This is a genomic window from Nocardioides pakistanensis, from assembly GCF_054781215.1.
The window spans coordinates 1-222,173 of sequence record NZ_BAAGUV010000023.1; the positions used below are offsets into that span (position 1 = coordinate 1).

General features: G+C 70.9%; 225 protein-coding genes, 1 tRNA gene, 1 pseudogene and 1 riboswitch (1 of these 228 running past the window's edge). Of the genes and pseudogenes, 93 read left to right on the forward strand and 134 right to left on the reverse strand.

All coding sequences use genetic code 11. The features are described from left to right. Positions 1-84: 84 nt before the first annotated feature. From ACYVIH_RS09580 to ACYVIH_RS09590, 3 genes and pseudogenes are all read right to left on the reverse strand, one after another. Positions 85-438: a hypothetical protein gene (locus tag ACYVIH_RS09580; protein WP_460868625.1), complete on the reverse strand. Its 354-nt coding sequence runs from the start codon at positions 436-438 to the stop codon at positions 85-87. A 78-nt stretch (positions 439-516) separates the two neighbouring features. Next, the gene (locus tag ACYVIH_RS09585; protein WP_460869151.1) at positions 517-1,062 is read right to left on the reverse strand and encodes a transposase; all 546 of its coding nucleotides are present in this window, start codon (positions 1,060-1,062) and stop codon (positions 517-519) included. A 58-nt stretch (positions 1,063-1,120) separates the two neighbouring features. Further along, positions 1,121-1,342, reverse strand: a pseudogene (locus tag ACYVIH_RS09590) (transposase); the annotation flags it as partial. 98 nt (positions 1,343-1,440) lie between these two features. On the opposite strand from ACYVIH_RS09590, the gene ACYVIH_RS09595 reads away from it, so the two are divergent. Together ACYVIH_RS09595 and ACYVIH_RS09600 are read left to right on the forward strand one after the other, a co-directional pair. Continuing rightward, a complete protein-coding gene (locus ACYVIH_RS09595) occupies positions 1,441-1,815 on the forward strand; it encodes a helix-turn-helix domain-containing protein (RefSeq protein WP_460869152.1) in 375 nt (124 codons plus the stop codon). Beyond that, a complete protein-coding gene (locus tag ACYVIH_RS09600; protein WP_460868627.1) occupies positions 1,724-2,833 on the forward strand; it encodes an RNA-guided endonuclease TnpB family protein in 1,110 nt (369 codons plus the stop codon). Before ACYVIH_RS09595 ends, ACYVIH_RS09600 begins: the two co-directional genes overlap by 92 nt. 594 nt (positions 2,834-3,427) lie before the next feature. On the opposite strand, the gene ACYVIH_RS09605 is transcribed toward ACYVIH_RS09600, so the two are convergent. Together ACYVIH_RS09605 and ACYVIH_RS09610 are read right to left on the reverse strand one after the other, a co-directional pair. Next, positions 3,428-3,628 carry a hypothetical protein gene (locus ACYVIH_RS09605; RefSeq protein ID WP_460868629.1) on the reverse strand — a complete coding sequence of 67 codons (201 nt, stop codon included), beginning with the start codon at positions 3,626-3,628 and terminating at the stop codon, positions 3,428-3,430. Then, positions 3,621-3,842: a DUF3072 domain-containing protein gene (locus tag ACYVIH_RS09610; RefSeq protein ID WP_460868631.1), complete on the reverse strand. Its 222-nt coding sequence runs from the start codon at positions 3,840-3,842 to the stop codon at positions 3,621-3,623. The genes ACYVIH_RS09605 and ACYVIH_RS09610 overlap by 8 nt, the downstream gene beginning before the upstream one ends. Positions 3,843-4,049: 207 nt before the next feature. Here ACYVIH_RS09610 and ACYVIH_RS09615 point away from each other — a divergent pair, with 207 nt between their 5' ends. The 12 genes from ACYVIH_RS09615 to ACYVIH_RS09670 all read left to right on the forward strand — a co-directional run bounded on the left by ACYVIH_RS09615 (position 4,050) and on the right by ACYVIH_RS09670 (position 15,605). After that, a complete protein-coding gene (locus ACYVIH_RS09615; RefSeq protein WP_460868633.1) occupies positions 4,050-4,532 on the forward strand; it encodes a hypothetical protein in 483 nt (160 codons plus the stop codon). A gap of 169 nt (positions 4,533-4,701) precedes the next feature. Continuing rightward, positions 4,702-5,277 carry a DUF305 domain-containing protein gene (locus ACYVIH_RS09620; RefSeq protein WP_460868636.1) on the forward strand — a complete coding sequence of 192 codons (576 nt, stop codon included), beginning with the start codon at positions 4,702-4,704 and terminating at the stop codon, positions 5,275-5,277. Between the two features lie 44 nt (positions 5,278-5,321). Continuing rightward, the gene (locus tag ACYVIH_RS09625; protein WP_460868638.1) at positions 5,322-5,666 is read left to right on the forward strand and encodes an NADH-quinone oxidoreductase subunit A; all 345 of its coding nucleotides are present in this window, start codon (positions 5,322-5,324) and stop codon (positions 5,664-5,666) included. Beyond that, positions 5,657-6,838 carry a hypothetical protein gene (locus tag ACYVIH_RS09630; RefSeq protein WP_460868640.1) on the forward strand — a complete coding sequence of 394 codons (1,182 nt, stop codon included), beginning with the start codon at positions 5,657-5,659 and terminating at the stop codon, positions 6,836-6,838. Before ACYVIH_RS09625 ends, ACYVIH_RS09630 begins: the two co-directional genes overlap by 10 nt. Further along, positions 6,831-7,799 carry a complex I subunit 1 family protein gene (locus ACYVIH_RS09635; protein WP_460868642.1) on the forward strand — a complete coding sequence of 323 codons (969 nt, stop codon included), beginning with the start codon at positions 6,831-6,833 and terminating at the stop codon, positions 7,797-7,799. Before ACYVIH_RS09630 ends, ACYVIH_RS09635 begins: the two co-directional genes overlap by 8 nt. Position 7,800: 1 nt before the next feature. Continuing rightward, a complete protein-coding gene (locus ACYVIH_RS09640) occupies positions 7,801-8,364 on the forward strand; it encodes an NADH-quinone oxidoreductase subunit J (protein WP_460868644.1) in 564 nt (187 codons plus the stop codon). Further along, the gene (locus ACYVIH_RS09645) at positions 8,361-8,663 is read left to right on the forward strand and encodes an NADH-quinone oxidoreductase subunit NuoK (RefSeq protein WP_460868646.1); all 303 of its coding nucleotides are present in this window, start codon (positions 8,361-8,363) and stop codon (positions 8,661-8,663) included. Before ACYVIH_RS09640 ends, ACYVIH_RS09645 begins: the two co-directional genes overlap by 4 nt. 2 nt (positions 8,664-8,665) lie before the next feature. Further along, positions 8,666-10,591 carry a proton-conducting transporter transmembrane domain-containing protein gene (locus tag ACYVIH_RS09650; protein ID WP_460868649.1) on the forward strand — a complete coding sequence of 642 codons (1,926 nt, stop codon included), beginning with the start codon at positions 8,666-8,668 and terminating at the stop codon, positions 10,589-10,591. 2 nt (positions 10,592-10,593) lie between these two features. Further along, positions 10,594-12,084 (forward strand): complex I subunit 4 family protein, encoded by a 1,491-nt coding sequence (locus ACYVIH_RS09655; protein ID WP_460868651.1) that lies wholly within the window; start codon positions 10,594-10,596, stop codon positions 12,082-12,084. A gap of 15 nt (positions 12,085-12,099) precedes the next feature. Continuing rightward, a complete protein-coding gene (locus tag ACYVIH_RS09660; protein ID WP_460868653.1) occupies positions 12,100-13,506 on the forward strand; it encodes an NADH-quinone oxidoreductase subunit N in 1,407 nt (468 codons plus the stop codon). Between the two features lie 100 nt (positions 13,507-13,606). Then, entirely contained in the window at positions 13,607-14,413 is an 807-nt protein-coding gene (locus tag ACYVIH_RS09665) for an isocitrate lyase/PEP mutase family protein (RefSeq protein WP_460868655.1), read from the forward strand. 46 nt (positions 14,414-14,459) lie between these two features. Further along, positions 14,460-15,605 (forward strand): cytochrome P450, encoded by a 1,146-nt coding sequence (locus tag ACYVIH_RS09670; RefSeq protein ID WP_460868657.1) that lies wholly within the window; start codon positions 14,460-14,462, stop codon positions 15,603-15,605. On the opposite strand, the gene ACYVIH_RS09675 is transcribed toward ACYVIH_RS09670, so the two are convergent. The 4 genes from ACYVIH_RS09675 to ACYVIH_RS09690 all read right to left on the reverse strand — a co-directional run bounded on the left by ACYVIH_RS09675 (position 15,598) and on the right by ACYVIH_RS09690 (position 18,071). Continuing rightward, on the reverse strand, positions 15,598-16,134 hold the full coding sequence (locus tag ACYVIH_RS09675; protein ID WP_460868659.1) for a DUF2243 domain-containing protein: 537 nt from the start codon (positions 16,132-16,134) through the stop codon (positions 15,598-15,600). The two genes, ACYVIH_RS09670 and ACYVIH_RS09675, sit on opposite strands and share 8 nt — an antisense overlap. Positions 16,135-16,162: 28 nt before the next feature. Next, a complete protein-coding gene (locus tag ACYVIH_RS09680) occupies positions 16,163-16,984 on the reverse strand; it encodes an alpha/beta hydrolase (RefSeq protein ID WP_460868661.1) in 822 nt (273 codons plus the stop codon). A gap of 86 nt (positions 16,985-17,070) precedes the next feature. Beyond that, on the reverse strand, positions 17,071-17,520 hold the full coding sequence (locus ACYVIH_RS09685) for an OsmC family protein (RefSeq protein WP_460868663.1): 450 nt from the start codon (positions 17,518-17,520) through the stop codon (positions 17,071-17,073). A gap of 197 nt (positions 17,521-17,717) precedes the next feature. After that, positions 17,718-18,071, reverse strand: a complete 354-nt coding sequence (locus tag ACYVIH_RS09690; protein ID WP_460868665.1) for an ArsR/SmtB family transcription factor — start codon at positions 18,069-18,071, stop codon at positions 17,718-17,720. 185 nt (positions 18,072-18,256) lie between these two features. On the opposite strand from ACYVIH_RS09690, the gene ACYVIH_RS09695 reads away from it, so the two are divergent. Further along, positions 18,257-19,645, forward strand: coding sequence for a malic enzyme-like NAD(P)-binding protein (locus tag ACYVIH_RS09695; protein WP_460868667.1), 1,389 nt, complete (start codon positions 18,257-18,259; stop codon positions 19,643-19,645). Between the two features lie 309 nt (positions 19,646-19,954). On the opposite strand, the gene ACYVIH_RS09700 is transcribed toward ACYVIH_RS09695, so the two are convergent. Further along, positions 19,955-20,989: an RtcB family protein gene (locus ACYVIH_RS09700; protein ID WP_460868669.1), complete on the reverse strand. Its 1,035-nt coding sequence runs from the start codon at positions 20,987-20,989 to the stop codon at positions 19,955-19,957. 284 nt (positions 20,990-21,273) lie between these two features. Between ACYVIH_RS09700 and ACYVIH_RS09705 the strand changes: the two genes are divergently transcribed. The 11 genes from ACYVIH_RS09705 (at position 21,274) to ACYVIH_RS09755 (ending at position 31,466) form a co-directional block, all read left to right on the forward strand. Beyond that, complete coding sequence (locus ACYVIH_RS09705) at positions 21,274-21,888, forward strand: CDP-alcohol phosphatidyltransferase family protein (protein ID WP_460868671.1); 615 nt, start codon at positions 21,274-21,276, stop codon at positions 21,886-21,888. Next, positions 21,878-22,726: a DUF881 domain-containing protein gene (locus ACYVIH_RS09710; protein WP_460868673.1), complete on the forward strand. Its 849-nt coding sequence runs from the start codon at positions 21,878-21,880 to the stop codon at positions 22,724-22,726. Before ACYVIH_RS09705 ends, ACYVIH_RS09710 begins: the two co-directional genes overlap by 11 nt. Then, positions 22,723-23,055, forward strand: coding sequence for a small basic family protein (locus tag ACYVIH_RS09715; RefSeq protein ID WP_460868675.1), 333 nt, complete (start codon positions 22,723-22,725; stop codon positions 23,053-23,055). Before ACYVIH_RS09710 ends, ACYVIH_RS09715 begins: the two co-directional genes overlap by 4 nt. A 10-nt stretch (positions 23,056-23,065) precedes the next feature. Continuing rightward, complete coding sequence (locus ACYVIH_RS09720; RefSeq protein WP_460868677.1) at positions 23,066-23,806, forward strand: DUF881 domain-containing protein; 741 nt, start codon at positions 23,066-23,068, stop codon at positions 23,804-23,806. Between the two features lie 50 nt (positions 23,807-23,856). Next, positions 23,857-24,243 (forward strand): glycine cleavage system protein GcvH, encoded by a 387-nt coding sequence (gcvH, locus tag ACYVIH_RS09725; RefSeq protein WP_460868679.1) that lies wholly within the window; start codon positions 23,857-23,859, stop codon positions 24,241-24,243. A 118-nt stretch (positions 24,244-24,361) separates the two neighbouring features. Continuing rightward, complete coding sequence (locus ACYVIH_RS09730) at positions 24,362-24,898, forward strand: FHA domain-containing protein (RefSeq protein WP_460868681.1); 537 nt, start codon at positions 24,362-24,364, stop codon at positions 24,896-24,898. Next, the gene (ftsR, locus tag ACYVIH_RS09735; RefSeq protein WP_460868683.1) at positions 24,895-25,629 is read left to right on the forward strand and encodes a transcriptional regulator FtsR; all 735 of its coding nucleotides are present in this window, start codon (positions 24,895-24,897) and stop codon (positions 25,627-25,629) included. Before ACYVIH_RS09730 ends, ftsR begins: the two co-directional genes overlap by 4 nt. Positions 25,630-25,721: 92 nt before the next feature. Next, positions 25,722-26,189: a bifunctional nuclease family protein gene (locus ACYVIH_RS09740; protein ID WP_460868685.1), complete on the forward strand. Its 468-nt coding sequence runs from the start codon at positions 25,722-25,724 to the stop codon at positions 26,187-26,189. A gap of 186 nt (positions 26,190-26,375) precedes the next feature. Next, entirely contained in the window at positions 26,376-26,975 is a 600-nt protein-coding gene (locus ACYVIH_RS09745; RefSeq protein WP_460868688.1) for a MerR family transcriptional regulator, read from the forward strand. An 86-nt stretch (positions 26,976-27,061) separates the two neighbouring features. After that, positions 27,062-27,173, forward strand: a riboswitch (glycine riboswitch). A gap of 76 nt (positions 27,174-27,249) precedes the next feature. Beyond that, a complete protein-coding gene (gene gcvP / locus ACYVIH_RS09750) occupies positions 27,250-30,123 on the forward strand; it encodes an aminomethyl-transferring glycine dehydrogenase (protein WP_460868690.1) in 2,874 nt (957 codons plus the stop codon). Beyond that, the gene (locus tag ACYVIH_RS09755) at positions 30,120-31,466 is read left to right on the forward strand and encodes a serine hydrolase domain-containing protein (protein WP_460868692.1); all 1,347 of its coding nucleotides are present in this window, start codon (positions 30,120-30,122) and stop codon (positions 31,464-31,466) included. Before gcvP ends, ACYVIH_RS09755 begins: the two co-directional genes overlap by 4 nt. A 43-nt stretch (positions 31,467-31,509) precedes the next feature. Here ACYVIH_RS09755 and ACYVIH_RS09760 read toward each other — a convergent pair whose 3' ends face one another. The 6 genes from ACYVIH_RS09760 to fdhD all read right to left on the reverse strand — a co-directional run bounded on the left by ACYVIH_RS09760 (position 31,510) and on the right by fdhD (position 40,106). Next, the gene (locus ACYVIH_RS09760; RefSeq protein WP_460868695.1) at positions 31,510-32,898 is read right to left on the reverse strand and encodes a metallopeptidase TldD-related protein; all 1,389 of its coding nucleotides are present in this window, start codon (positions 32,896-32,898) and stop codon (positions 31,510-31,512) included. A gap of 8 nt (positions 32,899-32,906) precedes the next feature. Next, a complete protein-coding gene (locus tag ACYVIH_RS09765) occupies positions 32,907-34,439 on the reverse strand; it encodes a TldD/PmbA family protein (RefSeq protein WP_460868697.1) in 1,533 nt (510 codons plus the stop codon). 65 nt (positions 34,440-34,504) lie between these two features. Further along, entirely contained in the window at positions 34,505-34,990 is a 486-nt protein-coding gene (locus ACYVIH_RS09770; RefSeq protein WP_460868699.1) for a phosphatase domain-containing protein, read from the reverse strand. Further along, entirely contained in the window at positions 34,990-38,058 is a 3,069-nt protein-coding gene (locus tag ACYVIH_RS09775) for an AAA family ATPase (RefSeq protein WP_460868702.1), read from the reverse strand. The genes ACYVIH_RS09770 and ACYVIH_RS09775 overlap by 1 nt, the downstream gene beginning before the upstream one ends. Further along, positions 38,058-39,248, reverse strand: coding sequence for an exonuclease SbcCD subunit D (locus ACYVIH_RS09780; RefSeq protein ID WP_460868705.1), 1,191 nt, complete (start codon positions 39,246-39,248; stop codon positions 38,058-38,060). Before ACYVIH_RS09780 ends, ACYVIH_RS09775 begins: the two co-directional genes overlap by 1 nt. A gap of 39 nt (positions 39,249-39,287) precedes the next feature. Next, entirely contained in the window at positions 39,288-40,106 is an 819-nt protein-coding gene (fdhD, locus tag ACYVIH_RS09785) for a formate dehydrogenase accessory sulfurtransferase FdhD (protein WP_460868708.1), read from the reverse strand. Between the two features lie 87 nt (positions 40,107-40,193). On the opposite strand from fdhD, the gene ACYVIH_RS09790 reads away from it, so the two are divergent. Then, positions 40,194-40,940, forward strand: a complete 747-nt coding sequence (locus tag ACYVIH_RS09790; protein WP_460868709.1) for a phosphatase PAP2 family protein — start codon at positions 40,194-40,196, stop codon at positions 40,938-40,940. Here the strand turns inward: ACYVIH_RS09790 and pepN are convergent. Next, the gene (gene pepN / locus ACYVIH_RS09795) at positions 40,861-43,320 is read right to left on the reverse strand and encodes an aminopeptidase N (protein WP_460868711.1); all 2,460 of its coding nucleotides are present in this window, start codon (positions 43,318-43,320) and stop codon (positions 40,861-40,863) included. The genes ACYVIH_RS09790 and pepN overlap by 80 nt on opposite strands. A gap of 142 nt (positions 43,321-43,462) precedes the next feature. Between pepN and ACYVIH_RS09800 the strand changes: the two genes are divergently transcribed. Further along, positions 43,463-45,778, forward strand: coding sequence for a putative bifunctional diguanylate cyclase/phosphodiesterase (locus ACYVIH_RS09800; protein WP_460868713.1), 2,316 nt, complete (start codon positions 43,463-43,465; stop codon positions 45,776-45,778). Positions 45,779-45,784: 6 nt separating this feature from the next. On the opposite strand, the gene ACYVIH_RS09805 is transcribed toward ACYVIH_RS09800, so the two are convergent. Both ACYVIH_RS09805 and ACYVIH_RS09810 read right to left on the reverse strand, forming a co-directional pair. Further along, complete coding sequence (locus tag ACYVIH_RS09805; RefSeq protein ID WP_460868715.1) at positions 45,785-46,789, reverse strand: NADP-dependent oxidoreductase; 1,005 nt, start codon at positions 46,787-46,789, stop codon at positions 45,785-45,787. 12 nt (positions 46,790-46,801) lie between these two features. Beyond that, positions 46,802-47,413, reverse strand: coding sequence for a flavin reductase family protein (locus tag ACYVIH_RS09810; protein WP_460868717.1), 612 nt, complete (start codon positions 47,411-47,413; stop codon positions 46,802-46,804). Positions 47,414-47,456: 43 nt separating this feature from the next. Here ACYVIH_RS09810 and ACYVIH_RS09815 point away from each other — a divergent pair, with 43 nt between their 5' ends. The 3 genes from ACYVIH_RS09815 to ACYVIH_RS09825 all read left to right on the forward strand — a co-directional run bounded on the left by ACYVIH_RS09815 (position 47,457) and on the right by ACYVIH_RS09825 (position 49,855). Continuing rightward, positions 47,457-47,894 carry an OsmC family protein gene (locus ACYVIH_RS09815; RefSeq protein ID WP_460868719.1) on the forward strand — a complete coding sequence of 146 codons (438 nt, stop codon included), beginning with the start codon at positions 47,457-47,459 and terminating at the stop codon, positions 47,892-47,894. A 126-nt stretch (positions 47,895-48,020) separates the two neighbouring features. Next, positions 48,021-49,025, forward strand: a complete 1,005-nt coding sequence (locus ACYVIH_RS09820; protein WP_460868721.1) for an ATP-binding cassette domain-containing protein — start codon at positions 48,021-48,023, stop codon at positions 49,023-49,025. Further along, positions 49,022-49,855, forward strand: a complete 834-nt coding sequence (locus ACYVIH_RS09825) for an ABC transporter permease (RefSeq protein ID WP_460868723.1) — start codon at positions 49,022-49,024, stop codon at positions 49,853-49,855. The genes ACYVIH_RS09820 and ACYVIH_RS09825 overlap by 4 nt, the downstream gene beginning before the upstream one ends. Positions 49,856-50,427: 572 nt before the next feature. Here ACYVIH_RS09825 and ACYVIH_RS09830 read toward each other — a convergent pair. From ACYVIH_RS09830 to ACYVIH_RS09850, 5 genes are all read right to left on the reverse strand, one after another. Then, on the reverse strand, positions 50,428-51,303 hold the full coding sequence (locus tag ACYVIH_RS09830) for a GNAT family N-acetyltransferase (protein ID WP_460868725.1): 876 nt from the start codon (positions 51,301-51,303) through the stop codon (positions 50,428-50,430). A 31-nt stretch (positions 51,304-51,334) separates the two neighbouring features. After that, positions 51,335-53,716: an ATP-binding cassette domain-containing protein gene (locus tag ACYVIH_RS09835; protein WP_460868727.1), complete on the reverse strand. Its 2,382-nt coding sequence runs from the start codon at positions 53,714-53,716 to the stop codon at positions 51,335-51,337. A 102-nt stretch (positions 53,717-53,818) separates the two neighbouring features. Beyond that, positions 53,819-54,229, reverse strand: coding sequence for a VOC family protein (locus tag ACYVIH_RS09840; RefSeq protein WP_460868729.1), 411 nt, complete (start codon positions 54,227-54,229; stop codon positions 53,819-53,821). Positions 54,230-54,234: 5 nt separating this feature from the next. Next, positions 54,235-54,684, reverse strand: a complete 450-nt coding sequence (locus tag ACYVIH_RS09845) for a helix-turn-helix transcriptional regulator (protein WP_460868731.1) — start codon at positions 54,682-54,684, stop codon at positions 54,235-54,237. 49 nt (positions 54,685-54,733) lie between these two features. Continuing rightward, positions 54,734-55,750 (reverse strand): zinc-dependent alcohol dehydrogenase family protein, encoded by a 1,017-nt coding sequence (locus ACYVIH_RS09850; RefSeq protein WP_460868733.1) that lies wholly within the window; start codon positions 55,748-55,750, stop codon positions 54,734-54,736. A gap of 93 nt (positions 55,751-55,843) precedes the next feature. Between ACYVIH_RS09850 and ACYVIH_RS09855 the strand changes: the two genes are divergently transcribed. Next, positions 55,844-57,370, forward strand: coding sequence for a helix-turn-helix domain-containing protein (locus ACYVIH_RS09855; RefSeq protein WP_460868735.1), 1,527 nt, complete (start codon positions 55,844-55,846; stop codon positions 57,368-57,370). A gap of 9 nt (positions 57,371-57,379) precedes the next feature. Here ACYVIH_RS09855 and ACYVIH_RS09860 read toward each other — a convergent pair whose 3' ends face one another. Next, the gene (locus ACYVIH_RS09860; protein WP_460869155.1) at positions 57,380-57,634 is read right to left on the reverse strand and encodes a TFIIB-type zinc ribbon-containing protein; all 255 of its coding nucleotides are present in this window, start codon (positions 57,632-57,634) and stop codon (positions 57,380-57,382) included. Between the two features lie 96 nt (positions 57,635-57,730). Between ACYVIH_RS09860 and ACYVIH_RS09865 the strand changes: the two genes are divergently transcribed. From ACYVIH_RS09865 to ACYVIH_RS09875, 3 genes are all read left to right on the forward strand, one after another. Continuing rightward, positions 57,731-58,546, forward strand: a complete 816-nt coding sequence (locus ACYVIH_RS09865) for a glycerophosphodiester phosphodiesterase (RefSeq protein ID WP_460868737.1) — start codon at positions 57,731-57,733, stop codon at positions 58,544-58,546. Further along, positions 58,543-59,919: an MFS transporter gene (locus ACYVIH_RS09870; protein ID WP_460868739.1), complete on the forward strand. Its 1,377-nt coding sequence runs from the start codon at positions 58,543-58,545 to the stop codon at positions 59,917-59,919. Before ACYVIH_RS09865 ends, ACYVIH_RS09870 begins: the two co-directional genes overlap by 4 nt. 239 nt (positions 59,920-60,158) lie before the next feature. Then, complete coding sequence (locus ACYVIH_RS09875) at positions 60,159-60,545, forward strand: RNA polymerase-binding protein RbpA (RefSeq protein WP_460868741.1); 387 nt, start codon at positions 60,159-60,161, stop codon at positions 60,543-60,545. Positions 60,546-60,557: 12 nt separating this feature from the next. Here the strand turns inward: ACYVIH_RS09875 and ACYVIH_RS09880 are convergent, their stop codons facing one another. The 8 genes from ACYVIH_RS09880 to kdd all read right to left on the reverse strand — a co-directional run bounded on the left by ACYVIH_RS09880 (position 60,558) and on the right by kdd (position 69,218). Then, a complete protein-coding gene (locus ACYVIH_RS09880) occupies positions 60,558-61,019 on the reverse strand; it encodes an FxsA family protein (RefSeq protein WP_460868743.1) in 462 nt (153 codons plus the stop codon). A 5-nt stretch (positions 61,020-61,024) separates the two neighbouring features. Then, positions 61,025-61,792 carry a polyprenol monophosphomannose synthase gene (locus ACYVIH_RS09885; protein WP_460868745.1) on the reverse strand — a complete coding sequence of 256 codons (768 nt, stop codon included), beginning with the start codon at positions 61,790-61,792 and terminating at the stop codon, positions 61,025-61,027. Then, positions 61,789-63,357, reverse strand: coding sequence for an apolipoprotein N-acyltransferase (lnt, locus tag ACYVIH_RS09890; protein ID WP_460868747.1), 1,569 nt, complete (start codon positions 63,355-63,357; stop codon positions 61,789-61,791). The genes ACYVIH_RS09885 and lnt overlap by 4 nt, the downstream gene beginning before the upstream one ends. Before the next feature lie 353 nt (positions 63,358-63,710). Next, positions 63,711-64,136, reverse strand: a complete 426-nt coding sequence (gene kal / locus ACYVIH_RS09895; RefSeq protein WP_460868750.1) for a 3-aminobutyryl-CoA ammonia lyase — start codon at positions 64,134-64,136, stop codon at positions 63,711-63,713. 1 nt (position 64,137) lies between these two features. Next, positions 64,138-64,893: a lysine 5,6-aminomutase subunit beta gene (gene kamE, locus ACYVIH_RS09900; protein WP_460868752.1), complete on the reverse strand. Its 756-nt coding sequence runs from the start codon at positions 64,891-64,893 to the stop codon at positions 64,138-64,140. Continuing rightward, positions 64,890-66,500: a lysine 5,6-aminomutase subunit alpha gene (gene kamD, locus ACYVIH_RS09905; RefSeq protein ID WP_460868754.1), complete on the reverse strand. Its 1,611-nt coding sequence runs from the start codon at positions 66,498-66,500 to the stop codon at positions 64,890-64,892. Before kamD ends, kamE begins: the two co-directional genes overlap by 4 nt. Next, entirely contained in the window at positions 66,497-68,101 is a 1,605-nt protein-coding gene (locus ACYVIH_RS09910) for an amidohydrolase (RefSeq protein WP_460868756.1), read from the reverse strand. Before ACYVIH_RS09910 ends, kamD begins: the two co-directional genes overlap by 4 nt. Positions 68,102-68,111: 10 nt before the next feature. Then, positions 68,112-69,218, reverse strand: a complete 1,107-nt coding sequence (gene kdd, locus ACYVIH_RS09915; RefSeq protein ID WP_460868758.1) for an L-erythro-3,5-diaminohexanoate dehydrogenase — start codon at positions 69,216-69,218, stop codon at positions 68,112-68,114. A 158-nt stretch (positions 69,219-69,376) separates the two neighbouring features. On the opposite strand from kdd, the gene ACYVIH_RS09920 reads away from it, so the two are divergent. Beyond that, the gene (locus ACYVIH_RS09920) at positions 69,377-70,828 is read left to right on the forward strand and encodes a KamA family radical SAM protein (RefSeq protein ID WP_460868760.1); all 1,452 of its coding nucleotides are present in this window, start codon (positions 69,377-69,379) and stop codon (positions 70,826-70,828) included. A gap of 1 nt (position 70,829) precedes the next feature. Here ACYVIH_RS09920 and ACYVIH_RS09925 read toward each other — a convergent pair whose 3' ends face one another. From ACYVIH_RS09925 to ACYVIH_RS09935, 3 genes are read right to left on the reverse strand one after another with little or no spacing between them, the layout of a single operon-like run. Next, positions 70,830-71,996: an ABC transporter permease gene (locus ACYVIH_RS09925; RefSeq protein ID WP_460868762.1), complete on the reverse strand. Its 1,167-nt coding sequence runs from the start codon at positions 71,994-71,996 to the stop codon at positions 70,830-70,832. Continuing rightward, a complete protein-coding gene (locus ACYVIH_RS09930; protein ID WP_460868764.1) occupies positions 71,996-72,925 on the reverse strand; it encodes an ABC transporter ATP-binding protein in 930 nt (309 codons plus the stop codon). The genes ACYVIH_RS09925 and ACYVIH_RS09930 overlap by 1 nt, the downstream gene beginning before the upstream one ends. Beyond that, positions 72,925-73,860 (reverse strand): 5'-3' exonuclease, encoded by a 936-nt coding sequence (locus ACYVIH_RS09935; protein WP_460869157.1) that lies wholly within the window; start codon positions 73,858-73,860, stop codon positions 72,925-72,927. Before ACYVIH_RS09935 ends, ACYVIH_RS09930 begins: the two co-directional genes overlap by 1 nt. A gap of 49 nt (positions 73,861-73,909) precedes the next feature. On the opposite strand from ACYVIH_RS09935, the gene ACYVIH_RS09940 reads away from it, so the two are divergent. After that, positions 73,910-74,347, forward strand: coding sequence for an Lrp/AsnC family transcriptional regulator (locus ACYVIH_RS09940; protein ID WP_460868766.1), 438 nt, complete (start codon positions 73,910-73,912; stop codon positions 74,345-74,347). Here the strand turns inward: ACYVIH_RS09940 and ACYVIH_RS09945 are convergent. The 3 genes from ACYVIH_RS09945 to ACYVIH_RS09955 form a co-directional block, all read right to left on the reverse strand. Beyond that, positions 74,344-74,994 (reverse strand): cyclodeaminase/cyclohydrolase family protein, encoded by a 651-nt coding sequence (locus ACYVIH_RS09945; RefSeq protein WP_460868768.1) that lies wholly within the window; start codon positions 74,992-74,994, stop codon positions 74,344-74,346. The two genes, ACYVIH_RS09940 and ACYVIH_RS09945, sit on opposite strands and share 4 nt — an antisense overlap. 107 nt (positions 74,995-75,101) lie before the next feature. Then, a complete protein-coding gene (locus ACYVIH_RS09950) occupies positions 75,102-77,891 on the reverse strand; it encodes a DEAD/DEAH box helicase (protein ID WP_460868770.1) in 2,790 nt (929 codons plus the stop codon). Then, positions 77,888-78,766: a diacylglycerol kinase gene (locus tag ACYVIH_RS09955; protein WP_460868772.1), complete on the reverse strand. Its 879-nt coding sequence runs from the start codon at positions 78,764-78,766 to the stop codon at positions 77,888-77,890. The genes ACYVIH_RS09950 and ACYVIH_RS09955 overlap by 4 nt, the downstream gene beginning before the upstream one ends. A 474-nt stretch (positions 78,767-79,240) precedes the next feature. On the opposite strand from ACYVIH_RS09955, the gene ACYVIH_RS09960 reads away from it, so the two are divergent. After that, positions 79,241-79,540 carry a GIY-YIG nuclease family protein gene (locus ACYVIH_RS09960; RefSeq protein WP_460868774.1) on the forward strand — a complete coding sequence of 100 codons (300 nt, stop codon included), beginning with the start codon at positions 79,241-79,243 and terminating at the stop codon, positions 79,538-79,540. A 250-nt stretch (positions 79,541-79,790) separates the two neighbouring features. Here the strand turns inward: ACYVIH_RS09960 and ACYVIH_RS09965 are convergent, their stop codons facing one another. From ACYVIH_RS09965 to pafA, 7 genes are all read right to left on the reverse strand, one after another. Further along, positions 79,791-80,177 (reverse strand): hypothetical protein, encoded by a 387-nt coding sequence (locus ACYVIH_RS09965; RefSeq protein WP_460868776.1) that lies wholly within the window; start codon positions 80,175-80,177, stop codon positions 79,791-79,793. Between the two features lie 2 nt (positions 80,178-80,179). Next, positions 80,180-81,079: a twin-arginine translocase subunit TatC gene (tatC, locus tag ACYVIH_RS09970; RefSeq protein WP_460868778.1), complete on the reverse strand. Its 900-nt coding sequence runs from the start codon at positions 81,077-81,079 to the stop codon at positions 80,180-80,182. 27 nt (positions 81,080-81,106) lie between these two features. Next, entirely contained in the window at positions 81,107-81,403 is a 297-nt protein-coding gene (gene tatA / locus ACYVIH_RS09975; protein WP_460868780.1) for a Sec-independent protein translocase subunit TatA, read from the reverse strand. 44 nt (positions 81,404-81,447) lie between these two features. Next, complete coding sequence (locus ACYVIH_RS09980) at positions 81,448-82,419, reverse strand: helix-turn-helix transcriptional regulator (RefSeq protein ID WP_460868782.1); 972 nt, start codon at positions 82,417-82,419, stop codon at positions 81,448-81,450. After that, positions 82,416-83,387, reverse strand: a complete 972-nt coding sequence (locus ACYVIH_RS09985; RefSeq protein WP_460868784.1) for a helix-turn-helix transcriptional regulator — start codon at positions 83,385-83,387, stop codon at positions 82,416-82,418. The genes ACYVIH_RS09980 and ACYVIH_RS09985 overlap by 4 nt, the downstream gene beginning before the upstream one ends. Before the next feature lie 24 nt (positions 83,388-83,411). Continuing rightward, on the reverse strand, positions 83,412-84,374 hold the full coding sequence (locus ACYVIH_RS09990) for an FKBP-type peptidyl-prolyl cis-trans isomerase (RefSeq protein WP_460868786.1): 963 nt from the start codon (positions 84,372-84,374) through the stop codon (positions 83,412-83,414). Positions 84,375-84,451: 77 nt separating this feature from the next. After that, complete coding sequence (gene pafA / locus ACYVIH_RS09995; protein WP_460868788.1) at positions 84,452-85,813, reverse strand: Pup--protein ligase; 1,362 nt, start codon at positions 85,811-85,813, stop codon at positions 84,452-84,454. A 77-nt stretch (positions 85,814-85,890) separates the two neighbouring features. Between pafA and ACYVIH_RS10000 the strand changes: the two genes are divergently transcribed. Continuing rightward, complete coding sequence (locus ACYVIH_RS10000) at positions 85,891-86,154, forward strand: NUDIX hydrolase (protein ID WP_460868790.1); 264 nt, start codon at positions 85,891-85,893, stop codon at positions 86,152-86,154. A 101-nt stretch (positions 86,155-86,255) separates the two neighbouring features. Here the strand turns inward: ACYVIH_RS10000 and ACYVIH_RS10005 are convergent, their stop codons facing one another. Next, positions 86,256-86,822, reverse strand: coding sequence for a TetR/AcrR family transcriptional regulator (locus tag ACYVIH_RS10005; RefSeq protein WP_460868792.1), 567 nt, complete (start codon positions 86,820-86,822; stop codon positions 86,256-86,258). Between the two features lie 124 nt (positions 86,823-86,946). Here ACYVIH_RS10005 and ACYVIH_RS10010 point away from each other — a divergent pair, with 124 nt between their 5' ends. Continuing rightward, complete coding sequence (locus ACYVIH_RS10010; protein ID WP_460868794.1) at positions 86,947-87,141, forward strand: hypothetical protein; 195 nt, start codon at positions 86,947-86,949, stop codon at positions 87,139-87,141. Between the two features lie 79 nt (positions 87,142-87,220). Here ACYVIH_RS10010 and prcA read toward each other — a convergent pair whose 3' ends face one another. The 4 genes from prcA to dop form a co-directional block, all read right to left on the reverse strand. Further along, positions 87,221-87,997, reverse strand: coding sequence for a proteasome subunit alpha (prcA, locus tag ACYVIH_RS10015; RefSeq protein ID WP_460868796.1), 777 nt, complete (start codon positions 87,995-87,997; stop codon positions 87,221-87,223). 76 nt (positions 87,998-88,073) lie between these two features. Next, positions 88,074-88,919: a proteasome subunit beta gene (prcB, locus tag ACYVIH_RS10020; RefSeq protein WP_460868798.1), complete on the reverse strand. Its 846-nt coding sequence runs from the start codon at positions 88,917-88,919 to the stop codon at positions 88,074-88,076. A 7-nt stretch (positions 88,920-88,926) separates the two neighbouring features. After that, positions 88,927-89,124, reverse strand: a complete 198-nt coding sequence (locus tag ACYVIH_RS10025; RefSeq protein ID WP_460868800.1) for a ubiquitin-like protein Pup — start codon at positions 89,122-89,124, stop codon at positions 88,927-88,929. A 49-nt stretch (positions 89,125-89,173) separates the two neighbouring features. Further along, on the reverse strand, positions 89,174-90,682 hold the full coding sequence (gene dop, locus ACYVIH_RS10030; RefSeq protein WP_460868802.1) for a depupylase/deamidase Dop: 1,509 nt from the start codon (positions 90,680-90,682) through the stop codon (positions 89,174-89,176). Positions 90,683-90,759: 77 nt separating this feature from the next. Here dop and ACYVIH_RS10035 point away from each other — a divergent pair, with 77 nt between their 5' ends. From ACYVIH_RS10035 to ACYVIH_RS10045, 3 genes are all read left to right on the forward strand, one after another. Then, positions 90,760-91,680 carry a PAS domain S-box protein gene (locus tag ACYVIH_RS10035; protein ID WP_460868804.1) on the forward strand — a complete coding sequence of 307 codons (921 nt, stop codon included), beginning with the start codon at positions 90,760-90,762 and terminating at the stop codon, positions 91,678-91,680. A 209-nt stretch (positions 91,681-91,889) separates the two neighbouring features. Next, positions 91,890-92,165, forward strand: a complete 276-nt coding sequence (locus ACYVIH_RS10040) for a hypothetical protein (RefSeq protein WP_460868806.1) — start codon at positions 91,890-91,892, stop codon at positions 92,163-92,165. Then, complete coding sequence (locus tag ACYVIH_RS10045) at positions 92,162-92,470, forward strand: ANTAR domain-containing protein (protein ID WP_460868808.1); 309 nt, start codon at positions 92,162-92,164, stop codon at positions 92,468-92,470. The genes ACYVIH_RS10040 and ACYVIH_RS10045 overlap by 4 nt, the downstream gene beginning before the upstream one ends. Positions 92,471-92,541: 71 nt before the next feature. On the opposite strand, the gene arc is transcribed toward ACYVIH_RS10045, so the two are convergent. The 3 genes from arc to ACYVIH_RS10060 all read right to left on the reverse strand — a co-directional run bounded on the left by arc (position 92,542) and on the right by ACYVIH_RS10060 (position 96,572). Further along, positions 92,542-94,299: a proteasome ATPase gene (gene arc / locus ACYVIH_RS10050; RefSeq protein WP_460868810.1), complete on the reverse strand. Its 1,758-nt coding sequence runs from the start codon at positions 94,297-94,299 to the stop codon at positions 92,542-92,544. A gap of 111 nt (positions 94,300-94,410) precedes the next feature. After that, complete coding sequence (locus ACYVIH_RS10055; protein ID WP_460868812.1) at positions 94,411-95,397, reverse strand: tRNA (adenine-N1)-methyltransferase; 987 nt, start codon at positions 95,395-95,397, stop codon at positions 94,411-94,413. A gap of 20 nt (positions 95,398-95,417) precedes the next feature. Next, positions 95,418-96,572 carry a M50 family metallopeptidase gene (locus tag ACYVIH_RS10060; protein WP_460868814.1) on the reverse strand — a complete coding sequence of 385 codons (1,155 nt, stop codon included), beginning with the start codon at positions 96,570-96,572 and terminating at the stop codon, positions 95,418-95,420. Positions 96,573-96,647: 75 nt separating this feature from the next. On the opposite strand from ACYVIH_RS10060, the gene ACYVIH_RS10065 reads away from it, so the two are divergent. Next, complete coding sequence (locus ACYVIH_RS10065) at positions 96,648-97,520, forward strand: RecB family exonuclease (RefSeq protein ID WP_460868816.1); 873 nt, start codon at positions 96,648-96,650, stop codon at positions 97,518-97,520. On the opposite strand, the gene ACYVIH_RS10070 is transcribed toward ACYVIH_RS10065, so the two are convergent. The 7 genes from ACYVIH_RS10070 to metH all read right to left on the reverse strand — a co-directional run bounded on the left by ACYVIH_RS10070 (position 97,507) and on the right by metH (position 107,858). Beyond that, entirely contained in the window at positions 97,507-98,592 is a 1,086-nt protein-coding gene (locus tag ACYVIH_RS10070; RefSeq protein WP_460868818.1) for an ABC transporter ATP-binding protein, read from the reverse strand. The two genes, ACYVIH_RS10065 and ACYVIH_RS10070, sit on opposite strands and share 14 nt — an antisense overlap. Next, positions 98,589-99,656 carry an ABC transporter ATP-binding protein gene (locus ACYVIH_RS10075; protein WP_460868820.1) on the reverse strand — a complete coding sequence of 356 codons (1,068 nt, stop codon included), beginning with the start codon at positions 99,654-99,656 and terminating at the stop codon, positions 98,589-98,591. Before ACYVIH_RS10075 ends, ACYVIH_RS10070 begins: the two co-directional genes overlap by 4 nt. Positions 99,657-99,658: 2 nt before the next feature. After that, positions 99,659-100,609, reverse strand: a complete 951-nt coding sequence (locus ACYVIH_RS10080) for an ABC transporter permease (protein ID WP_460868822.1) — start codon at positions 100,607-100,609, stop codon at positions 99,659-99,661. Next, positions 100,606-101,610 carry an ABC transporter permease gene (locus ACYVIH_RS10085; protein WP_460868824.1) on the reverse strand — a complete coding sequence of 335 codons (1,005 nt, stop codon included), beginning with the start codon at positions 101,608-101,610 and terminating at the stop codon, positions 100,606-100,608. Before ACYVIH_RS10085 ends, ACYVIH_RS10080 begins: the two co-directional genes overlap by 4 nt. Before the next feature lie 59 nt (positions 101,611-101,669). Continuing rightward, positions 101,670-103,334: an ABC transporter substrate-binding protein gene (locus ACYVIH_RS10090; RefSeq protein ID WP_460868826.1), complete on the reverse strand. Its 1,665-nt coding sequence runs from the start codon at positions 103,332-103,334 to the stop codon at positions 101,670-101,672. A gap of 119 nt (positions 103,335-103,453) precedes the next feature. Beyond that, on the reverse strand, positions 103,454-104,110 hold the full coding sequence (locus ACYVIH_RS10095) for an HAD family hydrolase (protein ID WP_460868828.1): 657 nt from the start codon (positions 104,108-104,110) through the stop codon (positions 103,454-103,456). A gap of 1 nt (position 104,111) precedes the next feature. Then, a complete protein-coding gene (gene metH, locus ACYVIH_RS10100) occupies positions 104,112-107,858 on the reverse strand; it encodes a methionine synthase (protein WP_460868830.1) in 3,747 nt (1,248 codons plus the stop codon). Positions 107,859-107,972: 114 nt separating this feature from the next. Between metH and ACYVIH_RS10105 the strand changes: the two genes are divergently transcribed. Then, complete coding sequence (locus ACYVIH_RS10105; RefSeq protein ID WP_460868832.1) at positions 107,973-108,824, forward strand: PAC2 family protein; 852 nt, start codon at positions 107,973-107,975, stop codon at positions 108,822-108,824. A 16-nt stretch (positions 108,825-108,840) separates the two neighbouring features. Here ACYVIH_RS10105 and mshC read toward each other — a convergent pair whose 3' ends face one another. From mshC to ACYVIH_RS10125, 4 genes are read right to left on the reverse strand one after another with little or no spacing between them, the layout of a single operon-like run. Continuing rightward, positions 108,841-110,070 carry a cysteine--1-D-myo-inosityl 2-amino-2-deoxy-alpha-D-glucopyranoside ligase gene (gene mshC / locus ACYVIH_RS10110; RefSeq protein ID WP_460868834.1) on the reverse strand — a complete coding sequence of 410 codons (1,230 nt, stop codon included), beginning with the start codon at positions 110,068-110,070 and terminating at the stop codon, positions 108,841-108,843. Positions 110,071-110,094: 24 nt separating this feature from the next. Beyond that, positions 110,095-110,928, reverse strand: a complete 834-nt coding sequence (locus tag ACYVIH_RS10115) for an SCO1664 family protein (protein WP_460868836.1) — start codon at positions 110,926-110,928, stop codon at positions 110,095-110,097. Continuing rightward, the gene (locus ACYVIH_RS10120; RefSeq protein WP_460868838.1) at positions 110,889-111,467 is read right to left on the reverse strand and encodes a DUF3090 domain-containing protein; all 579 of its coding nucleotides are present in this window, start codon (positions 111,465-111,467) and stop codon (positions 110,889-110,891) included. The genes ACYVIH_RS10115 and ACYVIH_RS10120 overlap by 40 nt, the downstream gene beginning before the upstream one ends. A gap of 10 nt (positions 111,468-111,477) precedes the next feature. After that, positions 111,478-112,161: a histidine phosphatase family protein gene (locus tag ACYVIH_RS10125; RefSeq protein WP_460868840.1), complete on the reverse strand. Its 684-nt coding sequence runs from the start codon at positions 112,159-112,161 to the stop codon at positions 111,478-111,480. Between the two features lie 33 nt (positions 112,162-112,194). Between ACYVIH_RS10125 and corA the strand changes: the two genes are divergently transcribed. Next, a complete protein-coding gene (gene corA / locus ACYVIH_RS10130; RefSeq protein WP_460868842.1) occupies positions 112,195-113,175 on the forward strand; it encodes a magnesium/cobalt transporter CorA in 981 nt (326 codons plus the stop codon). Positions 113,176-113,198: 23 nt separating this feature from the next. Beyond that, positions 113,199-114,209, forward strand: a complete 1,011-nt coding sequence (locus ACYVIH_RS10135; protein ID WP_460868845.1) for a magnesium transporter — start codon at positions 113,199-113,201, stop codon at positions 114,207-114,209. 6 nt (positions 114,210-114,215) lie between these two features. On the opposite strand, the gene ACYVIH_RS10140 is transcribed toward ACYVIH_RS10135, so the two are convergent. From ACYVIH_RS10140 to ACYVIH_RS10155, 4 genes are read right to left on the reverse strand one after another with little or no spacing between them, the layout of a single operon-like run. Continuing rightward, entirely contained in the window at positions 114,216-115,040 is an 825-nt protein-coding gene (locus ACYVIH_RS10140) for an undecaprenyl-diphosphate phosphatase (protein WP_460868847.1), read from the reverse strand. A 40-nt stretch (positions 115,041-115,080) separates the two neighbouring features. Next, a complete protein-coding gene (locus ACYVIH_RS10145) occupies positions 115,081-115,656 on the reverse strand; it encodes a TetR/AcrR family transcriptional regulator (RefSeq protein WP_460868850.1) in 576 nt (191 codons plus the stop codon). Positions 115,657-115,671: 15 nt separating this feature from the next. After that, the gene (locus tag ACYVIH_RS10150; RefSeq protein ID WP_460868852.1) at positions 115,672-116,349 is read right to left on the reverse strand and encodes an ABC transporter ATP-binding protein; all 678 of its coding nucleotides are present in this window, start codon (positions 116,347-116,349) and stop codon (positions 115,672-115,674) included. After that, positions 116,346-117,473 (reverse strand): ABC transporter permease, encoded by a 1,128-nt coding sequence (locus tag ACYVIH_RS10155; RefSeq protein WP_460868854.1) that lies wholly within the window; start codon positions 117,471-117,473, stop codon positions 116,346-116,348. Before ACYVIH_RS10155 ends, ACYVIH_RS10150 begins: the two co-directional genes overlap by 4 nt. Before the next feature lie 138 nt (positions 117,474-117,611). Between ACYVIH_RS10155 and ACYVIH_RS10160 the strand changes: the two genes are divergently transcribed. Both ACYVIH_RS10160 and ACYVIH_RS10165 read left to right on the forward strand, forming a co-directional pair. After that, on the forward strand, positions 117,612-118,565 hold the full coding sequence (locus tag ACYVIH_RS10160) for an aldo/keto reductase (protein WP_460868857.1): 954 nt from the start codon (positions 117,612-117,614) through the stop codon (positions 118,563-118,565). A gap of 45 nt (positions 118,566-118,610) precedes the next feature. Then, entirely contained in the window at positions 118,611-118,859 is a 249-nt protein-coding gene (locus ACYVIH_RS10165) for a DUF5703 family protein (RefSeq protein WP_460868859.1), read from the forward strand. Positions 118,860-118,868: 9 nt separating this feature from the next. On the opposite strand, the gene ACYVIH_RS10170 is transcribed toward ACYVIH_RS10165, so the two are convergent. Then, a complete protein-coding gene (locus ACYVIH_RS10170) occupies positions 118,869-120,209 on the reverse strand; it encodes a M20/M25/M40 family metallo-hydrolase (RefSeq protein WP_460868861.1) in 1,341 nt (446 codons plus the stop codon). Positions 120,210-120,323: 114 nt separating this feature from the next. Between ACYVIH_RS10170 and ACYVIH_RS10175 the strand changes: the two genes are divergently transcribed. After that, a tRNA-Leu gene (locus tag ACYVIH_RS10175) sits at positions 120,324-120,409 on the forward strand. A gap of 79 nt (positions 120,410-120,488) precedes the next feature. Here ACYVIH_RS10175 and ACYVIH_RS10180 read toward each other — a convergent pair. Next, the gene (locus ACYVIH_RS10180) at positions 120,489-121,061 is read right to left on the reverse strand and encodes a potassium channel family protein (protein ID WP_460868864.1); all 573 of its coding nucleotides are present in this window, start codon (positions 121,059-121,061) and stop codon (positions 120,489-120,491) included. Between the two features lie 60 nt (positions 121,062-121,121). After that, a complete protein-coding gene (locus ACYVIH_RS10185) occupies positions 121,122-121,685 on the reverse strand; it encodes a hemerythrin domain-containing protein (RefSeq protein WP_460868866.1) in 564 nt (187 codons plus the stop codon). A 142-nt stretch (positions 121,686-121,827) separates the two neighbouring features. Here ACYVIH_RS10185 and ACYVIH_RS10190 point away from each other — a divergent pair, with 142 nt between their 5' ends. Genes ACYVIH_RS10190 through ACYVIH_RS10200 form a run of 3 tightly spaced genes read left to right on the forward strand, consistent with a single transcriptional unit; the run spans position 121,828 to position 125,337 of the window. Then, positions 121,828-122,916 carry an SDR family oxidoreductase gene (locus tag ACYVIH_RS10190; protein ID WP_460868868.1) on the forward strand — a complete coding sequence of 363 codons (1,089 nt, stop codon included), beginning with the start codon at positions 121,828-121,830 and terminating at the stop codon, positions 122,914-122,916. Position 122,917: 1 nt separating this feature from the next. Further along, entirely contained in the window at positions 122,918-124,996 is a 2,079-nt protein-coding gene (locus ACYVIH_RS10195) for a dehydrogenase (protein WP_460868870.1), read from the forward strand. Continuing rightward, positions 124,993-125,337 (forward strand): hypothetical protein, encoded by a 345-nt coding sequence (locus tag ACYVIH_RS10200; RefSeq protein ID WP_460868872.1) that lies wholly within the window; start codon positions 124,993-124,995, stop codon positions 125,335-125,337. Before ACYVIH_RS10195 ends, ACYVIH_RS10200 begins: the two co-directional genes overlap by 4 nt. 21 nt (positions 125,338-125,358) lie before the next feature. Here the strand turns inward: ACYVIH_RS10200 and ACYVIH_RS10205 are convergent, their stop codons facing one another. Both ACYVIH_RS10205 and ACYVIH_RS10210 read right to left on the reverse strand, forming a co-directional pair. Next, the gene (locus ACYVIH_RS10205) at positions 125,359-125,661 is read right to left on the reverse strand and encodes a chorismate mutase (protein ID WP_460868874.1); all 303 of its coding nucleotides are present in this window, start codon (positions 125,659-125,661) and stop codon (positions 125,359-125,361) included. Then, complete coding sequence (locus ACYVIH_RS10210; protein ID WP_460868876.1) at positions 125,658-126,143, reverse strand: GAF domain-containing protein; 486 nt, start codon at positions 126,141-126,143, stop codon at positions 125,658-125,660. The genes ACYVIH_RS10205 and ACYVIH_RS10210 overlap by 4 nt, the downstream gene beginning before the upstream one ends. A gap of 38 nt (positions 126,144-126,181) precedes the next feature. Between ACYVIH_RS10210 and ACYVIH_RS10215 the strand changes: the two genes are divergently transcribed. Beyond that, positions 126,182-126,874: a LysR substrate-binding domain-containing protein gene (locus ACYVIH_RS10215; RefSeq protein ID WP_460868878.1), complete on the forward strand. Its 693-nt coding sequence runs from the start codon at positions 126,182-126,184 to the stop codon at positions 126,872-126,874. A gap of 34 nt (positions 126,875-126,908) precedes the next feature. Here ACYVIH_RS10215 and ACYVIH_RS10220 read toward each other — a convergent pair whose 3' ends face one another. After that, positions 126,909-127,463 carry a nucleosidase gene (locus ACYVIH_RS10220; RefSeq protein WP_460868880.1) on the reverse strand — a complete coding sequence of 185 codons (555 nt, stop codon included), beginning with the start codon at positions 127,461-127,463 and terminating at the stop codon, positions 126,909-126,911. Between the two features lie 65 nt (positions 127,464-127,528). On the opposite strand from ACYVIH_RS10220, the gene ACYVIH_RS10225 reads away from it, so the two are divergent. Then, positions 127,529-127,900, forward strand: a complete 372-nt coding sequence (locus ACYVIH_RS10225; RefSeq protein ID WP_460868882.1) for a DUF2784 domain-containing protein — start codon at positions 127,529-127,531, stop codon at positions 127,898-127,900. Here the strand turns inward: ACYVIH_RS10225 and ACYVIH_RS10230 are convergent, their stop codons facing one another. The 5 genes from ACYVIH_RS10230 to ACYVIH_RS10250 are packed head-to-tail and all read right to left on the reverse strand — an operon-like array spanning position 127,901 to position 134,134. Next, complete coding sequence (locus tag ACYVIH_RS10230; RefSeq protein WP_460868884.1) at positions 127,901-129,337, reverse strand: GuaB1 family IMP dehydrogenase-related protein; 1,437 nt, start codon at positions 129,335-129,337, stop codon at positions 127,901-127,903. It abuts the gene before it with no gap. Between the two features lie 58 nt (positions 129,338-129,395). Beyond that, positions 129,396-130,817 (reverse strand): glycosyltransferase, encoded by a 1,422-nt coding sequence (locus ACYVIH_RS10235; protein WP_460868886.1) that lies wholly within the window; start codon positions 130,815-130,817, stop codon positions 129,396-129,398. A gap of 35 nt (positions 130,818-130,852) precedes the next feature. After that, entirely contained in the window at positions 130,853-131,485 is a 633-nt protein-coding gene (locus ACYVIH_RS10240) for a hypothetical protein (protein ID WP_460868888.1), read from the reverse strand. 42 nt (positions 131,486-131,527) lie between these two features. Then, positions 131,528-132,748, reverse strand: coding sequence for an acyl-CoA dehydrogenase family protein (locus ACYVIH_RS10245; protein WP_460868890.1), 1,221 nt, complete (start codon positions 132,746-132,748; stop codon positions 131,528-131,530). Positions 132,749-132,763: 15 nt separating this feature from the next. Beyond that, entirely contained in the window at positions 132,764-134,134 is a 1,371-nt protein-coding gene (locus ACYVIH_RS10250) for an acyl-CoA dehydrogenase family protein (RefSeq protein WP_460868892.1), read from the reverse strand. Positions 134,135-134,234: 100 nt separating this feature from the next. On the opposite strand from ACYVIH_RS10250, the gene def reads away from it, so the two are divergent. Continuing rightward, complete coding sequence (gene def, locus ACYVIH_RS10255) at positions 134,235-134,831, forward strand: peptide deformylase (RefSeq protein ID WP_460868895.1); 597 nt, start codon at positions 134,235-134,237, stop codon at positions 134,829-134,831. Here the strand turns inward: def and ACYVIH_RS10260 are convergent. From ACYVIH_RS10260 to cobT, 3 genes are read right to left on the reverse strand one after another with little or no spacing between them, the layout of a single operon-like run. After that, positions 134,815-135,618, reverse strand: coding sequence for a TrmH family RNA methyltransferase (locus ACYVIH_RS10260; protein WP_460868897.1), 804 nt, complete (start codon positions 135,616-135,618; stop codon positions 134,815-134,817). The two genes, def and ACYVIH_RS10260, sit on opposite strands and share 17 nt — an antisense overlap. Further along, a complete protein-coding gene (cobA, locus tag ACYVIH_RS10265; protein WP_460868899.1) occupies positions 135,606-136,844 on the reverse strand; it encodes a uroporphyrinogen-III C-methyltransferase in 1,239 nt (412 codons plus the stop codon). Before cobA ends, ACYVIH_RS10260 begins: the two co-directional genes overlap by 13 nt. After that, entirely contained in the window at positions 136,837-137,916 is a 1,080-nt protein-coding gene (cobT, locus tag ACYVIH_RS10270; RefSeq protein WP_460868902.1) for a nicotinate-nucleotide--dimethylbenzimidazole phosphoribosyltransferase, read from the reverse strand. The genes cobA and cobT overlap by 8 nt, the downstream gene beginning before the upstream one ends. 89 nt (positions 137,917-138,005) lie before the next feature. Between cobT and ACYVIH_RS10275 the strand changes: the two genes are divergently transcribed. After that, the gene (locus tag ACYVIH_RS10275) at positions 138,006-138,527 is read left to right on the forward strand and encodes a YbhB/YbcL family Raf kinase inhibitor-like protein (RefSeq protein ID WP_460868904.1); all 522 of its coding nucleotides are present in this window, start codon (positions 138,006-138,008) and stop codon (positions 138,525-138,527) included. On the opposite strand, the gene ACYVIH_RS10280 is transcribed toward ACYVIH_RS10275, so the two are convergent. Then, a complete protein-coding gene (locus ACYVIH_RS10280; RefSeq protein ID WP_460868906.1) occupies positions 138,502-139,011 on the reverse strand; it encodes an NUDIX domain-containing protein in 510 nt (169 codons plus the stop codon). The genes ACYVIH_RS10275 and ACYVIH_RS10280 overlap by 26 nt on opposite strands. Before the next feature lie 120 nt (positions 139,012-139,131). On the opposite strand from ACYVIH_RS10280, the gene ACYVIH_RS10285 reads away from it, so the two are divergent. After that, positions 139,132-140,106 carry an alpha/beta hydrolase gene (locus tag ACYVIH_RS10285; RefSeq protein WP_460868909.1) on the forward strand — a complete coding sequence of 325 codons (975 nt, stop codon included), beginning with the start codon at positions 139,132-139,134 and terminating at the stop codon, positions 140,104-140,106. Here ACYVIH_RS10285 and ACYVIH_RS10290 read toward each other — a convergent pair. The 5 genes from ACYVIH_RS10290 to ACYVIH_RS10310 are packed head-to-tail and all read right to left on the reverse strand — an operon-like array spanning position 140,088 to position 144,697. Then, on the reverse strand, positions 140,088-141,578 hold the full coding sequence (locus ACYVIH_RS10290; protein ID WP_460868911.1) for a cobyric acid synthase: 1,491 nt from the start codon (positions 141,576-141,578) through the stop codon (positions 140,088-140,090). The genes ACYVIH_RS10285 and ACYVIH_RS10290 overlap by 19 nt on opposite strands. Continuing rightward, positions 141,575-142,336 (reverse strand): sulfite exporter TauE/SafE family protein, encoded by a 762-nt coding sequence (locus tag ACYVIH_RS10295; protein WP_460868914.1) that lies wholly within the window; start codon positions 142,334-142,336, stop codon positions 141,575-141,577. The genes ACYVIH_RS10290 and ACYVIH_RS10295 overlap by 4 nt, the downstream gene beginning before the upstream one ends. Next, positions 142,333-143,400, reverse strand: coding sequence for an SPFH domain-containing protein (locus ACYVIH_RS10300; protein WP_460868916.1), 1,068 nt, complete (start codon positions 143,398-143,400; stop codon positions 142,333-142,335). The genes ACYVIH_RS10295 and ACYVIH_RS10300 overlap by 4 nt, the downstream gene beginning before the upstream one ends. Positions 143,401-143,418: 18 nt before the next feature. Next, entirely contained in the window at positions 143,419-143,883 is a 465-nt protein-coding gene (locus ACYVIH_RS10305; RefSeq protein WP_460868919.1) for an NfeD family protein, read from the reverse strand. Positions 143,884-143,896: 13 nt separating this feature from the next. Further along, positions 143,897-144,697: an ABC transporter ATP-binding protein gene (locus ACYVIH_RS10310; RefSeq protein ID WP_460868921.1), complete on the reverse strand. Its 801-nt coding sequence runs from the start codon at positions 144,695-144,697 to the stop codon at positions 143,897-143,899. A gap of 76 nt (positions 144,698-144,773) precedes the next feature. On the opposite strand from ACYVIH_RS10310, the gene ACYVIH_RS10315 reads away from it, so the two are divergent. The 3 genes from ACYVIH_RS10315 (at position 144,774) to ACYVIH_RS10325 (ending at position 147,313) form a co-directional block, all read left to right on the forward strand. Then, a complete protein-coding gene (locus ACYVIH_RS10315; RefSeq protein WP_460868924.1) occupies positions 144,774-145,511 on the forward strand; it encodes a hypothetical protein in 738 nt (245 codons plus the stop codon). A gap of 12 nt (positions 145,512-145,523) precedes the next feature. Beyond that, positions 145,524-146,756: a phosphoserine phosphatase SerB gene (gene serB, locus ACYVIH_RS10320; RefSeq protein WP_460868926.1), complete on the forward strand. Its 1,233-nt coding sequence runs from the start codon at positions 145,524-145,526 to the stop codon at positions 146,754-146,756. A 122-nt stretch (positions 146,757-146,878) separates the two neighbouring features. Further along, entirely contained in the window at positions 146,879-147,313 is a 435-nt protein-coding gene (locus ACYVIH_RS10325; protein ID WP_460868929.1) for a DUF952 domain-containing protein, read from the forward strand. A gap of 65 nt (positions 147,314-147,378) precedes the next feature. Here the strand turns inward: ACYVIH_RS10325 and ACYVIH_RS10330 are convergent, their stop codons facing one another. Genes ACYVIH_RS10330 through ACYVIH_RS10345 form a run of 4 tightly spaced genes read right to left on the reverse strand, consistent with a single transcriptional unit; the run spans position 147,379 to position 149,725 of the window. Beyond that, the gene (locus ACYVIH_RS10330; RefSeq protein WP_460868932.1) at positions 147,379-147,891 is read right to left on the reverse strand and encodes a SixA phosphatase family protein; all 513 of its coding nucleotides are present in this window, start codon (positions 147,889-147,891) and stop codon (positions 147,379-147,381) included. A 19-nt stretch (positions 147,892-147,910) separates the two neighbouring features. Continuing rightward, entirely contained in the window at positions 147,911-148,681 is a 771-nt protein-coding gene (gene fabI / locus ACYVIH_RS10335; RefSeq protein WP_460868934.1) for an enoyl-ACP reductase FabI, read from the reverse strand. An 18-nt stretch (positions 148,682-148,699) separates the two neighbouring features. Then, positions 148,700-149,452 carry a 3-oxoacyl-[acyl-carrier-protein] reductase gene (fabG, locus tag ACYVIH_RS10340; RefSeq protein WP_460868936.1) on the reverse strand — a complete coding sequence of 251 codons (753 nt, stop codon included), beginning with the start codon at positions 149,450-149,452 and terminating at the stop codon, positions 148,700-148,702. A 60-nt stretch (positions 149,453-149,512) separates the two neighbouring features. Next, positions 149,513-149,725, reverse strand: coding sequence for a dodecin (locus ACYVIH_RS10345; RefSeq protein ID WP_460868939.1), 213 nt, complete (start codon positions 149,723-149,725; stop codon positions 149,513-149,515). Between the two features lie 103 nt (positions 149,726-149,828). On the opposite strand from ACYVIH_RS10345, the gene ACYVIH_RS10350 reads away from it, so the two are divergent. Beyond that, positions 149,829-150,122, forward strand: coding sequence for a DUF3099 domain-containing protein (locus ACYVIH_RS10350; RefSeq protein ID WP_460868941.1), 294 nt, complete (start codon positions 149,829-149,831; stop codon positions 150,120-150,122). A gap of 217 nt (positions 150,123-150,339) precedes the next feature. Further along, positions 150,340-150,537 carry an acetone carboxylase gene (locus ACYVIH_RS10355; protein WP_460868944.1) on the forward strand — a complete coding sequence of 66 codons (198 nt, stop codon included), beginning with the start codon at positions 150,340-150,342 and terminating at the stop codon, positions 150,535-150,537. 22 nt (positions 150,538-150,559) lie between these two features. Here ACYVIH_RS10355 and moaA read toward each other — a convergent pair whose 3' ends face one another. Continuing rightward, on the reverse strand, positions 150,560-151,567 hold the full coding sequence (gene moaA, locus ACYVIH_RS10360) for a GTP 3',8-cyclase MoaA (RefSeq protein WP_460869159.1): 1,008 nt from the start codon (positions 151,565-151,567) through the stop codon (positions 150,560-150,562). Positions 151,568-151,600: 33 nt separating this feature from the next. Between moaA and ACYVIH_RS10365 the strand changes: the two genes are divergently transcribed. After that, complete coding sequence (locus ACYVIH_RS10365; RefSeq protein WP_460868946.1) at positions 151,601-152,356, forward strand: SURF1 family cytochrome oxidase biogenesis protein; 756 nt, start codon at positions 151,601-151,603, stop codon at positions 152,354-152,356. A 23-nt stretch (positions 152,357-152,379) separates the two neighbouring features. Here the strand turns inward: ACYVIH_RS10365 and ACYVIH_RS10370 are convergent, their stop codons facing one another. The 3 genes from ACYVIH_RS10370 to abc-f are packed head-to-tail and all read right to left on the reverse strand — an operon-like array spanning position 152,380 to position 156,702. After that, on the reverse strand, positions 152,380-154,242 hold the full coding sequence (locus ACYVIH_RS10370) for an ABC transporter ATP-binding protein (RefSeq protein ID WP_460869161.1): 1,863 nt from the start codon (positions 154,240-154,242) through the stop codon (positions 152,380-152,382). Between the two features lie 45 nt (positions 154,243-154,287). Then, positions 154,288-155,094: an enoyl-CoA hydratase/isomerase family protein gene (locus tag ACYVIH_RS10375; protein ID WP_460868948.1), complete on the reverse strand. Its 807-nt coding sequence runs from the start codon at positions 155,092-155,094 to the stop codon at positions 154,288-154,290. A gap of 9 nt (positions 155,095-155,103) precedes the next feature. Then, on the reverse strand, positions 155,104-156,702 hold the full coding sequence (gene abc-f / locus ACYVIH_RS10380) for a ribosomal protection-like ABC-F family protein (protein ID WP_460868950.1): 1,599 nt from the start codon (positions 156,700-156,702) through the stop codon (positions 155,104-155,106). Positions 156,703-156,875: 173 nt separating this feature from the next. On the opposite strand from abc-f, the gene ypfJ reads away from it, so the two are divergent. The 6 genes from ypfJ (at position 156,876) to ACYVIH_RS10410 (ending at position 161,920) form a co-directional block, all read left to right on the forward strand. Then, on the forward strand, positions 156,876-157,820 hold the full coding sequence (gene ypfJ, locus ACYVIH_RS10385; protein WP_460868952.1) for a KPN_02809 family neutral zinc metallopeptidase: 945 nt from the start codon (positions 156,876-156,878) through the stop codon (positions 157,818-157,820). 82 nt (positions 157,821-157,902) lie between these two features. After that, entirely contained in the window at positions 157,903-158,502 is a 600-nt protein-coding gene (locus tag ACYVIH_RS10390; protein ID WP_460868955.1) for a biotin transporter BioY, read from the forward strand. Positions 158,503-158,620: 118 nt separating this feature from the next. Beyond that, complete coding sequence (locus ACYVIH_RS10395) at positions 158,621-159,496, forward strand: class I adenylate-forming enzyme family protein (RefSeq protein ID WP_460868957.1); 876 nt, start codon at positions 158,621-158,623, stop codon at positions 159,494-159,496. Further along, positions 159,493-160,638, forward strand: coding sequence for a thiolase family protein (locus ACYVIH_RS10400; protein ID WP_460868959.1), 1,146 nt, complete (start codon positions 159,493-159,495; stop codon positions 160,636-160,638). The genes ACYVIH_RS10395 and ACYVIH_RS10400 overlap by 4 nt, the downstream gene beginning before the upstream one ends. After that, positions 160,629-161,321 carry an energy-coupling factor ABC transporter ATP-binding protein gene (locus tag ACYVIH_RS10405; RefSeq protein ID WP_460868961.1) on the forward strand — a complete coding sequence of 231 codons (693 nt, stop codon included), beginning with the start codon at positions 160,629-160,631 and terminating at the stop codon, positions 161,319-161,321. The genes ACYVIH_RS10400 and ACYVIH_RS10405 overlap by 10 nt, the downstream gene beginning before the upstream one ends. Next, entirely contained in the window at positions 161,318-161,920 is a 603-nt protein-coding gene (locus tag ACYVIH_RS10410) for an energy-coupling factor transporter transmembrane component T family protein (RefSeq protein ID WP_460868963.1), read from the forward strand. The genes ACYVIH_RS10405 and ACYVIH_RS10410 overlap by 4 nt, the downstream gene beginning before the upstream one ends. A 12-nt stretch (positions 161,921-161,932) precedes the next feature. Here ACYVIH_RS10410 and ACYVIH_RS10415 read toward each other — a convergent pair whose 3' ends face one another. The 10 genes from ACYVIH_RS10415 to ACYVIH_RS10460 all read right to left on the reverse strand — a co-directional run bounded on the left by ACYVIH_RS10415 (position 161,933) and on the right by ACYVIH_RS10460 (position 170,259). Further along, complete coding sequence (locus ACYVIH_RS10415) at positions 161,933-162,778, reverse strand: DUF6801 domain-containing protein (RefSeq protein WP_460868965.1); 846 nt, start codon at positions 162,776-162,778, stop codon at positions 161,933-161,935. A gap of 147 nt (positions 162,779-162,925) precedes the next feature. Continuing rightward, positions 162,926-163,570 carry an acVLRF1 family peptidyl-tRNA hydrolase gene (locus ACYVIH_RS10420; RefSeq protein WP_460868967.1) on the reverse strand — a complete coding sequence of 215 codons (645 nt, stop codon included), beginning with the start codon at positions 163,568-163,570 and terminating at the stop codon, positions 162,926-162,928. 1 nt (position 163,571) lies between these two features. Beyond that, positions 163,572-163,946, reverse strand: a complete 375-nt coding sequence (locus ACYVIH_RS10425) for a metal-sulfur cluster assembly factor (protein ID WP_460868969.1) — start codon at positions 163,944-163,946, stop codon at positions 163,572-163,574. Beyond that, positions 163,943-164,416: a Fe-S cluster assembly sulfur transfer protein SufU gene (sufU, locus tag ACYVIH_RS10430; protein ID WP_460868971.1), complete on the reverse strand. Its 474-nt coding sequence runs from the start codon at positions 164,414-164,416 to the stop codon at positions 163,943-163,945. Before sufU ends, ACYVIH_RS10425 begins: the two co-directional genes overlap by 4 nt. Before the next feature lies 1 nt (position 164,417). Then, positions 164,418-165,710, reverse strand: a complete 1,293-nt coding sequence (locus tag ACYVIH_RS10435; protein WP_460868973.1) for a cysteine desulfurase — start codon at positions 165,708-165,710, stop codon at positions 164,418-164,420. Further along, on the reverse strand, positions 165,710-166,474 hold the full coding sequence (sufC, locus tag ACYVIH_RS10440; protein WP_460868975.1) for a Fe-S cluster assembly ATPase SufC: 765 nt from the start codon (positions 166,472-166,474) through the stop codon (positions 165,710-165,712). The genes ACYVIH_RS10435 and sufC overlap by 1 nt, the downstream gene beginning before the upstream one ends. Positions 166,475-166,523: 49 nt before the next feature. Beyond that, positions 166,524-166,859: a non-heme iron oxygenase ferredoxin subunit gene (locus tag ACYVIH_RS10445; RefSeq protein ID WP_460868978.1), complete on the reverse strand. Its 336-nt coding sequence runs from the start codon at positions 166,857-166,859 to the stop codon at positions 166,524-166,526. Further along, the gene (gene sufD / locus ACYVIH_RS10450; RefSeq protein WP_460868980.1) at positions 166,859-168,061 is read right to left on the reverse strand and encodes a Fe-S cluster assembly protein SufD; all 1,203 of its coding nucleotides are present in this window, start codon (positions 168,059-168,061) and stop codon (positions 166,859-166,861) included. The genes ACYVIH_RS10445 and sufD overlap by 1 nt, the downstream gene beginning before the upstream one ends. Positions 168,062-168,110: 49 nt before the next feature. Continuing rightward, positions 168,111-169,529, reverse strand: coding sequence for a Fe-S cluster assembly protein SufB (sufB, locus tag ACYVIH_RS10455; protein WP_460868982.1), 1,419 nt, complete (start codon positions 169,527-169,529; stop codon positions 168,111-168,113). A 7-nt stretch (positions 169,530-169,536) separates the two neighbouring features. After that, on the reverse strand, positions 169,537-170,259 hold the full coding sequence (locus tag ACYVIH_RS10460) for a helix-turn-helix transcriptional regulator (RefSeq protein ID WP_460869163.1): 723 nt from the start codon (positions 170,257-170,259) through the stop codon (positions 169,537-169,539). Positions 170,260-170,397: 138 nt separating this feature from the next. Between ACYVIH_RS10460 and ACYVIH_RS10465 the strand changes: the two genes are divergently transcribed. The 3 genes from ACYVIH_RS10465 to ACYVIH_RS10475 are packed head-to-tail and all read left to right on the forward strand — an operon-like array spanning position 170,398 to position 173,065. Next, positions 170,398-171,372: an ABC transporter ATP-binding protein gene (locus ACYVIH_RS10465; protein WP_460868984.1), complete on the forward strand. Its 975-nt coding sequence runs from the start codon at positions 170,398-170,400 to the stop codon at positions 171,370-171,372. Further along, a complete protein-coding gene (locus tag ACYVIH_RS10470) occupies positions 171,369-172,157 on the forward strand; it encodes an ABC transporter permease (protein WP_460868985.1) in 789 nt (262 codons plus the stop codon). The genes ACYVIH_RS10465 and ACYVIH_RS10470 overlap by 4 nt, the downstream gene beginning before the upstream one ends. Beyond that, complete coding sequence (locus ACYVIH_RS10475) at positions 172,148-173,065, forward strand: COX15/CtaA family protein (protein ID WP_460868988.1); 918 nt, start codon at positions 172,148-172,150, stop codon at positions 173,063-173,065. Before ACYVIH_RS10470 ends, ACYVIH_RS10475 begins: the two co-directional genes overlap by 10 nt. Here ACYVIH_RS10475 and mug read toward each other — a convergent pair. Then, positions 173,030-173,590 carry a G/U mismatch-specific DNA glycosylase gene (gene mug / locus ACYVIH_RS10480; protein ID WP_460868990.1) on the reverse strand — a complete coding sequence of 187 codons (561 nt, stop codon included), beginning with the start codon at positions 173,588-173,590 and terminating at the stop codon, positions 173,030-173,032. The two genes, ACYVIH_RS10475 and mug, sit on opposite strands and share 36 nt — an antisense overlap. Then, complete coding sequence (locus ACYVIH_RS10485; protein WP_460868992.1) at positions 173,587-174,528, reverse strand: heme o synthase; 942 nt, start codon at positions 174,526-174,528, stop codon at positions 173,587-173,589. The genes mug and ACYVIH_RS10485 overlap by 4 nt, the downstream gene beginning before the upstream one ends. A 252-nt stretch (positions 174,529-174,780) precedes the next feature. Here ACYVIH_RS10485 and tkt point away from each other — a divergent pair, with 252 nt between their 5' ends. The 6 genes from tkt to pgl are packed head-to-tail and all read left to right on the forward strand — an operon-like array spanning position 174,781 to position 182,798. Beyond that, positions 174,781-176,820 carry a transketolase gene (tkt, locus tag ACYVIH_RS10490; RefSeq protein WP_460869165.1) on the forward strand — a complete coding sequence of 680 codons (2,040 nt, stop codon included), beginning with the start codon at positions 174,781-174,783 and terminating at the stop codon, positions 176,818-176,820. Positions 176,821-176,874: 54 nt separating this feature from the next. Further along, positions 176,875-177,987 carry a transaldolase gene (gene tal / locus ACYVIH_RS10495; protein WP_460868993.1) on the forward strand — a complete coding sequence of 371 codons (1,113 nt, stop codon included), beginning with the start codon at positions 176,875-176,877 and terminating at the stop codon, positions 177,985-177,987. Next, positions 177,984-179,645, forward strand: coding sequence for a glucose-6-phosphate isomerase (locus ACYVIH_RS10500; protein WP_460868994.1), 1,662 nt, complete (start codon positions 177,984-177,986; stop codon positions 179,643-179,645). Before tal ends, ACYVIH_RS10500 begins: the two co-directional genes overlap by 4 nt. After that, entirely contained in the window at positions 179,642-181,156 is a 1,515-nt protein-coding gene (zwf, locus tag ACYVIH_RS10505) for a glucose-6-phosphate dehydrogenase (protein ID WP_460868996.1), read from the forward strand. Before ACYVIH_RS10500 ends, zwf begins: the two co-directional genes overlap by 4 nt. Continuing rightward, positions 181,153-182,061 carry a glucose-6-phosphate dehydrogenase assembly protein OpcA gene (locus ACYVIH_RS10510; RefSeq protein ID WP_460868998.1) on the forward strand — a complete coding sequence of 303 codons (909 nt, stop codon included), beginning with the start codon at positions 181,153-181,155 and terminating at the stop codon, positions 182,059-182,061. The genes zwf and ACYVIH_RS10510 overlap by 4 nt, the downstream gene beginning before the upstream one ends. Then, complete coding sequence (pgl, locus tag ACYVIH_RS10515; RefSeq protein ID WP_460869000.1) at positions 182,058-182,798, forward strand: 6-phosphogluconolactonase; 741 nt, start codon at positions 182,058-182,060, stop codon at positions 182,796-182,798. Before ACYVIH_RS10510 ends, pgl begins: the two co-directional genes overlap by 4 nt. Here pgl and ACYVIH_RS10520 read toward each other — a convergent pair. From ACYVIH_RS10520 to uvrA, 11 genes are all read right to left on the reverse strand, one after another. Then, on the reverse strand, positions 182,788-183,147 hold the full coding sequence (locus tag ACYVIH_RS10520) for an RNA polymerase-binding protein RbpA (RefSeq protein WP_460869002.1): 360 nt from the start codon (positions 183,145-183,147) through the stop codon (positions 182,788-182,790). The genes pgl and ACYVIH_RS10520 overlap by 11 nt on opposite strands. A 40-nt stretch (positions 183,148-183,187) precedes the next feature. Then, complete coding sequence (gene secG / locus ACYVIH_RS10525) at positions 183,188-183,424, reverse strand: preprotein translocase subunit SecG (protein WP_460869005.1); 237 nt, start codon at positions 183,422-183,424, stop codon at positions 183,188-183,190. Between the two features lie 30 nt (positions 183,425-183,454). After that, complete coding sequence (gene tpiA / locus ACYVIH_RS10530) at positions 183,455-184,252, reverse strand: triose-phosphate isomerase (protein ID WP_460869007.1); 798 nt, start codon at positions 184,250-184,252, stop codon at positions 183,455-183,457. A gap of 85 nt (positions 184,253-184,337) precedes the next feature. After that, on the reverse strand, positions 184,338-185,531 hold the full coding sequence (locus tag ACYVIH_RS10535; protein ID WP_460869009.1) for a phosphoglycerate kinase: 1,194 nt from the start codon (positions 185,529-185,531) through the stop codon (positions 184,338-184,340). Positions 185,532-185,535: 4 nt separating this feature from the next. After that, positions 185,536-186,543 carry a type I glyceraldehyde-3-phosphate dehydrogenase gene (gene gap / locus ACYVIH_RS10540; RefSeq protein WP_460869011.1) on the reverse strand — a complete coding sequence of 336 codons (1,008 nt, stop codon included), beginning with the start codon at positions 186,541-186,543 and terminating at the stop codon, positions 185,536-185,538. Between the two features lie 141 nt (positions 186,544-186,684). Continuing rightward, positions 186,685-187,671, reverse strand: a complete 987-nt coding sequence (whiA, locus tag ACYVIH_RS10545) for a DNA-binding protein WhiA (protein ID WP_460869013.1) — start codon at positions 187,669-187,671, stop codon at positions 186,685-186,687. Positions 187,672-187,740: 69 nt separating this feature from the next. Further along, a complete protein-coding gene (locus tag ACYVIH_RS10550) occupies positions 187,741-188,721 on the reverse strand; it encodes a gluconeogenesis factor YvcK family protein (RefSeq protein ID WP_460869015.1) in 981 nt (326 codons plus the stop codon). After that, a complete protein-coding gene (rapZ, locus tag ACYVIH_RS10555) occupies positions 188,702-189,577 on the reverse strand; it encodes an RNase adapter RapZ (protein WP_460869017.1) in 876 nt (291 codons plus the stop codon). The genes ACYVIH_RS10550 and rapZ overlap by 20 nt, the downstream gene beginning before the upstream one ends. Then, positions 189,574-191,595, reverse strand: coding sequence for an excinuclease ABC subunit UvrC (gene uvrC / locus ACYVIH_RS10560; RefSeq protein WP_460869019.1), 2,022 nt, complete (start codon positions 191,593-191,595; stop codon positions 189,574-189,576). Before uvrC ends, rapZ begins: the two co-directional genes overlap by 4 nt. 30 nt (positions 191,596-191,625) lie before the next feature. Next, complete coding sequence (locus ACYVIH_RS10565; protein ID WP_460869021.1) at positions 191,626-192,108, reverse strand: QcrA and Rieske domain-containing protein; 483 nt, start codon at positions 192,106-192,108, stop codon at positions 191,626-191,628. Between the two features lie 71 nt (positions 192,109-192,179). Beyond that, positions 192,180-195,269, reverse strand: a complete 3,090-nt coding sequence (gene uvrA / locus ACYVIH_RS10570) for an excinuclease ABC subunit UvrA (RefSeq protein WP_460869023.1) — start codon at positions 195,267-195,269, stop codon at positions 192,180-192,182. A gap of 117 nt (positions 195,270-195,386) precedes the next feature. On the opposite strand from uvrA, the gene ACYVIH_RS10575 reads away from it, so the two are divergent. The 3 genes from ACYVIH_RS10575 to ACYVIH_RS10585 are packed head-to-tail and all read left to right on the forward strand — an operon-like array spanning position 195,387 to position 197,173. Further along, positions 195,387-196,112, forward strand: coding sequence for a maleylpyruvate isomerase family mycothiol-dependent enzyme (locus ACYVIH_RS10575; RefSeq protein ID WP_460869025.1), 726 nt, complete (start codon positions 195,387-195,389; stop codon positions 196,110-196,112). Between the two features lie 7 nt (positions 196,113-196,119). Further along, positions 196,120-196,776 carry an MBL fold metallo-hydrolase gene (locus ACYVIH_RS10580; RefSeq protein WP_460869027.1) on the forward strand — a complete coding sequence of 219 codons (657 nt, stop codon included), beginning with the start codon at positions 196,120-196,122 and terminating at the stop codon, positions 196,774-196,776. A 52-nt stretch (positions 196,777-196,828) separates the two neighbouring features. Further along, a complete protein-coding gene (locus ACYVIH_RS10585) occupies positions 196,829-197,173 on the forward strand; it encodes a hypothetical protein (protein WP_460869029.1) in 345 nt (114 codons plus the stop codon). Positions 197,174-197,192: 19 nt separating this feature from the next. Here ACYVIH_RS10585 and ACYVIH_RS10590 read toward each other — a convergent pair whose 3' ends face one another. The 3 genes from ACYVIH_RS10590 to ACYVIH_RS10600 are packed head-to-tail and all read right to left on the reverse strand — an operon-like array spanning position 197,193 to position 199,806. Further along, positions 197,193-198,260 (reverse strand): 2Fe-2S iron-sulfur cluster-binding protein, encoded by a 1,068-nt coding sequence (locus ACYVIH_RS10590; protein WP_460869031.1) that lies wholly within the window; start codon positions 198,258-198,260, stop codon positions 197,193-197,195. Then, a complete protein-coding gene (locus tag ACYVIH_RS10595; protein ID WP_460869033.1) occupies positions 198,253-198,615 on the reverse strand; it encodes a hypothetical protein in 363 nt (120 codons plus the stop codon). The genes ACYVIH_RS10590 and ACYVIH_RS10595 overlap by 8 nt, the downstream gene beginning before the upstream one ends. A 3-nt stretch (positions 198,616-198,618) precedes the next feature. Continuing rightward, positions 198,619-199,806: a Rieske 2Fe-2S domain-containing protein gene (locus ACYVIH_RS10600; protein ID WP_460869034.1), complete on the reverse strand. Its 1,188-nt coding sequence runs from the start codon at positions 199,804-199,806 to the stop codon at positions 198,619-198,621. A gap of 148 nt (positions 199,807-199,954) precedes the next feature. On the opposite strand from ACYVIH_RS10600, the gene ACYVIH_RS10605 reads away from it, so the two are divergent. The 3 genes from ACYVIH_RS10605 to fadD1 are packed head-to-tail and all read left to right on the forward strand — an operon-like array spanning position 199,955 to position 203,852. Further along, a complete protein-coding gene (locus ACYVIH_RS10605; protein WP_460869036.1) occupies positions 199,955-201,136 on the forward strand; it encodes an acyl-CoA dehydrogenase family protein in 1,182 nt (393 codons plus the stop codon). A 15-nt stretch (positions 201,137-201,151) separates the two neighbouring features. Further along, entirely contained in the window at positions 201,152-202,270 is a 1,119-nt protein-coding gene (locus ACYVIH_RS10610) for an acyl-CoA dehydrogenase family protein (RefSeq protein WP_460869038.1), read from the forward strand. Between the two features lies 1 nt (position 202,271). Further along, entirely contained in the window at positions 202,272-203,852 is a 1,581-nt protein-coding gene (fadD1, locus tag ACYVIH_RS10615) for a fatty-acid--CoA ligase FadD1 (protein ID WP_460869040.1), read from the forward strand. 13 nt (positions 203,853-203,865) lie between these two features. Here fadD1 and ACYVIH_RS10620 read toward each other — a convergent pair whose 3' ends face one another. The 4 genes from ACYVIH_RS10620 to ACYVIH_RS10635 all read right to left on the reverse strand — a co-directional run bounded on the left by ACYVIH_RS10620 (position 203,866) and on the right by ACYVIH_RS10635 (position 207,569). Then, positions 203,866-204,000 (reverse strand): hypothetical protein, encoded by a 135-nt coding sequence (locus ACYVIH_RS10620; RefSeq protein WP_460869042.1) that lies wholly within the window; start codon positions 203,998-204,000, stop codon positions 203,866-203,868. Positions 204,001-204,098: 98 nt separating this feature from the next. Beyond that, positions 204,099-204,776: an endonuclease/exonuclease/phosphatase family protein gene (locus ACYVIH_RS10625; RefSeq protein ID WP_460869044.1), complete on the reverse strand. Its 678-nt coding sequence runs from the start codon at positions 204,774-204,776 to the stop codon at positions 204,099-204,101. Between the two features lie 13 nt (positions 204,777-204,789). After that, positions 204,790-205,896 (reverse strand): NAD(P)H-dependent flavin oxidoreductase, encoded by a 1,107-nt coding sequence (locus ACYVIH_RS10630; RefSeq protein ID WP_460869046.1) that lies wholly within the window; start codon positions 205,894-205,896, stop codon positions 204,790-204,792. 41 nt (positions 205,897-205,937) lie between these two features. Continuing rightward, positions 205,938-207,569 (reverse strand): acyl-CoA synthetase, encoded by a 1,632-nt coding sequence (locus ACYVIH_RS10635; protein ID WP_460869047.1) that lies wholly within the window; start codon positions 207,567-207,569, stop codon positions 205,938-205,940. 83 nt (positions 207,570-207,652) lie between these two features. On the opposite strand from ACYVIH_RS10635, the gene ACYVIH_RS10640 reads away from it, so the two are divergent. After that, positions 207,653-208,441 carry a crotonase/enoyl-CoA hydratase family protein gene (locus ACYVIH_RS10640; RefSeq protein ID WP_460869049.1) on the forward strand — a complete coding sequence of 263 codons (789 nt, stop codon included), beginning with the start codon at positions 207,653-207,655 and terminating at the stop codon, positions 208,439-208,441. Between the two features lie 131 nt (positions 208,442-208,572). On the opposite strand, the gene fadD8 is transcribed toward ACYVIH_RS10640, so the two are convergent. After that, complete coding sequence (gene fadD8 / locus ACYVIH_RS10645) at positions 208,573-210,186, reverse strand: fatty-acid--CoA ligase FadD8 (RefSeq protein WP_460869051.1); 1,614 nt, start codon at positions 210,184-210,186, stop codon at positions 208,573-208,575. A 46-nt stretch (positions 210,187-210,232) separates the two neighbouring features. Then, positions 210,233-211,279 (reverse strand): LLM class F420-dependent oxidoreductase, encoded by a 1,047-nt coding sequence (locus ACYVIH_RS10650; RefSeq protein WP_460869053.1) that lies wholly within the window; start codon positions 211,277-211,279, stop codon positions 210,233-210,235. A gap of 89 nt (positions 211,280-211,368) precedes the next feature. Between ACYVIH_RS10650 and ACYVIH_RS10655 the strand changes: the two genes are divergently transcribed. The 4 genes from ACYVIH_RS10655 to ACYVIH_RS10670 are packed head-to-tail and all read left to right on the forward strand — an operon-like array spanning position 211,369 to position 214,537. After that, positions 211,369-211,815 carry a Zn-ribbon domain-containing OB-fold protein gene (locus ACYVIH_RS10655; protein WP_460869056.1) on the forward strand — a complete coding sequence of 149 codons (447 nt, stop codon included), beginning with the start codon at positions 211,369-211,371 and terminating at the stop codon, positions 211,813-211,815. Then, positions 211,812-212,306 (forward strand): Zn-ribbon domain-containing OB-fold protein, encoded by a 495-nt coding sequence (locus ACYVIH_RS10660; RefSeq protein WP_460869058.1) that lies wholly within the window; start codon positions 211,812-211,814, stop codon positions 212,304-212,306. Before ACYVIH_RS10655 ends, ACYVIH_RS10660 begins: the two co-directional genes overlap by 4 nt. Positions 212,307-212,321: 15 nt before the next feature. Further along, positions 212,322-213,374 (forward strand): thiolase domain-containing protein, encoded by a 1,053-nt coding sequence (locus tag ACYVIH_RS10665; RefSeq protein ID WP_460869061.1) that lies wholly within the window; start codon positions 212,322-212,324, stop codon positions 213,372-213,374. Further along, positions 213,374-214,537, forward strand: a complete 1,164-nt coding sequence (locus ACYVIH_RS10670; protein WP_460869063.1) for a thiolase domain-containing protein — start codon at positions 213,374-213,376, stop codon at positions 214,535-214,537. The genes ACYVIH_RS10665 and ACYVIH_RS10670 overlap by 1 nt, the downstream gene beginning before the upstream one ends. 258 nt (positions 214,538-214,795) lie before the next feature. Here the strand turns inward: ACYVIH_RS10670 and ACYVIH_RS10675 are convergent, their stop codons facing one another. Continuing rightward, on the reverse strand, positions 214,796-216,025 hold the full coding sequence (locus ACYVIH_RS10675) for a cytochrome P450 (RefSeq protein ID WP_460869066.1): 1,230 nt from the start codon (positions 216,023-216,025) through the stop codon (positions 214,796-214,798). 202 nt (positions 216,026-216,227) lie between these two features. Here ACYVIH_RS10675 and ACYVIH_RS10680 point away from each other — a divergent pair, with 202 nt between their 5' ends. The 3 genes from ACYVIH_RS10680 (at position 216,228) to ACYVIH_RS10690 (ending at position 218,352) form a co-directional block, all read left to right on the forward strand. Beyond that, on the forward strand, positions 216,228-217,391 hold the full coding sequence (locus tag ACYVIH_RS10680) for a steroid 3-ketoacyl-CoA thiolase (protein WP_460869068.1): 1,164 nt from the start codon (positions 216,228-216,230) through the stop codon (positions 217,389-217,391). Positions 217,392-217,475: 84 nt separating this feature from the next. Continuing rightward, positions 217,476-217,988, forward strand: coding sequence for a flavin reductase family protein (locus tag ACYVIH_RS10685; RefSeq protein WP_460869070.1), 513 nt, complete (start codon positions 217,476-217,478; stop codon positions 217,986-217,988). 31 nt (positions 217,989-218,019) lie between these two features. Then, positions 218,020-218,352 carry a NifB/NifX family molybdenum-iron cluster-binding protein gene (locus ACYVIH_RS10690; RefSeq protein ID WP_460869072.1) on the forward strand — a complete coding sequence of 111 codons (333 nt, stop codon included), beginning with the start codon at positions 218,020-218,022 and terminating at the stop codon, positions 218,350-218,352. Between the two features lie 3 nt (positions 218,353-218,355). Here ACYVIH_RS10690 and ACYVIH_RS10695 read toward each other — a convergent pair whose 3' ends face one another. From ACYVIH_RS10695 to ACYVIH_RS10710, 4 genes are all read right to left on the reverse strand, one after another. Beyond that, positions 218,356-218,874, reverse strand: a complete 519-nt coding sequence (locus tag ACYVIH_RS10695; RefSeq protein ID WP_460869075.1) for a gluconokinase — start codon at positions 218,872-218,874, stop codon at positions 218,356-218,358. Between the two features lies 1 nt (position 218,875). After that, positions 218,876-220,336, reverse strand: coding sequence for a GntP family permease (locus ACYVIH_RS10700; protein WP_460869077.1), 1,461 nt, complete (start codon positions 220,334-220,336; stop codon positions 218,876-218,878). A gap of 186 nt (positions 220,337-220,522) precedes the next feature. Further along, positions 220,523-221,764, reverse strand: a complete 1,242-nt coding sequence (locus ACYVIH_RS10705; protein ID WP_460869079.1) for an alpha/beta-hydrolase family protein — start codon at positions 221,762-221,764, stop codon at positions 220,523-220,525. 17 nt (positions 221,765-221,781) lie between these two features. Further along, a protein-coding gene (locus tag ACYVIH_RS10710) for a hypothetical protein (RefSeq protein ID WP_460869081.1) crosses the window boundary here: on the reverse strand, positions 221,782-222,173 show its 3' portion. It continues 217 nt past the right edge of the window; 392 of the gene's 609 nt are visible here — the last part of the coding sequence; its start codon lies off the right edge, out of view; it ends in the stop codon at positions 221,782-221,784.

Below are 222,173 nucleotides of genomic sequence, written 5' to 3' on the forward strand. Positions count from 1 at the left end.
TCTTGTCTCGCTTCCATGCTCAGAGGATCAACTAACTCCTCTGCCACGAAGTCTGACGCGCGACACACACACCCAACCGAGGGATCAACCTCGTACACCACCCCAGCGGACTTGACCCTGAATGGGGCCGACCACGACTACATGCTCCAGGTCACCTCGACTCGCGCGAGACAGAGCAGCACCGAGTTCGACGAACATCCCCCTACCCTCATGCTCCGAGGCGACCACCAAGACTGCGTCGGCGTCGAGCACAGCGTCCAGGTCGTCGGTCGCGATCTTGGCCGACAGATCGAGGTCTGATGCGTAGTCGTTCACCAAGGTGACGTCGGATTCTCGCGTCCAGTCCAGGCTGAGTTGATGCCCTGCAGCGACCACTGCTGCTTGGACCGCTCGAACTCTATCGGCGTCGTCGAGCGCTCCTGCTACGTAGACCTTCATGTACATCAGGCTTCCACGGCTGGCTGGGCCTCAACGTCCGGACATGCCGCGTTCCGCGCGGTCGCGCGGGTGCCATGGTCAGGCTGCGAGCGCGAGGGGGCGGCGGCGGGCTCGTTCCCGTGACAGGTGGCGCAGTGTCGTGGCGATGCAGGCGACCTGGAGCCATCCAGTCGCCGAGGAGGTGGTGTTCTCGAACGACTTCGCCAGGCGGCGGGAGCGTCCGAGGCGGCCGTGGGCGACCTCGACGCGCCAGGCGTGCCGGATGGGGCGGAAGACCGGCTGCTTGTCGTCCCACCCGACTCGGCGGACCTCAAGGTCGTAATCGCGGCCGAGAGCACGGGCTGCGGCCCCGGTGACACCCCGATCCACCAGGACCAGCTCGAGTCGGCCGGTGACACCCTGTCGGGTCAGGTGCTCCAGCATCAGCTCGCTGGTCCGGTTCTCGTGGGTGGAGGCGGGCACGACCAGCGCGGCTACCGGGAGGCCGGTCACGTCGACGGCTACGACCCGCTTGGCGCCCTTGGTGCCACCGTAGGGGCCGCCGCGGTCGTGGAAGGTGAACCCGCCGTTGGATGCGCCGCGGAAGGTGGGTGTCGATGACGACCATCGAGGGTGTTGCCTCAGTGCGGCCGTCCTCTTCGCGTGCGGCTGCGTGCAACACCTTCAGGGCACGCGCCCAGGTGCCGTTGCGCGACCAGCGGCGGAACTGCGACCACACCCGTGTCCAGGGTCCGAACGACTCCGGGAGGTAGCGCCACTGGCAACCGGTCTGGGCGACGTACAACATCGCATCCACCACGGTTCGCAGGTCGTCGGCGTGCCTGCGGCCACGCTTGTCCGGCGCGTTGTACACCGGCTCCAGCAGGTCCCACTGCTCATCGGTCAGGTCACTTGGGTACGGCATGCGACGCACGGTGACCACGTACCTCGTCCCTGCAATAGGGACACACCCAGTAAGAGCGTGTGTCCCTATCGGTGGCGTTGTCGGTGGTGCCCGGCACCATGTCTTCTGTGCCCGTAGCCGCCGGAACCGCCGACACGCTCGTGTCGCACACCGGTGTGCCGTTGACCCGGCCGACGACCTTCAGGTTCACCTTGGACGTCAACGTCGAGCAGCACCAGCGGCTGCTGGCGCACGCGGGTGCGTCCCGGCTGACGTTCAACCACCACCTCGAGCGGGTGAGGGCGAACCTCGAGCAGCGTGCCGCGGAGCGCTCCTACGGGATCCCGGAAGCGGACCTGACCCCGGTGTTGTCGTGGAGCAAAGGTCAGCTTCATCAACGAGATGAACGCCTGGAAGGACGGCCGAGCGGCCTATGCGCGCGTGGAGGTCCTCGACGACGGCACCGTCGTCCGTGGTCTGCCGTGGCGTGGTGAGGTCTCAACCGACGTGTTCGAGACCGCGAGCGTGCATGCCGCGCAGGCGCTGAAGAACTGGTCCGACTCGAGGAAGGGCACCCGGGCAGGGAAGGCGGCGGGCTTCCCCCGGTTCAAGTCCCGACACCGCACCACCCCGGCGTTCCGGCTGCGCGCCAAGTACAAGGAGGGCGCCATCCCGTCGGTGCGGCCCACCGCACCACGCACCGTGCGGTTCCCGAAACTCGGTGAGCTCCGGGTTAGGGAGAACACTCGCCAGCTGCGGAAGCTGTACGAGTCGGGCCGTTTTCACGCCTACGCCGCGGCGTTCCGGTTCGAGCGCGGCCGCTGGATCGTCGTGGTCACCGGTGTCGCCGCCCCGCTGCACCCGCAACGCCGCACCCCGACCGCCGGCGGTCGTACCCAGGCCCGGGTTGGGGTGGACCTGGGGGTGAAGACCCTGGCCGTTGCCGCAGACGAGCACGGCACCCAACTTCGCGTGTGGAAGGGGGTGAAGGCGCTACAGCAAGCCCAGGCACGCCTGAAGCTGGCCAACCAGGCCTACGCGAGAACCAAGCGAGGGTCGAACGGTCGGCGCAAGGCAGCACGTCGTCTGGGCAGGATCCACACCCGGGTCGCTGCGATCCGCAGGGCGCTGCTGCACGACATCAGTAGCGAGCTCGCGAAGTCCTCGACGGTGCTGGTGATCGAGGACCTCCATGCTGCGGGCATGCTCCGCAACCGCCGCCTGGCCAGGGTCATCTCCGATGCCGCGTTCGGTGAGCTGCGCCGGCAGCTCGAGTACAAGGCCGCCGGGTACGGCACCGAGCTCATCATCGCCGACCGGTGGTACCCGTCGTCGAAGACCTGCTCGGGCTGCGGAACCGTCAAGGCCGACCTGACCCTCTCGGAGCGCACCTACGCGTGCGCCGGCTGTGGGCTGGTCCTCGACCGTGATCTGAACGCCGCGGTCAACCTCGCCCGCTACCGGCCGGGCGAGGACACCAAGCACTCGCCGCCGCACCCCGCGGCCGCCTGACGCGGCGTACCGCGTCGCACCCGGATGGGCCGGGGAAGAGCCGACCGTCACCCCGCTACACGAAGGGGCCCTGGGTCGGAACCGAGACAAGACCCGCCGCCAAGGAGCAGCGGGCGCTCGGACGGCAACCAAGAGCCACCACCCCGTTAGGGGCGGCGGCCAAGGGAAGCCGGTGAGTCCCGAAAAAGGACACACCCAGTGAGGCCGAAGTCGAGGGCAAGGCACGTAGTGCGGCCAGCGCTGTTCGTGGCGCAGATCGTTGACGATGGTGACCGGCTCGGCTCTGATGGCGTGGACGCACGGCCCTTCGCCGAGCTCGTACTGAAGCGAGTCGAGGTCCCACACGAGCTGATCGGTGCCGGCCCGGGTCTCTATCTTGCCGTCGCTGTGCGCGATCGAGATACCGACGTGGTCGACGCCGGGAAGCGAACGGGCCGCGACCTGCACGATGGCGGTCCAACGTGGACTCCATGTCGCGTGGCGAGTTGATCTCCCGCGCGACTTCTGGGGGAGGGCGCCCGCTCGGGCGCCGTGGTTCTACAACCGTACAGCTCAGGTCTCACGGGGGGGAGGTGCGCGACGGCCCCGGGCATCTCAGGCGCTGACGATGGCGGCCACGACGAGCGCGACACCGAGCGCCAAGACGGCCGCGATCGCCACGGTCACCCAGATCACCGTGGAGGGGCTGCGCGTAGGGGCCTCGCCCCCGCGATACGGAGCATGAACAGGTTCCTGCTGCTGCTGTGGGCGCCGCCCCGGCTCGGAGTCGTCCCGGCGGTCGTGGGGGTCAGCCATGGTCTTCGTCCTCGTTCCTCGGAACCCGCGGGGAGCCTTCCTGCAGTTCGTCGATCAGACGTGAGGCGTCGGCCTTGGTCATTCCGTCCGGGATCTCGCGGCCGGTGTCCTGCGCCAGGGTCTGCAGGTAGGACATCTGCGCGGCGGTGGCAGGCTCGTCGCCGGTGGCCCAGTCGTCAGGATCCTTGGCCGGGGTGGTCTCGTGGGCGTCCATGCCCGGCTCGTACCCCGGCGGGGTCGCCGTACACGTCCACTGACAGCGACCCCATGTCTGCCGGCCGGCGCCGGAGGAAGTCGCCCCGGTCAGGCACGCAGACGGCTACGAACCTCGTCGAGGAGCTCGGTGGGTCGAGCCAACGAGCGACCGGGGCTCGAGGAACGCCCGCGATCGGAGGCACGTGTGATCGGTGTTGGGCAGGGTATGGGTCCGGTGATGAACGTCGGTTGCCTGCGCTCGAGCTGTCTGACCGCCCCGGTGGGGCGGCTGCTCGCGGTCCTCGTGGCAGCCGCGTTCCTGCTCACGGTGCTGACCGGGAACTCGTTCGCGTTGCATGCGGGGATGACAGCCGGCTCGCCGGGCGTGGCCGTGGCCGGCGATCACCTGTCCGATGCCGTCGCAGGAATATCGGGCCTCGCCCAGGTGGAGGACGATGTGGCGAGCGATGTGCCTGCGGTGATGCAGGTGGGCCACGACGTACAGCACCTGATGCATCTGATCGGGGCCTGCTTGGCGGTGCTGGCCGCGGCAGCCGTGCTGCTGTGGCTGGTTTCCCTGGCTCGAGCGCTGACCGGTGGCTACTCGGCCGTCACCGCCCAGCCGCGTCTCGTCTCCCGGATCGACACAGGAGCCTGGTCTCCGCCGCCGCCCTCGCCACCGCGATCCTCACCGGTCATCCGGACGTAGCCGGGCGCGCCGTTCGCTCGGTCGAGCATCGACCGAACCTAGAACCGCAACCGCCCCCGCCCTATGCGCGGCGGCCCGTCCGGCGCGTGAGTGTTGTCTCGTCGACCGCTGCCACGGCTGGTCTGATGAGACGATGCTGCGCGCGAAGCATGACGAGAGGAATCGAATCATGAACACGCAGACAGACCAGTCCCAGCGGTCCGAGCACGAGCAGCACAAGAAGCACGAGCGCAAGATGTACCTCATCTTCGCCGCCATGATCGCCACCTCCACGGTGACGATGTTCCTGCTGACCTACACCAACGCGTTCGCCTGGTCGCACATGACGTTCAGCGAGGAACGGGTATACATGGCGATCCTCATGGGGTCGGCGATGGCGATCATCATGCTCGGCTTCATGTGGGGGATGATGTACAAGAACCCGAAGGTCAACGTCGCGATCATCGTCGGCGCCCTCGTCGTGGGCGGCACCGCGTTGTGGCTGTCCCGTTCGCAGACGCTCGTGCAGGACGAGGCCTACATGAAGGGCATGATCCCGCACCACTCCATCGCGATCCTCACCAGCGAGCGGGCCGGCATCGACGATCTGCGTGTGCGCAAGCTCGCCGACGAGATCATCAAGGCGCAGCGCGTCGAGATCGACGAGATGAAGTGGCTGATCGAGGACATCGAGCGGAACGGCCCCGCCACGACCGAGGAGGAGGCACAGCAGCGCCCCGTGCCGGAGTTCGAGGCCGGTTCCTGACACCCGCGGCCCAGCTGGCCTCACCCGAACCGTAGAGGAGCCTCATGTACACAGGGGTCGTCGTCATGGTGGCCACCGTTGCGACGGTGGTTCTGGGGCTGTACGCATTGCACAGGTTCAGCGCTGTCGCGCCCGAGCCGCTGCAGGCGCTTCCGTTCGACTCGGGCTGGTTGCCCCAGCAGCACGCACTGTCCAGGTACCACGTCCGGTGGTACCTGGCCACGCTGCTCTTCCTCGCCTTCGACGTCGAGATGCTGTTCATGTACCCCTGGGCGGTCGTGGTGGCGCAGATCGGCACCACCGCCGTGATCGAGATGTTCCTCTTCCTCGCTGCCCTGTTCGTGGCCGTTCTCTGGGCCTGGCGCGAGGGGGCGCTGCGATGGGTCTGAGCAACACGCTCGCACGCGCTGCAGCCCGGCACGCGCACGTCCTCCTCGTGGAGTCACCCGGGTACTGGCGCACCCGCGCGAGCGTCGAACGGGCGGTCCTGGATCGCGGCTGGCACCTTGCGCACTCGCCGGCGGACGCAGACGTGCTGGTCGTGTGCGGGGAGGCGGGGCCGAACCTCACCGAAGCGGTCGAGCGGGTCTGGGACCAGCTGCCAGGACCGCGGGTCCGCGTGGACGTGCGGGAGTACGACGAGGCCACCGCTCGTCTCGACCGGGCCCACCGCGAGCTGCTCGACACCGACCCCCACCGCCACGACGCGCACGAGCGCCCCACCGCTCAGGACCTCCTGGCCGACAGCGACGAGGAGGACGGGCACGGGGAGATGGACCACGAGGAGATGGACCACGAGGAGATGGACCACGAGGAGATGGACCACGAGGAGATGGACCACGGCGGCATGGACCACGGGGACATGGACATGTCGCCGGGCGGTATCCCGCTGGCCGAGGGCGGCGAGGACCGTGACGGCCTGGAGATGGACGTGCTCCGTGTCCGGCTCGGCCCTGTGCTGCCGCACTGGCCGGCCGGTCTGGTGCTGCGTTGTGCGCTCCAGGGCGATGTCGTCACCGAGGCGCAGGCCGAGCTCGTCGACGGTGGCGCCCGTCGTCCCGAGGAGGCGGCGCCACTGGCGCGCCGGCTCGACAACCTCGCGTCCCTTCTGGCGCTGGCCGGCTGGGACGACGCCGCGGGGGAGGCAGCGCGACTCCGCGATGCCGCGCTCCAGGACGGCGGCGCACGGGTCACGGAAGAGCTGGAGAGGCTCCGGCGGCGTGTGAGGCGCTCGTGGACACTGCGCTGGTCCCTCCGGGGCCTTCGGATGCTGAGCGAGCAGGACGTCCACCATCTCGGACTGCCCGCCGATGCGGTGGGGGACACCTACGGCAGGCTGGTCGGCATGCTCGACCGGGCCACAGAGGCGGAGGGACAGGTCGCTCAGCAATCGGGAACGCACGCGCAGCACCGCGCGCGGACCGTGCCGGCCGACCGTCTGGGCCGGGTCGTCACCGGTCTGGATCTGGCCACCGCCCGCCTGGTCCTCGCAAGCCTCGACCTCGACGGTCTCCACACGGAGCACACCGCGCACACCGTGCCGGGGACGTCCCATGGCTGAGGCGATGCCGATGCCCGGGTCCGGCTCCGCGGAGTCGGCCGTCACCACCGTCGCACCCGGCTGGGCGCTGGCAGCGGTGGCGACCCTCGGAGCGCTCGTCGTCGCTGCCGCGATGCTCGACGGAGCACTCGCGGCCCGCGCGAGCGGCGGGGTCGGGGGAGTGACGAGGCCGTTCGCCGAGGCCGCCCGGTTGATGCGGCAGCGCCGCCGCACCACGGTCCAGGCCGACAGCCTGCTCTGGCGCACCGGTGGCGGCGGGCTGCTGGTCGTGGCGGCGCTCATGGTGACCGTCGTCCCGCTGGGGGAGTGGACGATCTTCGACCTCGACGTCGGGGTCATGTGGTTCAACGCCATGGACGTGATGGTCTGGGCGCTGGTCTGGCTCACCGGCTGGGGAGCGAACGCCACCCACTCGCTCGTGGGCGGTTACCGGTTCCTGGCCCACGGGCTCGGCTACGAGCTGCCGCTGATGTTCGCGCTCGTCGCCCCCGCGATCGCCGCGGGGAGCCTGAACGTCGGCCGCGTGGCGGCGGCCCAGGACGGCCTCTGGTTCGCGGTGTGGATGCCCGTCGCATTCTTGGTCTACCTGCTCGGGGTCGCCGCGTTCTCGGTGTGGGGACCGTTCGCCCCGGCGATCGGTGCGGACATTGCCGGCGGCGCCCGCGCGGAGCTGTCGGGCGTGGACCGTCTCGTGTTCGAGACGGGGCGTTACGCGCTGCTGGCGGCAGGGGCGGCGTTCACGGTGCCGATGTTCCTCGGCGGCGGGGCAGGGCCGCTGCTGCCGGGATGGAGCTGGGTGCTGGTGAAGACGCTGGCCGTGCTCGGGGTGCTGGTCTGGGTGCGGCGCCGGCTGCCCGCCTTCCGCCCGGACATGTTCATGGAGGTCGGCTGGATGCTGCTGCTCCCGGCCGTGCTGCTGCAGGACCTGGTCGTCGCCGTCGTCGCCGTCTGGAGGTCGTGACGTGTTCCTCGACATCGCGTTCTGGCTCCTGGGTGTGGTCGCTGTGCTCGCCGGCGCCGCGGTGTTCTACGTCGACTCGATGGCGCGCGCGACGTACGCCCTTGCGCTGTCCTTCGTCGCCGTCGGTCTCCAGGTCCTGTTCCTGCAGCAGAACTACGTCGGCGTGGTCACGATCCTGATGATGGTCATGGAGATGGCGATCATGGCCGTCTACATGGTCATGTTCATGGGGATGAACCCTGCTCTGATGCCGATGAGCATGGTGCACAGCAACAAGACCGCGCTGACGGTGGCTGGCACGACGTTCCTGGTGCTGGCTTCCGGGATCGTGGCCATCGACTGGCCCGAGCGGCGGGGTGCTCCACCGGCCGACGTGACCGTGGCGCTGGGTGAGGCCCTGATGGGGCCGAAGATGCTGGTGATGGCGGTGATCAGCCCGGTCATGGTGGCGACCATCGTCGCCGGCGTCGTGCTCGCGGCCCACCGCACGCGCTACGACCGGTACGGCGACGACCTGAAGCGGCGACCGGCCGACGACGCCCAGCCGGGAGGTGTCGGTCGATGACGCTGGAGGCGACGCTCCTCATCGCCGCGGCGATCTTCTCCGTGGGCCTGTACGGCGCGATCTCCCAGCAGGTCGTGGTCATGGTCATGATGGGCCTGGAGCTGATGATCAACGCGGTGATTCTCGCCGCCGCGGGGTTCTGGTGGTTCCTCGCACCCGACCCGTCGGGACAGGTGCTCCTGCTCGTGGTCATCGCCGCGATGACGCTGGAGATGGCGATGGGGTTCGCTGTCGCCACGCTGCTGCATCGGGAACGAAGCTCGGACATGACGGACATGGCCACGGACCTGGCGGGCTGAGCATGAGCGAGGTCTCCCTGTGGTTGCTCGTCCTGCTGCCCGCGCTGGTGGGCGGCCTGCTCGCCATGACCCGTCTCGAGCGACTGGCGGCCGCGGTTTCGGTGACCACGGCTGTGGTCACCACCGCCCTGGCAGTGGTCGTGGCGGGGGGACGGCCGCAGGTGGCGACCCCGTTCGTCGCCGGCACCGACCTCGCCCTGGGCGTGGACGGGCTGTCGGCCCTGGTCACGCCCACGGTTGCGGCTGTCGCGCTGCTGGTCATCATCTTCTCCGCCGGCGAGATTCGTGCTTCACAGAGCCGGTTCCACGGTCTGATGCTGCTGTTCGCCGCGGCTGCCCTGATGACCGCGACCGCCGAGACCTTGCCGGCGCTGCTCTTCGCGTGGGAGATCATGGGCGCGACGTCGTACGCCCTCATCGGGTTCTGGTGGCGTGACGACCCCAGAGTCTCCGCCGGCCTGACCGCCTTCGTGACCACACGTGCGGCGGACCTCGGCCTCTACCTCGCTGCCGGTGCTGCCCTCGCCGGAGGGGCCGGGCTGAGGCTGGCGGCGCTACCGGAAGGCAGCGAGGGCTGGCGGCACGTGGTCGCCGCAGGCGTGCTGGTCGCGGCGCTCGGGAAGGCCGCCCAGCTGCCGTTCTCGTTCTGGCTGTCCCGGGCGATGGAGGGCCCGAGCCCGGTCAGCGCGCTGCTGCACTCGGCGGCGATGGTCGCGATGGGCGGCTACCTGTTGCTGCGGACCGAGCCGTTGCTCGCCGCAACCGGCTGGGCAGCACCCGCGGCGGCCTGGGCCGGTGGGCTCACCGCTCTGCTGCTCGGCGTGGTCGCCGTCGCGCAGCGTGACCTCAAGCAGCTGCTGGCCGCCTCCACGGCTGCCCAGCTCGGATTCGTGGTGATGGGAGCCGGGCTCGCCTCGGTCAGCGGGGGAGCCGCTCACCTCGTCGCGCACGCCTCCACGAAGGCGCTGCTCTTCCTCGCCGCCGGCGCCTGGCTCAGCGCACTCGGCACCAAGCGGCTCACCGGGCTACGCGGAGTCGCTCGCCGCGGGCGGATCGTCGGCTGGACCGCTACCATCGGTGCGCTCTCGCTGGCCGGCGTCGCCCCACTCGCGCTGTGGGCGACCAAGGACGCCGTCCTCGCCGCGGCCCTCGACGAGTCGCCCTGGCTGTACGCGGTCGGTCTGGCCGCAGCGGCGCTGTCGGCCGCCTACGCCGGGAAGATGCTCGTGGTCATCTGGCGGCGGGTTCCCGAGGAGGAGCGTGACGCGGTCGATCGGCATCTCGACGAGGAGCAGAAGGGCACCGGGCACGTCGGTGGTCTGGAACGCGCACCGCTGGTCGTGCTGGCTCTCGGCGCTGCTCTGCTGGGCGTCCTGGTGCTGCCGCCGCTCGGCGACACGGTTGTCGGCGCGCTCGGTGAGCAACCGCTCCATCCCTCGCCTGGGGAGATGGTGGCATCCGCCGTGCTCGTGCTTGCCGTGCTGGCGCTCGTGTGGTGGCGCCGGTTGCCCGAGCCACGATGGGCCCGGTCCTGGCTCGGTCTGGACGACGCGGCCCAGGTGCTCGTCGTACGACCGACCCTCGCACTGGCCGCAGCCTTGGCCCGCTTCGACGACCGGGTCCTGGACCGCGGCGTGGCCGCGGCGGCCGCGGCCACGCTCGGGTCCGCGCGGCGGATGGCGGCCTTCGACGACCGGGTACTCGACGGGGCCGTCGAGGCGGCCGCCCGGGGGTCGCTGCGGGCCGCGGAGGTCGCCGCCCGCGACGACGACCGGCGGCTCGACGGTTCGGTCGAGGCGGTTGCCGGCTGGTTCCGCGGCCTCGGCCGCCTGGCCCGGCACCCCCAGTCCGGGCAGCTCCACCAGTACTACATCCAGGCCGCCGCGGTTCTCGCGGCCGGCGTCCTGCTCCTCGTCACGGTGAGGTGAACGTGCTCAGTCTGATCGTCTTCCTGCCCCTGGCCGGGGCGCTTGCGCTCGTCGCGGTGCCGCGGCTCGGCGACAAGGCCGCGCGATGGGCCTGGGTCGCGGTCGCGGCCGCGGACCTTGCGTTGGTGGCTGCGGTCTGGCTGCGCTACGACTCACCGGCCGACGGCGGGCTCGCGTTCGAGGAGCGGGCGCCGTGGATCCCGGGCGTGAACAGCAGCTACCACCTCGGCGTGGACGGTCTCTCGCTGCCGCTGCTTGCGATGACCGCGGTGATCTTCCTGGCCAGTGCGGTCTACGCGCTGCGGGAGACCGACCGACCGCGGAGCCAGGCGGCACTGTTCCTGTTCCTGCAGACTGCGAGCATGGGGCTGTTCGTCTCTGCCGACCTGATCCTGTTCTTCGTCTTCTTCGACCTGTCCATCGTCGGGATGTACTTCGTGATCGCCGGGTGGGGTCACGGCGACGCCGCCCGTTCGGCGTTGAAGTTCTTCCTCTACACCTTCCTCGGGTCCCTGGCGCTGCTCGTCGGCTTCATCGGTCTCTACGTCGCCGCGGACCCGCACACCTTCGACATGGTCGAGCTCACCGAGCAGACGCCGTTGACGGGCTCGGGGATGGCCGGGGGACTGGTGCTGGCCGCGATCCTGCTCGGGCTTGCGGTGAAGACGCCCACGGTGCCGTTCCACACCTGGCTGCCGCCGGCGCACACCGACGCCCCTGCCATCGGGTCCGCCGTCCTCGCCGGCGTCCTGCTGAAGATGGGAACCTACGGCTTCGTGCGGATCGCGATGCCGATGCTGCCGGAGGCGTGGCGTGCGTGGGCGTGGGTGATCGTGGTCGTGGGCATCGTGTCGGTCGTGTACGGCGCCCTGGTGGCCCTCGCACAGAGCGACTTCAAGCGCATGGTCGCCTACACCTCGGTGAACCATATGGGCTACATCGCCCTCGCCGTCGGCGCGGCGGGCATCGTCGCGAGCGACACCGCCGAGGCCCGCTCGGTCGCGGTGACCGGTGCGGTCACCCAGATGGTCAGCCACGGCCTGGTCACGGGCGCGCTGTTCCTGCTTGCCGGTGTCCTGCAGGACCGAGCGGAGACGTACGACATGGGCTCGTTCGGCGGCCTCGCCGGTCCGGCCCCTCGGTTCGCGGCCTTCTTCGCCGTGGGCGCCTTCGCCTCCCTCGGCCTGCCGGGGCTGTCCGGGTTCATCGCGGAGTTCCAGATCTTCACCGGCAGCATCGCTGCGGCACCCGCCACCGCGATCGCGCTGGTCGGCATCCTGGTCACGGCCGCGCTGTTCCTCCGCGCGCTGCAGCGGATCTTCACCGGAGAGACCCGCGGCCGGTCCGCCGGCTTCGGGGACCTCCGTCCGGCGGAGGTGTGGTCGGTCGGGCCGCTGCTCCTCCTGTCGCTGCTGATCGGGGTGCTGCCCCGCCCGCTCCTCGACGTGATCGAGCCGGCGGCCGAAGTGGCCGTCGAGCTGGTCGGCAGGTAGCCCGCGGTGGAGTCCATGGCCATGCGGCCGGCCTTGCTGCTGCCGGAGATCGTCCTGTTCCTCGGTGGCCTGGTCGTGCTGATGAGCGGCTCCTTCCTCGCCCGCGACCGGCAGTGGGTCACCCGTCTGGTGGCGGCGGCCGTGCTCACGACCGCAGTCGTCCTGGCGATTGTGGACCTGCCGGGGCCGGCGCAGGCAGCGATGGAGGGCACCTTCACCGTCGACGTCGCCACGGGTGTCGCGCGAGTGGTCGCCGCCCTCGGCACCTTGATCGTCCTCGCACTCGCCTCCGACGAGATCGCGGGGTCGACACGCGAGAGCGAGACCTACGCGCTGCTGTTGTTCTCAACAACCGGGACGCTGGTCCTCGCCGGAGCCGATGACCTCCTCGTCGTCGCGGTCGGCTTCCTGCTCGCCAGCATCCCGCTCTACGGCCTGATCGGCATCGCCCGCACGCCTCAGGGCGCCGAAGCGGCGATGAAGACCTACCTGCTCGGAGCCCTCTTCGGCATCCTCCTGCTGGTCGGCATCACGCTGCTGTACGGCGTGACCGCGACGACGTCGTACGCCGATCTCGGTGGGCGGCTAGCCGACGCACCGGCAGGAGCGGTCGCCGCCGGCGTCGTAGGGGTCCTGGCGGGGCTGATGTTCAAGGCCGGTGGCGTCCCTGCGCACTTCTGGGTGCCCGATGCCGCACAGGGTGCCGGCGGTGCGGTCGCCGCGTTCCTGACCACCGTGCCCAAGATCGGTGCCCTGCTGGCCGCCTACCGGCTCGTCGCTCTGCTCCCCGACACGCTGGCCTCGCCGTTGCTGGTCGGAGTGCTGGCGGCGGCGAGCATGACGCTGGGAAACCTGGCGGCGTACTGGCAGTCAGACCCGCGGCGTCTGCTCGGCTGGTCGACGGTCAGCCAGGTCGGCTACCTCCTCGTGCCGGTGGCCGTCGCCGGCCACAGCGACCTGGCCCTGCCGTCGCTCTTGCTCTACCTCGCCGGATACACGGTGACGAACCTGGCGGCGTTCGCGGTCACGACGGCCTTTCCCGAGCGCCGCGACCTCGACTCCTACCGCGGCATGGGGCGTGCGCGTCCCTGGCTGGGCGGCGCGCTGGTGGTGGCGCTGCTCGGCCTGGTGGGCACGCCACCCACGGTGGTCTTCGCCGGCAAGCTCACCACCACGGCTGCGGCCTGGGATGGCGGCTACGCCTGGCTGGCCGTGCTGGTCTTCGTCAACACCGTGACCAGCCTCTTCTACTACCTGCGTTGGATCGCCCCTGTCTTCGGTCGCGGCGAGCCACCGGTCCGGACCATGCCCGGTGCGTTCGTGCCGGAACAGTGGTCCGCACCCGTTGCCGTGGCCACGTCCGCGCTGAGCCTGGTGCTCGGTGTGGGGGCAGGGGTGTTGTGGGCGGCGTTCTCGCCGTGAGCAGGTCGCGGGTCCCCGCGCCGATGCCCGCCGGCCGGTCGTGGCAGATGCCCTCGACCCGCCCTAGAGTGCAAGTGCAGCTGCGACGACGAGGAGTGGCATGAGCACGCACGACGACCGGGTCACTGAGTTCCACCGTCTGCACTCCTCGGGCTGTTTCGTGATGCCCAACCCCTGGGACGTCGGCAGCGCACGGGCGCTCGAGCAGCTTGGCTTCCCCGCGTTGGCGACTACCAGTGCCGGCTTCGCCTGGACGCTGGGGCGCCCGGACACCGAGGCGACGCTCGAGCAGGTCCTCGACCACCTCCGGCTGGTCGCCGACGCAGTGCGGGTGCCGGTGAACGCCGACTTCGAGGGCGGCTACGCAGTCGGCCCGGCACAGGTCGCCACGAACGTGAAGCTGGCGGCGCAGACCGGGATCGCCGGCCTGTCGATCGAGGACTCCTCCGGCGATCCGGAGGACCCGCTGCTGGGCTTCGAGCTGGCCGTGGACAGGATCCGAGCCGCACGTCAGGCCATCGACGAGAGCGGGACCGGAGTCCTGCTCACCGGTCGCTCCGAGGGGTTCGTGGCGGGACGCCCCGATATCGACGAGACGGTCCGCCGGTTGCGGGCGTACGCCGATGCCGGTGCGGACTGTCTCTACGCGCCGCGGATCGAGCGCCTGGACCATGTCACTGCGATCGTCTCCGCGGTCGCACCGAAACCGGTCAACCTGCTGGTCAACGCACCGTTCACCACGGTCGGCGAGGCCGCGCAGCTGGGTGTGCGCCGGGTCAGTGTCGGTGGCACCTTGGCACGCACCGCCTGGGGCGGGTTCCTCAGCGCCGCCAAGGAGATCGCCGAGCAGGGCACGTTCACGGCGTTCGAGGACCTGCCCAACGTCGACGCCATCCTCGGCCGATGACCGCGCAGAGCAGGCGCGACGCGACGAACTGCGGAAGGACGTCGTAGTGGGGGAACCGGTCGAGGTCGACGACGGGCGCGTCTGGGAGGACCAGCGGTCCGCCTACGACGCGATGCGAGCCCGGTGTCCGGTGGCGCACGTGGACGGTTCCTGGATGATCCTGGGCCACGCGGAGGTCGTCACCGCCGCCACGGACCCGGAGACCTTCTCGAGCGCGGTCACCGAGCGCCGGGCCATCCCCAACACGCTCGACGGCGCCGAGCACGCCGCCTACCGGGCGGTCGTCGACCGGTTCCTCACACCCGGGAGGGTCGCGCGGGAGGAGCCTCGTTGCCGGGCGCTCGCGGTCGCGATCGTCGACGGGCTTCCGCGCGGCGAGACCGTGAAGACGATCGGGACGGTCGGGGTTCCGTTCGCGGTGCGCGCGCAGTCCACCTGGCTCGGCTGGCCACCGGAGATCGAGCAGGACCTCGTCGACTGGATCCGTGACAACCACGCCGCCACCAGGTCCGGGGACCGCCACCGGACCGCCGAGGTTGCCGAACGGTTCGACCGGATGATCCGTGGCCTGCTGGATGTACGCCGCGGGGCCCCGGCAACCGACGTCACCGGAGAGCTGATGCGCGAGACCGTGCACGGCCGGCCGCTGACCGACGAGGAGATCGTGTCGATCCTGAGGAACTGGACGGCCGGTGACCTCGGCTCGCTGGCCACCTCGATCGGGGTGATCGTGCACTTCCTGGCCGCCACGCCGACGGTGCAGCAGCAGGTGCGTGGTCTCGTGGAAGCGAGGGACACCACGGGCGTCGAGGCGGCCGTGGAGGAGATCCTCCGCATCGACGATCCGTTCGTGTCCAACCGGCGCAGGCTGACCCGGCAGGTCGAGCTCGGCGGGCAGACGATCCCGGAGGGTGTCCGGGTGCTTCTGAACTGGACGTCGGCGAACCGCGATCCGCTGGCCTTCGGGGACCCCGCGCGCTTCGACCCGACGGGCAACGCTGCGGCGAACCTGGTCTTCGGCATCGGACCGCACGTGTGTCCGGGGCGCGCGCTGACCTTGATGGAGCTCCGGGTGATTACCGAGGAGCTCCTGGCCCGCACGGAGTGGATCGAGCCTGCGGTCGACCGGCCCGCCGTGCGCGAGACGCCGCCTGTGGGTGGCTGGGCGCGGGTGCCCGTCGTGCTCAAGTAGCCGGCGTCGCCGCCGTGGCAGCCGCCCGCTGCTCGAGGTCCCGCAGCCCGCGCCGGTGCAGCAGCCAGCCCACGACGACCAGCACGACGCCCGAGGCGAGGAAGCCGAGGTCCCACGACAGCGGGGCGCCGAGGTCGTCGCGCACGTGGTGAATGCCGAGGATCTGGTGGTCCACGACCCCTTCGACGAGGTTGAAGATCCCCCAGCCGGCCAGCACCAGGCCGAAGTGGAAGCTCCAGCTGGGCGCCAGCCGACCCTGCCGCCAGGCCATGATCGCGGTGACGGAGCCGAGGAAGACGAACAGCCAGGTCGCGACGTGGAAGAACCCGTCGGCGAGCGTGTTCACCTCGAGGCCGGCGAGGGTGTCCATCGGGTACTCCTCGACGTGGCTGACCATGTGGTGCCACTGCAGGATCTGGTGCAGCACGATGCCGTCGACGAAGCCGCCGAAGCCGAGCCCGTAGAGCAGGCCGGACGTCTTCGACGGCGGCTTGCCGGTGACCCGGGCCGGGGAGTGGGAGACAGCCATGCGCGAGCCGTACCCGCGAGGCCCGTGACTACACGCGCGGCGGGAGGGGCGGTCGTCCCGCGAGCGGCACGGAGGTGACGGCCCGCAGGAATCCGAGCACCTCTGGGGTGACAGACCGCAGTGCGTCGAGATCGTCGTGCCCGGCATCGGGTACGACGACCAGCCCGGCCGCCGTGCCCGAGGCGGCCCGAAGCAGATGTGCGTCCGACAGCGGCACCGTCGTGTCGGCGTCACCGTGCACCAGCAGCACGGGCGCACGGGTGCTCGCGATGCTCCGAACCGGCGCGAAGTCGTCGTAGCGGTGTCCCACCACCGCCTCGACGTAGCGCAGCGCGACCCGTGCCAGGAGCGAAGGGAGCCCACGGCCGGCCAGTGCGGCCTGCATGAACCGGCCCGGATGCGCCATGGACGAGACGCTGACCACACCCGCGATGCCCGGGTCGCGGCTTGCGGCGAGGAGACATGCCCCGGCGCCGACGGAGTGGCCGAGCAGCGCGATCCGCCGGGGGTCGACGTACGCCTGGTCGCGCAGCCACGCGACCGCCGCCTCGACGTCCTCACCGAAGCGCGGCATGGAGGCGAAGTCGTCGTCGTCACTCCGCCCGTGGCACCGCGCGTCGACGGCGAGCGTGGAGAAGCCCTCTGCAGCGAGCATCCTGGCCACCGGCGTCATGTCGGCCGCACTCGCCCCCCAGCCGTGCATGACGACGACGGCGGGCGACCGTATCTCCTCGGCGGGGAACAACCAGCCCCGCAGCGTGCGGCCGTTGGGGCCGGCGAGGGTGACGTCGATCGCGTCGTGCGGCGCGGTCTGCCACCGGCGCGGCGGCCGACCGAACCGCCGGCGCACCACCTGGCCGGCCCAGCGCCCGGCCCGGACCGAAGCTGCGGCCAGGGCCAGGGCGGTGACGAGCCGGGCCCGTCCGGCGATGTGGTTCAGGAGCCGGTGACGGTCGGGGTCGCCACTTTGACCGTCGTCTCGACGGGCAGCGCCAGGGAGACGGTGACCAGGCAGCCGGCCTCCGCGCTCGCGACCACCTCGCGGAGGGCGTCCTCGTGGCCGGGCTCGGTGGCCGCGTCCACGGTCTGCTCGATCCGGACGAAGCCGAACTTGCCGTCCTCGCGCTTGCCTACGACGCCGACGGCGTTGACGTCCAGGTCGAGCAGGGGCACCTCGGCGTGCTCGGCCTTCGCCGCGATGGTCACCGCGAGGCAGGAGGCCGCCGCGGCGACGAACGCGTCCTCAGGGCTCCACAGGTCGGGGTCGGTGCCCTTGAACTCGGGCGGGGTGGCGATGTCGAGCGGCTGCTTGCCCTCGACGGTCGCAGTGGTACGGCGTCCGCCGTCCCAGGCGACGCCGACCGGGAACCGGAACTCACGTGCCATCTCTATGCCTCCACGTTCTTGTCACGGACTTCCACGGCCGTCACAGGCCGAGGAGCTTGTCGATCTTGGACTTGTCGAAGCCGACGACGGGTCGGCCGTCGATCTCGACGACCGGCACGCCCAGGGGCACGTCGGCGTCGTGAAGACCACGACCCGGTGCGTGCGGGCCGCGTCCGGCTTCTTGAGTCGAGTCTTGCTCATCGTCCCTCCGGTCGCTGACCGCCCCTGACCACGGCGGTCAGTGCCTGGAACTGCTCGGCCAAGGACCCGCAGACCTGCTCGCACAGGTCCAGCGCGGTGGTGTCGGCGATCCGGTAGTACACGTGGTTGCCGTCCTTGCGGCGCGCCAGGATGCCTGCGTCGGTCAGCACGGAGAGCTGCTTGGAGACGTTCTGCTGGCCGGCCGCCAGCGCGTCGGCGAGCTGGGTGACCGAGCGCTCGCCGTCGCGGAGGTGGTCCAGGAGGCGGATCCGGGTCGGTTCGCTGAGCACGCGCAGGCGCCGGGCGATGAGCTCCACGAGCTCCTCGGGGATCGGATGCGGAAGCGCCATACCGCAACTATATCACTGAGTAGTTGTGTAGTTGTCGAGCCGGCTGTGGCGTCCGCGACATCGGACCGCTCGAGGTGTGCGACGAGCAGCACACCTCGACCTTCTCCATCCTCGGCGCCCGAGGTGCTCCGCGCCGTTAGCATCCGAAACCAGGGCGCCCACGCGTGGCGCTGAAGGAGACTCCGATGTCCTCGACCAGCCCCGGCTACTCGATCACGATCCGCGTCGAGGTCCCACCCGGGGTCACCGCGACCACCGCGCTCACGGGCGCGATCGGCTCCGCCGGGGGTGCACTCACCGCGCTCGACGTCGTGGAGAGCCACGAAGAGCGCATGGTCGTCGACGTCACCTGCGACACCACGGGGGAGGAGCACGCCGAGCTGATCACCAAGGCGATCGCGGCGATTCCCGGTGCCGCGGTCCGCAAGGTCAGCGACCGGACCTTCCTGATGCACCTGGGCGGCAAGATCGAGGTGGTGCCGAAGGTGCCGTTGAAGCACCGTGACGACCTCTCGCGCGCCTACACGCCCGGCGTCGCCCGGGTGAGCATGGCCATCGCCGAGCACCCCGAGGACGCGCGCCAGCTGACGATCAAGCGCAACACCGTGGCCGTGGTGACCGACGGCTCGGCCGTCCTGGGGCTCGGCAACATCGGCGCCGCCGCGGCGCTGCCGGTGATGGAGGGCAAGGCGGCGCTGTTCAAGCAGTTCGGCGGTGTCGACGCCTGGCCGGTGTGCCTCGACACCCAGGACACCGAGACCCTGATCGAGATCGTGCGGGCCATGGCCCCGGTCTACGGCGGCATCAACCTCGAGGACATCGCGGCGCCGCGGTGCTTCGAGATCGAGGCCCGGCTGCGCGACCTGCTGGACATCCCGGTGTTCCACGACGACCAGCACGGCACTGCGATCGTGGTGCTCGCTGCGTTGACCAATGCGCTTCGTGTGGTGGGCAAGCGGATGGAGGACCTGCGCATCGTGGTCTCCGGCGTCGGTGCTGCCGGCAACGCGACCATCCGCCTGCTGCACGCGCAGGGGGCGCGGGAGATCATCGGCTGCGGGCGCAACGGGGCCGTCCATGCGGGCCAGGAGGGGCTCGACGAGTTCCGCGGCTGGATCGCCGAGCACACCAACACCGAGCGGCTGGAGGGCTCGTTGAGGGAGGTCCTCGCCGGTGCCGACGCGTTCATCGGGGTGTCCGCGCCGGACCTGTTGACCGGGGCGGACATCGCCACCATGGCACCCGACGCCATCGTCTTCGCGCTGGCCAACCCGGTTCCCGAGGTCGATCCGCGCGCAGCGAGTGAGTACGCCGCGGTCGTGGCCACCGGCAGGTCGGACTACCCGAACCAGATCAACAACGTGCTGGCCTTCCCCGGCTTCTTCCGGGGGCTGCTCGACGCCGGAGTCTCGAAGATCACCGACGAGATGATGATCGCGGCCGCCACCGCAATCGCGGACACGGTCGAGGACGAGCAGCTCAATGCGCACTTCATCGTGCCCAGCGTCTTCGACGCCAGGGTCGCCCCTGCCGTGGCTGCTGCGATCCGGGCGACGGTGGCTCCTGCACGATGACGGAGGGCCCTCGGGAAGTCGGTCGCTACGACCCCTGCATCGAGGACCTTCGCCCCCACAGCACGAGCTCTGTCCGACCGAGAATCGATATGTCAGGACAAACCGTCGAGCAGGGGAGGGGGTGGATGGAGATGCTGACCGTCCTCGCGTTCGCCTGTGGAGGCGGCGCTGTCATCGCCGGGATCGGCTGGGCGACCTGGGGCCGCTGGACCCAGGTCTGAGCCGTATCCGACGTCACACGCCAGCTCGGTCAAGACCCGGGCTGGCGTTGCCGATGTTGAGGGCCGTGAACATCCTGGTCAGTCTCGGCTACACCGCTCTCAGTGCCATCGCCTTTCTCGTCACGCTCCTCCTCGGCCCCAACGACCGGGCCGCCGAGGTGATCTGGGAGACCAAGCGCGACCTGATGCGTCGCTGACCCCGGCTGCTGCCCACCCCGGCAAGACGGTTCGGGCTACCGGGAGTAGCCCGAACGGGTGGTTTGCTCAACGACCTCTGCGAAACCCCGACAGAATCGGACATTCCGGCCGTCTCAACGGGTGAGGATCGAGCCCAGAGGCTCAGACCACGGGGAGATGGCGATGATGACGAAGAAGACCGCAAGCATGGTGCGTGGTTCGCTGCCGCAGGGCGCGACGCGACGGCCGGCCTCGGCGGGCAAGTGCCGCTGCGGGCAGGACCTCGACGTGTCGTCGCGGGCGCACTGCCCCCGGTGCGGCAGCACCGTCCGCGCGAGCTGACGCTCAGGACGTAGGTGCTGCGAGGCCCGGCGGCGTCGCGTGCCTCCTGCTCGTTGAGGGTCTCCACCTCGAGCAGCCGTGACGCGAGGCGGTCCAGGTGCTCCCGGTGCTCGCGCAGGGTGTCCAGCGCCTTGGCGTAGCACTCCTCGACGACCCGACGCACCTCGGCGTCCACCAGCTCGCGGGTCGCGGCGGCCGCCCCGCCGGCGTCGAAGATGGTCTGCTCCTGTCCCGGAGGCGGGAGCACCGCGATCGGTCCGACGGCCGGCGACATGCCCCATCGGCCCACCATCTGACGGGCGATCTGCGTGACCGTGTCCAGGTCGGACTCGGCACCGGTGGTGAAGTCGCCGAACCTCGCCATGACTCCGGCCCGGTCGACGTCCCTGACCACGAGCAGCCGCACCCCGCAGGAGATGTCGAAGCCGACGCCGCCGGGGGAGACCACGCCGCCGGCCTCGATGTCGGTCGCCGCCACGCCACCGATCGGGAACCCGTAGCCCCAGTGCACGTCGGGCATGGCGAAGGAGGCGCGCACGATGCCGGGCAGCGTCGCCACGTCGGCCACCTGGACCAGGGACGGGTCGCCGTTCAGGTCCGGCACCAGGTCGTGGGAGGCCTAGACGATCCCGGGCACACGCATCGCGCCTTCCTGCACGATCCGGAATCGGTAGGGCGTCTCCTCGATGATCTGCATGACGGGGGCGGCCGCCCGGGCGCGACGGACGGAGCGACCGCTGCTCTCATTCTGCGCCGGCCGACTCGTGCGGCGACAGGTCCGCGCGCCTCCGGCCGGCTGGGGCCTTGGACCCGCTCGTGGCGTTCCGGGCGAACCGCCGGCGGATATGGTTACGTGTCGTCGGGCAAGGACATGCAGCGAGGAGAGTCGTGGAAGAGCAGGGCGCGGTTGCCTCGCGTGGCGAGCGCGTCTGGACCATCCCGAACATCATCAGCCTGGTCCGCCTGGCCGGGGTACCGCTGTTCCTGTGGCTCGTGCTCGGTCCCGAGGCGGACGGTTGGGCCCTCGGCGTGCTCATGCTCTCCGGGGTCACCGACTGGCTCGACGGCTACCTCGCACGGCGGTTGGGACAGACCTCCCAGCTCGGGCAGATCCTCGACCCGGTCGCCGACCGGCTCTACATCCTCGCCGTCGTCGTCGGCCTCGCGTTCCGCGACATCATCCCGTGGTGGCTCGCCGTACTGCTCCCGGCGCGAGACCTGCTGCTGTGGGGCCTGGTGCCGTTCCTGCGCACGCGTGGCTACCACGCGCTGCCGGTGCACTTCCTCGGCAAGGCGGCCACCGCGAACCTGCTCTACGCCTTCCCCCTGCTGCTCCTCGGTGATGGGGAGGGCGTGGTGGCGACCTTGGCGCAGGTGTTCGGCTGGGCCTTCGCGATCTGGGGGACCGGCCTGTACTGGTGGGCGGGACTGCTCTACGCCTGGCAGGTGCGCAAGCTCCTGGCGGACCGGGACAGAAGGGCGCCGAATCTCGATGGCGGCTGAGCAGAAGACCGGCGTGCCCGACCAGGTGCTGATGCCCCTGCTCGACTACGTCACCGCGCACTCGATGGACGAGGACTACGCGCACGTGGCCCGGCGCGCGGAGGAGGACGGTGCCGGCGACCGGCAGTCACCGCTCAGGCCAGGGCTGGCCGCCCTCGTGGTGATGGGCCTGTTCGGCGTCCTGGTCACCACCGCCGCGGTGCAGACCGCCCGCAACGCCGACGACGACTCCAGCAGCAGGGAGTCGCTGATCACCCAGATCAACGCCCGCTCCGCCCAGGTGGACGCCCGGCGCGAGCGCGTGGCGAACCTGCGCGCGGAGATCGAGTCGCTGCAGAGCACCTTCCTCGACACCACGGCCCGCGGGCGGGCGCTCTCGGCGCGGCTCGACCGGCTCGGCGGGCTGACCGGTGCGGTCTCCGTGACCGGGCCCGGGGTGAAGGTGGTCGTGGACGACGCACCCGACGCGGTCAGCGACGTCGAGCGGGTGCTCGACAAGGACCTGCAGAAGCTCGTCAACGCGCTGTGGGCCTCGGGTGCGGAGGCGATCTCGATCAACGGGCAGCGGTTGACGGCGCTCTCGACGATCCGGACCGCCGGGTCCGCGATCACGGTCAACTTCGTCTCCCTGTCCCGCCCCTACACCGTGCTGGCGGTGGGGGACCCCGATACGATGCCGGCACGGTTCGTCGAGACCGAGCACGGACAGGACTGGCTCGATCTCCGATCGGTCAACCGACTGCAGTTCGCCATGACCGAGGAGGCGTCCCTACGCCTGCCGGCCGCGCCGGCTCGGCGGCTCAACCTCCGTCACGTCACCCAGGGAGAGACACGATGATCGCTGGCCTCGGGCTCCTGGTCGGGGTCGTCCTCGGGTTGATGCTGCAGCCGGAGGTGCCCCTGTGGCTCGAGCCCTACCTGCCGATCGCCGTGGTCGCGGCGCTCGACGCGGTCTTCGGTGCACTCCGGGCGTTCCTCGACGGCATCTTCGACGACAAGGTGTTCGTGATCTCGTTCATCAGCAACGTGCTGATCGCGGCCCTGATCGTCTACCTCGGTGACAAGCTCGGCGTGGGCGGGCAGCTCTCCACCGGCGTCATCGTCGTGCTCGGCATCCGCATCTTCTCCAACGTCGCGGCCATCCGCCGTCACATCTTCCATGCCTGAGGAGTCCGAGGTGAGCACCTCTCCGGGACGCGACCGCCTGGTCGCGGCGCTGAAGCGTCCGAGCTCGCGGGGACAGATCACCGCGGCCGTGCTGCTCGCGGTCGTCGGGTTCGCGAGCGTCGTCCAGGTGCAGTCCAACGAGCGCGACAACGACTACGAAGGCATGCGTGAGGAGGACCTCGTCCAGCTGCTCAACTCGCTGGCCAGCGCCTCCCAGCGCACCGAGAACGACATCGCCCAGCTGGAGCAGACCCGGGCCTCGCTGCGCAGCGACACCGACAGCCGGCGGGCCGCCCTCGAGCAGGCGCGGGAGCGGGCCAACGTGCTCGGGATCCTGGCCGGCGAGCTCCCGGCGGTGGGCCAGGGCATCGTGGTCACCGTCGAGGACCCCGAGGGCAAGGTCGGCATCGACCAGATGCTCAACGGGATCGAGGAGCTGCGCGACGCCGGGGCGGAGGCGATCGAGATCAACAACACGGTCCGGGTCGTCGCGCAGACCGCGCTCGAGGACGGCGAGGACGGGATCGTCGTGGACGGCACCGAGCTGGCCGCGCCGTACACCCTGGAGGTGATCGGCGATCCCAAGACCCTGGCCGGTGCGCTGAACATCTACGGCGGCTTCGTCGAGGACATCGAGGACCCCAACACCATCGGCGGCGACGTCGTGATCGAGGAGAGCTCCAGCGTCGAGGTCGCCACCCTGGTGGAGCCGCGCGAGCCGGAGTACGCCGAGCCGACCGACACGGAGTAGCCTGCAGCCGTCCGCAACCGCGGTCAGCGACCACACCGACGAGGAGTGCCGTGTACCCCGAGGACCTCAAGTACAGCAGCGAGCACGAGTGGGTGCGCAGCCCCGGTGAGACCGAGGGCTCGGTCCGCATCGGCATCACGCACTACGCCCAGGATGCGCTCGGCGACATCGTCTTCGTCTCGCTCCCTGAGGTCGGTGCCGAGATCGCCGCCGGCGACACCGTGGGCGAGCTCGAGTCGACCAAGTCGGTCAGCGACATCTACGCACCGGTCGGCGGCAAGGTGGTCGCGCGCAACGAGGCCCTCGACGGCTCGCCCGAGCTGGTCAACTCCGACCCGTACGGCGAGGGCTGGTTGTTCGAGGTCACCGGCGCGGCCCAGGCCGACCTCGACGCGCTGCTGGACGCCGCCGGCTACCAGGCGAGCCTGGAGTCCTGAGTCGTACGCCGGTCGGCGCAATCGGACTTGATCGGCACCGTGTGACTGATAGGTTCGGGGAACCATCAACCTCGACTACTCGTTGAGGGTTGAGGCCAATGCCAACGGGAGGCTGAACATGCCGTTCTGCACCGAGTGCGGACACCGGAACCCAGACGACGCGCGATTCTGCTCCCAGTGCGGGAAGCGGCTCGAGACGGCCGCACCGGCGGGGGACCAGGAGACGCCCGGCGAGACCACCGCGACGATCACCTTCGGCGCACCGGCCAAGCCGGAGGGCGCCGAGGAGCGTGCCGCGCTCAACGAGGCCGACGCGGCCGCGGTCGACGCCCTGCCCGCCGGCAGCGCGCTGCTCGTGGTGCAGCGGGGTCCGAGTGCCGGCAGCCGCTTCCTGCTCGACACCGATGTCGTCGGCGCCGGTCGCCACCCGGAGAGCGAGATCTTCCTCGACGACGTGACCGTCTCCCGTCGGCACGCCGAGTTCCGTCGTGGCCCGGGCGGCTACCGTGTCGCCGACGTAGGCAGCCTCAACGGGACCTACGTCAACCGCGACCGGATCGACGAGGTCGAGCTCCAGAACGGGGACGAGGTCCAGATCGGCAAGTACCGACTGGTGTACTTCGCCAGCCACGCAGGAGCGGGCAAGTCGCAGTGAGCCAGGCGGCGTCGTCGCGGGCCCGGATGAGCATCGGGGAGGTGCTCTCGCTGCTCCGGGCCGACTTCCCCGAAGTCAGCATCTCCAAGATCCGGTTCCTTGAGGCCGAGGGGCTGATCGAGCCCGAACGGACGCCGTCGGGCTACCGGAAGTTCTCCCACCGCGACGTCGAGCGGCTGCGCTACGTGCTGACCAGCCAGCGGGAGCACTACCTGCCGCTGAAGGTGATCAAGGAGCACCTCGACGCGATCGACCGGGGCCTCGAGCCGCCGGCCGTTGCCGGTGCGGGTCCGCAGGTCCCGCGCGTGGTCCTGGCCGGTGACGGCTACCCGGCGCCCGACACGTTCGCCCGTGAGGCGTCCGAGCTACGGCTGTCGCGGGCAGAGCTGCTCTCCGGTGCAGAGGTCGACGAGGACTTCCTCGAGCAGCTCGAGACCTTCGGTCTGGTGAAGCGGCGGCCCGGCGCCCACCACTACGACGGCGAGGCACTGGTGATCGCCAAGGCCGCCGGGGAGCTGGCCGCCTTCGGTCTGGAGCCGCGGCACCTGCGGGCGTTCAAGACCGCCGCGGACCGCGAGGTCGGCCTGGTGGAGCAGGTGGTCTCGCCGCTGCGGCGTGGTCGCGACGCCGGAGCCCAGGCCCGTGCCGACGACGCGATCGCCCAGATCGCGGCCCTGTCCGTGCGGCTGCACGCGACCCTGGTGCGGGCCGGACTTCGTTCCTCGCGCTGAGGACCGGAACGTCTCCCGGGCGGCGCTCCGGCTCGGCTCCGATGGTCGTTTCCCAGCCTGGCGGGGCTTGTGGCGCGGAGTAGGCTGAGCACGTGCGAGAAGTCGACGTGATCGGTGTCCGGGTCGAGATGCCCTCGAACCAGCCCATCGTCCTGCTCCGGGAGGTCGCCGGCGACCGGTACCTCCCGATCTGGATCGGTGCGGTCGAGGCGACCGCGATCGCCTTCGCCCAGCAGGGCGTCGTGCCGCCGCGGCCGTTGACCCACGACCTGATGAAGGAGCTCATCTCCGCCACGGGCAACGACCTCGCCGAGGTGCGGATCACCGAGATGCGCGACGGCGTGTTCTACGCGTTGCTGGTGCTGGAGTCCGGGGTGGAGATCAGTGCCCGTCCCTCCGACTCCATCGCGTTGGCCCTGCGCACGGGGTCGAAGATCGTGTGCGCCGACGAGGTGCTCGCCGAGGCCGGGCTGGCCGTCCCCGACGAGCAGGAGGACGAGGTGGAGAAGTTCCGCGAGTTCCTCGACCACGTGTCCCCGGAGGACTTCGAGAGCCACTGAACCCTCAACCTCTAGTTGAGGTTTGCGACACGCCGGACGAGCGTGTCCGTTGTCGTTGACCGACGCCCGGCGGGCGCCTACCTTGGTGATGTCTCCGTTGTAACTCCACCGTTGTGCTCCACCCGGGCGCGATGGCTTCCCCCTTCAGGAGTTGCATGCACCACGGAGCGGACGACGGAGGTTCACGTGACCAGGAACGGCGACGAGGCTGCCAAGACAGCTGACGACACCGCTGCCGAGAGGGCTGCCGCCGCTGCCGACGAGCAGGGCCTCCTGTTCGACGACGACGTCTCACCGCTGCCGCAGGACGCCGGCTACCGCGGCCCGACGGCCTGCAACGCAGCCGGGATCACCTACCGCCAGCTCGACTACTGGGCGCGCACCGGCCTGGTCGAGCCCAGCGTGCGCGGGGCCTCCGGCTCCGGCACGCAGCGCCTCTACTCCTTCCGCGACATCCTGCTGCTGAAGGTGATCAAGCGGCTCCTGGACGCCGGCATCTCGCTGCAGCAGATCCGCACCGCGGTGCACCACCTGCGCGCCCGCGGCACCGACGACCTGACCCGCGTCACCTTGATGAGCGATGGCGCCAGCGTCTACGAGTGCACCAGCAACGACGAGGTGATCGACCTGCTGCAGGGCGGTCAGGGTGTCTTCGGGATCGCGATCGGCGGCGTCTGGCGCGAGATCGAGGGTTCGCTGGCCGAGCTTCCCAGCGAGCGTGCGGTCACCGAGGGCAGCACCTCCGACGAGCTCGCCGCACGTCGCCGCGCCCGGCAGGTCGGCTGACCGGCACCCCCACGACTCTCGCACGCGCCCGGCCCCGTCGTGGGGCCGGGCGCGTGGCGTCTCGGGTGGTAGCGTGTCCGTGCTGACGAAACCGCACGGGAGAGTCTCCGTCGGGTGACCGGTTGCGGTCCTCGTTGCGGAGCGCCGAAGGGGCAAACCTCCCCGGAACCTCTCAGGCGCCAGGACCGTGCGGACGAGGCAACTCTGGACGGATCGGCCCGGCCGGTTCCACAGAGGGGGAGGCGACCCGCCAACGCCGTCACTGGGAGCCTCTGTGTCCGACCAGCCCACCTTGTCCGAGCTCGACGCCCTCGCCCCGTTCGTGGACCGCCACATCGGTCCGGGCCAGGCCGAGCAGGCCCGGATGCTGGCCGCGCTCGGGTTCTCCTCCCTGCCGGAGCTGATGGACGCAGCGGTGCCCGGCGGCATCCGCACCCCCTCGAGCCTGGACCTGCCGGCCGCGTCAGGGGAGGCCGAGGCCGCCCGCGTGGCGCGTGAGCTGGCCGCCCGCAACAACCCGCTCGCGCCGATGATCGGCCTCGGCTACCACGGCACGTTCACGCCACCGGTGGTGCGCCGCAACGTCCTGGAGGACCCGAGCTGGTACACCGCCTACACGCCCTACCAGCCCGAGATCTCCCAGGGCCGGCTCGAGGCGCTGTTGAACTTCCAGACCATGGTCGGTGACCTGACCGGTCTGCCCACGGCCAACGCGTCGCTGCTGGACGAGGGCACGGCGGCCGCGGAGGCGATGACGCTGGTGCGCCGCGCGAACCGCAACGCCGAGGGCCGGTTCGTGGTCGACGCGGACGCGTTGCCGCAGACGATCGCGGTCGTGGAGACCCGGGCCCGCGCGATGGGGATCGAGGTCGAGGTCGCCGAGCTCGCCGATGGCCTGCCCGACGGACCGATCAGTGGCGTCCTGGTGCAGTACCCCGGAGCGAGCGGCCGGATCCTCGACCCCCGGCCGGTGATCGAGGCCGCTCACGAGCGCGGGGCGATGGCGGTGGTCGCCGCCGACCTGCTCGCCCTGACCCTGCTGGAGTCGCCGGGTGCGATGGGCGCCGACGTGGTGGTCGGCTCCACCCAGCGGTTCGGGGTGCCGCTGTTCTACGGCGGCCCGCACGCCGGCTACATGTCGGTGCGGGCGGGCATCGAGCGTCACCTGCCCGGCCGGCTGGTCGGGGTCTCGGTCGATGCCGAGGGGCGTCCGGCCTACCGCCTCGCGCTGCAGACCCGCGAGCAGCACATCCGCCGCGACAAGGCGACCTCCAACATCTGCACCGCCCAGGTCCTGCTCGCCGTGGTCGCCTCGATGTACGCCGTCTACCACGGCCCCGACGGCCTCCGGACCATCGCGCGACGCACCCACCGCTACGCCGCCGTCCTCGCGCAGGCGCTCACCGACGCGGGTCACCCGCCGGTCCACGACAGCTTCTTCGACACCCTGCTGGTGCCGGTCGAGGGACGGGCGGCCGCAGTCGTGTCCGCCGCCCGAGACGCTGGCGTCCACCTGCGCCTCGTGGACGCCGACCACGTCGGTGTCTCGACGTCGGAGACCACGGCTCGCAGCCACCTCGAGGCGGTGCTCGCGGCGTTCGGCGCCGACGGCGTCGACGTCGATGCGGTCGACCGCCGTACCTCCGACGCGGTGCCCGAGGGGCTGCGGCGCACCACGGAGTTCCTCACCCACGAGGTCTTCCACAGCCACCGCTCCGAGACCGCGATGCTGCGCTACCTCCGGCGGCTGTCGGCGCGCGACTACGCCCTGGACCGCGGGATGATCCCGCTCGGCTCCTGCACGATGAAGCTCAACGCCACCACCGAGATGGAGCCGATCAGCCTGCCCGGCTTCGCGGACCTGCACCCGTTCGCCCCTGCGGAGGACGCGGCCGGGTATCGGGAGATGATCGCCGAGCTCGAGGGCTGGCTGGCCGAGGTGACCGGCTACGACCGGGTCTCGATCCAGCCCAACGCCGGGTCCCAGGGCGAGCTCGCTGGGCTGCTCGCGATCCGTGCCTACCAGATCGCCCGCGGTGAGCAGGGCCGCGACGTCTGCCTGATCCCGTCGTCAGCACACGGCACGAATGCCGCGTCGGCGGTGATGGCGGGGATGCGCGTGGTCGTGGTCAAGGCCGCCGAGGACGGCTCGGTGGACCTCGACGACCTGCGCGCGCAGTGCGAGGCGCACCGGGACGACCTGGCCGCGATCATGGTGACCTACCCCTCGACGCACGGGGCGTTCGAGGACGGCATCACCGAGCTGTGCCGGGTCGTGCACGACCACGGCGGGCAGGTGTACGTCGACGGGGCCAACCTCAACGCTCTGCTCGGCTACGCGAAGCCGGGGGAGTTCGGTGGCGACGTCTCCCACCTCAACCTGCACAAGACCTTCTGCATCCCGCATGGCGGTGGGGGGCCAGGAGTGGGTCCGGTCGCGGTGCGCGAGCACCTCGCGCCGTACCTGCCGAGCCACCCGATGCACCCGGAGCCGGAGAAGCGGGAGGGGATCGGGCCGATCAGCGCAGCGCCGTACGGCTCGGCCGGGATCCTGCCGATCTCGTGGACCTACGTGCGGATGATGGGCGCCGAAGGGCTGACCCGCGCCACCGCGGTGGCCGTGCTCTCGGCCAACTACATCGCGCACCGGCTGCGCGAGCACTACCCGGTGCTGTACCGGGGCCACAACGGCCTCGTCGCCCACGAGTGCATCCTCGACCTGCGGCCGATGACGAAGGCCACCGGCGTCACCGTGGACGACGTGGCGAAACGCCTTGTCGACTACGGCTTCCACGCGCCGACGATGAGCTTCCCGGTCGCAGGGACGCTGATGGTCGAGCCGACCGAGAGCGAGGACCTCGCCGAGCTCGACAGGTTCTGCGACGCGATGATCGCGATCCGCAGGGAGGCCGACCGGGTCGGTGCGGGGGACTGGACCGCGGAGGGCTCTCCGCTGCGCGGCGCCCCGCACACCGCTGCGGTGCTCACCGGCGAGTGGGACCGGGAGTACACCCGCGACGAGGCGGTGTTCCCGACCGGCCCGGACCCGGACAAGTACTGGCCGCCGGTGGCGCGGATCGACCAGGCGTACGGCGACCGGCACCTGGTGTGCACCTGCCCGTCGCCGGAAGCCTTCGCCACCTCATGACGGTCGCCGACCTGACCGGACGCCGGCTCCAGGCCGTCGTCGCCGCCGAGCAGCGTGCGGGGCGGCTGCCGTCCCTGGTGGCCGGCGTGGTGCGCGACGGTGAGCTCGCCTGGTCCGGCACCCATGGCCACCACACCGGCGGTCCGGCCCCGGGCCCCGACCTGCAGTACCGGATCGGGTCGCTGACCAAGACGATGACCGCGGTGCTGGTCCTGCAGCTGCGGGACGAAGGTCGACTGCGCCTGTCCGACCCGCTCGGCGCCCACCTGCCCGGTGTGGGCTACGGCGACCGCACCATCCGGCAGCTGCTCGCGCACACCTCGGGCATGCAGTCGGAGCCGTCCGGATCCTGGTGGGAGCGCAGCCCGGGCGTCGGGTTCGACGAGCTTGCGGCCGGCGTGGACGACAAGGCCGCACCGTTCGAGCCGGGTGCGACCTACCACTACACGAACCTCGCCTACGGGCTGCTGGGCGAGCTGGTCGCCCGGCTGCGTGGCGAGAGCTGGTCGGACCTCGTGCGCGCGCGGATCCTGCAGCCGCTCGGGATGGAGCGCACGTCCTACCTGCCGGCGTCTCCCGCGGCGACCGGCTACAGCGTGCACCACTTCGCCGGCACGCTGACCGAGGAGCCCGCCCAGGACACCGGCGCGATGGCTGCGGCAGGCCAGCTGTGGAGCACGCTCGCCGACCTCGCCCGCTACGCCGAGTTCCTGCGCGCGGGTCACCCCGACGTGCTCGCGCCGTCCACGCTGGAGGAGATGTCCACGCCGCAGGGCGGGTCGCTCGCCGGCGGGCTCAGCGGTGGCTACGGTCTCGGCCTCCGCCTGGTGTCGGGAGGGTCGGGCACGCTCGTGGGCCACACCGGCTCGATGCCGGGGTTCCTGGCCGGCCTGTTCGTGGACCGGGTACGCCGGACGGCGGCGGTCTGTCTCGCGAACGCGACGACCGGCCTGCGCTGCGAGGGGCTGCCGGTCGAGCTGCTCGACGTCCTCGAACGGACCGAGCCGACCGTCGTACCCGCGTGGCTGCCGAGTCCGGACGTGCCGGATGCCGTCGCCGAGCTCCTCGGCGTCTGGCACTGGGGCAACACCGGCTACGGGTTCGCCTGGGACGGTGAGCAGGTCGTGGTCAGCACGCTGGCCGGCGGCACCGTCAGTGGGAGGTTCCGACCGGCAGAGGGCGGCACCTTCGTCGGCACCGCCGGCTACCACCACGGCGAGGTGCTGCGCGTGGTCCGGGACCCGGACGACACCGTGAACCACCTGGTGTGCGCCACCTTCGTCTACACCCGGGTGCCCTACGACCCGGGCGCACCCATACCCGGCGGGGCTCCCGGTCGGTGAGCAGCCGGGTCCGACCGTGCCGGGACCGGGGAAATGGAACCGGTCAGTTCGCCTGGCTGACGCTTGACATGTTGAAGTCGGGCACGCGCAGCGCCGGCATCGCGGTGCGGGAGAAGTAGTCGCCCCACTCCCGCGAGAACGCCGGCACGGTCGCCGAGGCGTGCGAGAGCCGGCCGAGCAGGTCGACCGGGCTCTCGTTGAAGCGGAAGTTGTTGACCGCGCCGGTCACCTCGCCGTTCTCCACGAGGTACACCCCGTCGCGGGTGAGCCCGGTCAGCAACAGGGTCTGCGGGTCGACCACGCGGATGTACCACAGACAGGTCAGCAGGAGCCCGCGCTCGGTGTCACCGACGAGGGCGTCGAGGGACCCCTGGGCGCCGTCGACACCGAGCACGAGGTTGTCGACGGCAGGGGTGACCGGCTGCCCGGTCATCGCGGCCGAGTGCCGGGTCTGCAGCAGCGCCTGGAGGGTGCCGTCCTTGATCCAGTCGGTGCGCGACAGCGGCAGGCCGTTGTCGAAGACGCTGCTGGTGTTGCTGCTCGAGGAGGCGGTGACGAACGGCGCCGCCTGCAGCCCGTCGTACGCCGGGTCGGAGAAGAGCTGGACCGGCCGCTGGGAGAGGCGGTCGCCGATCCGGGTGCCGCCACCGGGCCGGGAGAACACCGACTGGCCCTCGTGTGCCTCGCGCGCGGATGCGCTCCAGTAGGCGTAGATCATCAGGTCCGCCACCGCCGTGGGCGGCAGGATCGTGTCGTAGCGCCCGGCGGGGAGGTCGACCCGGCGGCTCGCCCACGACAGCCGTTGTGCCAGCTCCTGGTCGAGGGCGAGCGCGTCGACGTCCTTGAAGTCGCGCGTCGCGCCTCCGACCCAGGCGCTGCTGGACAGGTCGGTCGGCTTGCCCGTGAAGCCGTAGTGCCCGGTCGGCTGCACGTGACGGAGCCGCAACCCGGTGCTCGAGGCGAGGTAGGTCGTGGTCATCTCGTGGTCGACGAACCCGTAGAGCACCCGGTCCTCGGCGGTGGCCTTGCGGAACGCCTCGCCCAGTGCAGGGGCGAAGTCCTCGTAGACCTCGATCGAGGTGCGCTCGGGCTCGTCGAACCAGTCCGCGGCGGCCTCACCGGCGACGAGCTCGGCTGCGTCCTCGGCGGGCGTGCTGGCGCGGGCGGCAGCGTCGGCCGCCTCGACCAGAGCGGTGACCTGTTCGCGGGACGAGGCACTGCCGCTGACCGAGCCGGTCGCGGTGCCCTCACCGGCACCGGCGAACGAGATCACGGTCATCGAGACGTTGTGCATGACGCCGTTGGTGGTCAGCGTGTTGTTGGCCCAGCGCAGGTTGGCGGACGTCGTGTCGTTGAGGATCACGATGCAGCTGTCGGCGCGGGAGACCTTCAGGGCGTGCTCGACGAGGTCCTGGGGGGTGGGGGCGGTCATGACTCTCCTCAGTCCTGGGCGCCGGCTTCGGCGGCGGTGTTGAGCACGCGTACGTCGCGGAACAGGGCCGTCGGGCAGCCGTGGGAGACCGACGCGACCTGGCCGGGCTGGGCCTTGCCGCAGTTGAAGGCGCCACCGAGCTCCCAGGTCTGCGGCCCTCCCACGGCCTCCATGGAGTTCCAGAAGTCGGTGGTCGTGGCCTGGTAGGCGACGTCGCGCAGCTGGCCGGCGAGGCGACCGTTCTCGATCTTGTAGAAGCGCTGTCCGGTGAACTGGAAGTTGTAGCGCTGCATGTCGATGCTCCAGGAGTTGTCCCCGACGACGTAGATCCCGCGCTCGACCTGGGAGATCAGCCCGTCGGTGTCGGGTCCGTCGGCTGCCGGCTGCAGGGAGACGTTGGCCATCCGCTGGATCGGGATGTGGCCGGGGGAGTCGGCGTAGGCGCAGCCGTTGGAGCGTTCGAGGCCCATCAGGTGCGCGGTGGGCCGGTCGAGCTGGTAGCCGACCAGGACCCCGTCACGGATGATGTCCCAGCTCTGGGTCTGCACACCTTCGTCGTCGTAGCCGATGGTGGCCAGCCCGTGCTCGATCGTCCGGTCGCCGGTGACGTGCATGATCTTCGAGCCGTACTGCAGAGTGCCCAGGTTGTCGGGGGTGGCGAACGACGTGCCGGCGTAGTTGGCCTCGTAGCCCAGGGCTCGGTCCAGCTCGGTCGCGTGGCCGATCGACTCGTGGATGGTCAGCCAGAGGTTCGAGGGGTGGATCACCAGGTCGTACTGGCCCGGGTCGACCGAGGGCGCCCCGAGCTTCTCGGCGAGAAGCTCGGGCAGCTCGGCGAGCTCGGCGGCCCAGTCGCGCACGCCGCCGACGATGTACTCCCACCCGCGGCCGGCGGGCGGCGCGATCGTGCGCATCGAGTCGAACCGGCCGCTGGCCTCGTCGGTGCCGTAGACCTCGAACTCGGGCTCGACCCGGACCCGTTGCTGGGTGGTCGACGTGCCGCTGAGGTCGGCATAGAACTTGTTCTCCACCACCTGGCGGAGCAGCCCGCTGGAGTGCGCGACGGCCTTGCCCTCCAGCAGCCCGGCCGACCACCCGGCGAGCAGCTCGGCCTTCTCCGACAGCGGCACCGACAGCGGGTCGATCTCGTAGCTGGAGACCCACTCGACGTCGGCGTGGACCGGCTCGGCGGCCAGGCCGACCGGCCGGGTGGTCATCGCCGCGGCCACCTGCGCGGTGCGGACGGCGGTCTCGGCGACCTGGACGGCCGACTCGGGCGTCAGCACGACGCCGGAGGCGAACCCCCAGGCACCGTTGAGGATCACCCGGACCGCGAAGCCGAGGTCCTCGGTGTCCTCGGCACCCTGGAGGTGACCGTCGCGGACGCGGATGTCCTGGTAGCGCACGCGCTCGAACCGGAAGTCGGCGTGACTGACGTTGAAGTCCCTGGCCCGGGCGAGGGCGGCGTCGGCGAGCCGACGGTAGGGCAGCGCGGTGAACGCCGGGTCGATGCTGTGGGGCACGGGTGCTCCTGAGGTCATGACAGTGAGGCTATGTGGTCGGGGTCAGGGGCGTCACGGGGGATACCCGCCGCGGCGCGGAGCATTCAGGTCTCGCCCTCGACCTCCTGAGCCTCGCGGAGTGTGGCGTCCTCGGCCATCCAGTCCGCAGGCAGCACGTCGAAGCCCGCGTCACGGGCCGAGGCCAGCACCTGCGGGTCGTCGTCGACGAGGACCACGACGGGCTGCTGCTCGGCGAGGCGGCGAAGTACCTCCACCTTGACCTGCCTGGCCGGGCGCCGGTCGCCCATGGGGCGCAGCAGCAGCTCTCCTGCCGGCAGCCGGTGCTGCTTCAGCCAGTCGAGGGTGTCGGCGCGGTAGCGCTCGGGGCGGCCCGAGAGGTACACGACGTCGTAGACCTCGGCCAGGCGGGTGGCGACCTCGTGCCCCTCCGGCAGGAGTGGGTCGTCGGCCGCCGCGGCGAAGAAGGCGTCCCAGTCCTTGGCGGCCGCGTGCAGGTGGTGCAGCCGGTGCCGCACGTCGGCCAGCACCCCGTCGATGTCGATGACCGCGGTCATCCGGCCCTGTGCCATCAGCCGACCGCCGTGCGGACCACGACGACCGAGCCGGTCCTGGCCTTCTCCACGTGGAGCTGGGTGGGGATCCGGTTGCGCAGCTCGCTCACGTGGCTGACCACCCCGACGCAGCGTCCGCCGGAGCGGAGGTCGTCGAGCCGGTCCATCACGTCGTCGAGGGTGTCGGGGTCGAGGCTGCCGAACCCCTCGTCGATGAACAGGGTGAGGATCTCGGTGCCACCGGCCTCCTGGGTCACCACGTCTGCCAGGCCGAGAGCCAGCGCGAGCGAGACCACGAAGGTCTCGCCGCCGGACAGCGTGGCCGGGTCGCGGACGTCGCCGGTCCACTGGTCGACCACCTCCAGCCCCAGCCCCGCCTGAGCGCCCTTGCGCGCAGCCCGGCCGGTGCGTTGCAGCAGGTAGCGCTGGTCGCGCATGTGGGCCAGGCGTTCGTTGGCAGCCGCGACCACCTGGTCGAGGCGGGTGGCGAGGACGTAGGCGGAGAGCCGCATCTGCAGCTGGTTGTCGGCACCCATCCCGCGGACGAGCTTCGACATGGAGTCGGCGCGCAGGTGCTCCTCGCGCAGCGGCGTCCAGGTGGAGAGGGCCACCTCCAGACGCGATCGGTGCCTGGCCAGGGCCTCGACCGCCTCCTCGTGGGAGTGCCGCAGTCGTGCAGCCGTTGCCTCCGCGGCCTCGGCCTCGGCGAGCGTCGACGCCAGGCCGGCCAGGTCGGGGGGTGGGCCGTCGCCGAGCGCTCGAACCGCCTCCTCGTCGAGAACCCCGCGTGCGCGGCTGATGGCCTCCCGGCGCGACGCGAGCATCGCCTCGAGGCGCTCTCGCTCGGCGTCCGGCAGGACCGAGGCCCGCAAGGCGTCCACGTCGCCGAAGCCCTGCTCCGCGGCTGCGGCGCGTGCCCGCTCCTCGAGCTCGCGATGGCGCGCGATCGCGTCGTCGAGTGCGCGTCTGGCGTCGCACGCTGCCTCGAGATCGCCGGCCAGAGCGGTCAGCTGCTCGACCTCGGTGACCAACGAGGACGCGGCGGGGACCTCGCCGAGGAGGTCGACGAGGTCGGCCTCCAGCGCGCGTGTGGTCCGCGCACCCGACTCGACGGCCTGCTCGAGCATCGCGACGGTGGTGCTGTGCCGGTGCACGGTCGAGGTCAGGTCGTCGTGCTCCTCCTGCAGCCGGTCGGCCAGCGTCGTCGCCTCGGCCAGGGCAGCCTGAGCTCCGTTGGCCTCGGCCAGCGCCTCCTCGAGCTGACGGACCGCGGCGGCGGCCTCGGCGCTGTCGAGGCCTTGTGCTGCCACGAGGAGCCCGTCGAGACGCTCCTGAGCCTGGACCACCTTGCCGCGTGCGGCCAGGTGGGCCGCCGTGGCGGCATCGTGCTCGCGCGTGGCCTGTGCCTGCTCGGCTTCGGTGACCGCGCCCGGTGCCGGCTCCGCCGGGGCCGGGTGGTCGGTGCTGCCGCACACCTGGCAGGCCTCGCCGTCGGCGAGCCGGCCCGCGAGCTCGGCAGCGATGCCGGCCAGACGCCGGGCGGTCAGGTCCTGGACCCGCTCGCGGGCGTCGGCCGCTCGATCGCGGGCGTCGCGTGCGGCGTCGCGCAGCTGCTCCAGCGACCGCGCGCACTCCTCGGCCCGCTCGGCCGCCTCCCGCCGGGCCCGGGCCTGGTCCAGCTGGACTCGCAGCGCCTCGACACGGCCCGCCCCGGAGCGGACGGCCTCCACCTGCTCCCGTGCTGCGGCCAGGGCAGCCGGGATCTCTGCCCGGCGGGCACTGGCGGCGGCGAGCTCCTCGCGGGATTGGGTGAGCGACTGCTCGTCGGCTGCGAGCTGCGCTCGGGCGGCGCGCAGCTCGAGCTCGCGCGGGACCAGCGCCTCCAGCCTGCTCGCGCGGTCGCGCGCCTGCTGCACGGCGGTGGTCAGCGCCTCGGGCGTGGTCAACGCTTCGGGCCTGAGCGGCTCTCGGGGGACCGGCTCGGGCGTGACCGGCTCCGCGGTCCGCAGCCTGCCGAGGTCCGCGGTCCGGAGCACGGCCTCGTGGGCGGCCCAGGCCGCCCGGGCCGCGTCGACGGCCTCGGCCGCCTCACCGAGCATCTCCACCAGGGGAAGCCATCGCCGGGCCCGGTCATCGGCGTCGATCCGGGCGACGGCGTCGCTCTCGGACTCGGCATCCTCCTCCAGCGCGGTGAGGGCAAGCGTCGCCTGCTGTCGGCGGGCGACCAGCTCGTGCAGACGGGAGGCCTCGGCGTGCCGGGCACGTGCCTCGGCGGCCGCGGCAACCGCGGCGTCGTGCTGGCCGCGTGCGGCGGAGGCGGCGGTAGCAGCGTTCTCCAGGAGCGTGTCGGCCCAGGCGAGCGCCCTGGCGGCGGGCTGGGGCCCGCCCAGGGAGTCGCCGGTGAGGTCCTCGGGCACGTCGCACCGGCCGCGGTCGGCGAGAGCGTCGAGGGCTCGGACCACCGCCGCCTCGCCGGCGGCCGCCTGCTCGCGCAAGCTGCGGCTGTGCTCCTGGACCCAGTCCTCGATGCGGGCGTAGCGGTCGGTGCGGAACAGGTGCTGCAGGACGTCGTGGCGGTCCTGGGAGCTGGCGCGCAGGAACCGTTGGAACTCGCCCTGGGGCAGCATCGCGACCTGGACGAACTGGGTGGCCGCCATCCCGATCAGCTCACCGACGAAGTGGCCGACCTCTTGCGCACGGGAGCTGAGCAGCCGCTCGTGACCATCGGTCGTCTCGACCAGGGTCGCCGTGGCGTTCTCGGTGGTGAAGCCCTCACCGCGGCGCTTGGCGCGCCGCCACTCCGGGCTCCGGCGGACGACGAACCTGCGGTCGCGCACGCTGAACTCGAGCAGCACCTCCGGTCGCCGGTCGTCGGGGGCGTGCTGGGACTTCAGCGCCTTCACGCCGCGCACGCCCGGCACCGAGCCGTAGAGCGCGAACGAGACGGCGTCGAGGATGGTGGTCTTGCCCGCGCCCGTGGGGCCGGTGAGCAGGAACAGTCCCGCCTGGCTCAGCTCGTCGAAGTCGATGTGCTCGCTCGCGGCGAACGGTCCGAAGGCGGTGAGACTCAGCCGATGGAGGCGCATCAGCCGGCCTCCTCGATGGTGAGCGGGTGGTCGGCATCGTCGTTGATGCGGCACGAGTCGCAGGCCAGCTGCAGGAGCAGTGCCTCTTCGGTGGTGGCCTCCATGGCCCGCACCTCGGCGACGAAACCGAGAGCCACGTCGAAGTCGCTGCGGCCGTCGACCCGAGGCATCACCGGACCGCGCTCGCGCGGGGCCCCCTCGGGCTCGAAGGCCAGGAGCAGGGTGTGGGGGAACCGCGCCCGGAGCCGCTCCATCGCGTGCTGAGGCCGCCGGGGGTCGGTGACCGTCACCTGGAGCCAGGCGTCCTCGACGGCTGCGTGCGCGGGGTCTCCGAGCAGCTCGTCGATGCGGCCACGCAGGGTGGCCAGCCGTCGGGGGACCGGGGCCGGCACGAAGTCGGTCCGCTCCACCCCGCTCGGGCCGAGCTCGACGAGCCAGGAGCCCTTGGTGTGCCGTGCCTCCGAGAACGAGTAGGCCAGCGGGGAGCCGCTGTAGCGGATCGTCTCCGAAAGGACCTGCCGGCCGTGCAGGTGGCCCAGGGCGGCATAGTCAACGTCGTTGAACAGATGGGTCGGGGCGATCTGCACCCCGCCGACGGAGATGTCACGCTCGCTGTCGCTGGCCATCGCGTCGGCAGCGGCGGGGTTGCCGGCGACGAAGGCGTGCGCGAGCACGACGGAGCGAGTGCCGGGCCGGCTGTCCAGGTCGGCGTGGACGCGACGCATCGCCTCGGCGAGCGCGGCCTCGTGGGTGCGCGCCGGCAGGTCCCAGGCGGTCCGCACCGCATCGGGCTCGAGGTAGGGCAGCCCGTGGACCGCGACCGGACCGTGCTCGTCCTCCAGCAGCACCGGCGTGCCGACCTCCTGCCACCGGGTGCGCAGGTGGATCCCGGCGGCGTCCGCGAGCCGCGCACCGAAGCCCAGCCGGATCTGGGAGTCGTGGTTGCCGCTGGTCACCACCACCCGCGCCCGGGAGGCGGCGAGCCGGGCGAAGGTCTCGTCGGCGAGCTGCACCGCGTCGACGGGCGGCAGGGCGCGGTCGTAGATGTCCCCGGCGACGACGACGAGGTCGACCTGCTCATCCTCGACCGTCGTGACCAGGTGGTCGACGAAGGCCGCCTGGGCGTCGAGGAGCCCTTCACGGTGGAAGGACCTGCCCAGATGCCAGTCGGAGGTGTGGAGGATGCGCACGTCCGGAACGCTATGCGGAGGCGCCGACAATCCGGGTGATCACACGCCGATCCGATCAGGCTCGGAGTAGACGACGAAGCGGTCGTCGCGGATGAAACCGACAGTGCACAGCCCGGAGCGTTGGGCCAGGTCCACGGCGAGGCTCGACGGAGCTCCCACCGCGGCGATCACGCCCACACCCGCCGCCACCGCCTTCTGCGCCAGCTCGAAGCCGATCCGTCCGCTGACGCAGAGGACGGGCAGGTCGGTCGGTGCGCCGGCCAGGATCCGGCTGCCCACGACCTTGTCCACGGCGTTGTGGCGGCCGATGTCCTCGCGCACCACGACCGGCGTCCCGTCGGCGTCGAAGAGCGCAGCCGCATGCAGCCCGCCCGTGGTCGAGAAGACCTTCTGGGCCTCGCGCAGCCGGTCCGGGAGGATCCCGATCACGTCCGCGGCGACCGTCGGGCCGCCGGCTTCGGTCCGCCGGTCCGTGGACGCGGCCGACAGGACGTCCTCGACGCTCTGCTTGCCACACACGCCGCACGCGGAGGATCCGGCGGTCGGTCCGTCGTAGCGGCCGCCGGGGTCGCGCAGCGGGGGAGCGGTGAGCTCGACGGTGACGACGTTGAACTCCTGCTCGCGGGTGAGCGTATGGTCGGTGCAATACGCCACCGTATGCAGATGGCCATTCGCCGCGATCAGCCCCTCGCCATACAGGAACCCCGCGGCGAGCTCGAAGTCGTGCCCGGGCGTGCGCATCGTGACCGTGAGCCGCTCGGGTGGACGGCCCGGCCACGCCAGCCGGATCTCCAGCGGCTCCTCGGTGGAGAGGCGGTCCTCCCGGTCGCGGGACGCACCTGCTGTGACCTCACGCACACGTACCCGCCTGGACGGTCCTGGACGGCGGGGGAGGGGCACGCCCACCAGCCTATATTTGAGTGACCAGAACGACGAGAGGACACGGTGTTCGCACGCAGGAACGACGATGACGGGTGGACGTCGACGGTGTCGTCGGGCTTCGCACTCGCCGGTTTCCTGACCCTCGTCTTCATCGCCTTCACGCTGCTCGCGATGGGTCCTCTCATCGCCTACGACGCCTACTTCAACCTCGAGCCGCCGCCGAAGGGCTGGGTCCCGGTCCTCCACGTGCTCGACCGCGTCGGGCAGCGCGCGGTCGCGCTCCCGGTGCTGGCGGGGGCGGTGTACTGGGTCTACCGGCGCACCCGCTCCCTGCGCCCGGCGGCAACGGCGTTGGCGTCGGTGCTGCTGCTCAACCTCGTCGTCGGGGTGCTCAAGCTCGGCCTCGGCCGCGCCCAGCCCTACACCGCGGACCCGTCGTTCTTCGCCGGCGGGATGGCCTACCCGTCGGGTCACGCGGCCAACGTGGTGCTCGTCTACGGTCTCGCGGTCTACCTGATCAGCCACTACACCCGGCCCGCCAGGCGGGTCCTGATCTTCCTGTGGAGCCTCGTCGCAGCGCTCTCGGTCACCATGGTGGTGACCTCGCTGACCCTGAACTGGCACTGGTTCGCCGACCTGGTCGCGGGGCTCCTGGTCGGCGGGATCGTCCTGGAGCTCACCGCGACCGTGGACCGGATGGTCCCCGACGACGCGACCGTGCCTCAGTGGCTCAGGTCCAGAACCGCTCGCGCGCGTGGACGCATCGCTCGAGCTCGTCCGTGGAGTCGGCCACGGCACGGCGCAGGCTGAGGTCCAGCCCCTCGTCTGCAAGCAGCATCCGCGCCCGGTCCAGCGTCGCCCGGTGTACCGCCAGCCGCGGGAAGAAGTCCCGTGCCGCGTCCGCGAGCACCCATCCCGACCGCACCCCGGCGGTCCCGGGGAGCTCCTGGAAGTAGCGCTCGACGTAGCCGTCGGTCAGCGACTCCTGACCCAGCTGCCACATGCCGCGACCGGCGGCCTCGATCTCGTAGTTCGACGCCTGGTGCTCGCCGGTGAAGTGCGACCAGGCGAACCGCTTCGCCTCGGCGTCCGGGAGCGAGCACAGCGCCCGGACATGGTCGACCGCCGCCTGCGTGGTCCGCTCACGGTCCAGCCAGTCGGCGAGCTCGGCGCGGTCGACGGCACCCAGCGAGGCCAGTCGGACCAGGATCCGCCAGCGCAGGTCCAGGTCGACCGTGATGCCGGCCAGGCCGGCACCCTCCAGCCAGGTCCGGAGCTGGTCGCGAGCATCCTCCGAGGCGATGACGGCTCGGAACGCTGCCAGCTGGACACCCGACCCCGGCTCCGCCGTCGTCAGGCGGCTCACGGCCGCGTCGTGGAACCGGGCCAGCGCCGCGGCCGGGTCGGGGTGCACCCGGTCAACGAGCGTGCCCAGCCCGAAGGTGGTGAGCGCACCGACCGCGATGTCGCGGTCCTCGTGCGGAAGCCCGGCCTCGGTCAGCCGCAGTGCCACCTCGGGATCGACCAGCGCGTTGGAGACCCCGTCACGCACCGCGCTCCACACCGAGGCGCGCAGCAGCGGGTCGGTCATCTCCGGCAGCAGCCCCGGCAGTGCCGCCAGGGTCAGGTCGTCCAGCCCGAGCCTGGCCCAGGTCTGGTCCCGCGGGTCGAGTACGACGGGCGCGGTGGCCGTCGTGGGGGAGAACGAAGCCGGCTCGGAGGACACGGTGATCGGGTGGGTGGTCCAACCGCCCTGCCCGTCGTACACCGCGACGGCGAGGGCGTGGGAACGGTCGGCGGGGTGTGCCTCCGGAGCGGTGCGTCGGACCGCCGGGGGGTTCGACGCACGGTCCACGGCGAGCAGGTCGACGCCCGCGGTGCGCAGCCAGCCCTGTGTCCAGCTCGACAGGTCGCCGGCCCCGGCCTTCTCCCAGGAGGTGAACAGGTCGTGCATCGTGGCGTTGCCGAACCGGTGCCGGGCGAAGTGTTCCTTGACGCCGGCGAAGAAGACGTCGTCGCCGAGGTTGCTGTTGAGCTGCTTGAGCACAGCGGACCCCTTGGCGTAGCTGATCCCGTCGAAGTCCTGCAACGCGGCGACGGCATCGGTCGCGCCGTTGCCGGCGACCGGATGCGTGCTCGGCCGCTGGTCTGCCTCCAGGCCCCAACGCTTGCGACCGAACGCGGTGTCGACGTGGGCGTCGGTGAACTCCGTGGCGTCGTGGGTGACCCGGTTGCCCATGTACTCGGCGAACGACTCGTTGAGCCACAGGTCGTCCCACCACCGCGGGGTGACCAGGTCACCGAACCACTGGTGCGCCATCTCGTGGGCGATCGTGGTCGCGCGGTTGGTGCGCTCGGCGCGGGTCACCTTGGAGGTGAACACCAGCGGGTCGCGGAACGTGACGCAGCCGGGGTTCTCCATGGCACCGGCGTTGAACTCCGGGACGAAGGCCTGGTGGTAGTCGCCGAAGGCGTACCGGACCCCGAACAGCCGGTGGAACTCGTCGAAGCACTGGCCGGTGACCGTCAGGATCTCCTCGGCGTCCGCATCCAGGTGCGGCGCCAGCGAGGCGCGGCAGGAGAGCCCGAGCGCGATCCCGTCGTGCTCGCTGCGGATCACGTGGTACGGACCGGCGACCAGGGTGACGAAGTAGGTGGACAGCGGCTCGGTGGTGGCCAGCTCCCAGCTCCCGGGTTCGACCTGCTCGGCGCGGCCGTTGCCGATCACCACCCAGTCCCGCGGCGCGCGTACGTGGAAGGTGTAGGGCGCCTTCAGGTCGGGCTGGTCGAAGCAGGCGAAGATGCTCGGTGCCGCGTCCAGGAACGACATCGCGTAGGCGTAGTGCCGGCCGTCTGCCGGGTCGACCGCCCGGTGCAGGCCCTCGCCGTCGTTGCGGTAGGGCATCACCGCCTCGACGACGAGCTCGTTGTCCCCGCTGAGCCCGCGCAGCGGCAGCCGGCCGTCGGCCAGGGTCGCGGTGTCCAGCGGGGAGCCGTTGAGGTGTACGCCGAGCAGCTGCGTCGGCTTGACGTCGACGAACGTGTCCGCCGGGCCGTCGACGTGGAAGCGGATCCGCGTGGTGGAGGTGAACGTCGAGTCGCCCGAGTCCAGGTCCAGCGACACGTCGTACGACGTCACGGAGACCAGCTGGGCACGGCGGACGGACTCGTCCAGGGAGAGGCTCGGCATGGCGCTCAGACTAGCCGCGACCCTCAGCGCGTCCGTGTAGTCGGCGAGCGCGCACGACCCGCGCAGCCCGGCGGACTCCAGACCAGCTGTCCGAAGCGGCGCTGTCGCTCAAGGGTGGCCGGGATCCTGCCGATAACCAGGTATGTCGGGTCTGCTGTGGGACGCCGCCGCCCCCGAGCGGACTGCGCTGCACGAGCGCCGTGCCACGCGTTCCTGGGTCGCGGGGCGACTGCGCGACGCGTCCGGCCAGGCTCTCCTCGCAATCGTCGGACTCGGCTACTTCACACTGTCACAGCTCGTGATCTGGCTGTCCGACCCGATCAGCAACGGAGCCGGCCTCTGGCCCGCGGCCGGCGTGACGCTGGGCGCGTTGATGCTCGTGCCCACACGCCGGTGGGGCTGGGTCCTCGCCGGGGTCGCGCTCGCCGAGCTGGTCGGGGACCTCGCCTGGGGCTACCCGTTGATGGCGGCCCTCGGGTGGGCGCTCAGCAACACGGCGGAGCCGCTGCTCGGAGCGGCCCTGCTGCGCCGGTTCGGCAACCCGCGCGGTGAGCTCACGCCGGTCCGACCGCTTCTGCTGTTCCTCGGGTTCGCCGTCGTGGCGGGCCCGCTGGTCGGGGGCACCGCGGGTGCGCTGGCCTCGCTGCTGGCGGGGACGCACGCCTTCACCGAGGTCTGGGCGGACTTCTTCATCGGCGACGCGCTCGGCGTGCTCGTCGTGGCCCCACTGCTGCTGGGCACCCGGCGGCCGCAGACACATCGACCCTGGTACGAGCCGGTCCTCCTTGTCGGACTCAGCGCGGTCACCACGGTCGCCGTGTTCTCGGGCTGGTCGGGGACGTGGATCGTGACCATGCCCTACCTGGTGCTCCCGTTGTTCGCCTGGGCGGCGCTCCGGTTCGGCACCCGCGAGACCGCGTGGATGTCGCTGGGCGTGACCGCGATGGCCCACTACTTCACCAGCCATGGCTCGGGTCCGTTCGTGCTCGCCGGCGGACCGCTCGAGCCGGTGACGCTGCTCCAGATCTTCCTGGCCATCACGGTCTCCTTCTCGCTGGTCCTCGCCGCGGTCTCCGGGGACCTGCGCGAGCTGTCCCAGCTCCAGGGCACCCTGCGTCAGCAGGCGACCCACGACCCGTTGACCGGGCTACCGAACCGCGCGAGGTTCGCCGAGGCGCTCGAGCTCGCCTGTGGCGGCCTCGACGGGGCGGCGCCCCGCACCGGCCTGCTGGTCTGTGACCTCGACGGGCTCAAGGCGGTCAACGACCGGTTCGGACACGGGGGAGGGGACCAGCTCCTGGTCGAGGTCGCGGCCCGGCTCGGCGCCGGTGCGCGCCCCGACGACCTCGTGGCCCGGATCAGCGGCGACGAGTTCGTGGTCCTCCTCCGCGACGTGGACGAGGAGGACGTGCGCCGGGTGACCGACCGGATCCTGGAGACCATGGAACGGCCGATGATGGTCGATGGACGCCGCCCGGTGCAGCCCTCGGTCTCCATCGGGGCCGCGGTGGCCCAGTGTGGCGACAGTGCCGAGACGCTGTTCCGGCTCGCCGACTCCGCGCTCTACGAGGCCAAGCGCTCTGGCAAGGGCCGTGCGGTGTTCGCCGACGCCCAGCTGCGCATCGACGCGCGCGCCCAGGCGCGCACCGAGCAGGAGCTCCTCGCGGCCTTCGAGCAGGGACACCTGGTGTGTCACTACCAGCCGGTCGTGGATCTCACCTCGGGACGGCTGGTGTCCCTGGAGGCGATGGTGCGTTGGCGCCACCCCGAGCTGGGCCTCCTCGACGCCGAACGCTTCCTCCCCGCCGTCGAGCGGATGGGGCTCGGCGACCGGCTGTTCGAGACCGTGCTCGGCGAGGCCTTGACCGACCAGGCCCGCTGGGCCGCCGCCTCCGGCCGGGACGTCCCCGTGTCGGTGAACATCTCCTCCCTGCAGCTGTCCTCGTCGGACCTTCCCGACCGGGTCAGCAACGCGCTCGCAGTGCGGGGGGCGCCGGCGGACGTGCTCTGCCTCGAGGTGCACAAGCAGGTCCCGCTCGACGCCGCCGGACTGGACTCGCTGGAGCAGCTGCACGACCTGGGTGTCCGGATCGTGCTCGACGGCTTCGGGGCCGGCTGGTCCTCGATGCTGCACCTGGCCCGGATCCCGTGGGCCATGGTCAAGCTCGACCGGAGCTTCGTGACCCAGCTCGCGCATCCCGACGGCACCGAGGACGTCGTCCGCGCGCTCGTCGCGATGGCCCTGGCGCTGGGCCTGCCGGTCGGCGCCGACGGCGTCAGCCGGATGGTCCAGCTGGAGATGCTCAGCTCGCTGGGCTGTCACGTGGCGCAGGGGCCACTGTTCCTGCGGTCGGCGACCGCTCGAGAGGTCACCGAGATGATCGTCACCGGTCGGACGTGGCACGGCGGGTCGGGCATGCACCCGCCGAACCAGCGCGAGCGCTTCACCGAAGGCTGAGCCGAGTCAGCCCAGACGGACGAGCATCTTGCCGATGTTGGCGCCGCGGTGCAGGTCCAAGAACGCGTCCACCGCATGGTCGAGGCCGTCCACGAAGGTCTCCCGGTAGGTCAGCCGGCCCTCGCTCAGCCAGCCGGCTGCCAGCCCGAGGTACTCCTTGGCGAGGTCGTTGTGGTCGGTGACGATGAACCCCTGCAGTCGCAGCCGTCGCGTGATCACCGCCCACATGTTGCGCGGCCCGGGCTCCGGCGCGGTGGCGTTGTATCCGGCGATCGCGCCGCACAGCGCCAGCCGGCCGAAGTCGTTCATGTGGGCGATCGCGGCCTCCAGGTGCTCGCCGCCGACGTTGTCGAAGTACACGTCGATGCCGTCCGGGGCGTGCTCCGCCAGCTGCTTGACCACCGGCCCGTCGTGGTAGTCGAACGCCGCGTCGTAGCCGAGCTCGTCCGTGAGGTAGGCGACCTTCTCCGCCGAACCGGCCGAACCGATGACGCGTCCGGCGCCGAGGTTGCGGGCGACCTGTCCGGCCACACCGCCCACGGCGCCGGCAGCGCCGGAGACGAAGACCGTGTCGCCCTCCTTCAGCCCGGCGATCCGAGTCAGGCCGACGTACGCCGTGAGCCCGGGCATGCCGAGCACGCCGAGGTAGGCCGACGCGGGCACGTGAGTGGTGTCGATCCGCCTTACCTGCGTGGCGTCGAGGACGGCATGCTCGCGCCATCCCAGCTGGTGCGCTACGTGGTCGCCGACCGCCAGTCCCGGCGCCTCGGACGCCACGACCTCGCCCACTGCGCCGCCGTCGAGCGGCTCACCGAGTGCGAACGGCGGAACGTAGGACCTGGTGTCGTTCATCCGCCCACGCATGTAGGGATCCACCGACATCACCGTGTTGCGGACCAGGACCTGCCCCGGTTTCAGGGCCGGGACGTCGACCTCGACGAGCTCGAAGTTCTCGTGGGTGGGCCAGCCGGTGGGTCGGGAGACGAGTCGGATCTGTCGGGTGCGAGCCATGGTCCGATCCTGTCAGGCCGGTGGCTGCGTGATGTCCTCGGGGCGCTGCGGCCGACGTACCGAGATCACCTCGGCGTGCAGTGCCCACTCGTCCTTGCCCAGGCGCGCCAGCGGGTCGAGCAGGCTGTAGTCGGGATGGCCGTCGACGAGCACCTCCTCGGCGACGGAGATCAGCCGGACGTCCCCGAGGATGACGGTGGAGTCGCCGAGCTCGTTGGTGCTGTGGAGGGTGCACTCGATCGACACCGGTGAGGCGGCCACACGGGGAGGGGTGACCGCCGTGCTCGGCTCCATCTCGATGTTGAGCGCCTCGACCTCGCTGGTGTCGGGGCCGAACCGGGCGGCGGTGTTGTTGACCTGGTCCAGCAGGGGAGCGGGGGAGAGGTTGACCACGAACTCGCCGGTGGCGAGCACGTTGCGCAGGGTGTCCTTCTTGCCGACGGAGGAGAACTGCACGATCGGCGGCCGGGCGCACGCGACCGTGTAGAACGAGTGCGGGGCGAGGTTGACCACGCCCTCGGACGACACCGTGGACACCCAGGCGATCGGGCGCGGTACGACCACCGCGGTGAGTAGCCGGTAGGGGTTCACGTCCGGCGAGGTCACGGCGAAGTCGATGCGCATGATCCCGATCGTAGGTGGGTGACCGATGTGCGAGAGTCTGAGCATGAGCGATGACAACGTGCGCACCGTGGAGATCACCCGCATCGAGAAGGGCCTCTACGAGGCGACCAACGCCCACGGCCAGAAGATCGTGTTCGGCAACGACAACACGCGGAGCCTGTCCGCGGTCGAGCTGCTCCTCGCGGCGATCGCCGGGTGCAGTGCCACCGATGTCGACTTCATCACGAGCAAGCGCTCCGAGCCGGCCGACTTCCACGTGCGGATGTCCGGCGACAAGGTCCGCGACGAGGCAGGCAAGAACCACGTCACCAACCTCCGGTTGACCTTCGACATCACCTTCCCCGACGGCGAGGAGGGCGACGCTGCTCGGGAGGTCCTCGAGCGCGCCGTGCACCAGTCGCACGACCGGCTGTGCAGCGTGGGCCAGACCGTCGAGCGCGGCACCCCGATCGCCGTACACATCGAGGGTCTGGGGGAGTAGACCGCACGGTCGACGTACGACGGACACCCGGCTCACCGATGAGTTCGGGGCATGGATCAGGTCAGTAGGCGGCGGGGCGGATAAACCCTTACGAAACTGTCGGTCCTGATGCCTAGGGTGGTGCGCATGTCGTCTCAACCGGCCGTGGAGGCCATCGATCTCGTCAAGCGGTTCGGGGACAACACCGCTGTCGACCATGTGAGCTTCGTTGTCCCGCAAGGCACGGTGCTGGGTCTGCTCGGGCCCAACGGCGCCGGGAAGACGACGACCGTCCGGATGCTGACCACCCTCTCGGTGCCCACGAGCGGCACCGGCCGGGTGGCCGGGCACGACGTCGTCAAGGAGCCGGACGCGGTCCGGCGCAGCATGGGGCTCACCGGTCAGGCGGCCACCGTCGACGAGCTGCTCACCGCGCGGGAGAACCTCCGGCTGATCGGCCGGCTCGCCGGGTTGCCCCGGCGCTACGTCGCTGAGGTGACCGACAGCCTGCTCGAGCGGTTCTCGCTCTCCGACGCCGCGAACCGGACGGTGAAGACCTACTCCGGCGGCATGCGACGGCGGCTCGACCTGGCCGTCAGCCTGATCGCGGCCCCGCCGGTGCTGTTCCTCGACGAGCCGACCACGGGTCTCGACCCGCGCAGCCGCACCGAGCTGTGGGAGGTGCTCCGCGGCCTGGTTCGCGAGGGCACCACGCTCGTGCTCACCACGCAGTACCTCGAGGAGGCCGACCACCTGGCCGACGACATCGTGGTGATTGACAAGGGTCGGGTGATCGCCGCGGGCACCCCGACGCAGCTGAAGGACCAGGCAGGTCGCGCGAGCGTGGTGGTCACCCTGACCCACGCCAGCGACCTGACCCGGGCCGCAGAGCTGGTCCGGTCCTGCTCCCCGGAGATCCACGTGGAGCCGGCGGCCCGGCGGATCACCGCCCAGGCACAGGGACTGGCCGACATGACCCGGATCGGAGAGGTGATCGCGGCCAGCGGCCTGCAGGTCGACGACCTCGGCCTCAAGCGACCGAGCCTCGACGACGTGTTCCTGCACCTGACCGGTCACCGTGCCGAGGACGGTGAGTCGGCCGAAGAAGCCGACGTCCCCCGCGACGACCAGCAGGTGGAGGTGGCCCGATGACCGCGACCATGCTGCCGCAGGAGCGACCGGTGATTACGCCGCCCTCGCTGCTCCAGGCCTCGACCACGATCGTGTGGCGCAACCTGATCCACATCAAGCGGATGCCGGAGATGCTGCTCGACGTCACCGTCCAGTCGGTGATGTTCGTGCTGCTCTTCGCCTACGTCTTCGGCGGCTCGATCGGGGTGCCTGGCTCGAGCTATCGCGAGTTCCTGCTGCCCGGGATCATGGTGCAGACGATGGTGTTCTCCTCGGCCGTGGTCGCGATGGGGCTCACCAACGACCTGCAGAAGGGGATCGTCGACCGGCTCAAGTCACTGCCGATCTCGCGGGCGTCTGTGCTGGTCGGTCGCAGCATCTCCAGCCTGATCCACTCCAGCATCGGCATCGCCGTCATGGGCCTGACCGGTTTGCTGGTCGGCTGGCGGATCCACACCAACGCGGTCGACGCCGCGCTCGGGTTCCTCCTGCTGCTGTGGTTCGGTTTCGCGATGGTGTGGTTGGGCATCTGGGTGGGCTCGATGATGCGCACCATCGAGGCTGTCCAAGGCCTGATGTTCACGGTCATGTTCCCGCTCACCTTCGTGGCCAACACCTTCGCGCCGCCGGAGAACATGCCGAGCTGGCTGCGCCTCATCGCCGAGTGGAACCCGGTCTCCTCGCTGGCCCAGGCGTGCCGGGAGCTGTGGGGCAACGCTCCCGCGGTGGGTGTCGACGCCGCGTGGCCGCTGCAGCACCCGGTGCTGATGTCGCTGGTCTGGCCTCTGGTGATGGCGGCCATCTTCGCCCCGCTGGCACTCGCGGCCTTCAAGCGCCGCTCCCGGGACTAGTCACTCCGACAATAATAGGAATCGGGGGAGAGCGCGGCAGCTGGCTGGGCGGGCAACGTGAGGCGCCACGGTTTCGGTGGCGCTGCGACCAGGGCAGTCCTCGAGTCCAGCGCCGCCGATAGCTGGGCGCCTGGTCGCCGCCAAGGAACGCCGACAGCAAGTGCTGCCTCACGCGCCGCCGGCAGGTCGCGGACGGGCGCGAGCCGGACGCCGGCGCGTGCCGGCGACATCTGCTACGAGGCGACTGACGGCCCGACTGCCCGCCGCACGTCGCGCACCTGGCCGGCCGTCCGCGCACCTGGCCGGACGTCGCGCACCTGCAACGTTCTGCACCAAATCTCCCCGCAGAGTGGTGCACAACGTCGATAGTGGCGGCCGGCGGGGTGGGCGCGGGGAGAGGCGAATGGCCGGGGCGTCCGCCTGGCCGAGATCTTTTCCTCAGTAGTTGACATAATGTCGCTTATCGGATCATTCGAAGCTGCTGCGCCCGGGCGGTCATCTCGACAGGCAGGTCCTCTTGGCCGACCGCCCGTTCAGGCTGAGCCGGGTGCGAAAAGCCTGAACCTGCCTGTTCATCTGACAGGCGGGTCAGCGTCGTCGGCCTGTGGTGGGGTCCGTCGGTCCAGGCCCATGACCTGTACGCCCGGCCGCAGCGTGCCGACTCTCTGCCAGCCCGATCGCAGGTACAGCCGCACGGCAGGGTCGTCCTGGTCGTCGCTGGTGCTCAGCAGACAGCGTCGACGCACGTCGTCCAGCAGTCGATCGTGCAGCTCCTGGCCAAGACCGCGTCCACGATGCGTCGGAAGGACGGCCAGCTCCACGAACTCGAAGTGACCGCCTATCCACTGCGACGCGACGTCGCCGGGCAGGGCGTCCCACGCGAGATCCGACCAGTACTGGCCGCGCTGACCGACATAGCCCCAGGCGAACCCGACGACACTGTCGTTCTCGCACCCGAGAGCCAGGCGGTAACCGTCGCGGGCGGCGTGACGTTCGAAGAGGTCCGAACGCCAGGTCTCGTAGTCGGCGAAGTCCCCGAACGCGGTGTCGTAACTGGGCCAGACCTTCGCCGCCCACGGCACCGCCTCGACTCCCGACAGCACCGTGACCACCGGGGTCGCCCGACCGAACTGCATGGTCCAGCTCGGTCGCGCATCCCGCTGCCGCACAGCCGTGGCGCCCTCAGCGGAAGGTCCGTCGGCCCGAAGTTCGTCCGGCGAGTACTCGTGGCGCGGGCCCAGCCCCCACGCGAGCAGCTGCTCACGGCTCGGAAGAGCGTCGTCGAACAACCCGATCGGTCGCCCGTCCTCGCCGTATCCGCCCTCGACCTTGCCGTCGCGCAGCAGCTGCTCCACCGCGGCCCGATCGAGTCCTGTGTGTCGGCAGAAGTCATCGACGAACACGAGGCCGCGACTCGGCGCCGGTCGCGGCGTCCGATCACCGGGCATGCGGCGAGTCTGCCATTGATGCAGAGTCCGGTCAGGCGCCGACGTAGGCGGCGAGGTGCTCACCGGTCAGCGTGGAGCCGTCGGCGACCAGATCCGCGGGCGTGCCCTCGAACACGACCCGCCCACCGTCGTGACCGGCGCCCGGACCGAGATCGATGATCCAGTCCGCATGCGCCATCACCGCCTGGTGGTGCTCGATGACGATCACCGACTTGCCCGAGTCCACCAGCCGGTCCAGCAGGCCGAGAAGCTGCTCGACGTCGGCGAGGTGCAGGCCCGTGGTCGGCTCGTCGAGCACGTAGACATCACCCTTCTCCCCCATCTGCGCGGCCAGCTTGAGCCGTTGCCGCTCACCGCCCGAGAGCGTGGTGAGCGGCTGGCCCAGGGTCAGGTAGCCGAGCCCGACGTCGGCGAGGCGGTCCAGGATCGCGTGCGCCGCCGGGGTGCGTGCGTCGCCGTGGCGGAAGAACTCCTCGGCCTCGGTGACGGACATTGTGAGGACCTCGCTGATGTCCTTGCCGCCGAGTGTGTACTCGAGCACCGCCGGCTGGAACCGGCGGCCCTCGCACTCCTCGCACGTCGTCTCGACGGTGGCCATCACGCCGAGCTCGGTGTAGATCACACCGGCGCCGTTGCACGTGGAGCAGGCGCCCTCGGAGTTGGAGCTGAACAGAGCGGGCTTCACGCCGTTGGCCTTGGCGAACGACTTGCGGATCGGCTCGAGCAGTCCCGTGTACGTCGCCGGGTTGCTGCGCCGGGAGCCGCGGATCGCGCTCTGGTCGATGAGTACGACGCCATCCCGGCCGGCCACCGAGCCGTCGACCAGCGAGCTCTTGCCTGACCCGGCGACGCCGGTGAGCACGCACAGCACCCCGAGCGGGATGTCGACGTCGACGTCGTGCAGGTTGTTCGCCGACGCGCCCCGGATCTCCATCGCCCCGCTCGGCGTCCGCACCTTCTCCTTGAGACCGGCTCGGTCGTCGAGGTGGTGACCGGTGACCGTGTCGCTCTTCCGGAGGCCCTCGACCGACCCTTCGAAGCACACCGTGCCGCCCGCGCCACCGGCGCCGGGACCGAGGTCGACGACGTGGTCGGCGATCGCGATCGTCTCGGGCTTGTGCTCGACGACCAGCACCGTGTTGCCCTTGTCCCGCAGCTGGAGCAGCAGCCGGTTCATCCGCACGATGTCGTGGGGGTGCATGCCGATGGTGGGCTCGTCGAAGACGTAGGTCACGTCGGTGAGCGAGGAGCCCAGGTGCCGGATCATCTTGGTGCGTTGGGCCTCTCCCCCGGACAGCGTGCCCGCCGGCCGGTCGAGCGAGAGGTAGCCGAGGCCGATCTCGACGAAGGAGTCGAGCAGGTGCTGGAGCCCGGCGAGCAGCGGGCCCACCGACGGCTCGTCCAGCTCGCGCACCCACCCGGCCAGGTCGTTGATCTGCATGGCGCACAGGTCCGCGATGTTCTTGCCGGCGATCTTCGAGGCGCGCACCTCCGCGGTGAGCCGCGTGCCCTCGCAGTCCGGGCAGGTCTGGAAGGTCACGGCCCGCTCGACGAAGCGCCGCACGTGCGGCTGCATCGCCTCGGGGTCCTTCGACAGCATCGACTTCTGGATCTTCGGGATGATCCCCTCGAAGGTGAGGTTCACGCCCTCGACCTTGATCTTGGTCGGCTCGGCGAACAGCATCGTGTCGAGTTGCTTCTTGGTGAACTTGGCGATCGGCTTGTCCATCGGCAGCCCGACGCCCTCGAACAACCGGCCGTACCAGCCGTCCATCGAGTAGCCGGGCACGGTCAGGGCGCCGTCGTTGAGGGACCTCGACTCGTCGTACAACGCGGTCCGGTCGATGTCGTTCACGGTGCCCATGCCCTCGCAGCGCGGACACATACCGCCGAGGTAGACCGCCTCGTGCACGACCTTCTTCTCCACCCGGCCGCCCTTCTCGGTGCTCATCACACCACCCGCCTTGCGGGTCGGCACGTTGAACGAGAAGGCGGTCGGCGGCCCGACGTGCGGCTTCCCGAGCCGGCTGAAGAGGATCCGCAGCATCGCGTTGGCGTCGGTGGCCGTGCCGACCGTTGAGCGGGGGTTGGCGCCCATCCGCTCCTGGTCGACGATGATCGCGGTGGTCAGGCCGTCCAGGTAGTCGACCTCGGGTCGCGCCAGCGTCGGCATGAAGCCCTGCAGGAACGCGCTGTAGGTCTCGTTGATCATCCGCTGCGACTCCGCGGCGATCGTGTCGAAGACCAGCGAGCTCTTGCCCGAGCCGGAGACGCCGGTGAACACCGTGAGTCGCCGTTTGGGGATCTCGACGCTGACGTCCTTGAGGTTGTTCTCGCGTGCGCCCTGGACGCGGATCAGGTCGTGGGTGTCGGCGACATGCACCGTTGAGTTGTCGCTGGTGTTCTTAGTCATCTTCGTCTCCTCCGTCAGGCCAGTCTGCCCGCGTGGCGGACGCCGCGGCCAGCGCATTGTCATCGGGTACGTCGACCGCCCACTGGGGTCCGGCGTCGAACTTCACCCGGCCTGCTGGATCCGGACCATGTTGCCGGCGGGGTCACGGAACGCGCAGTCGCGGACGCCGTACGGCTGGTCCATCGGCTCCTGGACGACCTCGGCGCCGGTGGCCTGGAGCGTGTCGAAGGTGGTGTCGAGATCCTTGGTGGCCAGGACGATGCTGGCGTAGGTGCCCTTGGCCATCATCTCGGCGATGACGCGCCGTTCGTCCTCGGTGATGCCCGGATCAGCCGCCGGAGGGTGGAGCACGACGGAGGTGTCCGGCTGCCCGGGCGGGCGGACGGTGATCCAGCGCATCCCGCTGTAGCCGACGTCGTTCAGCACCTCGAAGCCGAGGGTGTCGCGATAGAAGGCCAGGGCCGCGTCCGGGTCGTCCTGCGGAAGGAAGGTGTGGTGAATCCTGATGTCCATGACCCTCAGGCTAGGGACGGCTCAGTGGTCCTCGCTTCTCGATTCCTGACCGGTCGGGTGACCTTCTTGGCCACGCACGACGGGATGCCGGCGACCGCGCCGGCGGCATCGCGCCGGTACACGCTCGGCGGCACGCCGACCAGCTCGGTGAAGCGGGTGCTGAAGGTGCCCAGCGAGGAGCAGCCGACCGCGAAGCACACCTCGGTGACGCTGAGGTCTCCGCGGCGGAGCAGCGCCATCGCGCGTTCGATGCGGCGGGTCATCAGGTAGCCGTACGGTGACTCGCCGTACGCGCGACGGAACTCGCGGCTCAGGTGCCCCGCGGACATGTGCGCTCCGCGGGCCAGTGCCTCGACGTCGAGCGGTCGGGCGTACTCCCGGTCGATCCGGTCTCGGACCCGGCGTAGCCGCGCGAGGTCCTCCAGGCGCTGCTCGGCAGACGATCTGCTGGTCACGTCGTGATCGTGCCACGCGGAGCCGGACCTGCCCAGTCCTTCGGCCGCGTCAGGGGGTGAGCAGCACCTTGATCGCACGGCGCTCGTCCATCGCGCGGTAGCCCTCGGCGACCTCGTCGAGCGTCAGGGTCAGGTCGAACACCTTGCCGGGGTCGATGGCGCCGGAGAGCGTGCGCTCGAGCAGGTCGGGAAGGTAGGCCCGGACCGGCGCCATCCCGCCGGCGAGGCCGACGTTGTGGGCGAACATCCGGCGAACCGGCAGCTTCACCCCGTGCGGCACGCCCACGAACCCGACGGTCGAGCCGGGCCGGGCGATCCGGAACGCGGTGCGCATCGCGGCGTCGGTGCCGACGCACTCGAGCACGGAGTCGGCGCCCACGCCGTCGGTCAGCTCGAGGATCTGCTCCTCCCCCTCCTCCCCTCGTTCGGCGACGATGTCGGTGGCGCCGAACTCGGTGGCGAGCTTCTGCCGCGACTCGTGCCGCGACATCGCGATCACGCGCGCGGCGCCGAGCTGGGCGGCCGCGATCACGCCGCACAGCCCGACCGCCCCGTCGCCCACCACGACCGCCGTGGAACCGGGACGAACGCCGGACGCGACCGCCGCGTGCCAGCCGGTGGCCATCACGTCGGTGAGCGCGAGCAGGGACGGGATCATCGACTCGTCGGGCATCCCGTTGGTCTTGACCAGCGTGCCCTCGGCCTGGTGGACCTTCGCGTACTCCGCCTGTCCGCCCTGGGTCATCCCGAGGTTCTGGCACGCCGAGGTCACGCCGGCGCGGCAGTGCGGGCAGGTGTTGTCGCTGTGGCAGAACGGCACGATCACGAAGTCGCCCGGCTTGAAGGACCGTACGGCGCTGCCCACCTCCTCGACCACGCCGACCATCTCGTGGCCGATCGGGTCGCCGGGCGTGATGTCGTTCTCGCCGCGGTAGGGCCACAGGTCCGAGCCGCAGATGCAGGCCGCGACGACCCGGACCACCGCCTCGGTGGGTGCGTCTACGGTGGGAACCGGGCGCTCCTCGAGCCGGATGTCCCTGGGGGCGTGGATCGTCGTCACTCGCATGCCAGGCATCCTGCCACGGGCACCCTGAGTCTCCTCGGTCACACCGCGCCCGCCCTGCGCGGACCTATCTCATATCTGAGATACAGTGCGAGCATGACCGAGGACTACCTGAGCCGGATCGGCAACCTGATCCGTGACGCCCGCAAGCACCGCGGCTGGACACAGGCCCAGCTGGCCGAGGAGCTGGGCACCAGCCAGAGCGCGGTGAACCGCATCGAGCGGGGTCACCAGAACCTCTCCCTGGAGATGCTCGCCCGGATCGGCGAGGCCCTCGACTCCGAGATCGTCGCCGTCGGTGCCGGGCCCACCCACCTGCGGGTGGCCGGCCCGACCACGCTCTCGGGCAGCATCGAGGTCAAGTCCTCGAAGAACGCCGGCGTCGCCCTGCTCGCCGCCTCACTCCTCAACCGCGGCCGGACGACGCTCCGCAAGGTGGCTCGCATCGAGGAGGTCAACCGGCTGCTCGAGGTGCTCAACAGCATCGGCGTGCAGACCCGCTGGCTCAATGACGACAACGACCTCGAGATCATCCCCCCGGCCGAGCTCGACCTGTCCCGGATCGACGCCGAGGCCGCCCGTCGTACCCGCTCCATCATCATGTTCCTCGGCCCGCTCATGCACCGCGAGGACACCTTCGAGCTGCCGTACGCCGGCGGCTGCGACCTCGGCAAGCGCACGGTCGAGCCGCACATGTCGGCGCTGCGACCGTTCGGCCTCGAAGTCAAGGCCACCGAGGGCAGCTACCACGCCACGGTGAACCGCGCGATCACCCCGCTGCGCCCGATCGTGCTCACCGAGCGCGGCGACACCGTCACCGAGAACGCCCTGCTCGCGGCCGCGCGCCATGACGGCGTCACGGTGATCCGCAACGCAAGCCCGAACTACATGGTCCAGGACCTGTGCTTCTACCTGGTCAAGCTCGGCGTGCAGATCGACGGGATCGGCACGACCACCCTGACGGTGCACGGCGTCCCCGAGATCGACGTGGACGTCGACTACGCGCCGTCGGAGGACCCGATCGAGGCGATGTCGCTGCTCGCGGCGGCGATCGTCACCGAGTCCGAGATCACCATCGAGCGGGTGCCGATCGAGTTCCTCGAGATCGAGCTGGCGCTGCTCGAGGAGATGGGCTTCACCTACCACCGCAGCGACGAGTACGTCGCCGCCAACGGGCAGACCCGGCTGGTCGACATCACCACCAAGGTCTCCCAGCTCCACTCCCCCCTCGACAAGATCCACCCGATGCCGTTCCCCGGCCTCAACATCGACAACCTGCCGTTCTTCGCGGTCATCGCCGCGGTGGCAGAGGGGCAGACCCTGCTGCACGACTGGGTCTACGAGAACCGCGCGATCTACCTGACCGAGCTCACCAAGCTCGGTGCCCAGGTCAAGCTGCTCGACCCCCACAGAGTGATGATCGAGGGCCCCACCCGGTGGCGCGGCGCGGAGATCGTCTGCCCGCCCGCCCTGCGCCCGGCGGTCGTGATCCTGCTCGCGATGCTGGCCTCGAAGGGTACGTCGGTGCTGCGCTCGGTCTACGTCATCAACCGCGGCTACGAGGACCTCGCCACGCGGCTGAACCAGCTCGGCGCGCGCATCGAGACCTTCCGCGACATCTGAGCGACAGGGTCAGCCGAACAACGTCTCGATGAACGACCGCGCCCTCGGCTTGCTCGGCGGCGGCGCAGTCATGTCGGCGGTGATCCGCGGCAGCGGCTCGGTGTGGTAGCCGCCGACACCGGCGTGCCAGTCGTTCTCCGCCTCGGTCAGCTCGCCCAGGTCGGCGCGGTCGAGGAACACGCCGCTGCACGACGTGCACCGGGCCACCCGGGCGTTGCCGAGGGCCCGCGGCTCCATGCTCGATCCACACTTGGGGCAGGTCATCTCGTCCACGACTCGACCGTACTCCCCCGGCCACGCGATCACTCCCATCCGCGGGAAATGTCGGGCCCCGTGGCGCGCGGCGTGGATACTTCTCCCGTGACCCGACCGCGCACCGGCTTCCCCTATCTCGACGCGGTCTGCGACCACCCCGGCGCGGTGCTGGCGTTCGCGCACCGGGGCGGTGCCTACCACCCCGAGATCGAGGGCCTGGAGAACACGCTCGCCGCGTTCCGGCACGCGGTGGACCTCGGGTACCACTACCTCGAGACCGACGTGCACGCGACGAGGGACGGTGGCCTGTTCGCGTTCCACGACACCGCGCTCGACCGGGTCACCGAGCACACCGGGACGGTGGCGGAGCTGACCTCCGCCGAGGTCGGCCGGGCCCTCATCGGCGGCCGCGAGCAGATCCCGACGATGGCCTCGCTGCTCGAGGAGTTCCCCGAGGTCAGGTTCAACATCGACATCAAGTCACCGGCGGCAGTCCAGCCGCTCGCGGACCTGGTGCGGGCGACCGGCGCCTACGACCGCGTGTGCGTCGGGTCGTTCTCGCAGCGTCGGATCACGGAGTTCCGGCGGCTGGTCGGCGGCAAGGTGGCCACCGCCGCCGGTCCGTTCGAGGTCGTTGCCTACCGGATGCTGCCGGTCGCGCGACTCCTCGAGCTCGCGATCCGACGCGGCGCCTCCGCGCTCCAGGTGCCGCACCGCCACAAGGGCCTCACCGTGGTCACGCCCGGGCTGCTCCGTCGGGCCCACGCGCTGGGGTTGCACGTGCACGTGTGGACCGTCGACGACCCGCACCAGATGGACGAGCTGCTCGACCTCGGCGTCGACGGCCTGATGACCGACCGGACCGACCTGCTGCGCGACGTGCTCGTCGCCCGTGGCCAATGGATGGGAGCACCCCGATGAGCGAGAGCACGCCTCACGGCAGCGCCGGCCCGGTGGGCATCGCCGACCTGAGCCCACTGGCTCGTCAGAAGGAGCAGCGGGCCTGGTACTTCTACGACTGGGCCAACTCCGCCTTCAGCACGACGATCGCCGGGGTGCTGTTCGCGCCGTACCTGATCGCGATCGCCAAGGAGGCCGCGGTCGACAACCGGATCGACCTCCTCGGGCTCTCTATCGCCCCTGGCGCGCTGCCGTCGTACACCATCACGGCCTCCACCGTGCTGTCCGCGGTGCTGCTCCCGTTCCTGGGCGCCGTCGCCGACCGCACCTCGCGCAAGAAGGACCTGCTGGCCGGGTTCGCCTGGGCCGGTGCGGCCGCGGCCGCGCTGCTGTTCTTCGTCGAGGGCGACAACTGGCAGCTCGGCGTGGTCTCGTTCATCCTCGCCAACCTGCTCTTCGGCGCCGCGGCGGTGTTCAACGACTCGCTGCTGCCGTTGATCTCCACCGAGGAGGAGCGCGACCGGGTCTCCTCACGCGGCTGGGCCTACGGCTACGCCGGCGGCGGGCTGCTGCTCGCGGCGAACTTCCTGCTCGTCACCTTCCACGAGTCCGTCGGCATCACCGAGGGCCTTGCGGTGCGGATCAGCATGCTGTCGGCGGCGGTGTGGTGGGCGGCGTTCACGTTCATCCCGTTCCGCGGCCTGCGCAACCACCCGCCCCAGCACGTCGTACCCGACGGCGGCGGGTTGGTCGCCCAGAGCTTCGGCCAGCTGTGGGCGACGCTGAAGGAGCTGCGCACCTACCCGGTGGCGCTGACCTTCCTGGTCGCCTACCTGTTCTTCAACGACGGCATCCAGACCGTGATCGCCTCGGCCTCGACCTACGGCATCGAGGAGCTCGGCTTCGAGACCGGCACCGTGCTGGCGACGTACCTGGTCGTCCAGTTCGTGGCCGTCTTCGGCGCCCTGGCGTTCGGCCGGGCGGCGGAACGGTTCGGCGCCAAGCGGGTGATCCTCATCGGGCTCGTGATCTGGATGGGGATCGTCACCGCGGCGTTGTTCGTGCCCGAGCAGCAGTTCGTCGCCTTCCTCGGGCTCGCGGTGGCCATCGGCATCGTGCTGGGCGGCACCCAGGCGCTCTCCCGCTCCTACTTCAGCCTGCTCATCCCCCGCGGCCGCGAGGCGGAGTACTTCAGCTTCTACCACGCCATGGAGCGCGGGACGAGCTGGTTCGGGACGTTGGTATTCGGTCTGGTCTACCAGCTCACCGACTCCTACCGACCGGCGATCTTCGCGCTGATCGGGTTCTTCTTGGTCGGTGGGCTGCTGCTGCTCAAGGTCGACACCGTGCGGGGCATCCGCGAGGCCGGCAACGAGACGCCGTCGGTGATCTGAGCGACGCCGCCGGCCACTGGCGGACCGGGCCGGCGCGGAGGATGCTGGAGACAGGGACAGCGGCTGCCGTGACCTCGGGCACGCCCGGTCAGCCGCCACGTGTATCCCGGCAACGGAGGGGTACGAAGGTGTGAAGGACCACAGGACGAGGGCCACGCTCCGGGAATCCCGGGAGCCCTTCGTTCGTTGGGTCGATGAACGGTTTTGCACGGGGAGTAAAGACATCAGGAGGTGGCTCGATGGGAGAACGCACTCTGCGCGGCGCCCGACTCGGGGGCCAGAGCTTTGAGGACGAGCGCGGCATCGAGTTCGCCGCTCGCCAGCAGGCGGGTTACCGGTGCCCGCAGGGACACGAGTTCGAGATCACCATGTCGGTCGAGGCCGAGGTGCCCGCGGTGTGGGAGTGCCCGCGCTGCGGCGCGGAGGCACTGAGCACCAGCGGCATCGAGCCGGAGGCCCGGGTCGAGAAGCCGGCCCGCACCCACTGGGACATGCTGCTCGAGCGCCGCTCGATCAAGGAGCTCGAGGACATCCTCAGCGAGCGCCTGGAGCTGCTGCGCGGCGGCGAGATCGGCCCCGCCCACCTGCACCGGACGCGCAAGTCGAAGTCGAAGAAGACCGCCTGAGGCCTCCGCGCCTCACGGCTCGACCACGTCGCCCTGGACCACGTGTCCGGGGCGTTCGTGCGTCCGGGCCCGGGTCGCCGGCCCCGCCGGGCCACCGAGGAACCGTCGCGTGATCAGCCCGGTCAGCGCGCGCCGCGCCAAAGGGCGGGTGAACGGCAGGATGAAGAAGAAGCCGAAGGCGTCCGTGACGAACCCGGGGGTCAGCAGCAGCGTGCCGCCGACGAGGACGAGCGCACCGTCGGCGAGCTCGCGGGCCGGCATCCGGTACGACGCCAGCGCCTCCCGGAGCGCCCGCCACGCGGCGGCTCCCTCACGCTTGAGCAGCACCGCGCCGAGCAGGCTGTCGGCCACCAGGATGAGCACGGTCCAGCCGACGCCGATCGCCTGCCCCGCCTGGATGACCAGGTAGATCTCCAGCAGCGGCACCAGCACGAACAGCACGGCGAGGACGCCCCAGGGGACTCGGCGGGTCACGGCGGCTACCTCCGGTTGTGGCGGGCGGACACCTTCGAGAGTACGTCGCGCACCTGGCGCCGCCGTTCCGACAACCCCCACCGGGTGATCCGGAGCAGGGACTCGACCGCCACGTCCCGGTTCATCTTCGACTCCCCGCGGAGCCGCTCGATGAACTCGATGGGCACCTCGCGCACTCGCAGGCCGGCCTCGACGGTCCGCCAGGCCAGGTCGGCCTGGAAGCAGTAGCCCACCGACCGCACTCCGTCGAGGTCGATCTTCTCCAGCGTCGTGCGCCGGAACAGCCGGAAGCCTCCGGTGGCGTCGCGCACCGGGATGCCGAGCAGCATCCGGGTGTAGAGGTTGCCGCCGCGCGAGAGCGCCATCCGGGTCCACGGCCAGTTCACCACCGACCCACCGGGCACCCAGCGCGAGCCCAGCACCAGGTCGGCGTCCTCCAGCGCGGCGAGGAGTCGCGGCAGCTGCTCCGGCTGGTGCGAGCCGTCGGCGTCCATCTCCCCGATCACGTCGTAGCCGCGCTCCAGGGCGACCCGGAACCCGTGCAGGTACGCCGCGCCCAGACCCTGCTTGGCCGTCCGGTGCACGACCGAGACATGCGAATCCGTGGCAGCCATGGCTTCCGCGAGCTCTCCGGTGCCGTCCGGGGAGCCGTCGTCGACGACCAGGACGTCGGCGTCGGGCACCGACCGGCGTACCCGCCGGACGATCCACTCGATGTTCGCCGCCTCGTTGTAGGTCGGCACGACGATCACCACTCGCCCCAGGGTCGTCATGCCTCTCCTGCTCCCGCGGTCACCGTGTCCGGGCTGCGCGTCGCGTCGGTGTCGCGTGCGGCCCGGCGCAGACGATAGTTCACGGCGAGGGCGACGAGCACCGAAACGACTGCACCGAGGGTGAACAACAGCTCGACGACAGGTGCCCACCGCACGGCCGGGGTCTGTCCGCCGTAGATCGGCAGCGACCGCATGAGCACCGACTGCTCCCTGACCGGGGCCCTCTCCACGACCTGACCGTCCGGGCCGATCACCCCTGAGACGCCGTTGGTGGCCGCCACCACGACGTAGCGGTTGGTCTCGATCGCACGAAGCCGGGAGATGGCGAACTGCTGCTCGATCTGGCCGGTGCCCATGTAGGTGGCGTTGTTGGTCTGCACGACGACCAGCTCCGCGCCGCCGTCGACGACGTCGTGCAGCAGCTCGTCGTAGGCGACCTCGAAACAGATCACGTCGCCGACCGTGGTGTCACCCATGGTCAGCAGGCCGGGCTCGGTGCCGGGGACCATGTCCCGCGGGATCTGGTCGAGGCGCTTGATCATCGGGGCCAGCAGGTCGCGGAAGGGGATGTACTCGCCGAACGGCACCGGGTGCGTCTTGGAGTAGCTCTGCTGCGGCCCACCTCCCGGCGTCCACACGATGCCCTGGTTGAGCACGTCACCGGGCTCCTCACCGCTGACCATCGCGCCGACGAGCACCGGAACCCCGACGGCGTCGACGGCGCCCTGGATGTCCGCGTGCACCGTCGGGTCCGCGAACGGGTCGATGTCGGTGGAGTTCTCCGGCCACACCACCAGGTCCGGTCGGGCGACCTCGCCGGCCTCGATCCGGGCGGCCAGGTCGTGAGTGGCCTGGACGTGGTTCTCGAGCACGACCCGCCGCTCGGCGAACGCGTCCATCCCCTCCCCCGGCACGTTGCCCTGGACGGCCGCCACGGAGACCACGTCCGTCGGTTCTTGGTCCGCTGCCGGCTCCCAGGGCGCGAACGCGGTGCCGGAGGAGGCCAGCAGCACGGGGACCGCGACGGCGGCGATCCCGCGCACCGGCGTACGCCGGGCCTCGAGCACCGCCCAGGCCAGGGTGGTGCCGAGCAGCGCCACCACGAACGTCGTACCGGGAGCCCCGACGTAGGCGAACAGTCCGGCCGCGGGAGTGTCTACGGTGGCGAACGAGAGGCGCCCCCACGGGAAGCCTCCGAACGGGAAGCTGGACCGGAGTGCTTCCACGGCCACCCACAGCATGGCCGTCCACAGCGGCCACCACGCGAACCGCTGGACCAGCACCGCTCCGACGCCCAGCAGCGCGTAGAAGACGCCCTCGAGCAGGGACAGCGCGATCCAGGCATCCACGCCGATCACCTGCAGCCATGGCAGCAGCACCAGCATGAACGCCGAGCCGAACACGGCACCGGCCACCGCCCCGTCACGGGGCGTTGCACCGCGCAGCAGCAGGCTGAGTCCCGCGACGCCGAGCGGCAGCAGCCAGACCAGCGCGAACGGCTCGAAGGAGACCGCCACCGCGACGCCGGCGGTCCCGGCCAGCGCGAGACGGACGAGCAGTGGCATGGCGTCAAAACTACCTGTCGGCGGAAAGCACGAGGGGGCCGGACCCTTCGGACCGAACCTGTACCCGCTGGCTGCGGGCCACGGGTCCGTTGTCTACTGGATGCCGGCTCCCTCGCGAGTCCTTGCCCCGTGTGCGCGCCACCGACCTCCGGGAACAGCGTGCCCCAGGTTCGTGGTACCCGACCTGGTCACGTGGTCACCTGGACGTCAGTGCGCGAGCACGGCCTGCTTGGCAGGACCACCGGAGACTCTGGTCAGGAAGACGGCGTCTGTCAACATCGCGCTGACCAGCACAAACGCACGAAACCGCAGGTCAGAGGGGTCCTTGGGCAAGGGGATCCGTGACGCAATTTTTACCGCGACGGCGTGTCGTCTCCCGACACGCCGCCGCTCTCGGGTACGACGACCGTCCCGGTCGCCGTCGTGGCCACGATCGGCTCGTCGAGGATGCGCGCTGCGGACTCCGACAGGTCGGGCCGTCCGCGCGCGATCACCGTCGCGCTGAAGTCGATCGTGCGCGACCGGGTGCCGACCCGCACCACCTCCGCGCGCACCTCGACCACGTCGCCGGCCCGCACCGGGGCCCGGAACTGGACGTCGGAGTAGGAGGCGAACAGACCTTCGTCACCGTCGGTGCGGATGCACACCTCGGTGGCCACGTCGCCGAAGAGCCCCAGCGAGTAGGCACCGTCGACGAGGTTGCCGGCGTAGTGCGCGTGCGAGTAGGACACGTAGCGCCGGTGGGTCACCACGAGACCGAGTCGGGGGTCCTGGTCCATCTCACACTCCTGCCTTCGCGCGCTCGGCACGCCTGGTCACGATCATCTCGGTCAGGTAGCTGGCCACCTCACCGGGGGTGGTGCCCCGGGCGAAGACCCGGTCCACGCCGAGCTCGTCGGCCATCGACTCGTCGAAACGCGGACCGCCCGCGATCAGCAGCGGCCGCTTGGCTGCCGGGTACGCCTCACGGAAGGCGGCGGACATCTCCTTGGTGTTGAGCAGGTGCGCGTCGCGCTGGGTGACGACCTGGGAGACAAGGACCGCGTCGGCGCCCTCCTCCTGCGCACGGGCGACCAGCTGGGGCACCGACACCTGGGCGCCGAGGTTGACCACCTTGATCTCGCCGTAGTACTCCAGGCCCTTCTCACCGGCGAAGCCCTTGATGTTCATGATCGCGTCGATGCCGACGGTGTGCGCGTCGGTGCCGATGCAGCCGCCGACGACGACCAGCTTGCGCCGCAGTCCCCGCTTGATCGCGAGATTGACCTCCTTGGGGGTCAACAACGGGTAGTCGCGCTCGACGACGGTGACCTTCGAGGTGTCGACGAGGTGGTTGACCCGGCCGTACACCACGAAGAACGTGAAGTCGGGGCCCATCGGTTTGGCGTGCACGACCATCGCCGGGTCGATGCCCATCTTGTTCGCCAGCTGGGCGGCCGCGCCCTCGGCGGTCTTGGAGTGCGGCATCGGGAGGGTGAAGGACACCTGCACCATCCCGTCGCCGGTGGTGTCGCCGTACGGACGCAGGATGCTCATCGCTCCCCCTCCAGGATCTCGGTGGCCGGGTTGAAGTACTCCGCCGCCTTCTTGGCCACCCCGTCGAGGCCGCGACCGGAGTCGGCCGGCCGCTTCATCAGCCCGAACGTGCCGTCGGCGATCGCCTCGAGGAGGCCGTGCCTGCCCTCGTGCGCGACGATCCGTTCGAGCAGGTCGATGCTCTCCCCGAGCACCTGACGCGCCCGCTCGGCGATGAACCCGTCCGGCGCGGGGCGGAAGTCCTCCTGCAGCCGGCCGGCCGCGTTCAGCACGTAGCGGACGTTCTGCAGGGCGAGGTCCCGGTCGGACAGCCACGGGGTCACCACGGCCTCGGTCATCATCCCCACCAGCAGGATGCCCTGACCGGTCAGTGCGCCGGCCAGGTTGAAGAAACCGTCGAGCAGGTAACCCCGGAAGATGTCGCCGGTCATGTGCCGGGTGGGCGGCATCCACTTCAACGGTGCGTCGGGGAACAGCTCCCGGGCCAGCAGGGCGTGCGCCAGCTCCATCCGGAAGCTGTCGGGGATCTCCGGGTCGATCTCGAAGGCGTGGCCGAGCCCGAGCTGCCAGTCCTCGAGGCCGGCCTCCTTGGCGAAGTACTCGTTGAGGAGCTGTGAGGTGGTCACCGTGTGCGCGGCCTCGACCGCGTCCGCGGTGGTGAGGTAGTTGTCCTCGCCGGTGTTGATGATGATCCCGGCGCGGGCGTGCACCTGCCTGCTGAACCGCTGGTCGACGAAGGTGCGCACGGGGTTGATGTCGCGGAACAGGATCCCGTACATCGAGTCGTTGAGCATCATGTCGAGCCGCTCGAGGCCGGCGAGCGCGGCGATCTCGGGCATGCAGAGGCCCGAGGCGTAGTTGGTGAGCCGGACGTAACGCCCCAGCTCGGCGCTGGACTCGTCGAGCGCGGCCCGCATCAGCCGGAAGTTCTCCTGCGTGGCGTAGGTGCCGGCGAACCCCTCGCGCGTCGCCCCCTCGGGCACGTAGTCGAGCAGCGACTGACCGGTCGAGCGGATCACCGCGATCACGTCGGCACCCTCACGAGCAGCCTGTTGCGCCTGCGGGATGTCCTCGTAGATGTCGCCGGTGGCCACGATCAGGTAGATCCACGGCTTCTGCGCCGGGTCGCCCCAGCGCTTGACGAGCCGTTCGCGCTCACGACGCCGGGCGTCGACCCGCTTGAGTCCCGCGCCCACCTGCTTGCGGGATGCCGACCGGGCCCGGGTCAGGTCCCTGCCTTCGGGCAGCCGGAACCGCACCGACCCGGCCGCCGCCTTCTGCGCGAGCACGGTGAGGTCGTCGGCGTCGCCGCGCACCAGCGCGTCCCAGACCGGCAGTGCCACGCCGTGTTCGATGCCCACGTCGCCTCGCACCGCGTCGAGCAGCCGGTTCGCCCACGGGATGCCGTCGGCGTCCGCCCCCTGCAGACCGGCGAGCCGCAGCGTCGCGCGTTCCACCGAGACGGTGGTGTGCTGCTTGGCCAGGTCGACGATGGGCCGGCCGACCTTGCGGGCCAGCGACCGCGCCTTGCGGACGGTCACCGGGTCCAGGTCGAGCTTGCCCCTCCCGCTGGTCGAGCTCGTCGAGACCTGACGTCTTGTGGTCACGTGAGTGCTCCTGGTTCTTCGTAGGCGACCTGCCCCGCCACGACCGTCATCAGGCAGGTGGGTAGGTCGGTGTCGGGGTGCAGGTCGGGGAGGTGGGGTACGCCGGCGCGCGGGTCGGTCGACCAGGCGGCGACGCGCTCGTCAGGGGTCTGCACGACGAGGTCGCTCGGGGCGTCCCACACGGCCAGGCTGGCGGGTGCGCCCACGGCGATGACGCCTCCCTCGTCGCGGCGAGCCGCTCGCCACCCGCCGCGGGTGTGCGCGTTGAAGGCCGCGCGGACGGTGAGCCGCTCGTCGGGGTTGTGGTGGTGAGCCGCGGCGCGCACCGCCGCCCACGGGTCGAACCGGGTCACGGGGGTGTCGGAGCCGAACGCCAGCGGCACGCCGGCCCGGTTCAGGGAGGAGAAGGCGTTCATCGGCCGAGCCCGCTCGGCACCGAGACGCTGGGCGTAGAGGGATTCCTCCCCGCCCCACAGGCCGTCGAACATCGGCTGCATGCTCGCGGTGATCCCGAGCTCGGCGAGGGTGGCCATGTCCTCGGGCGTGACCATCTCGACGTGCTCCAGACGGTGCCGCCCGCGCACGATCGCGTTGACTCCCAGCTCCTGCGCGGCTGCCCGGAAGCCGGCGACCACCTCGGCGACGGCCCGGTCGCCGATGACGTGGAACCCGGCCTGGAGCCCGGCGCGAGTGCAGGCCACCACATGGCGATGCACCTGCTCGGCGTCGAGGTACAGATGGCCGCGGGTGTCGGCGTCGGCGTACGGCGCGTGCAGGGCCGCCGTACGGGATCCCACCGCTCCGTCGGCACACAGGTCGCCCGCAGCGCCGACGCAGCCCAGGGCTCGTGCCTGCTCGACCCCGTCGAGCCGGCCCCAGTAGCCGACCACTTCGGGCATGACGCCGCGCGTGCGCACCTTGTCGATCCGGACGAAGTCCTCGGCCGGGGAGTCCCCGGGCGCGCCCATTTCGTGGACCATGCCGATCCCGACCCGGGCGGCGTCGCCGAGCGCGCGGGCGATCGCATCCTCCTGGGCCGAGTCCGGGACCATCTCGAACACCGCTTCGCGGGCCACGATGTTGGCCTGTCGCGCCACCAGACCGTCGGTGCGCCAGCCCTCGGTGCCGGTCAGGGAGGGCAGGGCGTCGACGAAACGGGTCGAGACCACAGCCGAGTGGGCGTCGACTCGGGCGAGGTAGGCCGCCTTGTCGCCGACGGCACGGTCCACCTCCTCGCGGGTGAACGGGCGGCCCTCGGGCCAGCCGGTCTCGTCCCAGTTGAGGCCGAGCACCACCGGGAAGCTGGAGGTCCGGGCGTGCTGCGCGAGGAGGTCGAGGGCCTCGGCCAGGCTGTGGACGTCGGTGAAGTCGACCCCGACGGACACCATGCCGGTCTGCGACAGGTGCACGTGGGCGTCGACGAACGCCGGGGCGACCAGCCTGCCCTCGAGGTCGACGATTCGGTCGGCGTTGTCGGCGAAGTGCGCCGAGGCGTCGTCGTCACCGGTCCACACGATCTGCCCGTCCTCGATGCAGAGTGCGGTCGCGTGGGGGTCGGCGGGGGTGTGGACGTAGCCTCCGCGGAACAGGATCCGAGTCATGCCGTCATTCTCACAGCCGGCGCTCGAAGAGGCCTCGGACCCCGGTGCTCCCGCGCACAAGCGACATGGCGTAGTCGGCGTGACCCGGGACGTAGCCGTTGCCGACGAGCATGGTCACGTCGGCGGCGAGCCCTTCGGCACCGAGTGCGGCGGCGCTGAACGAGGTCGCCATCGAGAAGAAGACGACGGTGCCCTTGTCGGCGGTGGACAGGATCGCCCCTCCCTCGCAGCCGGGCACGTCGACGCAGACCACCGTGACGTCGGCCGGGCCGCCCGCCGACGCGACCGCCCGGGACAGCGCAACCGGGTCACGCGCGTCGGCGATCGCGACCGCGTCGGCGATCCCGGCCGCCTCCAGCAGAGCCGCCTCCGCCTCGGTCGGGACGATGCCGATCGTGCGTGCTGCTCCGGCCTGCTTGGCGGCCACCAGGGACAGGGACCCGGACTTCCCGGCGCCGCCGATGACGCACACCGTCGGCCCGCCCCCGGTCGTCGACCCACCCCCGGTCGTCGAGCCCGTCGAGACGTACTCCCCCACCACCCGCGCGGTCAGCGCGGGCGCACCGCAGACGTCCATGACGGCCAGGGAGAGCTCGCTGGGAAGGTCGTCGGGGATGCGGGCGGCGATGGAGCGGCCGAACAGGATCGCGTAACCGTCTGCGGGCACCTGCTCGCTGTGGCCGTCCCACCGCGCCAGGCCGTCCTCGATCACCAGCGGGGTCAGCGTGAGCGAGACCAGCGTGGTCACCCGGTCACCGACCGACAGGCCGAGCGGCGACTCCTCCCCCACCTCCTCGACCGTGCCGACCAGCATCCCGCCCGACCCGGTCTCGGGGTTCTGCATCTTGCCCCGCGTCGCCACGATGTCCAGCACCTCCTGACGGACCGCGTCCCCGTCGGCCGTGCCGTCCTCGCGCGTGTGCTTGCGCTCGAGCTGGCGGAACGACGCAGCGTCGAGGTTGAGCCGCTCCACGCGGATCCGGACCTCGTCGGGCCAGAGCTCGCGGCGGGTGTCGAGCCGGATCGCCGCCTGCGGGAGCACCCCGGCAGGCTCGATCACGCGGTGCAGCCCGGTCGGGTCGCTCCGTCGGGCCCCCACCTGCGTCGCCTCGCTCACGCCGAATCGTCCTTCCGTCGCACCCGCAGTCTACAAATCTTGCGGTGTGTCAGTTGTCTGACAAGAGATTCTTTGCGTACTCTGACATGCAGAGCGGACGGACGCCAACCGGACGCGCCCAGGCAAGCCCAACTGCGATCGATGAGGACCGGAGTGCGATGACCACCAACCAGACGGCCGACGGCCAGCCCTACGTCTACCGCCAGGTGGAGCTCGTCGAGCCCGACTGGACCCGGTTCCCGGGCTGGAAGGACGTCACGGTCCAGGAGTGGGAGTCCGTGCAGTGGCAGCGCGCCCACTGCGTGAAGAACGTCAAGCAGCTGCGGGACCTGCTCGGCGACCTCGTCGACGAGCGGTTCTACGCCGACCTCGAGCGGGACCAGGCCGAGCGAGCCACGATGTCGATGCTCGTGACCCCGCAGATGATGAACACGATGATGCGTCACGACGAGCCGTCCGGCCCCGGCTCGCTGACCGAGGCGATGTACGCCGACCCCGTGCGTCGTTACATGCTGCCGGTCTTCTCCGACCGACGTACCGACTGGCCCTCCCACCCGCACGCGACCCGGGACTCCCTGCACGAGCACGACATGTGGGTCGCCGAGGGACTCACCCACCGCTACCCCACCAAGGTGCTCGCCGAGCTGCTGCCGACCTGCCCTCAGTACTGCGGCCACTGCACCCGGATGGACCTCGTGGGCAACTCGACCCCGGTGGTCGACAAGCTCAAGTTCCTCGGGAAGCCGGTCGACCGCCACGCGGCGATGATCGACTACCTCCGGACCACCCCCACCGTGCGCGACGTGGTCGTCTCCGGCGGTGACGTGGCGAACCTGCCCTGGGCTCGCCTGGAGGACTTCGTCACCAAGCTGCTCGAGATCGAGAACATCCGCGACATCCGCCTCGCCACCAAGGCGCTGATGGGCCTGCCGCACCACTGGCTCCAGGACGACGTCCGCGCCGGCATGGAGCGTCTCGCCCGCACCGCGCGCGACCGGGGCGTTTCGATCGCGATCCACACCCACGTCAACCACGCCAACTCGGTCACCCCGCTGGTGGCCAAGGCTGCCAAGGCGATGCTCGACACCGGCATCCGCGACGTGCGCAACCAGGGCGTGCTGCTCAACGGCGTCAACGCCGACGCCCACACGCTGCTCGACCTGAGCTTCACGCTGCTCGACGGCGCGCAGATCATGCCCTACTACTTCTACATGGCCGACATGATTCCGTTCAGCGAGCACTGGCGGGTCTCGGTCGCCGAGGCGCAGGCCCTGCAGCACGCGATCATGGGCTACCTGCCCGGCTTCGCGACCCCGCGCATCGTCTGCGACGTGCCGTTCGTCGGGAAGCGGTGGGTGCACCAGATGGAGTCCTACGACCGCGAGCTCGGCATCACGCACTGGACCAAGAACTACCGCACGTCGATCGAGGCCAGCGACCCCGAGGCGCTGACCCGGACCTACCAGTACTACGACCCGATCCACACCCTGCCCGAGGCCGGCCAGGCCTGGTGGCGCGAGCACCACGACCACGGCACCGCCGAAGCCGAGAAGCAGGCGGCTGCGTCGCGCGAGGCCGCGGAGGCGCAGAAGCTGCTGCCGATCGGCTGACCTACCTCAGCACCTCGCGCAGCTTGGCCCGCCGGCCGGTGATCAGCAGGGCCCTGCTGTACATCGCCGAGGCCAGGCGCGCGAGGAGTACGGCGGTCACCGCGGTCACCGCCAACGCGAGCCACAGCTGGTAGGTCGGGACGTGCCCGGCGGCCCACCGGATCGGCATCGCCACCGGCGCGCTGAACGGGAAGATCGACACGGCCGTGCTCCAGATGCTCGAGGGGTCCTCCATGACCACGGTCACCGCCAGCATGTAGCTGGCGATCAGCAGCATCATCACCGGCAACACGGCCGAGGCGGCCTCGGTGACCTTGTCGACCAGCGCCGAGGTGGCGGCGAACAGGAACGCGTAGAGCGTGAAGCCGACGACGAACCACGCCACCGCGAGTGCGAGGTCGCCGGCGGCCACCGCCGGGAGTCCGATCGCGTCGGTGACCCGGACCCCGATCGCCAGCGGCACGGCCAGCACCAGCAGCTGCACGAAGGTCACGATCCCGACGGCGAGCACGGTGCCCACGAGCGCCTGCGACGGCCGCAGCACCGCGAGCAGGACCTCCGAGATCCGGGTGGACTTCTCCATGGCCACGGTCGTGGAGATCGCGTTGCCGGCGAAGGTGATCGCGATGTAGAGCACGATCCCGACGAGGAAGCCGAGGCCTGCGCGGTCCTCGTCGGCCACCCGTCCGACCGAGACCTGCTCGGGAGGCCGCACGCTCTGCAGGCCCTGGATCTGCTCGGGGGTGAGCCCCGCCTGGCTGAGCCGACGGGTGGTCTCCACGGCGACCGCAGCCTGGGCCACGAGCACCGGGAAGGTGCCGTCGGCCTCGCTGAAGGTGAACAGCTTGTCCCCGACGAGTCCTGCCGTCGCGTCGCCGTCGGCGACGGTGCGGCGCACCGCCGCGCGGTCCTCGCGTTCGACGAACTCGACGGTGAAGTCCCCGCCGCTCTCCGCCTGCTCGAGCGCGGCCACCAGCCCAGTGGGCGCCTCCCCCACTGTCGCCAAGGTGTACGTCGTCTCGTCGTCCCCGATCAGCTGGGGTGCGACCACACCGCCGATCGAGAGCAGCAACAGCAGACCGGTGACGACCTTGAAGGTGCGCGAGCGGACCTGCTCGGTGAGGCTGCGCAGGGCCACCAGCCAGGTGCCCTCCCACCACGTGCGCATCAGCGGACCTCCTCGTGCTCGACGGACCGGCCGGCAGCGGCCAGGAACAGCTGGGAGAGGGTGGGCAGGTCCAGACCGAAGTCGGTGACCCGGCCCGCAGCGCGCGCGGCGTCGAGGACGGCGAGCGGGTCCACGCCCGGGGGGACCGCCAGCCGCAGCTCGTCGGCCTCCTGGCTGACCAGGGTGACTGCGGGCACCGACTCGTACCACCGCGGGTCGGCGCCGGAGACGTGCAGCCGCAGCTGGCGCTCCCCCGAGGAGGCGCGCAGGTCGGCGACCTCGCCACTGAGCACCGTCCGGCCGCGGTCGACCATGGCGATCTCCTCGCACAGGTCCTGGACGAGGTCGATCTGGTGGCTGGAGAACAGCACCGTGGCACCACGCTCGGCGCGCAGCCGCAGGGTCTGCGAGAGCGACTCCACGGCGACCGGGTCCAGGCCGTTGAACGGCTCGTCCAGGACGACCACGTCGGGATCGTGGACCAGGGCGGTGGCCAGCTGCAGCCGCTGCTGCATGCCGCCGGAGAGCTTGTCGGTGCGGTCGGGCCAGCGGTCGCCGAGCCCGAGCTCCTCCAGCAGCGCACGCGCACGCTCGGTGGCCTCGGCCTTGCTCAGGCCGTGCAACCGGCCGAAGTGCACGACCTGCTCGCCGGCCGGCATCGCCGGGTAGAGGCCCCGCTCCTGCGGCATGTAGCCCCATCGCTGTCGGTGAGCCTCGCCGACCGGCGCACCGTCGTACCGGACCTCTCCGGAGTCGGGCGTCAGCACGCCGAGCAGCACCCGCATGAGGGTGGTCTTGCCGGCACCGTTGGGGCCGAGCAGGCCGGTGATCACCCCCGGGGTGACGCTCAGGCTGACTCCGTCGAGTGCCCGCCGCTCGCCGAAGGTGTGCACCACGTCGACGACGTCCAACCCGTGTCCCGGCGCCATCAGCGCTGCTCCTCCGTGACGGTGAGCGCCTCGACCAGCCTGGTCACCGACCCGCCCAGCCCCCATCGCTCGCTGAGCGCGACGAGCCGGTCCGGTGCGACTGGCGTCCTCGGCAGGGTCAGGTCCGGCTGTCCGAGGTCGAGGTCGCGGGCGACCTCGACCACCTTGGGGGCCACCGCCAGGTACTGCGCGGCGTCCTTGATCTTCCGGCGCGGTCCGGGTGCCATGGCACTGCCGGCATCCTGCGCAGCGGCAAGGATCCCGTCGAGGTCGCCGAAGCTGCGCAGCAGACTGGCCGCGGTCTTCTCCCCCACCCCGGGCACGCCGGGAAGGCCGTCGGACGGGTCACCGCGCAGGGCAGCGAAGTCGGCGTACTGGCGACCGTCGATGCCGTACTTCTCGCGGACCACCGCGTTGGTGACCTGCTCGTGCTTGCCCACGCCCCGAGCGGTGTAGAGGACCCGCACCGCGGCGTCGTCGTCGACGAGCTGGAACAGGTCGCGATCGCCGGTGACGACGTCCACGGGCATCCCCGCATCCGTGGCCAGGGTGCCGATCACGTCGTCGGCCTCGTAGCCGTCGGCGCCGACGACCCTGATCCCGAACGCCTCGAGGACCTCCTCGATCACCGGGATCTGTGCCTCCAGCGGGTCGGGCACCTCCTCCTCGAAGTGCGCACCGCCCGGCCTGGGGGCGGTCAGCACCTGCTCCACCCGGTGAGCCTTGTACGACGGGAGCAGGTCGACGCGCCACTGGGGACGCCAGTCGTTGTCCCAGCAGCAGGCCAGGTGTGTGGGCCGGTAGTCCGTGACCAGCCTGGCGATGAAGTCGAGCAACCCCCGCACGGCGTTGACCGGGGTGCCGTCCGGGGCGGTCACGGAGTCGGGCACCCCGAAGAACGCGCGGAAGTACAGGCTTGCGGTGTCCAGGAGCATCATGCGCTGAGTCACGGTGGCGAGTCTTCCAGACCGATAGGGTGAAGCCGTGGAAGACCTCGACCGCCGCATCCTCTCCCTGCTCGCCGCCGACGGCCGGATGTCCTTCACCGACCTGGGCAAGGCCACCGGCCTGTCCACCTCCGCGGTGCACCAGCGCGTCAAACGACTCGAGGCTCGCGGGGTGATCAAGGGCTACGCCGCACAGCTCGACTACGACCAGCTCGGCCTGCCGTTGACCGCGTTCATCTCGATCCGGCCGATCGACCCCTCGCAGCCCGACGACTCCCCCGAGCGGCTCAGCGGGATCTCCGAGATCGAGAGCTGCTGGTCGGTGGCCGGAGACGAGTCGTACATCCTCAAGACCCGGGTCGCCACCCCGGTCGACCTCGAGGACCTGCTCGCCCGGATCCGCAGCGCGGCCAACGTGTCGACCCGCACGACGATCGTGCTCTCCACGCCCTACGAGAACCGCTCGGTCGACTAGCTGGGCTCCAGGATCCCTCGCCACTGCCGCGGGACGCGCTGGGCGAGACCCATCTCGCTGCGGATGGTCTGGCTGATCCGGGTGGCGAGGTCGAGAGTGACCTCCACCGACCGAAGCCCGCTCTCGAGCTCGTCGTAGAGCGCGGAGTCGGTCAGCCGCGACATGTTCGCCAGCACGGTCAGGTGCGCCGTCGACGCGGCGCCGCGCAACGTCTCGACCGCAGCCATCAGCTCCAGCCGGCTCCGGGTGCGGCGCACCACGAGCATCTTCTCGGCGAGCAGCAGCATCGAGTGGCAGGTGTCGAGCAGCGTCGCCGTGGCGCGGATGGCGCCGCTCAGCGAGCTGGTCAGGATGCGGGCGCGCTGCACCGGGTCGTCCTCCTGGGCCGGTGCCGTGTCGGCCCGCCGGGCGAGCGAGGCGACGTCGTCGTCGAGGAGGCGGGCCAGCTCCGAGAGCAACCGCGCCTGGTGCCGGGCGATCCCGAGGGCGTCGTAGTCGGAACGGGAGAGTCCGGTCCGGTCCTCGGCCACCCGCGCGAGCTGCTCACCGGCCAGCACGGCCAGCCCGAAGGGCGAGAGGGCGCCGCCGGGCTCGGGGCCGCGCAGGATGAACTCGTCGATCCACGACGTGCGGGGCGCGTTGGCCACAGATCCTCCACTGGGCGCACAGAGGCATCCCGGAAAACGGGTGGTTTGGGATACTTACCGAAGGGTAAAGGATCGGCTTGGCTTATGCGAGGCCGTCTCGGCGCGTCTCAGTCCGACACGCTGGAGTACGCCACGACCCCGCGCCGCAGCGCGTCCGAGGCCCGTCGCGCGGTGCGTCTCAGCGGCGTGTCGCCGGCGGCGTCGGCCACCTGGTCGGTGAGGTCGAGCAGCTGCTTGACCCAGCGGACGAAGTCCCCGGCGGCGAGATCGGTCTCGGTCAGCACCGCGTCCAGCGAGGCACCCTCGGCCCACCGGAAGGCTCCCCAGACCAGCCCGAGATCGGGCTCGCGCAGGAAGTCCAGCTTGTGCTCGCGCTCCAGAGCGTCGAGGTCGGCCCAGACCGAGACCATCTCCCCCAGCACGTCGCGCACCCGGCCACCAGGCAGGCGTGGTGCGGAGGCGTCGTCGGCGCGGCGTGACTCGTACACCAGGGCCGACAGCACCGCGGCCAGCTCGCTGGGACCGAGGTCGTCCCACAGTCCCTGCCGCAGCGACTCGGCGGCGATCAGGTCCATGTCGGTGTAGATCCGCATCAGCCGCTCGCCGGTCGCGGTCACCTCGTCGTGCTCGAGGTAGCCGAGCGAGGTGAGCAGGTCGCAGACCCGGTCGAACTGCCGGGCGATCGTGTTGGTCCGCTGCTCGATCCGCCGCTCCAAGGTCCGCGCGTCACGTGCCAGCTTGTGGTGCCGCTCGGCCCAGCGGGCGTGGTTCTCCCGGTCGTCGCAGCCGTGGCAGGGATGCGCGCGCAGCTGGGAACGCAGCTCGCTGATCTCCTGCTCCCCCTGCTCCTGGCGCCCCCGCGGCGACGGACCGCGGCCACGGGACGCCTTCCCCCGGCCGGGTGGCGGCGGGGTCAGACCGTGGGTCTTGGCCCGCAGCGCGGAGGCCAGGTCCCGGCGTGACTGCGGGTTGCGCCCGTTGAAGTTGCGCGGGATCCGCATCCGGGTGACCGCCTCCACGGGCGCGGGGAAGTCGACCAGCGAGAGCCGTCGCGCCTGGCGGTCGGCCGTGACCACGTAGGGCCGCGGCCCCTCGCGCTCGGACACCGCGCCGGGGTCGACCACGACCGCCATCCCGGCGTAGCGGCCGGCCGGGACCTCGATCACGTCGCCGGGCCGCAGCGCCTCCAGCGAGCTGATCACCTCGTCGCGACGGTCGCTCCTGCGCGCCTTCGCGAGACGGGCCTCGACGTCGCTCAGCCGGCGCCGGAGCGCGGCGTACTCCATGAAGTCGCCGAGGTGGCAGGTCGCCGCCTCGGCGTACCCGGCAAGCGCCTCCTCGCTCTTGCGCAGCTGCCGGGCGAGCCCGACGACCGCCTTGTCGGCCTGGAACTGCGCGAAGGAGGACTCCAGCAGCTCACGCGCGGTGTGCCTGCCCACCCGCTTCACCAGGTTGACCGCCATGTTGTACGACGGTCGGAAGGACGACTTGAGCGGATAGGTGCGTGTCGAGGCGAGGCCGGCCACCGCCCGCGGGTCCATCCCGGGCTGCCAAAGGACCACGCCGTGCCCCTCGACGTCGATCCCCCGACGACCGGCGCGGCCCGTGAGCTGGGTGTACTCCCCCGGGGTGATGTCGGCGTGGGTCTCGCCGTTCCACTTGCTGAGCTTCTCGATGACCACCGAGCGCGCCGGCATGTTGATGCCCAGCGCGAGGGTCTCGGTGGCGAAGACGACCTTGCACAGTCCCTCGGCGAACAGCGCCTCGACGCACTCCTTGAACGTCGGCAGCATGCCGGCGTGGTGGGCGGCGATCCCGCGCGTCAGGCCCTCGAGGAAGTCGTGGTAGCCGAGGACGTGCAGGTCCTCGTCCGGGATGTTGCGACAGCGCTCCTCCACGAACCGGAAGATCGTGTCCCGCTCGGCGGGGCTGGTGAGCCGGAGGTTGGCGTTGAGGCACTGGGTGACCGCCGCGTCACAACCCACCCGGCTGAAGATGAAGACGATCGCGGGGAGCAGCCCCTCGGAGTCCAACCGCTCGACGACGTCGAACCGGCTCGGCAGGTAGGGGCGGCGCATACCCTGCCCTCGCGCTCCTGCGCGACCCCGAGGCCCACCCCGCTTGTCCCGCCGGTCGTTCGTGCGCGTCGAGCGCCAGTCGTCCCGGGCGACCTTGAGCAGGTCGGCGTTGACCTTGGACTCCCCACCGAGGCCGGCACTCTCCCGGTCCGCGAACAGGTCGTACATCCGCTTGCCGACCATCACGTGCTGGTAGAGCGGTACCGGCCGGCGCTCCTCGACGATGGTGGTCGTCGCCCCCCGGACCGTGGACAGCCACTCACCGAACTCCTCGGCGTTGGAGACCGTCGCCGAGAGGGAGACCAGCGCCACCGAGTCGGGAAGGTGGATGATCACCTCCTCCCACACCGCCCCGCGGTACCGGTCGGCCAGGTAGTGCACCTCGTCCATCACCACGTAGCCAAGGCCGGCCAGCGTGCGCGACCCGGCGTAGATCATGTTGCGCAGCACCTCGGTGGTCATCACCACGATCGGCGCCTCGCCGTTGATGGTGTTGTCCCCGGTGAGCAGGCCGACCCGGTCGGCGCCGTACCGTTCGACGAGGTCGTTGAACTTCTGGTTCGACAGGGCTTTGATCGGTGCGGTGTAGAAGCACTTCTTGCCCTGGCTCAGCGCGAGGTGGACCGCGAACTCGCCGACCAGGGTCTTCCCCGAGCCGGTGGGCGCAGCCACGAGGACGCCGTTGCCCGCCTCGAGCTCCCGGCAGGCCTGCACCTGGAAGTCGTCGAGCTCGAAGTCGTAGAGGCCCGCGAACTCCGCGAACACCGGCGACTTCTGGTCCCTGCGAAACTTCGCGTACTGCTCCGACGGTGTGCTCATCGGGGGGCCAGTACCCGAAGTGCGCCGGGAACAACGTCCACGGTCAGCGGGAGCGCGCCGAGCCGCTCCCCATCCGCGTAGGCGACGATGCCGGGCGCTGCGACGGTGACCGAGCGGACCCGGTGGTGCTCGTACTGCGGGTGCCGCGTGTGCCCACCGGTGTAGAGCTTGGGATAGGTCCGGACCAGGTCCGGCTTGCTCATCGGCTTGATGATCACGACATCGAGCATGCCATCCTCGAACGAGGCACCGTGGGTGATGCGCAGCCCCCCGCCGAAGGAGGGGCCGTTGCCCACGGCGACGAGCATCGCGTCGAGGCGTCGTACCTCCCCGTCGAGCTCGAGCGTGTACGGGATCGGCTCGAACACCCGCAGCTCCGCGAGGGTGGCCAGGGTGTAGCGCATCTGGCCACGGGGCCAGCGCATCCGGTTCGCCCGCTCGTTGACCAGCGAGTCGAAGCCGGCTGCCAGCACGGTGACGAAGTACGACGGCCCTGCCTTGGCCAGGTCGATCGTGCGCACGTGGGACCCGACCACGACGTCGGCCGCCTCCTGCGGGTGACGACGGGGGATCCCGAGGTAGCGAGCCACGTCGTTGCCGGTCCCGGCGGGGATGATCCCCAGGTTGGCCTGCGAGCCGGCCAGGGCCTGGACGGCCATGTGCACCATGCCGTCACCGCCGACCACCACGAGGCTCTCCACTCCCGAGTCGACCGCCTCGCGGGCCAGCGCCAACGCCTCGGGACCGTCACTGCCCTGGAGCTGGTGGACCACGAACCCGGCCTCCTTGAGCCGCGGCAGCGCGATCGCCGCTGTCCGGGAGCCTGCTCCCCCGCCCGCGGAGGGATTAGTCAACAGCGCGATCTCTCTGGCCACGGCGCCGAGGATACGCGTGTGCCGGAGCTCGAGCCCCCGCCGGTCGAGCCTGTCGAGACCCGCGGTGGTCGAGCCTGTCGAGACCCCGCGGTGGTCGAGCCTGTCGAGACCCGCGGTGGTCGAGCCTGTCGAGACCCGCGGTGGTCGAGCCTGTCGAGACCCGCGGTGGTCGAGCCTGTCGAGACCCGCGGTGGTCGAGCCTGTCGAGACCCGCGCTGGTCGAGCCTGTCGAGACCCGCGGTGGTCGAGCCTGTCGAGACCCGCGCTGGTCGAGCCTGTCGAGACCCGCGCTGGTCGAGCCTGTCGAGACCCCGCTGGTCGAGCCTGTCGAGACCCCGCTGGTCGAGCCTGTCGAGACCCGCGCTGGTCGAGCCTGTCGAGACCCGCGCTGGTCGAGCCTGTCGAGACCTTCTCATCCACAGATCGCCAGATCGCTCTGTCCGGAATCTATGGCTTGCGCCCAATCTGGAAGGTATGCCCTACACCTACATCCTCCGGTGCGCAGACGGCACCTACTACGTCGGAAGCACCTGGGACCTGGCACGCCGACTCAGCCAACATCAAGAAGGCACCGGGGCCCGCTACACCGCACGCCGTCGCCCCGTCGAGCTGCTCTGGTCCACGGAGTTCGAGCGGATAGAGGACGCCTTCGCTCTGGAGAAGCAGTTGCAGGGCTGGTCACGGGCCAAGCGTGAGGCGTACATGGCAGGGCGGTTCGACCTGCTGCCCGAGTTGGCGCGGGGGCATGGGCGAGGAGACGCACCGAGCGACTGATGCCTGTGACAGGCTCGACCTCGGGCCACCCTCGACCACCGTCCCCGGGGTCTCGACAAGCTCGACCACCGTCCCCGGGGTCTCGACAAGCTCGACCACCGGGTCTCGACAGGCTCGACCACCGGCTCACGCTCGACCACCGTCCCCGGGGTCTCGACGAGCTCGACCACCGGGTCTCGCTCGACCACCGTCCCCGGGGTCTCGACGAGCTCGACCACCGACTGGCTCGACCAGCGGGGGCCGAGCCGGCCTAGAGGCGCAGGGCGGCGACGAAGGTCGCAGGACGCACGCCGACGGCCTTCGCCAGTCGGCCGAGCGTGTCGAGGACCCGGTCGGCGGTGAACCCGGTGCCGGGCACCGCCAGGGTCAGCCGCTCGTCGTACTCGATGAGCAGGACCTGGCCGAAGGACCACTGCTCGTGCACGGCACGGCGCCAGTCCGGGTCCAGCACGGCCGCGGGGTAGGCCACGTCGGCGGCGAGCAGGTCGCACGCCAGGCGCTCGGGACCCGCAGAGAGCTCACCGGTGACCCGGACGGTGTCCCGGACGGACGACGACGCCTGCCAGGTCACCTCACCACCGGCCAGCCACTCAGGAAGGTCGAAGGGGTCGACCTCGATGGTGGTCGGAGCGGCCACGCTCAGTCCTGCTCGTCGAGGTCGGAGGCCCGCACGTCGTCGCGGGAGTACGACAGCGGCGAGGCCTCGTCGTCGGCGAGACCGTCGAGCCCCTCGTCGTGGGCCCTCTTGGCACGGCGTCGGTCGACGAGGCGGGCGATGCCCTCAGAGACCAGGAACAGCACGGTCATCGGCAACGCGAGCATGAGCATCGAGAACGGGTCGGTCGACGGGGTCGCCACCGCTGCGAAGACGAAGGTGCCGACCACGATCCAGGGCCGGTACGCCCCAAGCGCCTTGCCGGAGACGACCCCGGCGAGGCTGAGCATCACCACGAACAGCGGGATCTCGAAGGCGATCCCGAACACCAGCAGCATCCGGGTCAGGAAGCGGAAGTACTCCCCGAACTCCACGAGGTTCTGCAGGGCCTCCGGAGTGAAGCCGATCAGGACCTCGATCCCCTTCGGCAGCACGTAGTAGCCGACCGCGACGCCGAGCAGGAACAGCGGGCCGGCGACGGCGGCGAAGACCTTCGTCCATCGCTTCTCGTGCGGGTGCAGCCCGGGCATGATGAACGCCCAGATCTGGTACAGCCAGAACGGGCTCCCGAGCACGACGGCGGCCAGCGCGCACAGCTTCAGCTGCAGCAGCAGCGGGTTGGCGACGCCGGTGAGCACCGGTTTGGAGTCGACACCCTTGCCCTCGAGGATCTCCTGCGCCTGTGCGTACGGGGCGTAGATGAGGTCGAAGAGCTGCTCGTAGAAGAACCACGCGACGACGATGCCGAGGACGAGAAGCATCGCCACACGCAGCAGCCGCGCGCGCAGCTCACGCAGGTGGTCGGCCAGCGCCATCCGACCGTCGGGACCCACGGGGTTCTTCGGGGTGGTCCGGAAGAGCGCGACGGCTCCGCTGAGAGACACGGGTGGTGTAGACCGGTTGGGCGGGCGTCAGCGCTCCGCGTCGGGACGGGACTCGTGCACCGGCGACTCGATGGTGGTCGCCTCGGCGCGGTGCGCGGCGTCGATCTGCCGCTGCTCCGGGGTCTTGTACTTGTCGTCGACGCCGTCGGTGTCGTCGTCCATCAGGCCCTTGGTCTCGGCCTTGAAGATCCGCAGGGCGCGGCCGCTGCCACGGGCGAGCTCGGGGAGCTTCTTGGCGCCGAACAGCAGCACGAGAACGAGCAGGATCAGCAGGATCTCGGTGGGACCGAGGTTCATCGCCATCGGCGTTGGTGCGAAGTTCATGACGTCCTCTTCGGTTGCGGAGCTCGCTGACATGGTAGCCCGCGTCACACGTAGTTACCCAGGGCGTCCGTGGCCGCCCGGTGTACGGCAGATGACAACTCGGCGGGACTCGCCACCCTCGCCGACCCACCCAGGCGCAGCACCAGGCGCACCAGCCACGAGGGATCACCGACCCGCAAGGTCACCCGCAGTGCTCCCTCGCCGAGCTCCTCGATGCTCTCGACCGGGTAGTACTCCCCCACCCAGCGCGCCGACGGCTCCAGCACCAGCGTTGCCAGGGTGTCCCGCGGCGAGGGCGAGAAGATCCCCTCCGACAGGTCGCGCTCGGGGAGGTCGGAGTGGTCGTCGACCGGTACGTCGAGCACCTCGGCCGTCGACACCCGGTCGAGCCGGAACAGCCGACGGTCCTCCGCCGTCCGGCACCACGCATCGAGGTAGGTGTGACCCTCGGCGGTGACCAGCCGCAGCGGGTCCACCACCCGCTCGGTCACCTCGTCGCGGCTGGGCACGTAGTAGTCCATCCGCACCTGACGGCCGTCGCGGACCGCGCGTTCGAGATCGCCCCGCAGTGCGGCCAGGCCGGAATCCGACTCGTCGAGGCGTACGTCCACCTGCGCTGCCAGCGCCGCCCCGTCACCGGCGGCTGCCTCGAGCTTGGCCAGCGTGCGGTCGACGACCGGGCGGACCGACTCGTCACCGCCCTCGCGCAACGCCCGGAGTGCCACGATCAGGGCGGAGGCCTCACTGCTGCCCAGCCGCAGCGGGCGGGTCAGGTAGTCGGCGTTGGAGAGACGGATCACGCCCTCGCCTTCGAGCGCGTCCATGTCGATGTCGATCAGGTCGCCCATGCCCAGCCCGGGCAGGCCGCAGAACCACAAGACGTTGAGGTCCTTGACGATCTGGGCCGGCCGGACCCCGAAGTCGGCGGCGGCCTGCTCGAGCGGGACCTCCTCGCGGCTCTGGATGTAGGGCACCAGAGCCAGCAGCCGGCCGACCTGGTCGCGTGCGCCGCTCATCCGGCCAGCTCCGAGGCGGCCACGCGCCGCAGCCTGCCCACCACGAGCTCGCGCAGGTCGTCGGGCTCCTCGACGACCACGTCGGCGCCGAAGGACAGCACCTCGTCGGCCATGGCATCGGTCCGCGCATAGCGCACCTCGATGCGGTCCCAGCCTTCGGGATGGGAGCCTTCGACGGGCTCTCCCTGGCGTCGCAGGCCGAGTGCGGTGCCCTCGCGCACCAGCAGTCGGGCGCGGTGGTCGGCAGCTGCCGGCGCGAGCGAGTGCGTCAAGTCTCGGATGTCGGTGCCCGGCGGCACGTGGTAGCTGCCCGGCGTGCCCGTCGTACGGACCTCGCCCTCGACCCGGGAGAGCCGGAACAGGCGCGGCTCCCCCCGGTCGGTGTCGTGGCCGACGACGTACCAACGGCCGCGGAACGACACCACGCCCCAGGGCTGCAGGTGCCGCTCGGCACTCGTGGTGCTGGTGGCGGTGCGGTAGCGGAACGCCACCGGAGTGCGCTGCTGTGTCGCGGCCCAGAACGCCTCGAACGACGGCTCCGTGACGCTCAGCTGCGGCGCGACGCTGTCCAGCTCGGTCCGGTCCACCTCGACACCGGCGGCCTTCAGCTTCACCAGGGCGTCGGAGGTCGCCGAGGCGAGCCCGGCGTGCTGCCAGACCCGGGCGGCGAGACCGATCACCGCGGCCTCGTCGGGCTCGAGGTCGATCTGCGGCAGCTCGAAGGCCGATCGCTCGATCCGGTAGCCCGGCTCGTCCTCGAAGGCTCTGTCGAGGTAACCCACCTCGATCGGCACGCCGAGGGAGCGCAGCTCGTCCTTGTCGCGCTCGAACATCTTCTCGAAGGCCTCGTCACCGGCGTCGCGGTACTGCTCCACGACCGAGCGGATCCGCTCCTTGGTCACGTAGCTGCGCGAGACCAGCAGGGTGATCAGCAGGTTGAGCAGCCGCTCACTCTTGCGTGCCGCCACGGCGTCCCCCTCTCATGCCACCGGTCACGGCGCCGGGTCGACACCCAGCACGTCGACGACGAAGGCGAGCGTGGAATCGCCCGGGATGCTGGGCGGGCTGCCCTGCTCGCCGTACGCCATCTCCGGCGGAGCGATGATCAGCACCCGGCTGCCGCGCTTGACGTCCACCAGACCCTGGTCCCAGGCCTGGATCAGACCGCCGATCCCCACCGGGAAGGTGCGCGGCTCGGTGCTGTAGGACTCGTCGAAGACCTCGTCGCTGCCGTAGACCTGGCCGAGGTAGTCGAAGGTTACGAGGGAGGCGTCGCGTGCCGAGGGCCCCTCGCCCTCGATGAGGGTGATCACCTGCAGCTCCTTCGCGGGCTTCTTCGCGGCGCCGTCGAAGCTGATGCCGGTGACCGCACCGTCCTTCTCCTCGACCGTCGGCAGGCCCTTGGGCAGATCGGTCGCCGGCTCGCCCTCGGGGGCCTCCAGCACCTCGGTGGGCTCGACGGACATCACGTCGACGACGAACACGACGTCGTCCTCGGGCCCGATGCCGTACTGCTCGTTGCCCTGCTCGCCGAAGGCGTCCTCCGGCGGCGTCGCCACCACGACCCGACTGCCGACGGTCTCCCCCACCACGCCGTCGATGACCGCCTGGAACAGCTGGCCCTGCGCCATCTGGAACGCCGCCGGCACCTTCTGGTCGTAGGTGCTCAACGCCTTCTCGCCGGTGGAGCCGTTGGCGACGTACAGGTGGAGCACGGCCTGCTCGCCCTCGACCACCGGGTTGCCGTCGCCGGAGGTGAGGACCTCGGTCTCGGTCTCCTCGAGGTTCAGCGCCTCGTCGACCTTCACCGTCGGGGCGGTGCCGAACTCGCCGGTCACCTCGAGGCCGTCGAGCGCCGGGCTGGCTGACGAGCCGGGCTCGTCGGCCTCGCCGCAGGCGGCGACGCCGAGCAGGAGCAGGGGTACGGCGGTCAGCGCAACGAGACGTCGGCGCACAGGTTTCACCTCAGGTCAGGACGGACGACAGCGGCTGCCCACCCTATCCGGACAGCCTGAGAGACCGATGAACCGGCTCACATGCCGTCGATGAGCTTCTGGACGCGCTCGTCGTGGGAACGGAACGGGTCCTTGCACAGCACGGTGCGCTGCGCCTGGTCGTTGAGCTTCAGGTGCACCCAGTCGACGGTGAAGTCGCGGCGACGCTCCTGGGCGCGCTTGATGAACTCACCGCGGAGCCGGGCCCTCGTGGTCTGCGGCGGCACCGACTTCGCCTCGAAGATGCTCAGGTCGTTCGCCACCCGGGCGACCGCACCGCGCTTCTCGAGCAGGTAGTACAGCCCGCGGTTGCGATGGATGTCGTGGTACGCCAGGTCGAGCTGGGCGATCCGCGGGTGGCTCAGCGGCAAGCCGTGCTGGGAGCGGTAGCGGTCGATCAGCTTCCACTTGATCACCCAGTCGATCTCACGCTCCACCAGGCTCAGGTCGCCGGACTCCACGGCCTTCAGGCCGCGCTCCCAGAGGTCGAGCGTCCGCTCGATGACCGGGGTGTGCAGCTCGCGGCGGTCGACGAAGTCGCGGACCCGGGCGAGGTACTCGCCCTGGATCTCCAGCGCGCTGGCCTCCCTGCCGTTGCCGAGGCGGACCTTGCGCCTGCCGGTCATGTCGTGCGAGATCTCCCGGATCGCCCGGATCGGGTTCTCCATCGTGAGGTCGCGCATCACCACGCCCTCCTCGATCATCCGCAGCACCAGGTCGGTGCTGGCCACCTTGAGCATCGTGGTGGTCTCGCTCATGTTCGAGTCACCGACGATCACGTGCAGCCGGCGGTACCGCTCGGCGTCGGCGTGCGGCTCGTCGCGGGTGTTGATGATCGGCCGGGACCGGGTGGTGGCGCTCGAGACCCCCTCCCAGATGTGCTCGGCGCGCTGGCTGACGGTGTACATCGCACCGCGCGGGGTCTGCGTGACCTTCCCGGCGCCGACGATGATCTGCCGGGTGACCAGGAACGGGATCAGCACGTCGGCGAGCTTGCCGAACTCCCCCTGGCGCGCGACCAGGTAGTTCTCGTGGCAGCCGTAGGAGTTGCCCGCGGAGTCGGTGTTGTTCTTGAACAGGTACACGTCCCCGGCGATGCCTTCGTCGTGCAGGCGTCGCTCGGCGTCGATCAGCAGCCCCTCCAGGACCCGCTCCCCCGCCTTGTCGTGGGTGACCAGGTCGACGATGTCGTCGCACTCCGGAGTGGCGTACTCCGGGTGGCTGCCGACGTCGAGGTAGAGACGGGCGCCGTTGCGCAGGAAGACGTTGCTGCTGCGGCCCCAGGACACAACCTTGCGGAACAGGTAGCGGGCAACCTCGTCCGGCGAGAGACGCCGCTGCCCGTGGAACGTGCAGGTGACGCCGTACTCGTTCTCGATCCCGAAGATCCGCCGGTCCACTCTGCCACCCTAGGTGGTCAACCTCACGGACGCACGGGACTCGCCCCGACGTCTCACCAGGCGTAGGGTCCCGCGCCGTGGAGTTCACCGAGTACGACACCCGCCTGGCCTCCTACGCCGTCGTCGTCGACGACCGGGACCGGATCCTGCTCGCGCTGTTCAACCAGAGCCCGACGCCTGCGTGGACGCTGCCGGGCGGCGGCGTGGAGCTGCACGAGTCCGTCGAGCAGGCGGCGGTGCGCGAGCTGCGCGAGGAGGCCGGGTACGCCGTGGAGCTCGGCCGGCTGCCTCACGTGCCGCTGGTGGCCAGCGCTCTGCGCCTGCTCGCCGCGCGAGGCTGACCGCTTCGGCGCCCGTCGAACATGCAGCCAGCGACCTCTCGGACGGACGCACGCGGAGCGCGTCGGTTGAGTCCGCCCAGCTGCATGTTCGACGGCACAGTTCAGCCGGGCGCGTGTGCCCCGAGCGATGCGGCCAGCAGGTCGGCGGTGCGGTGGAGCCAGTCCGGCCGCGGGGTGCCGTAGCGCACCAGCTCGGCCAGGTAGGCACCGAGCACGAGGTTGACGGTCAGGTCGGCGTCCACGTAGGACGCGAGCCGGCCCTGCCCGACGTCGTCGCGGATCTGCTCGTGGATCGGCTCGAGCGCCGACTGCAGGGCCCCGCGCAGGGCGGCGCTGAAGTCGGGGTCGTTGTCGGCCACCACCGCGGCGACGCCCCCACGGCCGATGCTGCCCGCGAGGACCTCCTGGGTCCGGGCGAGCACCCAGGCGAGCTTGTCCCGGACCGACGCTCCCTGCGGCGGCTCACCGCGCTCGACTGCAGGCTGCAGCGCTGCCTGCAGCAGGTCGCTCCTGTCGCGGTAGCGCCGGTAGATCGTGGTCCGCGCGATGCCGGAGCGTGCCGCGACCGAGGCCACGTTGACGGCCTCCGGTCCCTGCTCGCGGATCAGCTCCAAGGTCGCGGCGACGATCCGCTCGTCGGTCTCGGCGCGGCGCGGTCGGCCACGCACGCTGTCGCCCTGTGCACCCACTGGTCGTCTCCGCTCGGTTGGAACTCCCGAATCTTTTCGCTACAGTAACTGTAGCGTAAGACGGTCGTACTCGGCGGCCGCCTTCCGCCGGGAGGAAGGAAGCATGATGAGCCCGTATCTGGCAATGGCCATGCTCGGCGCGTTCGCCCTGGTGATCGGGGCGGTGGTCTTCGGCGGGACCCTGATCGCCTACGCGCTGGAGAGGCGCGCCGCGGAGCAGTCGGCCAGCGCGTCGGACCGCAGCGTCGACACTCCAGGCCCCGAGCAGCAGGAGGCACCGCTGCGCCGCGCTGCGTGAGCGACACCGCTCAGAGCAGATCGGCGTGGTTCAGTCGTGGACGGTCTTGTCGTCGACGCGCCGCCACTGCCGTTCCTCGTCAGTCGGCATCGGAGCCGGCCTGCGCGGGGTTGGTGGACTCCCCCGCTGCGTGCGCGCCGGTCTCGGCTCCGGTCCGCGCGCCGAGGATCTCGCCGAGCTGGGCGGCGTGCAGCCGCTTGAACTTGCGTTGCTGGGCGCGGGTGCGGTCCAGCACCGCGACCTCCAGGTCACCCGCGGCGATCACCCGTGGCTCACCGTCGCCCTGTCCGCGGCCGAGTGCCTCGACGGCCACCCGGACCGCATCCTCCAGCGCGGCACCCTCGCGGTAGTGCTCGCGCAGCTGTGCGGCCACGGCGTCCGCGTTGCCGCCCATGACGGCGAACCCGTGCTCGTCGGCGACCTGACCGTCGTAGGTCAGCCGGTAGATCTGGTCCTGCTCGGGCGTGTCGGCGACCTCGGCGACGAAGATCTCGACCTCGTAGGGCTTCTCGCCGCCGCTGGAGAAGATCGTGCCCAGGGTCTGCGCGTAGGCGTTGGCCAGGCCCCGCCCGGTCACGTCACGCCGGTCGTAGGCGTAACCGCGCATGTCGGCGAGCCGGACGCCGGCGATCCGGAGGTTCTCGAACTCGTTGTAGCGCCCGACGGCGGCGAACGCGATCCGGTCGTAGATCTCGCTGACCTTGTGCAGGGCCTGCGAGGGGTTCTCGGAGACGAACACGATGCCGTCGGCGTACTGAACGACGACGACGCTGCGGCCCCGGGCGATGCCCTTGCGCGCGAAGTCCGCCCGGTCCTTCATCAGCTGCTCGGGCGAGACGTAGAACGGCATGCTCATGGTGTGTTCCTTGGACTAGGGATCTCGACGGGCTCGATCAGCGGGACTCTCGATCAGCGGGTCTGGCTCATGACCGTCACGTCAGCGGCGCGGCGGGTCCGTCCGGCCGGGTCATCCGAGCGTTGATCACGCGGTCGGCGATGGCCGCGACCTCCTCGTCGGAGAGCCGCCGGTACCCGTCGGCGGTGATCTGTCCGACCACCGGGAAGATCCGCCGGGTGAGGTCCGGTCCGCCTGTGGCCGAGTCGTCGTCCGCGGCGTCGTACAGCGCCTGGACGACTGCCGTGACGCAGCCGTCGGCGTCGAGACCGTCGCGGTAGAGCTTCTTCAGCGACCCGCGCGCGAACAGCGAGCCGGACCCGACGGCGTGGAAGTCGGTCTCCTCGTAGCGGCCGCCGGTGACGTCGTAGGAGAAGATCCGTCCGTGGCCGGACTCCAGGTCGTAGCCGGCGAAGAGGGGCACGACGGCCAGCCCCTGCATCGCCATGCCGAGGTTGGAGCGGATCAGCGCCGCGAGCCGGTTCGCCTTGCCGTCCATCGACAGCGTCGAGCCCTCGATCTTCTCGTAGTGCTCCAGCTCGGTCTGGAACAACCGGACCAGCTCCACGGCCAGTCCGGCGCTGCCGGCGATGCCCACGGCGGAGAACTCGTCGGCCGGGAAGACCTTCTCGATGTCGCGCTGGGCGATGATGTTGCCCATCGTCGCGCGGCGGTCGCCGGCCATCACGACACCGCCGTCGAAGGTGGCCGCGACGATGGTGGTGCCGTGCGGAGCCAGCTCGGCGGCGCTGCCGGCCGGAAGGCTCCGGTTCGCCGGGAGCAGCTCGGGCGCCTGTTGGCCCAGGAACTCCGCGAAGGAGGAGGACCCGGGCGCCAGGTAGGCGGAGGGCAGGCGGGCGTCGACCTGTCGTGGGTGACTCATGTTGTGGCTACTCTCCACCCTTCTGGATGAACGACTTCACGAAGTCCTCGGCGTTCGACTCGAGCACGTCGTCGATCTCGTCGAGGATCGCGTCGATGTCCTCGTCGAGCTGCCCCTTGCGCTCGGCGACGTCCTCGCTGGGCGCGACCTCGGCCGTGTCCTCCGATGTCGAGGACTTCTTCGGCTGCTTCTGCTCCTGTGCCATGGCGATCCTCCTCTGCTCGGGGGGCGACACCGCCCCGGCAAGGACGACCCTACCCAGTCAGGGCGGCGAACAAGGTCTCAGCAGTGTCACAACGGTCCAGAAGCTCACCGACGTGGTTGCGCGTGCCGCGCAGCGGGTCGATCGTCGGCACCCGCTGCAGTGACTCGCGGCCGGGCAGGTCGAAGATCACCGAGTCCCACGAGGCGGCCGCGATCTGGTCGGCGTACTTCTCCAGGCAGCGTCCCCGGAAGTAGGCGCGGGTGTCCTCGGGCGGCCGGTGCATGGCCGAGGTGATCTCCTCGTCGGTGAGCAGACGGTCGATCCGGCCCAGGTTCACCAGCCGGTGGTACAGCCCCTTGTCGGGCCGGATGTCGGAGTACTGCAGGTCCACCAGGTGCAGCTTCGCGTCGTCCCAGTCCAGGCCGTCGCGGTCGCGGTAGGAGTTGAGCAGCTTCAGCTTGGCGACCCAGTCGAGCTCACGGGCGCAGAGCATCGGATCGGTCTCGAGCCGGGTCAGCACCGACTCCCAGCGCGCGAGCACGTCGAGGGTCTGTGGGTCGGCGTCGCTGCCCTGCCTGTCCTCGACGTACTTCCGAGCGAGGTCGAGATACTCCATCTGCAGCTGGACGGCGGTCAGCGTGCGCCCATCGTGGAGGGTCAGCAGGTGCGTGAGCGACGGGTCGTGGGAGACCGCCCGCAGCGACCGCACCGGCTGCTCGACGGTCAGCTCGCGGCCGATGAACCCGTCCTCGATCATGGCCAGGACCAGCGCCGTCGTGCCGACCTTGAGGTAGGCGGAGATCTCGGAGAGGTTCGCGTCGCCGATGATCACGTGCAGGCGGCGGTACTTGTCGGGGTCGGCGTGCGGCTCGTCACGGGTGTTGATGATCGGACGCTTCAGGGTGGTCTCGAGCCCGACCTCGACCTCGAAGTAGTCAGCGCGCTGGCTGACCTGGAAGCCGTGGTCGCGCCCGTCCTGGCCGATCCCGACCCGTCCCGCGCCGGTCACCACCTGACGGCTGACGAAGAAGGGGGTGAGATGCCGCACGATGTCGCCGAAGGGGGTCCGCCGGCTCATCAGGTAGTTCTCGTGAGCGCCGTACGAGGCGCCCTTGTTGTCGGTGTTGTTCTTGTAGAGCAGGATCGCCGGCGCCCCGGGCACCGCGGCCGCGAACCGAGCGGCGTCGAGCATGACCTGCTCCCCCGCCTTGTCCCACAGCACGACGTCGTGCGGGTTGGTGCACTCCGGGGTGGAGTACTCCGGGTGTGCGTGGTCGACGTACAGCCGGGCGCCGTTGGTCAGGATCACGTTGGCCAGACCGAGGTCCTCGTCGGTCAGCTGCGAGGCGTCGGCGGCCTCTCGGGACATGTCGAAGCCGCGGGCGTCGCGCAGCGGCGACTCCTCCTCGAAGTCCCAGCGTGCCCGGCGGGCACGCAGCTTGGAGCCCGCGTAGGCGTTGACCACCTGGGAGGACGCCACCATGGGGTTGGCGGAGGGCTGGCCGGCGACCGAGATGCCGAACTCCGTCTCGGTGCCCATCACGCGTCGGACGCTCATGTTCTGAGCCTACGCGGGCACTCCGACACGTAGGATCGAAGGTGCATCCGATCTCCTCCGCCGGACCCTTGGAGGACATGATGGCGACCGAACACCAGCCGGCGATCTCAGCGCAGGAGATCCTGGATGCGCTCGGCCGCGCGGTGGTCGTGGCCGACATGAGCGGGGTCGTGATCGCCTGGAACCCGGCCGCGGAGCAACTCTTCGGGTGGACGGCGCAGGAGGCGGTGGGCCGCAAGGCGAGCGAGCTCACCATGCCGAACCTGTCCGAGACTCGCGCCGAGGACATCGCGCGGGCCCTGAAGGACGGCACGACCTGGTCGGGCGCGGTGCCGGTACGTCGCAAGGACGGCACGGTCTTCACGGCGCTGGGAAGCATCCGCGGGATCTACCGCGACGGCGCGCTGGTCGCCGTGGCGGGCACCACCACCAACCTGGGAAAGGTGCTCGAGCCCCTGCTGGAGAGGTCCACCGACGCGGCCCTCGTGCTGCGCTCGGACGCGGTGATCACCTACGCCAGCCCGGCCGTCGAGCAGCTGTTCGGGTGGACCGAGTCGGTCGTCGGCACGAGCATCCTGCCCCTCCTGCACCCCGACGAGCGACCCGCGCTGGCCACGTTCATGGAGGAGGTGGTCGCGCATCCCGGCGCGCACCCGGCGCTCGAGATCCGGCTGTTGACCGAGACCGGCTGGGTCTGGGCGGAGGCCGCGGTGACGAACCTCCTCGACGACCCCGACGTCCGGGGTGTCATCTGCAACCTGCGGTGCAGCGTCCGGCGCGAGGCCCACGAGACAGCCGAGCGCCAGGTGGCGCAGCTGACCACCGCGTTGCGGTCACGCGTGCTGATCGAGCAGGCGAAAGGGTTCCTGGCGGCTCGTCACGGGGTGACCCCCGACGCAGCCTTCACAGCTCTCCGCAAGTACGCTCGCAGCAACCACCTGGTCATCCACGAGGTGTCGAGACAGGTCGTCGAGGGTGAGCTCACGCTCCCGATGTAGTCCGCGCGGGTGACGGCCGGTGAAGGCCATATGCGGACATTCCGGGCGCAATCGTGCCGGGCTCCGCCTCGTCTTCGACGTCGGGCCAACGATTTGGTTGCAGCGGCCGGGACGCCTGCTTACCGTCTTCCTGTTCGCTCTCCCGCATCCGGGAGAAGCCACCCCAGACTCCGGTGGCACACGAGATGTTCCTCCGGAGGTTGTCCTCGATGACGACTCTTGCTGCGGCACATTCCCGGCCCCGCCAGCGCAGCCGCGCCGACCAGGCTTGCGCGGTGCTCCTGAAGGTGGCCATGGCCGACGGCTGGCAGGCCGAGACCGCCGCTCGCACCCTCCTCGACGAGATCCACGAGGACCCCCGACTGCTGCGGATCCTGCGCGCACGGGTGTCGCGGGCGATGCTGCTGCGACCCACCGCGATCGCGAACCGCGCCGCCGCCACGCTCGAGTGCGCCGTCGCCCTGCCGCTGGCCAGGTGCGCATGAGCACCGTGCCGGCCGTGCTGGAGCCGCAGGCGCTGCTCGTGGAGCAGGCCAAGGGCGCACTGATGTTCCGCTACGGCATCACCTCCTACGAAGCGCTGGGCGTCCTGCTGCGCTGGTCCCGGGAGAGCGGAGCCGGGCTCACCGAGCTGTCGCGCGCGCTGACCCATGGCGTCTGCCAGGGCCGCGCCACCTTCGGCATGGCCGGCCCCTGGCTGGTCCGCTGGGTGGAGCAGCGCCTTCGCAACGATCTCGTCGATGACCAGGACGCGCCTGTAGGTCAGTTACGCACGCTGCAGGCGCAGTAGCCGGGGGGATGCCGAAGGGGGCGGGACCAGCCAGGTCCCGCCCCCTTCGTCGCGTCCGCGGTCTCCGTGGATCAGAGGTACTGTCCGGTGTTCGACACGGTGTCGATGGACCGGCCGGGCTCGGTGCCCTGCTTGCCGGTGATGAGCGTGCGGATGAACACGATCCGCTCGCCCTTCTTGCCCGAGATCCGCGCCCAGTCGTCCGGGTTCGTGGTGTTGGGCAGGTCCTCGTTCTCCTTGAACTCGTCCACGCAGGCCTGGAGCAGGTGCTGCACCCGCAGGCCCTTCTGGTCGTTGTCCAAGAGGTCCTTGATCGCCATCTTCTTGGCCCGGTCGACGATGTTCTGGATCATCGCGCCGGAGTTGAAGTCCTTGAAGTACAGGACCTCCTTGTCGCCGTTGGCGTAGGTGACCTCGAGGAAGCGGTTCTCCTCGGTCTCGTCGTACATCCGCTCGACCGTCGCCCGGATCATCCCGCCGACGCACGCCTCGCGGTCCCCGCCGAACTCGGCGAGGTCGTCGGCGTGGAGCGGGAGCTCGGGGGTGAGGTACTTGGAGAAGATGTCGCGGGCGGACTCGGCGTCGGGGCGCTCGATCTTGATCTTCACGTCCAGCCGGCCCGGCCGCAGGATCGCCGGGTCGATCATGTCCTCGCGGTTGGAGGCGCCGATCACGATGACGTTCTCGAGCCCCTCCACACCGTCGATCTCCGACAACAGCTGCGGCACGATGGTGTTCTCGACGTCGGAGGAGACGCCGGACCCGCGGGTGCGGAACAGGGAGTCCATCTCGTCGAAGAACACGATGACCGGCGTCCCGCCGCTCGCCTTCTCCCGGGCCCGCTGGAAGACCAGGCGGATGTGCCGCTCGGTCTCGCCGACGTACTTGTTGAGCAGCTCGGGGCCCTTGATGTTCAGGAAGTAGGACTTGCCCTCCTGGCCGGTCTTGGCAGCCACCTTCTTGGCCAGCGAGTTGGCCACGGCCTTGGCGATCAGCGTCTTGCCGCATCCGGGCGGACCGTAGAGGAGCACGCCCTTCGGCGGCTTGAGCTGGTGCTCCTTGAAGAGGTCGGGGTAGAGGTACGGCAGCTCCACCGCGTCGCGGATCTGGTCGATCTGACCCTTCAGACCACCGATGTTCTCGTAGTCGATGTCGGGGACCTCTTCGAGGACGAGCTCCTCGACCTCGGACTTGGGCACCCGCTCGTAGACGTAGCCGGAGCGCGCGTCGAGCAGCAACGAGTCCCCGGCCCGCAGGGTGAGGTCGCGCAGTGGCTCGGCGATCCGCACCACCCGCTCCTCGTCGGCGTTGGCGATGACCAGGACCCGGTCGCCGTCGGCGAGGATCTCCTTGAGCATGACGACCTCGCCGACCTCTTCGTAGTCGAGGGCGGCGACGACGTTGAGGGCCTCGTTGAGCATGACCTCCTGCCCGCGGCGGAGCTCGTCGAGCTCGACGGTCGGGCTGACGTTCACGCGGAGCTTGCGGCCCCCGGTGAACACGTCGACGGTGTCGTCGTCGTTGCGGCTCAGGAAGGTGCCGAAACCGGCGGGCGGCTGCGCGAGCCGGTCGACCTCCTCCTTGAGCGTCATGATCTGGTCGCGCGCCTCACGGAGCGTCTGGGCGAGACGTTCGTTCTGCGCGGTGACCGCGGCCAGCGAGCGCTGGGTGTCGGCCAGCCGCTGCTCGATCGCGCGCGAGTGCCCGGGGGACTCCGCGAGCCGGCGGCGGAGGTCGGCGACCTCCTCCTCGAGGAAGCTCACCTGCGCCTTCAGCTCCTCGGGCGAGCGCGCCGGCCAACGGCCCGAACCACTGTCTGATGCTGACAAGCCCATCACCTCCGGGAGCATGGCCTTCGAATTGCGACCCTACCCGTGGTGACAAGTTTGTGAAGAGGATATCGGCGGAGTGTCTTTACCTTTGCCGGATCCGTCGGTGGCTCAGGCGTCGAACGGCTCCTCGACCACCGTCGGCGGCAGGCCCGAGGGCCGCGGGCCCTGGTAATCGGTGCCGTAGGCCCCCGGGGCCGGGCGGCGCTTCTTGGCCGGTGCCTTCTCCCCTGGTGCCATCCGCCGCGCGGTGACCAGGAAGCCGGTGTGGCCGATCATCTTGTGTCCCGGTCGGATCGCCAGGCCCTCCACGTGCCAGTCGCGCACCAGCGTCTCCCACGGCTGGGGCTCGGTGAACCCGCCGTGGGCGCGTAGGGTTTCCACGACCCGGCCGAGCTGCGTCGTGGTGGCCACGTACGCACACACGAGTCCGCCCGGCGTCAGTGCATCGGCGACGACGTCGACACACTCCCAGGGCGCGAGCATGTCGAGGACCACCCGGTCCACCGAGCCGGGGCTCTCCCCCGCCGGCAGTGCCTCCACGAGGTCTCCCACGGTCAGCCGCCAGGCAGGATGCTGACCGCTGAAGAACTGGGTGACGTTCTTGCGGGCCACCTCGGCGAACTCCTCGCGGCGCTCGTACGACGACACGACGCCGTGCGGGCCCACCGCCCTGAGGAGCGAGCACGTGAGCGCGCCGGAGCCGACCCCGGCCTCGACGACCCGGGCCCCGGGGAAGATGTCGGCCATGGCGACGATCTGGGCGGCGTCCTTCGGATAGACGACGGCCGCACCCCGAGGCATGGACACCACGAACTCGTTGAGCAGGGGCCGGAAGACGAGGTACTCGCCTCCGGCGGACGAGGTGATGCTGAAGCCCTCGGGCCGGCCGATCAGGTCGTCGTGGTCCAGCGAGCCGCGGTTGGTGAAGAACTTCTTGCCGGCCTCGAGGCAGATGTTGTGGCGACGGCCCTTGGTGTCGGTCAGGCGGACCCACTCCCCCTCGCGCAGGGGACCCCGGTGGACCCCCGACCAGGTCTCGGGGGCGACGTCGTCGGTGGGCAGGGCAGCGTCGTCCGAGGTGGGGTGGGAAGGCATGGGCAGCAGGATATCGGGGCTCAGCGCGTGGCCGCGAAGGCGCGGTCGACGTCGTCGCTGACCAGGACGCCGTACACACTGCCGTCGGGCTCGACGAGGAGGTACTCGGTGGCCGGGGTGCGCTGCATCGCGCGCACGAGCGGCTCGCCGCCGAGGTCGGCGGACAGCAGGAGCCCCGGCTCGAGGGTCCGTGAGATCGCCTCCACGCCCAGCCAGGGCCGGCGCTCCTCGGGGGTGGCGAGCAGGGCGGCCTCGTTCACGATCCCGCCGGGACGACCGTCTCTGTCGAGCACCACGATGCTGCCCGCCTGCTGCTCCTGCGCCCGGCGTACCGCCTCGGAGACCGGGAGGTCGTGCGGCACCGCCACCGCGCGCCGGGCGAGCGTGCGCGCCTGAAGGGCGGGCAGCTTGCGCCGCACCTTCGCCGACATGATGGCCGCCGACGCGCCGCCCCAGAGGAAGGTCGCGATCACGAACGCGAGCAGGTAGTCGATGAGGTCCGGCGGCCGGTTGAAGAGCACCGGCTGCAGCAGGGGGTAGAGGAGCACCAGGGCGGCGACCACCCGTCCCGCCCAGCCGGCGACGATCGTGCCCTGGTGGGGGCTGCGGGTGAGCTTCCAGACCGCGGCGCGCAGCACGCGCCCACCGTCGAGGGGCAGGCCGGGGACGAGGTTGAGGATCCCGACGAGGAGGTTCGCACCGGCGAGGGCCTGCACCGCCATGAGCAGCAGGCCACCAGGAGTGACGAAGGCGAGCGCGAAGAAGACCATGCCGACGGCGATCGAGGTCAGCGGCCCGACCACGGACACCCCGAACTCGCGGCCGGGGGTGTCCGGCTCGCCCTCGATCTCGGTGACACCACCGAGGAAGTGCAGGGTGATCGACCGGACCGGCAGCCCGTAGTGCTTGGCCATCAGCGCGTGCGACATCTCGTGCAGCAGGACCGAGAGGTAGAGCAGCACGGCGAACGCGAGCCCCGCGACGTAGCGCCAGCCGCCCAGACCGGGCTGGACCTCCTCCACCCGTGGTGCGAGGAGTACGGCGATCAGCAGCGCGACCAGGAGCCAGGACGAGCGGACCAGCACGTCAACGCCACCGATCTGCCCGATCCGCCACGTGCCGGGGGGCTGTCTCCGCGCGGGCGGGCTGCCGGGGCTCTGCGTCTGCTGGCTCACGGCTCCAGGCTATCGAGCCGGCACCACCTTGGTCCCTCCACCGAAATGTCGGCGGGCTCGCCTAGTGTTCTGGCCATGACGCAGGACGTGGAGACCAGGACCGTGGTTGACGGCATCGACGTCGTCGGCTCGCTGTCGCCGAGCCGGGCCGGCGACTTCATGACCTGTCCCCTGCTCTACCGGTTCCGCACCGTCGACCGGCTGCCCGAGCCGCCCTCTCCCGAAGCCGTGCGCGGCACCGTCGTGCACAAGGTCCTCGAGGACCTGTTCGACCTGCCCGCACCGCATCGCACCCCCGAGCGGGCCGGCGCCCTGGTCCAGCCGGCCTGGGAGGCGGTGCTCGAGGCCGAGCCGGGGATCGCGGAGATGTTCGCCGCCGACGGGCCCGAGATCGGTCCCTGGCTCGCCTCGTGCCGCGAGTCGCTCGACCGCTACTTCGCGCTGGAGGACCCCACCCGGCTCGAGCCGGCGGAGCGGGAGCTGTACGTCGAGACCCTGTTGGACTCCAAGCTGCTGCTCCGCGGGTTCATCGACCGCGTGGACGTCGCGCCGACCGGCGAGATCCGGGTCGTCGACTACAAGACCGGCAAGGCCCCGCACCCGGCGTTCGAGGCCAAGGCACTGTTCCAGATGAAGTTCTACGCGCTGGTGCTCTGGCGCACCAGGGGCGTCGTGCCGGCAATGCTCCAGCTGATCTACCTCGGGAGCGGCGAGCTCCTGCGCTACACCCCGGACGAGGCCGACCTGCGTGCCACTGAGCGCAAGCTCGAGGCGCTGTGGAAGGCGATCGACCGCGCGCACGAGTCCGGTGACTGGCGGCCCCGGCGCAGCGCGCTCTGCGGTTGGTGTGCCCACCAGGCGCTGTGCCCGGAGTTCGGAGGCACACCACCGGACCTGCCCACGTCGGACTCGTCGGCCGCGACGACCCTCGAGCTCAGTCGAAGCTGAGTCCGGACTCCGCCGGCGTGGTCTCGTGCGGGGCGATCTTGCCCGCCTCGATCTCCTCGGCCCAGTGGCACGCCACCCGGTGGCCCGGCCGCAGCTCGCGCAGGGCAGGCCGCTCCGTGTCGCAGCGGGTCTCCTGGCGGAACGGGCACCGGGTGTGGAACCGGCAGCCCGACGGCGGATCCGAGGGGGACGGCAGGTCACCCGTCAACAGGATGCGTTCGCGGGAGGCCTCTACGACCGGGTCCGGCACGGGGACCGCGGACATCAACGCCTTCGTGTACGGGTGCAGCGGGTGGTCGTAGAGCTCCTCGGAGGCCGCCTGCTCGACGATGCCACCGAGGTACATCACGGCGACCTCGTCGGACACGTGCCGCACCACAGCCAGGTCGTGGGCGATCACGAGGTAGGTGAGCCCGAGCTCGTCCTGGAGCTGCTCGAGCAGGTTCAGCACCTGCGCCTGGATCGACACGTCGAGAGCCGAGACTGGCTCGTCGGCGATGACGAAGGCCGGCTCCATCGCGATCGCCCGGGCGATCCCGATCCGCTGCCGCTGACCGCCGGAGAACTCGTGGGGGTACTTCCTGGCGGCCGACGCGGGCAGGCCGACCTTCTCCAGCAGCTCGCGCACCTTCGTCTCGGCGTCGAACTCGATCCCGTGCGCACGCAGCGGCTCGGTGAGGATGGTCTCGATGCTCTGCCGGGGGTTGAGACTGGCGAGGGGATCCTGGAACACCATCTGCATGTTCTGTCGCTGGCGTCGCAGGTCCTCGCCCTTCAGGGTCGCCACGTCGACCCCGTCGATCCACACGCTTCCCTCGGTGACGGGAACCAGCCGGAGCAGGGCCCGGCCCAACGTCGACTTGCCGCAGCCCGACTCCCCGACCAGGCCCAGCGTGGTGCCTCGCTTGATCTCGAGGTCCACCCCGTCGACGGCGTAGACGTACCCGGTGGTCCGCCCGAGGAGGGCACCCCCTCGGATCGGGAAGTGGACCTTGAGCCCCCGCACCGAGACGAGGACGTCGTCGGCGGGCTCGTCGCCGGCGCTGGTGGTCTCGGCGTTCTGCACGGTCACGAGGTCCCGGCCTCCGCTCGGTCGTCTTCGGTCAGGGGGTTGAAGCACCGCAGGTCACGGTCTCCCGCGGGCAGCAGCTGCGGGGTCTCCTCGGTGCACTGGTCCACGCGGTTGCGGCACCGGGGCGCGAACGCGCAGCCTCGCGACCAGGGCAGGACGTTGGTGGGAGACCCGGGGATCGGGCGCAACGGGGCACCGCGCGGCGTGTCGAGCCGCGGGACGCTCTCGAGCAGTCCCCCGGTGTAGGGGTGTCGGGGGCGTCCGAAGAGGGCGCGTCTGTCGGCGGACTCCACGATCCGTCCGGAGTACATGACGTTCACCTTGTCGCACAGGCCGGCGACGACACCGAGGTCGTGGGTGATCATCAGCAGCGCGGCACCGGTGTCGGCGACGAGCTCCTTGAGCAGCTCGAGGATCTGGGCCTGGATGGTCACGTCGAGCGCCGTGGTCGGCTCATCGGCGATGAGCAGGCGCGGCTCGCAGGCCAGGGCGATCGCGATGAGCATCCGCTGGCGCATGCCGCCGGAGAGCTGGTGGGGGTACTCCTTCAGGCGTCGTTGCGGGTCGGGGATGCCGACCTTCACGAGGAGGTCACCTGCGCGCGTCATCGCATCGGACTTGCTCATGTCGAAGTGCCGACGGAGCACCTCGGTGACCTGGGTGCCGATCGGCACGACCGGGTTCAGCGAGGTCATCGGGTCCTGGAAGACCATCGCGATGTCGCGGCCGCGCAGGGCCGACATCTTCCGGTTCGACCAGTCCAGGATGTTCTCGCCCGCGTAGCGGACCTCACCGGCGGTGCGCACGCCACGCTTGGGCAGCAACCCCATGATCGCCAGCGAGGTGACCGACTTGCCGCTGCCGGACTCGCCCACCAACCCGATGTGCTCACCGGGTCGGATGTCGAAGGAGACCTCGTCCACGGCGCGGACCTCACGCTGGCCGCGGAGCCCGAAGGTGACCGCCAGGTCCCGCACCGACAGCAGCGTGCCGTCGTCGTTGAGCACGCCTCGTGCGGCGGGTGTCTCACCCGGTCGGGAGTCGCCGAGGAAGTCAACGGTCATGGTCATCGCCTCGTTCGGGGGTCGAGGGCCTCACGGAGTGCCTCACCGAAGAGGGTGAAGCCGAGCGCGGTGATCGCGATGGCTCCACCGGGAAGCAGTGCGAGCTGGGGGGCGGCCTCGAAGCGGTCCTGTGCCGCCACGAGCATCCGGCCCCACTCGGCGATCGCCGGGTCGGACTCGCCGAGGCCGAGGAAGGACAGGGCGGCGACCTCGATGATGGCGGTGGCCAGGTTCAGGGTCGCCTGCACGATGGTGGGCCCGACGGAGTTCGGCAGGACGTGGCCGAGGATGACCCGGCGCCGCTTGATGCCCAGTGCGGTCGCGGCGACGACGTAGTCGCTCTTGGCCTGCGAGAGCATCGAGCCCCGCAGCAACCTGGCGAAGATCGGCACCTGTGCGGTCCCGATCGCGATCATCACCGAGTAGGCGTTCTGTCCGAGCACTGCCGCGATGCTGACCGCGAGGAGCAGGCTCGGGATGGACAGCATGATGTCGACCAGCCGCATCACTGCCGTGTCCACCCAGCCGCCGATGCCGCCGGCGAGGATGCCGAGCAGGGCACCGACGGTCAGCCCGATCGCGGTGGAGACGACGCCGTACACCAGGGACTGCCGGGCGCCGAACAGCATCTGCGTGTAGAGGTCGGAGCCGAACCGGTCGAGCCCCAGCCAGTGGTCCGAAGAGGGGCCGGGCACGCTGGTCGGCGTGACCTGGCCCGACCACTCCGCAGAGCCGGGCTCGTAGGGCGTCAGCCAGGGCGCGATGATCGCGATCACGACGAACGCCGCGACGATGACGGCCCCCACGATCGCGGTCGGGTTGCGGCGAAGGCGCTGCCAGGCACCTCGCCACAGGCTCAGCCCGCGCTCGTCGTCCTCGTAGGCACCGGACTCGGGACCGAGCGGGTCGTTGCCGGTGATCGGCCCCTGTGCGGGGGGAAGCGGGATCGTCATGAGACACGCACCCTCGGATCGATGACCCCGTACAACACGTCCACGAGGAGGTTGATCAGGGCGTAGAGCAGGGCGATGCACAAGATGAAGCCCTGCAGGACGGGATAGTCGCGACCGCCGATGGCCCGGAACAGCTCCTGTCCGATGCCCTGGAAGCTGAACACGGTCTCGGTGAGGACCGCCCCGGAGAACAGCAAGCCCGCCTGGAGACCGATCGTGGTGACCACGGGGAGCAGCGCGTTGCGCAGGACGTGCCGACGACTGATCACTGCCTGCGCCAGGCCCTTGGCCTCGGCGGTGCGGACGTAGTCCTCGTTGATCACCTCGGCGACCGATGCCCGCGTGATCCGGACGATGATGGCCAGCGGGATCGTGGCCAGTGCCAGTGCGGGAAGCACGAGGTGCACCATGGCGTCCCAGGCGGCGTCCCACTCCCGGGTGAGGATGCCGTCGAGCACGTAGAAGTTCGTGACGTGGGTGGCGTCCATCCGGGGGTCCTGGCGCAACGAGGTCGGCAACCAGCCAAGCCAGTTGGCGAAGACCAGCTTGAGCAGGATCGCCAGGAAGAACACCGGGGTCACCACGCCCAGAAGGGAGCCCGACACGATGAACGTGTCGACGAACCGGCCCTGGTGCCTGGCCGCGTAGTAACCGAGAGGCACTCCCACGACGACGGCGAGCAGCAGCGCGGACATGCCGAGCTCGACGGTCGCCGGGAACTTCTCCACGAAGAGCTCGAGAACCGGCCGGCCGCTGGTGATGGAGCGGCCGAAGTCGCCGCGCACCAGGGCGCCGACGTAGGTGAGGTACTGCTGCAGGATCGGTTCGTCGAACCCGTAGAGCTCGTTGACGCGCGCGATGCCCTCCGGCGTCGCTCGTTGCCCGAGCAGCGCCCGTGCCGGGTCACCGGGCAGGGCCCGGACCCAGGCGAAGAGCAGGACAGACAGTCCGGCGAGCACCGGCACGAGGAGTGCAAGACGCCGGAGGACAAAGCGCAGCATCGATGACGAACCTTTGCTACCGCCGTACGGCGGTGATCAGATCAGCCGACGACCGGGCGTCAGTCGACCGTGACAGTGTTGAAGACCTCGTCGTTGACGGGGCTGGCCACGAAGCCGTCCACGTCCGGACCGAAGGCCAGCGTGGGAGCGGGGTGAGCCAGCGGGACGCCGGGGACGAAGTCGGCAATGTCGCGGTTGATCTCTTCGTAGAGCGGGGTCTGCTCCTCGACCGTCGGGATGCCTCGGGCCTGGCTGATCTTGTCGAACAGCTCCTTGTTGTTGAACCCGAACTCGTCGGTCTCGGTGCCGAAGAAGACGCCCACAAAGTTGTCGGAGTCGTTGTAGTCGCCGGTCCATCCGAGCAGGTGCAGCCCGTGGTCGGCCGACCCGGTGACGCGGTCGAGGTAGTCGGGCGACCAGACGTCGGCGACGGGACGGATCTTCAGGCCGACCTCCTCGAGCTGCGAGCGCAGCACGTTGAAGGTGTCAGCCGGGGACGGCATGTACGGACGGCTGACGTCGGTGGGGTAGTTGAAGTCGATCGTCGCACCGGCGGCACCGGCGTCCTCGAGCATCTGCCGGGCCTTCTCCGGGTCGTACTCGTAGGTGGTCACGTCCTCGGTCCACCCGTTGACCGAGTCGGGCATGAAGTTGATGGCCAGCTCCGCGCCCTCCGGCAGCGACGCCGCGGCCACGGCCTCCTTGTCGATCGCGTGGGCGATCGCCTTGCGGACCTCGATGTTGTCGAGGGGCTTGGTCTTCTGGTTCATGCCCAGGTACAGGACCGTGAACGGCGGCCGGGCCTCGATCTGCATCCCGGCGTCCTCCAGCGGGGCGATGTCGGCGGGACCGATCAGGTCGGCACCGTCCACCTCGCCGTTCTGGACCGCGGTTGCGCGTGCCTTCGCGTCGGTGATGGCGACGACGCGGACCGTGTCCACCTTGGCCTTCTCGCCCCAGTAGTCGTCGAAGCGGGTCAGGCTCACCTGGTTGCCGCGGTCCCAGGACTCGAACTGGAACGGGCCGGTGCCCGTCGGGTGCGCGGTGGAGTACTCGGTGGTGTTGACGTTCGGCGCCGCGTCGTCCTGGTACTCCTGAAGGGCCGTGGGGCTCTGCATGGACAGCGCGGGCAGCGACAGCGCGGCGATGAAGCCGGCGAACGGGCTGTTGAGCTTGATGGTCACCTTGTCGTCGCCGTCGGCGGCGCAGGAGTCGTAGATGCCCTGCCCGGCCTTCGGACCCTCGGCGAAGCCACGGAAGAGCTTGCCGTAGTAGTAGGCGAAGTCGTCGGACTGCACCGACTCGGGGAAGTTGTACCACCGGTCGAAGTTGAAGCAGACCGCCTCGGCGTTGAAGTCCGTGCCGTCGTGGAACTTCACACCGGTCTGGAGGGTGAAGTCGTAGGTCAGGCCGTCCTCGCTGACCTCCCACTCCTTGGCCAGCAGCGGGGCGGGGTCCGCGGTCCCGGGCTCGGTGCCCACCAGGCCTTCGAAGATCTGGCGCGCGACGCGGAACGTCTCACCGTCGGAGGCGAACGCCGGGTCGAGGAGCTCAGGCTCTGCGGAGCCGGCGAAGACGAACGTGCCGCCGGTCTGCTCCTGGTTCGACTCACCCGCGTCGCCACCGTCGCGCTCGCTCTCGGCGCAGCCGCTCAGGACGAGGGCTGCACTGGCCAGTGCCACCGTCGTCAGGGCGCGACCTCTCTTGAATCTGGTCTTCAACATGCCACCTCACTGTTGCGTGCCCCCACACGGATGTCAGGGCGGATCGCGTGGACACTACTCCTCCGCCGACCCGCCGGGCACCCCGGAAACCGCCGTCGAAGGTCGCGATCGCGCAACAATCAGCGTGGAAGCAGCGCCGGCAGCGTCGAATGCGTCAAACCGGTCAGCTCGGAGCGGAAGATCCTCCGGTCCCCCGGCAGCACCGGGACGTGGTTGGGCACCACCAGCACGGTGCACCCTGCCGCCTCGGCCGACCGGGCTCCGGTGTTGGAGTCCTCGATGGCCAGCGTGCGACCAGGATCGACGCCCAGGATCGCGGCGGCCTTCTGGTAGGGCTCGGGGTGTGGCTTGCCCTGCGTGACCGCGTCGCCGGTGACGATCACCTCGAAGCTGCCCTCGGGCAGGCCGGCGAGGATCGGGGCGACGAACCGGCGGTAGGACATGGTGACCAGGGCGCAGCGCACGCCGTTGGCGCGCAGGTCGGCAAGAAGCTCCACGGCGCCCGGCCGCCACGGCACCTGCTGCTCGACCCGCGCCACGACCCGGTCGAGCAGCTCCTCGACGATCACCGCCGGCTCCAGGGCGATGCCGCCGTGCTCGCGGATGTAGCGACCCGACTCGATCAGGTCGTTGCCCACGAGGTTGAGCGCGTGCTCGGTGCTCCAGGTGCCGCCGTGTGCCTCCACGAGCTCGAACTCCGACTCGATCCAGTACGGCTCGGTGTCGACCAGCGTGCCGTCCATGTCCCAGAGCACGGCAGCGAGATCCGGGACCACCTCAGTCCTCGGGCTCGTAGCCGAGGTTCGGGGACAGCCAGCGCTCGGCCTGCTTGAGGGTCCAGCCCTTGCGGCGGGCGTAGTCCTCCACCTGGTCCTGGCCGATCCGGCCGACCACGAAGTACTGCGACTGCGGGTGGGAGAAGTACCAGCCGCTGACGGCTGCACCGGGCCACATCGCCATCGAGTCGGTGAGCTCGATCCCGGTCGCCTCGTGCACGCCGAGCAGGTCCCAGAGCACCTGCTTCTCGGTGTGGTCGGGGCAGGCGGGGTATCCGGGGGCGGGCCGGATCCCCTGGTAGCGCTCCTTGATCAGCGCGTCGTTGTCGAGGTGCTCGTCGGCTGCGTAGCCCCACAGCTCGCGGCGCACCCGCTCGTGCATCCGCTCCGCGAAGGCCTCCGCGAGCCGGTCGGCCAGCGACTCCAGCAGGATCGCGCTGTAGTCGTCGAGCTGCTCCTTGAACACCGCGATCTTCTCCGCCGACCCGTGCCCGGCCGTGACCGCGAACCCGCCGACGTAGTCACGCAGGCCGGTCTCCTTGGGCGCGACGTAGTCGGCGAGCGACCGGTTCGGCACTCCCTCGCGGTGCTTGCCCTGCTGGCGCAGGTGCTCCAAGCGCGTGCGTACGGCGGTCCGCGACTCGTCCGTGTACACCTCGATGCTGTCGTGGTCCACGGCGTTCGCCGGGAACAGCCCGACCACGGCCCGCGCGGTCAGCCAGCCGCCCTCGACGATCCGATCGAGCATCACCTGCGCGTCGTCGTACAACCTGCGGGCGGCCTCTCCGGAGGCGGGGTTGTTCAGGATGTCGGGGAAGCTGCCCTTCATCTCCCAGGCGTTGAAGAACGGCTGCCAGTCGATGTAGTCGCGCAGCTCGCCGAGCGGGTAGTCGTCGTAGGCCCGGACGAAGGGCTCGTCGCCCTCGAGCACCGCCGGGCGCGGCGGCTCGTAGCCGGACCACTCGATCGGCGTCCGGTTCGCACGGGCGTCGGCGAGGCGGACGATCGGCCGGTCCTGGCGCTTCTCGGCGTGCCGGCGGCGGATCGAGTCGTAGTCGGCCTCGACGTCGGCGAGCAGGCCCGGCCGCTGCTGGTCCGACAGCAGCGCGGACGCGACCGGCACCGACCGTGAGGCGTCCTTCACCCAGACCACGGGGCCGTGGTAGCGCGGGGACACCTTCACTGCGGTGTGCGCCTTCGACGTCGTGGCGCCACCGACCAGCAGCGGGACGGTGAACCCCTGACGCTCCATCTCGGCGGCGAGGTTGACCATCTCGTCCAGCGACGGGGTGATCAGGCCGGAGACGCCGATGATGTCGGCACCGATCTCGCGCGCCGTGTCGAGGATCTTCTGCGCGGGAACCATCACCCCGAGGTCGACGACCTCGTAGTTGTTGCACTGCAGCACGACGCCGACGATGTTCTTGCCGATGTCGTGCACGTCGCCCTTGACGGTCGCCATCACGATCTTGCCGTTGCTGCGACCGGCGTCCTCGGGTCGCTGGCCGGCCTCGATGTGCGGGATCAGGTGCGCGACGGCCTTCTTCATCACGCGAGCCGACTTCACCACCTGTGGCAGGAACATCTTGCCCGAGCCGAACAGGTCGCCGACCACGTTCATGCCTGCCATCAGCGGGCCCTCGATCACCTCGATCGGCTCGCCACCGCGCGCGGCGATCTCGAGCCGGAGCTCCTCGGTGTCAGACTCCGCGAAGTCGTCGATGCCCTTGACCAGCGCGTGGGTGATCCGCTCCTCCACCGGCAGTTCGCGCCACGTGTCGTCGGCGCCCTGCACCTGGCGTCCCTCGCCCTGGAAGTCCTCGGCGATGGCGAGCAGCCGCTCGGTTGCGTCGGCGCGCCGGTTGAGCACGACGTCCTCGACGCGTTCCCTCAGCTCGGGGTCGATCTCGTCGTAGACCGCGAGCGCACCGGCGTTCACGATGCCCATGTCCATCCCGGCGCGGATCGCGTGGTAGAGGAACACCGCGTGGATCGCCTCGCGCACCGGGTTGTTGCCGCGGAACGAGAACGAAACGTTCGACACCCCGCCGGAGACCAGCGCGCCGCGCAGGTTCTGCTTGATCCAGCGGGTGGCCTCGATGAAGTCGACGCCGTAGTTGGCGTGCTCCTCGATGCCGGTGGCGATCGCGAAGATGTTGGGGTCGAAGATGATGTCCGCGGGATCGAGGCCGACCTCCTCGGTCAGCAGCTCGTAGGCCCGCGCACAGATCGCCTTGCGGCGTTCCAACGTGTCGGCCTGGCCGTCCTCGTCGAAGGCCATCACCACGACCGCGGCGCCGTACTTGCGGCACAGCCGGGCCTGCTCGACGAAGGGGCGCTCCCCCTCCTTCATCGAGATGGAGTTGACCACCGGCTTGCCCTGGACACACTTCAGGCCGGCCTCGATGACCTCCCACTTGGAGGAGTCGATCATCACCGGAACCCGGGAGATGTCGGGCTCGCCGGCGATCAGCTTCAGGTACCGGTCCATCGCCTCGACGCCGTCGATCATGCCTTCGTCCATGTTGACGTCGATGATCTGGGCCCCGGCCTCGACCTGCTGCCGGGCGACGGCGAGCGCGGCCGGGTAGTCACCCTCCTTGATCAGCCGTCGGAACCGCGCCGAACCGGTGATGTTGGTGCGCTCGCCGACGTTGACGAACAGCGAGTCCGCGGTGATGTTGAGCGGCTCCAGCCCCGACAGCCGGCAGGCGGGCTCGGTCTCGACGGGCACCCGCGGGCTCCTGCCCTGGACGACGGCGGCGACCGCCTCGACGTGCTGGGGTGTGGTGCCGCAACAACCCCCGACGAGGTTCACCAGGCCGGCCTCGGCGAACTCCCCCACGACGGCGGCGGTCTCCTCGGCGGCCTCGTCGTACTCACCGAACGCGTTGGGCAGACCCGCGTTGGGGTAGGCCGAGACGAAGCAGTCGGCGATCCGGGACAGCTCCGCGAGATAGGGCCGCATCTCCTTGGCACCGAGGGCACAGTTGAGGCCCACCGCGAGCGGCCGGGCGTGGCGCACCGAGTTCCAGAACGCCTCGGTGACCTGACCAGAGAGGGTGCGTCCCGAGGCGTCGGTGATGGTGCCGGAGATGACCACCGGCCACCGGCGCCCGCGCTCCTCGAACAGGGTCTCGAGGGCGAAGATCGCCGCCTTGGCGTTGAGCGTGTCGAAGATGGTCTCGATCAGCAGCAGGTCCGCGCCGCCGTCGACGAGGCCTTGGGCCTGCTCCTTGTAGGCGGCGACCAGCTCGTCGAAGGTGACGTTGCGCTTGCCGGGGTCGTTGACGTCCGGGGAGATCGAGGCGGTGCGGTTCGTCGGGCCGAGCGCCCCGGCGACGTACCGTGGCCGGGCCGGGTCCTGGCCGTTGATCCTGTCGCAGGCCGTCCGCGCCAGCTGGGCCGCCGCGTGGTTCATCTCGTAGGCGAGCTCCTCCATGCCGTAGTCGGCCAGGGAGATCCGCTGCGCGTTGAAGGTGTTGGTCTCGACGATGTCGGCACCGACGCGGAGGTACTCCTCGTGGATGGCCTCGACCAGGTCCGGCCGGGTGAGGCTGAGCAGGTCGTTGTTGCCGCGGAGGTCGCTGGGCCAGTCCGCGAACCGCTCACCGCGGTAGTCGGCCTCCTCGAGGGGGTGCCGCTGGATCATCGTCCCCATTGCCCCGTCGAGCACCAGGATCCGGTCGCGGAGTGCAGCGCTGAGCTCCTCCGTGGCGTCGGGCCGGACGTGCGGGGACAGGGTCACGAAACTCCTCGGGGTCGGTCGGGCACAGGCGCGCACCCGTACTCAACCCTAGGACCCGGTCCGAAACCCGCCCGGCACGTCCCGGATGCTGACACCTGCGCATAGGCTGGTGGGGTGATCGAGCTCGAAGAGGTACCCGACCTCGAGTCGCCCGTCCTGATCGCGGCGTTCGAGGGCTGGAACGACGCGGCGGACGCCGCCTCGGCGGTGGTGGACCACCTGATCAAGGTGTGGGACGCCCGGGTGGTTGCGGCCATCGACCCCGAGGACTTCTACGACTTCCAGATGAACCGCCCGGTCGTCGGCACCGACGATGCAGGGATGCGCAAGATCACCTGGCCCTCAACCCAGATCTCGGTGGCACGGCCGCCGGGCTCGCAACGCGACGTGATCCTGCTCCGGGGGATCGAGCCCAACATGCGCTGGCGCCAGTTCTGCGCGGAGCTGCTCGCGGCCGCCGACGAGCTGGGCACCGAGCTGGTGGTCACGCTCGGAGCGCTCCTGGCCGACACCCCGCACACCCGGCCGGTCCCGGTGAGCGGCACCGCGACGGAGCCGGAGCTGGTCGACCGCCTGAAGCTCGAGCAGTCCAACTACGAGGGGCCCACCGGCATCGTCGGGGTGTTCCAGGACGCCTGCGTCCAGCTCGACCTGCCGGCGGTGTCGTTCTGGGCGGCCGTCCCCCACTATGTCGCCCAGCCGCCGTGCCCGAAGGCGACGCTCGCACTCGTCGGCCGGCTCGAGGAGCTCCTCGAGATCTCGATCCCGTTGGCCGACCTGCCCGAGGAGGCGCGCGCCTGGGAACGCGGCGTCGACGAGCTCGCCGAGGAGGACGAGGAGATCGCCGACTACGTGCGCGCCCTCGAGGAGACCCGGGACACCGCGGAGCTGCCGGAAGCCAGCGGCGAGGCGATCGCCCGCGAGTTCGAGCGCTACCTCAAGCGCCGCGAGACCGGCGACCAGTAGCCCCGACCGGCAGGCCTCAGATCCGGATGCCCAGGCGGGCGTCGAGCAGCGCCCGCACCGCGTCCTGGCCGCTGCCGTCGCCCTGGGACGGCCGGCAGGCCCGGGCCCAGCTGTCCACGGCCTCGAGCGCCGCGGGTGCGTCGAGGTCGTCGGCGAGGTGCCGGCGTACGTCGGCCACCAGCTGCTCGACACCGGACACGGTGGCCCGCACGACCGCCTCGCGCCACAGCGCCAGCCGGCTCTCCGCGAGCTCGATGTCCTGGTGGGTCCACTCCCAGTCGCTGCGGTAGTGGTGCGCGAGTAGCGCGAGCCGGATCGCCATCGGGTCGGTGCCGGCCTCGCGCAGCCGCGACACGAAGACCAGGTTGCCCTTGGACTTCGACATCTTCTCGCCCTCGTAGGCGACCATCCCGGCGTGCATGTAGAGCTGGGCGAACCGGGCGCCGCCGGTTGCCGTCTGGGCTTCGGCTGCACTCATCTCGTGGTGCGGGAAGACCAGGTCGCTGCCGCCGCCCTGGACGTCGAAGGCCTCGCCGAGGTGCTCCAGGGCGATCGAGGAGCACTCGATGTGCCAGCCGGGTCGGCCCCGGCCGAGCTCGGAGTCCCAGGCGGGCTCACCGGGACGCTCGGTCTGCCAGAGCAGGCAGTCGAGGGGGTGCTTCTTGCCGGGCCGGTCCGGGTCGCCGCCGCGGTCGGGGAAGATCTCGAGCATCTGCTGCTCGTCCAGGCCCGAGACCTGCCCGAAGGTCGGGTCGGCGTGGACCGAGAAGTACAGGTCACCGTCGACGTCGTACACCACACCCCGCTCGCGCAGGCGCTTGACCAGCTCGACCGCGAGCGGGATGGACTCCACCGCGCCGACGTAGGCGTCCGGAGCGAGTGAGCGGAGCGCCTCCATGTCGGCGCGGAACAGCTCGGTCTGCTCCTCGGCCAACGCCTGCCAGTCGGCCCCCGTGTCGCGGGCCCGCTCGAGCAGCGGGTCGTCGACGTCGGTGACGTTCTGCACGTAACGGACCTCGTGCCCGGCGTCGCGCCAGGCGCGGTTGAGCAGGTCGAAGGCGACGTAGGTCGCGGCGTGCCCCATGTGGGTGGCGTCGTACGGCGTGATCCCGCAGACGTACATGCGAGCCGTGCCGTCGGGGCGGGTCGGCTCGACCTGGCCCGAGGCCGTGTTGTGGACCGACACGGCAGGGCCGGGGCCGAACTGCTCGAGTGAGGGGACCTCCGGGCTCTGCCATGCACGCATGCCCGAAAGCCTAACCAACCGGTCTCAGAAGGCCGGCCACGGGATTGCCGGCCACTCCCCCGACGGCAGCGGCATCCGGCCGTGCGCGAGGAGGTCGTCCACGCGCGTCGCCACGGCCTCGACCTCTGCGGCCGAGAGCAGCCTCTGCAGCGCTTCGGGCAACGCGTGGCCCGACGTGGCGAGGGTCTCGGCCAGGCCGGCCAGCACGGCCCGCTCCTCGTCGGTGAGAGGCAGGGTCGCCCACCCCCACAGCACCGTCCGAAGCTTCGGTTCGACGTGGAAGCAGACGCCGTGGTCGACGCCGTACCGGTGCCCGTCGGGCATCGCGAGGACGTGGCCGCCCTTGCGGTCTGCGTTGTTCACGACCGCATCGAAGAGCGCCATCCGGCGCAGGGCCGGGGTGTTCTCGTGGACCAGCGAGACCGGGCGGCCCTCGCCGTCGACCGCGTCGAGGACCTGCAGGTACCCCGTCGGGACCTGCCCCTCGGGCACGATGTCGACCGGGTCCTGCTCCGGATCGGGGTCGCGCCACACCTGCACCATGCCGGGGCCGAGTGGGCCTTCGCGCTCGACGGTGAGCGGCACGATGCTCCAGCCCAACGCCTCCGAGACCAGGTACGCCGCGACCTCGCGGCCGGCGAGGGTCCCGTCGGGGAAGTCCCACAGCGGCCGCTCCCCGGAGACCGGCTTGTAGACGCAGCGGACGCTGTGCTCGCCGAGGGTCGCGGAGGCCAGCAGCGTCACGTTCGACGCCGGCAGCACCCGCCCGACGACCTCGAGCTCACCGCCGAGGATGACGGCGCGCTCGTCGCCGCCGGTCACCCGCCGGTGCGGCGGAAGCCGTTGGCGCGGGGGCACAGGTGTCCCTGCGGGTCCATCGGCCCACCGCAGAACGGGCAGGGCTGACGACCCGCGGCGACCACGGCCTTGGCCCGCTTGCTGAACGCGCGTGCGGCGCCCGCGGGGAGGCGTACGACGAGCAGCTCCTCCGGCTCGGGTTCCTCGATCTCCTCCTCGGGCTGGTCCGGCGAGACCACCGACTCCTCGGTGAACGGGAAGACCTCGAGCACGATCCGCTCCGCGTCGGCGTCCCAGGACAGGGTCATCGTCCCCGCCCGGAACTCCTCCTCGATGGGCTGCTCGAGCGGCTCCTGGTCCTCCAGCTCCCGCGGAGCCATCGCCGGGACGGTGCCTTCGGCGGCGCCGGAGGACAGCACCTCGTCGAGCAGCTCCTCGATCCGGGCCGCCAGCACCGAGACCTGCTGCTTCTCCAGCGCGACGCTGGTGACCCGGGTGCCGGAGCGGGCCTGCAGGAAGAAGGTGCGCTGACCGGGCTCGCCGACCGTGCCCGCCACGAAGCGCTCCGGAGGGTCGTAGGAGTGGATGACAGGGGCCATGCTCCCGACCTTACGGGGTCACGCTCCCGGCGCCACCGCCGAGCGCGGCGTCGGTCGGCGGCCTCAGTCCGCTCAGGTCACCGGCGACGGAGTTCATCGAGATCACGAACGGACGCATCGGCGTGTAGCGGATCACCGACAGCGAGGCCGGGTCGACGCTGATCCGCTGGAACAGGTCGAGGTGCATGCCGAGGGCGTCGGCGAGGATCGCCTTGATCACGTCACCGTGGCTCACCGCGAGCCAGACTGCGTCGGCACCGTGCTCGGCCTCGATCCGGGCGTCCCACTCCCGAACCGCGGCGACGCTGCGGGCCATCATCTGCGCCATCGACTCGCCGTCGGGGAAGGTCACCGCCGACGGGTGCGCCTGGATGCTGCTCCACAGCGGCTCCTCGGCCAGGACCTTGATCTCCTTGCCGGTCCAGCTGCCGTAGTCGCACTCCAGCAGCCGGCGCTCGGCGGACACGGGCGGCGCGTCGGTCTGGAAGCGCCTCATCTCGCGCGCCGTCTGCCGACACCGCTCCAGCGGGCTGGTCACGATCGCGGTGAGGGCCAGCCCCGCCAGCCGTTCCCCCGCCGCCCTGGCCTGCTCGACACCGTGGTCGTCGAGACGCACGCCCCGGCTCCGTCCGGCGAGCACGCCGGTCGCGTTGGCCGTCGTACGGCCGTGCCGGGCAAGGATCAGCGTTGCCATGGATCCGACTCTAGAGGCCGTAGCCTGAGCGCCATGATCGTCGACTGCGCGTTGTACCGCGACGGTGTGCGGGTCCCGCTCGAGGTGAGCAGCGACGACCTCGGGGCGGTGCGCGACGCCCGCCGCGGCAACGGCGACTTCGTCTGGGTCGGCCTCCACGAGCCGGACGAGGCCGAGCTCGACCGGGTGACCGAGCTGTTCGGGCTGCACCCGCTCGCGGTGGAGGACGCTCTCCACGCCCACCAGCGGCCCAAGCTCGAGCGCTACGACGACGGCCTCTTCCTGGTCCTCAAGACCCTCTGGTACGTCGATGAGCTCGACGCCGTGGAGACCGGCGAGATCAACCTGTTCCTCGGCCCCGACTACGTCATCAGCGTCCGGCACGGCGAGGGCACCGAGCTGCACTCGGCCCGGCAGGACCTCGAGCAGCGCACCGAGCTGCTCAGCCACGGGCCTTCCTCGGTGATCTATGCGATCTGCGACCGGGTGGTGGACGGCTACGAGGAGGTGGCTGGGGCCCTGGAGGTCGACGTCGACGAGGTCGAAGCGTCGGTGTTCTCCCCCGCGCGCAGCGACGACTCGGTGCGCATCTACGTGCTCAAGCGCGAGATCGCGGAGATGCGCCGCGGGGTCTCACCGCTCAAGGACCCGATGAGCAGGTTGGCGACCGGACAGATCCCCGGAGTGCCGGCCGAGTCCTCGCCGTTCTTCCGCGACGTCCACGACCACCTGGTCCGGGTCCACGAGGTGATCGAGACCCTCGACAGCCTGCTCTCGACGGCGTTCCAGGCCCAGCTCGCCCGGATCGGCCTGCAGCAGAACGAGGACATGCGCCGGATCTCCGCCTGGGTGGCGATCGCAGCGGTGAGCACGCTGATCGCCGGCGTCTACGGGATGAACTTCGAGTACATGCCCGAGCTCGGCTGGCGCTACGGGTACTTCGCCGCCCTCGGGGTGATGGTGGTCGCGTCGGTCGGGCTGTACCGACTGTTCAAGAAGTCCGGCTGGCTGTAGCCACCCGCTGCGACGATGGGGTCGTGACACTGCAGCCCGTCCCGCTACCGAGCTCACCGGAACCGCTGCTGCCGGGTTCGGTGGACAGCTACGTCGTCACCGACGTTCCTCTGTGCGACCCGGCGACGCCGGCGGGCGAGCTCCAGCAGATGCTCGTCGGCGGCCACTTCGGCTCCGCGGCGGACGTCGCGGTGGTGGAGCTGGGCGGTGCGGCGTCGCACCGGCTGCTCGGACTGATCCCGGTCGAGCTGGTGCTCGCCGCCGACGCGTCCGTGCTCGCCCGGGACCTGATGGACCCCGATCCGCCGGTGGTCGCACCTGGGCTCAACCAGGAGGCGGCCGCCTGGAAGGCCGCCCGGCACGGCGAGTCCAGCCTGGCCGTGGTGGCTCCGGACGGCACCTTCCGTGGTCTCGTCCCGCCCGCCCGGCTGCTGGCCGTGCTGCTCGCCGGGCACGACCAGGACCTCGCCCGGCTCGGCGGGTTCCTGAGCTCCTCGGCCCAGGCGCGGCACGCGATGGAGGAGCCGATCCTGGCCCGGTTGTGGCACCGGCTGCCCTGGCTCGGACTCGGGCTGGCCGGCTCGGCGGCCGCGGCCGTCCTGGTCCGCGGCTTCGAGGCGGACCTGGCCACCGAGGTCCAGCTCGCGTTCTTCATGCCGGGCATCGTCTACATGGCCGACGCCGTCGGCACCCAGACCGAGGCTCTCGTGGTCCGTGGACTGTCGGTCGGCGTGCCGATCCGGAAAGTCTTCCGGCTCGAGACCCTCACCGGGCTGCTGGTGGGCCTGCTCCTCGCGGCGGCCACGCTCCCGGCGGTGTGGCTGGTCATGGGCTCACCGGCACTCGCCGTCGCACTCAGCCTGTCCCTGGTCGCTGCGTGCGGTGTGGCGACCGTCGTCGCGATGACCCTGCCCTGGCTGATGGGCCGGCTGGGCCGCGACCCGGCCTTCGGAAGCGGACCGCTCGCCACCGTGGTCCAGGACCTGCTCTCGCTGGTGATCTACTTCCTGGTGGCGACGGCGATCGTCGGCTGAGTGTCCTCAGGCCGCCAGGACGCCGAGGGACAGCATGGTCAGCGTGAAGCCGCCGAGCGCGATCCGGTAGACCACGAACGGCAGGTAGGACCGGGTGCTCACGTAGCGCAGCAGCCACGCGATCGCGGCGTAGCCGACGACGAAGGAGACCACGGTCGCGAACGCGGTGGGCCAGACCCCCAGGGTGTTCTCCCCGTGCGGGATCTCGGGCAGCTCGAAGAGCCCCGCGCCGACCACCGCCGGGATGGCGAGCAGGAACGCGAACCGGGTGGCCGCCTCGCGCTCGTAGCCCAGGAACCGGCCCATGCTGATCGTGGCGCCGGATCGGGACACCCCGGGCACCAGCGCGGCGGCCTGGGCGAGGCCGAGGTAGACCGCGTGCTTGACGTTCATCCGGGTGATCGCGCGCTCGTTGCCGCCGACCCGGTCGGCGATCCCGAGGATCACCCCCAGCACTACCAGGGTCGTGCCGATGATCCACAGGTTGCGGAAGTCCTGCTCGATGATGTCCTTCAGCGTCACGCCGAGGAGCACGATCGGCAGCGAGCCGATGATGACGAACCAGCCCATCCGGGCGTCGAAGTTGCCGCGCCACGAGGGGTCGTAGAGCGAGCGCACCCACGCGGTCGCGATCCGCCAGATGTCCTTGCGGAAGTAGATCAGCACCGCCAGCTCGGTGCCGATCTGGACGACGGCGGTGAACGCCGCGCCGGGGTCGCCCCAGCCGAACAGCTCAGGGAAGATCCGCAAATGGGCGCTGCTGGAGATCGGCAGGAACTCGGTCAGGCCCTGGAGCACGCCGAGCACGGCTGCCTTGAGGAAGTCGAGCACGGGTCACTCCTGGTCGGTACGGGTGCGGCGGCGCACAAGACTACGCAAGAAGGTAGGGCGAGAGCAGTTCCCGGGCCCGCTCCCGCGCGGCGGCCTGGTCGTGCCCGGACTCGATCATCCTCGTCGCGGCGAAGACGACGGCGTTGATGAGCTCGGCGGTGGCGTCGGGGTCGGCGGCGCCCAGCTCGCGCAGCGCCTGCTTCATCGGGGTGAGCAGCTGCTCGTGCATCGCCCTGCTCCGCTCGGCGAGCCGGTCTGCCGGGGCCGACGCCACGAGGGCGCGGGCCAGGGAGTGCTCGCCCTCGGCCACGAGACGGAGGTTGGCGTCGACGTACGCCAGGACCCGCTCTCCGGGCCGGCCCGCGTGTTCCATCTGTTCGGTGACCATGGCCGACCACCGGGGGAACGCGTCCTCGGCCACCGCGTCGAGCAGGTCGTCGCGCGAGCCGAAGTACTGGTAGACACCAGAACGGGAGAGCCCGGCCCGTGATGCCACCTCCGCCATGCTCGGCGCTCGGTCCGGGGACTCGGTGAGCAGGCTGCGCGCCGCATCGAGCAGCGCCCGCCGCTGCGCGGCTCGGTGCTCGGCCACCGTGGCTGCCTGGATCCTGGGCACCGGTCCCCCTCTCGACTAGGTCGCGGACAGTCTCCCATCGACCATCTCCAGCACGCGGTCGCAGTGCCGCAGCACGTCGTGGTCGTGGGTGACCATCACCGCAGCCACCCCGTTGACCCGGGCCTCCCTGGCCAGGAGTTCGACCACCTGGTGGCTGCGCTCGCGGTCCAGTGCGGCGGTGGGCTCGTCGACGAGCAGGACCGTCGGACGCATCATCAGTGCGCGGGCGATGCCGACCCGTTGCCGCTCGCCGCCGGAGAGCTCGTGCGGACGGCGGCGGGCCTTCTCGGCCATCCCGACCTCGGCGAGCAGGGCGTGCGGGTCCCGGGCCGCGGACCGCCTGCCGCTGATGTGCCTGACCAGGGAGAGCTGGTCGACCGCGGTGAGCGCGGGCACCAGGTTGCCGGACTGGAAGACGAAGCCCAGGTGCTCCCGGCGGAACCGGGTCCGCTCCCGGTTCGTCAGGCCGGTGAGCTCCCGCCCGGCGACCGCCACGCGCCCGCTGTCGGGGGTGGCCATCGCTCCCGCGACGGCGAGCAGGCTGGACTTGCCCGACCCCGAGGGCCCGACGACGGCGACGAGCCGGCCCGGCTCGACGTCCATCGAGACGTGGTCCAGGGCGGTGACGGTGCTGTCCCCGTCACCGAGCGTGAGGGTGACGTCCTCGAGGAGGAGTCCGGTCGGCGTGGTCATCGGTTGCCTCCCAGGGCGTCGATCGGGTTGACCCGGGCGATCCGGACGATGGCTGCGCCGGAGCCCAGCAGGCCGAGCACGACCAGGGCGAACGCTGCGAGCCCCACGGAGCCGGCGTCGATCGCGAACGGGACGGTGCCGCCGATCAGGCCGCCGCCGACGACGCCGATCAGCACGCCTACCGCCGTGGCCAGGAGCAGCACGACCGCGGACTGAGCCAGCCCGTCTCGCATCAGGTAGACCGTGGAGGCGCCCATCGCCCGGAGGACCGCGAGCTCGTGACGCCGTTGGATGGTCCAGACGGTGAAGAACGCGCCGACGACAAGAGCCGAGATGGCGTAGAGGAAGGCCTGGATCATCATCAGCGTCGAGGTCTCCGCGGTGTAGCCGGGCGAGGCACCGAAGGACTCGTCCAAGGTGAGCGCCGTGGTGCCGGCCGCCGCGTCACCGGCGGCGAGATCGATAGACGTGCCGGGCGCGGCCCGGAGCGCCACCGCGGTCGCCTCCTCGAACGCTTCGGGACGGACCGGATCTCCGGGCCCGGCGCCCGCGTGCAGCCGTTGCCACGCCGCGAGGTCCAGGTAGCCGACGTCGACGTGGCCGTAGGTCCGCTGGTCACCGGTGGTGCCGACCACGCGAAGGGTGGTGCCGATCCGGTCGATCGTCACGGTGTCACCGATCCGGAGACCCGCGTCGATCGCAGTCTGGGACACCACGAGAGCGTCGGGTGCGACGAGTCCTGTGCCCTCCGTGACGTCAGGAGCGAGGAAGGACCCGGGCTCGACGCCGAACAGAGCCAGGTCGATCGGCACGTCGCGGCTGCTGCGGGCGTTGACCAGCAGGTTGCCGAACGGGGCCGCCTCGGCGACGTCACCGCGTTCGGCCCAGGCCGCCACCTGCGTCTCGTCCACGATGCTCCGCGAGAACGCGGAGTCCTCCTTGGTGCCCTCGTCGAAGGCGAATGCGTCCACGGGCAGCCGCTGCAGCCCGGAGACGCCGTCGTTGACCAAGCCGACGGAGAGCCCGGAGAGCAGCACCATCAGCACCGCGATCAGGGCCACCACCCCGCCCATCAGCGCGAACCGGTAACGCGCGAACCACAGTTCACGCAGGGCTAGGAACATCCCGACTCCGTCCAAGTCTTGCCGACACCGTGTCACCATCTTACCGACAAGGCGTCGGGAAGATGGGACGGGGTCTCGGGGGAGCTCCGCGGCGGGGCGTACGGGCGCGGCGCGCCCCGCGCCGATAGCGTGTGCGCCATGCAGCAGAGGTACCTGGGCCGCACGGGCCTGCGCGTCTCGAGGCTCGGCCTCGGGACGCTCACCTGGGGGCGCGACACCGACGAGCACGAGGCCCGCGACCAGCTGATCGCCTTCACCACCGCGGGCGGGACGCTCGTGGACACCGCGGCCGGCTACGGCGATGGGGCGTCGGAGGAGCTGATCGGCTCGTTCATCGGTGACGTGGTGGACCGCGACGACATCGTGCTGGCCACGAAGGCCGGCATCAGCCGGGTCCGCGGCACCCGGGAGGCCAACGCCTCGCGCGGCTACCTGATCTCCACCCTCGACGCCTCGCTCAAGCGCCTCGGCGTGGACCACGTCGACCTGTGGCAGGTGCACAGCTGGGTGGACGACGTACCTCTGGAGGAGACGCTGTCCGCGCTCGACTACGCCGTCACCACCGGCCGCGCCGCCTACGTCGGGGTGTCGAACTACTCCGGCTGGCAGAGCGCCCAGGCCGCGACGTGGCAGCGGGCCGTGCCGGGCCGCGCCACGCTGGCTTCCAACCAGGTGGAGTACTCCCTGCTCAACCGCACCGCCGAGACCGAGATCATCCCGGCAGCGGAGCACCTCGGCCTCGGCATCCTGCCGTGGTCGCCCCTGGGTCGAGGGGTGCTGACGGGCAAGTACCGCACCGGGACACCGGCCGACTCTCGCGCCGCGTCCCCGCACTTCTCGAACTTCGTCGGCTCCTATCTGACCGACATGCACGCGCGGATCGTCGAGGCGGTCGCCCGTGCCGCGGACGGGCTGAGCTGGTCACCGCTGGAGGTGGCGCTGACCTGGGTACGCGACAGGCCGGGCGTGACCGCGCCGATCGTCGGTGCCCGCACGGCGGCGCAGCTGCGCGGCGCCCTCACGGTCGAGGAGCTCGTCCTTCCCGACGAGATCGTCGTCGCGCTCGAGGACGTGTCCGCGCCCACCACCTGAGCGGGTCGTCCACGGTGCACTTGCCGCGCGTGGCACCATGACCACATGTCCGGTGCACCTATCGACACGACGCCGCGGCGCCGCGCGCTCAACCCGGGCGTGGAGTACGAGTTCGACCGGTTCACGATCTCCCGCGACTTCTCGCGCAACGCGGTCACCCGCATGCTCACCGAGCGGGCCGAGCGCGAGGGCTGGGAGCTCGACCGCGTGCGACTGTCGCCCGACGGCACCCGGCGGGTCGTGCTGCGGCGCAAGATCATCCGCCAGCAGCGGATGCCCTACCTGATGTTCTAGGCCCCTGTTCTAGGCACGGTCCAGGAACCGGTCGAACACCCGGGCACCGAACTCCAGCGCGTCCACCGGCACCCGCTCGTCGACGCCGTGGAACAGCGCGGTGAAGTCGAGGTCGGCGGGCAGCCGCAGCGGCGCGAAGCCGAACGAGCGGATCCCCAGCTTCTTCCAGTGCTTGGCGTCGGTGCCGCCGGACATGAGGTACGGCGCAACCTTCGCCTCCGGGTCCTCGTCGAGGATCGAGGCCGTGATCGCGTCGACGAGCTCACCGTCGAAGGTGGTCTCCAGCGCGTGCTGCTTGCTCACCCAGTCGATGGAGATCCGGTCGCCCACCAGGTCGGCGAGCGTGTCGAAGAACTCGTCCTCGTAACCGGGCAGGAAACGGCCGTCGACGTGGGCGGTGGCCTCCCCCGGCACCACGTTGACCTTGTAGCCGGCCTCCAGCATGGTCGGGTTCGTCGAGTGCCGGATCACCGCGCCGAGCATCCGCGCCGCGGACCCGAACTCCTCGACCAGCTCCTCGGCGGTGTCCGGTGTCGCCTCCACCCCGGCGAGCTCACCGACCGCCGAGAGCAGCACCTGCATTGCGGGGGTCAGCCGCACCGGCCACTCGTGGCGGCCGATCCGCGCCACCGCCGCGGCCAGCTCGGTGACCGCGTTGTCGGGGTGGCGCATGGAGCCGTGGCCGGCGTTGCCCTTGGCGGTCAGCCGCATCCAGGCCATGCCCTTCTCGGCGGTCTCGATGAGGTAGAGACGCCGTCCGCGGACCGTCGTACTGAAACCGCCGACCTCGCCGATCGCCTCGGTGCAGTCGGCGAGCAGGTCCGCGTGGTTCTGCACGAGGTACTCCGCCCCCTTGTGCCCGCCGGCCTCCTCGTCGGCGGTGAAGCACAGCACCATCGGCCGCTCCGGCGCCGCGCCCGCCCGCTGACGGGCCCGGACCACACTGAGCAGCATCGCGTCGAAGTCCTTCATGTCCACCGCGCCCCGGCCCCACACGTAGCCGTCCTGGATCTCCCCGGAGAACGGGTGGACCTGCCAGTCGTCGGCGTCGGCGGGTACGACGTCCAGGTGCCCGTGCAGCAGGAGCGGCTCTGGGCTCGCACCCGCTCCGTGCCCGCCCCACCGCGCGACCACCGAGGCACGACCGGGCTCGGACTCGTGGATCTCGGGCTCGATGCCGACCTCGGACAGCAGCGCCGCGACGTGCTCGGCGGCCTTGCGCTCCCCGGGTCCGCTGCCGTCGCCGAAGTTCGTCGTGTCGATCCGGATCAGGTCACGGCAGATGTCCACGACCTCGGCCGCGGGGTCGTAGCCGCGGGGGGTGGCACCGGATTCGGGCGAAGCTGTCATGGGTCCATCCTTACAGGCCGGCCCTGGCCGGGCCGATGCGAGTTCTGTCGCTGTTCTTTGCTACAGTTACCGCCGCGCTCGCAACGAAACACCGGTTGCGGACGCGACACCCTTGTCCGGGTGGCGGAATAGGTAGACGCGCTAGCTTGAGGTGCTAGTGCCCTTTATCGGGCGTGGGGGTTCAAGTCCCCCCTCGGACACAACGAGACCCCAGGGATGACCTGGGGTCTTTGTCGTGTGCGGAGCGGCCCGGGTTTCCTCTCCTCTCCCGCCGGCGGGTCAGGACCCCTGGCCGCGTCCCATGGCGCGTCGGCGCTCCTGGACGGCCCCGACCACGATGCGCGCGATCACGCCGACGAGCACGAGACCGCCGAGCATCTGGAGTGTGATCGCACCCCGCGCCGCCTGGCTCTGCGCGCTGATGTCGCCGAAACCCACCGTCGCGAAGACGGTCACCGCCAGGTAGAACGCGTCCAGCTTGGTCAGCGGTTCGGACCAGCTCGCCGGCTCGCCTCGCCCCATTGCGTAGTAGACCGCCGCGAACGCCGCGAGAAACAGCGGGACCGTGACCATCAGGCCGCCGACCGCCGTGGCTGCGGGATACGGCGACGTCCGCACCCCACGAACCTGCCAGGCGAGCAACCCTGCGATCGCAACGAGCGCCGCCGCGATCCAGACCACGCCGCCCAGCGACAGCCGGCCGGACAGCGGGACGAGGAAGTAGCCCACCACGACCGCCACGGCGACGACTGCCGAACGAGCGACCTCGGTTGCTATCAGCCGCCGCCGGACGCGTTCCGGCAGCTCCTCCCACTCCGGCCCGGGGCCGCCGGTCAGGCGTCCGCTGCGCACCACGTCTGCTCCCCTGACGGCATCGGAGCACCCTTGTGTCCGGCGGCTGCCCGGTCGCCCTCAGGCCCGGTCGAGCACCGCGCGGACGGCGTCGCGCGTGCGGTCGACCAGCGACGCCAGCGGGCCGGCCATCAGGTTGGTGGTCATCGAGCTGCCCACGGAGGGGTGCGGATGCGTCGGCGCGATCGCCTCCGCGGCACGCACCGCGGCCGCCATCCGCTCGAGGGTCTTGGCGTCGCGGTCGGCCCGCAGCAGCGGGAACTCCTCGCGCTCCTCGGCGTCGGCGTGGTCGAGCACCGCGGTCTTCAGCGCGGCGAACTTGTCGGCGAAGCCGGCGTCCTCGACGTCCATGCCGTCGAGCTCGGCCAGCATCTTCTTCGCCTCGGTCTCCTCCTCCAGGCGCGCGTCGACGACGACGTTGCCGCCCTCGGCGGTGCGCGCGGTGGGGTGCGTGATCAGCTCCTCGGCCGCCTCGTGCACCGCGAGGAACCGGCGCAGCTCCTCGAAGGCGGCCTGCTTCGTGTCGTGGCTGCGGGCCTGACCGACAGCGGTGAAGAGCTCGCGGATGTGCTCGTGCTGGGCCTTCAGGAGGTCGACGACGTCCAGGTTCTCGGTGCTTGCCACGGTGGAGCCTCTCTGTGCGTGGTGTGTGCCTCCACAACTACCCATCCAACGGCTCGTCATACAGGGGCCTTCGGCCCTCCCGCGGTCCCCCCTGCGCGGAGCATCGTCCCAACCATAGGACCGCGATGTGGAGGTAGCCGGCGTGCCTGAACTGCTCATCACCGGATTTCCCGGGTTCCTGGGCTCGGCCCTGCTGCCCCGGCTGCTCACCCGTCGTCCGGGTGACCGGGCACTGTGCCTGGTTCAGGACAGGCATCTCGCCAGGGCGCGGGAACGCCTCGAGGAGCTCGAGGCCGAACACCCCGACCTCGGCGGGCGCGTGGACCTCCTCACCGGCGACATCACGCGCCCCGGACTCGGTGTCGCCGCGGACCACCGGGACGTGCTGGACCAGGTGGTCGAGGTGTGGCACCTCGCCGCGGTGTACGACCTGGCCGTCGCACCGGAGGTCGCCTGGCGGGTGAACGTGGACGGCACGGCCAGGGTCCTCGAGCTGTGCCGCTCGCTGCCGAACCTCGGGCGCCTGCAGTACGTCAGCACCTGCTACGTCAGCGGCCGGTATGCCGGGGAGTTCACCGAGGACGCCCTCGACGTGGGACAGGAGTTCCGCAACCACTACGAGGAGACCAAGTTCGAGGCCGAGCTCCTCGTGCGCAAGGCGATGGCCGACGGCCTGCCCGCCACGATCTACCGGCCGGGCATCGTGGTCGGCGACTCCCGCACGGGAGAGACCCAGAAGTACGACGGCCCCTACTTCCTCGCGACGTTCCTGCGGCGGCAGCTCGGCGTGGCACTCGTCCCGCGGGTCGCGTCCCTCGACGCGGTCACCATGTCCGTCGTACCCCGGGACTTCGTCGTCGACGCGATGGACGAGCTGTCGGTGCTGGACCGGTCGCTGGGCCGCACCTACGCGCTCACCGACCCGGCGCCACCGACGATCAGGCAGCTCGTGACGACGTTCGCGCGGCACCTGGGCAGACGAGTCGTCTGGCTGCCTCTGCCGCTGGGCATCAGCCGGTCGGCCATGGGGGTGCCCGGCATGGAGCGGCTGCTCGGGCTGCCGGCCGAGGCGCTGGACTACCTCGCCTCGCCGACCACCTACTCGACGGCCCACACGACCGAGGACCTGGCCGGCACCGGGCTGGCCTGCCCGCGGTTCGACGAGTACGCCACCAGGCTGCTCGACTTCATGGCCGAGCACCCGGAGATCGACGCGAAGGCGATGGTCTGAGATGCCGGCCCGGTCCCGCCTGCTCGTCGCCGATGTGAGTCTCGCCGGTTGCGACCGTGACTACGACGAGAACGTCACGTTCCTCAACCGGCGGTTCCGAATCGTGCGCACGGCCGCACAGGGCGACAAGCAGGTCGCGGCGAGGCTCGTCGCGCAGTGGGCCGGTCAGGCCGACGCGCTCGCCCTCACCTGCGGCACCGGTTCGCTCAAGGAGGTCCGCGACCGGCGGACCCACGTCCCCACGACTGAAGGCCAGGCCCTCGGCGAGGTGCTGCAGGAGTGGGCGGTCCGGCACCTCCAGGCCGAGATGCCTGGCTACTTCGACAACGCCCGCACGGTCGTCCTCGGTAGCGAGCACGCCCAGACCGTGCGGCTGCTGCGTGAGTTCACCGGGAACCTGGAGTTCGCCGACCCGCTGCTGCGCCTCGACATTCCCCAGACCCTCGAGTCCAGCCCGGTCCTGGGCCTGGCCGCTCGGCTCGGGACGCTCCCGATCCGGGTGCTGCCGGCAGCCCTGCGGGAGCAGCTGGCTGCCCCGGTCGTGCACGCCTCGAACGCCCTGGCCCGCAAGGCGGCGCGCAGCTGCGACGTGCTCGTGGCGTCGTACGACGAGCTCGCCGGCCTCGGCCTCGAGGATCTCGCCGGGAAGACGCTGATCAGCTCCGCGATCTTGGACGCACAGCTGGCCGACCTCGCGGCACGGGGGGTGGACCTGGTCCTCGACGTCGTCCCCCAGCCGTTCCGCGTCACCGTGGACACGGCCGTGCTGGAGGCGATGATGCTCGCGCTGGTGTCCGAAGCGGGCCCGCTGACCAGTGACGACCTGCTCGAGATGATCGACTCCGCCGGGCTCGAGCCGCGGGTGCTGCGCCCCAACGGCTTCCGCCGCAAGAGCCGGTTCGCCTTTGTCATCCACCCGCTGTCCCAGAAGTTCTTCAACAACGTCGAACCGCTGGCCACCTTCACCAGGCTCGCCCCCGGCGTCGCCGTCGACGCCGTCGAGAAGGCCGTCGCCTACGCACCGCCGTTCACCTACAGCCACGTGACCGGGATCAAGTCCCCCACCGGGGCCGAGGCCGAGGGGTGGCTGATCACCGTGGGCGGCACCCCGAAGGAGCTGATGGCACACAGCCCGGAGTTCACCTACGCCAAGCTGCTCACCGCCGCTGAGACCGCACGCAAGCTCGGCGCCCAGGTGATGGGCCTGGGCGCCTTCACCAAGGTCGTCGGGGACGCCGGCGTGACGGTGGCCCGGAAGGCGCCGCTACCGATCACGACCGGCAACAGCTACAGCGCCTCCGGTGCGCTGTGGGCGGCGCACGAGGCCGTCGAGCGGCTCGGCCTGGTCGAGCGGGACGAGCAGGGGCGGCTGAAGGGCAAGGCGATGGTGGTCGGCGCCACCGGGTCGATCGGCTCGGTCTGTGCCCGCTTGCTCGCGCTCGCCAGCGACGAGCTCTGGCTGGTGTCGCCCGAGTCGGCCAAGCTGCTCGCGCTCAAGCACGAGATCGAGCGCGGGGAGCACCGGGCGACCATCCACGTGGCAGCCAGCCCGGACGAGCACCTGCCCGAGATGGACGTGATCGTCACCGCCACCTCGGGCGCCGGCAAGCGGGTCCTGGACATCATGGCGGTCAAGCCCGGTTGCGTGATCACCGACGTCGCGCGCCCACTCGACCTCTCGGCCGAGGACGTGGCCAAGCGGCCGGACGTGCTGGTGGTGGAGTCCGGCGAGATCGAGCTGCCCGGGGACGTGCACATGCGCGACATCGGCCTACCTCGCGGCGTGGTCTACGCCTGCATGGCCGAGACCGTGGTCCTCGCTCTGGAGGGACGCTACGAGAGCTTCACCGTCGGGCGGCACATCGAGTGGGAGAAGGTCAAGGAGATCTACGAGCTCGGGCTCAAGCACGGGATGCGGCTGGCCGCGATCTCCGGGGTCCACGGGGTCTTCAGCGACGACGACATCGCCCTGGTCCGCGCACGAGCCCTGGAGCGTCGTGCCGCCGCTCCCAGCACGCGCCGAGCCGGGACCTTGGGCTCTGGCCGCGCCGCCCCGACCGGTGCCAGCCTGGAGGCATGACGACCGAGGACCGCATCAAGCAGCTCGAGACACAGATGGAGAAGCTCCAGGCCAAGCAGGCGGAGCTCAGGAAGCAGCTGGCGGAGGCGGAGCTGGACCGGTGGCGCGGCCGGGTCGACGACCTCGAGGTGCAGCTGCACCTGGCGTCGATGGAGGTCTCGGACCGGGTCCAGCCGCTGATCGACCGGGTCCGCGACCGGGTGACCGACGCCCGGACGCAGGTCGAGGGCAACGCCTCGGCCGCGACCGAAGGTCTCAACGCCGTCCGCGACAGCCTGCAGACCGCCTTCAAGGACATCCGCAAGGCAGTGCTCGACACCACGAAGAAGATCGCCTCGTGACCGTCCCCGTCTGACGCGAGGTCAGTCCTGGTGCTCCCGCTTGATCGACTCGTGGTTGCGGATCACCTCGTCGATGATGAGGTTCAAGAACTTCTCCGCGAACCTGGGGTCGAGCCCCGACTCGTCCGCGAGTGCCCGCAGGCGCTCGATCTGGTAGGCCTCTCGGGACGGGTCGGCCGGAGGCATGCCGGACCGGGCCTTGAGCTGGCCCACCTGCTGCGTGCACTTGAACCGCTCGGCGAGCAGGTGCACGAGGGCGGCGTCGAGGTTGTCGATGCTGCTGCGCAGCCGGCGGAGCTCCGTGGTCGCGTCTTGCTCGGTCACACCGCAATCCAAGCAGACCACACCTCGTGCGACTGCGTGCCCACGTCGGGGTCGTGCGTCTGCTGGAAGTTCCGTCCGCCCCGGGCGAAGGTGTGCAGCACCGCTGCCGGCACCTCCGCCGGCGCCACGGGCTGTTTCAGCCAGGTGCAGTCGCGCACGTTCACCAGGTCGGCCTCCCGGGCAGCAGGGTCGTCGTCGTAGCGCCACTCCCCCGCGACCCGTCCCAGGTGGAACAGACCCTCCCCGTCACGGGTCCACACGAACGCGCCGCCGGGGACCGCCGCGAACCGCTCCAGCCGACGGGCCACCCTGAGGTCGTGCGCCTCCTCGGTCAGCCCGAGTGCGTCGCGCAGGTCCCTCGGGAGCCGGGGCAGCCGCCCGCCGACCCCGACGACGCCCAGGGTGAGCGCCCGCTCGACGGCCAGGCCCGGATCCACGTCGTCGCGACGCGACCGCATCGGGGCACGGAACACCGGCGTCATGCGGCCAGTCTCGCAGGTGGCTCGGCTAGCCTGCCGGGGTGAGCGACGAACCGGCATCACCCCCACCCGACCGTCCGCTTCGGGTCGGCTTCGTCGCCGGCGTCACCCCCGACAAGTGGGCGCGGCGCTGGGCCGAGCGGATGCCGCCCGGCGAGCTCGACCTCGCCCCGGTCGACGACGGCGACCAGCTCGCGGTGCTGTACGACGATCGCGCGGACATGTGCTTCGTGCGGCTGCCGGTCGACGACGAGACGATGCACGTGATCCCGCTGTACTCCGAGGTGCCGGTGGTCGTCGTACCCAAAGACCACTTCGTCGAGGCGGCCGAGGACGTGACGCTCGCCGACCTCACCGGTGAGATCGTCCACGAGGTTCCGCCGTTGACCGCCCAGGAGGCCGTGGAGACCGTGGCAGCGGGGGTCGGGGTCGTCGTGCTGCCGATGTCGGTGGCCCGCCTGCACAACCGCAAGGACGTCGTGCACCGGCCGGTCACGGACGCCGCCGCGAGCCGGATCGGTCTCGCCTGGCGCAAGGACCTCGAAGACCCGCGGGTCGAGACCTTCGTCGGCGTGGTGCGCGGGCGGACGGCGCACAGTTCGCGCGGAGCCACCGAGCCGGCGGCCAAGGAGACCAAGCAGACCAACCAGAAGTCCACGGCGACCCGGAGGCAGCCGAAGCCGAGGCCGGCGGCGAAGGGGCGGCCGTCACCGCGCGGTCGCCGCCGCCGGTGACCTGACGGCCGCCCGAGCGGGTGCCCCGCGATTCTCAAGCCGCGTTGCGGCTCAGCCACTCGCCCAGCACTGCCGCGCTCGCCGCGACCACGTCGGGCCAGTCCAGCGCCGACTCGTCGGCGTTGTCGGAGACGTGCTTGACCAGCCGCACCGGGACGCCCAGCCGCCGGCACGCATAGGCCACCGCATAGCCCTCCATGTCCACCAGGTCGGCCCGGCCGGCAAGCGTGTCGCGAACGGCCGGGTCGGTGACGAACACGTCCCCCGAGGCCAGCACGGTGGCGTCGCCGCCTTCGACGGCAAGCCGTTCCTCGGGGTCGTAGCCGAGAGCGCGCACGGCCTCGGCGTTCATGTCGTGGTTGAGGACGACCCCCGGCAGGTGAAGACCCTCCAGGCCGGGCCGGAGCGCGCCCGCCGTACCGATGTTGACGACCAGGGTGCGCGCCGTGTCGGCGCCGACGAGGGCGCGCGTGGTGGCCACGGCCGCTGCGGTCTTGCCGATCCCGGTCACGACGACGCGCAGTCCGTCGGGCACGCAGGCGGCCTCGGCCCGGGTGGCCGCCACCACGATGATCTGGTCGGGGGTCACGGGCGAAGCCTAGAGGGGACTCCCGGCCCTACCAACCCGGCCCTTCGCCCTCCTAGCGTCGAGGTATGGCAGGCGTCGCGGCGCAGGCAGTGGTCGTTGTCCACCTGACCTACCTGCTGTACGTGCTGTTCGGTGGTCTTCTCGGGCTCCGTAGCCTGCACTGGCTCTGGCCGCACCTGGTGACCTCGTTCTGGGGCGCGGTGGGAGTCGCCGGTCAGCTCGGCTGCCCGCTGACCGTGCTGCAGAAGTACCTGATCGGTCTCGACGGTGGTGAGCCGTACGACGGCAGCTTCATCGGCCACTACGTCGCCGGTGTCTTCTACCCCGCCGACTGGCAGGGCCTGGTGTGGTGGGCGACCGCGTCGTTCGTGCTGGCCAGCTACGTTGCTGCCCTGGTCCGGCACGGCACCGACCACCGGCTGGCCGCGCACCACTGACTACCAGCCGGCAGGCAGCGGTCGGCCCTCCTGGAACCCCGCCGCGGACTGCACCCCGATGGTCGCCCGGTCGTGGAACTCCTCCAGGTCGGCGGCACCGGCGTAGGTGCAGGCCGACCGCACCCCGGCGAACACGTGGTCGATCAGGTCCTCCACGCCCGGACGGGCGGGGTCGAGGTACATCCGGGAGGAGGAGATGCCCTCCTCGTAGAGAGCCTTGCGCGCCCGGTCGAACGACGTCTCCGAGCTCGTCCGGCTCGCGACCGCTCTCGCCGACGCCATCCCGAAGCTTTCCTTGTAGGCACGGCCGTCCGCCGCGACGTGCAGGTCCCCCGGCGACTCGTAGGTGCCGGCGAACCACGAGCCGACCATCACCTGGGAGGCTCCGGCGGCCAACGCAAGTGCCACGTCACGGGGGTGCCGGACGCCGCCGTCGGCCCACACGTGCTTGCCGAGCTCCCGGGCGGCCGCGGCGCACTCGATCACCGCCGACAGCTGCGGCCGCCCCACACCGGTCATCATCCGGGTCGTGCACATCGCCCCCGGCCCGACGCCGACCTTGACGATGTCGGCGCCGGCGGACACCAGGTCGCGAACACCCTCGGCGGTCACCACGTTCCCGGCGACGACGGGGACCTCGGGCGCCACCGACCGCACCGCGGCGAGGGCCTCGAGCATCCGGCCCTGCTGGCCGTGCGCGGTGTCGACGACGAGCGCGTCGATCCCGGTGGCGAGCAGCGCCTCGGCCTTGGCCCGGACGTCACCGTTGACCCCGATCGCGGCCGCGACCCGAAGCCGGCCCTGAGCGTCGAGCGCGGGCGAGTAGAGCGTGGAGCGCAGTGCCCCGGTGCGGGTCAGGATGCCCCGGAGCTGTCCGGCATCGTCGAGCACCGGAGCCAGCCTGACCCGCGCCTGGTCGAGCCGGTCGAACGCGGACCGGGCGTCCACGGTGTCCGGCAGGGTGACCAGCGAGTGGGCCATCACGTCGTGGACCTGGGTGAACCGGTCCACGCCGAGGCAGTCGTCCTCGGTCACCACCCCGACCGGCCGCCCGCCGTCGAGCACCACGGCGGCCCGGTGCGCCCGCTTCGGCAGCAGGGCCAGCGCCTCACCGACGGTCTGGTGCGGGTCGAGCACGATCGGGGTCTCGAAGACCGGGTGCCGTGCCTTGACCCAGGCGACCACGTCGGCCACGACCGCGATCGGGATGTCCTGCGGGATCACCGCGAGACCACCACGGCGTGCCACGGTCTCGGCCATCCGCCGCCCGGAGATCGCGGTCATGTTCGCGACCACGAGCGGGATCGTGGTGCCGGTGCCGTCGTTGCTGGTCAGGTCGACGTCGTACCGGGAGGACACGTCCGAGTGCCGGGGCACCATGAACGCGTCGTCGTAGGTCAGCTCGTACGGCGGAACGGAGTCGTTGAGGAAGCGCACGAGGAGAGCACTCTACAGGGTGCGGCCGCTCCGGCGCCCGTGCAGCGACGTACGCCCTTCACGCCAGGAGCCGGGCGAACAGCTCGGCGTACTGGATCAGGTGACGGTCGCCGAGGAACTGGTCCTGGACCCGCTCACGCGCTGCCTGGCCGAGCTTCGCCGCCAGCGCGTCGTCGGAGAGCAGCTGCTCCAGGGCCCGTCCGTACGCCTCGAGGTCGTGCGGGTCCTCGACCAGCAGGCCGTGGACGCCGTCGTCGATCTGGTCCCGGATGCCGCCCACCGCCGACGCGATCACCGGTCGCCCCTTCCACATCGCCTCGGTCACGGTCAGACCGAAACCCTCGACGAGGCTCTTCTGGACCACCACCGTGGCGTGGGTCTGGATGGCGTTCACCAGATGGGCGTTCTCGTCGACGTCGTCCATCGGCAGCGTGACCAGGTGCACGCGCTGCTGGCTCTGCGTCGGGAGGCGGTCCCAGAGGCTGACGCACTCGTCGAGCACGGCGGCACCCTCCGGGTCGTCGGAGACGCCCGAGGTCGCCGGGCCGACGAGCGCGAGATGCGTGTCGGCAGGCAGCGAGTCCAGCCGGTCCACGAAGCCTTCGAGCACGCCCGGCATGTCCTTGAGCCGGTCCCAGCGGCTCACCTGGACCACGAGCCGAGCGTTCGCGGGCACCGCGCCGTCGCCGTGGATCAGGCCTTGGTGCGGCCGGACCTGGCCGATGTCCCCACCGCGACGCGTGAAGCCCAGCTGGTCGGCGACCGGGGTGCCCTCGACCAGTCCTGCCTGCGCCAGGGTGGACCGCACGCGGGGTGTGGCCAGCGGCAGGTTCTTCGCGCTGAACGGGTCGATCGACGGCGCGATGACGACGAGCTTCTCCGGCGGCACCCACGGCGGGACGTACTCCCGACGGGAGAAGATGAAGCCGTCCGCGGACTCGACGAAGCCGCGGAGGAACTCCCAGCCCACGTCGGTGAGGGCGTCGGGGACGTCGCGTCCGATGTGACAGCGCCACACGACGTGGGCGCCGCGCGCCCGCAGACCGTCGACCAGCCCGGCGGTCTGAGGGTCGTGCAGGATCACGATGTCACCCGGGTCCACGACCTGCTCGGCCATGGGGAGGTTGAACGCCAGCACCCGGGCGAAGTGGTCGCGCTCCGGCTGCCCCAGCCCGCCTCCGTCACCGGGCGAGCCGTGCAGGAAGTTGTGCAGGCGCTTGGTGATCGAGAAGAACTCGTGGTCGCCGTCGAGGACCAGCCAGCGCGTGTCGACCTGGGCACCACGTCCGTAGGCGAGCATGAACTGCAGCATCTCGGCCACGCCACCACCCTTGCTGGTGGCGTTGATGTTCCACACCGTGCGTGGCCCGAGCTGCTCCCGGGCCCGCTGCGCGTAGAGCATCAGGAGCTCGGCGCGCGCAGGGCTGAGCAGCTGCGCCAGTCGCTCGAGCGGGATCGGACGGACCTCGACCTCGCGCATCTCGACCTCCTCGTCGGAAGGCTGCTGCCTCCAGACTAGGCGGACAGCCGCCTCGACCCGGTGTCTTTCGGCGCGGAGAGTCCACTGTCGCGGAGCTCGAGCGCAGCGAGCCGCCGTACGACGTCGGGGTCACCGCGCCGCCAGGCACCCGCCGGGTCGTCGCTGATCGGGGCGAGCCGGTGCAGCGGCTGGCGGCTGATCGCACGCAACGCGAAGAGGTCGAGGTCCTCGGCCGCGTCGACGAACCTGCGCCCGGCGGTCGCCTCGCGGACGAACCGCCAGCGCAGGGGCAGGTGCACCGCCAGCGCCAGGAGCACCGGGATCGCACCGATCGCCAGCCCGAGCCAGAACGCCAGCGTCTCCACCGCAGCCACCTGCGCCTCGCCCGCGGCCGCGATCCGGTCGGCGGCCCCACCGGCGCCGTCGAACGGCCGGCTCACCTGGTCACCGACCAGGGGCAGGTCACCGACGGCGCGCCCGGCGTCGCGCAGCTGGCCCGCCAGGCCCGTGCCGGCCTCGGAGATCTCCCGCCCGGGCCGGCCCAACGACAAGGTCGCCTCTCGGACGGCCAGCGCGGTGCGCACCCAGGCGTACACCCAGACGACGAGGAGCAGGTCGCCCGCCAACTGCAGCGATCGGCGGACCGGGGCGTCGGCATAGAGCTTCATGCCGGCACAGTTCCCCGATCCGCCGCCTTCTACGAACGAGTGCTACTTGAGCTCGGCCGAGGTCTTCCCGAGGAGCCGGCGAGCCACGATCAGCTGCTGGATCTGCTGGGTGCCCTCGAAGATGTCGAGGATCTTGGAGTCGCGCGCCCACTTCTCGAGCAGCTCGTGCTCGCTGTAGCCGACGCTGCCGGCGAGCTCGACGCACCGCAGCGTGATGTCGCTGCCGACCCTCCCGGCCTTGGCCTTCGCCATCGAGGCCTCCAGGGAGTTCGGCTTGCGGTTGTCGGCCATCCAGGCGGCCTGGAGCGTGAGCAGGTACGCCCCCTCCCAGTCGGCCTCCATCTGCAGGAAGGCTGCCGCCGCGGCCGACTGGGTGTGGGCGGGCCGGTCGTAGTCGATCTCGACGCCGGCCTGCTCGAGCAGCTCCCGGGTCAGCTCCAGCGAGGCGCGTGCGCAGCCGACCGCCATCGACGCGACGAGCGGGCGGGTGTTGTCGAAGGTCGCCATCGCGCCCGCGAAGCCCTGCTTGACGTCGATCTCCGGGCTGCCGAGGAGGTTCTCCTTCGGCACCCGGCAGTCCTCGAACCGGATCGTGGCGGTGTCGGAGGCGCGGATCCCGAGCTTGTGCTCGAGTCGCTCCACGGTCATCCCCGGCGTGCCCTTGGGGACCACGAACGACTTGATCGCCGCCCGGCCGAGGCTCTTGTCGAGGGTCGCCCAGACGACCACGGCGTCGCTGCGGTCGCCGGCGGTGACGAAGATCTTCTCGCCGTTGAGGACGTAGTGGTCACCGTCGAGCACCGCGGTGGTGGAGATGTTGGCCGAGTCCGAGCCGACGCCCGGCTCGGTGATCGCCATGCTCGCCCACACGCCGTCGAACCGCTCGAGCTGCTCCTCGTCGGCCACCGAGGCGATCGCCGAGTTGCCGAGGCCCTGTCGGGGCATCGACAGCAGCAGCCCGACGTCGCCCCAGCACATCTCCATGATGGAGAGCACGGAGGCCAGGTTGGAGCCGTTCTTGGAGCCGGCGGCGGCCTCGTCGGCGGACTCCTCCGAGCGTCGTACGCCGGAGGCACCGGCGCCGCTCGCCGCACCCGACTCGCTGAGCCCGTCGATCATCGCCGCGAGCATGTCGAGCTCCTTGGGATACTCGTGCTCGAGCTCGTCGTACTTGCGGGAGTTGGGTCGCAGCAGGTTCATCGCGACCTGGTGAGCCTGGCCGATCAGCGGCCGGAACTTCTTGGGGGTCTCGAGGTTGATCATGGTCTCGCCCCGTCCTCAGACGAGGACGCCTCCTTCCATGACGGCGATGGCGCGCAGGTCGCGGTACCACCGTTCCACCGGGTGCTCCTTGACGAAGCCGTGCCCACCGAGCAGCTGGACGCCGTCGTTGCCGATCTGCATGCCGCGCTCGGCGCAGAGCTTGCGGGCGAGCGCGACCTCGCGCTCGAACGGCTTGCCCTGCGCGGCACGTGAGGCCGCCCGGTAGGTCACCAGGCGCATGGCCTGGAGCTCGATCGCAATGTTGGCGACCATGAACGCGACGGACTGGCGGTGGCTGATCGGCTCACCGAACGCCTCGCGCTCGTTGACGTAGGGGACCACGTAGTCCAGCACCGCCTGGCCGGTGCCGATGGCCAGGGCGCACCAGCCGAGCCGGGACAGCCGCACGGCCTCGGCGTACGCCTCGCCGTCGGTGTCCCCGAGCAGGGCGATCGCGTCGACGCGGGCACCGTTGAGCACCACCCGGCCCAGGCCGGCTGCCCGCACGCCCATCGACGGCTCGGACTCGATCTCGAGGCCCGCGGTCGAGGACTCGACCAGGAACAGCGCGGGCTTGCCCTCCAGCACGGCGCCGACGACGAACAGCTCCGCCTCCGCCGCGCGCGGGACCAGCGACTTCACACCCTCGAGGACGAAGCCGTCCCCGTCGCGGGTCGCGGTGGTCTGCGGCGCCATCGCGTCGAACAGCGGGCGGGGCTCGGTCAGCGCGAGCGCGGCAGCGGGGACCTCGTCGCCGGCGAACGCAGGCAGGTAGGTCTGTTGCTGCTCCTCGGTGCCCCACAGCGACAGCGCGGTCGCGACGGCACCGGGCGCGAGACAGGCGACGGCCAGGCCCATGTCGCCCTTCCCGAGGGCCTCCGCGACCAGCGTGCCGGCCATCGCCGACCGCTCGGTGGAGATCCCGCCGAGCTCCTCGGGCACGCCGAGGATCGGCAGACCGATCTCGAGGCCGGCCTTCAGCACCTCCTCGGGGGCGGCGCACGCGTCGTTGGCCTCGGCTGCCGCAGGCCGGACCATCTCGGCGGCGAACTCACCGACCACGTCGACCAGCATCTGCTCGTCCTCGGTCGGGGTGAGGTCGAACAGGCCCTTCTGCGCGGCGGTCGGCACCCGCACCGGGGCGGCACCGGGCCTGCCCTTCCGCTTGAAGGACCGGCTGACCGCGCCCACCGTGCGGAACCCGGCCCGGGTGGTCTCGAAGACCACCCGCTCGGTCTGCTTGCGCAGCCCGAGCCGGTCGAGGACGTCGGTCTGGGCCAGGCGGTTCAGCATGGAGACGGCGAAGCCGATCGGGTCCTGCCGGTCCGCGGCCGGCACACCGTGCCGGCTCCGCGCGGCGTCGCGGGGTGTACGTGTCATCGACATGCGGCAACTGTAACTGCGAGTTACACGTTGCGCCACACTAAGTTTCGGTGGCGCCGGTCACGCCGCCTGTGCCGGGTGAGCGCACCCTAGGATGAGGCCCATGCCTGAGTACGCCGCGGACAGCACTCCCCTTCCCGAAGGCGGCCTGATCCGGCCGATCACGCGGTGGGGCGAGCACGTGATGCACCGGATGCAGGAGCCGGTCACGGAGTTCGACGAGGACCTGCGCGCGCTCGCCGCGGACATGGTGGCGACGATGTACGCCGCCGAGGGAGTCGGCCTCGCCGCGTGCCAGATCGGGGTCGACCGGTCGATCTTCGTCTTCGACTGTCCCGACGCCGACGGCGTGCACCACACAGGCGTCGTGTGCAACCCCGAGCTGTTCCTGCCCGAGGGCCGCGAGCGCCGGCTCGACGACGACGAGGAGGGCTGCCTGTCGCTGCCCGGCGCATTCGTCAAGCTGGCCCGGCCCGACTACGCCCGGGTGCAGGGCCAGGACCTCGCCGGTAACCCGGTCTCCTACAGCGGGACCGGCCTGCTCGCGCGGTGCCTGCAGCACGAGACCGACCACTGCCAGGGCACCGTGTTCGGCGACCGGCTCAACAAGCGAGGCCGGAAGAAGCTGTTCAAGGCCGCCGACGAGCTTGCCGACCGGTTCCCGCCGGAGTGGCCGGCCGTGGTCACCGCCGAGCCGTGACGTAGCAGGCGACCGCGGTCGCGGCCGCCACGTTGAGCGAGTCGATCCCCGCGGCCATCGGGATCACCGCGCATCGCTCGGCGGTGTCCATCCACCGCCGCGACAACCCCGGCCCCTCCGAGCCCAGCAGCAGGGCCACCTTGTCGAGGCCACGCACGGCGTCCTCGATCGCCACGGCATCGGCTGCCGGGGTCAGCGCGACGGTCGTGAACCCGGCCCGGGACAGCTCCGCGGGGGCGTCGTACCACTCCTCCAACCGGGCGTACGGGACCGTGAAGACCGCGCCCATCGCGACCTTGATCGAGCGGCGGTAGAGCGGGTCCGCGCATCGCGGGGACAGCACGACGGCGTCCACCCCGAGAGCTGCGGCGGAGCGGAAGATCGCGCCGACATTGGTGTGGTCGACGACGTCCTCCAGCACGACGACGGTGCGGGCGTCCCGCAGCACCTCCGAGACCGTCGGCAGCGGCGAGCGCTCCAGGGACGCCAGCGCGCCCCGGTGGACATGGAAGCCGGTGACCTGCTCGGCAAGATCCTCGCTGACCACGTAGCACGGCGCGTCGCTGCGCTCGAGCACGTCAACCAGGCCGGCGAGCCAGCGCGGCGCCATCAGGAACGACCGGGCCGGGAACCCGGCCTCGACGGCGCGCCGGACCACCTTCTCCCCCTCGGCCAGGAACAACCCGTGCTCGGCCTCGAGATGCTTGCGGAGCTCGACGTCGCGCAGGTCGCGGTAGTCGGCGAGCCGCGGGTCGTCGGGGTCGGTCACCTCGATCAGCCGCGCCATCGATACCTTTCCGGGTTGGCCACTGCGACCACCTCGCCGACGACCACGATCGCAGGCGGCCTGACCTCCTCGCGCACCACGTCCTCGGCCACGGCGCCGAGCGTGGACAGCACGGTGCGCTCCCCCGGCATCGTGCCCTCGGCGACGACCGCCACCGGCGTGTCCGCGGACCGCCCTCCTCCGAGGAGCCGCTCGGCGATGGCCGCGAGGTTCTGCACCGCCATCAGCAGGACCACCGTCCCGCGCATCCGGGCGAGGGCGTCCCAGTCCACCAGCGATCCGTCATGGTCCGGCGGCAGGTGCCCCGACACGACGGTGAACTCGTGGGCCACCCCGCGGTGCGTCACGGGGATCCCGGCTGCGGCGGGGACCGAGATCGCGCTGGTGACCCCGGACAGGACCGTGCAGGGCACGCCCGCCTCGGCGCAGGCGATCGCCTCCTCGTAGCCGCGGCCGAACACGAACGGGTCTCCGCCCTTGAAGCGAACCACCCGCTTGCCCTGCAGGGCGCGCTCGACGATCACCCGGTTGATCTCCTCCTGGGACGCCGAACGGCCCCGGGGCAGCTTGGCGACGTCGACCAGCTCCACGTCCGGAGCCAGCTCGCTGAGCAGCTCCCGGGGAGCGAGGCGGTCGGCGACCACCACGTCGGCCTCGCTCAGCGCCCGGCGGGCGGCCACGGTGACCAGCTCGGGGTGGCCGGGTCCCCCACCGACGAGGACCACCCCGGGCGTGCGGTCGCGGTGGGCATCGGCGTCGATCACGCCGTCACGCAACGCCGAGACGATCTCGTCGCGCACCGCGGCGGAGCGCTGCGGCTGGCGGTTCCCCAGCACCGCCACGGTGACACCGGCGTGGCGGCCGACCGCAGGGGTCCAGGCGGACGCTGCCGCGGCGTCGTCGCTGCGGACGCAGAAGATCCGGCGCTCCTCGGCGGCCGCGCTCACCGCCTGGTTGACCTCCGGGACGTCGGTCGCCGCGATGACGTACCACGCGTCGTCGAGGTCGGCTGCGTGGAAGCCGCGTTCGTGCCAGACCAGCTCGCCGGCTCCGACGAGTCCCTCGATCGCGGGCGTCACAGCCGGGGAGACCACTTCCACCCGGGCGCCCACCGCGAGCAGCGCGGGCACCCGGCGCTGGGCGACCCGACCGCCGCCGACGACCACCACGCGCCGGCCGGCCAGCCGGAGGCCGGCGGGATACGGCGGGTGCTCGAGGTCACTCATGGGCCTCCACCTGCTTCCGGGCGACGCCGGCGGAGTCGAAGGTGGCCATCTCCCGCAGGACCGTGCCGGCCGCCTCGACCAGCGGCAACGCCAGCACCGCCCCGGTGCCCTCCCCCAGCCGCAGGTCGAGGTCGACCAGGGGCCGGAGGCCGAGTTGCGCCAGGGCGACCGCGTGCCCGGGCTCCGCGCTGCGATGCCCGGCGAAGCAGTAGTCGATCGCCTCGGGAGCCAGCGCCTGCGCGACCAGCGCCGCCGACCCGGCGATCACCCCGTCGAGGATCACCGGCACACCCCGTGCGGCGGCGCCGAGGACGAACCCGGCGATCCCGGCGTGCTCGAAGCCACCCATCGAGGCCAGCGTCCGCACCGGGTCGTCGCTCACCGGACGCGACGCCAGCGCGGACTCCACCACCTTCACCTTGCGCGCGTGCACGGCGTCGTCGATGCCGGTCCCGCGCCCCGTGACCTCGGCCGGTGCCGCTCCGGTGAAGGCGGCCACCAGCGCCGCCGACGGCGTCGTGTTCGCGATCCCCATGTCCCCGGTGAGCAGGACGTCGTGCCCACGCTCGACGAGCAGGTCCGCCACGGCCGCCCCGGCCAGGAGGCCACGGACGGCCTCGTCCCGGGTCATCGCCGCTCCGACCGTCAGGTCCGACGTACCCCGTCTGATCTTGTGGTCGAGCAGATCCGGACCCGGCTCCAGGTCCGCCGCCACGCCCATGTCGACGACGACCACATCTGCCCCGGCCTGGCGGGCGAGGACGTTGACCGCGGCCCCGCCGGCGCGGAAGTTCGCCACCATCGCGGCGGTCACGTCCTGCGGCCAGGGGCTCACCCCCTGCGCGTGCACACCGTGGTCGCCGGCGAACACCGCAACCGCGGGTCGCGCCAGACGGCGAGGCGGGCAGGCCCGTTGGATACCGCAGAGCCGCACCGAGGCCTCCTCGAGCACGCCGAGCGCTCCGACCGGCTTGGCCAGCTGCGCCTGCCGCTCCCGCGCGTCGGACATCGACCGGGGATCGAGGGGTACGACGGCCGCAACGAGGGCGCCCAGCGTCTGCTCGGAAGTCATGCGTCCCATTCTCGCGAGGGTCGCGCGTCCCCTGGCAGACGACCAAGGCGCGGACTAGTGTCACAGCACGCCTAGATCAGGAGGTATGGATGAGCCTGGACCGACCGGTCAGCCCGGACCCCTACGAGCTCCTTCCCGCTGTCCCGTCCTTCACGGTGACGAGCACCGACGTGCACGACGGCCGGCCCCTGAAGGACGACCAGGTCGCTGCCAAGGGGAACACCTCTCCTCAGCTCAGCTGGTCCGACGTGCCCGAGGGCACCAAGAGCTTCGTCGTGACCTGCTTCGACCCCGACGCGCCGACCCCGTCAGGGTTCTGGCACTGGGTGCTGGTCGACCTCCCCGCCGACGTACGCACTCTCGACGCGGGTGCCGCCGCGGGACCACTGCCCGGCAAGGCGTTCCACTGCCGCAACGACGGTGGGGAGAAGGGGTTCATGGGTGCGGCCCCGCCGCAGGGCGACCAGGTGCACCGGTACTACTTCGTCGTGCACGCCGTGGGTGAAGAGTCCCTGGGCGTGGACTCCGACGCGTCACCGGCGGTGGTGTCGTTCAACCTCGCGTTCAAGACGCTGGGTCGAGCGATCATCCACGGGACCTACCAGCACTGAGCTCCCGGTAGGTCGGCGAGTCGAGGAAGAGCGGGAGTACGTGCCTGGCGGACATCGCCAGGTCGAGCTCGCCGGAGCGGATCCGATCCGGGTCGACGAACATGATGCGTCGCCCCTCCCCGAGGCGGATGTCCTCGTCGGTCGCCTCGGTGCGGGCGACCCAGATCTGCCAGCGGTCGGCGAGGTGGGAGGACACCTTCGGCGAGTGCTGCACGATCTCGTCGAACCAGAGCTCGAGGCCCTCCTCGCGCAGGCCGGTCTCCTCCTCCAGCTCCCGGTGGAGCGCGACCTCCCAGGACTCCCCGTCCTCGAGGTGACCACCGACCAGTCCCCACTGGTTGGGTGAGACCAGCGCGTGCTCGTCGCGCTCCTGCATCAGGATCCAGCCGCGGGAGTCGACCAGCAGCGCGCTCGTGATCCGGCAGTTCTGCTCCGCGCAGGGAGTGTCGTTGTCTGCGAGCGGGGCGGCGTTGCTACGGGCCACGAAAGTCCTCCGGTTGCGACAGCGTTTCCCTCGAAGCCTACTCGCCTGCCCGGCCCGGGCCCCGCCCTGCGCCGCCGGGGTACGACGCGCAGGGTTGGCGCCATGGGCGAGAATCACCGCATGCCCCAGCAGAACCCCGTGCACGAGCCCGACGTCCTCGGCGAGCCGTACCTCGCCGAGACCATCGAGCTGCCCGACGACGACGAGGGCCCCGTCGTCGCCACCCTCGTCCACCGCCGCACCGACCCTGCCGCGGCGGACCGGAAGCGGGCGGTGCTACACCTGCACGGGTTCTCCGACTACTTCTTCCAGACCCCTGCGGCGGACTACTGGACCGCACGCGGCTACGACTTCTACGCCCTGGACCTGCGCAAGTACGGCCGCTCCCTCCGTCCGCACCAGACGCCGAACTTCGTCACGGACCTGACCGACTACTTCGCCGAGATCGACGCCGCCATGGAGCGGATCCGCGACCGTGACGGCCACGACCACGTGATCGTCACCGCGCACTCCACCGGCGGCCTGATCGCACCGCTGTGGGCGCACGAACGCCGGCCCGGCCTGGCGGGGATGGTGCTCAACTCACCGTGGCTGGACCTGCACGGCAGCTTCCTGCTCCGCACCGCAGGCACGGCGGCCATCGACCAGGTCGGCGCGCGGCGGCCCTACCTGGCGATCCCGCGCAACGTCTCGGGGCTCTACGCCCAGAGCCTGCACAAGGACCACCGTGGCGAGTGGGAGTTCAACCTGGACTGGAAGCCGATCGAGAGCCAGCCGGTCTACGCGGGCTGGCTCCGTGCGATCCGCCGCGGCCACCGCAGCGTCCACCGGGGCGTCGACGTGGGCGCGCCCGTGCTGGTGCTCACCTCGGGAGCCAGCTCGTTCCCACGGGAGTGGGACGACAACGTCTCGCGGCACGACATCGTCCTCGACGTCGAGCAGATCCGGAAGTGGGCCCACAAGCTCGGCGGCCACGTGACGGTGGCCCGCATCGAGGGCGCACTGCACGACGTCACGTTGTCCGCCGAGCCGGTCCGGCACCGGGTCTTCGACCAGGTCACCCGCTGGCTGGACGCCTACGTCCACGAGGGCTGAGCACCGCTGCGGGAGATGATCTCCCGCAGCGCCTCGGTGTCGAGGTGCTCCTCCACGGCGTCGGCCAGCGCGTCGATCTGTCGCTCGCGTGCGGCCGCGAACTCCGCGGCCTCCCCCGCCACCCAGTCCTCGCGATGTGCCTGCTCGGCCACGCGCGCAAGGAACGCCCGGCGGAAGCCGTCGCTCTCCAGGGCCCCGTGCCACAGCGTCCCCCACGTGGCCCCCTCGCGGCAGCCGTCGAGGAACGGCGTGCCGCCGCGCACCTCGACCGCCCCGTGGTGGATGCGGTAACCCTCGACCGGCTGGCCGAGCTCGGTCCCCCGCGGCCGGTCCAGCACCTTCTCGGCCCCGAACCGGGTGCGCGCCGGCAACAGACCCAGCCCCAGCGCCGAGGACGGCGCGCCGGCCTCCACGCCGTCGGGGTCGGCGACGTGCTCCCCCAGCATCTGGAAGCCGCCACAGATGCCGAGGACCGGCTGGCCGCCGCGGTGCCGCTGCACGAGCGGCCCTACCAGGCCGCGGTCGCGCAGCCAGGCCAAGTCGTCGAGCGTCGCCCGCGTCCCGGGGAGCACGACCAGGTCGGCGTCGGCCACCGCATCGGGCGAGTCGACGTACCTCACCTCCACGCCCGGCTCCACTGCCAGGGCGTCGACGTCGGTGAAGTTCGAGATCCGCGGGAACCGTACGACGGCCACCTGCAACGGGCGCACGCCGGAGGACGGGCTGCCGCCTCCGGGGGCCCGGGTGATCGTGTCCTCGGAGTCCAGGAGCATGTCCGGCAGCCACGGAACGACGCCGAGCACCGGCCGTTCGGTGGCGTCCTCGAGCATCCGCAGCCCTGGCTCGAGCAGCGAGCGGTCGCCGCGGAACTTGTTGACCACGAAGCCGTGGACCAGCGCCTGGTCCTCCGGCGGCATCAGCTTCAGCGTCCCGTACATCGCGGCGAACACACCGCCGCGGTCGATGTCGCCGACCACGATCGTGGGGACCCGGCCGTGGTGGGCCAGGCCCATGTTGACGAAGTCGTTCTCCCGGAGGTTGATCTCTGTCGGGCTGCCGGCTCCCTCGCAGACCACCACGTCGTACCTGGTCGCCAGGTCGTCGAAGGCGGCGTAGGCCGCCTCCGCCAGGCCGGTGCGCGCCCCGGCGAACGACGACGCGTCGAGGTCCCCGGCGGGGCGCCCCATGACGACGACGTGGCTGCGCAGGTCCGACCCGGGCTTGAGCAGCACGGGGTTCATCGCGACCTCGGGCTCGACACCGGCGGCCACCGCCTGCACCCACTGGGCCCGGCCGATCTCGCCGCCCTCGGCGGTGACCATCGAGTTGTTCGACATGTTCTGGGCCTTGAACGGCGCCACGCGCACGCCCTGCCGGTGCAGCCAGCGGCAGATGCCGGTGGTGAGCGCGGACTTCCCGGCGTCGGACGTCGTCCCGGCGACCAGGAGCGCGCCCCGCAGAGCCGTGGTCACGACAGGAAGGCGACGACGGCGACCACGCCGACGGTCACGATCACCAGGCGCAGGGCCAGCGGCGGCAGCCGGCGGCCCACGGTGGCGCCGATCTGGCCGCCGACCACGGAGCCTGCGGCGATCAGCCCGGCGACCAGCCAGTCCACCTCGGCGACCACGATGAAGATGACCGCCGCGACGGCGTTGACCAGGCCGGCAAGCACGTTCTTGGTCCCGTTGAGCCGCTGCAGCGAGTCCTGGATGCCGATCCCCATGATCGCCATCAGCAGGACGCCCTGGGCGGCGCCGAAGTAGCCACCGTAGACGCCGGTGAGCATCACCAGCACCCACACCCACAGCGCACCGTGCTCGGGGACTCCGCCGCGGCGCTCGGCGCGGGCGGCGACCTTGCGGGCGATGGTCGGCTGCAGGACCACGAGCACGCACCCGAGCAGGATCAGCACCGGGACGATCGCGTCGAAGGCCGCTGCCGGGAGCGCCAGCAGCAACACCGCTCCGGCGACACCGCCGACCAGGGAGGCCGAGGCCAGCCGCACCAGCCGGCCGCGCTGGCCGCTGAGCTCGCGGCGGTAGCCGATCGCCCCGGAGACCGACCCCGGGACCAGCCCGATCGTGTTGCTGACGTTGGCGGTCACCGGTGGCACGCCGACAGCCAGCAGGGTCGGGAACGTGATCAACGTCCCCGACCCCACCACGGTGTTGATGGTGCCGGCCGCGACCCCGGCGAGCAGGACCGCGACCATCTCGAGTGCACTCACGGAGCAGGCGGCTCCGAGGAGCTCTCCGCGGCCTTGATCGCCTCGGCGACCGCGTCGTGCGCCTGCGCGACCGACCGGTCGGCACGGGGCACCTGCGGCTCCGAGGGACCCATGTCGACCCGAGTGGCCGGGCCCTCGACCTCGTCGGGAATGCCCTTGAGGCTGTTCATCGTCGAGCCGAGGCCCTCGAGCGCCTTGCCGATCTCGCTCGGTACGATCCACACCTTGTTGGCGTCGCCCTCGGCGATCTTGGGCATCATCTGGAGGTACTGGTAGGCCAGCAGCGACTGGTCGGGGCGGCCGTCGTGGATCGCCTGGAAGACGGTCTGGATCGCCTGACCCTCACCCTGCGCCTTGAGGATCTGGGCCTCGCGCTCGGCCTGCGCACGCAGGATCCGTGCCTCTCGCTCACCCTCCGCGGTGAGGATCGCCGACTGCTTGGAGCCCTCCGCGGTGAGGATCGCGGCCTGGCGCTGGCCCTCGGCGGTGAGGATCGCCGCCCGCTTGTCGCGGTCGGCACGCATCTGCTTCTCCATCGAGTCCTTGATCGACGGCGGCGGGTCGATGCCCTTGAGCTCCACGCGGTTCACGCGGATGCCCCACTTGCCGGTCGCCTCGTCGAGGACACCTCGCAGCCGGCTGTTGATCGCGTCGCGGCTCGTGAGCGTCTCCTCGAGGTCCTTGCCGCCGACGATGTTGCGCAGCGTGGTCATCGTCAGCTGCTCGACGGCCTGGATGTAGTTGGCGATCTCGTACGTCGCCGCCACCGGGTCGGTCACCTGGAAGTAGATCACCGTGTCGATCGAGACCACGAGGTTGTCCTCGGTGATCACCGGCTGCGGCGGGAAGGAGACCACCTGCTCGCGCAGGTCGATCATGTAGCGGACCCGGTCGATGAACGGGACCACGACGTTCAGTCCGGCGGGGAGCGTGCCCTTGTACTTGCCGAACCGTTCGACGATGCCCGCTCGTGCCTGCGGGACGATCCGGATCGTCTTGGCCAAGATGACCACGGCGAACAGGACCAGCAGGACGAGCAGGATCAGAAGGCCTGCACCCTCCACGTGTTTACCTCTTCCTTGTCAGGAGCCCAGCGTCGGAATGCGGTGGACGTAGGCGGTGGCGCCGCGGATCTCGAAGATGTCGACCGGGGCGCCCGGCTCGATCACCTCGGTCTCGTCGAAGGGACGGGCGGTCCACAGCTCCCCGCCGACCCGGATCTGCCCACCGTGGATCGAGACCTCGTCGACGACCACGCCCTGCTTGCCGACGAGGGCGGCGTGTCCCAGGGTGAGCTCGGGACCCGCGTGCAGCCGCTTGACGATGCCGGGCCGCACCAGGGCGATCATCCCGATCGAGGTGGCGATCGCCACCACCACCTGGATCGGCCAGCCGACACCGAGGAGGGCGACGACCATCCCGGCGACCGCACCCGTCGCCAGCATCAGCAGGATCAGGTCCAGGCTGAACAGCTCGGCGACGCCGAGGGCGATCGCCAGCGCCAGCCATGCCTGCCAGTCCTGGAACCAGCTCGGGAGGTCGTCCATGCGGCCAGCCTAGTCAATCGGTGCGGTGCCGGACGCGCCGCCGCGCAGCCCAACGGCCGTCTTCGTGGGTCAGCAGCAACGGCATTCCGAAGGTGGCCGAGATCAGCTCCTCCGTCATCACGTGCTCGAGCGGTCCCGCGGCCACGACCCGGCCCTCGCGGAGCAGCAGGGCGTGGGTGAACCCGGGCGGGATCTCCTCCACGTGGTGGGAGACCAGCACGGTCGCCGGCGACAGCTCGTCCATCGCCAGCACCGACAGGGTGGAGACCAGGTCCTCGCGGCCGCCGAGGTCGAGCCCCGCCGCCGGCTCGTCGAGCAGCAGCAGCTCCGGGTCGCTCATCAGGGCGCGGGCGATCTGGACCCGCTTGCGTTCGCCCTCGCTGAGGGTGCCGAACGTGCGGTCGAGCAGGTGGCCCGCACCGACCTCGACGAGCAGGTTCTCGGCTCGCTGGTGGTCGAGCTCGTCGTACCGCTCGCGCCAGCGGCCGATCACGGCGTACGACGCGGAGACCACCACGTCACGGACCAGCTCGCTGCGCGGGATCTTGTCGGCGATGGCGGCGCTGGTGAGCCCGATCCGTGGCCGCAGGTCGAAGACGTCGATCGTGCCGAGGACCTCACCGAGGATGCCGGCGACCCCGGAGGTGGGATGGATTTGCGCGGACGCCACCTGGAGCAGCGTGGTCTTGCCGGCGCCGTTGGGACCGAGGATCACCCAGCGCTCGTCCTCCTCGACGGTCCAGTCGATCCGGTCCAGGAGTGTTGCCTGCCCTCGTTTGACGGTCACGTCGGCGAACTCGAGAACGGCGTCCATTCATTCCTCGGTGGAGTCGGTGCGTGCGGGGCGGCTGTCGACCGCGCCCCCAACCTACGTCATCTACCCTCGAAAAGTGCGTACGACGACCGCGCTTCCGCGCTCTGCCGACCTGGCCGTGTGGTTCACCTCATGGGTGGCCGGCCACAGCAGCCTCGACGACGCCCGTGACGCCGTCGTGGCCGGGGACGCCGCTCATGACGTGGTGGGCCTCGACGGCGAGCCGGACCCGGTGCCGCTGATCCTCGCGCTGGGCAAGCTGCGCGCCTCCGGTGCCACCGGCGCCGGCCTCGCCCTGCCCGTCCCCGGTGATCCGCTCGGCCTGGCCGGGCCCCCCTCCTTCAACGCCGAGGCGCTCGAGGCCGAGGAGGCCGTGGTGTTCGAGGGCATCGACGGCGGGCTGGTCCCGCACGTCGCGGGGGCGGGTGTCGTGTGGCGCTTCCACGCGGCGTCCTCGCGGCGGCAGGTGCCCGACCTCGGCGAGGCCGACACCGGGCTGCGTCAGGCGCTCCTCACGACCGCGGAGCGGCTCGCGGACCTCGACGTGGCGCGGTGGCGGCCCGAGGTGGCCGACGAGCTGATGGCGCTGCGCCGGGTCTCGGACGTGGTGCTGCCGCCGCACTGGAGCTCGAAGGCCGTCAGGCTTGCCTCACTCGCACTCCGCTGCCGCAGCGTGGTCGCCCTCGCGCTCGAGGACGACGGCGGTGCGGTGTCGGCCGCGGAGGCACAGGCGCGGCGGGAGGCGCTCGCTCCCCTGGACCACGCTGCGAGACGAGCCCTCGTCGCTGCCTGCTCGCTCGGGGCCGAGCGGTAGCCTTCCTGCGACATGGCTATGGCGACCAACGGCGCGGCCCCGCCGCCGACCCTCCTCATCACGTTCACCGGCAAGGACCGTCCGGGGGTCACCTCGACCGTCTTCTCCACCTTGGCCGCCTTCGGCGTCGAGGTGCTCGACATCGAGCAGATCCTGCTGCGAAGGCGGCTGGTGCTCGGCGTACTCGTGTCCGCACCGCGTGACTGGAAGGCGCTCCGCACGGCGATGGAGCGCGTCGCCGACGAGCTGGACATGCAGGTGGACGTCGAGCGCGGCACCGGCGACAACCGGACCCGGCCCGAGGGTCGCAGCCACGTGACCGTGCTCGGGATGCCGCTGCGGCCGGCCGCGGTCGCCGCGATCGCCGGCCGGATCGCCGACACCGGCGCCAACATCGACCGGATCGAGCGGATGGCGCGCTACCCGGTGACCGCGATCGACCTGCACGTCTCCGGTGCCGACCCCGACCGGCTGCGCAAGGTGCTGTCCGCGGAGGCGGCTCGCCAAGCGGTCGACGTCGCGGTGCAACCGGCGAACCTGCTGCGGCACGGCATGCGGCTGATCGTGATGGACGTCGACTCGACCCTGATCCAGGGCGAGGTGATCGAGATGCTCGCCGACCACGCCGGGTGCCTGCAGCAGGTGGCTGCCGTCACCGAGGCCGCGATGCGCGGCGACCTCGACTTCGAGCAGTCGCTGCGCGAGCGGGTCGCCCTGCTCGAGGGTCTCGACGCCTCCGCGCTGGACCAGGTGTACGACTCGATCGTGCTCGCCCCGGGCGCGCGGACCATGGTGCGCACCCTCAAGCGGCTCGGGTACCGGTTCGCGATCGTCTCCGGCGGCTTCACCCAGGTCACCGACCGGATCGCCCGGGACCTCGGCATCGACTTCGCCGCGGCCAACGAGCTCGAGGTGGTCGACGGCCGGCTGACCGGCCGCATCGTCGGACCGGTGGTCGACCGGGCCGGCAAGGCAGCGGCGCTGCGCCGGTTCGCCGAGGAGGTCGGCGTGCCGACCGCGGCGACGATCGCGATCGGCGACGGCGCGAACGACCTGGACATGCTCTCGGCCGCCGGCCTGGGGATCGCCTTCAACGCCAAGCCGGTGGTGCAGCAGGCGGCGGACACCTCGGTGAACGTGCCCTACCTCGACGCGATCATCTACCTGCTCGGGATCAGCCGCGAGGAGGTCGAGGCCGCCGACGCCGAGGCCGGCATCGTCACCCCCGCACCGCCGCTGCTCTGACGCACCCCGCCGGGGCCACATCGACGTGCACTCGCGGTCGTCCCGGTGTTCGCCCCGGCGTGGACGAGCACCGTCGCGCGTTCGAGTGCACGTCCTTCTGGCCCTTCTCGCCGGAGCAGACGGTGCAGACGCGCCAACACGGGCCGCCGGGCTCGCCGTGCTTGCGGCTGCACTGCTCGGGACGTGGTGGCGACGGTCAGGCTCGACCCGCCTCGACGCGAGGTGCGCCGCTGAGCCAGGTGGGGTTCATCCACTGCTCGTTCGAGCATCAGGTGGAGACCGTCGCCAACTACACCTGTCCGGACTGGGATGACGACCTGCTCCTCCTGCAGGTCGACCCGGCCGTGATCCGGTCTGAGGTCAGAGTCGAGAACCTCGACGGCACGGAAGCGTTCCCCCACATCTACGGACCGCTGCCCACGGAGGCAGTCACGGCGGTCCGTCGACTCGTTCGGGAGGCCGGCCAGTGGCGGCTGCCTCGGAGCGTCGTTTCAGGTGAACAGGCAGACTCACCGGTGGTGCCGACCGTTGAGCGCGGTCGCGGGCACATCTGCTGAACCTGCCTGTTCAGCTGACCGCCGTCCCGCGCCTGCCCGTCTGGGCCGGCCTCCCGGGGGCGCCGTCAGGGCGTGCCGGAGTGGAACGCCACGAGACGCGCGGTCTCGGGTGCGAGCTCCTCCCAGGGCAGGTCCACCTCGAGCACGGCGGTGGCCGAGGTGGGGAAGCCGTGCAGCAGCTGGTGCAGCGCCTCCGGGTCGCCGGCGCCGTCCTCGAGCATGTGCGTGAGGTAGCCGATGGTCGGCTGGTGGCCGACGAAGACGAGAACCTCGGTGTCGGGCGGCACGTAGCGCAGTGACTCGAGCACCACCTCCGGGCTGCCGGAGTACACCGAGTCGTCGTAGACGACCTGCGCGCCCGACTCGAGGATTCGCTCCATGACCTCCCAGGTCTGGCGCGTCCTCACCGCCGGCGACACCACCGCGTGGTCGGGGACCAGGCCCCGGTCACACAGGAAGCGTCCGGCCGCCTCGGCGTCACGCCGGCCGCGGTCGGTCAGCTCACGCGCAAGGTCGGTGGCCGCGAACGGCTCAGCCTTCGCGTGGCGGATGAGTATGAGTCTCCTCCCAAAGCTCACCCGAGAAGTGTCGCACCGCTCACGCCCCCATGGCGTGGTAACCCCCATCCACGTGCACGATCTCCCCGGTCGTAGCCGGGAAGAAGTCCGAGAGCAGGGCGACGACGGCCTTCGCCGTGGGGGCCTGGTCCTTCTCGTCCCAACCGAGCGGCGACCGGTCGCTCCACATCGACTCGAGGTCCTCGAAGCCCGGAATCGCCTTCGCAGCAAGGGTCTTCAGCGGTCCGGCCGAGACCAGGTTGACGCGGATGCCGCGCGGTCCCAGGTCACGGGCGAGGTAGCGCGAGCACGACTCCAGTCCCGCCTTGGCCACGCCCATCCAGTCGTACGCCGGCCACGCCACCGTCGCGTCGAAGGTCATCCCCACGATCGAGCCGCCCTCCCCCATCATCGGCAGACATGCCGTTGCCAGCGACTTCAGGGAGTACGCCGACACCTGCACGGCCTGCGCCACGTCGGCCCACGGCCCCTCGAGGAACTTGCCGCCGAGCAGGGTCTCCGGGTTGCCGTAGGCGATGGAGTGCACCACCCCGTCGAGCCCGTCGACGTGCTCGCGCAACAGCTCCGGCAGCCGCTCCAGGTGCTCGGGGTCGGTGACGTCGAGCTCGATCACCGGCGCCTCCTGCGGCAGCCGCTTCACGATCCGCCGGGTGATGCCCAGCGCGCGCCCGAAGTTGGAGACCACGACGGTGGCTCCCTGCTCCTGCGCGACCCGTGCCACCGCGAAACCGATGGAGGTGTCCATCGTGACGCCCGCGACGAGGATCTTCTTGCCCTCGAGGATTCCCATGCCCGTCGTACCTCTCTCTCAGTGACCCATGCCGAGGCCGCCGTCGACCGGGATGACCGCCCCGGTGACGTACGCGGCACCGTCGGAGGCCAGCCACTGCACGGTCGAGGCGACCTCCTCGACGGTGGCGTAGCGCTGCAACGGGATCTGGGCCTTGTACTCGGCCTTCTTCTCCTCGGGGAGGACCTCGGTCATCTCGGTCTCCACGAACCCGGGCGCGACCACGTTCGTGGTGATCGAACGGCTGCCGAGCTCGCGCGCCAGCGACCGCGCCATCCCGACGAGGCCGGCCTTGCTGGCGGCGTAGTTGACCTGCCCCGCGGATCCGAGGAGTCCGACGACCGAGGAGATCAGGATGATGCGGCCGCGGCGAAGCCGCAGCATCCCCTTCGCGGCACGCTTGGTCACCCGGAAGGTGCCGGTGAGGTTGGTCTGCAGCACGTCGTCCCAGTCCGCCTCGCTCATCCTGAGCAGCAGGGTGTCGCGGGTGATGCCGGCGTTGGCGACCAGCACCTCGACCGGGCCCTGCTTCTCCTCGATCTCGGCGAACGCGGCTTCCACGGCTTCGGGGTCGGTGATGTCGCAGCGGACCGCCAGGAACCCCTCGGGCGGCTCGCCGCTGCGGTAGGTGATCGCAACGTCGTCGCCCGCCGCGCGGAAGGTGTCCGCGATGGCCCGCCCGATGCCCCGGTTGCCGCCGGTGACCAGGACCGATCTGCCCACTGTGCCGTCCTCACGTCTCGCTCGAACCACCCCTCGGCGGGCGGACATGGCGACGCTAGCGGCTACCGATGGGTACCCGTAATCACCGCGCGGACGGGCGTGTGCGGCTCACTCGTCCTCGAGACGGAAGCCGAGCTTGAGGCCCACCTGGAAGTGCTCGACGGCGTCGTCCTTGACCTGCCCCCGGATCTGGGTGACCTCGAACCAGTCCAGGTGGCGCAGTGTCCGCGCGGCCCGGGCGATGCCGTTGCGGATGGCCTGGTCGACCCCCTCGGGGGACGTGCCCACGATCTCGGTGACGCGGTAGGTGCGGTCGGACATGGCTGCTCCTCGTTGTTCGGGTTCGTCCTGACGTGGACGACTGTAGTGTCCAGCAGGCAGGGCGAGCGTCGCGGCGACGTCGGCGCCGACGTACGGTGGACGCATGCTCCGCAAGGACCCCGGCGCGGTCCGGATCACCACCGCCACGCGCAGTCGCAGCGAGAACGTGGCCGCCCGTCAGCGGCGCTACATCATCTCGATGGCGGTGCGCACGGTGTCGTTCGTGCTCGCGGTCGTCTTCGCGGGGACCTTCCTGATGTGGGTCTTCATCGTCGCCTCGTTCCTGCTGCCCTACGTGGCCGTGATCGTCGCCAACGCGAACGCCAACACCGACCCGGACCCCGACCCGGACGCCACGTTCAACCCGACACGTCCCAAGCTCGGCCCGCCGGCCTGATCCGGGACCGGCCGGGACCCGCTGGTCCAGACCTTTCCACAGGATCCGGCGCCACGACGCGCGACGGTGGAACCGCTGTCCACCGCGTGCAAGAATCGTCGGCGCGCTGCCCGGTCTCCCCCGTCCGGGCCGCGCTCGTGGTACCGGACGACTTCCCCCGTGGTCGTCCGGTACCTCCAATTCCGGGGCCGTTCGAGGCCGTGGCTAAGGTCGGTGCATGGACCTGATCTGCTCCGCCAAAGGGTGTACGGCTCCGGCGAAGTGGTCGCTGCTGTGGAACAACCCCAAGATCCACACCCCGGACCGCCGGAAGAGCTGGCTGGCGTGCGAGGAGCACAAGCAGAGCCTGAGCGACTTCCTCGGCGCGCGGTCGTTCCTGCGCGACGTGGAACCGCTCCCCGCGTCCCCGGAGTGAGCCGGAGTGCGTCGGTCTTCGCTCAGCCGCCGATGGCCGACATCGGCCGCGTGGGCTGCAGGAACGAGACGTCGTCGATCCCGTGACCGGGCCGCTTGGTGATCATCGCGGCCCGCCAGCGGTCCGCGATCTCCTCGTCGCTGGCGCCGGCTCGCAGCGCAGCTCGCAGGTCGGACTCCTCGCGGGCGAACAGGCAGTTGCGCACCTGCCCGTCGGAGGTGAGCCGGACCCGGTCGCAGTCACCGCAGAACGGACGGGTCACGGACGCGATCACGCCCACGGTCGAGGGGCCGCCGTCGACGAGGAACAGCTCCGCGGGGGCGCTGCCGCGCGGCTCGTCGACCGGCTTGAGCACGAACTCGGACTCCAGCGCCGTGAAGATCTCGTCGGCGGTCACCATGGTGTCGCGCCGCCAGCCGTGCTGGGCGTCGAGCGGCATCTGCTCGATGAACCGCAGCTCGTAGCCGCGCTCCATGCACCAGCGCAGCAGCTCGGGGGCCTGCGTGTCGTTGATGCCGCGCAGAAGCACGGCGTTGACCTTCACCGGACCGAGGCCGGCGGCCTGTGCGGCCTCGAGCCCGGCGATCACGTCGTGAAGACGGTCGCGGCGGGTGATCTCGAGGAAGTCCTCGCGGCGGACCGTGTCGAGGCTGACGTTGACGCGGTCGAGACCGGCCGCAGCGAGCGCCTCGGCGGTGCGGGCCAGGCCGAGCGCGTTGGTGGTCAGGGAGGTCTCGGGACGCGGAGACAGCGCCGCAGTGCGGCGGACGATGTCGACGAGTCCGCGGCGGATCAGCGGCTCACCGCCGGTGAACCGGACCTCGCGGATCCCGAGGTGCTCCACCCCGATGGTGATCAGCCGGACCACCTCGTCGTCGGTGAGCGTCTGCTCCTGCGGCATCCAGTCCAGGCCCTCCGCGGGCATGCAGTAGGAACAGCGCAGGTTGCACCGGTCAGTCAGCGAGACACGCAGGTCGGTCGCGGTGCGGCCGAACGTGTCGACGAGTCCTCCGTTGCTCACCCGGCCCAGTGTAAGCGCAGTCACCCCATTACTGTCGTCCGCGTGCGTTTCCTTCTCAGCCGCCGGTGGATCCTGTTCCTCGCGGCCGTGGTCGTGCTGGCCTATCTCGCCTTCCGGCTCGGCGAGTGGCAGTTCGACCGTCTGGACCAGCGCGAGCAGCGCAACGCGGTGACCGAGCGGAACCTGGATGCCGCTCCGGTGCCGGTCTCGCAGGTCCTCGGCGTCGACGAGCCGGTCGACCCCACCGAGGAGTGGCGCCACGTCACCGCCCGCGGGCAGTACGTCGACGAGGAGACCGTCGTGGTCAGGTACCAGACCCGTGACGGCCAGTCGGGGGTCGACGTCGTCACCCCGTTGGTGACAGACGACGGCACGGCGCTGCTCGTGAACCGCGGCTGGCTGGCCACCGGCAACGTCGGCACCACCCGGCCCGACGTCCCCGCCGCGCCGTCCGGGGAGGTGTCGGTCACCGGCTGGGTGCGCGCCGACGCCACCGGCGACTCGACAGCGGTCGCCGACCGGTCCACACGGGCGATCTCGAGCGAGGCGATCGGCGCGACGCTGCCGTTCCCGGTGTACTCCGGGTTCATCGAGCTCGACGAGCAGGACCCGCCCGCCGCCGAGCCGCTGCAGAAGGTCGAGCAGCCCGACCTCGGCGAGGGGCCACACTTCTTCTACGGCCTGCAGTGGTGGTTCTTCGCAGCGCTGGCGATCTTCGGATTCGGGTACCTGGTCTGGGACGAGCGGCGGAGGCTGCGCAACCGGAGGCAGCCGGTGCCGCAGGCGGACAAAGCCTGACCCGGGTCGCAGACGCCGGGCGATCAGACGTGCGAGGCGAACTGCGTGCGGTAGAGGTCGGCGTACAGCCCGCCCTCGGCGAGCAGCTCGTCGTGGGTCCCGGAGGCCACGATGCGCCCGTCGTCGACGACCAGGATCTGGTCGGCGTTGCGGACCGTCGAGAGCCGGTGCGCGATCACCAGCGACGTCCGGCCCTCCAGCGCCTGGTCGAGCGCGCGCTGCACCGCCACCTCGGACTCGGAGTCCAGGTGCGCGGTCGCCTCGTCGAGCACGACGATCCCCGGCGCCTTGAGCAGCAGCCGCGCGATCGCGAGCCGCTGTCGCTCCCCGCCGGACAGCCGGTAGCCGCGGTCCCCCACGACGGTGTCGAGACCGTCGGGCAGCGAGGCGACGAGGCTGCTCACCTGCGCCGCCGCGAGCGCGTCCCAGATCTCCTCGTCGGTCGCCTCCGGCTTGGCGTACTGGAGGTTGGCCCGGATCGTGTCGTGGAACATGTGCGCGTCCTGCGTCACGTAGCCGACCGCGTCCTCCAGCGACTGGAGCGTCACGTCCCGGACGTCGTGGCCGCCGACCCGCACGGCGCCGGCCGTGACGTCGTACAGCCTCGCGACGAGGTGGGTGATCGTGGTCTTCCCGGCCCCGGACGGGCCGACCAGCGCCACCATCTGACCCGGACGTGCTGTGAACGTGACGTCCCTGAGCACCAGTCCGTGCTCGCGGGTCTCCTGGCGGGCGACGGTCTCGAGGCTGGCCAGCGAGACCTCGTCGGCCCGGGGGTAGCGGAAGGCGACGTGGTCGAACTCGATGCTGGTGGCCTGGCGCGGGAGGACGACGGCGTTCGGCCGCTCCTGGATCATCGACGGCAGGTCGAGCACCTCGAACACGCGCTCGAAGCTCACCAGCGCGGTCATCACGTCGACGCGGACGTTGGAGAGCCCCTGCAGCGGGCCGAGCAGCCGCAGCAGCAACGTGGCCAGCGCCAGCAGGGTGCCCACGGTCAGCGTGCCGTCGATCGCGAGGTGCCCGCCCACGCCGTACACCAGCGCGGTCGCCAGTGCCGGGATCAGCATCAGGCTGGAGCTGAACACCCGGGTGACGAAGGCGATCCGGACGCCGAGGTCACGCACCCGGGCGGCCTTCTCCGCGAACCGGGCGTCCTCCTCGTCGCGGCGGCCGAACAGCTTCAGGAGCAGGGCGCCGCCGACGTTGAAGCGCTCGGTCATGTTGTTGCCGAGGTCGGCGTTGCCCTCCATCTGCTGCCGGGTCAGGCCGGAGAGCTTCGCCCCGACCCACCGGGAGGCGATCAGCAGGATCGGGAACAGCAGCAGCGTCAGCAGCGTCACCCGCCAGCTCAGCGCGAGCATCGCGATGCCCACGACCACCACGCTGATGGAGTTCGAGACGGTGCTCGACAGCGTCGAGGTGAAGGCTCGCTGCGCCCCGATCACGTCGTTGTTGAGTCGGCTGACCAGGGCGCCGGTCTGCGTGCGCGTGAAGAACGCGAGCGACATCCGCTGGACGTGGGCGAACACCTGGGTCCGCAGGTCGTAGATCAGGCCCTCCCCGATCCGGGAGGACAGGTAGCCCTGGAAGAGCGCGAGTACGGCGTTCACCACGGCCACGCCGGCGACCGCGAGCGCCAGCACCGTGACCAGACCGCTGTCGCCCTTCAGGATCCCGTCGTCGACGATCTTCTTGATCAGCAGCGGGGTGACCACGACGAGTGAGGCGTCGACAACCACCAGCGCGACGAAGAACGCGATCAGCCGACGGTGCGGCTTGGCGAAGCCGAACACCCGGCGCACCGTCTGGCGGGCGAGCTTCTGCCGCGCAACGCTGCGGTCCGTGCGCAGGTTGCGCCAGGCCGGGCCCATACCCGTGTGCATCGACACGCGACGACTCTCCGATCTCGCCCGCGTGACGGGCGGCTGCTACTGCTGCTGCATCAAGGCGGCCAGCTCGCGGAACCGCCTCACCTGGGCCTCGCGCTCGACCCTGCGCTGCTCGTCGAGGTCAAGGGCCCGAGCGCTCTGGAGCAGGGCCTTGGTCTCCGACACCGCGCCGGCCATCGGTGCGCTCACCGCCGCCACGAGGTCGGCCACGGTCTGGTCGAGGTCGGCCCGGGGGACGACCACGGTGGCCAGCCCGAGCTCCTCGGCCTCCGCGGCGCCGACGTTGCGCGCCGTGGCGCAGATCTCGAGAGCCCTGGAGTACCCAACCAGCTCGACCAGCGGCTTTGTTCCCGTGAGGTCGGGGACCAGACCGAGCGCCGGCTCGCGCATCGAGAACACCGCGTCGTCGGCGACCACCCGCAGGTCGCAGGCGAGAGCGAGCTGGAAGCCCGCACCGATCGCGTGGCCCTGCACGGCGGCGATCGAGACGATGTCGGGCCGGTGCAGCCAGGTGAATCCCTGCTGGTAGATGTCGATCGTGTCCGACATCTCCTGGTCCGACAGCGACAGCAGCGTCATCAGTCCGGCCTCGGTCCCGGTGCCCTCCAGGCTCAGCATCGAGCGGTCCAGCCCTGACGAGAAGGTGTCGCCGGCGCCCTTGAGCACCACCACCCGCGTGCCCGGGGCGAGGTTCGCGCCGATCTCGCGCAGCGCCAGCCAGGTCGCCGGGGTCTGGGAGTTCTTCGTCCTCGGCCGGTCCAGGGTGATCGTCGTGACCGGCCCCTCGACGTCGAGGCGCAGCCCGGCCGCGGCGAGGCCCTCGGGGGTGATGTCGGTGTGCGTCATGGGCGCAGCCTAGGCGAGCGCCACGAGGTCGGCGTACTCGTCGTTCCAGAGATCTTCGACACCATCGGGCAGGATCAGCACGCGGTCCGGCTCGAGCGCCCGAACCGCGCCCTCGTCGTGGGTGACCAGGATGATCGCGCCCTCGTAGCCGCGGATCGCGGCCAGCACCTCCTCGCGCGAGGCCGGGTCGAGGTTGTTGGTCGGCTCGTCGAGCAGCAGCACGTTGGCGCTGGAGACGACCAGGATCGCGAGCGCGAGCCGGGTCTTCTCCCCGCCGGAGAGGACGCCAGCGGGCTTGGTGGCGTCGTCGCCGCTGAACAGGAACGAGCCGAGCACGCTGCGGGCCTCGGTGTCGGTGAGCTGGGGCGCGGCCGTGCGCAGGTTCTCCAGCACGGTGCGGCCGGTGTCGAGGGTCTCGTGCTCCTGCGCGTAGTAGCCGAGCTTCAAACCGTGACCCGGCACGACCTTGCCGGTGTCCGGCTGGTCGACCCCGGCGAGGATCCGCAGCAGCGTGGTCTTCCCGGCACCGTTGAGACCCAGGATGACGACCCGGCTGCCCTTGTCGATCGCGAGGTCGACGTCGGTGAACACCTCGAGCGAGCCGTAGGACTTCGACAGCTCGGCGGCCGTGAGCGGGGTCTTGCCGCAGGGAGCCGGCGAGGGGAATTTGATCTTGGCGACCCGGTCGGACTTCCGCTCGGCCTCGATCCCCTCCATCAGCCGCTCGGCCCGCTTCATCATCGACTGGGCCGCCTGCGCCTTCGTCGCCTTGGCGCGCATCTTGTTGGCCTGGTCCATGAGCGTGCTGGCCTTGCGTTCGGCGTTCATCCGCTCCCGCTTGCGGCGGCGCTCGTCGGTCTCCCGCTGCTCGAGGTAGGCCTTCCAACCCATGTTGTAGACGTCGATCTCGCCACGGTTGGCGTCGAGGTGGAGCACCTTGTTGACGGTGTGCTCGAGCAGGGCGACGTCGTGGCTGATCACGATCAGGCCGCCCTTGTGCGCCTTGAGGAAGTCCCGCAGCCACACGATCGAGTCGGCGTCGAGGTGGTTGGTCGGCTCGTCGAGCAGCAGGGTCTCCGCGCCGGAGAACAGGATCCGGGCCAGCTCGACCCGCCGGCGCTGGCCGCCGGACAGCGTCCGCAGCGGCTGCTTGAGGATCCGGTCCTCGATGCCGAGGCTGGCCGCGATCTGGGCCGCCTCGGCCTCCGCGGAGTAGCCGCCGCCGGCGTGCAGCTCGGCGTCGGCGCGCTCGTAGCGGCGCATGCCCTTGTCGCGGCGCTGAGGATCGTCGGAGGCCATGTCCGCCTCCGCATCCCGGAGCCGGCGTACCACCTCGTCCAGCCCACGGGCGGAGAGGATCCGGTCCCGGGCGATCACCTCGGGGTCCCCGGTGCGGGGGTCCTGCGGCAGGTAGCCGACGCTTCCCGATGCGGTCACCCGGCCGGCCGCAGGGAGTGCCTCGCCGGCGAGGATCTTGGTCAGCGTGGTCTTGCCGGCGCCGTTGCGCCCGACGAGGCCGATCTTGTCGCCCGGCGCGACGCGGAAGCTCACGTTCTCCATGAGCAGGCGTGCGCCGGCGCGGACCTCGAGCTGGTGAGCGGTGAGCATGCGGTGCGGATACCTCGGCAGGATCGGGGAACATACGGCCAGGACGGAGGGTGTGTCCGGCTCAGTCCGTCGCGCACCTCACCCGTCTAGTCTACGAGACGCCCCCGCACCGGACCGGTGGCAGCCTCGGCTCGTTCCCGGGCTCCCCTGCCCGACGGAAGAAAGGCTCCGCGATGCGCTTCAACCCCAAGGCCCGCCTGGACACCGGGCAGGTGCAGAACCGGCGCGGGAGCGGCGGCGGTGGCGGCGGCTTCGGCTTCCCCGTGGGTGGGGGTGGTGGCGGGCTCAAGGTCGGTGGCGGGATCGGCGGCATCGTGATGCTGATCCTGATCTTCGTGCTGAGCCAGTACGTCGGAGGCGGCGGCGGGGTGGGTCTCCCGGCCGGCCCGGTCAGCGACGACCGTCCGGTCTCCACCGACAGCGAGGCGTTGGCACACTGCCGCACCGGGGCCGACGCCAACTCCGATCCCGACTGCGCGCGCGTCGCGGTCGTGAACAGCATCCAGTCCTACTGGTCCGAGGCGCTCCCCCAGCAGACCGGCCAGCAGTACGTGTACGGCGACACCGTGATCTTCTCCGACTCCGTCCAGACCGGCTGTGGCGGCGCGACCTCCCAGGTCGGGCCGTTCTACTGCCCGCCCGACCAGCAGGTCTACCTCGACACCACCTTCTTCGAGGACATGCTCGAGGGCCAGCTCGGCGGCAAGGGCGGGGACTTCGCCGAGGCCTACGTGCTGGCCCACGAGTACGGCCACCACGTCCAGAACCTGCTCGGCACCATGGGACGGGTGCGCACCCAGCAGGGCGCGAGCAGCGACGCCGTACGTCTAGAGCTTCAGGCCGACTGCTACGCGGGGATGTGGACGAAGTACGCCACCGAGGCCGAGGACGCCTACGGCGAGGTCTTCATCGAGAACCTCACGCGGGCCGACATCGAGGAGGCCCTCGACGCCGCCCGCGCGGTCGGTGACGACCGGATCCAGCAGCGCACCTCCGGCCGGGTGAACCCCGACGCCTGGACGCACGGGTCGGCGGAGCAGCGGATGCGCTGGTTCAGCACCGGCCGGGACACCGGCAGCCTGAAGGCCTGCGACACGTTCTCCGCGCGCAACCTCTAGTCCGTCGTCTGGACCGGCGTCGGGCCTGGCCGGGCACGGCCTCTAGATTGGAGCGTCCTCCACCGGAAGAAAGGGCGCCTCCGTGGCCTCCATCCAGTCCTCCAGCCCGGCGCGCAACATGGCACTGGTCGCCGTGTTCGCCGGCTTCATCGCCGCCCTGGGTATCGTCCCGGCCTTCACCCCTCCCGGTTTCAGCGTCCCGATCACCGCCCAGTCGCTCGGCGTCATCCTCGCCGGCGCGATCCTCGGCGGGCGCAAGGGCTTCGCCGCCGTGGCCCTGCTCCTCGTCCTGGTCGCCCTGGGCCTGCCCCTGCTCGCCGGCGGGCGCGGTGGGCTCGGCCAGTTCGTGACTCCGGCGGCCGGCTTCCTGTTCACCTGGCCGATCGCCGCCTTCGTCACCGGCTGGCTCACCGAGCGAGGCGGCGCTCCCTACCGGCTCAGCTGGGGGATCGTGGCGAACATCGTCGGCGGCATCCTCGTCATGTACGTCGGTGGCATCGCGGGCATGGCCGCGATCGGGGGTCTCTCTGTCCCCGCCGCCGCGGTGGCCACCTGGATCTACATCCCCGGCGACCTGGTCAAGGTCGTCCTCGCTGCGGTCATCGCACGCGGCGTCCACACCGCCTACCCGGGCCTGATTTCCGCCCGCCGCGCGCGCACCGAGGAGCCGACGGCTGTCTGAGCGCGTCGTCGACGTCACGGCGTCGGCCGACCCGGTCGGCGCCGTGCTCGCCGCCCACGAACGCGGCGAGCTCCTCGCCCTACGCACCTCGGGCACGTCGGGTGCACCACGAGCAGTGGTGCGTACGACGGCCTCGTGGTTCGACTCCTTCGACACCGTCTCGCGGCTGCTCGACCTCGGCCCCGGCGCCCGGCTCTGGGTACCCGGACCACTCACCGCGACGATGAACCTCTTCGCGGCGGTGCACGCAGCGTTCGTCGGCGCCACCCCGACGCCGAGCCCCGATGCCGCCACCCACGCCGTGCTCACCCCGGCCGCCCTGGCCCGGACGATCGCGCAAGGCACGGACCTGCGCGGGACGCATCTGCTCGTCGCCGGAGACCGGCTGACCCCGCGGCTGCACGACGAGGCGGTGGCGCACGGCACGGCGCGGGTCAGCCACTACTACGGCGCCGCCGAGCTGTCCTTCGTCGCCTGGGGCACCCATGCCGAAGACCTCGCCCCGTTCCCCGGTGTCGAGGTGGAGGGCCGTGACGGCCGGCTGTGGGTGCGCTCCCCCTACCTCATGCACCGGTACGACGGTCCCGACGGTCCCCTGCTGCGCGGGGCCGACGGGTTCGTGACCGTCGGCGACCGTGGCGACGTGACCGAAGGCCGGGTGCTGGTCCACGGGCGCGGCAGCGACGCCGTGGTCACCGCGGGTGCCACTGTGCTGGTGGCCGACGTCGAGGCGGTCCTGGAGCGCGTGACCCGCAGTCCGGTGGTCGTGGTGGGCACGGCGCACCCCGACCTGGGGCAGGTCCTGTGCGGGGTCCTGCACCACCCCGACGACCTGGCCGCGGCGCGCGCGGCGGCCCGCGAGCTCCTCGAGCCTGCCCAACGACCCAGGCGCTGGTACGCCCTCGGCGAGCTGCCGCTCACCGTCGCGGGGAAGGTCGACCGCGGCCGGCTGACGGCGCTCCTGGACGTCGCCGTACCGTTGGCCGCGCCATGAGCCTCCAGCCACCCGCCGACGCCCCCGTCATCGTGGGCGCCCTGCGCACCCCGATCGGCACCGCGGGACGGTCGCTCGCGGACGTCGACGCCGCCTCACTGGCAGCCCCGGTGCTCCGCGCGCTCGCCGATGACCTGCCCGGGCTGCCGGTCACCGACGTGGTGCTGGGCAACTGCATGGGCCCCGGTGGCAACGTCGCCCGGGTGGCGGCCCTGACCGCCGGTCTCCCCCACGACGTGCCGGGACTCACCGTGGACCGGCAGTGCGGCAGCGGGCTGGCGGCGATCGTCACCGCGAGCGCGCTGGTCCGCGAGACGCCCGGGCTGGTGCTCGCCGGCGGCACCGAGTCCGCCTCCACCGCCCCGTGGCGGTTCTGGCCACCGGCGGAGGGACGGGAGCCGGTCCGCTACGAGCGGGCGCCGTTCGCACCGGCAGAGATCGGCGATCCTGACATGGGCCTCGCCGCCGACCTGCTCGCCGAGGATCGCGGGGTCTCCCGCGAGCGGCAGGACCGCTACGCCGCCGCCTCGCACGCCCGTGCGCACGCCACGCAGGAGGCCGGCGGCTTCGACGCCGAGATCGTCCCGGCCGCAGGCCTCCGCCGCGACGACCGGCCGCGCCCCGGTATGAGCGTCGAGCGGCTCGGCCGGCTGCGGCCGACCTTCCGGGCAGGAGGCACGGTGACCGCCGGGAACGCCTGCGGCGTCAACGACGGCGCCGCGGCCGTGGCGGTCGTGGACGCCGAAACCCACGAGCAGCTGGGGCGCCCCGGGCTGCGGATCCTCGGCTCCGCGACCGCCGGGGTGGACCCGAACCGGCCCGGCATCGGCATCGTGCCCGCGGTGCGCTCCGCCCTCGACCGCGCCGGGCTCACGCTCGACGACATCGACGCCGTCGAGCTCAACGAGGCGTTCGCCGGCCAGGTCCTCGCCTGTTGCGACGAGCTCGGCCTCGACCCGGACCGGGTGTGCCCCGACGGCGGAGCACTGGCCCTGGGCCACCCGTGGGGCGCGTCGGGGGCGGTGCTCGTCGTACGCCTCTTCAGCCGGCTGGTCCGCCAGGACGGCGGGCGGCACGGCCTTGCCGCGATCGCGGTCGGCGGCGGCCAGGGAGTGGCGATGGTGGTCCAGCGATGCCCGTGATCGAGGTCGACGCCGTCACGCACAGCTACGGCGAGGGCGCAGGCCGACGCACCGTGCTGCGTGACGTCTCCGTGCAGCTCACCGAGCAGCGGATCGGGGTCATCGGCGCCAACGGGTCGGGCAAGTCGACCTTCGTGCGGATGCTCAACGGGCTGGTGCTGCCGTCAGAGGGGACCGTCCGCGTCGGCGGCCTCGACACGGCCCGGCACGGACGAGAGGTCCGCCGCAAGGTCGGCTTCTGCTTCACCGACCCCGACGCCCAGATCGTGATGCCGACCGTGGCCGAGGACGTCGCCTTCGGGCTGCGCCGCCGGGGACTGGACAAGGCCGAGATCGCCACACGCGTGCGGACCACCCTGGAGACCTACGGGCTGGCCGGCCACGCCGACCACCCGGCCCACCTGCTCTCGGGTGGCCAGAAGCAGCTGCTGGCGCTCTCCTCGGTGCTGGTCACCGACCCCGAGGTCCTGGTGCTCGACGAGCCGACCACGCTGCTGGACCTGCGCAACGCAGCGCGGGTCGCGGCGGTCGTGCACTCCTTGCCGCACCAGGTGCTCCTGGTCACCCACCATCTCGACCTGCTCGCCGGCTTCGACCGGGTGCTGGTCTTCGACCAGGCCCGACTCGTGCACGACGGCAGCCCGGAGGACGCGACCAGGTTCTACCGGGAGCTGATGAGGTGAGCTCGCTCGGCCTCTACGTCCCCGGCGGCTCGGCCCTGCACCGGATGCGGGCCGGCACCAAGCTGCTGCTGATGCTGCTGGCGGGCGTGGGATCGGTGCTCCTGGACCGGCCGTGGCAGGTCGCCGTGGCGGTCGTGGCGGTGCTCGCCGGCTACCGGCTCGCGGGGCTCGGCCTCCGCATCGCCTGGCGTCAGGCCCGGCCCCTGGTGTGGGTCCTCGGCTTCGTCGCGGTGTTCCACCTCGTCGTGACCGGCTGGGAGCGCGCGGTGGTCTTCGTCGGCGTGATCACCTTCCTGGTGCTGCTCGCCGCGCTGGTGACGCTGACCACCCGCACCACCGACATGGTCGACGCCGTGGTCACGGCGATCGGCCCCCTGCAGCGGTTCGGCGTCGACCCCGAGCGGGTCGGGCTGATGCTGGCGCTGGGCATCCGCTCGGTGCCCGTGGTGGTCGGCCTGGCCGAGGAGGTCCGGGACGCGCAGCGGGCCCGCGGTCTGACCGCGAGCCCGCGCGCGTTCGCCGTACCTCTCATCGTCCGGTCGCTGCGCCACGCCGACGCCCTGGGCGACGCGCTGGTCGCCCGGGGCGTCGACGACTGACCGGACCGGCGTTCAGCCGCGCCGGACCACGAACTTCAGGACCTTCTGGCCCGCGTTGGTGGTCTTGTTGCCGAGGTAGCGCACGACGACCTTCTGCTGGCCGCGCTCGAGCTTGGGCAGCCGGAGCAGCGCACGCCCCTTGTCGTTGAGCTTTCCGCGGGCGAGGACCTTCTTGCCCTGCTTGGCGACGACCTGGCCCTTGGCCGCCTTGCCCTCGGTCACCACGCCGACCGCGACGCGCGCACGCTCGGCGGTGGTCACCGGCGCGTTGGTCAGCTTCGCGGTCATCTTCGAGGCGTTGACGACCCGCATCGTGCCGACCTTGGTCGACGCACCGGCGGTCGGGGCGCACGGGAAGGTGCCGATCGGCGTCTCGCCGGCGGCCGGGACGAGCCCGAAGGACTCCGGCAGCTTCACCGGGTAGGTGCCGAGCTTGTCCGGCGCGGTGAAGCTGCTGGTCTTGCCGCTCATCTTCACCACGTAGGGGTCCGCCGGGGTGGCCGGAAGTGCTGCGCCGAGGTTGTTGACCGGCACCGGGATCTGCCCGACCGTCATGGTCGGCTCGGCGACCGACAGGCTGGTGACCCCGAGGAAACCGAGCAGACCGACGACCTCGTTGGGCACGGTGACGTCCATCGACAGCTTCTTGACCGGCACCTTGCTGCCCTTGACCACGGTCTTGGGAAGCGGGTTCGCCGCGCTGGTGGGGAACGGCACCGCGCCGGTGGTCAGCGTGCAGGTGTAGCTGGTGTCGACGGCGCCCGCCGGGGCGGCACCGAGCGTGAGTACGGAGCCGGCGGCGAAGACACCGGGGATGCTCGCGGCGACGAGACGCGAACGGTTGTGGAACAGGTTCAAGGTTTCCCTCCCTCGTGATCGCTACTGAGCAGTAGCAACCGCGACCGTAACGCGGAAAGCAGAGGTGTGTGACCTGAACGACACCGCCGGCGGGAGCTCCCCGCAACCTTTTACCTTGCGCCGCTGCCGGACGGGCGCGTCCCCGGACTACCCGTCGCCGTCGCCCGGCTCGGTGACCCTGACCTGGGCGGCACGCGCATCGCGCACCGCCTGGTCGAGCACCGCGCGGCGTGGGTCGGGCACCGGCAGCCAGAGGTCTGTACGACGAGCAGCGGGCCGCGCGAGCCGGGGGTCGGCGAGCACCGCGTCGACCGCGGCCCGGTCACCGCCGCACACCAGCGCGTCCACTCCCCCGAACTCGGTCACGAGCACCCGGTGGGCGTGGTCGGCGGCGGCGTCGTAGGCCTGCCGCGCCTGGTTGTCGCGGCGCCGGGCGAACCGCTGCTGGCTCTGCCCACCGGCCTTCGTCCGGCCCTGCACGTGCCGCTGACCGACCTTCGACACCTCCGGGCGGTCGGCGGTCCCGGCGGCGACGGCGAAGCCGCCCTTGCGCACCAGGAGGACCCCCCAGCGCACCGGTGCGCTCACCGCGTCGGTGAACGCCACGACGTCGGGCTGAGCGTCGTACTGCCGGGAGAACGGGAGGGCCGCCTCGGCGACCGCTCCGTCCGGAGCGGTCGCGACGAGGCGGCCGTCGTGCACTGCGAGGTCGGGTCGTCCGTGCCGGGCCCCGAAGTTGTCGAACCACCGCACCACGCGCTCGGCAGGCACGACCACCGTGCGGGAGACCACCTCAGACGTTGAAGCCGAGGGCGCGCAGCATCTCGCGGCCGTCGTCGGTGATCTTGTCCGGGCCCCACGGGGGCATCCAGACCCAGTTGATCGTCACGCCGTTGACCAGGCCCTCGAGGGCCTGCTCGGTCTGGTCGGTGATCACGTCGGTCAGCGGGCACGCGGCCGAGGTCAGCGTCATGTCGATGACCGCGCTGTTGTCCTCCTCGACGTGCACGCCGTAGACCAGTCCGAGGTCGACCACGTTGATGCCGAGCTCGGGGTCGACGACGTCCTTCATCGCCTCGGTGACGTCGTCCTCGGTGACCGTGGTGGTCCCGGCGGCGGCGAGGTCGACCTGGGGCAGGTCGCTGGTGTCGGTGTGGGCGTCGGTCATGCTTGCTCCTTCGTTTCGCTCGCGAGGACCTGGGACGTCGCGTCCTTCCACGCCATCCAGGACAGTAGCGCGCACTTCACACGCGCCGGGAACTTGGCGACGCCCGCGAAGGCGATGCCGTCCTCCAGCACCTCCTCGTCGGGCTCGACGGTGCCCCGGCCCTGCATGAGGGTCTGGAAGTCCTCGAGCACGCTCATCGCCTCGGACACCGGTTTGCCGATCACCAGCTCGGTCATCACCGACGTCGACGCCTGGCTGATCGAGCAGCCCTCCGCGGCGTAGGAGACGTCCTCGACGACCGCAGCCTCCCCGGTGCCCGAGAGGTGCACGCGGAGGGTGATCTCGTCACCGCAGGTCGGGTTGACGTGGTGCACCTCGGCCTCGTAGGGCTCGCGGAGACCGGCGTTCTGCGGGTTCTTGTAGTGGTCCAGGATGATCTCCTGGTACAGCGAGTCAAGGTCCTGGGTCATGTCAGTCCACCTTGAAGTACTTCTTGGTGTACTCCAACCCCTCGATGAGTGCGTCGATCTCACCCGGCGTGGTGTAGAGGTACGACGAGGCCCGGGTCGAGCTCTGCACGCCGAACCTCCGGTGCGCCGGCTTGGCGCAGTGGTGTCCCGCCCGCACAGCGATGCCGCGGGAGTCCAGCACCTGCGCGACGTCGTGGGGGTGCACGCCGTCGATCTCGAACGAGATCGCGCCACCGCGGTGCACCGCGTCGACCGGTCCGAGGACCTTGAGGCCGCGGATGCCGGTGAGACCCTCGAGCGCGTAGTGGGTGATCGCCTCCTCGTGGGCGCGCACGTTGTCCATGCCGATCGCCGAGAGGTAGTCGATGGCCACCCCGAGTCCGACCGCCTCGACGATCGGAGGGGTTCCGGCCTCGAACTTGTGCGGGATCCCGGCGTACGTCGACCGCTCCATCGACACGGTGGCGATCATCTCGCCACCGCCGAGGAACGGCGGCAGCTGCTCGAGCAGCTCGCGTCGGCCCCAGAGCACACCGATGCCGGTGGGCCCGACCACCTTGTGGCCGGTGAAGGCAAGGAAGTCCGCCCCGGCAGCGACCACGTCGACCGGCATCTGCGGCACCGCCTGGGAGGCGTCGACGACGACCACCGCACCGACCTCGTGGGCGCGGTCCGCGATCTGCCGGACCGGGTTGACCGTGCCGAGCATGTTGGACACCCAGGTCAGCGAGACCACCTTGGTGCGCTCGGTGATCAGCTCGTCGATGTTCGACAGGTCCAGCCGGCCGTCGTCGGTGAGCCCGAACCAGCGCAGCCGTGCGCCCTTGCGCTCGGTCATCATCTGCCACGGGACGATGTTGGAGTGGTGCTCCATCTCGGTGATGACGACCTCGTCACCCTCACCGACCTCCAGCGGGCCGCGCGCCCACGCCATCGTCTCGGCGACCAGGTTCAGCGCCTCGGAGGCGTTCTTGGTGAAGATCACCTCGTCGCGCGAGGGCGCGTTGATGAACGCCGCGACCTTGTCCCGGGCCTCCTCGAACGACGCCGACGCCTCGGCACCGAGCTGGTGCATGGCGCGCGCGATGTTCGCGTTGTGGTGCTCGAGGTGGTCGACCATCGCGTCGATGACCACCTGCGGCTTCTGCGCGGTGTTGGCGCTGTCGAGGTACACCAGCGGCATCCCGTCGGCCAGCGTGCGCGACAGGATCGGGAAGTCGGCCCGGATCAGGTCGAGCCCGTCCAGCAGGCCCGGCAGCGCCGGGCCCGCCGAGACGGCGGCGGAAGAGGTCATCAGGCGCTCGCACCAGCCTTGACGTACTTGTCGTAGCCCTCGGCCTCGAGCTGCTCGGCGAGCTCGGGACCACCCTGCTCGGCGATCCGGCCGTCGACGAAGACGTGCACGTAGTCGGGCTGGATGTAGCGCAGGATCCGCGTGTAGTGCGTGATCAGCAGGACGCCCTTGCCCTCCTGGGCACGGAACCGGTTCACGCCGTCGGAGACGATCTTGAGCGCGTCGATGTCGAGGCCGGAGTCGGTCTCGTCGAGGATCGCGACCTTCGGGTTCAGCAGCTCGAGCTGGGCGATCTCGTGGCGCTTCTTCTCACCGCCGGAGAAGCCCTCGTTGACCGAGCGCTGGGAGAACGTCGCGTCGAGGTTCAGCCGCTCCAGGGCGCCGTTGACGTCCTTGATCCAGGTGCGCAGCTTCGGCGCCTCGCCGTCGATGGCGGTCTTGGCGGTGCGCAGGAAGTTCGCCACCGAGACACCGGGCACCTCGACGGGGTACTGCATGGCGAGGAACAGGCCGGCCCGGGCGCGCTCGTCGACCGACATCTCGAGGACGTCCTGGCCGTCGAGGGTCACCGAGCCCCCGGTGATGGTGTACTTCGGGTGGCCCGCGATCGAGTAGGCCAGGGTCGACTTGCCCGACCCGTTGGGGCCCATGATCGCGTGCGTCTCGCCGTCACCGATGGTCAGGGTGACGCCCTTGAGGATCTGCTTGGGGCCGTCCTCGGTCTCGACCGAGACCTGCAGGTCCTTGATCTCCAGCGTGCTCATTTCTCTCCTTGTCGTGGCGTGCCGAGTGGCTCGGCCGCCGGAAAACTCGTCAGCTCGGGGTGACCCCGTTGAGGGTCTCGGTCACGTCGACGTACACGTCTCCGTCGCGCACCTCGACCGGGAAGGTCGAGACCGGCTCGGTCGCCGGCAGCCCGGTCGGCTTGCCGCTGCGCAGGTCGAAGCGCGAGCCGTGCAGCCAGCACTCGATCTGGCAGTCGGCCACCTCGCCCTCGCTCAGGGCCACCGCGGCGTGGCTGCACAGGTCCTGGACGGCGTAGAAGTCGTCGCCGTCCCGGGCGACGGCGACGGTGAGGTCGCCGACCTGGACCGCGAGGGCCTCGTCGGCACGGACCTCGGAGGCGGCGCAGGCGCGCTCGAACGCCATCAGCCCTGCACCTCGAGCGGCTTGAGGACGTTCTTGGCGAGCTCCTCCTCGACCGTCGCCATCAGCTTCTCCTCCAGCGACGGCACGTCGATCTTGCGGATCAGGTCGTTGAAGAAGCCGTGCACGACCAGCCGCCGGGCCTCGGCCTCGGAGACGCCGCGCGAGCGGAGGTAGAACAGCTGCTCGTCGTCGAACCGGCCGGTCGCCGAGGCGTGCCCGGCACCCTCGATCTCGCCGGTCTCGATCTCCAGGTTCGGCACCGAGTCGGCCTGGCAGCCGTCGGTGAGCACCAGGTTGCGGTTCTCCTCGTAGGTCTCGATGCCCTCGGCGACCTTGCGGATCAGGACGTTGCCGACCCAGACGGTGTGCGCGCCCTCGCCCTGCAGCGCGCCCTTGTAGACCACGTGGCTCTTGGTCTTCGGCGCGGTGTGGTCGGCGAACAGCCGGTGCTCGATGTGCTGGCCCTCGTCGGCGAAGTACAGGCCGAGCATCTCGGCCGCACCGCCGGGACCGGCGTAGGAGACGTTGCTGTCCATCCGGACCACGTCGCCGCCGAAGGAGATCGCCACGTGCTTGTAGCTCGCGTCGCGGCCGACCTTGGCCTCGTGGTGGGTCAGGTGCACCGCGTCGTCGGCCCAGTCCTGCAGGGAGACCACGGTGACCTGGGCGCCGTCACCGACGACGACCTCGACGACCTGGGCCATCGAGGCGTGCCCGGTGTGGTTGAGCACCACGACCGCCTTCGCGAAGTTCCCGAAGCGCAGCGCGACGTGGCCCGCCTCGGTGACGGCGGCGTTCTCGCCGGTCAGGTCGACGACGATCGGCTCGGTCACCTCGAGCTCGGCGGGCACGTCGACCAGCAGCGTGGTGGGCACCTCGGCCAACACCCGTGCCGAGAACCGGCTGCTGGGCACCAGCCCGCTGATCCCGCGCAGCGCACGGGCCTCCTCACCGTCGACGCCGTCGACGCGCACCCCCGCGGGGGTGTTCCAGGTGCACGCGGTCGCACTCGGCATGAACTCGGCCTCGGCCTGCAGTCCGCGCAGCCGCTTGAGCGGGGTGAAGCGCCAGATCTCCTCCCGGCCGGTGGGCACCGGGTGGTCGGCGACGTCGAACGAGCCGGCCGGGTGCAGGTGGGACTCGACGTGGTCGAGCTCCAGGGCGGACGCCACGCTGTCGCGCGCAGTGTCGGTCACAGTCATCTCTTGTCTCTCTACGTGGGAGGTTGCGGGGCGGGGTCGGGCGACCGGGTCAGCCGACCGCGCCCTCCATCTGCAGCTCGATCAGGCGGTTGAGCTCGAGGGCGTACTCCATCGGCAGCTCCTTGGCGATCGGCTCCACGAAGCCGCGCACGATCATCGCCATCGCCTCGTCCTCCTCCATGCCTCGCGACATGAGGTAGAACAGCTGGTCGTCGGAGACCTTCGAGACGCTGGCCTCGTGACCCATCGACACGTCGTCCTCGCGGATGTCGACGTAGGGGTAGGTGTCGGAGCGGCTGATCTGGTCCACGAGCAGCGCGTCGCACAGCACGTTGGACTTCGACCCGTGGGCGCCCTCGTTGACCTGGATCAGGCCGCGGTACGACGTACGCCCGCCGCCCCGGGCCACCGACTTCGACAGGATCGAGCTCGAGGTGTTCGGCGCGGCGTGCACCATCTTGGCGCCGGCGTCCTGGTGCTGGCCCTCACCGGCGAACGCGATGGACAGCGTCTCGCCCTTGGCGTGCTCGCCCATCAGGTAGACGGCGGGGTACTTCATGGTCAGCTTCGAGCCGATGTTGCCGTCGACCCACTCCATGGTGGCGCCGGCCTCGGCGACCGCACGCTTGGTGACCAGGTTGTAGACGTTGTTCGACCAGTTCTGGATCGTCGTGTAGCGGCAGCGGGCGCCCTTCTTCACGATGATCTCCACGACCGCGGAGTGCAGGGAGTCCGAGCTGTAGATCGGCGCGGTGCAGCCCTCGACGTAGTGCACGTAGGCGTCCTCGTCGACGATGATCAGCGTGCGCTCGAACTGGCCCATGTTCTCGGTGTTGATCCGGAAGTAGGCCTGCAGCGGGATGTCGACGTGCACGCCCTTGGGGACGTAGATGAACGACCCGCCGGACCACACGCTGGTGTTGAGCGCGGCGAACTTGTTGTCGCCCACCGGGATCACGGTGCCGAAGTACTCCCGGAAGAGCTCCTCGTGCTCCTTCAGCGCGGTGTCGGTGTCGACGAAGATCACGCCCTGCTCCTCCAGGTCCTCGCGGATCTGGTGGTAGACGACCTCCGACTCGTACTGCGCGGCGACACCCGCGACCAGGCGCTGCTTCTCCGCCTCCGGGATGCCGAGCCGGTCGTAGGTGTTCTTGATGTCCTCGGGCAGGTCCTCCCAGCTGGTGGCCTGCTTCTCGGTCGACCGGACGAAGTACTTGATGTTGTCGAAGTCGATCGTGTCGAGCTCGCCGCCCCAGGTCGGCATCGGCTTGCGCTCGAAGAGCTTCAGGCCCTTCAGGCGCAGGTCGAGCATCCACTGCGGCTCGTTCTTCTTCGCCGAGATGTCCCGGACGACCTCCTCGTTGAGGCCGCGGCGGGCGGCCTCGCCCGCGGTGTCGCGGTCGGCCCAGCCGAACTCGTAGCGGCCGATGCCCTCGAGCTCAGGGTTGCGCTGGTCGATCGTGGTCATGTGATCCTCAACCTCTCGTGTGGCGAGTCAGACGTGCAGGGGACTGTGAAGCGTTCTCGGTCGTGCTCTTGGCGGACGGGCTCTGGGCGGACGTGCTCGGGACGTGGGCCTGCGGGATGGCGGTCGTGCAGACGCCGTCGCCGTGGGCGATGGTGGCCAGCCGCTGGACGTGACGGCCGAGCAGTCGGCTGATGACCTCGGTCTCCGCCTCGCACAGCTGGGGGAACTCGTGGGCGACGTGGGCGACCGGGCAGTGCTGCTGGCACAGCTGCTCGCCGACCGGCAGCTCGCGGACCGAGGCAGCGTAGCCGCTCTGGTTGAGCGCCTCCGCGACCGCCTCGGCAGCGCTCAGGTCGGGTTTGCGGGCGAGCACCTGCTCGAAGTCGCTCTCGAGCGTGGCGACCCGGCGCCGGGCGAACTCGCGCACCGCCTTCTCCCCGCCGGTCTCGGCGAGGAAGCGCAGCGCCTGCGCGGCGAGGTCGTCGTACTGCTGGTCGAACCGGTCGCGGCCGGCCTCGGTGAGCGCGAAGACCTTGGCGGGTCGTCCGCGGCCGCGCGCGCCGTAGGTGCGCGGCTCGCGCGGCTCGACCGCACCCTGCTCCATCAGGTGGTCGAGGTGGCGCCGGACCGCGGCAGGGGTCAGCGAGAGCCGCTCCGCGAGAGCGGCTGCGGTGCTCGGGCCGTTCTCGTGGATCGACCGGGCCACCCGCTCACGGGTCGGTGCGTCCATCGGGCCGTCGAATTCCACAACACCAGTGTGCCGTTAATGACTGGAGTGATTCAACTAAGGCCGCCCTAACCTGTCTCGACCGGGGCTGAGGAGTCGCCCGGTCGGCGGCCCGCTGGGGCCGAAACCTAGAATCGCGGCGTGCCCCTCCCCTCCTCCGGCCCCAGCTCCGCCCGCCGGGCCGGCGACGAACCGGCGGTGGTCGTCGACGACCTCCGGATGCAGTACGGCGACACCGTCGCCGTCGACGGGCTGACCCTGGAGGTCGCCCGGCACAGCATCACCGCGGTGCTCGGGCCCAACGGCGCCGGGAAGACCACCACGTTGGAGACCTGTGAGGGCTACCGCCGGCCGCAGCAGGGCTCGGTGTGTGTTCTCGGCCTGGACCCGCAACGCGACCGTGCCGAGCTGCTGCCCCGGATCGGGGTGATGCTGCAGAACGGCGGCGCGTGGTCCGGCGTGCACGCCGTCGAGATGCTCTCGCACATCGCCTCCCTCCACGCCCACCCGCTCGACGTCGGCATGCTGGTCGAGCGGCTCGGGCTCGGCTCGTGCGGGCGTACGCCGTACCGGCGGCTGTCCGGCGGCCAGCAGCAGCGGCTCGCCCTGGCGATGGCGGTGGTCGGACGTCCTGAGCTGGTCTTCGTCGACGAGCCGACAGCGGGGATGGACCCGCAGGCCCGCCGGGCCACCTGGGAGCTGCTGGAGGAGCTGCGGGGCGACGGCGTGACCGTGGTCCTCACCACCCACTACATGGACGAGGCCGAGCGGCTCGCCGACACCATCCACGTGATCGACCACGGCAGGCTGATCGCCTCCGGCACCCCGTTCGACCTCACCCGCGCCGCCGGGAGCACCACGATCCGGCTGGTGGTCACCGAGCCGTTCCCGCCGGACGCGCCCGCCTCGCTGCAGGCGGCGCTCGGCCCGTCGACCCAGGTCCGGCCGATCAACGCCCAGAGCCTGCTGGTGTCCGGGCCGGCCGATGCCTCGACCCTGGCCACCGTCTCCGCCTGGTGCGAGCAGCAGGGCGTGCTGCCCGAGTCGATGTCGCTGGGGCAACGCACGCTCGAGGACGTCTTCCTCCAGCTGACCGGACGGGAGCTCACCCCATGAACACCCCCACGCCGTCCGGCACGTTCACCCCGATGCCGGGCGCCGCGCCGTACCGCCGCCAGGTGCTCGCCCAGGCGCGGATGGAGACCCGGCTGCTGCTGCGCAACGGCGAGCAGCTGCTCCTCGCGGTCGTGATCCCGCTGATCGTGCTCGTCGGCGGAGTGCTCGCGGCCGATCGGGTCGGCCTGGACTTCCCGCACGGAGCGGTCGCGACGCTGACCCCCGGGGTGCTCGCGCTCGCGGTGATGTCGACCAGCTTCACGTCGCTGGCGATCGCCACGGGCTTCGAGCGCCGCTACGGCGTGCTGAAGCGGCTGGGCTCCTCCCCGCTCCCCCGGTCTGGGCTGCTGCTCGGCAAGGTCGGCGCACTGCTCGCCGTCGAGGTCCTCCAGGTGGTCGTGATCGCCGTGGCCGCCGTGCTGCTCGGCTGGTCGCCGTCGCCGGGTGCCGCGGGCGTGCTCGGCGCACTCCTCGTCGGCCTGCTCGGCACGGCGGCGTTCGCCGCGCTCGGGCTGTTCCTCGCCGGTGCGCTGCGCGCGGAGGCCACCCTCGCCGCCGCGAACCTGGTGTACCTGCTGCTGATGGCCGGCGGCGGTGTGGTGATCCCGTCGTCCAGCTACGGCGCCCTGGCTCCCGTCGTCGAGCTCCTCCCGTCCGGCGCGCTCGGCAACGGGCTCCGCGTCGCGCTGATCGACGGCGCCGTGCCCGTCGTACCCCTGGTCGTGCTGGCCGCGTGGGCGGCCGCCGGAACCGCACTCACCTCGAGGACCTTCACATGGGAATGACCGTGCAGAGCCCGCCCCCCGCGCAGCAGGTGCGGCCCGGCTGGGCACAGCGCTGGATGTACCCGCTGGCCGTCACCACGCTGGCGGTGAACATCCTGATCGTGGTCACCGGCGGCGTGGTGCGGCTGACCGCATCGGGGCTCGGCTGCCCCACCTGGCCGCGCTGCACCGACGAGTCGTTCGTCCCCCACGGGGAGCTCGGGCTGCACGGCGCGATCGAGTTCGGCAACCGGCTGGTGACCTTCCTGCTCGCGGCCGTGGCGATCGCGACCTTCGTCGCTGCGTGGAGGTACGGCCGGCGCTCCCTCGTGCGGCTGGCGTTCGTGATCGGGCTCGGCGTGCCGGCCCAGGCCCTGATCGGTGGCGTCACCGTGCTCACCGACCTCAACCCGTGGGTCGTGGCGTTCCACCTGCTGGTCTCGATGGCGATGATCCAGGTCGCGGTGGTGCTGCTGCGCCGGCTGCGGGAGGGCGACGGACCGGTGCTCACCACCGTGCCGAGCGCGGTGACGTGGCTGGTCCGCACCACCTTCGTGGCCGGCTGGGCGGTGCTCTACCTCGGCACCGTGGTGACCGGCAGCGGCCCGCACGCCGGCGATATCGACGCGCAGCGCAACGGCCTCGACCCTGCCGCGCTGAGCCAGCTCCACACCGACGCGGTGTTCCTGCTCCTCGGCCTGACGATCGGGTCGCTGTTCGCGCTGAAGGCGGTGGGCGCTCCGGAGCGCACCGTCCGCGCCGCCTGGGTGCTGCTCGGGCTCGAGCTCGCCCAGGGGCTGGTGGGGTTCGTGCAGTACTTCACCGGCTTACCGGTCGTGCTCGTCGGCCTGCACCTGCTCGGCTCAGCCGCGGTGGCCGCGGCGCTGGCCTGGCTACTCCTCGGGGTCCGCGACCGCGACGCGACGTAGCCGGGCGAACTCCTCCGCCAGTGCCGGGGCCGGCCAGTGGGCGTTGAGCCCGCTCGGGTTCGGCAGGACCCACACCCGGCTCTCGCCGACGCGCTCGTCCTGCGGCCCGACCGCGGCGTCGCGGTGCCCGAACCCGGTGCGGTAGGCACCGATGCCGACCACCGCGAGCCATGCAGGCCGCAGTGCGGCGACCTTCTCGCGCAGCGCCCTCGCTCCGTCGAGGAGCTCCTGCCGGGTCAGCTCGTCGGCTCGTGCGGTGGCGCGGGGAGCGACGTTGGTGATCCCCAGACCCAGGTCCAAGAGCTCGTGCTGCTCGGCGGGGTCCAGCTGACGAGGGGTGAAGCCCGAGCGGTGCAGCGTGGGCCAGAACCGGTTGCCCGGCCGGGCGAAGTGCAGGCCGGTCGCCGCCGACCACAGCCCCGGGTTGATCCCGCTGAACAGCACGCGGAGGCCGGGCGCGGCCACGTCGGGGATGGTCCTGTCGGCGGCTGCCGCGAGCTGGGCCGGGGTCGGCCGCGAGGTCACAGGTGGAGCAGCGGGTCGAGGGCGACCGCGACGAACAACAGCGAGAGGTACATGTTCGACCAGTGGAACAGCCGCATCGGCTTGATCTCCGAGAGGCTGTCGCTGTGCGCCGTGCGCGCCAGCAGCAGGTGCGACTCGACCAGGAAGGCCGCGCCGAGGACGATCGCCGCGGCGGGGTACAGCCAGCCGGTGTTACCGACCGGCCACAACAGCAGCGACGTGGCGACCATCACGTAGGAGTACGCCAGCATCTGGCGGGCGACCGAACGGGCGGGCGCGACGACGGGGAGCATCGGCACGTCGACGCTGGCGTAGTCCTCGCGGTAGCGCAGGGCGAGCGCCCAGGTGTGCGGCGGGGTCCAGAAGAAGACCACGAGGAACAGGATCACCGGCTCCCAGGCGAGCTCCCCGGTCACGGCCGTCCACCCGATCAGGGCCGGGAAGCAACCGGCCAGGCCGCCCCACACGATGTTCTGCGTGGTGCGGCGCTTGAGCACCATCGTGTAGACGAGGACGTAGAACGCGTTCGCCGCCAGCGCCAGCCAGGCCGAGAGCCAGTTGACGAAGAAGCCGAGCAGCAGCGTGGAGACCACGCCGAGCACGAGTCCGAAGATCGTCGCTGCGACCGGGCTGACGATGTGACGCGGCAGGGCCCGGCGGCGGGTGCGTCGCATCTGCTCGTCGATGTCGCGGTCGTAGACGTTGTTCAGCGCGCTGGCGCTGCCGGCCGACAGCGTGCCCCCGACGACGGTCGCCGCGACGAGCCCGAGCTCGGGGACACCGCGGGCGGCGAAGAACATCACCGGGACGGTGGTCAGCAGCAGCAGCTCGATGACCCGGGGTTTCATCAGCCCGACGTAGGCGGCGACCACGTCGCGGACTCTCGTTCGGCCCGTCTCCGGCGTCTGCGCGGAGACGTGGGGATCGACGGCCGTCACGAAAACCTCGAGTTCAACGATTGCAGGGAAGCCCCTCAGGCTGCGTCGAGTCTAGTCCGGACCGAGGCGAAGGCCGCCATCGGGCGGGCCCGGGGACGGTGTGCACCTCCTCACCCGGCCGAAGTAGGCTCAGGACCGTCAGCGCCATCTGTCGCACCCGAGAGGACACCTCCGCACGTGAGCACTGCCCGCAGCCCCCTGGAATGGACCGACCTGGACCGGCGGGCGGTGGACACGGCTCGGGTCCTCGCCATGGACTCGGTGCAGAAGGTCGGCAACGGCCACCCCGGCACGGCGATGGCGCTCGCGCCGGTCGCCTACCTGCTCTTCCAGAAGCGGATGCGGCACAACCCCGCGAACCCCGCCTGGGAGGCCCGGGACCGGTTCGTGCTCTCTGCGGGCCACAGCTCCATCACCCTCTACACCCAGCTCTTCCTCGGTGGGTTCGGGCTCGAGCTCGAGGACCTGCAGTCCCTGCGCACCTGGGGCAGCAAGACCCCGGGCCACCCCGAGCAGGGCCACACCGCCGGCGTGGAGACCACCACCGGCCCGCTGGGCCAGGGCGTCGCCAACGCTGTCGGCATGGCGATGGCCGCCCGCCGCGAGCGGGGGCTCCTCGACCCCGACACCCCGGAGGGCCGCAGCCCCTTCGACCACCACATCTACGCGATCTGCAGCGACGGCGACCTCGAGGAGGGCGTCTCCGGCGAGGCCTCCTCGCTGGCCGGTCACCAGCAGCTGGGCAACCTGACGCTGATCTACGACGACAACGAGATCTCGATCGAGGGCGACACCGACATCGCGTTCAGCGAGGACGTCGCCAAGCGCTACGAGGCCTACGGCTGGCACGTGCAGACCGTGGACTGGACCGGTGGCGGCAAGGAGTACGTCGAGGACGTCGACGCGCTCTGGGCCGCCCTCGACGCGGCCGAGCAGGTCACCGACCGGCCCAGCATCATCCTGCTCCGCACCGTGATCGCCTGGCCGGCCCCCAACGCCCAGGGCACGGGCGCCTCCCACGGCTCCGCGCTGGGCCTCGAGGAGGTCGCCGCCACCAAGAAGATCCTCGGGTTCGACCCCGAGCAGACCTTCGAGGTCGGTGCCGACGTCCTCGCTCACACCCGCGGGCTCGTCGAGCGCGGCAAGGCCGCCGAGGCGCAGTGGCAGGAGAGCTACGACGCCTGGGCCTCGGCCAACCCCGACGCGCTCGCCCTGCTGGAGCGGATGCGCACCCGCAGCCTCCCCGACGGCTGGGCGGACCACCTCCCCGCCTTCGAGGCTGACCCGAAGGGGGTCGCCACCCGCAAGGCCTCCGGTGCCGTGCTGTCGGCGATCGCGCCGGTCCTGCCCGAGCTCTGGGGCGGGTCGGCCGACCTCGCGGAGTCCAACAACACCTCCCCCAAGGGCGAGCCGTCGTTCATCCCCGAGGACCGCTCCACCAAGGACTTCTCGGGCCACAAGTACGGCCGGGTGCTGCACTTCGGCATCCGCGAGCACGCCATGGGCTCGATCATGAACGGCATCGCGCTGCACGGCGGCACCCGCGTCTACGGCGGCACGTTCCTCGTGTTCTCCGACTACATGCGTCCCGCGGTCCGCCTGGCGGCCCTGATGCAGCTGCCGGTCACCTACGTGTGGACCCACGACTCGATCGGTCTCGGCGAGGACGGCCCGACACACCAGCCGGTCGAGCACCTCGCCGCCCTGCGCGCGATCCCCGGACTCGACGTGGTCCGGCCGGCCGACGCCAACGAGACCGTCGCCGCCTGGCGGGCGATCCTCGAGCACACCGACCGGCCCGCGGGGCTGGCCCTGACCCGCCAGAACGTGCCGACCTTCCCCCGCGGCACCGACGCCGACGGTCAGCAGTGGGCCGGCACCGAGGGCGTCAGCAAGGGTGGCTACGTCCTGCTCGACGCCGAGGGCGGCACGCCCGACGTCGTGCTGGTCGCCACCGGCTCGGAGGTCCAGCTGGCGGTGGAGGCGCGCGCCGCCCTGGCCGAGCAGGGAGTCGCGGCCCGGGTCGTGTCGATGCCGTGCCGAGAGTGGTTCGACGCCCAGGACCAGGCCTACCGCGACAGCGTGATCCCGCCGATCGTGAAGGCCCGGGTCAGCGTCGAGGCCGGGGTCGCCCAGGGCTGGCGCGAGATCGTGGGCGACCACGGCCGGATCGTGTCGCTGGAGCACTTCGGCGCGTCCGCCGACTACGCCACGATCTACCGCCAGTTCGGCATCACCAGCGAGGCCGTGGTGCTGGCCGCCCAGGAGAGTATCCGCGCGGCCAACGGGTAACCCGGGACGCGACGGGGCCCAGCACAGTCGAAGATCGTCAACCGGGAGGAACCGATGTCCGAACGACTCAAGGCACTGGCGCAGGCCGGTGTGTCCATCTGGCTCGACGACCTGTCGCGGGACCGGATCGAGACCGGCAACCTGACCGATCTCGTCAAGAACCGATCGGTCACCGGGGTGACCACCAACCCCACGATCTTCGCCGCCGCGCTCGCCGACGGTGAGCGGTACGACGACCAGGTGCGCGAGCTCGCCCGGGCCGGCGCCTCGGTCGACGACACGGTCTTCGAGCTGACCACGTACGACGTCCGGCAGGCCTGCGACGTCCTGCTGGACACCTGGAAGGCCACCGACGGGGTCGACGGGCGGGTGTCCATCGAGGTGCCACCCGGCCTCGCCTTCGACACCGACGCCACCATCGCGGCGGCGAAGAAGCTCTGGGCCGCCGTGGACCGCCCCAACCTGCTGATCAAGATCCCGGCGACCACCGAGGGTGCGCCTGCGATCTCCGCCGTGCTCGCAGAAGGGATCAGCGTCAACGTCACGCTGATCTTCGGGCTCGAGCGCTACCGCGCGGTGATGGACGCCTATGCCGAGGGGCTCGAGCGCGCCGAGGCGAACGGCCACGACCTGTCGGGGATCCACTCGGTGGCGTCCTTCTTCGTCTCCCGCGTGGACACCGAGGTCGACAAGCGACTGCAGGCCGTCGACGCCGAGGGCGTGGAGGACCTGTTCGGCCGCGCCGGGATCGCCAACGCCCGGCTCGCCTACCGTGCCTACGAGGAGTTCATGGCCGGGTCGCGCTTCCAGGCGCTGGCCGCCCGCGGCGCGCGGCACCAGCGGCCGCTGTGGGCCTCGACCGGCGTCAAGAACCCGGACTACCCCGACACGATGTACGTCACCGAGCTGGTGGTCCCCGACACGGTCAACACGATGCCGGAGAAGACCATGGACGCCTTCGCCGACCACGGCGAGATCAACGGCGGCGACCGGGTCACCACGATGTACGCCGACGCGCAGGAGGTCATGGACCGCCTCGAGGCAGCGGGCATCCACTACGACGACGTGATCGCCACCCTCGAGCGGGAGGGCGTGGACAAGTTCGTCGCCTCGTGGGACGAGCTCGTCGAGACGGTCCGCACGAGCCTGGAGAGCGCGGCCAAGTGAGCGGCGCGCTGGAGGTCGTCGCCACCGGCGCGGCCGCGCAGGCGGTCACCGACTGGGTCCCTCGGCTGGTCGAGGAACGGTTCGCCGGCCGGCTGTTCGCCAAGGACGCCACCCTCTGGGGCGAGGCCGCCCAGGAGGAGGCGTCGATCCGGCTCGGGTGGGTGGACCTGTTCCACACCTCGCGTCCGCTCGTCGGCGCGATCACCGCTCTCCGCAGCGAGCTGGAGGAGGAGGGCATCACCCGTGTCGCGCTCTGCGGGATGGGCGGCTCCTCGCTGGCCCCGGAGGTGATCTGCGCGACCCGCGGGGTCGAGCTCACCGTCGTCGACTCCTCGCACCCCGACCAGGTCCGGGCCGCCCTCGCCGAGAGGCTGGAGAGCACCGTCGTGGTGGTGTCCAGCAAGTCCGGCTCCACCGTCGAGACCGACTCGCAGCGCAGGGCGTTCGAGGAGGCGTTCCGGCAGGCGGGGCTCGACCCGACCCGACACATGGTCATCGTCACCGACCCGGGCAGTCCTCTGGACAAGCAGTCCCGGGACGCGGGGTTCCGGGTCATCAACGCCGACCCGAACGTCGGTGGCCGCTACTCCGCCCTCACCGCCTTCGGTCTCGTGCCGAGCGGCCTCGCCGGGGTCGACATCGCCACGCTTCTCGACGAGGCCGAGGAGGTGGCCGACCTCCTCAGCGACGATGACGACGGCAACCCCGCTCTGCGTCTGGGAGCTGCGCTCGCCGGCACCGACCCGCTGCGCGACAAGCTGGTGTTCGTCGACGAGGGGTCCGAGCTGGTCGGCTTCCCCGACTGGGCCGAACAGCTCGTCGCGGAGAGCACCGGCAAGGACGGCACCGGCCTGCTCCCGGTCGTCGTCGGCGACTCCTCCGCGCCGGAGGTGGCCCTGCCCCCGCAGGACGCCACCGTCGTACGCCTCACCAGCGGCGACGAGGCGGGCACCGGGGACAGCGAGCCGGCCAACGCGGGCGACGACGCACCCCCGGCCGAGGACGGCTCCGACGTGTGGGTCGGCGGCAGCCTGGGTGCCCAGATGCTGCTGTGGGAGGCCGCCACCGCTGTCGCGGGCCGGATCCTCGGGATCGACCCGTTCGACCAGCCGGACGTGGAGAGCGCCAAGAAGGCGGCCCGTTCCCTGCTCGAGGACACCCCGTCCCCGGAGCCGGCCCTGCTCACCGAGGGTGACGTCGAGGTCCGGGTGCCGGGTGACGCCTCCTGGCTGGGTGACGGTGACGCCGGCGACCTGGCCGGTGCGGTCACCGCACTCCTCGACCAGGTCGACAGCGCCCGCGGCTACGTCGCCGTGATGGCCTATCTCGACCGGGACGCCCACCGAGACCTCGAGGAGGTCCGCAACAGCCTCGCCGTCCGGACCAGGCGCCCGGTCACCTTCGGGTGGGGCCCGCGCTTCCTGCACTCGACCGGCCAGTTCCACAAGGGCGGACCCGCGGTCGGCGTCTTCGTCCAGGTCACCGACGAGCCGCACGAGGACCTCCCCGTCCCGGGTCGCGGCTTCTCGTTCGCGACGCTGGTCTCGGCGCAGGCCGCCGGGGACGCGCAGGTCCTGGCCGAGCACGGTCGGCCGGTGCTGCGGCTCCACGTCACCGGGCCGGAGGGCCTCCGTCAGCTGCGCGAGGCGCTCAGGTGAATCCCCTGCGCCAGCCGCAGGACCGCAGGCTGCCGAAGATCGCCGGGCCGTGCAGCCTGGTGATCTTCGGGGTCACCGGCGACCTGGCGCGCAAGAAGCTGATGCCGGCGGTCTACGACCTCGCCAACCGCGGTCTGCTTCCGCCCGGGTTCGCCCTGGTCGGGTTCGCCCGCCGCGACTGGGCCGACCAGGACTTCGCCCAGATCGTGCACGACTCGGTCCGGGCGCACTCCCGCACGGAGTTCCGGGAGGAGGTCTGGCAGCAGCTCGCCGAGGGCTTCCGGTTCGTCCCGGGAGACTTCAACGACGACGACGCCTTCGCCCGGCTGCGCTCGACGATCGAGGAGCTCGACAAGGTCCGCGGCACCGGCGGGAACCACGCCTTCTACCTGTCGATCCCACCTCGCTTCTTCGCCGACGTGGTCGGCCAGCTCAAGGAGCACGGACTGGCCAACCCCGAGGAGCGGTCCTGGCGGCGGGTCGTGGTCGAGAAGCCGTTCGGCTCGGACCTGAAGACCGCCCGCGAGCTCAACGACGTGATCTCCGAGGTGTTTCCGCCCGAGTCGGTGTTCCGGATCGACCACTACCTGGGCAAGGAGACCGTCCAGAACATCCTGGCCATGCGGTTCTCCAACACGCTGTTCGAGCCGATCTGGAACAACAACTACGTCGACCACGTGCAGATCACGATGGCCGAGGACATCGGGATCGGCGGCAGGGCCGGCTACTACGACGGCATCGGCGCGGCACGCGACGTGATCCAGAACCACCTCCTGCAGCTGATGGCGCTGATCGCGATGGAGGAGCCGACGTCGTTCGACGCCGGCAACCTGCGGATCGAGAAGCAGAAGGTGCTCGAGTCCGTCGTACTCCCCCGCCGCCTGGACCTGACCACCGCGCGGGCGCAGTACACCGAGGGCTGGGCCGGCGGGGTCAAGGTCCCGGGTTACAAGGACGAGCCGGACATCCCGCAGTCCTCGCGCACCGAGACCTTCGCGGCGATCACGCTGCACGTCGAGTCGCGCCGCTGGGCCGGTGTGCCGTTCTACATCCGCACCGGCAAGCGCCTCGGGCGGCGGGTGACCGAGGTGGCCGTGGTGTTCAAGCGGGCGCCGCACCTGCCGTTCAGCGACAGCGCCACCGAGGAGCTGACGCAGAACGCGCTGGTGATCCGGGTCCAGCCCGACGAGGGCATCACGATGCGGTTCGGTTCCAAGGTGCCCGGCACCGCGATGGAGATCCGCGACGTCACCATGGACTTCGCCTACGGCGGCTCCTTCACCGAGTCCAGCCCCGAGGCCTACGAGCGGCTGATCCTCGACGTGCTGCTCGGCGAACCGCCGCTGTTCCCCCGCCACGAGGAGGTCGAGCTGTCCTGGAAGATCCTCGACCCGGTCGTGCAGTACTGGGCCACCCACGGGAAGCCGGACACCTACCCCGCAGGCACGTGGGGCCCGCCCTCCGCCGACCGGATGCTCGCCCGCGACGGGCGCGCCTGGAGGCGGCCATGATCGAGCTGACCGAGACCACCGCGAGCGCGATCGCCGCGGAGTTCGTCCGGGCACGCCGCCGCGCCGGCAGCCCGGCGATGGGGATGGTGATGACCCTCGTCTTCGTCGTCTCCGAGGAGGACGCGGAGACGGCGATGAAGTCCGCCCGGGCGGCCTCCCGCGAGCACCCGGCACGGGTGCTCGGGGTGATCCTCGGGGACGGTCGCGGGGCGGCCCGCGTGGACGCCGAGGTCGGGATCGGCTCCGGTTGGACCGGGGAGACCGCACTGATCCGGCTGCGGGGCGAGGTCACCAAGCACCCCGAGTCGGTGGTCGTGCCGCTGCTGCTGCCCGACTCCCCCGTGGTCGTGTGGTGGCCGGCCACCGCACCTGACGACCCGGCCGCAGACCCGCTCGGCCGGCTCGGCCGGCGCCGGATCACCGATGCCGCCGCCGCGCCCCGCAATAAGGCCGGCGCCATGCTCCGGCAGTGCCGTGCCTACTCCCCCGGCAACACCGACCTGGCCTGGACCCGGATCACCAGCTGGCGTGCGCTGCTCGCTGCCGCGGTCGACCAGGAACCGGCGAAGGTGGTCTCGGCCACGGTGACCGCGGAGCGGGTCAGCCCGAGCGCGGACCTGCTCGCCGCGTGGCTGGCCGACCGGCTCCGCGTGGAGGTGCAGCGGGAGACCTCCGACGGCCCCGGCATCACCTCGGTCCTGCTGGAGACGAAGGCCGGCCCGATCTCGATCGTCAGGCACGACGGCAAGCTCGCCACGTTGACCGTGCCCGGCCAGCCGGACCGGCCGGTCGCCCTCAAGCGCCGCGAGCTCGACGAGCTGCTCGCCGAGGAGCTGCGCCACCTCGACCCCGACGACGTGTACGCCCAGACGGTCAAGCGGATGGTCAGGCTGGCGGGATCATGAGCGATCCCGAGATCCTGGTCCGCGACGACGCCGACCTGCTCGCCGCCACCGTCGCAGCCCGGCTCGTCGACCACCTCCTCGAGCTTCAGTCCCAGGGCCGGGCGCCCTCGGTCGTGCTCACCGGAGGCACGATCGCGGAGAAGGTGCACCGCGCCGTCCTCGAGGTGCCCGCCCACACGTCCGTGGACTGGTCGGCGGTCGAGGTCTGGTTCGGCGACGAGCGGTACGTCGAGCACGCCGACGCCGAGCGCAACGCGGGCCAGGCCCGCGACGCGCTGCTGTCACGGCTGCCGCTCGACGATGCACGCGTGCACGAGATGCCCGCCTCTGACGGCCCTTACGGAGACGACGTGGACGCCGCCGCCCGGGCCTACGCCGACGAGCTGACGCGTGTGCTCGGCGCCGAGCCGCGGTTCGACGTGGTCATGCTCGGGATCGGCCCGGACGGGCACTGTGCGTCCCTGTTCCCCGGCCACGAGGCGGTGCACGCCGACGGGCTGACCGTCGCCGAACGGCACTCGCCGAAGCCTCCGCCGGTGCGGATCTCGTTGACGATGGGCGCGCTGCGGTCCGCCGACGAGGTGTGGTTCATCGCCGCCGGCGAGGGCAAGGCGCAGGCAGTGCGCGATGCGATGCTCGGCAGCGACGTGGCCGCCGTACCCGCCTCCGGGCCGCGGGGGCGGGACCGCACGGTGTGGCTGCTCGACCAGGCGGCAGCCGCCGAGCTCAGAAGATGATCTCGCCGCGCTTGCGCCGGTCGCGCAGCGTCTGGATCGCCTCGTCGAGGATGTCGGCCGCCTCCTTGTCGGAGCGGCGCTCCTTCACGTAGGCCAGGTGCGTCTTGTACGGCTCGATCTTCGGCGGCGGCGGCGGGTTGTCGGAGTCCAGGCTGGCCGGCAGACCGCACCTCGGGCAGTCCCACGAGTCCGGGGGCTGCGCCTCGACGGCGAAGGTGATCACCGACTGGTGCTCGTTGGCACAGAAGTAGAGGACCCGCTGACGGGGTGCGGCCTCGCCGCGCTCCGCCTCCCCCATGGGTCCAGCGCCGACACGGCTGCCACGAATGGCGCTTCCTCCACCTGCCACGCTGTGTACTCCTCGATCGAGAGTCGAAGCGAACGCCGAATCAGGCGCCGCTCTTGAGCAGTAGGCCCAGGGCGACGACGCAGGCGAACCAGATGATGCCCGCGCCGATCGTGATCCGGTCCAGGTTGCGCTCGGCCACCGAGGAGCCCCCGAGGCCGCTGGACACACCGCCGCCGAACATGTCGGACATGCCGCCGCCACGCCCCTTGTGCAGCAGCACAAGCATGATCAGCAACAGGCTCGTCAGGATCAGCAGAACGGTGAAAGCGGTAGTCACGGTGGGACAGCCTAGCTCACGCGGTGTCGGTCAGATCACCGGCATGTCGTAGAACCGGCAGATACCGCCGAACTCGTCGGCCTGGAGGCTGGCCCCACCGACCAGGGCGCCGTCCACGTCGGCCTTCTCCATGATGCCGGCGACGTTGGCGGCCTTCACCGATCCGCCGTAGAGGATGCGCACCTTGGCCGCGGCCTCCTCGGAGAACGCCTCGGCGATCTTGCCGCGGATCGCCTGGCAGACCTCCTGCGCGTCGTCGGGCGTGGCGACCTCTCCGGTGCCGATCGCCCACACCGGCTCGTAGGCGATCACCAGGTCTGCGACCTGCTCGGCCGTCAGCCCGGCGAGGGAGCCGGCCACCTGGTCGAGGGTGTACTCGACGTGACGGCCCTCCTTGCGCACCTCGAGACCTTCGCCCACGCACACGATCGGGGTGATCCCGGCCGCGATCGCCTTCTTCGCCTTGGCGTTGACCAGCTCGTCGCTCTCGGCGTGGTACTCGCGACGCTCCGAGTGCCCCACGACGACGTAGGAGCAGCCCAGCTTGGCGAGCATGCCGGCCGAGATCTCGCCGGTGTAGGCACCGCTGTCGTGCTGGGAGACGTCCTGTGCGCCGTACTTGATCTTCAGCCGGTCGCCGTCGACCAGGGTCTGCACCGAGCGGAGGTCGGTGAACGGCGGCAGCACCGCCACCTCGACCTTGGAGAAGTCGTGCTTCTTGTCCGACAGCGTCCAGGCGAGCTTCTGGACCAGCACCACCGCTTCCTGGTGGTTGAGGTTCATCTTCCAGTTGCCGGCCATCAAGGGCACGCGCGCGTTGTTCGCCATGGTTCTTTCCTTGGGTAGTGGGGGTCTCGACAAGCTCGACCAGCGGTTCGCGGGCGGCCCGTGGGCCGCCCGCGAGCGGGAGTGGTCAGGAGAGGACGTCGATGCCGGGCAGGTTCTTGCCCTCGAGGTACTCCAGGCTTGCGCCGCCGCCGGTGGAGATGTGCCCGAACGCCGCCTCGTCGAAGCCCAGGGTGCGTACCGCCGCGGCGGAGTCACCACCGCCGACGACCGAGAGCCCGTCGACCCGGGTGAGCGCCTCGGCGACGTCGCGGGTGCCCTCGGCGAACGCAGCGAACTCGAACACGCCCATCGGGCCGTTCCAGAACACCGTGCGCGCGTCGGCCAGAGCCGCGGCGAACGCCTTGCCGGACTCCGGACCGATGTCCAGGCCGATCTGGTCCGCAGGGATCTGGTCGGCGGGTACGACGGTCGCCGTCGCCGACGCGTCGTTGGGGAACTCCCCGGCGACACGGATGTCGGTGGGCAGCAGGATCTGCACGCCCGACTCCGCGGCCCGCCGGAGGTACTCCCGGCAGGTCTCGACCTGGTCCTCCTCCAGCAGGCTCCGGCCCACCTCGTGGCCCTGGGCCTTGAGGAAGGTGAACACCATCCCGCCACCGATCAGCAGCCGGTCGGCCTTGCCGAGCAGGTTGTCGATCACGCCGAGCTTGTCGGAGACCTTGGAACCACCGAGCACGACGGCGTAGGGCCGCTCGGGGTCCTCGGTGAGCCGGCGCAGCACGTCGATCTCGGCGGCCACCAGGTCGCCCATGGCGTGCGGCAGCCGCTGGGCGACGTCGTACACCGAGGCCTGCTTGCGGTGCACGACCCCGAACCCGTCGCTGACGAAGACGTCGGCGAGCGCGGCGAGCTGGTCGGCGAACGCCGCCCGCTCCGCGTCGTCCTTGCTGGTCTCGCCGGCGTTGAACCGGACGTTCTCCAGCACCGCCACCTGACCGTCCTCGAGCGCGTCGACCGTGGCCCGGGCGCTGTCCCCGACGGTGTCGGTGGCGAACGCCACCTCCTGCCCGAGCAGCTCGCCCAGCCGGTAGGCCACCGGCGCGAGGGAGTACTTCGGGTCCGGCGAGCCCTTGGGCCTGCCCAGGTGCGCGGTCACCACGACCCGCGCACCCTTCGCGACCAGCTTGGAGATGGTCGGGACGCTCGCCCGGATCCGCCCGTCGTCAGTGATCACGTCGCCGTCGAGGGGCACGTTGAGGTCCGAGCGGACCAGGACCCGCTTGCCGCGGAGGTCACCGAGGTCGTCGATGCGGCCCATCGGGTCAGAGGCTCTCGCCGACGTGACCGACCAGGTCGACCAGGCGGCAGGAGTAGCCCCACTCGTTGTCGTACCAGCCGAGCACCTTGACCTGGTTGCCGAACACCTTGGTCAGCGGCGCGTCGAAGATGCACGAGCTGGGGTCGGTGACGATGTCGGAGGAGACGATCGGGTCCTCGGAGTACTTCAGGTAGCCCTTGAGCGGGCCCTCCTCCGCGGCCTTCTTCACCGCGGCGTTGACCTCCTCGACGGTGACCTCGCGGCTGACCTCGATGGTGAGGTCGGTGGCGGAGCCGGTCGGGGTCGGCACGCGCATGGCGTAGCCGTCGAGCTTGCCCTTGAGCTCGGGGAGCACCAGGCCGATCGCCTTCGCGGCGCCGGTGGAGGTCGGCACCATGTTCAGGGCGGCGGCCCGGGCCCGGCGCAGGTCCTTGTGCGGACCGTCCTGGAGGTTCTGGTCGGCGGTGTAGGCGTGGATGGTCGTCATCAGGCCCTTGACGATGCCGAACTCGTCGTTGAGAGCCTTGGCCATGGGAGCCAGGCAGTTCGTCGTGCAGGAGGCGTTGGAGATCACGTGGTGCGACGCGGGGTCGTAGTCGGTGTGGTTCACACCCATGACCACGGTGACGTCCTCGTTCTTCGCCGGGGCGGAGATGATCACCTTCTTGGCGCCGGCGTCGATGTGGGCCTTCGCCTTGGTGGCGTCGGTGAACAGGCCGGTGGACTCGATGACGACGTCCGCACCGAGGTCCTTCCAGGGGAGGTTCGCCGGGTCGCGCTCGGACAGGGCGGCGAAGGACTTGCCCCCGACGGTGATCGAGTCGCCCGAGGCGACGACGTCCTGGTCGAGCCGGCCGAGGATCGAGTCGTACTTCAGCAGGTGCGCGAGCGTCTTGTTGTCGGTCAGGTCGTTCACGCCGACGATCTCGATGTCGGCACCCTGAGCCAGGACGGCGCGGAAGAAGTTGCGGCCGATGCGGCCGAAGCCGTTGATGCCTACGCGAACAGTCACGGAAAAGACTCCCCTTAGTCAGCAGTCGAAATGGTGGGCAGCCCCGGTCGGGGGCGTCCTCACATCCGACCCTACCGTCTGCTCAGGGGCGCCAGCACAGGTCGTCCGGCCTACCTTCCGGTAACCGAAAGTCCTGGAATGTCAGGACTGCTCCGAGAGCATGTCGGGGGTCAGACTGGCCTCGGTGTCGGGTATGCCGAGCTCCTGCGCGCGCTTGTCCGCCATCGCCAGCAGCCGCCGGATCCGGCCTGCGATCGCGTCCTTGGTCAGCGGCGGCTGGTGCAGCTGGCCGAGCTCCTCGAGCGAGGCCTGCTTGTGCTGCAGGCGGAGGTCGCCGGCCATCTTCAGGTGGTCGGGGACCTCGTCGGCGAGGATCTCCAGGGCCCGCTCGACCCGGGCACCCGCCGCGACCGCGGCACGCGCCGAGCGGCGCAGGTTGGCGTCGTCGAAGTTCGCCAGCCGGTTCGCGGTGGCCCGCACCTCGCGGCGCATCCGCCGCTCCTCCCAGGCCATCAGCGACTCGTGCGCGCCGAGCCGGGTGAGCAGCTCGCCGATTGCGTCTCCGTCACGGATCACGACACGGTCCACGCCACGGACCTCCCGCGCCTTCGCGGAGATGCCCAGCCGGCGTGCCGCACCGACCAGGGCGAGCGCAGCCTCGGGCCCGGGGCAGGTCACCTCGAGGGCGGAGGAGCGGCCCGGCTCCGTCAGCGAGCCGTGGGCCAGGAAGGCACCCCGCCAGGCGGCGACGGCGTCGCAGCTGGCGCCGGAGACGACCTGCGGCGGGAGTCCCCGCACCGGGCGACCGCGTCCGTCGAGCAGACCGGTCTGACGTGCCAGGGCCTCCCCCTCGCGGACCACGCGGACGACGTACCGGCTCCCCTTGCGGATGCCGTTGCCGGAGACCATCACCACGTCGGAGGTGTGACCGTAGATCTCGGCGATGTCCTTGCGCAGCCGACGGGCGGCCGCGCCGGTGTCGAGCTCGGCCTCGACCACGATCCGGCCGCTGACGATGTGCAGCCCACCGGCGAAGCGGAGCATCGAGGAGACCTCGGCCTTGCGGCAGCACGACTTGGTCACCGGGGTGCTGGCCAGCTCTGCCTTGACCTGTGCCGTCATCGCCATGCGTCCGATCCTGTCACTTCTCGCTCCCGTGCACGAATGCCGCATCCCGGGCTGCTGGACGCCGACACCCTATGCCTCGCCCAGGAAGGACGCATAGGCATTGGCCAACTTCACCGGGTCGTGACGCGGCGTGCCGTCGTCGGCGGCGACGTCGGCGACCACCAGCTCGGCACCGAACGACGCGGCGGCCGCCCGCAGTCCGGCCAGGTCGGTGACCACCTGCCGGTCGGCGAGGACCACGTCGAGCTTGAGCTCCGGGGCGTAGGCGGCGAGCACCTCCAGGTGCGCCTCCGCGGAGTACCCCTCGGTCTCGCCGCGCTGCGGCGCGAGGTTCAGCACGACCGCGCGCCGCGCCGATGCAGTGACCACGGCTCGGCGCAGGTCGGGGACCAGCAGGTGCGGGATCACGCTGGTGTACCAGGACCCCGGGCCGAGCACGACCCAGTCCGCCTCGGCCACGGCCTCGAGCGCCTCGCGGCACGCCGGCGGGTTGGCCGGGGTGAGATCGACCGAGATCACCTGGCCGGCCGTGGAGGCCACCTCGACCTGGCCGTGGATCGTGCCGAGCTCGTCCGGGTGAGCAGGATCGGCACCGCGGACGGTCGCGGTGATGTCGATCGGCGCCACCGACATCGGGAGGACGGTGCCCTGCGCCCCGAGGAGGCGAGCCACCCACGCCAGCCCGGTCACGTGGTCGCCGAGCAGCTCCCACAACGCGACGATCAGCAGGTTGCCGACCGCATGCTCGTCCATCGGCCCGGTGCTGTCGAACCGGTGCTGGAGCACTCGGGCCCAGGTGCGGCCCCAGTCGTCGTCCCCGCAGAGTGCGGCCAGTGCCTGCCGCAGGTCCCCGGGCGGTAGCACGCCGAACTCCTCGCGCAACCGTCCGGAGGACCCGCCGTTGTCGGCCACGGTGACGATCGCGGTGACGTGCTCGACCACGCGCCGCAAGGCGGACAGTGACGCCGACAACCCGTGCCCGCCCCCGAGCGCGACCACCTTGAGGGGCGCGGGGGCAGGCAGGGTCAGGTCACTCCCGTCCCAGGTCACGATGCATCGGCCGTGCGTCGAGGCCGCGCTCACGCAGCCGGGCAGCGATCTCCTCGGTCATCGCGACGCTGCGGTGCTTGCCGCCGGTGCACCCCACCGCGATCGTCATGAACCGCTTCCCCTCGCGGAGGTACCCCTCCGCGACGGTCTCGACCAGGCCGACGTACTTCTCGAGGAAGTCCTTGGCCTCCGGCCGCTCCTTGACGTAGGCAGCGACCTCGGCGTCGCGCCCGGACAGCGGCCGGAGCTCGGGGACCCAGTGCGGGTTGGGCAGGAACCGCATGTCGGCGACGAGGTCCGCGTCGACCGGGATGCCGTACTTGAAGCCGAAGCTCACCACGGTCGCCTTGAGCGACATGGTGTGCTCGGTGCCGAATGCCTCGGCAACCTTGTCCGTGAGCTGGTGCACGTTGAGGTTCGTCGTGTCGATCACCACGTCGGCGTCACCGCGCAGCGCCGCGATCACCTGACGCTCCCGCTGCAGCCCGTCGAGCAGGCGGCCGCCCTCCTGGAGCGGGTGCGGCCGGCGAGCAGCCTCCTGGCGGCGGACCAGCACCTCGTCGGTCGCCTCGAGGAACAACAGCGTCGTGCGGCGCCCTGTCCGGCCCTGGGCGAGGACCTCTCGCAGCGAGCCGAAGAACGAGCCGGAGCGGACGTCGACGACCACCGCGATCGGCTGCCGCTCGCCCTGCGACTCGTCGACGAGGCGGACCACGTCGGGCACGAGCTGGGGCGGCAGGTTGTCGACCACGAAGTAGCCGAGATCCTCGAGCTCCTTGGCCGCGGTGCTCCGGCCGGCGCCGGTCATGCCGGTCACCACGACCAGCTCACCCCGCTCCGCGGGTTCCGCCGTCATGTGGCCTCCTCGCCTGTGTCGTGCTCCGGGGAGACCCCGGCGTCGTCCTCGGTGATGATCTCACCGGTGGCGGTGTTCACCGACACCGTGGGCCTGCGCTCCTCCGTCCCGAGCGCTGCCACCACCGCCTCGGCAGTCCGGTTGCCGAAGCCGGGAAGCGCGGCGATCTCGTCGACCGAGGCCGCGCGCAGCTTCTTCAGCGACCCGAAGTGCCGCAGCAGCGTCTTGCGGCGCACCTCGCCGAGGCCGGGGACCCCGTCGAGAGTGCTCTCGACCATGCTCTTGGACCGCCGGGACCGGTGGTGGGTGATCGCGAACCGGTGCGCCTCGTCACGGATCCGCTGCAGCAGGTAGAGGCCTTCGCTGGTCCGCGGCAGGATCACCGGGTCCTCCTGGTTCGGCAACCAGACCTCCTCCAGCCGCTTGGCGAGGCCGCAGACCGGCACGTCGTCGATGCCGAGCTCGTCCAGGGCGCGCTGGGCGGCCGCGACCTGAGGTGGGCCGCCGTCGACGACCACCAGGCCGGGGACGTAGGCGAACCTGCGGGGTCGACCGGTGTCGGGGTCGACCAGCAACGGGCCGTCCTCTCCCCCGCCGTCGCCGAGCTCGGGCTCCTGGGCCCGGTCGTCGAGCAGCCGGCGGAACCGACGGGTGATCACCTCGTGCATCGAGGCGACGTCGTTCTGCCCCTCGACACCACGGATCACGAACCGGCGGTACTCGCTCTTGCGGGCGAGGCCGTCCTCGAACACCACCATCGAGGCGACCACCTCGGTGCCCTGGAGGTTCGAGACGTCGTAGCACTCGATGCGCAACGGCGCCTCGGGCAGCTCGAGGGCGACCTGGATCTCCTCCAGCGCCCGGCTGCGCGTGGTGAGGTCGCTGGCCCGCTTGGTCTTGTGCAGCGCCAGTGCCTGCTTGGCGTTGCGGGCGACGGTCTCCTGCAGCGCCTTCTTGTCCCCGCGCTGCGGCACCCGCACGGCCACCCTGGCCCCGCGCAGGTCGGTCAGCCACTGCTCCAGGGCGTCGACGTCGTCGGGCAGCGCCGGGACGAGGACCTCGCGTGGAATCGCGTCGCCGGCCTCACCGTCGTACAGCTGGAGCAGGAACCGCTCCACGAGCTCACCGGTGTCGACGTCCTCGGTCTTGTCCGCGACCCAGCCGCGCTGGCCGCGGATCCGCCCGCCGCGGACGTAGAAGATCTGCACGGCGACCTCGAGCGGGTCGTCGGCAAAGGCGACCACGTCGGCGTCGGTGCCGTCCCCGAGCACCACCTGCTGCTTCTCCATCGCCCGCCGGAGGGCGCCGATGTCGTCGCGCAGGCGTGCGGCCCGCTCGAAGTCCATCTCGTCCGAGGCGGCGTACATCTCCTTCTCGAGCCGCTTCACGAACCCGGTGGTGTTGCCCGACATGAAGTCGACGAAGTCCTCGACGATCCGCCGGTGCTCCTCCGCGGTCACGTCACCCACGCACGGGGCGGCGCACTTGTCGATGTAGCCGAGCAGGCAGGGTCGTCCGATCTGCTGGGAGCGCTTGAAGACGCCGTTGGAGCACGAGCGCATCGGGAACACCCGCAGCAGCAGGTCGACGGTCTCGCGGATCGCCCACGCGTGGGAGTACGGGCCGAAGTAGCGCACGCCCTTCTTCTTCGCCCCGCGGCCCACCATGACGCGGGGGAACTCCTCGTTGAGGGTCACCGCCAGCCAGGGGTAGGACTTGTCGTCGCGGTACTTGACGTTGAAGCGCGGGTCGAACTCCTTGATCCAGGAGTACTCCAGCTGCAGTGCCTCGACCTCGGTGTTGACCACCGTCCACTCGACCGAGGCCGCGCTGGTGACCATCGTGGCCGTGCGCGGGTGAAGGTTCGCCAGGTCCTGGAAGTACGACGAGAGCCGCGCCCGGAGGTTCTTGGCCTTGCCGACGTAGACGACGCGGCGGTTGCTGTCGCGGAAGCGGTAGACCCCCGGTGAGGTGGGGATGGACCCCGGGGCGGGGCGGTAGGTCGACGGGTCTGCCACGCGTCAAACCCTACGTCGCGCCTGGGACAGTCAGCTCACCCGCAGCGAGTCGCCCTCGACGCTGACCGTCTTGCGCTCCAGGGGCTCCGTCGCCGGCCCGGACACCACCGAGCCGTCCTCCACCGAGAACTTGCTGCCGTGACAGTTGCAGTTGATCGTGCCGTTGCTGATCTCCTGGACCGGGCAGCCCTGGTGGGTGCACACGGCGCTGAACGCCTCGAACTCTCCCTCGGCCGGCTGGGTCACCACCACCATCGCGGCGGCGAGGATGGTGCCCCCGCCGACCGGCACGTCGGCCGTCGCGACGGTGGTCCCCTCCTGCTCGGCGGGGCTCTGGGTGGAGTCCGGCGGCGGTGTGGACGCGTCGCCGGCGCTCGGGGACCCCGACGGGCTCGCAGACCCGGTGGGCTCGTCGTCGGCGCCGCAGGCGGCCAGCACCGGCACCGCTACGCCGGTCAGCGCAGCGCCGCGCAGAAGCACCCGCCGGCTCAGCTCCCGACCGTTGTCACCCATCGCGCCCTCCGGTGCTCGATTTCGTTGAAGATGAGACTACCTTCGCCCACGCCGAGCCGACAGGCCCGATCTCAGCCCGCGGTGCGGGTCTTCGCCGGGGTCGTGGACTTCTTCGATGTCGGCTTCGCGGACGTGGACCGCCGGACCGAGGCGCGGGCGGTGTTCGAGGTCTCTGACCTCGACGAGCTCTTCGCGGCAGCGGTCTTCGGCGCAGCGGTCTTCGTCGCCGCAGACTTCTTCGCCGCAGCTTTCTTCGCCGCGGCCTTCTTGGCGGGGCGCTTCGCCGGGGCGGCGGCGACCATGGCGGCGCGACCGTCGAGCAGCGGCTTGAGGAACTGGCCGGTGTAGCTGTCCGGGTGTGCGGCCACCTCCTCGGGAGTCCCCTCGGCGACCACCATGCCGCCCCCGCTGCCGCCCTCCGGGCCCATGTCGATCAGCCAGTCGGCGGTCTTGATCACGTCGAGGTTGTGCTCGATCACGAGCACCGTGTTGCCCTGGTCCACGAGCCGCCCCAGGACCAGCAGCAGCTTGCGGATGTCCTCGAAGTGCAGACCGGTGGTCGGCTCGTCGAGCACGTAGACGGTCCGTCCGGTGGACCGCTTCTGCAGCTCGGCGGCGAGCTTCACCCGCTGCGCCTCGCCACCGGACAGCGTCGTGGCCGGCTGGCCGAGACGGACGTAGCCGAGGCCGACCTCGACGAGCGTGCGCATGTAGCGCGAGATGGCCGGGATCGCCTCGAAGAAGTCGACCGCCTCCTCGATCGGCATGTCGAGGACCTCGGCGATGGTCTTGCCCTTGTAGTGCACCTCGAGCGTCTCGCGGTTGTAGCGGGCGCCGTGGCAGACCTCGCACGGCACGTAGACGTCGGGCAGGAAGTTCATCTCGATCTTGATCGTGCCGTCGCCGGAGCACGCCTCGCAGCGGCCCCCCTTGACGTTGAACGAGAACCTGCCCTGCAGGTAGCCGCGCATCTTCGCCTCGGGGGTGGAGGCGAACAGCTTGCGGATGTGGTCGAAGACCCCGGTGTACGTCGCCGGGTTGGACCGCGGCGTCCGGCCGATCGGCGACTGGTCGACGTGGATCACCTTGTCGACGTGGTCGAGGCCTTCGATCCGCTTGTGGCGACCGGGCACCGTTCGAGCGTTGTAGATCTGCTTGGCCAGCGAGGTGTAGAGGATGTCGTTGACGAGCGTCGACTTGCCCGAGCCCGAGACCCCGGTCACCGCGACGAACATGCCGAGCGGGAACTCGACGTCGACGTCGCGAAGGTTGTGCTCCTTCGCGCCGACCACCTTCAGTGACCGGCCCGGTGTGCGGGGACGGCGGAGCTCCGGGACCGGGATCTCCTTGCGGCCCGAGAGGTACTTGCCGGTCTCCGAGTCCGGCGAGCTCAGCAGCTCCTCGACGCTGCCGGACACCACGACCTGGCCGCCGTGCTCACCGGCACCGGGGCCGATGTCGACCACCCAGTCGGCGGTGCGGATCGTGTCCTCGTCGTGCTCGACCACGATCAGGGTGTTGCCGAGGTCGCGCAGCCGCACGAGGGTCTCGATCAGCCGGTGGTTGTCGCGCTGGTGCAGACCGATGGATGGCTCGTCGAGCACGTAGAGCACCCCGACGAGCCCGGCGCCGATCTGCGTCGCGAGCCGGATCCGCTGCGCCTCGCCTCCCGACAGCGAGCCCGACGGGCGGTCCAGCGACAGGTAGTCCAGACCGACGGCGAGCAGGAAGTTCAGCCGCTCCTGGATCTCCTTGACCACCTGCTCGGCGATCTGGCGCTCGCGAGCAGTCAGCTCCAGACCGCGCAGGAACTCGGCGGCCTCGTTGATCGGCATCGCGGTGACCTCCGCGATGTTCTTGCCACCCACGGTGACCGCGACCGAGACCGGCTTGAGCCGGCTGCCCTGGCACGTCGGGCACGGGACCTCGCGCATGAAGCCCTCGAAGCGCTCGCGGCTGGTGTCGGACTCCGCCTCGCGGTGCCGGCGCTCGATGTAGGGCCGGACGCCCTCGAAGGAGGTGTAGTACGAGCGCTCGCGGCCGTAACGGTTGCGGTGGCGCACGTGGACCTTGGTGGGGTGGCCGTCGAGGATGGCCTTGCGCGCCTTGGCCGGGATCTGCTCCCACGGCGTGTTGAGGTCGAAGCCGAGCTCCTCGCCCAGCGCGCCCAGGATCCGGGTGAAGTAGTCGAAGACGTGCGCGCCCGACCAGGGCCCGATCGCGCCCTCCCCCAACGTCGCCGACGGGTCGGAGATCACGAGCTCGGGGTCGACCTCCATCCGGGTCCCCAGGCCGTGGCACTCCGGGCATGCGCCGTAGGGCGAGTTGAAGGAGAACGACCGCGGCTCCAGCTCCTCGAACGAGAGGTCGTCGTACAGGCAGGCCAGGTGCTCGGAGAAGGTCCGCTCCCTGACGATGCCGCGCTCGTGATCCTCTTCCTCGACATCGACGAAGTCGAGGGTCACCAGACCCGAGGACAGACCGAGGGCGGTCTCGACGGAGTCGGTGAGCCGGCGCTTGGCCGACTCCTTGACCGCGAGCCTGTCCACGACGACCTCGATCGTGTGCTTCTTCTGCTTGTCGAGCTTCGGAGGGTCGGTCAGCAGGTGGGTCTCGCCGTTGACGCGGACCCGGGAGAAGCCCTGCGTCTGCAGCTGGCGGAACAGCTCGACGTACTCCCCCTTGCGTCCACGGATCACCGGGGCGAGGACCTGGAACCGGCTGCCCTCCTCGAGCTCGAGGACCCGGTCGACGATCTGCTGCGGGGTCTGCCTGGAGATCGGGCGGCCGCACTTGGGGCAGTGCGGGCGTCCCGCCCGGGAGTACAGCAGCCGGAGGTAGTCGTAGACCTCGGTGATCGTGCCGACGGTCGAGCGAGGGTTCTTCGAGGTCGACTTCTGGTCGATCGACACCGCCGGCGAGAGACCCTCGATGAAGTCGACGTCGGGCTTGTCCATCTGACCGAGGAACTGCCGGGCGTACGCCGACAGCGACTCGACGTAGCGGCGCTGACCCTCGGCGAAGATCGTGTCGAACGCGAGGCTGGACTTCCCGGAGCCGGAGAGCCCGGTGAAGACGATGAGCGCGTCGCGCGGCAGGTCGAGGGAGACGTCCTTGAGGTTGTGCTCCCGGGCACCGCGGATGATCAGCTGGTCGGCCACAGAGTTCCTCTGAGAAGAGTGCGAGACGGCCCGGGGTCCTCCGAGGCCGATGTTCGAACAAGTGTTCGCACATCATATCGGCTGACACAAGCCGACACCCCGCAGGATGATGGGGTCATGGACACCAGCACGGGTACCCGGTCGATCGCCATCCCCAACCTCGTCGAGATGGTGGTGGCGAGCACACGACTCCTCGGCGCGCTCAGCGACCTCACCGACGAGGACGTCCGAGCCGCCTCACTGCTCCCGGGCTGGTCCCGCGGTCACGTGGTCACCCACCTGGCGCGCAACGCGGATGCGTTCTGCAACCTGCTGCACTGGGCCGAGACCGGCGAGCCGCACTACATGTACCCCTCGCGGGAGCAGCGCGACGCCGACATCGAGGCCGGCGCCGGACGATCCGCGCACGACCTGCGGGTCGACGCCTCCGCCGCCTGTGGCCGGCTGATCCAGGCGATCAACGAGCTCGACGTACGGCACGAGGACAACCTGGTCGCCCAGGCCCCGGGGCGGCCGACGTTCCCGGCACGCGACATCCCCACCCGCCGGCTGATCGAGGTCCAGGTGCACCACGCCGACCTCGGGATCGGCTACACCAACGACGACTGGGACAACGCCTTCTGCGAGCTGCTGCTCGACCGGGTCGCCCACGACCGGACCGACGGCCCGTCGATGCTGCTGCGGGCCACCGACACCGGTCGCGAGTGGAAGTACGGCGTCGAGGGCCCCGGTCCGGTGGTCTCCGGCCCGGCCTGCGACCTCGCCTGGTGGGCCATGGCCCGCGGCGACGGCGAGGGACTGACGTCGGACACCGAGCTTCCCGCGCTCTCGAAGTGGCGGTGACCGGCCGATGACCTACCACGGCAAGGTCCGTCCGGGCGGGCCCGCGGACACCCGCGAGCTGGCCAACCTGATCATCAACAAGCTCGCTGTCGACGAGCAGATGTCCAACAACGTCTACCTCCTGCGCTGCCGCGCCACCGACGAGCAGCTCTTGATCGACGCGGCCGACGACGCCGAGGCGATCCTGAGGCTGGTGGGCCCCGACGGCCTGGCCACGGTGGTCACGACCCACCGGCACTGGGATCACCACCGTGCGCTCGCCGAGGTCGTCACGGCGACCGGCGCGGAGACGGTGGCCGGCGAGGACGACGCCGCGGAGCTGCCGGTGAAGGTCGCCCGGCCGGTCTCCGACGGTGACATCGTCACGGTGGGCGAGTGCGAGCTGTCGGTGATCCACCTGCGCGGCCACACGCCCGGCTCCATCGCGCTGCTGTACGACGATCCCGCCGGCACGCCGCACCTGTTCACCGGCGACTCGCTGTTCCCCGGCGGCGTCGGCAAGACCTGGTCGACCGAGGACTTCGCCACCCTGATCGGCGACGTGCAGACGAAGATCTTCGACCGGCTGCCCGACGAGACGTGGTTCTACCCCGGCCACGGAGACGACTCCACGCTCGGCGCGGAGCGGCCGCACCTCGAGGAGTGGCGGGCGCGCGGCTGGTAGTCGATTCGGGCAATACCGGAACGCATGGGGCGGATGGGACTACGGTTCAGCCATGGGGAAGCTGTCGACGCTGGCACTCACCGCACTCGTGGCGGTGGTCTTCGGCTTCCTGGGGGCGGTCACCGCGACGACCCTGCTCGCGGACGACCTTCGCGGCGCCCAGGGCGCCACGGGACTGCCCGGTCCGCCCGGCGAGGACGGGGAGGACGGCGTGGACGGCGCGCCGGGACCGCCCGGACCGCAGGGCAGGCCCGGCAAGGCCGCCGAGAACCAGCCCGTGGACCTCGGCGTGGCCGACTGCGCCGGACAGAGCGTCGAGGTGGTCACCGACGCCCGGATGGTCGGCCGTCGGGTCGTCGTGGAGCGTCAGGAGATCTGCGTCACGGCCACACCGTGACCGCCCGCGCGCACCCGGCTCACTCGTAGCTGACCCGCACCGTGTCGGTCACCGGCAGGGACTGGCAGGCAAGCCGGATCCCGTCCGCGAGGTCGTCCTCGTCGAGGACCTCGTTGTGCATCATCGCCACCTCGCCCTCCACGATCCGGCACGCGCAGGCGCTGCAGTTGCCCTCCCGACACGAGAACGGCGCCGGGATCCCCTTGCGCAGCAGGTGGTCGAGCAGCGGCTTGTCGGCCGGCCAGTCGTCGAACTCGAACGACTGCCCGTCGAGCTCGCCGATCACGGTGGCCGGTGCGGTGCGGCCGCCAGGCGTCGTGTCGTCCTCGGCGGCGTCGACGGCGTCGACGGCGTCGACGTCCTCGACCTCGTCACCGAACGGGTTGCCGCCCAGGGAGACGAACTTCTCCTGGTGGCGTCGTTCGCGGGGGAAGCCGAGGTCCTTCAACGCCTGCGTCACCCCGCTCATGAACGGTCCGGGGCCGCACACGAATGCGTCGTAGGAGGCGAAGTGCGCCGCGAAGGTCTTCATGTGCTCCGCGGTCGGCAACCCCTGGACGCTCTCCAGCCAGTGCACCACGACGAACCGGTCGGGGTGCTTGTGCGCAAGCTCGGTCAGCTCGCGGGCGAAGATCACCGACTGCTCGTCGCGGTTGGCGTACAGCAGCACCACCTGTCCCGACCCCTGGGCCAGCGCCGACTTCGCGATCGAGATCACCGGGGTGATCCCGCTTCCCCCGGCGAAGAGGAGCAGGTCGGCGTCGAGGTCGGCGGGGCTGAAGATCCCGCTCGGCGGCAGGACCTTCAGCTCATCGCCCTGCGTGACGTTGTCGCAGATCCAGTTGGACCCGTATCCCTCGACGGTCCGCTTGACCGTGATCTTCAGCAGGTCGCTCTCGTGCGGGGCGCTCGACAGCGAGTAGCAGCGGGCCACCGTGCCGGTCCGGTCGCTGGGCACGGCGACGGTGAGGAACTGCCCGGGCCGGTACCTGAACACGTCGGCGTCCGGGACCTCGAGCACCACCGAGTGCGCGTCGTCGGTCTCGGGGATCACCTCGACCACGCGCGCGGTGTAGGACTCAGCCACGACCTGCCTCCGTCTCGGCGCCGTTCACGGCAACCCGCGTGTCGACGTACGCCACCTCGTCGGTGCCGCCACTGACCCGCAGCCGCCCGTCCCGCACCGCCGTGTCGATGCTGGCCTTGAGGCGGGAGCACGACTCGTGGACCAGCCTGCGGCCTGCCTCGGCGTCCTTGCGCGCGAACTCGGCACAGTTCGCCTGCGCCTCGGCGGTCCACTGGATGCTGGTCTGGAACTCGCTGCTCTTCTTGACCCGCACCCGCGCGAGGCAGTCGAGGCAGCTCACCTCCTGGAGGCTGGCATCGAGGTAGAGGCGCTGGTCGGCCAGTGTCTCCGGGCTCAACGGGGTGAACGACACCATCGGTCAGACACCGGTCGCCATCTGGGGGCCGGACGGGTTCTCGGCGAGCCGGTCGTCCTCGGCCTTGCGACGCTCGAGGTTCTCGCGGACCTCTCGCTCCCAGTTCTCGTTGGCGTGCGTGGTGTCCACCTCGAACTCGAAGCGCTGCGTCATCTCCTCGGTGACGTCGGCGGCGTCGACGTAGAACTGCTCGTACCAGCGGCGCAGCTGGTAGACCGGCCCGTCCTCCTCACAGAGCAAGGGGTTCTGGATCGTGGTCTTGTTGCGCCAGATCTCCACGTCCTGCATGAAGCCCTCGCCGAACATGTCGGCGTACTTCTTGGCGATCTTGTTCGCGGTGTCGTCGTCGAGGCCCTCGAGCTTCTTGACGATCAGCCCGTACTGCAGCACGAACGAGTTCGCGGAGACCGGGTAGTGGCAGTTGATCAGGATGACGTCGACCTCGATCCCCTTGTAGCTGGTGGTGAGCGGGTTGATCATGTACGACGGCCCGTAGTACGACGCCTCCGACGTGAGCAGCATGTCGTCGCCGGCGTAGCCACCGCCGGACATGTCCGGGCGGCCGCGAGAGTTCATGTACTGCGTGGCGATGTGCCCCTCGAAGACGTTCTTGAAGTACGTCGGGAAGGCGTAGTGGATGTAGAAGAAGTGCGCCATGTCCACGACGTTGTCGATGATCTCGCGGCAGTTGGCGTTCTCGATGAACAGCGTGTTCCAGGTCCAGTCGGTCCACTCGTCGGAGAACGCGGCGTCGATCTTGGGGATCACCACGTCCGGCGGGGGCGGGTTGCCCTCGGGGTCGTTGTAGACGAACAGCTGCTTGTTCTCCTCCATGGCCAGCCAGGTCCGGGTGCGGGCACGCAGCGGGATCCGCTTGGCGTACGGGATCGCCTTGCACTTGCCGTCGCCGCCCCAGCGCCAGTCGTGGAAGGGACAGGCCACCTCGTCACCCTTGATGCTGCCCTGGGTCAGGTCGCCGCCCATGTGTCGGCAGTAGCCGTCGAGCACCTTGAGCTCGCCCTTGGAGTCGGCCCACACCACGAGCTTGGTGCCGAACGCCTCGACCGCGTGCGGCTTGCCGTCGCGGAAGGTGTCCGCGAGCCCGAGGCAGTGCCAGCCTCGCGCGAACCGGGTCGGCGGAGCGCCGGCGTCGATGTCGCGCGCGTGCTCCGGTGCGTTGACCGCGTTCATTCGCATCCTCCAGGTGAGGTCTCGACCAGTTCCACGACAATACTGGAACAGGTTACAGTTTTGCGCCCACGATGACCACCGTCTCGACAGGGAAACCCGCGACCGCTAACCTCAGAACTGAAACACGTTCCAGTTCTGAGGAGGCCCCATGCGGGTGGCCCTGACCCCCGAGCACGAGCGCCTGCGCGCCGAGCTCCGGTCCTACTTCAACGAGCTCGTCACCCCGGAGGTACGGGCCGCCCTCGCGGCGGCCACCGGCGAGTTCGGAGATGTCGACGCCTACAAGTCCGTGATGCGCCGGCTCGGCGACGACGGCTGGCTCGGCATCGGCTGGCCCGAGGAGTACGGCGGCCAGAACCGCTCGATGATCGAGCAGCTGCTCTTCTCCGACGAGGCCGCCATCGCCGGCGTGCCGATCCCCCACCTGACGCTCAACACCGTCGGCCCGACCATCATGCGCTTCGGCACGGACGCCCAGAAGCAGAAGTTCCTGCCCGCGATCCTCAAGGGCGACATGCACTTCTCGATCGGCTACAGCGAGCCGGGAGCCGGCACCGACCTGGCCAACCTGAAGACCCGCGCCCGCCGGGAGGGCGACGAGTTCCTGATCACCGGTCAGAAGATGTGGACCAGCCTCATCCAGTACGCCGACTACGTCTGGCTGGCCTGCCGCACCGACCCGGACCTCCCCCGCCACAAGGGCCTGTCCATCATCCTCGTGCCCACCGACGCTCCCGGGTTCTCCTACACACCCGTCCGCACGGTCGCCGGGGTGCACACCTCCGCGACGTACTACGAGGACGTCCGGGTCCCCGTCGACAACCTCGTCGGCGAGCTCAACGGCGGCTGGCCGCTGATGACCAACCAGCTCAACCACGAGCGGGTGGCCCTCACGTCGGCGGCCCCGCTCGTGCACGCCGTGGAGGAGGTCCGTCGCTGGGCGCAGGAGACCAAGCAGCCCGACGGCAGCAGGGTCGCCGACGCCGAGTGGGTCCAGGTGCTCCTGGGCCGGGCGCACGCCCGCGTCCAGGTGCTCAGCCTGATGAACTGGAAGATCGCGTCCTCGGCCGGCGAGGACCTCAGCCCGGCCGACGCATCTGCGACGAAGGTGTACGGCAGCGAGCTGGCCACCGAGGTGTACCGCTCGCTGATGGAGATCGTCGGCCCCAACGCGATCGTGCGCAGCGACTCCCCCGCCGCGGTGCTCGCCGGGAGGCTCGAGCGCTACCACCGCACGTCGCTGGTGATGACCTTCGGCGGTGGCACCAACGAGATCCAGCGCGACATCATCGGCATGGTCGGGCTCGGCCTGCCGGCCGCGAAGCGATAGGCAGGAGCGCGACACATGGACTTCACCCTCTCCCCCGAGCAGCGCGACGCCGCGGAGCTGGCGCGCACGATGCTCACCGACGCGTGCAGCCAGCCCCGGCTCCGCGAGATCGAGGCGACCGGCACGCGTCACGACGGCGAGCTCTGGCGGCGACTCGGCGGCGCAGGCCTGCTCGGGCTGCACCTGCCGGAGACCGTCGGTGGCGCCGGTCTCGGGCTACTCGAGCTGTGCAGCGTCGCGGTCGAGGTCGGTCGCGCCGTCGCCCCGCTCCCGCTCGTGGCACATGCCGTCGCCGCCGACGCGCTGGCCCGCTTCGGCAGCCCGGAGCAGGTGGCTGCATGGGTCCGCCCGGCGGCTGACGGCGAGAACGTTCTGACGCCGGCGCTCAACGAGGACCTGGCCGACGCCCCCGAGCGGCCGAGCACCGCCGCGGAGCGCACCGGCGATGGCTGGCGTGTGACGGGCACCAAGACCGTCGTACCGGCCGCCACGGTGGCCGACCTGTTCCTCGTGCCCGCCGACACCGCCGAGGGCGGGATCGTGCTGCTGGTCCGCCCGGACGACCCGGGGGTGCAGGTGCACGCCCAGCAGGTCAACGACGGCGACACGGTGGGGCGGCTCGAGCTCGCCGGTGTCGAGCTCGGCGCGGACCGGGTCCTCGGCGCACCGGGCCAGGGCAGTGACCTGACCCGGTGGCTCGATGCACGCCACACCGTCGTCCTGTGCGCCGAGCAGCTCGGGGTGGTCGAGGGAGCCCTGGCGCTCACCGCCGAGTACGCCCGCACGCGCGAGCAGTTCGGTCGCCCGATCGGCACCTTCCAGGCGGTGTCGCAGCGCCTGGCCGACGGCTACATCGACGTGCAGGGGCTGCGACTGACCATGTGGCAGGCCGCCTGGCGCCTCAGCGAGGACCTGCCGGCGGACGTCGAGGTCGCCACGGCCAAGCTGTGGGCGGCCGACACCGGCCACAAGATCGCGCACACGACCGTGCACGTCCACGGCGGGGTCGGGATCGACCTCGACGGGCCCGCCCACCGCTACTTCACGGCGGCCAAGCGGCGTGAGTTCACCTCCGGCGGGAGCACCCGGCAGGCGCTGGCGGTCGGCCGGGTGCTCGCCGCCGAACCGGTGTGACGTGAGCGCGACGGTCCAGTCGCTGCTGCGCGCCCGGGCCGGCAGCGACGCCCCGGCGTTGCTGTTCGAGGACCGCCGTTGGACCTGGCGTGAGTACGTCGAGCAGTCCTCCCGTCGGGCGGCGGCGCTGACGACGCTGCGAGACGCGAGCCGGCCGTTCCACGTCGGGTTCCTGCTGGACAACACCCCGGAGACCGCGATGGTGCTTGCCGCCGCAGGGCTGGGCGGCTTCGTCGCGGTCGGTCTCAACTCCACCCGGCGGGGCGAGGCCCTGGCCCGTGACGCCCGGCACGCGGACTGTCAGGTCGTCCTCACCGACGCCGAGCACCTGCCCCTCCTCGACGGCCTCGACGTCGCCGGCGCCCGGGTCCTCGACGTCGAGGGAGACGAGTGGTCCCGCCTGGTCGCCGCTGCCGACCCGGACGCCGCACCCGTGGCCGAGGTGGGCGCCGAGGACCTGTTCATGCTGGTGTTCACCTCCGGCACCAGCGGGGACCCCAAGGCGGTCCGGGTCACCCACCAGAAGGTGGCCCACCCGGGCGCGTACCTGACCGAGATGCTCGGACTGGGCGCCGAGGACGTCTGCTACATCGCGATGCCGATGTTCCACTCCAACGCCGTCATGGCCGGCTGGGCGCCGGCTCTGGTCTGCGGCGCGACGATGGCGCTGGCGCGGCGGTTCTCCGCGAGCCGGTTCCTCGACGACGTACGACGCTACGGGGCGACGTACATGAACTACGTCGGCAAGCCACTCGCCTACATCCTGGCCACCCCACCGCGCCCCGACGACGCCGACAACCCACTGCGGCTCGCGTTCGGCAACGAGGCGAGCGAGAAGGACATCGCCGCGTTCGCCGACCGCTTCGGATGCCGGGTCCAGGACGGCTTCGGGTCGACCGAGAACGCGGTCGTGGTCTCCCGGGTCCCGGGCACGCCACCGGGGGCCCTCGGCAGGCCGCAGGACGGGGTCAAGGTGCTCGACCCCGCCAGGGGCCTGGAGTGCCCGCCGGCCCGGTTCGGCCCTGACGGCAAGGTGCTCAACCTCGCCGAGGCCACCGGCGAGCTGGTCAACACCACCGGCGCCGGCCAGTTCGCCGGCTACTACAACGACCCTGACGCGACGGCCGAGCGGATGCGCGGCGGGATGTACTGGAGCGGTGACCTCGCCTACCGCGACGCCGAGGGCTGGGTGTACTTCGCCGGCCGGACCGGTGACTGGTTGCGGGTGGACGGGGAGAACCTCGCCACCGCGCCGATCGAGCGGATCCTGCTGCGTCACCCGGACGTGAGCCGGGTCGCGGTGTACGCCGTGCCCGACGACCTGGTCGGCGACCAGGTGATGGCTGCCCTCGTGCTTCGCGACGGTGCTCGCCTCGAGCCCGACGAGCTCACGGCGTTCCTGCAGCGCCAGGGCGACCTCGGGACGAAGATGTGGCCGCGCTACGTCCGGCTGGCAGCGGACCTTCCCGCCACGGCCACGAACAAGATCCTGAAGCGCGAGCTGGTCCGGGAAGGGCTGGACGACACCGGAGACTCCGTGTGGCAACGCGATCCGGGCGGGACGTCGTACTCGGTCCGCTGACCGTCGGCGGGAGTCAGTCCTGGCAGCAGGCGTCGGCCTCGGCCTTCGCGTCACGGGCAGCGCTCGGGTGCTCCCACACGTGCCCGATGCCGTCACAGTCAGGGCGCGAGCACGTGAGGTTGCCCTGGGGTGACGTCTTGCGGCACATCCGGGTCCTCCTCGTTCAGGGGTTGATGTCTGACGCATACCCGCCTCCGGCGGTTGCGTCCCGCTGGTCCGGACCAGCCGGTCTCGGATGTTTGGAGCTCAGATCTCCAGCACTGCAAGGACAGGACGGTGGTCGCTCGCCCGGGCGAGCAGGGCCTCGTCCACCTCCGGCGCTCCGTGGTGTACGACGGTCGCGGTCCCGCCGAGCAGCAGGGCGTCGATCCGCTTCGCCGCGTCGGCCGCCGGGAACGTCGGCCAACGCTCGTCGCCGTGGTCGACGAAACCTGCCTGCCGCAGCCGCCGCCAGCTCGGGCCACGCGGCGGCTCGTTCAGGTCACCGCCGACCAGCACCGGTCCGCGCAGCCGAGCGGCGACCTCGACCACGCGCGCGACCTCCACCGACCTGCTCTCCGGGTCGAGGCCGAGATGGCAGGCGACCACCCCGAAGAGCCTGCCCCCCACGCGCAGCTGAGCCGCGGCGATCCCCCTACGGGGCTTGAGGAGTGGCTGCGGCAGCGTGGTCGCGAACGTCGACCTCACCTGGACGCGTGGTGACACCGCGATCAGGTTCGAGCCCGCGTCCCGGCCGCCGACGACGTACCGCATCCCCCACCGCTCGGTGAGCCGGCGCACGCGGAACCGCCACAGACACGGTGCCTTCGGGCTCTCGTTGACCACGATGACGTCGGGGCGAGCCGCTCGGACCACCTGGTCGAGCAGCGGCCCGCCGCGACCACCCATCCAGATGTTGTAGGTCAGCACACGGAGGCGGGGCATCCGCCGATCCTGCTCAGGCGTCGCGGATCTTGTCCAACCGGTCGACGGCGTCCCGGAACTCCGAGAGCAGGTCCTCGACCACGTCGGCGACCGGACGCACCTGGTTCATCCGGCCGACGATCTGGCCGACCGGCATGGAGATCACGTCGGGGTCGCCGCTGGCGTTGATCCGGTTGTGCGCCTCGCTGACGAGCAGGTTCTGCAGCGGCATCGGCAGCGGCTCGGGGGCGTCCTCGGCCTGCCAGGCCTCGGTCCACTTGGTCTTGAGCAGCCGGGCGGGCTTGCCGGTGTAGATCCGGGTGCGCACCGTGTCGGTGGAGTCGGCGCGCAGGAAGGCCTCGGTCATGCCGGTGTTCGAGGAGAGGTTGGAGTACTCCTCGACGGTCAGCCAGATCGAGCCGGTCCACACGCCCTGCGCACCGAGCGCCAGCGACGCCGCCATCTGACGGCCGGAGCCGATGCCGCCGGCGCCGAGCACCGGGACGTCGGGGCCGACGGCATCGACGATCTCGGGGGTCAGCACCATGCTGGCGATCTCCCCGGTGTGCCCGCCGGCCTCGTACCCCTGCGCGACGATGATGTCCACGCCGTTGGCCACGTGGGAGAGAGCGTGCTTCGCGGCGCCGGCCAGCGCCGCCACCTTCACGCCGGCGGCGTGCGCCTGGTCGATGACGTCCTTCGGCGGCGAGCCGAGCGCGTTGGCGATCAGCACCGGCCGGTGACTCAGCGCCACCTCGACGTGGGACCGGGCGACCGAGTGCAGCCAGCCGAGAACCCCCTCGCGTCCCTCCCCCTCCGGCAGCGGCGGGACGCCGAGCTTGCGCAGCGTCTCGTCGACGAACTGGCGGTGGCCTTCGGGGATCATCGACTTCAGGTCCACCGCGGTGCCCTCGGTGGGCACCTTCATCGGCATGACGACGTCGACGCCGTACGGCTTGCCGTCGGTGTTCTCGTCCATCCAGGTGAGGGTCTTCTCGAGCTCCTCGGTGTCGTTGAAGCGGACGCAGCCGAGGACGCCCAGCCCGCCGGCCCGGCTCACCGCCGCTGCGACGTGCTCGGAGGGGGTGAAGGCGAAGATCGGGTAGTCGATCCCGAACTGGTCGCAGAGGTTGGTACGCATGGGAGCCTTTCGGTGTCGGACGGGGGCGTGGGCGTCGGCGCTCAGGACACCGAGGCCGGGGCGTTCCTGGCCTCGGTGGCGATCTCCTTGGCACGGGGGTAGTTCGCCTTGCCGGTCGCGCTGCGCGGGATCTCGTCGACGAAGGTGACCGAGCGCGGCAGCTTGTAGCCCGACAGCATCGGCCGCAGGAAGGTGCGCAGGTCCTCCAAGGTGGGCCTGACGTCCCCGCGGGGCTGCACGACGGCCGAGACGGCCTGCCCGTAGTTCTCGTCGGCGACGCCCACCACGAGCACGTCGTACACCTCCGGATGCGCCTTGAGGGCGTTCTCCACCTCTTCGGGGTAGACCTTCTCGCCGCCGGTGTTGATGCAGTTCGAACCGCGCCCGAGCAGGGTGACCTTGTTGTCGGGCTCGATCCGCGCGAAGTCGCCGGGAACGGAGTACCTGGTGCCGTCGATCTCGAGGAACGTCCGGGCCGACTTCTCCGGGTCCTTGTAGTAGCCCAACGGGACCGAGCCGGAGCGGGCGAGCCGGCCGACGGCACCCACGTTGCTCATGTCGATAACCTGGTTGCTCTCGTCGAGCACCACCGACTGCGGGCCGAGGGTGACCACGCAGCCCTCGCCCTTGATGTTGTCCTTGTCCTGCATGCCGGTGCCCTGGAACCCGGTCTCGGAGGCACCCACGGAGTCGGTGAAGATCGCGTTGGGGAAGGCCGCCATCCAGCGTTCCTTCACCGGGCGGCTGAAGATCGCGGCGCTGCTGGAGATCGCGAACAGCGAGGAGCCGTCGTACCCGCCCTGCTCGTAGGCCTCGATCAGGGGCCGGGCCATCGCGTCGCCGGTCATGAAGATCAGCTGCACGCCGTTGGCGTCGATGGCGCGCCAGACCTCGTGCGGGTCGAACTTCGGCGCCAGGATCGTCAGATGCCCGCCGAACAGGTGCATCAGCATCGCGGCCTGGGCGCCGCCGTGCATCAGCGGGCTCAGCGGGAACGTGACCATCGGGTCGCTCTCGAGTGCCTTCTTGGACTGGTCGTACTCCTCGAGCCAGTCGCCGGTGTAGAAGTCGATGCCGCCGCCGAGCACGCGCCAGAAGTCCTCGTGGCGCCACATCACGCCCTTGGGCCAGCCGGTCGTGCCGCCGGTGTAGACGATGTAGAGGTCGTCGGGGCTGCGCTCGCCGAAGTCGCGGGTGTCGCTCTGCCCGCTGAGCGCCTCCTCCCAGGTGATGCCGCCGAAGCTGCTGAGATCCGCGGCGTTGTCCGGCTCGGTGGGGTCGGGCATGGCCACGATCGTGGTCAGCCGCTCGTGGTTGGGCGCGGTGGCGGCCACCAGCGGCGCGTAGGTCCTCTCGTGCAGCAGCGCCACGATGTCGGAGTTGTCGAAGAGGTAGTTCAGCTCGCCCTCGACGTACCGGTAGTTGACGTTGATCGCGACCGCACGGATCTTGAACACCGCGAGCAGCGCGACGACGTGCTCGACGCTGTTCTTGGCGTAGATCCCGACGTGGTCGCCGGCGCCGATGCCGCGGCCGGACAGGAAGTGGGCGAGGCGGTTGGCCTCGGACTCCAGCTCCGTGTAGGTCACCTTGCGCTCGCCGACCTGGATCACCGGACGGTCCGGCACCGCGTCGACGGCGTGCTCGAAGAGATCTGCGATGTTGATAGCCACGACCGGCAGACTAGAACACGTTCTCGTTTCTGGCTAGGGTGTGACCACCGCAATCTTCGCCCGTCTCCCGGAAGGCCGCCAGAATGACCCAGCCACACTGCCTCGTCGAGCAGGAGGGGCACACCCTCGTCGTGACCATGAACCGACCGGAGGCCAAGAACGCGCTCTCCGGCGAGATGATGGACATCATGCGCGAGGCGTGGGACCGCGTGAACTCCGACGACTCGATCCGCGTGGCCATCCTCACCGGTGCCGGCGGCGCCTTCTGCGCCGGGGCGGACCTCAAGGCGATGACCAGCAGCCACCCCGGCGACTCCTTCGAGGGCGGCGGCTGGGACCTGTCGGTGATCAAGCCGCTGCTGAAGGGCTTCCGGCTCACCAAGCCGCTGATCGCCGCGGTCGAGGGCCCGGCGATCGCCGGCGGCACCGAGATCCTGCAGGCCACCGACATCCGGGTGGCCGGCGAGAGCGCCCGGTTCGGCGTCTCCGAGCCGCGCTGGGGCCTCTACCCGCTCGGCGGCTCCGCGGTCCGGCTCCCCCGCCAGATCCCCTACACCGTGGCCGTCGACCTGCTCCTGACCGGCCGCCACATCAAGGCTCCCGAGGCCAAGGAGATCGGCCTGATCGGCCACGTGGTCCCCGACGGCACCGCCTTGGACAAAGCCCGCGAGATCGCGGACCTGATCGCTGCCAACGGCCCCCTGGCGGTGCAGGCGATCCTGCGCACGATCCGCGACACCGAGGGGATGCACGAGGAGGACGCGTTCAAGGTCGATGCCAAGATCGGCGCCCCGGTGTTCTCCAGCAATGACGCCAAGGAGGGCCCGCGGGCCTTCGCCGAGAAGCGCACCCCGAGCTTCACCGGCACCTGATCCTGGGGCGCCCCCGCCAGTGCCGGTTTCCCATGGTGGCTTGGGAAACCGGCACTTTGCACGGTGCACAACACGTACCAGGCGGCGGATTCCCACGTTCACATGGGGTTCCGCCGCCAGGCCGAAGCGGGTCAGACTCGGCGGGCGTGGCCCTCCCAGAACTGGGCGCGCAGGGCCTTCTTGTCGAGCTTGCCGAGCGCGGTGAGCGGCAGCGACGGGGCGACCACGACCTGCTTCGGCGCCTGGACGCTGCCCTTGCGCTCCTTGACGCGCTCCTTGATCTCGGCGGTCAGGGCGGCGACGGAGTCCTCGTCGTCCGGCGTCCCCGGCCGGAGTACGACGATCGCGGTCACCGCCTCGCCCCACTTCTCGTCCGGCACGCCGATGACCCCCACCTGGGCGACAGCCGGGTGCTCGGCGATCACGTCCTCGACCTCGCGCGGGAACACGTTGAAGCCACCGGTGACGATCATGTCCTTGGTGCGGTCAACGATGTACCAGAACCCGTCCTCGTCGGCACGCGCGACGTCGCCGGTGCGCAGCCAGCCGTCACGGAAGGTGGCGGCGGTCGCCTCGGGCAGCTGCCAGTAGCCGTCGGCCAGCACGGGCCCGGCGACACAGATCTCCCCGGGTTCTCCGGGCGCCACCGGCCGGTCGTCAGGACCGAGCAGTGCGGTGCGCAGGAAGGCACTGGGCCGGCCGCAGCTGGCCAGCCGCTCCGGGCGGGACAGGTCGTGGTCCCGCTTGGACAGGTAGGAGATCACCATCGGGCACTCGGACTGGCCGTAGTACTGCGCGAACACCGGCCCCCACTTCTCGATCGCCTCGGCCAGGCGCACCGGGTTGATCGCCGAGGCGCCGTAGTAGACCGTCTCCAGGCTGCTGAGGTCGGCGGTGTCGGCGTCGGGGTGGTCGAGCAGCGCGTAGATCATGCTCGGCACGAGCATGGTCGCGGTGATCCGGTGCTCCTCGATCGCGCGCAGCACCTCGCCGGGCTCGAACCGGGGCAGCACGACCATCGACCCACCGGCCATCAGGGTCGGCACGAAGAACGCCGCGCCGGCGTGGCTCAGCGGGGTGCACATGAGGAACCTGGGCGCCTCGGGCCACTCCCACTCCGCGAGCTGGACCTGGGTCATCGCCGCCATCGAGCTCGCCGTGCCGACCACGCCCTTGGGCTTGCCGGTGGTGCCACCGGTGTAGGTGACGCTGACGACCGCGTCCGGGTCGAGCTCGGTGACCTCGAGCGGCCGGGGCGTGTGCTTGCCGGCCAGCGCGATCAGGTCCTGCCCGATCTCGGCCTCGCCGAGGGTCAGCACCTGGCGCAGGCCGGGCACCCGCTCCTGCAGCGCACGGGCGCGCTCCACGAACGCCGGCACCGGCTCGACCACGAGCGTCTCGATCCCGGCGTCGGCGAGCACGTGTGCGTGGTCGTCGAGGGACCCCAGCGGGTGCAGCGCGGTGCGCCGAAGGCCCACCATCTGCCCGGCGCCGATCATCACGAGCACCTCGGGCCGGTTCAGGGCGAGCAGTGCGACCGGGCTGCCGGTCGTGCAGCCGACCTCCTCCAGCGCCGCCACGTAGCAGCTGATCTGGTCGGCGAGGTCCTGGCCGGTCAGCGTCCGCTCGCCGACGTGGAGCACGGGCGCCGCGGCGTGCCGCTGCAGCGCGGAGGCGAGCAGGTGGCCGAGGTGGGGTCCCCGGCGCAGGTCGGTGGAGGGCGTGGAGCTGCTGTGGTCGGTCATGGCGCACACGCTAGAACGTGTTACAGAATCGGGTCAATGGGCGACCTCAGCCGAGCACCACCTCCGCGACCTGGCGCACCTCCTCGGGCGAACGCAGGGTGAGCACCAGCATCGTCACGCCGGCCTCCTCCCAGCGGGCGACCTGCTCGCGGACCTCCGCGGGGTCGCCGATGATGGTCACCTCGGCGATCAGCTCGTCGGGCACCAGCGCGGCCGCCTCGTCCTTGCGCCCCTCCAGGTAGAGCTCCTGGATCCGGTCCGCGACCTCCCGGTAGCCCATCCGCTCGAAGACGGTCTTGTGGAAGTTCTGCTCCTTGGCGCCCATGCCGCCGATGTAGAGCGCCATCCACGGTCGCATCGCGTCGAAGGCGGCGCGCTTGGCCGCCTCGTCCGGTACGACGATCAGCTGGCACGTCGCGGCGATCTCGAACGTCTCCCGGGTGCGACGGGCACCGGGCCGCGCGAACCCTTCGTCGAGCCAGGAGCGGTACATGTCCGCCATCCGCGGCGAGAAGTAGATCGGCAGCCAGCCGTCGGCGATCTCCGCCGCGAGGGCCACGTTCTTGGGACCCTCGGCGCCCATCCACACCGGCAGATCCGCCCGCAGCGGGTGCGTGATCGGCTTCAGCGGCTTGCCGAGGCCGACGGCACCCTCGCCGGTGTAGGGCAGCGGGTAGTGCGGCCCGTCGTTGACGACCGGGGCCTTGCGCTCCAGGACCTGGCGGATGATCCCGATGTACTCGCGGGTCCGGGCCAGGGGTTTCGCGAAGGGGCGGCCGTACCAGCCCTCGACGACCTGCGGGCCCGAGACGCCGAGGCCGAGGATCACCCGGCCGCCGGAAAGGTGGTCGAGCGTCAGCGCGTGCATCGCGCACGAGGTCGGGGTCCGCCCGGACAGCTGGACGATCGACGTACCGAGCTTGATCCGTGACGTGCGGTGACCCCACCACGCCAGCGGGGTGAAGGCGTCCGAGCCCCACGCCTCGGCGGCGAAGACCGCCTCGAAGCCGGCCCGCTCGGCCTCCTCGACGAGCTCTCCGACCCCCTCCGGCGGCTGGGCTCCCCAGTACCCGAGCTGCAGTCCGAGCTTCACGACGACCACCTGTCTTCCGTTGCGCCATCGGTGGCCGAACCCGTCGCCGGGCTTGCCAACCAAAACGAGAACCTGTTTCACTTTAGCCCATGACCGGGACCCTCAAAGCACCCATGCACGTGGAGTTCGACTACACCCGATCGCTCGGGCCCGTCCTCTCCCAGTTCATGACCGGCCTGCGTGACCGGGCCGTTCTGGGCGGCCGTGCCGCCGACGGCCGCGTGATCGTGCCGCCGTCGGAGTACGACCCCGTGACGCACCAGCCTCTCACCGACCTCGTCCCCGTCGGGACGACCGGCACGGTGCAGACCTGGTCCTGGGTCTCCGAGCCGGTCCCCGACCAGCCGTTCGACCGGCCGTTCGCGTTCGCCCTGGTCCTCCTCGACGGCGCGGACACCCCGCTGCTGCACGCCGTCGACGTCGCCTCCCCCGACCGGATGCGCACCGGGATGCGGGTCCGGGTGCGCTGGGCCGAGGAGACCGTCGGCCACATCCGCGACATCGCCTGCTTCGAACCCGCCGAGGAGTCCGCATGAGCACCACCGCCCCGGTCACCGGAATCGTCACCCCGGTGAAGCTGGACTACACCTACGCCGCCTCCAGCGAGGAGTCGCGCTTCCTGCGCGGCCTCGCCGAAGGCAAGATCCGCGGCCAGCGCTGCCCGGCCTGCGAGAAGGTCTACGTGCCCCCGCGAGGCGCCTGCCCCGTCGACGGTGTGCCCACCCGCGACGAGGTCGAGCTGCCCGACACCGGCACGATCACGACGTTCTGCATCGTCAACGTGCCGTTCCTCGGCCAGCGGATCCAACCGCCGTACGTCTCCGCCTACGTCCTGCTCGACGGCGCGGACATCCCGTTCCTGCACCTGGTGCTCGGCTGCGACGCCAGCGAGGTCCGGATGGGGATGCGCGTGGAGGCGGTGTGGAAGCCCCGCGAGGAGTGGACCACCTCGATGGAGAACATCGACCACTTCCGGCCGACCGGCGAGCCCGACGCGGCGTACGAGACCTACGCCGCCCACCTGTGAGAAGGGAACACTGCTTTGCGTGACGTCGCGGTCGTCGGGTTCGCCCAGCGGCAGATGAAGGAGTTCGAGGGCTCCCCCACCATGGTCGAGCTGCTCGTGCCGATCATCGGTGAGCTCTACGAGCAGACCGGCTGGACCAAGTCCGACATCGGCTTCTGGTGCTCGGGATCCTCCGACTACCTCGCCGGGCGGTCGTTCTCGTTCGTGTCCGCGGTCGACGCGATCGGGACCCTGCCCCCGGTCAACGAGTCCCACGTGGAGATGGACGCGGCCTGGGCGCTCTACGAGGCGTGGGTGAAGATCCAGACCGGTGAGGTCGACACGGCGCTGGTCTACGGCTTCGGCAAGTCCTCGGCCGGCCTGCTCCGCCGTACGCTCGCGCTGCAGCTCGACCCCTACGTGCTGACGCCGCTGTGGCCCGACACCGTCTCCATCGCCGCCATGCAGGCCCGGCTCGGGCTCGAGCAGGGACTGTGGGACGAGAAGGCGCTCGCCGACGTCGTCGCCCGCAGCCGGGCGTCCGCGACCGGCAACCCCTACGCCGTGCTCTCCGGCGACGTGTCGGTCGCGGACCTCCTCGCCGAGCCGATGTACGCCGACCCCCTGCGCAAGCACGACTGCGCACCGGTCGGCGACGGCGCCGCAGCGATCGTGCTGGCGGCCGGCGACCGCGCGCGGGAGGTGACCGAGCGGCCGGCCTGGATCACCGGCTTCGAGCACCGCTCGGACGTGCAGGCGCTCGGCATACGCGACCTGACCCGCTGCCCCTCCGCCGCGGCCTCGGCTGCCGCAGCAGGCGTCGAGGGCGTGGACACCGCCGAGCTCTACGCACCGTTCAGCCACCAGGAGCTGATCCTGCGCCGCGAGCTCGGCCTGGACGAGTCGGTCACGGTGAACCCCTCCGGCGGCGCCCTGTGCGCGAACCCGATGTTCTCCGCGGGCCTGGTGCGCATCGGTGAGGCGGCCACGCGGGTCATGGCCGGTACGTCGGGCAAGGCGCTCGGCCACGCGACCTCCGGGCCGGCCCTCCAGCAGAACCTCGTGTGCGTCATGGAAGGACGGAACTGATGGGCAAGCAGCTCGCCGCGGTGATCGGCGTCGGACAGACCCACCACCGGGCCAAGCGCGAGGACGTGTCCATCGCCGGACTCTGCCGGGAGGCCGTCGACCGGGCGCTCGCCGACGCGGGCCTCGGTTTCGACGACATCGACGCGGTCGTCGTGGGCAAGGCGCCCGACCTGTTCGAGGGCGTGATGATGCCCGAGCTCTACCTGGCCGAAGCGCTCGGCGCGGTCGGCAAGCCGCTGCTGCGGGTGCACACCGCCGGCTCGGTCGGCGGGTCGACCGCGATCGTGGCCAGCAGCCTGGTCCAGGCCGGGGTGCACAAGCGGGTGCTCGCGGTGACCTTCGAGAAGCAGTCGGAGTCCAACGCGATGTGGGCGCTGTCGATCCCGGTCCCGTTCGTGATGCCGGTGCACGCCGGCGCGGGCGGGTACTTCGCCCCGCACGTCCGCTCCTACATCCGCCGCTCGGGCGCACCCGAGCACGTCGGCGCCATGGTCGCGGCCAAGGACCGCCGCAACGCCTGCAAGAACCCCTACGCCCACCTGCACCAGCCGGACACCACGATGGAGTCGGTGATGGCCTCGCAGATGCTGTGGGACCCGATCCGGTACGACGAGACCTGCCCGTCCTCCGACGGCGCCTGCGCTCTGGTGATCACCGACGAGGACACCGCCGCCTCGGTCGACAACCCGGCATGGATCCACGCCACCGCGATGCGCACCGAGCCCACGACCGCCGCCGAGCGCGACCAGGTCAACCCCCGGGCCGGCCGCGAGGCAGCTGCATCGCTGTGGAAGCAGGCAGGCATCACGAGCCCGGTCGACGAGATCGACTGCGCGGAGATCTACGTGCCCTTCTCCTGGTTCGAGCCGATGTGGATCGAGAACCTCGGCTTCACCGCCGAGGGCGAGGGGTGGAAGCTGACCGAGTCCGGCGAGACCGAGATCGGCGGCAGGCTGCCGATCAACATGTCCGGGGGCGTGCTGTCCTCGAACCCGATCGGCGCCTCCGGGATGCTCCGCTTCGGCGAGGCCGCGCTGCAGGTGATGGGCGAGGCCGGCGAGCACCAGGTCGACGGGGCGCGCAAGGCACTCGGTCACGCCTACGGCGGCGGCTCGCAGTTCTTCGCGATGTGGGTGGTCGGGGCCGACAAGCCCACCAGCTGAGCGCCCACACGCGCCCACCCGCATCCAGCCGTCCGCCGGTCCCGGTCATCCCGGGGCCGGCGGCTCGGTCGTCACGGCCGTTCATCTGAGCTGTTGTGACGCTCCTGTGCGCGATCTCGCTGTCACGACAGGTCACCTGAACGATTGTGACGTCGCAGCAGGGACTGCAGCCGGCCCTTCGCGCCACGAGTCGACCGACCCGCTCCACACGACAGCCCCGGCGAGCAGTGCTGGCCGGGGCTGTCGGGGTGTGCGGGACTACTTGTAGTTGACCTGGAGCTCCTTGATGCCGTTGATCCAGGCCGAGCGCAGCCGGCGCGGCTCGCCGGCCTTGGAGATGTCCGGGGTGATGTCGGCCAGCGCGTTGAAGATCAGGTTCACCTCGAGGCGGGCGAGGTTGGCGCCGATGCAGTAGTGCGCGCCGTGGCCGCCGAAGGCGACGTGCGGGTTCGGGTTCCGCATGATGTTGAAGGTGTGCGGGTCCTCGAACACGTCGGTGTCGAAGTTGGCCGAGGCGTAGAACAGCCCGACCCGCTCCCCCTTCTTCACCTGCACGCCGCCCACGTCGAGGTCCTTCAGCGCGGTGCGCTGGAAGACCGTCACCGGGGTCGCCCAGCGGATGATCTCGTCAGCGGCGGTCTCGGGACGCTGGCTCTTGAAGAGGTCCCACTGCTCGGGGTTGTCGAAGAACGCGTTCATGCCGTGCGTGATCGCGTTTCGGGTGGTCTCGTTGCCGGCGACGGCGAGCAGGATCACGAAGAAGCCGAACTCGTCGTTGGTCAGCTGACCCTCCTCACTGACCTGCACCAGCTTGGTGACGATGTCGTCGCGCGGGTTGGCCTTGCGATCCTCGGCCAGGGCGGCCGCGTAGGTCAGCAGCTCGATGGAGGCGAGCTCGGGGTCGACGTCGTACTCCGGGTCGTCGTAGGCCAGCATCTGGTTCGACCAGTCGAACAGCTTGCGGCGGTCCTCCTGCGGTACACCGAGCAGGTCGGCGATCGCCTGGAGCGGCAGCTCGGCTGCCACGTCCTCGACGAAGTCACCCGAACCCTTCTCCCGCGCGTCCCGCACGATCCGCTCCGCACGCTCCTTGAGGGCGTCGTGCAGCCCGCCGATCGCCCGGGGCGTGAACCCGCGCGAGATGATCCCGCGCAGCTGGGTGTGGTCCGGCGGGTCCTGGTTGATCAGGATCAGCCGCTGGGCCTCGATCTGCTCGCGCGTCATGTTCTCGGCGAAGCGGATGATCGCGGTGTTCTCCCACGTGGAGAAGTCGGTGCTGTTGCGCGAGACCTCCTTCACGTGCTCGTGCTTGCTCAGCGCCCAGTAGCCCGGGCCGCCGTTCATGCCGGCGCGGGCCGACTCCTCCTGCTCGACCCAGAAGACCGGGGCGGTCTTGCGGAGAGCAGCGAACTCCTCATGGGGGACCCGCTCCTCGATCAGGGCGGGTTCGGTGGGATCGAATCCCTTGGGAACAGCTGGCGAGCTCACGCGACGACCTCCGAGGGCGATATGGAACACGTTCTACTTGAGTCTGGCACAGGCGGGCCCGAGTGGGAACCCCCGAAAGTCGCGGATTTCCGGCGCGCGCCGCGCGCGCAGCGAGCCGGGTCACCTTGCTGTCAGGCGAGAACGTGTTCTACTTTGGGAGCGTCGGCGCCAGTGCCGCACCGAACCGTGCGAGGAGCATGTCATGGGTAACCCCGTCATCGTCGAGGCCGTCCGTACCCCGCTGGGCAAGCGGCGGGGCTGGTTGGCCGGTCTGCACGCCGCCGAGCTGCTCGGCGCAGCGCAGAAGGCCGTCATCGACCGGTCCGGGATCGACCCCGCCCTGGTCGAGCAGGTGATCGGCGGCTGTGTGACCCAGGCCGGGGAGCAGTCCGGCGACATCGCCCGCCGCGCCTGGCTGCACGCCGGACTCCCCCAGACCACCGGCGCCACCACCATCGACGCCCAGTGCAGCTCCGCCCAACAGTCCACCCACCTGATCGCCGCCCTGATCCACGCCGGCGTGATCGAGACCGGCATCGCCTGCGGGATCGAGTCGATGAGCCGGATCGGGCTCGGCGCGAACATCACCCCCGGCACCGGCACCCCCCGCCCGGCCTCCTGGACCATCGACATGCCCAACCAGTTCGAGGGCGCGGACCGGATCGCCCGCAACCGCGGCCTGACCCGCGAAGACCTCGACAGCTTCGGGCTGGCCTCGCAAGCCAAGGCCCGGGTCGCGGTCGACGAGGGCCGCTTCAAACGCGAGATCACCCCCGTCCAGGCACCCGTCCTCGACGCCGACGGCAACCCCACCGGCGACACCCGGCTGGTCGAGACCGACCAGGGCCTGCGCGACACCACCCTCGAGGGCCTCGCCGGCCTCAAGCCCGTCCTCGACGGCGGCCTGCACACCGCCGGCACCTCCTCCCAGATCAGCGACGGCGCCTCCGCGGTGCTGCTCATGGACGAAGACCGCGCCCGCGCCCTCGGACTCACCCCCCGCGCCCGGATCACCCACCAGTGCCTGGTCGGCGCCGACCCCTACTACCACCTCGACGGCCCCGTCCAAGCCACCGAACGACTCCTTCAGCGCAGCGGCCGCACGATGAACGACCTCGACCTGTTCGAGGTCAACGAAGCCTTCGCCGCCGTCGTCATGTCCTGGGCCCAGGTCCACCAACCCGACCCCGACCACGTCAACGTCAACGGCGGCGCCATCGCCCTCGGCCACCCCGTCGGCTCCACCGGCACCCGCCTGATCACCACCGCACTCCACGAGCTCGAACGCCGCGACGCCACCACCGCCCTGATCACCATGTGCGCAGGCGGCGCCATGGCCTCCGGCACCATCATCGAAAGGATCTGAGCCCGAGGCGAGCCTGGAGCAATCGCCCGAGCCGGGGCCGGGCGACGTGCTCGCAGGTCATGCCCGCATGCAAGGATTCGAGACATGGGCGACGCACAGCACCACTCGCCGGTCTCGACGGCGGAGTTCAGCGACTTCGTGGCCGACCTCGACTACCCGCTCTTCGTGGTGACCACCCAGCACGCCGGAGAACGGTCCGGCTGCCTGGTCGGGTTCGCCAGCCAGGTCAGCATCGACCCGCCCCGCATGCTGGTGTGCATCTCCGACAAGAACCACACCCACGCCCTGGCCCAGCACGCCGAGGTGGTCGCCGTACACGTGCTCTCCCCCGGACAGCACGAGCTGGCCGAGCTCTTCGGCGAGGAGACCGGCGACCGCACCGACAAGTTCGCGCACTGCTCCTGGCACCCGGGCCCGGGCGAGGTCCCGGTGCTCGACGACGCGGCCCGGCACATGGTGGGCAGGGTTCTCGAGCGCGTGCCCTTCGGCGACCACCTCGGCCTGTTGCTCGCTCCGGTCGAGGTCGGCGTCCACGACGCACCGGTCGCGTTCACGCTGCGCGATGCCGCTGACATCGAGCCGGGCCACGACGCCTAGCCTGGGTGGAGACCACACCAAGGAGGACAAGATGATCGTCTGCACCACGCTGGGACCCGGTGGGACCGTCGGAGGAGGCCTCGGGAAGGCCGCCCAGGTGGCGGTCGCGACCGTCGACGAGGGTCAGGTCGCGTCGTGGGACGAGCACGAGGTCTCCTGGGACCGCCTGCACGACGAGGGAACCGAGGGATCTCATCACGCGCGGATCGTGAAGTTCCTCCGCGAGAACGACGTGCAGCTCGTGGTCGCCCGCGGGATCGGCCCGAGCATGCAGAACACGCTCGGCAAGATGGGTATCCGGTTCGTGCTCGGCGTGGAGGGCGACGCCCGGAAGGCCGTGGTCGACGCCGCCGAGCGTCAGTAGCAGCTACAGCGAGCGCACCGCGGCAAGTGCCTGCTCGACGACGTCCGCCAGCGGTGCTGCGACGTCCACCCGGACGCCACGCTCGTCGGGCTCCAGCGGCTCGAGCGTCTCGAACTGAGACTGCAGCAGGGATGCCGGCATGAAGTGCCGCTGCCGCCGCGCCATCCGCGCGTGCAGCACGTCGAAGTCGGCGGCCAGGTGCACGAAGTACACCGAGTCGGTCGGCACGTTGCCGCGCAGGATGTCGCGGTAGCTGCGACGCAGCGCCGAACAGGTGAGCACCGACGACCTGCCTGCGGCATGGTCTCGGGCGAGCAGCCCGGCAAGGGACTCCAGCCAGGGCCGCCGGTCGTCGTCGTCGAGGGGTACGCCGGCCGCCATCTTGTCGATGTTGCGAGGAGGGTGATGGTCGTCCCCTTCCTCGAACGGCCAGCCGAGCTCCTGGGCGAGGCGTCGCGCGACCGAGGTCTTCCCGGTCGCGGAGACGCCCATGACCACGACGTGCAACGGCCCTCGGGTCATCTCAGCCGACCGCGCCGAACAGGTCGGCGACCAGCCAGAGCACGACTGCCACCCCGAAGGCGCTCAAGCCCAGCGTGGTCTCCATGACGGTCCAGGTCTTCAGCGTGGTCTTCTCGTCCATCCCGAAGAACCTGCTGACCAGCCAGAACCCCGAGTCGTTGACGTGCGACAGCACGGTGGCACCCGCCGCGATGGCGACCACGAGCAGGGCGAGCTTGAAGTCCCCGAGGTCGGCAGCGATGGCGTCGGTCGCGATCAGCCCCGCGGTCGTGGTCAGGGCGACCGTCGCCGAGCCCTGGGCGACCCGGAGCGCGGTGGCGATCAGGAACGCCTGCAGCAGCAGCGGCAGCCCCACGTCCGACAGTGAGGACGTCAGCGCCTCGCCGATGCCGCTGGTGCGCAGCACGCCGCCGAACATGCCGCCGGCGCCGGTGATCAGCACGATCGAGGCGATCGGAGCCAGCGCCTGGTCGAGGATCGCGGTGGTCTCCGAGAAGGGTCGGTCCCGGCGCCCGAGGACGACGACCGCGACGAGCAGCGTGAGCAGCAGGGCGACCGGGGTGTTGCCGACGAGCTGGAGGATCTCGACCCAGGTGGTGCCCTCCGCGAGCGCGCCGGTGGTGACCAGCGTGCTCAGCACGGTGTTGAAGGCGATCAGCACGAGCGGCAGGAGCAGGATCCCGAGCACCGTAGCGAAGCTCGGGGCGTTGGTCCGCTCCAGCGTCCTCGTGGCCATACCGTCGGCCGCCACGCCCCCGCCGACACCGGCATCGGTGCTCCCGCCGCCGTTGACCTCGCCGAACAGCAGGTCCGAGACCGGCACGTGGACCCGGGCGCCGAGCGCCCGCGACACGAGGTAGACGCCGACGTACCAGGAGACGAGCGCGACCGGCAGCCCGACGAGCAGCACGACGCCGATGTCCGCCTCGATCGCCTCCCCCGCGGCCACCGGCCCCGGGTGCGGCGGGACCAGGGCGTGCATGGCCGCGAAGGCGCCGGCCGCAGGAAGGGCGTAGTAGAGCACCGACCCACCGAAACGGCGGGCCACGGTGAGGATGATCGGCAGGAAGACGACGAGGCCGGCGTCGAAGAAGATCGGGAAGCCGAACATCAGCGCGGCGATCCCGAGGGCGAGCGGCGCCCGCCGCTCACCGAACCTGGTGACCAGCGTGTCGGCGAGCACCTGCGCACCACCGGTGACCTCCAGCATCCGGCCCAGCATGACGCCGAACCCGACCAGCAAGGCGACCGAGGCGAGAGTGCCGCCGAAGCCCGAGAGCAGGGCCGCCGGGACGTCCGTGGGCGGGATCCCCGCCACCACGGCGGTCAGCAGGCTGACCAGAACCAGCGAGACAAACGCGTGCAGCTTCACCTTCATGATGAGCACGAGCAGCAGCGCGACCGCGCCGAGCGCGATCAGCAGGAGCGTCGCCGTGCCGTGGACGGGCGTGATGGGGTCCATGGTGCCTCCCGAGAGCGGACATGACTCAGCCACTGTGGGTGGTTCGTCCTGCTTTGACAAACCGCTGGGCTCCCCGGGCGCTCGTCGTACGCTTGGATCGCTACCCCTGGGGGTATCGCTGTCGACACCGGCCGGCACGGTGCGTCCCGTCACTGGGAGGTCGGTCCCAGCTGGAACCGCTGGCCATCAGACCCGGCAGCTCTCCGGAAGCTTCCAGTCCTGCTCTGGCCCGTACACGTGGCCATGTCCCGGAGGTGGACCGAGCGAGGCCAGGAGGTCGAGCGTGACCCCCAGGTAGCTGACGCCCGGCAGCCACACCGGGGCCGGCCAGGTCCCAGGCTGCCGCACGAGCAGCTCCGGTCGCCAGAACACGACCGGGTCGTCGCTGTTGCCGTGGACCTGCTCTGCCGGGGAGGCAGCGGAGACACCCCCCGGCACCCCGGCCCACACCGCCCCGCACACCTCCTCGCCGACGGAGCCTTCCTTCCTCAGGAGCGTGCGCCCCACCAAGGCGCCGAGACTCTCCCCGAGGAGGTACACCCGTGGCCGCTCCGACTCCGGCATCGCGCGCACGCGTGCGGTGACGGCCTCGAGCACCGCTCCTGCGGCTGCCTCGTGGTCGGCGCGGCGGAGCACGAGCTCGACCCAGCTGGGAGCGGAGCCGCCCTGCACCGCGACCGTGGCCAGGTCGCCTCCCGTCGCAGCCTCCAGGCCCGCGACCGCCTCCGGGTTGACCCACCCGCTGCCGGTCGGCACGGCGACGAGCACTGCCCGCCGATCCAGTCCTCCGGCCTGCTCGAGGCGCTCCACCGCGAGCGCGGCCCGCTTCCCCGGAGTGGCTGCCTCGTCCAGCCCCACGTAGACGCGCACGCCGGCCCCAACCGGCTTTTCCTCGGCCATCCCGATGTCACCCGACGAGGCAGGCAGCAGCCAACGGTCGACCCCCTGCAGCTGCGTCATCCCCACGACGAGGGCGAGCAGTACGGCGACGGCGGAGCGTGCCCGTCCGCGGCGACCGGGCGCGGCGGTCAGGGCACGCCGCAGCATGCCGCCGACGGCGACGGGCACCAGGCAGACGAGCAGTCCGACACCCGCGGCCACCGCCCAGTACGTCGGCGTCGGTGCACTCAGACCGGTCACCTGGCGCGCCCGACCCAGGACGCCGTCGGCCCACACAGTCAGGACCATCACGACCCCGGCACCGAGCAGGAGCGCCCACCACCCGCTGTGTCGTGCCGGCTGCCGCCCTCGACCCACAAGCGCACGGGTGAGCAGCGTGTCGACGAGCAAACCGAGCCCGAGCAGGACACCGGTCAGGAGTCCCTGGAGGACGGCCGGACGCGGCAGCACCGACGGGGCCAGGGACGCCCCGACGGCGAGCGACACCACCACGACGGTGGACGCGCGCGGACGGACGGTGGCTGACACCGGTCCCGGCGCCGGGCTCACGACCACGCCGCTCTGCCGAAGGCGAGCAGGGAGAGCCCGGAGAAGGCGACCGCGAGGCTGCCGAGCAGGCCCGCCGCCGACTCCTCCGGGACACCGTCCCCCTGACGCACCGAGTTCAGGCGGACGGCTGCCGAGGCGGTCCCTGCCGCGCTGAGGCACCGCAGCCGTGCCGACCCCGTCAGCTCGGCCACGCAGACCTGGCGCAGCTGCGCAGCCATCCGGGCGTCGATCGCCGGCCGGGCCCACCCCGGCAGGGTGAGGTCCCGGCGGTCGGCGTAGCGCAGCAGGTCGTAGCCGAAGTCGTGCTCGGCGCACACCGGGGTGAAGGCCCCGGGCAGCGGTACGACGCTCGAGCAGGACCCCTCAAGGTCGACCAGCCGCCCCCTGC

Bases quoted from the DNA above. Each gene is read 5' to 3' on its own strand.
- ACYVIH_RS09580 (WP_460868625.1), bottom strand. From the start codon at position 438: ATGAAGGTCTACGTAGCAGGAGCGCTCGACGACGCCGATAGAGTTCGA.
- ACYVIH_RS09595 (WP_460869152.1), top strand. From the start codon at position 1,441: ATGTCTTCTGTGCCCGTAGCCGCCGGAACCGCCGACACGCTCGTGTCG.
- ACYVIH_RS09600 (WP_460868627.1), top strand. From the start codon at position 1,724: ATGAACGCCTGGAAGGACGGCCGAGCGGCCTATGCGCGCGTGGAGGTC.
- ACYVIH_RS09605 (WP_460868629.1), bottom strand. From the start codon at position 3,628: ATGGCTGACCCCCACGACCGCCGGGACGACTCCGAGCCGGGGCGGCGC.
- ACYVIH_RS09610 (WP_460868631.1), bottom strand. From the start codon at position 3,842: ATGGACGCCCACGAGACCACCCCGGCCAAGGATCCTGACGACTGGGCC.
- ACYVIH_RS09615 (WP_460868633.1), top strand. From the start codon at position 4,050: ATGGGTCCGGTGATGAACGTCGGTTGCCTGCGCTCGAGCTGTCTGACC.
- ACYVIH_RS09620 (WP_460868636.1), top strand. From the start codon at position 4,702: ATGAACACGCAGACAGACCAGTCCCAGCGGTCCGAGCACGAGCAGCAC.
- ACYVIH_RS09625 (WP_460868638.1), top strand. From the start codon at position 5,322: ATGTACACAGGGGTCGTCGTCATGGTGGCCACCGTTGCGACGGTGGTT.
- ACYVIH_RS09630 (WP_460868640.1), top strand. From the start codon at position 5,657: ATGGGTCTGAGCAACACGCTCGCACGCGCTGCAGCCCGGCACGCGCAC.
- ACYVIH_RS09635 (WP_460868642.1), top strand. From the start codon at position 6,831: ATGGCTGAGGCGATGCCGATGCCCGGGTCCGGCTCCGCGGAGTCGGCC.
- ACYVIH_RS09645 (WP_460868646.1), top strand. From the start codon at position 8,361: ATGACGCTGGAGGCGACGCTCCTCATCGCCGCGGCGATCTTCTCCGTG.
- ACYVIH_RS09650 (WP_460868649.1), top strand. From the start codon at position 8,666: ATGAGCGAGGTCTCCCTGTGGTTGCTCGTCCTGCTGCCCGCGCTGGTG.
- ACYVIH_RS09660 (WP_460868653.1), top strand. From the start codon at position 12,100: ATGGCCATGCGGCCGGCCTTGCTGCTGCCGGAGATCGTCCTGTTCCTC.
- ACYVIH_RS09665 (WP_460868655.1), top strand. From the start codon at position 13,607: ATGAGCACGCACGACGACCGGGTCACTGAGTTCCACCGTCTGCACTCC.
- ACYVIH_RS09675 (WP_460868659.1), bottom strand. From the start codon at position 16,134: ATGGCTGTCTCCCACTCCCCGGCCCGGGTCACCGGCAAGCCGCCGTCG.
- ACYVIH_RS09685 (WP_460868663.1), bottom strand. From the start codon at position 17,520: ATGGCACGTGAGTTCCGGTTCCCGGTCGGCGTCGCCTGGGACGGCGGA.
- ACYVIH_RS09690 (WP_460868665.1), bottom strand. From the start codon at position 18,071: ATGGCGCTTCCGCATCCGATCCCCGAGGAGCTCGTGGAGCTCATCGCC.
- ACYVIH_RS09695 (WP_460868667.1), top strand. From the start codon at position 18,257: ATGTCCTCGACCAGCCCCGGCTACTCGATCACGATCCGCGTCGAGGTC.
- ACYVIH_RS09710 (WP_460868673.1), top strand. From the start codon at position 21,878: ATGGCGGCTGAGCAGAAGACCGGCGTGCCCGACCAGGTGCTGATGCCC.
- ACYVIH_RS09715 (WP_460868675.1), top strand. From the start codon at position 22,723: ATGATCGCTGGCCTCGGGCTCCTGGTCGGGGTCGTCCTCGGGTTGATG.
- ACYVIH_RS09730 (WP_460868681.1), top strand. From the start codon at position 24,362: ATGCCGTTCTGCACCGAGTGCGGACACCGGAACCCAGACGACGCGCGA.
- ACYVIH_RS09755 (WP_460868692.1), top strand. From the start codon at position 30,120: ATGACGGTCGCCGACCTGACCGGACGCCGGCTCCAGGCCGTCGTCGCC.
- ACYVIH_RS09760 (WP_460868695.1), bottom strand. From the start codon at position 32,898: ATGACCGCCCCCACCCCCCAGGACCTCGTCGAGCACGCCCTGAAGGTC.
- ACYVIH_RS09765 (WP_460868697.1), bottom strand. From the start codon at position 34,439: ATGACCTCAGGAGCACCCGTGCCCCACAGCATCGACCCGGCGTTCACC.
- ACYVIH_RS09770 (WP_460868699.1), bottom strand. From the start codon at position 34,990: ATGGCACAGGGCCGGATGACCGCGGTCATCGACATCGACGGGGTGCTG.
- ACYVIH_RS09775 (WP_460868702.1), bottom strand. From the start codon at position 38,058: ATGCGCCTCCATCGGCTGAGTCTCACCGCCTTCGGACCGTTCGCCGCG.
- pepN (WP_460868711.1), bottom strand. From the start codon at position 43,320: ATGCCGAGCCTCTCCCTGGACGAGTCCGTCCGCCGTGCCCAGCTGGTC.
- ACYVIH_RS09800 (WP_460868713.1), top strand. From the start codon at position 43,463: ATGTCGGGTCTGCTGTGGGACGCCGCCGCCCCCGAGCGGACTGCGCTG.
- ACYVIH_RS09805 (WP_460868715.1), bottom strand. From the start codon at position 46,789: ATGGCTCGCACCCGACAGATCCGACTCGTCTCCCGACCCACCGGCTGG.
- ACYVIH_RS09810 (WP_460868717.1), bottom strand. From the start codon at position 47,413: ATGCGCATCGACTTCGCCGTGACCTCGCCGGACGTGAACCCCTACCGG.
- ACYVIH_RS09815 (WP_460868719.1), top strand. From the start codon at position 47,457: ATGAGCGATGACAACGTGCGCACCGTGGAGATCACCCGCATCGAGAAG.
- ACYVIH_RS09820 (WP_460868721.1), top strand. From the start codon at position 48,021: ATGTCGTCTCAACCGGCCGTGGAGGCCATCGATCTCGTCAAGCGGTTC.
- ACYVIH_RS09825 (WP_460868723.1), top strand. From the start codon at position 49,022: ATGACCGCGACCATGCTGCCGCAGGAGCGACCGGTGATTACGCCGCCC.
- ACYVIH_RS09830 (WP_460868725.1), bottom strand. From the start codon at position 51,303: ATGCCCGGTGATCGGACGCCGCGACCGGCGCCGAGTCGCGGCCTCGTG.
- ACYVIH_RS09835 (WP_460868727.1), bottom strand. From the start codon at position 53,716: ATGACTAAGAACACCAGCGACAACTCAACGGTGCATGTCGCCGACACC.
- ACYVIH_RS09840 (WP_460868729.1), bottom strand. From the start codon at position 54,229: ATGGACATCAGGATTCACCACACCTTCCTTCCGCAGGACGACCCGGAC.
- ACYVIH_RS09850 (WP_460868733.1), bottom strand. From the start codon at position 55,750: ATGCGAGTGACGACGATCCACGCCCCCAGGGACATCCGGCTCGAGGAG.
- ACYVIH_RS09855 (WP_460868735.1), top strand. From the start codon at position 55,844: ATGACCGAGGACTACCTGAGCCGGATCGGCAACCTGATCCGTGACGCC.
- ACYVIH_RS09860 (WP_460869155.1), bottom strand. From the start codon at position 57,634: ATGACCTGCCCCAAGTGTGGATCGAGCATGGAGCCGCGGGCCCTCGGC.
- ACYVIH_RS09870 (WP_460868739.1), top strand. From the start codon at position 58,543: ATGAGCGAGAGCACGCCTCACGGCAGCGCCGGCCCGGTGGGCATCGCC.
- ACYVIH_RS09875 (WP_460868741.1), top strand. From the start codon at position 60,159: ATGGGAGAACGCACTCTGCGCGGCGCCCGACTCGGGGGCCAGAGCTTT.
- ACYVIH_RS09885 (WP_460868745.1), bottom strand. From the start codon at position 61,792: ATGACGACCCTGGGGCGAGTGGTGATCGTCGTGCCGACCTACAACGAG.
- lnt (WP_460868747.1), bottom strand. From the start codon at position 63,357: ATGCCACTGCTCGTCCGTCTCGCGCTGGCCGGGACCGCCGGCGTCGCG.
- kal (WP_460868750.1), bottom strand. From the start codon at position 64,136: ATGGACCAGGACCCCCGACTCGGTCTCGTGGTGACCCACCGGCGCTAC.
- kamE (WP_460868752.1), bottom strand. From the start codon at position 64,893: ATGAGCATCCTGCGTCCGTACGGCGACACCACCGGCGACGGGATGGTG.
- ACYVIH_RS09910 (WP_460868756.1), bottom strand. From the start codon at position 68,101: ATGACTCGGATCCTGTTCCGCGGAGGCTACGTCCACACCCCCGCCGAC.
- ACYVIH_RS09920 (WP_460868760.1), top strand. From the start codon at position 69,377: ATGACCACCAACCAGACGGCCGACGGCCAGCCCTACGTCTACCGCCAG.
- ACYVIH_RS09925 (WP_460868762.1), bottom strand. From the start codon at position 71,996: ATGCGCACGTGGTGGGAGGGCACCTGGCTGGTGGCCCTGCGCAGCCTC.
- ACYVIH_RS09930 (WP_460868764.1), bottom strand. From the start codon at position 72,925: ATGGCGCCGGGACACGGGTTGGACGTCGTCGACGTGGTGCACACCTTC.
- ACYVIH_RS09935 (WP_460869157.1), bottom strand. From the start codon at position 73,860: ATGCTCCTGGACACCGCAAGCCTGTACTTCCGCGCGTTCTTCGGGGTG.
- ACYVIH_RS09950 (WP_460868770.1), bottom strand. From the start codon at position 77,891: ATGAGCACACCGTCGGAGCAGTACGCGAAGTTTCGCAGGGACCAGAAG.
- ACYVIH_RS09960 (WP_460868774.1), top strand. From the start codon at position 79,241: ATGCCCTACACCTACATCCTCCGGTGCGCAGACGGCACCTACTACGTC.
- tatA (WP_460868780.1), bottom strand. From the start codon at position 81,403: ATGAACTTCGCACCAACGCCGATGGCGATGAACCTCGGTCCCACCGAG.
- ACYVIH_RS09980 (WP_460868782.1), bottom strand. From the start codon at position 82,419: ATGAGCGGCGCACGCGACCAGGTCGGCCGGCTGCTGGCTCTGGTGCCC.
- ACYVIH_RS10010 (WP_460868794.1), top strand. From the start codon at position 86,947: ATGATGAGCCCGTATCTGGCAATGGCCATGCTCGGCGCGTTCGCCCTG.
- prcA (WP_460868796.1), bottom strand. From the start codon at position 87,997: ATGAGCATGCCGTTCTACGTCTCGCCCGAGCAGCTGATGAAGGACCGG.
- prcB (WP_460868798.1), bottom strand. From the start codon at position 88,919: ATGAGTCACCCACGACAGGTCGACGCCCGCCTGCCCTCCGCCTACCTG.
- ACYVIH_RS10025 (WP_460868800.1), bottom strand. From the start codon at position 89,124: ATGGCACAGGAGCAGAAGCAGCCGAAGAAGTCCTCGACATCGGAGGAC.
- dop (WP_460868802.1), bottom strand. From the start codon at position 90,682: ATGAGCGTCCGACGCGTGATGGGCACCGAGACGGAGTTCGGCATCTCG.
- ACYVIH_RS10035 (WP_460868804.1), top strand. From the start codon at position 90,760: ATGATGGCGACCGAACACCAGCCGGCGATCTCAGCGCAGGAGATCCTG.
- ACYVIH_RS10040 (WP_460868806.1), top strand. From the start codon at position 91,890: ATGACGACTCTTGCTGCGGCACATTCCCGGCCCCGCCAGCGCAGCCGC.
- ACYVIH_RS10045 (WP_460868808.1), top strand. From the start codon at position 92,162: ATGAGCACCGTGCCGGCCGTGCTGGAGCCGCAGGCGCTGCTCGTGGAG.
- ACYVIH_RS10055 (WP_460868812.1), bottom strand. From the start codon at position 95,397: ATGCCTTCCCACCCCACCTCGGACGACGCTGCCCTGCCCACCGACGAC.
- ACYVIH_RS10065 (WP_460868816.1), top strand. From the start codon at position 96,648: ATGACGCAGGACGTGGAGACCAGGACCGTGGTTGACGGCATCGACGTC.
- ACYVIH_RS10075 (WP_460868820.1), bottom strand. From the start codon at position 99,656: ATGACCGTTGACTTCCTCGGCGACTCCCGACCGGGTGAGACACCCGCC.
- ACYVIH_RS10080 (WP_460868822.1), bottom strand. From the start codon at position 100,609: ATGACGATCCCGCTTCCCCCCGCACAGGGGCCGATCACCGGCAACGAC.
- ACYVIH_RS10085 (WP_460868824.1), bottom strand. From the start codon at position 101,610: ATGCTGCGCTTTGTCCTCCGGCGTCTTGCACTCCTCGTGCCGGTGCTC.
- ACYVIH_RS10090 (WP_460868826.1), bottom strand. From the start codon at position 103,334: ATGTTGAAGACCAGATTCAAGAGAGGTCGCGCCCTGACGACGGTGGCA.
- mshC (WP_460868834.1), bottom strand. From the start codon at position 110,070: ATGCGTGCATGGCAGAGCCCGGAGGTCCCCTCACTCGAGCAGTTCGGC.
- ACYVIH_RS10120 (WP_460868838.1), bottom strand. From the start codon at position 111,467: ATGGCCCCTGTCATCCACTCCTACGACCCTCCGGAGCGCTTCGTGGCG.
- ACYVIH_RS10125 (WP_460868840.1), bottom strand. From the start codon at position 112,161: ATGGCAACGCTGATCCTTGCCCGGCACGGCCGTACGACGGCCAACGCG.
- corA (WP_460868842.1), top strand. From the start codon at position 112,195: ATGATCGTCGACTGCGCGTTGTACCGCGACGGTGTGCGGGTCCCGCTC.
- ACYVIH_RS10150 (WP_460868852.1), bottom strand. From the start codon at position 116,349: ATGACCACGCCGACCGGACTCCTCCTCGAGGACGTCACCCTCACGCTC.
- ACYVIH_RS10155 (WP_460868854.1), bottom strand. From the start codon at position 117,473: ATGTTCCTAGCCCTGCGTGAACTGTGGTTCGCGCGTTACCGGTTCGCG.
- ACYVIH_RS10160 (WP_460868857.1), top strand. From the start codon at position 117,612: ATGCAGCAGAGGTACCTGGGCCGCACGGGCCTGCGCGTCTCGAGGCTC.
- ACYVIH_RS10165 (WP_460868859.1), top strand. From the start codon at position 118,611: ATGTCCGGTGCACCTATCGACACGACGCCGCGGCGCCGCGCGCTCAAC.
- ACYVIH_RS10170 (WP_460868861.1), bottom strand. From the start codon at position 120,209: ATGACAGCTTCGCCCGAATCCGGTGCCACCCCCCGCGGCTACGACCCC.
- ACYVIH_RS10195 (WP_460868870.1), top strand. From the start codon at position 122,918: ATGCCGGCCCGGTCCCGCCTGCTCGTCGCCGATGTGAGTCTCGCCGGT.
- ACYVIH_RS10200 (WP_460868872.1), top strand. From the start codon at position 124,993: ATGACGACCGAGGACCGCATCAAGCAGCTCGAGACACAGATGGAGAAG.
- ACYVIH_RS10210 (WP_460868876.1), bottom strand. From the start codon at position 126,143: ATGACGCCGGTGTTCCGTGCCCCGATGCGGTCGCGTCGCGACGACGTG.
- ACYVIH_RS10225 (WP_460868882.1), top strand. From the start codon at position 127,529: ATGGCAGGCGTCGCGGCGCAGGCAGTGGTCGTTGTCCACCTGACCTAC.
- ACYVIH_RS10235 (WP_460868886.1), bottom strand. From the start codon at position 130,817: ATGCGCGAGGTCGAGGTCCGTCCGATCCCGCTCGAGCGACTGGCGCAG.
- ACYVIH_RS10240 (WP_460868888.1), bottom strand. From the start codon at position 131,485: ATGAAGCTCTATGCCGACGCCCCGGTCCGCCGATCGCTGCAGTTGGCG.
- ACYVIH_RS10245 (WP_460868890.1), bottom strand. From the start codon at position 132,748: ATGATCAACCTCGAGACCCCCAAGAAGTTCCGGCCGCTGATCGGCCAG.
- ACYVIH_RS10250 (WP_460868892.1), bottom strand. From the start codon at position 134,134: ATGTCGATGACACGTACACCCCGCGACGCCGCGCGGAGCCGGCACGGT.
- def (WP_460868895.1), top strand. From the start codon at position 134,235: ATGCCTGAGTACGCCGCGGACAGCACTCCCCTTCCCGAAGGCGGCCTG.
- ACYVIH_RS10260 (WP_460868897.1), bottom strand. From the start codon at position 135,618: ATGGCGCGGCTGATCGAGGTGACCGACCCCGACGACCCGCGGCTCGCC.
- cobA (WP_460868899.1), bottom strand. From the start codon at position 136,844: ATGAGTGACCTCGAGCACCCGCCGTATCCCGCCGGCCTCCGGCTGGCC.
- cobT (WP_460868902.1), bottom strand. From the start codon at position 137,916: ATGACTTCCGAGCAGACGCTGGGCGCCCTCGTTGCGGCCGTCGTACCC.
- ACYVIH_RS10275 (WP_460868904.1), top strand. From the start codon at position 138,006: ATGAGCCTGGACCGACCGGTCAGCCCGGACCCCTACGAGCTCCTTCCC.
- ACYVIH_RS10285 (WP_460868909.1), top strand. From the start codon at position 139,132: ATGCCCCAGCAGAACCCCGTGCACGAGCCCGACGTCCTCGGCGAGCCG.
- ACYVIH_RS10305 (WP_460868919.1), bottom strand. From the start codon at position 143,883: ATGGACGACCTCCCGAGCTGGTTCCAGGACTGGCAGGCATGGCTGGCG.
- ACYVIH_RS10310 (WP_460868921.1), bottom strand. From the start codon at position 144,697: ATGGACGCCGTTCTCGAGTTCGCCGACGTGACCGTCAAACGAGGGCAG.
- serB (WP_460868926.1), top strand. From the start codon at position 145,524: ATGGCTATGGCGACCAACGGCGCGGCCCCGCCGCCGACCCTCCTCATC.
- fabI (WP_460868934.1), bottom strand. From the start codon at position 148,681: ATGGGAATCCTCGAGGGCAAGAAGATCCTCGTCGCGGGCGTCACGATG.
- fabG (WP_460868936.1), bottom strand. From the start codon at position 149,452: ATGTCCGCCCGCCGAGGGGTGGTTCGAGCGAGACGTGAGGACGGCACA.
- ACYVIH_RS10345 (WP_460868939.1), bottom strand. From the start codon at position 149,725: ATGTCCGACCGCACCTACCGCGTCACCGAGATCGTGGGCACGTCCCCC.
- ACYVIH_RS10350 (WP_460868941.1), top strand. From the start codon at position 149,829: ATGCTCCGCAAGGACCCCGGCGCGGTCCGGATCACCACCGCCACGCGC.
- ACYVIH_RS10355 (WP_460868944.1), top strand. From the start codon at position 150,340: ATGGACCTGATCTGCTCCGCCAAAGGGTGTACGGCTCCGGCGAAGTGG.
- ACYVIH_RS10370 (WP_460869161.1), bottom strand. From the start codon at position 154,242: ATGCACACGGGTATGGGCCCGGCCTGGCGCAACCTGCGCACGGACCGC.
- ACYVIH_RS10375 (WP_460868948.1), bottom strand. From the start codon at position 155,094: ATGACGCACACCGACATCACCCCCGAGGGCCTCGCCGCGGCCGGGCTG.
- abc-f (WP_460868950.1), bottom strand. From the start codon at position 156,702: ATGCTCACCGCTCACCAGCTCGAGGTCCGCGCCGGCGCACGCCTGCTC.
- ypfJ (WP_460868952.1), top strand. From the start codon at position 156,876: ATGCGCTTCAACCCCAAGGCCCGCCTGGACACCGGGCAGGTGCAGAAC.
- ACYVIH_RS10400 (WP_460868959.1), top strand. From the start codon at position 159,493: ATGAGCCTCCAGCCACCCGCCGACGCCCCCGTCATCGTGGGCGCCCTG.
- ACYVIH_RS10405 (WP_460868961.1), top strand. From the start codon at position 160,629: ATGCCCGTGATCGAGGTCGACGCCGTCACGCACAGCTACGGCGAGGGC.
- ACYVIH_RS10425 (WP_460868969.1), bottom strand. From the start codon at position 163,946: ATGACCGACGCCCACACCGACACCAGCGACCTGCCCCAGGTCGACCTC.
- sufU (WP_460868971.1), bottom strand. From the start codon at position 164,416: ATGACCCAGGACCTTGACTCGCTGTACCAGGAGATCATCCTGGACCAC.
- ACYVIH_RS10435 (WP_460868973.1), bottom strand. From the start codon at position 165,710: ATGACCTCTTCCGCCGCCGTCTCGGCGGGCCCGGCGCTGCCGGGCCTG.
- sufC (WP_460868975.1), bottom strand. From the start codon at position 166,474: ATGAGCACGCTGGAGATCAAGGACCTGCAGGTCTCGGTCGAGACCGAG.
- ACYVIH_RS10445 (WP_460868978.1), bottom strand. From the start codon at position 166,859: ATGGCGTTCGAGCGCGCCTGCGCCGCCTCCGAGGTCCGTGCCGACGAG.
- sufD (WP_460868980.1), bottom strand. From the start codon at position 168,061: ATGACTGTGACCGACACTGCGCGCGACAGCGTGGCGTCCGCCCTGGAG.
- sufB (WP_460868982.1), bottom strand. From the start codon at position 169,529: ATGACCACGATCGACCAGCGCAACCCTGAGCTCGAGGGCATCGGCCGC.
- ACYVIH_RS10460 (WP_460869163.1), bottom strand. From the start codon at position 170,259: ATGGACGCACCGACCCGTGAGCGGGTGGCCCGGTCGATCCACGAGAAC.
- ACYVIH_RS10470 (WP_460868985.1), top strand. From the start codon at position 171,369: ATGAACACCCCCACGCCGTCCGGCACGTTCACCCCGATGCCGGGCGCC.
- ACYVIH_RS10475 (WP_460868988.1), top strand. From the start codon at position 172,148: ATGGGAATGACCGTGCAGAGCCCGCCCCCCGCGCAGCAGGTGCGGCCC.
- tkt (WP_460869165.1), top strand. From the start codon at position 174,781: ATGGACTCGGTGCAGAAGGTCGGCAACGGCCACCCCGGCACGGCGATG.
- tal (WP_460868993.1), top strand. From the start codon at position 176,875: ATGTCCGAACGACTCAAGGCACTGGCGCAGGCCGGTGTGTCCATCTGG.
- ACYVIH_RS10510 (WP_460868998.1), top strand. From the start codon at position 181,153: ATGATCGAGCTGACCGAGACCACCGCGAGCGCGATCGCCGCGGAGTTC.
- pgl (WP_460869000.1), top strand. From the start codon at position 182,058: ATGAGCGATCCCGAGATCCTGGTCCGCGACGACGCCGACCTGCTCGCC.
- tpiA (WP_460869007.1), bottom strand. From the start codon at position 184,252: ATGGCGAACAACGCGCGCGTGCCCTTGATGGCCGGCAACTGGAAGATG.
- ACYVIH_RS10535 (WP_460869009.1), bottom strand. From the start codon at position 185,531: ATGGGCCGCATCGACGACCTCGGTGACCTCCGCGGCAAGCGGGTCCTG.
- whiA (WP_460869013.1), bottom strand. From the start codon at position 187,671: ATGGCGATGACGGCACAGGTCAAGGCAGAGCTGGCCAGCACCCCGGTG.
- rapZ (WP_460869017.1), bottom strand. From the start codon at position 189,577: ATGACGGCGGAACCCGCGGAGCGGGGTGAGCTGGTCGTGGTGACCGGC.
- ACYVIH_RS10565 (WP_460869021.1), bottom strand. From the start codon at position 192,108: ATGGGTGACAACGGTCGGGAGCTGAGCCGGCGGGTGCTTCTGCGCGGC.
- ACYVIH_RS10575 (WP_460869025.1), top strand. From the start codon at position 195,387: ATGGACACCAGCACGGGTACCCGGTCGATCGCCATCCCCAACCTCGTC.
- ACYVIH_RS10580 (WP_460869027.1), top strand. From the start codon at position 196,120: ATGACCTACCACGGCAAGGTCCGTCCGGGCGGGCCCGCGGACACCCGC.
- ACYVIH_RS10585 (WP_460869029.1), top strand. From the start codon at position 196,829: ATGGGGAAGCTGTCGACGCTGGCACTCACCGCACTCGTGGCGGTGGTC.
- ACYVIH_RS10595 (WP_460869033.1), bottom strand. From the start codon at position 198,615: ATGGTGTCGTTCACCCCGTTGAGCCCGGAGACACTGGCCGACCAGCGC.
- ACYVIH_RS10600 (WP_460869034.1), bottom strand. From the start codon at position 199,806: ATGAACGCGGTCAACGCACCGGAGCACGCGCGCGACATCGACGCCGGC.
- ACYVIH_RS10605 (WP_460869036.1), top strand. From the start codon at position 199,955: ATGCGGGTGGCCCTGACCCCCGAGCACGAGCGCCTGCGCGCCGAGCTC.
- ACYVIH_RS10610 (WP_460869038.1), top strand. From the start codon at position 201,152: ATGGACTTCACCCTCTCCCCCGAGCAGCGCGACGCCGCGGAGCTGGCG.
- ACYVIH_RS10620 (WP_460869042.1), bottom strand. From the start codon at position 204,000: ATGTGCCGCAAGACGTCACCCCAGGGCAACCTCACGTGCTCGCGCCCT.
- ACYVIH_RS10625 (WP_460869044.1), bottom strand. From the start codon at position 204,776: ATGCCCCGCCTCCGTGTGCTGACCTACAACATCTGGATGGGTGGTCGC.
- ACYVIH_RS10630 (WP_460869046.1), bottom strand. From the start codon at position 205,896: ATGCGTACCAACCTCTGCGACCAGTTCGGGATCGACTACCCGATCTTC.
- ACYVIH_RS10640 (WP_460869049.1), top strand. From the start codon at position 207,653: ATGACCCAGCCACACTGCCTCGTCGAGCAGGAGGGGCACACCCTCGTC.
- fadD8 (WP_460869051.1), bottom strand. From the start codon at position 210,186: ATGACCGACCACAGCAGCTCCACGCCCTCCACCGACCTGCGCCGGGGA.
- ACYVIH_RS10655 (WP_460869056.1), top strand. From the start codon at position 211,369: ATGACCGGGACCCTCAAAGCACCCATGCACGTGGAGTTCGACTACACC.
- ACYVIH_RS10660 (WP_460869058.1), top strand. From the start codon at position 211,812: ATGAGCACCACCGCCCCGGTCACCGGAATCGTCACCCCGGTGAAGCTG.
- ACYVIH_RS10670 (WP_460869063.1), top strand. From the start codon at position 213,374: ATGGGCAAGCAGCTCGCCGCGGTGATCGGCGTCGGACAGACCCACCAC.
- ACYVIH_RS10680 (WP_460869068.1), top strand. From the start codon at position 216,228: ATGGGTAACCCCGTCATCGTCGAGGCCGTCCGTACCCCGCTGGGCAAG.
- ACYVIH_RS10685 (WP_460869070.1), top strand. From the start codon at position 217,476: ATGGGCGACGCACAGCACCACTCGCCGGTCTCGACGGCGGAGTTCAGC.
- ACYVIH_RS10690 (WP_460869072.1), top strand. From the start codon at position 218,020: ATGATCGTCTGCACCACGCTGGGACCCGGTGGGACCGTCGGAGGAGGC.
- ACYVIH_RS10695 (WP_460869075.1), bottom strand. From the start codon at position 218,874: ATGACCCGAGGGCCGTTGCACGTCGTGGTCATGGGCGTCTCCGCGACC.
- ACYVIH_RS10700 (WP_460869077.1), bottom strand. From the start codon at position 220,336: ATGGACCCCATCACGCCCGTCCACGGCACGGCGACGCTCCTGCTGATC.